This is a genomic window from Pseudomonas sp., assembly GCF_033723075.1.
Taxonomy (GTDB): Bacteria; Pseudomonadota; Gammaproteobacteria; order Pseudomonadales; family Pseudomonadaceae; genus Aquipseudomonas.
Genome location: NZ_JAWVXU010000003.1, coordinates 54,704 through 285,389, shown reverse-complemented (window position 1 = coordinate 285,389; position 230,686 = coordinate 54,704). Strand labels below are relative to the sequence as shown.

At 61.3% G+C, this 230,686-nt stretch carries 194 protein-coding genes, 1 other RNA gene and 6 pseudogenes (2 of these 201 cut by a window edge); 117 read left to right on the top strand and 84 right to left on the bottom strand.

Annotated elements, in window-relative coordinates:
* Together R3355_RS05605 and R3355_RS05600 are read right to left on the bottom strand one after the other, a co-directional pair.
* A protein-coding gene (locus R3355_RS05605) for a VWA domain-containing protein (RefSeq protein WP_318946749.1) crosses the window boundary here: on the bottom strand, positions 1-832 show its 5' portion. It extends 347 nt beyond the left edge of the window; 832 of the gene's 1,179 nt are visible here — the first part of the coding sequence; the start codon lies at positions 830-832; its stop codon lies beyond the left edge, outside the window.
* A gap of 142 nt (positions 833-974) precedes the next feature.
* Positions 975-1,820 (bottom strand): MoxR family ATPase, encoded by an 846-nt coding sequence (locus R3355_RS05600; RefSeq protein ID WP_318960402.1) that lies wholly within the window; start codon positions 1,818-1,820, stop codon positions 975-977.
* 249 nt (positions 1,821-2,069) lie between these two features.
* On the opposite strand from R3355_RS05600, the gene cysK reads away from it, so the two are divergent.
* Positions 2,070-3,044: a cysteine synthase A gene (gene cysK, locus R3355_RS05595; protein WP_318946751.1), complete on the top strand. Its 975-nt coding sequence runs from the start codon at positions 2,070-2,072 to the stop codon at positions 3,042-3,044.
* 86 nt (positions 3,045-3,130) lie between these two features.
* Here the strand turns inward: cysK and rpoS are convergent, their stop codons facing one another.
* Entirely contained in the window at positions 3,131-4,162 is a 1,032-nt protein-coding gene (rpoS, locus tag R3355_RS05590) for an RNA polymerase sigma factor RpoS (RefSeq protein ID WP_318960401.1), read from the bottom strand.
* Positions 4,163-4,434: 272 nt separating this feature from the next.
* Here rpoS and R3355_RS05585 point away from each other — a divergent pair, with 272 nt between their 5' ends.
* On the top strand, positions 4,435-5,148 hold the full coding sequence (locus R3355_RS05585) for a response regulator transcription factor (RefSeq protein WP_318960400.1): 714 nt from the start codon (positions 4,435-4,437) through the stop codon (positions 5,146-5,148).
* 296 nt (positions 5,149-5,444) lie between these two features.
* On the opposite strand, the gene R3355_RS05580 is transcribed toward R3355_RS05585, so the two are convergent.
* A complete protein-coding gene (locus R3355_RS05580; protein WP_318960399.1) occupies positions 5,445-6,851 on the bottom strand; it encodes a sensor histidine kinase in 1,407 nt (468 codons plus the stop codon).
* A gap of 635 nt (positions 6,852-7,486) precedes the next feature.
* Here R3355_RS05580 and ihfB point away from each other — a divergent pair.
* Entirely contained in the window at positions 7,487-7,771 is a 285-nt protein-coding gene (ihfB, locus tag R3355_RS05575; RefSeq protein WP_079202277.1) for an integration host factor subunit beta, read from the top strand.
* Positions 7,772-8,973: 1,202 nt separating this feature from the next.
* A complete protein-coding gene (locus tag R3355_RS05570) occupies positions 8,974-19,311 on the top strand; it encodes a peroxidase family protein (RefSeq protein ID WP_318960398.1) in 10,338 nt (3,445 codons plus the stop codon).
* Between the two features lie 430 nt (positions 19,312-19,741).
* Here R3355_RS05570 and rfbD read toward each other — a convergent pair whose 3' ends face one another.
* The 15 genes and pseudogenes from rfbD to R3355_RS05495 form a co-directional block, all read right to left on the bottom strand.
* Entirely contained in the window at positions 19,742-20,614 is an 873-nt protein-coding gene (rfbD, locus tag R3355_RS05565) for a dTDP-4-dehydrorhamnose reductase (protein ID WP_318960397.1), read from the bottom strand.
* Complete coding sequence (gene rfbC, locus R3355_RS05560; protein ID WP_318960396.1) at positions 20,611-21,156, bottom strand: dTDP-4-dehydrorhamnose 3,5-epimerase; 546 nt, start codon at positions 21,154-21,156, stop codon at positions 20,611-20,613. Before rfbC ends, rfbD begins: the two co-directional genes overlap by 4 nt.
* Positions 21,157-21,228: 72 nt before the next feature.
* Positions 21,229-22,143, bottom strand: coding sequence for a glucose-1-phosphate thymidylyltransferase RfbA (rfbA, locus tag R3355_RS05555; RefSeq protein ID WP_318960395.1), 915 nt, complete (start codon positions 22,141-22,143; stop codon positions 21,229-21,231).
* 2 nt (positions 22,144-22,145) lie between these two features.
* Positions 22,146-22,504 (bottom strand): annotated as a pseudogene (locus tag R3355_RS05550) (four helix bundle protein).
* Positions 22,501-23,562: a dTDP-glucose 4,6-dehydratase gene (rfbB, locus tag R3355_RS05545; protein WP_318960394.1), complete on the bottom strand. Its 1,062-nt coding sequence runs from the start codon at positions 23,560-23,562 to the stop codon at positions 22,501-22,503. The pseudogene R3355_RS05550 and the gene rfbB (R3355_RS05545) overlap by 4 nt, the downstream one beginning before the upstream one ends.
* 200 nt (positions 23,563-23,762) lie before the next feature.
* Complete coding sequence (locus tag R3355_RS05540) at positions 23,763-24,644, bottom strand: NAD-dependent epimerase/dehydratase family protein (protein WP_318960393.1); 882 nt, start codon at positions 24,642-24,644, stop codon at positions 23,763-23,765.
* The gene (locus R3355_RS05535) at positions 24,637-25,515 is read right to left on the bottom strand and encodes a glycosyltransferase family 2 protein (protein ID WP_318960392.1); all 879 of its coding nucleotides are present in this window, start codon (positions 25,513-25,515) and stop codon (positions 24,637-24,639) included. The genes R3355_RS05540 and R3355_RS05535 overlap by 8 nt, the downstream gene beginning before the upstream one ends.
* A gap of 235 nt (positions 25,516-25,750) precedes the next feature.
* Complete coding sequence (gene cysC / locus R3355_RS05530; RefSeq protein ID WP_318960391.1) at positions 25,751-26,371, bottom strand: adenylyl-sulfate kinase; 621 nt, start codon at positions 26,369-26,371, stop codon at positions 25,751-25,753.
* Positions 26,372-26,505: 134 nt separating this feature from the next.
* Positions 26,506-27,552 (bottom strand): glycosyltransferase family 2 protein, encoded by a 1,047-nt coding sequence (locus R3355_RS05525; RefSeq protein ID WP_318960390.1) that lies wholly within the window; start codon positions 27,550-27,552, stop codon positions 26,506-26,508.
* A gap of 237 nt (positions 27,553-27,789) precedes the next feature.
* Positions 27,790-28,554, bottom strand: a complete 765-nt coding sequence (locus R3355_RS05520) for a class I SAM-dependent methyltransferase (protein ID WP_318960389.1) — start codon at positions 28,552-28,554, stop codon at positions 27,790-27,792.
* A 3-nt stretch (positions 28,555-28,557) separates the two neighbouring features.
* The gene (locus R3355_RS05515; protein WP_318960388.1) at positions 28,558-29,142 is read right to left on the bottom strand and encodes a class I SAM-dependent methyltransferase; all 585 of its coding nucleotides are present in this window, start codon (positions 29,140-29,142) and stop codon (positions 28,558-28,560) included.
* 134 nt (positions 29,143-29,276) lie between these two features.
* Complete coding sequence (locus R3355_RS05510) at positions 29,277-30,251, bottom strand: hypothetical protein (RefSeq protein ID WP_318960387.1); 975 nt, start codon at positions 30,249-30,251, stop codon at positions 29,277-29,279.
* Positions 30,248-34,117, bottom strand: coding sequence for a glycoside hydrolase family 99-like domain-containing protein (locus R3355_RS05505; protein ID WP_318960386.1), 3,870 nt, complete (start codon positions 34,115-34,117; stop codon positions 30,248-30,250). The genes R3355_RS05510 and R3355_RS05505 overlap by 4 nt, the downstream gene beginning before the upstream one ends.
* 3 nt (positions 34,118-34,120) lie before the next feature.
* Positions 34,121-35,509, bottom strand: a complete 1,389-nt coding sequence (locus tag R3355_RS05500) for an ABC transporter ATP-binding protein (protein WP_318960385.1) — start codon at positions 35,507-35,509, stop codon at positions 34,121-34,123.
* Positions 35,499-36,314 carry an ABC transporter permease gene (locus tag R3355_RS05495; protein ID WP_318960384.1) on the bottom strand — a complete coding sequence of 272 codons (816 nt, stop codon included), beginning with the start codon at positions 36,312-36,314 and terminating at the stop codon, positions 35,499-35,501. Before R3355_RS05495 ends, R3355_RS05500 begins: the two co-directional genes overlap by 11 nt.
* 723 nt (positions 36,315-37,037) lie before the next feature.
* Here R3355_RS05495 and R3355_RS05490 point away from each other — a divergent pair.
* The 21 genes and pseudogenes from R3355_RS05490 to R3355_RS05390 all read left to right on the top strand — a co-directional run bounded on the left by R3355_RS05490 (position 37,038) and on the right by R3355_RS05390 (position 58,163).
* On the top strand, positions 37,038-38,099 hold the full coding sequence (locus R3355_RS05490) for an LPS O-antigen chain length determinant protein WzzB (RefSeq protein WP_318960383.1): 1,062 nt from the start codon (positions 37,038-37,040) through the stop codon (positions 38,097-38,099).
* Between the two features lie 172 nt (positions 38,100-38,271).
* Complete coding sequence (locus R3355_RS05485) at positions 38,272-38,694, top strand: nucleotidyltransferase substrate binding protein (protein ID WP_318960382.1); 423 nt, start codon at positions 38,272-38,274, stop codon at positions 38,692-38,694.
* Positions 38,691-39,011: a nucleotidyltransferase domain-containing protein gene (locus R3355_RS05480; RefSeq protein WP_318960381.1), complete on the top strand. Its 321-nt coding sequence runs from the start codon at positions 38,691-38,693 to the stop codon at positions 39,009-39,011. Before R3355_RS05485 ends, R3355_RS05480 begins: the two co-directional genes overlap by 4 nt.
* A 117-nt stretch (positions 39,012-39,128) precedes the next feature.
* A complete protein-coding gene (locus R3355_RS05475) occupies positions 39,129-40,721 on the top strand; it encodes an MBL fold metallo-hydrolase (RefSeq protein ID WP_318960380.1) in 1,593 nt (530 codons plus the stop codon).
* Positions 40,722-41,005: 284 nt separating this feature from the next.
* Positions 41,006-41,527: a transcription/translation regulatory transformer protein RfaH gene (gene rfaH / locus R3355_RS05470; protein WP_318960379.1), complete on the top strand. Its 522-nt coding sequence runs from the start codon at positions 41,006-41,008 to the stop codon at positions 41,525-41,527.
* Between the two features lie 285 nt (positions 41,528-41,812).
* Positions 41,813-42,868, top strand: coding sequence for a dTDP-glucose 4,6-dehydratase (gene rfbB, locus R3355_RS05465; RefSeq protein WP_318960378.1), 1,056 nt, complete (start codon positions 41,813-41,815; stop codon positions 42,866-42,868).
* Between the two features lie 12 nt (positions 42,869-42,880).
* Positions 42,881-43,751: pseudogene (gene rfbA / locus R3355_RS05460) on the top strand (glucose-1-phosphate thymidylyltransferase RfbA).
* 12 nt (positions 43,752-43,763) lie between these two features.
* The gene (locus R3355_RS05455) at positions 43,764-43,964 is read left to right on the top strand and encodes a hypothetical protein (RefSeq protein ID WP_318960377.1); all 201 of its coding nucleotides are present in this window, start codon (positions 43,764-43,766) and stop codon (positions 43,962-43,964) included.
* A 66-nt stretch (positions 43,965-44,030) separates the two neighbouring features.
* On the top strand, positions 44,031-44,243 hold the full coding sequence (locus tag R3355_RS05450; protein ID WP_318960376.1) for a hypothetical protein: 213 nt from the start codon (positions 44,031-44,033) through the stop codon (positions 44,241-44,243).
* Between the two features lie 94 nt (positions 44,244-44,337).
* Complete coding sequence (locus R3355_RS05445; protein WP_318960375.1) at positions 44,338-45,543, top strand: glycosyltransferase; 1,206 nt, start codon at positions 44,338-44,340, stop codon at positions 45,541-45,543.
* 13 nt (positions 45,544-45,556) lie between these two features.
* Entirely contained in the window at positions 45,557-47,065 is a 1,509-nt protein-coding gene (locus R3355_RS05440) for a lipopolysaccharide biosynthesis protein (protein ID WP_318960374.1), read from the top strand.
* Between the two features lie 35 nt (positions 47,066-47,100).
* Positions 47,101-47,958, top strand: coding sequence for an SDR family oxidoreductase (locus R3355_RS05435; protein ID WP_318960373.1), 858 nt, complete (start codon positions 47,101-47,103; stop codon positions 47,956-47,958).
* Between the two features lie 24 nt (positions 47,959-47,982).
* Positions 47,983-48,993, top strand: a complete 1,011-nt coding sequence (locus R3355_RS05430; protein WP_318960372.1) for a polysaccharide biosynthesis protein — start codon at positions 47,983-47,985, stop codon at positions 48,991-48,993.
* A 194-nt stretch (positions 48,994-49,187) separates the two neighbouring features.
* The gene (locus R3355_RS05425) at positions 49,188-50,030 is read left to right on the top strand and encodes a glycosyltransferase family 2 protein (protein WP_318960371.1); all 843 of its coding nucleotides are present in this window, start codon (positions 49,188-49,190) and stop codon (positions 50,028-50,030) included.
* Positions 50,027-51,076, top strand: a complete 1,050-nt coding sequence (locus tag R3355_RS05420) for an EpsG family protein (RefSeq protein ID WP_318960370.1) — start codon at positions 50,027-50,029, stop codon at positions 51,074-51,076. The genes R3355_RS05425 and R3355_RS05420 overlap by 4 nt, the downstream gene beginning before the upstream one ends.
* Positions 51,077-51,181: 105 nt before the next feature.
* The gene (locus R3355_RS05415; protein WP_318960369.1) at positions 51,182-52,165 is read left to right on the top strand and encodes an NAD-dependent epimerase/dehydratase family protein; all 984 of its coding nucleotides are present in this window, start codon (positions 51,182-51,184) and stop codon (positions 52,163-52,165) included.
* A complete protein-coding gene (locus R3355_RS05410; RefSeq protein ID WP_318960368.1) occupies positions 52,158-53,300 on the top strand; it encodes a glycosyltransferase family 4 protein in 1,143 nt (380 codons plus the stop codon). The genes R3355_RS05415 and R3355_RS05410 overlap by 8 nt, the downstream gene beginning before the upstream one ends.
* Positions 53,301-53,378: 78 nt before the next feature.
* Positions 53,379-54,341: an SDR family oxidoreductase gene (locus tag R3355_RS05405; RefSeq protein WP_318960367.1), complete on the top strand. Its 963-nt coding sequence runs from the start codon at positions 53,379-53,381 to the stop codon at positions 54,339-54,341.
* Entirely contained in the window at positions 54,338-55,372 is a 1,035-nt protein-coding gene (locus tag R3355_RS05400; protein ID WP_318960366.1) for a glycosyltransferase family 4 protein, read from the top strand. Before R3355_RS05405 ends, R3355_RS05400 begins: the two co-directional genes overlap by 4 nt.
* Entirely contained in the window at positions 55,369-55,965 is a 597-nt protein-coding gene (locus R3355_RS05395; protein ID WP_318960365.1) for an acetyltransferase, read from the top strand. The genes R3355_RS05400 and R3355_RS05395 overlap by 4 nt, the downstream gene beginning before the upstream one ends.
* A gap of 269 nt (positions 55,966-56,234) precedes the next feature.
* The gene (locus R3355_RS05390; RefSeq protein WP_413243483.1) at positions 56,235-58,163 is read left to right on the top strand and encodes a polysaccharide biosynthesis protein; all 1,929 of its coding nucleotides are present in this window, start codon (positions 56,235-56,237) and stop codon (positions 58,161-58,163) included.
* 216 nt (positions 58,164-58,379) lie between these two features.
* Here R3355_RS05390 and R3355_RS05385 read toward each other — a convergent pair whose 3' ends face one another.
* On the bottom strand, positions 58,380-58,658 hold the full coding sequence (locus R3355_RS05385; RefSeq protein WP_318947198.1) for an HU family DNA-binding protein: 279 nt from the start codon (positions 58,656-58,658) through the stop codon (positions 58,380-58,382).
* A 353-nt stretch (positions 58,659-59,011) separates the two neighbouring features.
* Here R3355_RS05385 and ffs point away from each other — a divergent pair.
* Positions 59,012-59,108, top strand: an RNA gene (gene ffs / locus R3355_RS05380) — signal recognition particle sRNA small type.
* Positions 59,109-59,539: 431 nt separating this feature from the next.
* On the opposite strand, the gene R3355_RS05375 is transcribed toward ffs, so the two are convergent.
* The 3 genes from R3355_RS05375 to R3355_RS05365 form a co-directional block, all read right to left on the bottom strand.
* Entirely contained in the window at positions 59,540-59,671 is a 132-nt protein-coding gene (locus R3355_RS05375; RefSeq protein WP_318960363.1) for a hypothetical protein, read from the bottom strand.
* A gap of 126 nt (positions 59,672-59,797) precedes the next feature.
* On the bottom strand, positions 59,798-60,085 hold the full coding sequence (locus R3355_RS05370) for a DUF3509 domain-containing protein (RefSeq protein ID WP_318947197.1): 288 nt from the start codon (positions 60,083-60,085) through the stop codon (positions 59,798-59,800).
* 58 nt (positions 60,086-60,143) lie between these two features.
* Positions 60,144-60,365: a hypothetical protein gene (locus tag R3355_RS05365; RefSeq protein ID WP_172151094.1), complete on the bottom strand. Its 222-nt coding sequence runs from the start codon at positions 60,363-60,365 to the stop codon at positions 60,144-60,146.
* A gap of 677 nt (positions 60,366-61,042) precedes the next feature.
* On the opposite strand from R3355_RS05365, the gene dnaX reads away from it, so the two are divergent.
* From dnaX to R3355_RS05345, 4 genes are all read left to right on the top strand, one after another.
* Entirely contained in the window at positions 61,043-63,121 is a 2,079-nt protein-coding gene (dnaX, locus tag R3355_RS05360; protein WP_318960362.1) for a DNA polymerase III subunit gamma/tau, read from the top strand.
* 18 nt (positions 63,122-63,139) lie between these two features.
* Entirely contained in the window at positions 63,140-63,466 is a 327-nt protein-coding gene (locus R3355_RS05355; protein ID WP_318947195.1) for a YbaB/EbfC family nucleoid-associated protein, read from the top strand.
* 178 nt (positions 63,467-63,644) lie between these two features.
* Entirely contained in the window at positions 63,645-64,244 is a 600-nt protein-coding gene (gene recR, locus R3355_RS05350; protein WP_318947194.1) for a recombination mediator RecR, read from the top strand.
* A gap of 477 nt (positions 64,245-64,721) precedes the next feature.
* Positions 64,722-65,870 carry an acyl-CoA dehydrogenase family protein gene (locus R3355_RS05345; RefSeq protein WP_318960361.1) on the top strand — a complete coding sequence of 383 codons (1,149 nt, stop codon included), beginning with the start codon at positions 64,722-64,724 and terminating at the stop codon, positions 65,868-65,870.
* 176 nt (positions 65,871-66,046) lie between these two features.
* On the opposite strand, the gene R3355_RS05340 is transcribed toward R3355_RS05345, so the two are convergent.
* The 7 genes from R3355_RS05340 to R3355_RS05310 all read right to left on the bottom strand — a co-directional run bounded on the left by R3355_RS05340 (position 66,047) and on the right by R3355_RS05310 (position 77,639).
* On the bottom strand, positions 66,047-66,259 hold the full coding sequence (locus R3355_RS05340) for a cold-shock protein (RefSeq protein WP_069516724.1): 213 nt from the start codon (positions 66,257-66,259) through the stop codon (positions 66,047-66,049).
* Between the two features lie 647 nt (positions 66,260-66,906).
* A complete protein-coding gene (locus tag R3355_RS05335) occupies positions 66,907-67,335 on the bottom strand; it encodes an organic hydroperoxide resistance protein (protein ID WP_318947192.1) in 429 nt (142 codons plus the stop codon).
* 536 nt (positions 67,336-67,871) lie between these two features.
* Positions 67,872-68,321, bottom strand: a complete 450-nt coding sequence (locus R3355_RS05330; RefSeq protein WP_318960360.1) for a MarR family transcriptional regulator — start codon at positions 68,319-68,321, stop codon at positions 67,872-67,874.
* A gap of 354 nt (positions 68,322-68,675) precedes the next feature.
* A complete protein-coding gene (locus tag R3355_RS05325) occupies positions 68,676-74,426 on the bottom strand; it encodes an EAL domain-containing protein (protein ID WP_318960359.1) in 5,751 nt (1,916 codons plus the stop codon).
* 42 nt (positions 74,427-74,468) lie between these two features.
* Positions 74,469-75,011 carry a response regulator gene (locus tag R3355_RS05320; RefSeq protein WP_318947189.1) on the bottom strand — a complete coding sequence of 181 codons (543 nt, stop codon included), beginning with the start codon at positions 75,009-75,011 and terminating at the stop codon, positions 74,469-74,471.
* Positions 75,008-76,351: an HD domain-containing phosphohydrolase gene (locus R3355_RS05315; protein ID WP_318960358.1), complete on the bottom strand. Its 1,344-nt coding sequence runs from the start codon at positions 76,349-76,351 to the stop codon at positions 75,008-75,010. Before R3355_RS05315 ends, R3355_RS05320 begins: the two co-directional genes overlap by 4 nt.
* Positions 76,344-77,639 (bottom strand): ATP-binding protein, encoded by a 1,296-nt coding sequence (locus tag R3355_RS05310; protein ID WP_318960357.1) that lies wholly within the window; start codon positions 77,637-77,639, stop codon positions 76,344-76,346. The genes R3355_RS05315 and R3355_RS05310 overlap by 8 nt, the downstream gene beginning before the upstream one ends.
* A 160-nt stretch (positions 77,640-77,799) precedes the next feature.
* On the opposite strand from R3355_RS05310, the gene R3355_RS05305 reads away from it, so the two are divergent.
* The gene (locus R3355_RS05305) at positions 77,800-78,498 is read left to right on the top strand and encodes a DUF6901 family protein (protein WP_318960356.1); all 699 of its coding nucleotides are present in this window, start codon (positions 77,800-77,802) and stop codon (positions 78,496-78,498) included.
* Between the two features lie 481 nt (positions 78,499-78,979).
* On the opposite strand, the gene R3355_RS05300 is transcribed toward R3355_RS05305, so the two are convergent.
* From R3355_RS05300 to ccoN (R3355_RS05220), 17 genes are all read right to left on the bottom strand, one after another.
* Positions 78,980-79,798, bottom strand: a complete 819-nt coding sequence (locus tag R3355_RS05300; RefSeq protein ID WP_318960355.1) for an ion transporter — start codon at positions 79,796-79,798, stop codon at positions 78,980-78,982.
* 2 nt (positions 79,799-79,800) lie between these two features.
* Complete coding sequence (locus R3355_RS05295) at positions 79,801-80,349, bottom strand: adenine phosphoribosyltransferase (protein WP_318960354.1); 549 nt, start codon at positions 80,347-80,349, stop codon at positions 79,801-79,803.
* Between the two features lie 70 nt (positions 80,350-80,419).
* Positions 80,420-81,154: a fumarate/nitrate reduction transcriptional regulator Fnr gene (gene fnr, locus R3355_RS05290; protein ID WP_318947183.1), complete on the bottom strand. Its 735-nt coding sequence runs from the start codon at positions 81,152-81,154 to the stop codon at positions 80,420-80,422.
* Positions 81,155-81,317: 163 nt separating this feature from the next.
* Complete coding sequence (hemN, locus tag R3355_RS05285; RefSeq protein WP_318960353.1) at positions 81,318-82,700, bottom strand: oxygen-independent coproporphyrinogen III oxidase; 1,383 nt, start codon at positions 82,698-82,700, stop codon at positions 81,318-81,320.
* 250 nt (positions 82,701-82,950) lie between these two features.
* The gene (locus R3355_RS05280; RefSeq protein ID WP_318947181.1) at positions 82,951-83,634 is read right to left on the bottom strand and encodes a sulfite exporter TauE/SafE family protein; all 684 of its coding nucleotides are present in this window, start codon (positions 83,632-83,634) and stop codon (positions 82,951-82,953) included.
* Entirely contained in the window at positions 83,627-83,845 is a 219-nt protein-coding gene (gene ccoS, locus R3355_RS05275) for a cbb3-type cytochrome oxidase assembly protein CcoS (protein ID WP_318947180.1), read from the bottom strand. Before ccoS ends, R3355_RS05280 begins: the two co-directional genes overlap by 8 nt.
* A 100-nt stretch (positions 83,846-83,945) precedes the next feature.
* Positions 83,946-86,351 (bottom strand): heavy metal translocating P-type ATPase, encoded by a 2,406-nt coding sequence (locus R3355_RS05270; protein ID WP_318960352.1) that lies wholly within the window; start codon positions 86,349-86,351, stop codon positions 83,946-83,948.
* 111 nt (positions 86,352-86,462) lie between these two features.
* Positions 86,463-86,969, bottom strand: a complete 507-nt coding sequence (locus R3355_RS05265; protein WP_318947178.1) for a FixH family protein — start codon at positions 86,967-86,969, stop codon at positions 86,463-86,465.
* Between the two features lie 14 nt (positions 86,970-86,983).
* Entirely contained in the window at positions 86,984-88,390 is a 1,407-nt protein-coding gene (gene ccoG / locus R3355_RS05260; RefSeq protein ID WP_318960351.1) for a cytochrome c oxidase accessory protein CcoG, read from the bottom strand.
* 137 nt (positions 88,391-88,527) lie between these two features.
* Positions 88,528-89,514: a cytochrome-c oxidase, cbb3-type subunit III gene (gene ccoP / locus R3355_RS05255; RefSeq protein ID WP_318960350.1), complete on the bottom strand. Its 987-nt coding sequence runs from the start codon at positions 89,512-89,514 to the stop codon at positions 88,528-88,530.
* Entirely contained in the window at positions 89,511-89,711 is a 201-nt protein-coding gene (locus tag R3355_RS05250) for a cbb3-type cytochrome oxidase subunit 3 (RefSeq protein ID WP_172147411.1), read from the bottom strand. Before R3355_RS05250 ends, ccoP (R3355_RS05255) begins: the two co-directional genes overlap by 4 nt.
* Before the next feature lie 6 nt (positions 89,712-89,717).
* Positions 89,718-90,326 carry a cytochrome-c oxidase, cbb3-type subunit II gene (gene ccoO, locus R3355_RS05245; RefSeq protein WP_318960349.1) on the bottom strand — a complete coding sequence of 203 codons (609 nt, stop codon included), beginning with the start codon at positions 90,324-90,326 and terminating at the stop codon, positions 89,718-89,720.
* Complete coding sequence (ccoN, locus tag R3355_RS05240; protein WP_318947174.1) at positions 90,326-91,768, bottom strand: cytochrome-c oxidase, cbb3-type subunit I; 1,443 nt, start codon at positions 91,766-91,768, stop codon at positions 90,326-90,328. Before ccoN (R3355_RS05240) ends, ccoO (R3355_RS05245) begins: the two co-directional genes overlap by 1 nt.
* 352 nt (positions 91,769-92,120) lie before the next feature.
* A complete protein-coding gene (gene ccoP, locus R3355_RS05235; protein WP_318960348.1) occupies positions 92,121-93,053 on the bottom strand; it encodes a cytochrome-c oxidase, cbb3-type subunit III in 933 nt (310 codons plus the stop codon).
* Positions 93,050-93,220, bottom strand: coding sequence for a cbb3-type cytochrome oxidase subunit 3 (locus R3355_RS05230; protein WP_372874729.1), 171 nt, complete (start codon positions 93,218-93,220; stop codon positions 93,050-93,052). Before R3355_RS05230 ends, ccoP (R3355_RS05235) begins: the two co-directional genes overlap by 4 nt.
* 18 nt (positions 93,221-93,238) lie before the next feature.
* Entirely contained in the window at positions 93,239-93,847 is a 609-nt protein-coding gene (gene ccoO / locus R3355_RS05225; protein ID WP_318948402.1) for a cytochrome-c oxidase, cbb3-type subunit II, read from the bottom strand.
* Entirely contained in the window at positions 93,847-95,286 is a 1,440-nt protein-coding gene (ccoN, locus tag R3355_RS05220; RefSeq protein WP_318948401.1) for a cytochrome-c oxidase, cbb3-type subunit I, read from the bottom strand. The genes ccoO (R3355_RS05225) and ccoN (R3355_RS05220) overlap by 1 nt, the downstream gene beginning before the upstream one ends.
* 104 nt (positions 95,287-95,390) lie before the next feature.
* On the opposite strand from ccoN (R3355_RS05220), the gene R3355_RS05215 reads away from it, so the two are divergent.
* Positions 95,391-96,071, top strand: coding sequence for an alpha/beta family hydrolase (locus R3355_RS05215; RefSeq protein WP_318960347.1), 681 nt, complete (start codon positions 95,391-95,393; stop codon positions 96,069-96,071).
* A 113-nt stretch (positions 96,072-96,184) separates the two neighbouring features.
* Here R3355_RS05215 and R3355_RS05210 read toward each other — a convergent pair whose 3' ends face one another.
* From R3355_RS05210 to R3355_RS24300, 3 genes and pseudogenes are all read right to left on the bottom strand, one after another.
* On the bottom strand, positions 96,185-96,664 hold the full coding sequence (locus R3355_RS05210; protein WP_318960346.1) for a cyclic nucleotide-binding domain-containing protein: 480 nt from the start codon (positions 96,662-96,664) through the stop codon (positions 96,185-96,187).
* Positions 96,665-97,027: 363 nt separating this feature from the next.
* A pseudogene (locus R3355_RS24305) lies at positions 97,028-97,564 on the bottom strand (methyl-accepting chemotaxis protein); the annotation flags it as partial.
* 702 nt (positions 97,565-98,266) lie between these two features.
* Positions 98,267-98,593, bottom strand: a pseudogene (locus R3355_RS24300) (PAS domain-containing protein); the annotation flags it as partial.
* Positions 98,594-99,753: 1,160 nt separating this feature from the next.
* Here R3355_RS24300 and R3355_RS05200 point away from each other — a divergent pair.
* The 9 genes from R3355_RS05200 (at position 99,754) to R3355_RS05160 (ending at position 112,396) form a co-directional block, all read left to right on the top strand.
* Positions 99,754-101,064: a UDP-glucose/GDP-mannose dehydrogenase family protein gene (locus tag R3355_RS05200; RefSeq protein ID WP_318960344.1), complete on the top strand. Its 1,311-nt coding sequence runs from the start codon at positions 99,754-99,756 to the stop codon at positions 101,062-101,064.
* A 98-nt stretch (positions 101,065-101,162) separates the two neighbouring features.
* Complete coding sequence (locus R3355_RS05195; RefSeq protein ID WP_318960343.1) at positions 101,163-102,644, top strand: glycosyltransferase family 2 protein; 1,482 nt, start codon at positions 101,163-101,165, stop codon at positions 102,642-102,644.
* 85 nt (positions 102,645-102,729) lie between these two features.
* Entirely contained in the window at positions 102,730-103,896 is a 1,167-nt protein-coding gene (locus tag R3355_RS05190) for an alginate biosynthesis protein Alg44 (protein WP_318948405.1), read from the top strand.
* Positions 103,893-105,272 carry an alginate biosynthesis protein AlgK gene (locus R3355_RS05185; protein WP_318960342.1) on the top strand — a complete coding sequence of 460 codons (1,380 nt, stop codon included), beginning with the start codon at positions 103,893-103,895 and terminating at the stop codon, positions 105,270-105,272. The genes R3355_RS05190 and R3355_RS05185 overlap by 4 nt, the downstream gene beginning before the upstream one ends.
* Positions 105,269-106,717, top strand: a complete 1,449-nt coding sequence (locus R3355_RS05180) for an alginate export family protein (RefSeq protein ID WP_318960341.1) — start codon at positions 105,269-105,271, stop codon at positions 106,715-106,717. The genes R3355_RS05185 and R3355_RS05180 overlap by 4 nt, the downstream gene beginning before the upstream one ends.
* A gap of 24 nt (positions 106,718-106,741) precedes the next feature.
* Positions 106,742-108,271: a mannuronan 5-epimerase AlgG gene (gene algG, locus R3355_RS05175; protein ID WP_318960340.1), complete on the top strand. Its 1,530-nt coding sequence runs from the start codon at positions 106,742-106,744 to the stop codon at positions 108,269-108,271.
* Positions 108,272-108,275: 4 nt separating this feature from the next.
* A complete protein-coding gene (locus R3355_RS05170) occupies positions 108,276-109,673 on the top strand; it encodes an alginate O-acetyltransferase AlgX-related protein (RefSeq protein ID WP_318960339.1) in 1,398 nt (465 codons plus the stop codon).
* Positions 109,673-110,773 (top strand): mannuronate-specific alginate lyase, encoded by a 1,101-nt coding sequence (locus tag R3355_RS05165; RefSeq protein ID WP_318960338.1) that lies wholly within the window; start codon positions 109,673-109,675, stop codon positions 110,771-110,773. Before R3355_RS05170 ends, R3355_RS05165 begins: the two co-directional genes overlap by 1 nt.
* A gap of 186 nt (positions 110,774-110,959) precedes the next feature.
* Positions 110,960-112,396: a mannose-1-phosphate guanylyltransferase/mannose-6-phosphate isomerase gene (locus R3355_RS05160; RefSeq protein WP_318960337.1), complete on the top strand. Its 1,437-nt coding sequence runs from the start codon at positions 110,960-110,962 to the stop codon at positions 112,394-112,396.
* A 187-nt stretch (positions 112,397-112,583) separates the two neighbouring features.
* On the opposite strand, the gene acnA is transcribed toward R3355_RS05160, so the two are convergent.
* On the bottom strand, positions 112,584-115,328 hold the full coding sequence (gene acnA, locus R3355_RS05155) for an aconitate hydratase AcnA (protein WP_318960336.1): 2,745 nt from the start codon (positions 115,326-115,328) through the stop codon (positions 112,584-112,586).
* A 389-nt stretch (positions 115,329-115,717) separates the two neighbouring features.
* Here acnA and rlmM point away from each other — a divergent pair, with 389 nt between their 5' ends.
* Positions 115,718-116,767 carry a 23S rRNA (cytidine(2498)-2'-O)-methyltransferase RlmM gene (rlmM, locus tag R3355_RS05150; protein WP_318960335.1) on the top strand — a complete coding sequence of 350 codons (1,050 nt, stop codon included), beginning with the start codon at positions 115,718-115,720 and terminating at the stop codon, positions 116,765-116,767.
* A gap of 30 nt (positions 116,768-116,797) precedes the next feature.
* Here rlmM and R3355_RS05145 read toward each other — a convergent pair whose 3' ends face one another.
* Positions 116,798-116,995: a hypothetical protein gene (locus R3355_RS05145; protein ID WP_318960334.1), complete on the bottom strand. Its 198-nt coding sequence runs from the start codon at positions 116,993-116,995 to the stop codon at positions 116,798-116,800.
* 156 nt (positions 116,996-117,151) lie between these two features.
* Between R3355_RS05145 and tusA the strand changes: the two genes are divergently transcribed.
* Complete coding sequence (gene tusA, locus R3355_RS05140) at positions 117,152-117,403, top strand: sulfurtransferase TusA (protein WP_318948386.1); 252 nt, start codon at positions 117,152-117,154, stop codon at positions 117,401-117,403.
* A gap of 3 nt (positions 117,404-117,406) precedes the next feature.
* The gene (locus R3355_RS05135) at positions 117,407-117,862 is read left to right on the top strand and encodes a gamma-glutamylcyclotransferase family protein (protein WP_318960333.1); all 456 of its coding nucleotides are present in this window, start codon (positions 117,407-117,409) and stop codon (positions 117,860-117,862) included.
* On the opposite strand, the gene R3355_RS05130 is transcribed toward R3355_RS05135, so the two are convergent.
* The gene (locus tag R3355_RS05130; protein ID WP_318960332.1) at positions 117,820-118,902 is read right to left on the bottom strand and encodes a DUF3080 family protein; all 1,083 of its coding nucleotides are present in this window, start codon (positions 118,900-118,902) and stop codon (positions 117,820-117,822) included. The genes R3355_RS05135 and R3355_RS05130 overlap by 43 nt on opposite strands.
* Positions 118,899-120,281, bottom strand: a complete 1,383-nt coding sequence (locus R3355_RS05125; RefSeq protein ID WP_318960331.1) for an MATE family efflux transporter — start codon at positions 120,279-120,281, stop codon at positions 118,899-118,901. The genes R3355_RS05130 and R3355_RS05125 overlap by 4 nt, the downstream gene beginning before the upstream one ends.
* A 145-nt stretch (positions 120,282-120,426) precedes the next feature.
* On the opposite strand from R3355_RS05125, the gene pdxB reads away from it, so the two are divergent.
* Positions 120,427-121,569, top strand: coding sequence for a 4-phosphoerythronate dehydrogenase PdxB (gene pdxB / locus R3355_RS05120; RefSeq protein ID WP_318960330.1), 1,143 nt, complete (start codon positions 120,427-120,429; stop codon positions 121,567-121,569).
* A 191-nt stretch (positions 121,570-121,760) separates the two neighbouring features.
* Here the strand turns inward: pdxB and R3355_RS05115 are convergent, their stop codons facing one another.
* Entirely contained in the window at positions 121,761-121,940 is a 180-nt protein-coding gene (locus tag R3355_RS05115; RefSeq protein ID WP_318947134.1) for a PA1571 family protein, read from the bottom strand.
* Between the two features lie 180 nt (positions 121,941-122,120).
* Between R3355_RS05115 and R3355_RS05110 the strand changes: the two genes are divergently transcribed.
* The 3 genes from R3355_RS05110 (at position 122,121) to R3355_RS05100 (ending at position 125,747) form a co-directional block, all read left to right on the top strand.
* Positions 122,121-123,236 (top strand): ATP-NAD kinase family protein, encoded by a 1,116-nt coding sequence (locus R3355_RS05110; protein WP_318960329.1) that lies wholly within the window; start codon positions 122,121-122,123, stop codon positions 123,234-123,236.
* A 154-nt stretch (positions 123,237-123,390) separates the two neighbouring features.
* Positions 123,391-123,825 (top strand): thiol-disulfide oxidoreductase DCC family protein, encoded by a 435-nt coding sequence (locus R3355_RS05105; RefSeq protein WP_318960328.1) that lies wholly within the window; start codon positions 123,391-123,393, stop codon positions 123,823-123,825.
* 143 nt (positions 123,826-123,968) lie between these two features.
* Positions 123,969-125,747 (top strand): ABC transporter transmembrane domain-containing protein, encoded by a 1,779-nt coding sequence (locus R3355_RS05100; protein ID WP_318960327.1) that lies wholly within the window; start codon positions 123,969-123,971, stop codon positions 125,745-125,747.
* Between the two features lie 133 nt (positions 125,748-125,880).
* Here R3355_RS05100 and rhtA read toward each other — a convergent pair whose 3' ends face one another.
* The 3 genes from rhtA to R3355_RS05085 all read right to left on the bottom strand — a co-directional run bounded on the left by rhtA (position 125,881) and on the right by R3355_RS05085 (position 127,745).
* Positions 125,881-126,753: a threonine/homoserine exporter RhtA gene (rhtA, locus tag R3355_RS05095; RefSeq protein ID WP_318947130.1), complete on the bottom strand. Its 873-nt coding sequence runs from the start codon at positions 126,751-126,753 to the stop codon at positions 125,881-125,883.
* A 75-nt stretch (positions 126,754-126,828) separates the two neighbouring features.
* Positions 126,829-127,110: a pyrimidine/purine nucleoside phosphorylase gene (locus R3355_RS05090; protein ID WP_318960326.1), complete on the bottom strand. Its 282-nt coding sequence runs from the start codon at positions 127,108-127,110 to the stop codon at positions 126,829-126,831.
* A 92-nt stretch (positions 127,111-127,202) separates the two neighbouring features.
* Positions 127,203-127,745: an exonuclease domain-containing protein gene (locus R3355_RS05085; RefSeq protein ID WP_318960325.1), complete on the bottom strand. Its 543-nt coding sequence runs from the start codon at positions 127,743-127,745 to the stop codon at positions 127,203-127,205.
* A gap of 159 nt (positions 127,746-127,904) precedes the next feature.
* Between R3355_RS05085 and R3355_RS05080 the strand changes: the two genes are divergently transcribed.
* The 3 genes from R3355_RS05080 (at position 127,905) to R3355_RS05070 (ending at position 129,892) form a co-directional block, all read left to right on the top strand.
* Positions 127,905-128,783 carry an NAD(P)-dependent oxidoreductase gene (locus R3355_RS05080; protein WP_318960324.1) on the top strand — a complete coding sequence of 293 codons (879 nt, stop codon included), beginning with the start codon at positions 127,905-127,907 and terminating at the stop codon, positions 128,781-128,783.
* Positions 128,784-128,935: 152 nt separating this feature from the next.
* Entirely contained in the window at positions 128,936-129,196 is a 261-nt protein-coding gene (locus R3355_RS05075; RefSeq protein WP_318960323.1) for a YkgJ family cysteine cluster protein, read from the top strand.
* 48 nt (positions 129,197-129,244) lie between these two features.
* Positions 129,245-129,892 carry an START domain-containing protein gene (locus tag R3355_RS05070; RefSeq protein ID WP_318960461.1) on the top strand — a complete coding sequence of 216 codons (648 nt, stop codon included), beginning with the start codon at positions 129,245-129,247 and terminating at the stop codon, positions 129,890-129,892.
* A 10-nt stretch (positions 129,893-129,902) separates the two neighbouring features.
* Here R3355_RS05070 and gltA read toward each other — a convergent pair whose 3' ends face one another.
* The gene (gene gltA / locus R3355_RS05065; RefSeq protein ID WP_318947125.1) at positions 129,903-131,177 is read right to left on the bottom strand and encodes a citrate synthase; all 1,275 of its coding nucleotides are present in this window, start codon (positions 131,175-131,177) and stop codon (positions 129,903-129,905) included.
* Between the two features lie 372 nt (positions 131,178-131,549).
* Here gltA and sdhC point away from each other — a divergent pair, with 372 nt between their 5' ends.
* The 12 genes from sdhC to R3355_RS05005 all read left to right on the top strand — a co-directional run bounded on the left by sdhC (position 131,550) and on the right by R3355_RS05005 (position 145,725).
* Positions 131,550-131,936 (top strand): succinate dehydrogenase, cytochrome b556 subunit, encoded by a 387-nt coding sequence (gene sdhC, locus R3355_RS05060; protein ID WP_318947136.1) that lies wholly within the window; start codon positions 131,550-131,552, stop codon positions 131,934-131,936.
* On the top strand, positions 131,930-132,298 hold the full coding sequence (gene sdhD, locus R3355_RS05055) for a succinate dehydrogenase, hydrophobic membrane anchor protein (RefSeq protein WP_318947124.1): 369 nt from the start codon (positions 131,930-131,932) through the stop codon (positions 132,296-132,298). Before sdhC ends, sdhD begins: the two co-directional genes overlap by 7 nt.
* A gap of 3 nt (positions 132,299-132,301) precedes the next feature.
* Positions 132,302-134,071, top strand: a complete 1,770-nt coding sequence (gene sdhA, locus R3355_RS05050; RefSeq protein ID WP_318947123.1) for a succinate dehydrogenase flavoprotein subunit — start codon at positions 132,302-132,304, stop codon at positions 134,069-134,071.
* 11 nt (positions 134,072-134,082) lie between these two features.
* On the top strand, positions 134,083-134,787 hold the full coding sequence (locus tag R3355_RS05045) for a succinate dehydrogenase iron-sulfur subunit (protein ID WP_318947122.1): 705 nt from the start codon (positions 134,083-134,085) through the stop codon (positions 134,785-134,787).
* Between the two features lie 246 nt (positions 134,788-135,033).
* A complete protein-coding gene (locus tag R3355_RS05040; RefSeq protein WP_318960322.1) occupies positions 135,034-137,865 on the top strand; it encodes a 2-oxoglutarate dehydrogenase E1 component in 2,832 nt (943 codons plus the stop codon).
* Between the two features lie 70 nt (positions 137,866-137,935).
* Positions 137,936-139,150 carry a 2-oxoglutarate dehydrogenase complex dihydrolipoyllysine-residue succinyltransferase gene (odhB, locus tag R3355_RS05035; RefSeq protein WP_318960321.1) on the top strand — a complete coding sequence of 405 codons (1,215 nt, stop codon included), beginning with the start codon at positions 137,936-137,938 and terminating at the stop codon, positions 139,148-139,150.
* 64 nt (positions 139,151-139,214) lie between these two features.
* Entirely contained in the window at positions 139,215-140,651 is a 1,437-nt protein-coding gene (lpdA, locus tag R3355_RS05030; RefSeq protein ID WP_318960320.1) for a dihydrolipoyl dehydrogenase, read from the top strand.
* 199 nt (positions 140,652-140,850) lie between these two features.
* Positions 140,851-142,017 (top strand): ADP-forming succinate--CoA ligase subunit beta, encoded by a 1,167-nt coding sequence (gene sucC / locus R3355_RS05025; protein WP_318947118.1) that lies wholly within the window; start codon positions 140,851-140,853, stop codon positions 142,015-142,017.
* Entirely contained in the window at positions 142,017-142,904 is an 888-nt protein-coding gene (gene sucD / locus R3355_RS05020; protein WP_318960319.1) for a succinate--CoA ligase subunit alpha, read from the top strand. The genes sucC and sucD overlap by 1 nt, the downstream gene beginning before the upstream one ends.
* A gap of 282 nt (positions 142,905-143,186) precedes the next feature.
* Positions 143,187-144,500 (top strand): branched-chain amino acid transport system II carrier protein, encoded by a 1,314-nt coding sequence (brnQ, locus tag R3355_RS05015; RefSeq protein ID WP_318960318.1) that lies wholly within the window; start codon positions 143,187-143,189, stop codon positions 144,498-144,500.
* A gap of 104 nt (positions 144,501-144,604) precedes the next feature.
* The gene (locus tag R3355_RS05010) at positions 144,605-145,339 is read left to right on the top strand and encodes a DUF599 domain-containing protein (RefSeq protein ID WP_318947115.1); all 735 of its coding nucleotides are present in this window, start codon (positions 144,605-144,607) and stop codon (positions 145,337-145,339) included.
* Positions 145,336-145,725 carry an MAPEG family protein gene (locus tag R3355_RS05005; RefSeq protein WP_318947114.1) on the top strand — a complete coding sequence of 130 codons (390 nt, stop codon included), beginning with the start codon at positions 145,336-145,338 and terminating at the stop codon, positions 145,723-145,725. Before R3355_RS05010 ends, R3355_RS05005 begins: the two co-directional genes overlap by 4 nt.
* A gap of 111 nt (positions 145,726-145,836) precedes the next feature.
* Here the strand turns inward: R3355_RS05005 and R3355_RS05000 are convergent, their stop codons facing one another.
* Positions 145,837-146,028 (bottom strand): hypothetical protein, encoded by a 192-nt coding sequence (locus R3355_RS05000; RefSeq protein ID WP_318947113.1) that lies wholly within the window; start codon positions 146,026-146,028, stop codon positions 145,837-145,839.
* Between the two features lie 192 nt (positions 146,029-146,220).
* Here R3355_RS05000 and R3355_RS04995 point away from each other — a divergent pair, with 192 nt between their 5' ends.
* From R3355_RS04995 to R3355_RS04975, 5 genes are all read left to right on the top strand, one after another.
* Complete coding sequence (locus R3355_RS04995; protein WP_318960317.1) at positions 146,221-146,700, top strand: PaaI family thioesterase; 480 nt, start codon at positions 146,221-146,223, stop codon at positions 146,698-146,700.
* Entirely contained in the window at positions 146,693-147,139 is a 447-nt protein-coding gene (locus R3355_RS04990; protein ID WP_318947111.1) for a PaaI family thioesterase, read from the top strand. Before R3355_RS04995 ends, R3355_RS04990 begins: the two co-directional genes overlap by 8 nt.
* Before the next feature lie 50 nt (positions 147,140-147,189).
* Positions 147,190-148,446 carry an MFS transporter gene (locus tag R3355_RS04985; protein WP_318960316.1) on the top strand — a complete coding sequence of 419 codons (1,257 nt, stop codon included), beginning with the start codon at positions 147,190-147,192 and terminating at the stop codon, positions 148,444-148,446.
* A 197-nt stretch (positions 148,447-148,643) separates the two neighbouring features.
* Positions 148,644-150,563: a molecular chaperone HtpG gene (gene htpG / locus R3355_RS04980; protein ID WP_318960315.1), complete on the top strand. Its 1,920-nt coding sequence runs from the start codon at positions 148,644-148,646 to the stop codon at positions 150,561-150,563.
* Positions 150,564-150,683: 120 nt separating this feature from the next.
* On the top strand, positions 150,684-151,466 hold the full coding sequence (locus R3355_RS04975; RefSeq protein WP_318960314.1) for a dienelactone hydrolase family protein: 783 nt from the start codon (positions 150,684-150,686) through the stop codon (positions 151,464-151,466).
* A gap of 41 nt (positions 151,467-151,507) precedes the next feature.
* Here the strand turns inward: R3355_RS04975 and R3355_RS04970 are convergent, their stop codons facing one another.
* From R3355_RS04970 to R3355_RS04955, 4 genes are all read right to left on the bottom strand, one after another.
* Positions 151,508-152,299 (bottom strand): DUF4394 domain-containing protein, encoded by a 792-nt coding sequence (locus R3355_RS04970; RefSeq protein WP_318960313.1) that lies wholly within the window; start codon positions 152,297-152,299, stop codon positions 151,508-151,510.
* Positions 152,300-152,450: 151 nt separating this feature from the next.
* Positions 152,451-153,164: an anti-sigma factor domain-containing protein gene (locus R3355_RS04965; protein ID WP_318960312.1), complete on the bottom strand. Its 714-nt coding sequence runs from the start codon at positions 153,162-153,164 to the stop codon at positions 152,451-152,453.
* A complete protein-coding gene (locus R3355_RS04960) occupies positions 153,161-153,709 on the bottom strand; it encodes a sigma-70 family RNA polymerase sigma factor (RefSeq protein WP_318947105.1) in 549 nt (182 codons plus the stop codon). The genes R3355_RS04965 and R3355_RS04960 overlap by 4 nt, the downstream gene beginning before the upstream one ends.
* Before the next feature lie 90 nt (positions 153,710-153,799).
* Positions 153,800-154,678 carry a pirin family protein gene (locus tag R3355_RS04955; RefSeq protein WP_318960311.1) on the bottom strand — a complete coding sequence of 293 codons (879 nt, stop codon included), beginning with the start codon at positions 154,676-154,678 and terminating at the stop codon, positions 153,800-153,802.
* A 224-nt stretch (positions 154,679-154,902) separates the two neighbouring features.
* Here R3355_RS04955 and R3355_RS04950 point away from each other — a divergent pair, with 224 nt between their 5' ends.
* Positions 154,903-155,925, top strand: a complete 1,023-nt coding sequence (locus R3355_RS04950) for an amidohydrolase family protein (protein ID WP_318960310.1) — start codon at positions 154,903-154,905, stop codon at positions 155,923-155,925.
* A gap of 62 nt (positions 155,926-155,987) precedes the next feature.
* Positions 155,988-156,452, top strand: coding sequence for a DUF3859 domain-containing protein (locus tag R3355_RS04945; RefSeq protein ID WP_318960309.1), 465 nt, complete (start codon positions 155,988-155,990; stop codon positions 156,450-156,452).
* 15 nt (positions 156,453-156,467) lie between these two features.
* Here the strand turns inward: R3355_RS04945 and R3355_RS04940 are convergent, their stop codons facing one another.
* The gene (locus R3355_RS04940) at positions 156,468-156,902 is read right to left on the bottom strand and encodes an OsmC family protein (RefSeq protein ID WP_318960308.1); all 435 of its coding nucleotides are present in this window, start codon (positions 156,900-156,902) and stop codon (positions 156,468-156,470) included.
* Positions 156,903-157,083: 181 nt separating this feature from the next.
* On the opposite strand from R3355_RS04940, the gene R3355_RS04935 reads away from it, so the two are divergent.
* The 3 genes from R3355_RS04935 to mddA all read left to right on the top strand — a co-directional run bounded on the left by R3355_RS04935 (position 157,084) and on the right by mddA (position 161,703).
* Positions 157,084-157,803: a response regulator gene (locus R3355_RS04935; RefSeq protein ID WP_318960307.1), complete on the top strand. Its 720-nt coding sequence runs from the start codon at positions 157,084-157,086 to the stop codon at positions 157,801-157,803.
* A 164-nt stretch (positions 157,804-157,967) separates the two neighbouring features.
* A complete protein-coding gene (locus R3355_RS04930) occupies positions 157,968-160,769 on the top strand; it encodes a PAS domain S-box protein (RefSeq protein WP_318960306.1) in 2,802 nt (933 codons plus the stop codon).
* A 172-nt stretch (positions 160,770-160,941) separates the two neighbouring features.
* Positions 160,942-161,703 carry a methanethiol S-methyltransferase gene (gene mddA / locus R3355_RS04925; RefSeq protein WP_318960305.1) on the top strand — a complete coding sequence of 254 codons (762 nt, stop codon included), beginning with the start codon at positions 160,942-160,944 and terminating at the stop codon, positions 161,701-161,703.
* Positions 161,704-161,929: 226 nt separating this feature from the next.
* On the opposite strand, the gene R3355_RS04920 is transcribed toward mddA, so the two are convergent.
* Together R3355_RS04920 and R3355_RS04915 are read right to left on the bottom strand one after the other, a co-directional pair.
* The gene (locus R3355_RS04920; RefSeq protein ID WP_318960304.1) at positions 161,930-162,727 is read right to left on the bottom strand and encodes a hypothetical protein; all 798 of its coding nucleotides are present in this window, start codon (positions 162,725-162,727) and stop codon (positions 161,930-161,932) included.
* Between the two features lie 52 nt (positions 162,728-162,779).
* The gene (locus tag R3355_RS04915; RefSeq protein ID WP_318960303.1) at positions 162,780-163,769 is read right to left on the bottom strand and encodes an alpha/beta hydrolase; all 990 of its coding nucleotides are present in this window, start codon (positions 163,767-163,769) and stop codon (positions 162,780-162,782) included.
* 331 nt (positions 163,770-164,100) lie between these two features.
* Between R3355_RS04915 and aroC the strand changes: the two genes are divergently transcribed.
* The 5 genes from aroC (at position 164,101) to R3355_RS04890 (ending at position 167,912) form a co-directional block, all read left to right on the top strand.
* Positions 164,101-165,192: a chorismate synthase gene (gene aroC, locus R3355_RS04910; RefSeq protein WP_318960302.1), complete on the top strand. Its 1,092-nt coding sequence runs from the start codon at positions 164,101-164,103 to the stop codon at positions 165,190-165,192.
* Between the two features lie 88 nt (positions 165,193-165,280).
* The gene (locus R3355_RS04905) at positions 165,281-166,429 is read left to right on the top strand and encodes an MFS transporter (protein ID WP_318960301.1); all 1,149 of its coding nucleotides are present in this window, start codon (positions 165,281-165,283) and stop codon (positions 166,427-166,429) included.
* An 82-nt stretch (positions 166,430-166,511) separates the two neighbouring features.
* Positions 166,512-167,057 carry an acireductone dioxygenase gene (locus R3355_RS04900; protein WP_318960300.1) on the top strand — a complete coding sequence of 182 codons (546 nt, stop codon included), beginning with the start codon at positions 166,512-166,514 and terminating at the stop codon, positions 167,055-167,057.
* Positions 167,058-167,170: 113 nt separating this feature from the next.
* Positions 167,171-167,362, top strand: a complete 192-nt coding sequence (locus tag R3355_RS04895) for a PLDc N-terminal domain-containing protein (protein ID WP_172150897.1) — start codon at positions 167,171-167,173, stop codon at positions 167,360-167,362.
* The gene (locus R3355_RS04890) at positions 167,343-167,912 is read left to right on the top strand and encodes a histidine phosphatase family protein (RefSeq protein ID WP_413243481.1); all 570 of its coding nucleotides are present in this window, start codon (positions 167,343-167,345) and stop codon (positions 167,910-167,912) included. The genes R3355_RS04895 and R3355_RS04890 overlap by 20 nt, the downstream gene beginning before the upstream one ends.
* A 166-nt stretch (positions 167,913-168,078) precedes the next feature.
* Here the strand turns inward: R3355_RS04890 and R3355_RS04885 are convergent, their stop codons facing one another.
* Positions 168,079-168,576, bottom strand: coding sequence for a methylated-DNA--[protein]-cysteine S-methyltransferase (locus R3355_RS04885; protein WP_318960299.1), 498 nt, complete (start codon positions 168,574-168,576; stop codon positions 168,079-168,081).
* Positions 168,577-168,582: 6 nt separating this feature from the next.
* A complete protein-coding gene (locus tag R3355_RS04880) occupies positions 168,583-169,470 on the bottom strand; it encodes a DNA-3-methyladenine glycosylase (RefSeq protein WP_318960298.1) in 888 nt (295 codons plus the stop codon).
* A gap of 263 nt (positions 169,471-169,733) precedes the next feature.
* On the opposite strand from R3355_RS04880, the gene R3355_RS04875 reads away from it, so the two are divergent.
* From R3355_RS04875 to R3355_RS04860, 4 genes are all read left to right on the top strand, one after another.
* Positions 169,734-170,666 carry an ABC transporter ATP-binding protein gene (locus R3355_RS04875; RefSeq protein ID WP_318960297.1) on the top strand — a complete coding sequence of 311 codons (933 nt, stop codon included), beginning with the start codon at positions 169,734-169,736 and terminating at the stop codon, positions 170,664-170,666.
* Between the two features lie 11 nt (positions 170,667-170,677).
* A complete protein-coding gene (locus tag R3355_RS04870; protein WP_318960459.1) occupies positions 170,678-171,457 on the top strand; it encodes an ABC transporter permease in 780 nt (259 codons plus the stop codon).
* Positions 171,458-171,553: 96 nt separating this feature from the next.
* Positions 171,554-172,597, top strand: coding sequence for an efflux RND transporter periplasmic adaptor subunit (locus R3355_RS04865; protein ID WP_318960296.1), 1,044 nt, complete (start codon positions 171,554-171,556; stop codon positions 172,595-172,597).
* Entirely contained in the window at positions 172,594-175,662 is a 3,069-nt protein-coding gene (locus R3355_RS04860; protein ID WP_318960295.1) for an efflux RND transporter permease subunit, read from the top strand. The genes R3355_RS04865 and R3355_RS04860 overlap by 4 nt, the downstream gene beginning before the upstream one ends.
* Positions 175,663-175,793: 131 nt before the next feature.
* Here the strand turns inward: R3355_RS04860 and R3355_RS04855 are convergent, their stop codons facing one another.
* A complete protein-coding gene (locus R3355_RS04855; RefSeq protein ID WP_318960294.1) occupies positions 175,794-176,801 on the bottom strand; it encodes an NADP-dependent oxidoreductase in 1,008 nt (335 codons plus the stop codon).
* Between the two features lie 226 nt (positions 176,802-177,027).
* Here R3355_RS04855 and R3355_RS04850 point away from each other — a divergent pair, with 226 nt between their 5' ends.
* On the top strand, positions 177,028-177,789 hold the full coding sequence (locus R3355_RS04850; RefSeq protein ID WP_318960293.1) for an SDR family oxidoreductase: 762 nt from the start codon (positions 177,028-177,030) through the stop codon (positions 177,787-177,789).
* A 259-nt stretch (positions 177,790-178,048) separates the two neighbouring features.
* Here the strand turns inward: R3355_RS04850 and R3355_RS04845 are convergent, their stop codons facing one another.
* From R3355_RS04845 to R3355_RS04835, 3 genes are all read right to left on the bottom strand, one after another.
* The gene (locus R3355_RS04845; RefSeq protein WP_318960292.1) at positions 178,049-179,239 is read right to left on the bottom strand and encodes a benzoate/H(+) symporter BenE family transporter; all 1,191 of its coding nucleotides are present in this window, start codon (positions 179,237-179,239) and stop codon (positions 178,049-178,051) included.
* A complete protein-coding gene (locus R3355_RS04840) occupies positions 179,239-179,853 on the bottom strand; it encodes a LysE family translocator (RefSeq protein ID WP_318960291.1) in 615 nt (204 codons plus the stop codon). The genes R3355_RS04845 and R3355_RS04840 overlap by 1 nt, the downstream gene beginning before the upstream one ends.
* A 213-nt stretch (positions 179,854-180,066) precedes the next feature.
* On the bottom strand, positions 180,067-180,528 hold the full coding sequence (locus R3355_RS04835; protein ID WP_318946003.1) for a MarR family winged helix-turn-helix transcriptional regulator: 462 nt from the start codon (positions 180,526-180,528) through the stop codon (positions 180,067-180,069).
* Positions 180,529-180,638: 110 nt separating this feature from the next.
* Here R3355_RS04835 and R3355_RS04830 point away from each other — a divergent pair, with 110 nt between their 5' ends.
* The 4 genes from R3355_RS04830 to R3355_RS04815 all read left to right on the top strand — a co-directional run bounded on the left by R3355_RS04830 (position 180,639) and on the right by R3355_RS04815 (position 184,179).
* On the top strand, positions 180,639-181,805 hold the full coding sequence (locus tag R3355_RS04830) for a PLP-dependent aminotransferase family protein (RefSeq protein ID WP_318960290.1): 1,167 nt from the start codon (positions 180,639-180,641) through the stop codon (positions 181,803-181,805).
* A 52-nt stretch (positions 181,806-181,857) separates the two neighbouring features.
* Positions 181,858-182,460 (top strand): glutathione S-transferase family protein, encoded by a 603-nt coding sequence (locus R3355_RS04825; RefSeq protein ID WP_318960289.1) that lies wholly within the window; start codon positions 181,858-181,860, stop codon positions 182,458-182,460.
* Positions 182,461-182,591: 131 nt separating this feature from the next.
* Positions 182,592-183,194: a DUF2238 domain-containing protein gene (locus R3355_RS04820; protein WP_318960288.1), complete on the top strand. Its 603-nt coding sequence runs from the start codon at positions 182,592-182,594 to the stop codon at positions 183,192-183,194.
* Positions 183,195-183,435: 241 nt separating this feature from the next.
* Positions 183,436-184,179, top strand: coding sequence for a carbonic anhydrase (locus R3355_RS04815; protein WP_318960287.1), 744 nt, complete (start codon positions 183,436-183,438; stop codon positions 184,177-184,179).
* A 100-nt stretch (positions 184,180-184,279) separates the two neighbouring features.
* On the opposite strand, the gene R3355_RS04810 is transcribed toward R3355_RS04815, so the two are convergent.
* On the bottom strand, positions 184,280-186,775 hold the full coding sequence (locus R3355_RS04810) for a cation-translocating P-type ATPase (protein ID WP_318960286.1): 2,496 nt from the start codon (positions 186,773-186,775) through the stop codon (positions 184,280-184,282).
* A gap of 146 nt (positions 186,776-186,921) precedes the next feature.
* Here R3355_RS04810 and R3355_RS04805 point away from each other — a divergent pair, with 146 nt between their 5' ends.
* The 16 genes and pseudogenes from R3355_RS04805 (at position 186,922) to R3355_RS04735 (ending at position 200,874) form a co-directional block, all read left to right on the top strand.
* Positions 186,922-187,368, top strand: a complete 447-nt coding sequence (locus R3355_RS04805) for a hypothetical protein (protein WP_318960285.1) — start codon at positions 186,922-186,924, stop codon at positions 187,366-187,368.
* A 99-nt stretch (positions 187,369-187,467) separates the two neighbouring features.
* On the top strand, positions 187,468-187,776 hold the full coding sequence (locus tag R3355_RS04800) for a hypothetical protein (protein ID WP_318960284.1): 309 nt from the start codon (positions 187,468-187,470) through the stop codon (positions 187,774-187,776).
* An 8-nt stretch (positions 187,777-187,784) separates the two neighbouring features.
* Complete coding sequence (locus R3355_RS04795) at positions 187,785-189,197, top strand: TolC family protein (RefSeq protein WP_318960283.1); 1,413 nt, start codon at positions 187,785-187,787, stop codon at positions 189,195-189,197.
* Between the two features lie 16 nt (positions 189,198-189,213).
* A complete protein-coding gene (locus R3355_RS04790; RefSeq protein ID WP_318960282.1) occupies positions 189,214-190,626 on the top strand; it encodes a copper oxidase in 1,413 nt (470 codons plus the stop codon).
* Between the two features lie 78 nt (positions 190,627-190,704).
* Positions 190,705-191,319: a cupredoxin family protein gene (locus R3355_RS04785; RefSeq protein WP_318960281.1), complete on the top strand. Its 615-nt coding sequence runs from the start codon at positions 190,705-190,707 to the stop codon at positions 191,317-191,319.
* A complete protein-coding gene (locus tag R3355_RS04780; protein WP_318960280.1) occupies positions 191,316-191,642 on the top strand; it encodes a copper-binding protein in 327 nt (108 codons plus the stop codon). Before R3355_RS04785 ends, R3355_RS04780 begins: the two co-directional genes overlap by 4 nt.
* Before the next feature lie 81 nt (positions 191,643-191,723).
* Positions 191,724-191,827 (top strand): annotated as a pseudogene (locus tag R3355_RS24295) (esterase); the annotation flags it as partial.
* 147 nt (positions 191,828-191,974) lie between these two features.
* Entirely contained in the window at positions 191,975-192,784 is an 810-nt protein-coding gene (locus R3355_RS04775; RefSeq protein WP_318960279.1) for an alpha/beta hydrolase, read from the top strand.
* Positions 192,781-193,644 (top strand): alpha/beta fold hydrolase, encoded by an 864-nt coding sequence (locus tag R3355_RS04770; protein ID WP_318960278.1) that lies wholly within the window; start codon positions 192,781-192,783, stop codon positions 193,642-193,644. The genes R3355_RS04775 and R3355_RS04770 overlap by 4 nt, the downstream gene beginning before the upstream one ends.
* Positions 193,645-193,694: 50 nt before the next feature.
* Positions 193,695-194,357, top strand: a complete 663-nt coding sequence (locus tag R3355_RS04765) for a glutathione S-transferase family protein (protein WP_318960277.1) — start codon at positions 193,695-193,697, stop codon at positions 194,355-194,357.
* An 8-nt stretch (positions 194,358-194,365) separates the two neighbouring features.
* The gene (locus R3355_RS04760; protein ID WP_318960276.1) at positions 194,366-195,169 is read left to right on the top strand and encodes a DUF4892 domain-containing protein; all 804 of its coding nucleotides are present in this window, start codon (positions 194,366-194,368) and stop codon (positions 195,167-195,169) included.
* A 141-nt stretch (positions 195,170-195,310) separates the two neighbouring features.
* Positions 195,311-196,393 carry an AI-2E family transporter gene (locus tag R3355_RS04755; protein ID WP_318960275.1) on the top strand — a complete coding sequence of 361 codons (1,083 nt, stop codon included), beginning with the start codon at positions 195,311-195,313 and terminating at the stop codon, positions 196,391-196,393.
* Positions 196,394-196,632: 239 nt separating this feature from the next.
* Positions 196,633-197,784, top strand: coding sequence for an efflux RND transporter periplasmic adaptor subunit (locus tag R3355_RS04750; RefSeq protein WP_318960274.1), 1,152 nt, complete (start codon positions 196,633-196,635; stop codon positions 197,782-197,784).
* Positions 197,781-198,464, top strand: coding sequence for an ABC transporter ATP-binding protein (locus R3355_RS04745; RefSeq protein ID WP_318960273.1), 684 nt, complete (start codon positions 197,781-197,783; stop codon positions 198,462-198,464). The genes R3355_RS04750 and R3355_RS04745 overlap by 4 nt, the downstream gene beginning before the upstream one ends.
* Positions 198,464-199,678, top strand: coding sequence for an ABC transporter permease (locus R3355_RS04740; protein WP_318960272.1), 1,215 nt, complete (start codon positions 198,464-198,466; stop codon positions 199,676-199,678). The genes R3355_RS04745 and R3355_RS04740 overlap by 1 nt, the downstream gene beginning before the upstream one ends.
* The gene (locus R3355_RS04735; RefSeq protein WP_318960271.1) at positions 199,678-200,874 is read left to right on the top strand and encodes an ABC transporter permease; all 1,197 of its coding nucleotides are present in this window, start codon (positions 199,678-199,680) and stop codon (positions 200,872-200,874) included. Before R3355_RS04740 ends, R3355_RS04735 begins: the two co-directional genes overlap by 1 nt.
* Before the next feature lie 15 nt (positions 200,875-200,889).
* Here R3355_RS04735 and R3355_RS04730 read toward each other — a convergent pair whose 3' ends face one another.
* Positions 200,890-201,921: a patatin-like phospholipase family protein gene (locus R3355_RS04730; RefSeq protein ID WP_318960270.1), complete on the bottom strand. Its 1,032-nt coding sequence runs from the start codon at positions 201,919-201,921 to the stop codon at positions 200,890-200,892.
* A gap of 110 nt (positions 201,922-202,031) precedes the next feature.
* Here R3355_RS04730 and selD point away from each other — a divergent pair, with 110 nt between their 5' ends.
* The 4 genes from selD (at position 202,032) to bcsG (ending at position 206,367) form a co-directional block, all read left to right on the top strand.
* Complete coding sequence (selD, locus tag R3355_RS04725; RefSeq protein ID WP_318960269.1) at positions 202,032-203,066, top strand: selenide, water dikinase SelD; 1,035 nt, start codon at positions 202,032-202,034, stop codon at positions 203,064-203,066.
* Entirely contained in the window at positions 203,066-204,166 is a 1,101-nt protein-coding gene (gene mnmH / locus R3355_RS04720) for a tRNA 2-selenouridine(34) synthase MnmH (protein ID WP_318960268.1), read from the top strand. The genes selD and mnmH overlap by 1 nt, the downstream gene beginning before the upstream one ends.
* A gap of 84 nt (positions 204,167-204,250) precedes the next feature.
* Positions 204,251-204,529, top strand: a complete 279-nt coding sequence (locus R3355_RS04715; RefSeq protein ID WP_318946027.1) for a hypothetical protein — start codon at positions 204,251-204,253, stop codon at positions 204,527-204,529.
* A gap of 188 nt (positions 204,530-204,717) precedes the next feature.
* Complete coding sequence (gene bcsG / locus R3355_RS04710; protein WP_318960267.1) at positions 204,718-206,367, top strand: cellulose biosynthesis protein BcsG; 1,650 nt, start codon at positions 204,718-204,720, stop codon at positions 206,365-206,367.
* Positions 206,368-206,418: 51 nt separating this feature from the next.
* On the opposite strand, the gene bcsC is transcribed toward bcsG, so the two are convergent.
* The 6 genes from bcsC to bcsR are packed head-to-tail and all read right to left on the bottom strand — an operon-like array spanning position 206,419 to position 216,711.
* On the bottom strand, positions 206,419-209,868 hold the full coding sequence (bcsC, locus tag R3355_RS04705; protein WP_318960266.1) for a cellulose synthase complex outer membrane protein BcsC: 3,450 nt from the start codon (positions 209,866-209,868) through the stop codon (positions 206,419-206,421).
* Positions 209,865-210,959, bottom strand: a complete 1,095-nt coding sequence (gene bcsZ, locus R3355_RS04700) for a cellulose synthase complex periplasmic endoglucanase BcsZ (RefSeq protein ID WP_318960265.1) — start codon at positions 210,957-210,959, stop codon at positions 209,865-209,867. Before bcsZ ends, bcsC begins: the two co-directional genes overlap by 4 nt.
* Positions 210,960-210,967: 8 nt before the next feature.
* Complete coding sequence (gene bcsB / locus R3355_RS04695) at positions 210,968-213,151, bottom strand: cellulose biosynthesis cyclic di-GMP-binding regulatory protein BcsB (RefSeq protein ID WP_318960264.1); 2,184 nt, start codon at positions 213,149-213,151, stop codon at positions 210,968-210,970.
* A gap of 29 nt (positions 213,152-213,180) precedes the next feature.
* The gene (bcsA, locus tag R3355_RS04690; protein ID WP_318960263.1) at positions 213,181-215,763 is read right to left on the bottom strand and encodes a UDP-forming cellulose synthase catalytic subunit; all 2,583 of its coding nucleotides are present in this window, start codon (positions 215,761-215,763) and stop codon (positions 213,181-213,183) included.
* Positions 215,760-216,491 carry a cellulose biosynthesis protein BcsQ gene (gene bcsQ / locus R3355_RS04685; RefSeq protein ID WP_318960262.1) on the bottom strand — a complete coding sequence of 244 codons (732 nt, stop codon included), beginning with the start codon at positions 216,489-216,491 and terminating at the stop codon, positions 215,760-215,762. Before bcsQ ends, bcsA begins: the two co-directional genes overlap by 4 nt.
* A gap of 1 nt (position 216,492) precedes the next feature.
* Positions 216,493-216,711, bottom strand: a complete 219-nt coding sequence (gene bcsR / locus R3355_RS04680) for a BcsR/BcsP family cellulose biosynthesis protein (RefSeq protein WP_318946034.1) — start codon at positions 216,709-216,711, stop codon at positions 216,493-216,495.
* A gap of 302 nt (positions 216,712-217,013) precedes the next feature.
* On the opposite strand from bcsR, the gene R3355_RS04675 reads away from it, so the two are divergent.
* The 8 genes and pseudogenes from R3355_RS04675 to R3355_RS04645 all read left to right on the top strand — a co-directional run bounded on the left by R3355_RS04675 (position 217,014) and on the right by R3355_RS04645 (position 225,528).
* Complete coding sequence (locus tag R3355_RS04675) at positions 217,014-217,619, top strand: flavin reductase family protein (protein WP_318960261.1); 606 nt, start codon at positions 217,014-217,016, stop codon at positions 217,617-217,619.
* Positions 217,620-217,772: 153 nt separating this feature from the next.
* Positions 217,773-218,882 (top strand): annotated as a pseudogene (locus R3355_RS24290) (HAMP domain-containing protein); the annotation flags it as partial.
* The gene (locus R3355_RS24285; protein WP_413243482.1) at positions 218,865-219,737 is read left to right on the top strand and encodes a methyl-accepting chemotaxis protein; all 873 of its coding nucleotides are present in this window, start codon (positions 218,865-218,867) and stop codon (positions 219,735-219,737) included. The pseudogene R3355_RS24290 and the gene R3355_RS24285, both read left to right, overlap by 18 nt.
* A gap of 120 nt (positions 219,738-219,857) precedes the next feature.
* Complete coding sequence (locus R3355_RS04665) at positions 219,858-220,775, top strand: AAA family ATPase (protein WP_318960259.1); 918 nt, start codon at positions 219,858-219,860, stop codon at positions 220,773-220,775.
* Positions 220,745-221,746 (top strand): DUF58 domain-containing protein, encoded by a 1,002-nt coding sequence (locus R3355_RS04660; protein WP_318960258.1) that lies wholly within the window; start codon positions 220,745-220,747, stop codon positions 221,744-221,746. The genes R3355_RS04665 and R3355_RS04660 overlap by 31 nt, the downstream gene beginning before the upstream one ends.
* Complete coding sequence (locus tag R3355_RS04655; protein WP_318960257.1) at positions 221,743-223,758, top strand: DUF3488 and DUF4129 domain-containing transglutaminase family protein; 2,016 nt, start codon at positions 221,743-221,745, stop codon at positions 223,756-223,758. The genes R3355_RS04660 and R3355_RS04655 overlap by 4 nt, the downstream gene beginning before the upstream one ends.
* A 93-nt stretch (positions 223,759-223,851) precedes the next feature.
* Positions 223,852-224,622, top strand: coding sequence for a CHAD domain-containing protein (locus R3355_RS04650; RefSeq protein ID WP_318960256.1), 771 nt, complete (start codon positions 223,852-223,854; stop codon positions 224,620-224,622).
* A gap of 108 nt (positions 224,623-224,730) precedes the next feature.
* The gene (locus R3355_RS04645) at positions 224,731-225,528 is read left to right on the top strand and encodes a thioesterase family protein (protein WP_318960255.1); all 798 of its coding nucleotides are present in this window, start codon (positions 224,731-224,733) and stop codon (positions 225,526-225,528) included.
* Between the two features lie 125 nt (positions 225,529-225,653).
* Here R3355_RS04645 and R3355_RS04640 read toward each other — a convergent pair whose 3' ends face one another.
* Both R3355_RS04640 and R3355_RS04635 read right to left on the bottom strand, forming a co-directional pair.
* The gene (locus R3355_RS04640) at positions 225,654-227,135 is read right to left on the bottom strand and encodes a methyl-accepting chemotaxis protein (RefSeq protein ID WP_318960254.1); all 1,482 of its coding nucleotides are present in this window, start codon (positions 227,133-227,135) and stop codon (positions 225,654-225,656) included.
* A gap of 205 nt (positions 227,136-227,340) precedes the next feature.
* Complete coding sequence (locus R3355_RS04635) at positions 227,341-228,174, bottom strand: TatD family hydrolase (protein WP_318960253.1); 834 nt, start codon at positions 228,172-228,174, stop codon at positions 227,341-227,343.
* 233 nt (positions 228,175-228,407) lie between these two features.
* Between R3355_RS04635 and R3355_RS04630 the strand changes: the two genes are divergently transcribed.
* On the top strand, positions 228,408-229,823 hold the full coding sequence (locus R3355_RS04630) for a transglycosylase SLT domain-containing protein (RefSeq protein ID WP_318960252.1): 1,416 nt from the start codon (positions 228,408-228,410) through the stop codon (positions 229,821-229,823).
* 101 nt (positions 229,824-229,924) lie between these two features.
* Positions 229,925-230,359, top strand: coding sequence for a DoxX family protein (locus R3355_RS04625; RefSeq protein ID WP_318960251.1), 435 nt, complete (start codon positions 229,925-229,927; stop codon positions 230,357-230,359).
* A gap of 173 nt (positions 230,360-230,532) precedes the next feature.
* Here the strand turns inward: R3355_RS04625 and thpR are convergent, their stop codons facing one another.
* Positions 230,533-230,686, bottom strand: the end of a protein-coding gene (gene thpR / locus R3355_RS04620) for an RNA 2',3'-cyclic phosphodiesterase (RefSeq protein ID WP_318960250.1). 392 nt of this gene lie beyond the right edge of the window; 154 of the gene's 546 nt are visible here — the last part of the coding sequence; the start codon falls outside the window, past its right edge — the gene reads right to left on this strand; it ends in the stop codon at positions 230,533-230,535.

The following is a 230,686-nucleotide window of genomic DNA, read 5'->3' as shown; positions in this document are numbered from 1 at the left end:
CCGACTCGTACACGCAGTTGTGGAAGTAGAAATACTCCATGTGCTTGAACTCGGTCTTGCAGGCGCTGAACAGCTCTTCGCAGACCTTGACGTGGGCATCCATCGAGCCGCCGATGTCGAACAGGATCAGCAGCTTGACCGTGTTACGCCGCTCCGGGCGCATCTGGATGTTGAGCAGGCCGCCGTCCTTGGCGGTGTGATCGATGGTGCCGTCCAGATCCAGCTCGTCCTGGGCACCCTGGCGGGCGAACTTGCGCAGGCGGCGCAGGGCGATCTTGATATTGCGCGTGCCCAGTTCGACCTGATCGTCGAGGTTCTTGTACTCGCGCTGATCCCAGACCTTGACCGCCTTGCCCTGGCGCTTGCCGGCATCGCCGACGCGGATGCCTTCCGGGTTGAAACCGCCGGAGCCGAACGGGCTGGTGCCGCCGGTGCCGATCCACTTGTTGCCGCCTTCGTGGCGTTCCTTCTGCTCTTCCAGGCGCTTCTTGAATTCCTCGATCAGCTTGTCCAGGCCGCCGAGGGATTCGATCTTGGCGCGCTCCTCGTCGGTCAGCGAACGCTCGAATTCCTTGCGCAGCCATTCATCGGGGATCAACGCCTCGATGTGCTGGTTGAGGTTTTCCAGGCCCTTGAAATAGGCGCCGAAGGCGCGGTCGAACTTGTCGAAATGGCGTTCGTCCTTGACCAGGATCGCGCGGGCGAGATAGTAGAACTCGTCCATGTCGGCGAACACCACGTTGTGCTTCAGCGCGTTGATCAGGTCGAGCAGCTCGCGCACCGATACCGGCACCTTGGCCGCGCGCATTTCATTGAACAGGTTGAGCAGCATATAGGCGCCCTCAAGAAGATCCGTAGGGTGGGTTAGCCGCGCAGCGGCGTAACCCACCATCGATGCCGCAGGCATCGCCTTGGCCAGCCTGGCGGCTGGTTGGTGGGTTACGCTTCGCTAACCCACCCTACAAGAGCGTGGCTTAACGACTGGCGCGGCGGCTCATGAAGGCCAGACGCTCCAGCAGCTGCACATCCTGCTCGTTCTTTACCAAGGCACCTGCCAGCGGCGGGATGGCCTTGGTCGGATCGCGCTCGCGCAGCACCGCTTCGCCGATATTGTCGGCCATCAGCAGCTTGAGCCAGTCGACCAGTTCGCTGGTCGAGGGTTTCTTCTTCAGGCCCGGCACCTTGCGCACGTCGAAGAACACGTCCAGCGCCTCGGCGACCAGATCCTTCTTGATGTTGGGGTAGTGCACGTCGACGATCTTCTGCAGGGTTACGCGGTCGGGGAAGGCGATGTAGTGGAAGAAGCAGCGGCGCAGGAAGGCATCCGGCAGTTCCTTCTCGTTGTTCGAGGTGATGATGATGATCGGGCGCTTTTTCGCCTTGATCGTCTCGTCGGTCTCGTAAACGTAGAACTCCATCTTGTCGAGTTCTTGCAGCAGGTCGTTGGGGAATTCGATGTCGGCCTTGTCGATCTCGTCGATCAGCAGGATCACCCGCTCATCGCTCTCGAAGGCTTCCCACAGCTTGCCCTTCTTGATGTAGTTGCGAATGTCGTTGACCTTGTCGGAATCCAGCTGGGAATCGCGCAGGCGGCTGACCGCGTCGTACTCGTACAGGCCCTGGTGGGCCTTGGTGGTGGACTTGATGTGCCAGGTGATCAACTTGGCGCCGAAGGACTCGGCCAGTTGCTCGGCGAGCATGGTCTTGCCGGTGCCCGGTTCTCCCTTGACCAGCAGCGGACGCTCCAGGGTAATCGCGGCGTTGACCGCCAGCTTGAGGTCGTCGGTGGCGACGTACGACTGGGTGCCTTCGAACTTCATCGGTAAATCCTCGAACGATAACGTGCCGGGTAATACCCGCGGGTTCAGTATTTGAAAAGGCGACTATACCGCGCAGTCCCGGCGACTGTGAACGCAGACGCGCCATTCAGTCACTGAATGGCGGGTCACGTTTTGCACGTCACCGGAGTTGGTTGGCGTCTCTATCTGGTTTCGCCGCGCTGGACGGCCGCGCCTGGGCATCTTAGGCTTCAGGGCCTTCTTCCGGCCGCAAAGCACAAGGACACAGCCATGAGCCGCATCTTCGCAGACAACGCACAAACCATCGGCAACACCCCGCTGGTCAAGATCAACCGCCTCGGCCCGGCGGGCGTCACCATCCTGGCCAAGATCGAAGGACGTAACCCGGCCTATTCGGTGAAGTGCCGGATCGGCGCCAGCATGGTCTGGGACGCAGAGGCGCGCGGCGTACTCAAGCCCGGCATGTGCATCGTCGAACCGACCTCGGGCAATACTGGCATCGGCCTTGCCTTCGTCGCGGCGGCGCGCGGCTATCAGTTGCTGCTGACCATGCCGGCCTCGATGAGCCTGGAACGACGCAAGGTGCTCAAGGCCCTGGGCGCCGAATTGGTGCTGACCGAGCCGGCCAAGGGCATGAAAGGGGCCATCGAGCGCGCCACGGAAATCGCCGCCGCCGACCCCGCCAAGTACTTCATGCCGCAACAGTTCAACAACCCGGCCAACCCGGCGATCCACGAAACGACCACCGGCCCGGAAATCTGGAACGACACCGATGGTGCAATCGATGTGCTGGTCTCCGGCGTCGGCACCGGCGGCACCATCACCGGCGTTTCGCGCTACATCAAGCAAGCCCGGGGCAAAGCGATTCTCTCGGTGGCGGTAGAGCCGATCAGCTCGCCGGTGATCAGCCAGACCATCGCCGGCGAAGAACTCAAACCCAGCCCACACAAGATCCAGGGCATCGGTGCCGGCTTCGTGCCGGACAACCTCGACCTGGCCATGGTCGACCGAGTCGAACAGGTCAGCGACGAAGACTCCAAGGCCGTGGCGCTGCGGCTGATGCGCGAAGAAGGCATCCTCTGCGGCATCTCCTGCGGCGCCGCCATGGCAGCGGCCCTGCGCATCGCCGCCGAACCGGCGATGCAGGGCAAGACCATCGTGGTCATCCTGCCGGACTCCGGCGAGCGCTACCTGTCGAGCATGCTGTTCAGCGACATGTTCAGCGAGCAGGAACTGGTGCAGTAAGCCGCACAAGGCAAGCACAACGCCAGATACGCCAACGCCCCGCGATATGCGGGGCGTTGGGTATCGATCGCATCCCTTGTCGCGGCTTATTGGGACATTGCATCACCGGAGAGACCGTTCCTTTCCAGAATGGTCCGCAGACGCTTGAGCGCCACGGCCTGAATCTGCCTGACCCGCTCGCGGGTCAGGCCGAGAGCCTGGCCCATTTCTTCCAACGTACAGCCCTCATCGCCACGCAAACCGAAACGACGGATAACGACTTCTTTCTGTCTATCGGTGAGTTCGGTCAGCCACTCTCTGAGGCTGTGGGCAAACTCGCTGTCCTGCACCAACTCGCATGGGTCGCTTGGGTGCTCGTCAGCGAGAGTATCCAGCAGAGTCTTCTCGGAACTAGGGCCGAGCGCTGTATCCAGTGAAGATACCCAGACATTCCAATCGCGTATGTTCTCGATCTCACAGACGTTTTTGTCCATGAGTTTGGCGATCTCTTCGCTCGAGGGGTCATGATCGAGCTTGCGCGTCAGTTCACGGCCGGCAGCGAGGTATGCGTAGAGTTTTTTGACTATATAAGTCGGCAAACGGATGGTCCGGGTCTGATTCATCAGCGCACACTCGATGGTTTCGCGAATCCACCAGGTGCCGTAGGTCGAGAAGCGATAGCCGAGCTCTGGGTCGAACTTGTCCACCGCATGGATCAGGCCGAGATTGCCTTCTTCGATCAGATCCAGCAGCGACAGGCCGCGATTGAGATAACCACGGGCAATCTTCACCACCAGGCGCAAGTTGCTTTCGATCATGCGTCTGCGCGCCTGCTGATCGCCTTGTCTCGCCAGGCGCGCGAAGTGTTGTTCTTCCTGAGGGGAGAGCAGCGAGGAAAAGCCGATCTCATTCAGATACAGGCGAGTCGCATCAAGGGCTTGAGTCTGATCGATGAGCTTATGGTTCTTTACAGAGTTGAGCTTTGCAGGATTGAGCTTTACAGGATCGAGCTTGCATTTGCCCTGAGTGAGGGAAACTGTTGCCGCCTTCTTCGATGGAGGCTGGCTGGCGTAATAGCTGACGGCGCCAGATTGTTGGCATTTATCAACAGTGCAGTCACTTCTGAATATTAAAGTCATGTTATTTATCCAGATATTCCTTTAGGCCTTAAGGATGTAACAGTTATCTGAATAGCCGATAGATTCGGAAGTCGGGTCAAATTGTGCGACGTTGGTCTGCTATACCTATTGGACTATGGTCTTATCGAGTTTTGGCCAGTCTTACAGGTAATGACCGTTCTGATGCTGTCGCCCGGGCGATTTCGGGGCAGGTGAGAATTAGCGGCGGGTCGTTGCGTAAAGGCGAGAAATGGCACTCACGTCAAGAGTTCTACGCGACGGAGGGACTAGCAGTGATTTCCAGAATCAGGATTTGCATAGTCGACGATCATCCGCTCTTGAGGCAGGGCGTGGTTGCGGCGCTCAAGAGAGTTGCCGAGTTCGAGGTGGTGGAGCAGGGCGGCTCTGCCGATGAAGCCAAGGCTATTGCCATCAAACACACACCTGATGTGATTTTGATGGACGTAAATATGCCCGGCGACAGTTTTGCCGCCGTGCGTGCCATTGCGATGGCTACGCCGACGGTCAAGGTATTAATGCTGACTGTGTCCGAATCCGAAGACGATGCCTATGCCGCTTTGGAAGCCGGCGCCAAAGGCTATGTGCTCAAAGGCATAAGCGGGCCGGAACTGGTGCAGGCGATTAAAAACGTGGCGCAGGGCCAAACCTTCATCACGCCAGGTTTTGCCAGCAAGCTGATCAGCAACCTGAAAAAACATAACGACGATGAAAAGAGTCTCGCCGAACTTACTCACCGCGAGGAGCAAATTATCCGCGAGGTCGCCAACGGGCTGACCAACCGCGAAGTTGCCGAAAAGTTTTCGCTAAGCGAGAAAACCGTTAAGCACTACATGACCAGCGTCATGCAGAAGCTGCATGTGCGTAATCGGGTCGAGGCGGTCACGGCCATCAGGCTCCACTGGAAAAGTGAACAACTATCACGGGTCAAACAGCGCCAGGTCAGCCAGCGACAGATGCCCAGCCCGCCGGACAGGGATGTGAACTAGTGCGCTGTCTCGCAATAATCATTGCTCAAGCGGCTGCGGCTGGCCTGTAGGCCCTAGGCCGTGCGCACCACTGACAACGCCTGGTGCGCACGGCGCACCCTACGAGCCGGTGTCATCGAAACAATAATTCTGAGACAGCACACTAGCGACAAGATCCAGCTGGTTCCCACGCTCTGCGTGGTCACCCTGCTTTGGACGCTCTGCGTCCGCCGTGTTGGGACGCGGAGCGTCTCGGGCGGCCTGCCCACGCGGACGGTTCGACGCTTCGACGCTTCGACGTGGGGACGGTCAAATGGCTACTCTTGGGCAGACGCCAAGTCGCTAGTCGCGTCAGGGGGCGGTTTGTCTGGGTAATCCAGCCTGAATTGTGCGCATACCTTGGTGCCGGTGCCGGGTATGGATTGGATATGGAACTTCCCTCCCAGCGATTCGACGCGGTAGCGCATACCGACCAAGCCCAGACGTGTCCTGCCTGTACTTGTGGTCAACAGGCAGTCGCTTGCCATGCCATCGCCGGCATCTGTCACCTGTATCGTGAGCAAACCCTGGGCATAGGAGACGTGGACGGCCTGGCCCTTGGCGCCGGCATGGCGATAGGCATTGTTCAGCGCTTCCTGGATAAAGCGATAGATGCAGACCTTGTGTGGCGGTGGCACGTTTTCCGGCAGCGATATGCAGGTGAGGTCGACCTTGGTTTCGGTTCGCTGTCGATGGCGCTGTACGGCGAGCTCAAGCTCCTGGTGCAAACTCATGCCGTTGATTTCTGGAAGCGCCAAACCACGGGAAATTTCACGAATCTCTCGTAGGGCGTCCTGAGCGGCGTTTCTGATCGTCTCGAGTGCATCTCCTTCCGCTTGGGTGCCGTTCTTGTTGTTGCGCTCTTGCAAGGTATTGAGCTCATCGAGCCTGACGAGGATCAGGGTCAACAACTGGGCGGGCCCATCATGAAGATCTGCACCGCAACGGCGCAGGGTGAGTTCGTTGATTCGCGAGAATGCCTGGTTCGCGGTGGTGATTTTACGTTGTAGGCCGATGTTCTTTGCATGCAGCAGGGTCTGCTCCTGTATTTGCCTGCTGAGCGCATGCTGTTGCCGCAAAATGATCCGTTCGCCACGATGCACGATGGCGAACAGCAGCAACAACATCGCCACGGTAGCGGTGCCTACGACGATCCACACTTCCTGACGGACAAGCGCGATTTCCTGTTCAAGCACTTCCGCCAGTTCATAGAACTCGCCAACTGCAATGATCCTGCCCGTGCCGAACTCGCGTAGCGGGGCATAAATCTCATAAAGAGGAATGCCCAGGCTGCGTTCATAACTATTCTCTACTTCGTTCAGCGTGCCCCATTCCGTTACTGTTTTGCCCTCTAAAGCCAGGGCAATCTCCGCAGTCGCAAATGACTTGTTCAGCACGTCCTTGTTGGTGCTGTAGATGACCGTGCCATCTAGGCTCCAGATTTTTACCGAGATCACGTGAGAGTTCAGCGTGGGACTGGTCATCAGGTGGTCAATGGCTTGAGCTGTCTGCACTGAAAGGCTGCCGGTAGTGGTCAACTCCTGAACATAGGGCTCCAGAAAGGTGGTCATGTACAAGGCGCCGGCATCTGCTGCTGCCTGCACTGCCGAGCGTTCGATGGTCTTGCTGACCAGGTTGCCGACGAAGGTCATGGTCAGTCCGAGGATGATCGAGGCGGCAATCACGAATTGGCTCGAGCGACTCAAGCGGCGCAAGGACGCGCACACTCTTTGCCACCCAGGAAGGCGTGAGTTCGACGTAGGCGTTGTCGACCGGGGCGTGCTCTGGCTGGTCTTTCGTGGCAAGGCCTGCGGTGGGGATGTGAAATTCGCCAGAATGGGCATCCGCGCGGCTCCTGAATGCACTTGCATTAGCGCAACCAAACACAGGCACGTGACAGCATGATCTGCTGCCAGGCTTTCGGCTGCCCAAGCAACTGCAGCGCATTGGACAAGATCCGCACCTGCGCTGAAATGCTTGGGGCCGTGTCATCCGTGTCTGGGCCAAGCCAGAGATCCGCATACCCTACTTGCTGCATAAGTCTAGTTCAGCCGCAGCATTTGCGCGGGGAGGCGCGCCGGCGTGGCGACCGATAGCCACAGCGTCGCGCCGATCAGGGAGAGGGCGCGACCAAGCTTTTTGTCGATCAATGCAAGAATCCCTCTGGTTCCCACGTCGAGGCGTTGAACCGTCTGCGTGGTAACCCGGCCCTGGACGCTTTGCGTCCGATCAATTGATTTGCGGGCTGTTCAAATGCTGGGCAGCATGCTAAAACCTTTCTTATCGAGTGATCTAGCCGCTTGAAAAAGAAGGGAAAAACATGACCAAGTCGGAGTTGATCGAAAGGATCGTCACCCACCAGGGGCAGCTCTCAAACAAAGATGTCGAGCTGGCCATCAAGACCATGCTGGAACAGATGTCCCAGGCATTGGCTACGGGTGACCGCATTGAAATTCGCGGCTTCGGCAGTTTCTCTCTGCACTACCGCGCGCCTCGCGTGGGCCGTAATCCTAAAACCGGCCAGTCGGTACCTCTGGATGGCAAGTTCGTGCCGCATTTCAAACCGGGCAAAGAGCTACGTGATCGGGTCAACGAAGACGAGTAGCCCACTGCCTGAAGTGGTTTTCCCCCCCTCCCAAAGCCAATCGCATCGCGCTCGTTCCTGACGGGCATCTGGCATTTCCCATATCCATGGAGCACCCGCCCCGGGTCTCGCGGCGATAGCAGACAGCGTCCGCTCAAAAAACAAGGCTATGCGTGCGCCAGCTGCGTGCTGTAGTGCCAGGCTCGGCGCTTTTGTCTGTACCGGGCGCTGGTGATTGATGCCCGCTTCTACAGGTACCCACAAGCCGACAGACGCGATTGCCTCCAGTTTGCTGCGCGACAGCGCGGCGTCGAAGACGGCGAGCGAACGCCTACGGGGCCGAGACTTCCCTGGATTTCATCCAGGCTAGGAAAAATGCTGCTCACTTGGCTTATGTGAACCGCATTGCGCGCCAGGTGGGGGCTTTTCGCCGTATCCGCCAGCGGTGAGCGGCCAGCCTTGTGGGCTGCATTCGCCGCTCTGTAGCCCGGATGCAATCCGGGCTGCGGTGGCGGCATTCAGACCGGTTCCCGGATTGAGCTGGCGCTTATTGGGCTGCGGAGTTGGGGCGTGCCCAGGTTCCGCGTGGTAGCCATCGACAAGCCGACAGCACTTCATCGGGGCAGCTTTCCCCCTGGTTTGGCTGTGCGCCACAGATCGGTTTTTTGGTCACCGTACAAGTGCCTGGAGCACTGGGGTATGCCGCTTTATGATTTTCTGATTTTTGTAAATTCTAATAATTACAGTGGTTTAGTGTTTTCAATTGTTTTTTCTATCAGACCGACGGTAACTTGACAACTGTGTAGGCCGATACTTTAGTTCGTGTGTCATTACTAATAAAAGCTGATGAAGCGTGCAGCACAGAATTGCATCTGTGTTTATGTCAGCCAGCCAACACTGGACGGAAATCATGAGCAGAGACTCGGTCAATTTCACGATCGCGATCAAGCGATCGGCTTTCGGGCACTTCTTCGACCCTCATTTCCATGGGCCACCTCGTGCCTGATGCTTGATGCCGAGCCTCGCGCTTGGCATCGATGGGACAAACCAACTCAAGTCGGACACTGATACGCGCAAGCGTGTAAGTGCGGGCAGCATTTGGCCAATTCCCAGCATTACCAAACGACCTGAATTGCAACGCTGAGCCACGCCTTTGCGAGGGTTTGCATGCACGTGGCTTCCTGTTTCTGCGCATTGAGCGCCGAATATCGAGGAATATGGACATGGCCACTTTCATCAAATCCGATCTTGAGTTCATTCTTCAGCAGATCTTGATCGCCGAGGCCCATGCGGCTGGTGAGGATCTCCTCGATCTGTTGCCCAATACCGAAGTGGGATTTGGACTGCGCACCGTCGACGGATCGTTCAACAACCTGATCGAAGGACGCAGCCTGTTCGGTGCAGCCGACACAGTGTTCCCGCGCATGACGACGCCGGTGTTCCGCACCGCAGAGCCATTTGACCCGGATGGCCCGGGACCGATAGTTGCTACGTCGACTTCCTACGCGCAGATCAGCGGCCTGGTGGTCGACTCGCAACCACGCATCATCAGTAACCTGATCGTCGACCAGACGGCGAACAACCCGGCAGCGGTAGCTGCGGCGGCGGCCAACGAGGGTTCTGCTACTGTCATGAGCCCCGGTCTGGACGGCATCTTCGGTACTGCCGACGACAGGGAAGTACTGCTGATTCCGAACATCGCGCCGGACGAAGGGCTTTCTGCGCCGTTCAACCAGTGGATGACCTTCTTCGGTCAGTTCTTCGATCATGGCCTCGACCTGGTGACCAAAGGCGGCAGCGGCACGGTGTTCATCCCCCTGCAGCCGGATGATCCGCTGTTCAATCCAGCCCCTGGCGCACCGAACTTCATGGTGCTGACCCGCGCCACCAACCAACCTGGGCCGGATGGCATTCTCGGCACTGCCGATGATGTCCACGAGCACAGCAACACCACCTCGCCATTCGTTGACCAGAACCAGACCTACAGCTCGCATCCTTCGCACCAGGTATTCCTGCGCGCCTATGAGATCAACGGTGCCGGCGCACCGGTAGCCACCGGGCGTTTGATCACCAACCGCGACCTGGGTCCTGATGGCGAATTCGGCACTGCGGACGATATAGAGCTCGGCGGCATGGCCACCTGGGCAGTAGTCAAGGCGCAAGCGCGTGACATCCTCGGGATCAATCTGACCGATGCCGATTTCGACAACGTGCCGCTGCTCGCCACCGATGCCTATGGCAACTTCATCAAGGGTGTCAACGGCTTCCCGCAGGTGGTCATGGAGGGAAATGTGCTGGTCGAGGGCGACCCGACAGCCAATGGCGGGCTCGGTATTAGCCTGGATAATGCCCTGCGCACCGGTCACCAGTTCCTCATCGATATCGCCCATAACGCCGTGCCTGTAGATCAGGACGGCAATATGCTCACCCCCGATGCCGACGCTGTTGCCGGCGGGGCGGTAGCCGCGGGCACCTACGACAACGAACTGCTCGATGCGCACTACATCGCCGGCGACGGCCGGGTCAACGAGAACATCGGCCTCACAGCCGTGCACCACATCTTCCACTCCGAACACAACCGCCTGGTCGAGGTCACCAAAAATGTGATCATCGACTCCGGTGACCTGGCCTTCCTCAATCAGTGGCTGTTGACCCCGGTCGGCGCGATTCCCGCCGATACCTCGACTCTCGATTGGAACGGCGAACGTCTGTTCCAGGCCGCCAAGTTCGGCACCGAGATGCAGTACCAGCACATCGTGTTCGAAGAGTTCGCGCGCACCATCCAGCCACAGGTCGATGCCTTTATCGATTTCGACGACACCATCGATCCATCGATCGTCGCCGAGTTTGCCCACACCGTTTACCGTTTCGGTCACTCGATGCTGACCGAGACCATCGACCGCTATGACGCCAACTTCAACGTCGTTGGCGACTCGAACCCGACTGAGGCTGGCAACCAGCAGATCGGCCTGATCGCGGCCTTCCTCAATCCACTCGAATTTGCCGCCAGCGGCCCGACCCCTGATGAAGCCGCCGGTGCCATCATTCGTGGTGTGACCCGTCAGGTCGGCAACGAGATCGACGAGTTCGTCACCGAGGCCTTGCGCAACAACCTGGTCGGTTTACCCCTCGACCTGGCTGCGATCAACATCGCTCGCGGTCGTGATACGGGCATTCCGTCCTTGAACGCCGCACGCCGGGAGTTCTTCGCCGGTACCGGTGACAACCAGCTGCGGCCGTATACCAGCTGGGCCGATTTCGTGCAGCACATCAAGCATCCGGAATCGTTGATCAACTTCATTGCGGCTTATGGCACCCACAGCAGTATCACCGGCGTAGACACGTTGGATGGTAAGCGCGCAGCGGCCACGGCCATTGTTTTGGGTGGCGGTGGTGCGCCAGCAGATCGCCTCGACTTCCTCAACAGCACCGGAGCCTGGGCCAGTGGCCCTGATGGCGTGACCATCACCGGTCTCGACAATGTCGACTTCTGGATCGGTGGTCTCGCCGAAGAGAAGATGCCGTTCGGCGGCATGCTCGGCTCGACCTTCAACTTCGTCTTCGAGACCCAGCTCGAGGCCTTGCAGGACGGCGACCGCTTCTACTACCTGCACAGGACCTTTGGCCTCAATTTCCTTGGCGAGCTGGAGAACAACTCATTCGCCCAGTTGGTGATGAATAACACCGACGCGACCCACCTGCCTGCCGTCATGTTCCTGACCCCGGGGCTTATTCTCGAAGTCGATCCGGCCCTGCAGTTCGAACCCGACCCCATCGGCACTGATCCGCTGGTACCGCTGGTGATTCGCGACGACCCGGCGACCCCGGGCGTAGATACCAACTACCTGAAGTACACCGGCGATGAACACGTGGTGCTCGGCGGTACCGCCGGCGATGACGTCCTCATTTCCAGCATCGGTGACGACACCCTGTATGGCGACGGCGGCAACGACCGCCTTGAGGGTGGTGACGGCAACGACGACATCCAGGGCGGCGACGGCGACGACATCATCACCGATATCGGCGGCGACGACGTGCTCAAAGGTGGCGACGGCAACGACGTGATCCAGGGCGGCAATGGCATCAACCTGATCCTCGCAGGGCGTGGCAAAGACTTCATCGTGACCGGTGAGGACATCGGCGAGGTGATTGCCGGTGAAGGCGATGACTTCATTCTCGGCAGCCGATTCAACATACAAATGGCCGGTAACGAAGGCAACGACTGGATCGAAATCGGCAGCCAGGATGGTGCCCCGGGCGACAACTTCGACCCGTTCGGCAACGACGCGATCATCGGTCATGACGTCTTCCTCGGCGACAGTGGCTTCGATGAAATGATCGGCGAGGGTGGCGACGATATATTCGTCGGCAGCGGTGGCCCGGACAAGATGAAAGGCATGTCCGGTTTCGACTGGGCGACCTTCAAGGACAGCCGCTATGGCGTGACCACGGACTTCTTCGCCAACGCCTTCAATGAAACCCCGCTGTCGCCCTCGATTGCGGCGATCACCAGTAAATATGCCCAGGTGGAAGGGCTTTCGGGCTCGGCTTTCGGCGATTACCTGCGTGGCGACCATGCCGACGCGGCGCAGATTGCCGCTGCCGGCGCTTATGGCAGCGTACTCACCGACAACCATATCGACCAGATCAGCGGCCTGCGTGACTTCCTCGGCACTGCCGCGACCGCGGAGGGGTTCGGCGCGGGCAATATCATCCTCGGCGGTGACGGCAGCGACATCATCGAGGGCCGTGGCGGCGACGACCTGATCGATGGCGACATGTGGCTCAACGTACGCATCAGCGTGCGGCTGAATATCGATGGCACGGGAGGCGAGATCGCCAGCTACACCAGCATGAAACAGATGGTTCCGTTGATGCTCGACGGCACCTACAACCCTGGTCAGTTGGTGATCGTCCGTGAATTGATGGCGGGCAATGGCGGCTTCGACACCGCCATGTTCACCGGCAACATCATCGACTACGACATCACCAGAGACACTAGAGGCACTGCGGATGTCAGCGACGACATCTTTACCGTCACCGATACCTTTATCGACGGTGACGGCAGCGACCGTCTGACTCACATCGAGCGCTTGCAGTTCAACGATGGCGCATTGGTGCGTGATGAGACGGGTGCGTTCGTCGATGAGATTCCCGGGGCCAATGTTGGCGGCCTCAATTTCGCGCCGGTAGGGTTAGTGGACGTCATTGGTACGCCGGCAGTAGGGGAGACGCTGGTTGCCTCGGTTGCCAACGTAGCCGACGGCGACAATGTCAGTTCGGGTGACGCGGTTACCGGTCGCGTTACCTACTACTGGCAAGTTGAGCTGATACCAGGCGATGGCTTCTTCCAGGACATCCTGGTGTTTGGCGGCCTGCCTGCAGTCGGCCAAAGCTTCACCGTGACCCCCGACCTGGAAGGCTTGAGCATCCGCGCCAGAGCGGTCTATCAAGACGAACATGGCGTGCTCGAAACTGTCTTCTCGGCACCTAGCGCACAGGTGGGCGCCGGCACACCGCCAGACCCGGTCACGCCGCTACCGGCTGAGTCGATCACCACCAGCCCAGGGATTCACCTGATCCGTTCCGACCTGCAGTTCATCCTCGACTCGATCAAGGTGGCCGAACGGCACGCCGCCGGTGAGGATCTGTTGTCCCTGATCCCCCACGAGCGCTCGCCTGTCGGCCTGCGCACCGTTACCGGTGAGGACAACAACCTGCTCGCCGGCCAGAGCCAATTCGGTGCCGCGGATACGGTATTCCCGCGGCTACTGGATCCGGTGTTCAACGAAGCGGACCCCCTGGACGTCAATATGGGCGGTGATGGTGTAACGCCTACTTCATATGAGCAGACCAGCGGTTTCGTGCAGGACTCGCAACCGCGCATCATCAGTAACCTGATCGTCGACCAGACTGCCAACAACCCGGCGGCGGTCGCTGCTGCCGCGGCGGCTCTTGCCCAGGGTTCGGCAACTGTTCTCAGTCCTGGTCTGGACGGTATCTTCGGCACCGCCGACGATAAAGAAGTGTTCTTCATCCCCAACGTGGCACCGGACGAAGGCCTCTCGGCACCGTTCAACCCATGGATGACCTTCTTCGGCCAGTTCTTCGACCATGGCCTGGATCTGGTGACCAAGGGTGGCAGCGGTACGGTATTTATCCCGCTGCAGCCGGATGACCCGCTGTTCAATCCGGCACCCGGGGCACCGAACTTCATGGTGCTGACTCGTGCTACCAACCAACCCGGCCCGGATGGTGTGCTCGGTACTGAGGACGACATCCACGAACACAGCAACACCACCTCGCCGTTCGTCGACCAGAACCAGACCTATGGCTCACACCCTTCGCAGCAGGTATTCCTGCGGGCCTATGAGCTGACTGCCGGCGGGCCGGTGGCGACCGGAGGCTTGATCACCAATCGCGATATCGGCGCCGATGGTATTTTCGGTACCGGCGACGATGCGGAAATTGGCGGCATGGCCACCTGGGCAGTGGTCAAGGCTCAGGCTCGCGACCTGTTGGGTATCAATCTGACCGATGCCGATGTGTTCGATATCCCGCTACTGGCCACCGATCAGTACGGCAACTTTATCAAGGGCCCCAACGGCTTCCCGATGATAGTGCTCAAGCCTGAGCACGTGGGCGGTCCATTGGATCTAGGAGGGGACTTCGCCGGTCTCGCCGAAGGTAGTCCTGCTGCGCCGGTCGATGCTTCCTTCGCGGTCAGTACCGGCCATCAGTTCCTCATCGATATCGCCCACAACGCCGTTCCTGTGTTCGATGGGCTGGGCGCACTGGTACCCGATGCGGATGGTGTGGCCGGCAACCCGGTCGCAGTTGATCCTCTGACCGGGCAAAACCTGGAGTACGACGACGAACTGCTCGACGCGCACTACATCGCTGGCGACGGCCGGGTCAACGAGAACATAGGTCTGACTGCCGTGCACCATATCTTCCACTCCGAGCACAATCGGATGGTCGAGCACACCAAGGATGTGGTGCTGGCAACTAACGATGTGGCCTTCATCAACGAGTGGCTGCTGACCCCGATAGTCTCCCTACCGGTTGGCCAGGCGGCGATCGACGCCCTGGTGTGGAATGGCGAACGCTTGTTCCAGGTCGCCAAGTTCAGCACCGAGATGCAGTACCAGCACCTGGTGTTCGAGGAATTCGCGCGCACCATTCAACCGCAGGTCGACGTGTTTATCGGCCCGACTCAAGGCTACGAAACTGATATCGACGCCTCGATCGTTGCCGAGTTCGCCCACACCGTCTATCGCTTCGGCCACTCGATGCTGACCGAGACCATAGACCGCCTGGATCCGAACTTTGCCAGCAGCGAGATCGGCCTGATCGCCGCCTTCCTCAATCCGCTGGAGTTCGCCGCGAGCGGACCTACCCCGGATGAGGCCGCCGGCGCCATTGTTCAGGGTGTGACCCGTCAGGTCGGTAACCACATCGACGAGTTCGTCACCGAGGCGCTGCGCAACAACCTGGTTGGCCTGCCGCTCGACCTTGCCGCGATCAACCTGGCGCGTGGGCGCGACACCGGCATTCCGTCCTTGAACGCGGCTCGCCGCGAGTTCCACCAGATGACCGGCGACAGCCAGCTCAAGCCTTACACCAGCTGGGTCGATCTGCTGCAGAACCTGAAAAACCCGGCGTCGTTGATCAACTTCATCGCGGCCTACGGCACCCATGCCGAATTGCTCGCGGCTGACGTCGATACGCTGGCTGAAATGCGTGCGGTGGCGGCTGCCCTGGTGTTGGGCGGTAGTGCAGTGATCAATGCTGGTGGCGTCGGTGGAGTGGAAAGGACCTTCACCGCCGATGACGCGGATCGCATGGACTTCCTTAATAGCGTGGGGATCTACTCCAGTCTGGCCGGAGGCATAACCACCACTGGTGTCGATGCCATCGACTTCTGGATTGGCGGTCTCGCCGAGGCCACCATGCCGTTCGGCGGCATGCTCGGCTCGACCTTCAACTTCGTCTTCGAGACCCAGTTGGAAGCCCTGCAGAACGGCGATCGCTTCTACTATCTGGATCGCACCGCCGGGCTGAACTTCGTCACCGAGCTGGAGAACAACTCGTTCGCCAAGATGATCATGAACAACACCAGCGCAACCCACCTGCCGGGTCTGGTGTTCCTGACTCAGGGACTGATCCTCGAGGTCAATCAGGCTGCGCAGTTCAACGACGGGCTGGGCAGTGCCGACCCGGACAGTGGCGACCCGCTGCTGCCGCTGGTGATTCGCGATAACCCTGCAACGCCGGGCGCGGACACCAATTACCTGCACTACACCGGTGATGAGCATGTGGTGCTCGGCGGTACCGATGGCGATGACATCCTCATCTCCAGCATCGGCGACGACACCATCTGGGGCGATGCCGGCAATGATCGTATCGAGGGTGGTGACGGCAACGACCTGATCCGCGGCGGTTCCGGCGACGACATCATTACCGACATCGGCGGCGACGATAACATCCAGGGCGACGACGGCAACGACGTCATCAGCTCCGGTAATGGCATCAACCTGATCCTTGGCGGCTTTGGCCAGGACTTCATCGTCACCGGCGAGGACAGCTCCGAGGCCTTCGGTGGCCCGGGCAACGACTTTATCCTCGGCAGTAACGCCAACGAGCAGGACATGGGCAATGAGGGTGACGACTGGCTCGAGCAAGGCAACCTGGACGGCAGTCCTGGCGACAACTTCGACCCGTTAGGGCTCGATCTGGTGGTCGGTAACGACGTCTATATCGGCAGTGGCCAGCCCGACATCATGAACTCCGAAGGCGGCGACGACATCATGGTCGGCAGCGCCGGCCCGGGGGACAAGTACATCGGGGCGTCCGGTTTCGACTGGGCGACCTTCAAGGATGACCCGATGGGTGTCGACATCGACCTCACCGTGCGTGCCATCGACACGGCACCAGGACCAGTGGCGGCCGGTATCCTGGCTCGCTTCAAGGAAGTGGAAGGCCTGTCGGGTTCGGTGCATAGCGACATCCTGCACGGCGACGATGCCGACGCAGCGATAATCGCCAACGCCGGTGCCCAGGGCAGCGTGTTGACCAATATCGCCCTGATCGACGGCCTGCAGGAACTGCTCGACAACGCCATGGGCACCAACGTGACCTCCTTCGGCGCGGGCAACATCATCCTCGGTGGCGACGGCAGCGACATCATCGAAGGGCGTGGCGGTGACGACATCATCGACGGCGACCAATGGCTCAACGTGCGCATCAGCGTACGCGCCGGTGTCGATGCCAATGGTCTGCCGACCGGGGCTGAGATCGCCTCGTTCGACAGCATGGTGCCGCTGGTACCGCTCATGCTCAACGGCACCTACAACCCCGGGCAGTTGCAGATCGTCCGGGAAATCCTGCCGGGCTCCGGCGGCTTCAACTTCGACACGGCTGCATTCACTGGTCTGCTGTCGGACTACACCATCCTGGAAACTGCGCCGGGCTCGGGCAACTACCTGGTCATTGACAACGTCGGTACCGACGGCACCGACCGGCTCAGCGGTATCGAGCGCTTGCAGTTCAACGATCAGTCGGTTGTTCTGGTCGATGGCTTGAACGCAGAAGCCGTAGGCCTGGCGTCGATCAATGACTTCACCCCCGAAGTAGGCTCGCTGCTGAGCGCAGGGGTAGAGGGCGTGACCGATGCGGATAACCCCGGCATCGGCTCCGTTACCGGCCCTGTGGGCTATTACTGGCAGGCCGACTTTACCGCTACAGGTCTGTACGAAGACATCGTCATCACCACCGGCGTGGGCACGGAGTTCGCGACCGGCAAGACCTTCCTGGTAACCGAGAATCTCGCCGGGCTGAGCCTGCGGGTCAAGGCCGTCTACGAGGACGCCAACGGCGTGCTGGAAACCGTGTTCTCGGCAGTGACTGACCCGGTTTCACCGGTTCAGGTCAACGACGCACCGGTCGGCACCATGCTGATCAGCGACACCACCCCGATAGTCGGGCAACAGCTAACCGCCACTAGAGCCTTCACCGATGCGGATGGCCCCGCCAACCCGGCGCTGGCGTACCAGTGGCAGTCGGGTACTGGCGGTGTCTTCAACAACATCGCTGGCGCCACCCTGCAGACCTTCACCGTGACCATGGCGCAAGCCGGACTGCAACTGCGGGTGATGGTCACCTATACCGATGACTTCGGTACGCTGGAAACAGTGACCTCGGTGGCGACGTCGACGGTGATGAACCTGATCGTCGGTACGGCTGGGGATGATGTGCTGAACGGCACGGCTGTCGGTGATGAGATTCAGGGGTTGGGTGGGAATGACACCCTGAATGGGTTGGGTGGGGATGATGTTTTGGATGGTGGGGCGGGTAACGATACTCTCAGAGGTGGCGTCGGCAATGACACGCTCAATGGAGGCCTCGGAAACGACCAACTCAGTGGCGGTGCAGGTGCCGACAATATGATCGGCGGCGCAGGCAACGATACCTATATCGTTACCGAGGTCGGAGATGTGGTCACGGAGCTGGCTGGTGAGGGTAATGACGTGGTCTGGACCTCGCTCTCCAGTTACACGCTGGGTGCCAATGTTGACCGCCTTGTCTATGGTGGCAGCGGTGATTTCACCGGCATCGGTAACGGACTCAATAACGCGATCACCGGCGGCAGCGGTAACGATATCCTCGTTGGTGGCGCTGGTAACGATACCCTCATTGGTGGTGCAGGTAATGACCAACTCAGTGGTGGATCGGGCGCTGACAACATGATCGGCGGTGCTGGCAATGACACCTACATCGTTACAGAGGTCGGAGATGTGGTCACGGAGTTGGCTGGTGAGGGTAATGACGTGGTTTGGACCTCGCTCTCCAGTTACACGTTGAGTGCTAATGTTGACCGTCTCATGTTCGGAGGGGTTGGAGACTTTACTGGTATCGGTAATGCGCTCAACAACGCGATCACAGGGGGCGCGGGTAACGACATACTCGTTGGTGGAGCCGGTAACGACACGCTTGTTGGTGGTCTCGGCAACGACCAGCTTAGTGGTGGTGCAGGTGCCGACAATATGATCGGCGGCGCTGGCAACGATACCTATATCGTTACCGAGGCTGGAGATGTGGTCACAGAGTTGGTTGGTGAGGGCAATGACGTGGTCTGGACCTCGCTCTCCAGCTATACACTGGGCGCCAACGTCGAGCGGCTCGTCTATGGAGGCAGCGGCAACTTCACCGGCACCGGCAATGCTTTGGTGAACTCGATCACGGGTGGTGTCGGTAACGATGTGATCGCCGGTGGTGCCGGTAACGACGTACTCAACGGCGGTCTCGGCAACGATATCTTCGTGTTTGGTGCCGGCTACGGCAACGACATGATCATGGGCTTCGATGCCAACCCCGCTGGCGGGCAGGATCGGCTCAATATCGCTGCGCTGGGTGTGACGGCAGCGAACTTCGCGGCCAACGTAACTATCGCCGATGTCGGCGCGGACACCCTGGTGACCATCGGTGCGGACAGCATCCGCCTGGTCGGTATTGCAGATGCCACCACCATCAACCAGACAGACTTTATCCTGGCGGTGTAAGGAGGCCGCCAGAGCAGAGCTAGCTACAAGCAGTTACGGGATGCGGTGCGATACCGCATCCCGTATTTTTATGTCCGATGGGTTTGTACGGGGAATCCACGAAGACCCAAGGTCCTGTCAGGTCGGACCGAGTTGGTTATCGGTTCGCTATCCACACAACCTTGATTCCTCACGATGAAGCCACCGGTGTGCACGCAGCATATCCTCTGGATGTCATGTCACCCAGCGCAGCGCTTACGTCCGACAGCATTCTGTAGGAGCCAGTTTGCTGGCGATCGTTCACGTCCGTTGCGCATCGCCAGCAAACTGGCTCCTACACACCCGACCACGCCCTCTGCGAGCAAGGCTCGACCAGGAAACGATTCTTACGAGGCGGCGACACTGTACCGATTCCTCCCAGCGCCGGGCTCGTCAAGCGTGGTGGTGCTCGTCAGGCGCGCGGGCTGTGCAGGGACTCGAGCAGCGCGCTGTGCCAGTCTGGCAACTGGAGCTGCCAGTCGCGTTGCAGGCGCGTGCAGTCGAGCCGTGAGTTGAGTGGGCGCTGCGCCGGGGTCGGGTAGGCGCTGCTAGGGATGGCCTGCAACTGCGCCACCGCCTTGCCCTGGGCGCGCAACTGCTCGGCGATGGCGCTGGCGAAGCCGAACCAGGAGGTTTCGCCCTGGGCCGTCAGGTGAAAGAGGCCCCAGGGGCCGGCTTGGCCGTTGCGCCAGTGCTGGATCAATTGCGCGGTGGCGCTGGCGATGCTGCCAGCCCAGGTCGGTGCGCCGATCTGGTCGGCTACTACATTCAGGCTGTCGCGCTCCTGCAACAGGCGTTGCATGGTCCGCAGAAAGTTGCGCCCGTGCAGCGAGTAGACCCAGCTGGTGCGCAGGATCAGGTGGGCGCCGCCGACGGCCTGGATCGCCCGCTCGCCGGCCAGCTTGCTCTGGCCGTAGACACCGAGCGGGTTGGGCGCATCGTCCTCGGCATAGGGTGCCGGCTTGCGCCCGTCGAACACGTAGTCGGTGGAGTAATGGAGCAGCGGCACGCCCAGGTCGGCGGCTTCCTCGGCCAGCACGCCGGGCGCTGTGGTGTTGATCGCAAAGGCCCGCTCGGGCTCGTTCTCTGCCTGGTCGACCGCGGTGTGCGCGGCGGCGTTGACGATCAGCGCGGGGCGCAGCTCGCGCACCTGACGGCGGATCTGCTCGGGCTGGGTCAGGTCGAGCCGGGCACTGCCGCGCACGATCAGCTCGCCCTGGCCCTGCAGGCTCAGTTGCAGTTCGCGGCCGACCTGGCCGTGTTCGCCGAGCAGCAGGATCCTCATGGGAAAACCTCCGCATCGGCCAGGCTGAGGCCGGCCTGGTCTTTGCCCGACAGCTGCGGCGCCTCGGCGAACGGCCAGTCGATGGCCAGGCTCGGGTCGTCCCAGCGGATGCAGCGTTCATGGGCCGGGGCGTAGTAGTCGGTGGTCTTGTAGAGGAATTCGGCGAATTCGCTGAGTACCAGGAAGCCGTGGGCGAAGCCTTCCGGCACCCACAGCTGGCGCTTGTTCTCGGCGGACAGGTGCACGCCGACCCAGCGGCCGAAGTTCGGCGAACCGCGGCGGATATCCACCGCCACGTCGTAGACCTCGCCGGAGCTGACTCTCACCAGCTTGCCCTGGGCTTGCTGCAGTTGGTAATGCAGGCCGCGCAGCACGCCGCGCTGTGAGCGCGAGTGGTTGTCCTGGACGAACTCGCGCGTCAGGCCGGTGGCCTCGGCGAAGGCGCGGGCGTTGAAGCTCTCGTAGAAGAAGCCGCGTTCGTCGCCGAATACCTTGGGTTCGAGGATCAGGACACCCGGTAATGCTGTTTCAATGACTTTCAAGAAGGTCTCCTTGGGGGATGAGGAATGAGGGATGAGGATTGGGCGCTTCCCCATTCCCCATTCCCCATCCCCTCATTCATCCAGCATTCGCATCAAATATTGGCCGTAGCCTGTCTTGCCGAGGGCCTGGGCCTGCATGAGCAACTGCTCACGGTCGATCCAGCCATTGTGGTAGGCGATCTCTTCTAGGCAGGCGACCTTCAGTCCCTGGCGGTGCTCGATGGTCTGCACGTACTGCGAGGCCTCCAGGAGGCTGTCATGGGTACCGGTATCGAGCCAGGCGAAACCGCGGCCCAGACGCTCGACACGCAGTTCGCCGCGCGCCAGGTAGGCATTGTTGACGTCGGTAATCTCCAGCTCGCCACGGGCCGAGGGGCGTACCGCCTTGGCGATGTCGACCACCGCGTTGTCGTAGAAGTACAGGCCGGTTACCGCATAGCTCGACTTGGGCTGCGCCGGCTTCTCCTCGATGGAAATGGCCTGGCCGTGCTGGTCGAACTCGACCACGCCGAAGCGCTCCGGATCCTTGACCAAATAGCCGAACACTGTCGCTCCCGATGGCTGGTCCGCGGCGCGCTTGAGCTGCTCGGTGAAGTGCTGGCCGTGAAAGATGTTGTCGCCGAGGATCAGGCACACCGCGTCGTCGCCGATGAACGACTCGCCGATCAGGAACGCCTGGGCCAAGCCATCAGGCGCGGGTTGCTCGGCATAGCTGAATTGCACGCCGAACTGGCTGCCGTCGCCCAGCAGATTCCGGTACTGCGGCAGGTCGTGCGGGGTGGAGATGATCAGGATTTCACGGATGCCGGCGAGCATCAGCACCGAGACCGGGTAGTAGGCCATCGGTTTGTCGTAGATCGGCAGCAGTTGCTTGGACACGCCAAGGGTGATCGGATGCAGGCGGGTGCCGGAGCCGCCGGCGAGGATGATGCCTTTGCGCGAGGGCGGCAGGGACGAAGGGGATGGGGAATGAGGGATGAGTGACATTGCTACTCCTTGGGGGCATGGCGTTTGAGCAAGCCCGTAATTAAGCGTGAAGCGTGTTCGATGCAGTCGCTCAGTACCGAATCAGGCTGGGCAAACTCAAGGTCAACGGCTATCAAATATTGAGTGTTCAGCTCACTTAACGAGCCTCGTGCAACATTCAAAAATAAACGAGCTCACGCGAACTTTTTCTTGCCGCGCCCTCTGCAATATTCGAAGGGATTGAGACCGCCGCGCGCCTGGTCTGTGATGTTAGTCCGAACTTTTCCTCTGCCGGAAACGACTTCGACCATGAATAGGTCAATTTCACCAACTGCATGCTCACTTGCCAGGCTTGCAATTGATAGTGCGGGCGAATACTCATCCCCGAACCCTCCGGCACCAGTCCAGATTGTCCAGGTACCAGCGCACGGTTTTGCGCAGGCCGCTTTCGAACGTTTCCTGCGGTTTCCAGCCCAACTCGCGCTCGATCTTGCTGGCGTCGATGGCGTAACGCTGGTCGTGGCCGGGACGGTCGGCGACGAAGGTGATCAGTTCCTTGTAGGAATGCGGGGCGGCGTTGTCCCCATCCCTCATTCCCGCTCCTAGATTCCCCTCCAGAGGCGCCAGTTCATCGAGCAGCGCGCAGATACTCTCCACGACATGCAGATTGGTCTGCTCGTTGTGCCCGCCAATGTTGTAGGTCTCGCCGACTCGGCCTTCGCTCACCACCTTCAGCAGGGCGCGGGCATGGTCCTCGACATACAGCCAGTCGCGCACCTGCTGGCCGTTGCCGTACACAGGTAGCGGTTTGCCTTCCAGGGCGTTGAGGATCACCAGCGGGATTAGCTTCTCCGGAAAGTGATAGGGACCGTAGTTGTTCGAGCAGTTGGTCACCAGCACCGGCAGTCCGTAGGTGCGCTGCCAGGCGCGGACCAGGTGGTCGGAGGCCGCCTTGCTCGCCGAGTAGGGCGAGCTGGGGGCATAGGGCGTGTTTTCGGTGAATAGCTCATCAACGCCATGCAGATCGCCGTACACCTCGTCGGTGGAAATATGGTGAAAGCGGAAGGCCTGCCTGCGCGCCTGGTCCAACTGCAGCCAATAGGCGCGGGTGGCTTCCAGCAGGGCATAGGTGCCGACGATATTGGTCTGGATAAAGGCTGCCGGGCCGTCGATGGAACGGTCCACATGGGATTCGGCCGCCAGGTGCATGATCGCGTCCGGCTGGAACTCGGCCAGGGCCCGACTGACCGCCGCGCTGTCGCCGATATCGGCCTGGAGGAAGCGGTAGCGCGGGTTGTCCGCGACGCCGGCCAGCGACTCCAGGTTGCCGGCGTAGGTCAGCTTGTCGAGGTTGAGCACCTGGTGCTCGGTGTCGTTGAGCAGGTGGCGAATCAGCGCCGAACCGATAAAACCGGCGCCGCCGGTGACCAGAATTCGCATATCAATTGCCTTTTTTACTGGAGTTCAGTGAGTGAGCCGGGATGGGCGCCACGCCCGTCATGATCGGTTGCTTGCCTGGCAGCCAGCAAGACGAGTGGCCTGTAGAGGCGCGCCGCACGTGTTGCTGAACTGGCGCGCTTTCGCAAAAAGCGCCATGGGCCGACTCATCTTGAATACTGGTCAAATTCATAGGTGGTTGCTCATGCCCCAGGCTGGGGAAGATCCTCCCGGGTCAGGGTGAAAGCGCGCGGGTGGAAATCGAGATCCTCGGCGGCGGCGCTGTGGGAGAAGGCCTGGTCGCGGTTCATCCGTTCCGCCATTCCAGGTGTCCAGTCGCGGTAGCGGGGGAGGCAGCGCAGCAGCAGCAAGGCAAAGCGAAACAGTGGTAAAGGTAGGTGCACGATCCGCGGTGGTTTTCCCAGGGCGACGAATATTCTGCTCAGCATATCGCGGTAGCTCAGCACTTCGGCTCCAGACAAGGCATAAGTCTTGGCCGTGAGCGATTTGTTCAGGGCGGCCAGGCAAGCCATCGCGACATCGTCTGCATGCACGGGCTGACGCAACCCCAGGGCCTTGCCGAAAACCGGAAAGAAGCCCAAACGCCGGATGGTTCGAGCCATCTCGGTTACATTGCCATCCCGGCCGTGCCCGTATATCAGGGTAGGGCGCAAGATGAGCCAGTCGACGCGGTGGCTTTCGGCCCAGGTCTCGAAGGCTGCTTCGCTGTCCGCCAGACGTTGGGCCAACTGGCGCTCGCGCGGATCCGGGGAATGATCCTTGGCAATCAGGCTGGTGGACGAAAGGGCTATCACCCTCTGGGCGCCCATGGCGGAAAGCTGCGGTAGGAGGTCAACGAGCACCCAGATGGGCAGCAGGCTGATCCAGCGGCGAATAGGTTTGGCAGGCGCGGTGGCGCCTCCCGGCGGGGAAAAGTGCCGCCACTCGACCTGCGCATCCGTTGCGACCTCCTGGACAGACCTGGAAAAGGCCGTAACCTGATACTGCGCATCAGCCAGCACCGCAAGCAGGCTGCTACCCACCAGGCTGCGTGCGCCCAGAACGCCCACGCCGCCATCAGTCATTCGGCTTGCCCCACGACCGTATGCGTTTCAGCAGGAGATAGCAGACGACTGCGGCAAAGCGCAGCCATACGCCGCAAATGACCAGGCCCATCAGTAGCCCGGGGTATTGATGGCGGAAGAACTTGCGGTAAAAGCGCACCATGCCCCGGTGTTTGTGCCACTCGACGAAAAAAGGGCGGGCCACGCTACAGCGCCCTTTATGGTGGGTTACCCGGGCGCCGGGTTCGAACAGAATGCGAGAGCCGGCGGCACGGAAGCGCATGCACCAGTCCAGGTCTTCGCAGTGCATGAAGTAGCCCTCATCCAGGCCGCCGACTCGTTCCAGGGCATGCCGGGGCACCAACATGCAAGCACCGGAAATGGCTTCCACCTCGACTGCTGCCTCGGGTAGGGGGGTGAGATGCAGCAGATAGTCCGAAAACAATCGCGGATAACGCTGGGCGAGGCTGGCGAGGCCGAAGGCTCGGACAAAGGTGCGCCAGGGCGTCGGTACCGAGCGGCGGCCACCGGCCTGTTCGCTGCCATCCGCATTGAGCAACAGGCCGCCGACCATGCCTACGGATGGATGGCTGTTGGCCGCATGCAGCAGGCTGCACATTGCATCGGGCGCCAATTCGCAGTCGGGGTTGAGAAACAGCAGGAAATCCTCCTCGGCTGCGGCGGCGCCCTGATTGCAGGCCCGGGCGAAACCCAGGTTATTGTGGTTGCGTATGATCTTCAGACGGGTATCGGCAGGAATGGCCTGGGTCGCCTGCTCCAGGCTGTCGTCGCTGGAGGCGTTATCCACCAGGATGATTTCCGCGGCCTGGGCACTGCAACTGACCAGGCAGCGGCTCAGGTAGGGGCCTGCATTGTAATTGACAATGATCACGGAAACCCTGTCCTTCGTTCCGAGTAACTCCAAAAGCAAGCTCCTCTCTCAGTGGCGGTGAGTGCCGTCTACGTTTTGTATCGAGCCTGTCTTCAGGACGTACGGCCCCACGGCTCGCCGTGAAGAAGGGTAAGCCGTGGGGCCAGGCAATGTGTCGAGCAGAAAATCCAACAGGTGCAGATTAACGGCCAGCCACTACTGCAGAATGCTCTCGCGCATCTGCGTGTGGTGCTCTCTATGGTTCGGCAAGTGGCTGGAGGTAATCGTTGATACGCGGTTGCAGTACCTCGAGGATATGTCCCACCGTCTCGCTGATATGGCAGCCCTCGGTGTCCACGGTCAGGGCCGGGTTCTGCGGCGGCTCATAGGGCGAGTTGATCCCGGTGAAGTCGCGCACCTCGCCTGCGCGGGCTCGTTTGTAGAGACCCTTGACGTCTCGTTGTTCGCAGGTCTCCAGCGAGGTGGCCACATGCACTTCGAGAAAGGCTTCCGGGCCGATGATCTGGCTGGCCTGCAGGCGGTCTTCGCGGTAGGGCGAGATAAAGGAGGTGATGACGATCAGGCCGGCCTCGTTCATCAGTCGCGCGACTTCGGCCACCCGGCGGATATTTTCGCAGCGGTCCTCAGGGGAGAAGCCCAGGTCACGGTTCAGCCCATGGCGCACGTTGTCGCCATCGAGGACGAAGCAGGCGTGGCCCATGGCGAGCAGACGTGCTTCCAGGGCGAAGGCCAGGGTGGACTTGCCGGCGCCACTCAACCCGGTCATCCAGATGGTCGCCGGGTTCTGGCCGAAGAGACGGCCACGTTCTTCTCGGGAAACGTGGCCATCTTGCCAAACGATATTCTCAGGCTTCATTTCCTATCCTTCACTTCAGCAAAGATCGTTGCTACTAACCAAGGTTTGGCCAAAAGCCAGTGTTTTGGTTAGCACGGGCAGTTCCAACAGGGTAGCCGCGACTAGCGGCGCTAGGGTTTTCACTGTGCAGCATATTACGGCAACGGCCGTTTGGCGATGTCGCGCCGGCGGCGGCCCAGGCCTTTTTCCAGCAAGCGCCAGATGTTCATCAGGCTGGTTTTACGTTGTGCCTGGATCTCGCGGCGCTTGCGCCACATGCGTGGCAGACCGCGGAGGGCATCCCGCTTGGCACGGAGTAGCACTCGCCCACGGCCGCGGTATATATAAACCAGTGTGGTCAACAGGTTCATGAGTAGGTGGGCGGGCAGCAGGAGCCAGAAGAGCGCGCCTGGCATGTTCTTCACATAGGTCCAGACCAGGTTGCGGTGCCCATGGTAAAGGGCGAAATCGCTCTTCTGCCCCCCGCTGGACGCCGAGCCGACATGCAGGGCGCGGGCGCTCGGCACCAGGCGACACTCATAGCCGGCCAGCCACAGGCGAAAGCCCAGGTCGACATCCTCGCAGTAGCAGAAGAAGTCTTCGTCCAGCCCGCCGACGGCTTGGTAAATATCGCGGCGGTACAGCGCCGTCGCGGCACAGGGGGAAAATATCGGCCGATCCAGCAACTCCGACTCGCTTACCGGTTCGCCATGCCCCAGGCGCCAGCACAGGCCGCTGGCATGGTAGGCGTCGCCGATGCCGTCCAGCCGTGCCGGGTCATGCGCCATCAGCGTTACCGCACCGAAACAGGCCACCTGCGGCCATTGCATGGCCGCCAGCAATAATTGCTGCAGGCAATCGGGTGCGAGAAAGGCATCGGGGTTGACCAGCGCCACCCACCGGCAATCCTGTAGCTCGGCCATCGCCAGGTTATTGGCCTTGGCGAAACCGAGGTTCTCTGCCAGGCGGATATAACGGGTATCTGCCGGGCGCTTGCTGGGCAGCTCCTCGGGTGGGCTGTTGCTGGCGTTATCGATAACGATGGTTCTATGGATGGGCGCCTGCTGTTCGGCCAAGGCAGCCAGGCAGCGTTCGAGCACGTCGAAGGTATTCCAGTTGACGATAATCACGCCGACGGCAGGCCGTTCGGCAAAGGCCACCCTGGAAGAGGTAGCAGGAATGTCGGTGGAAAGGTTGTTCATGGTGATAGCGTACTGGCTTGGTGGGGGCTTATTCCCCGAATCTGGTTAAAAACTGTGCGTTGACTAGGTAACCGCTAAGTGCTCAGCTTCTGCATAGGGTCATTCGGTATATATAGAACACCTTCGGGGGTTGAAACCGTACATGTTGAAGCGTGACTATACCTCTCGGCAGATTTCCATACCGTACATCCATACTGTACAGATACCCTGTTATGCGAGCTTCCCGAGGTGGTAGGGCTATTTGCGTGAGCATAAAAAAGTTTTACGCCAGCCTTCTTGGTAATCATTGAGCCCCTCTGCGCTTTGTGCGAGAAGCGTGTCCCAGTCGATTTCCTGGACTTCGAACCCGAAGTGCTCAAATATGAAATGAATGGCACCTACGGATGGGCGGCCGACAATTGTCATCCCGTCCTCAGTAAAAGCATCTTCGGTCGCCATCATTTCTTGCGCTACGGGGTCTTTTATAAGCTGGATGACGAAGTTGTCTTCCCTCGCTGAGCGCTCTTTGAGCTGACGAGGCGTGGGTGATGAGTGGTAGGGGGTGTTTGTAGGGAAAACTTCTGTATCCAGAATTATGTGGCGGGCTTGAGTACCAGCCATTAGCTTGACGAGTTCGACATGCTGGATTGTGTGGTAGAAATAGCCGAGACATAAAACGACGTCTATTTCATTCGTGTGGCTTCTGAGAAAGTTGAAAACGTCATCTTTTATAAATGCGTACGAACTCTCATCGATTCCGTAAGCCTGCATATTGCTGACTGCGTTGTCGATAAGCTCTGCGCGTGGCTCAATGCCCGTTACATGCTGGGCGCCGGCTTGCAGTGCGGCAAAAGTCCAGCGTCCGTCATGGCTTCCTATGTCGAGCAGTCGTTTGCCGGCGATGATGTTCTGGTTCGCTTGAATAATGCTTTGATAGCGACAATTCAGGCGATCCGGAATGGCTGAAGTCTGGCTGGTTGCATAGAAGCGCGGGTAGTCAGAAAAGAAGGCGTTTTCACTCATTGTTCATTTCTTCCGGCTGACCAGAACATCAATATATTCGGCGCGAATACCTTGGTCTATATCGTCGATCATTATAATTGTAGTGGGCGTGTGTGCTGTGTCTGATATGTAACTGGCAATATCATAGCCCCAGTGCATTGTCACCAAAGAGCCGCTGGCATCGACAGGGTTGCCATGATACTCAGGTTCGTGGTGGTGAATGATTTCACCCTCATCGGTGCGGGAAGCCCAGCACTCGCTTTTTTTGCCTTTATTGATCAGTGGGACCGTGAAAATATGAGCCCCACCAGGTTTTAGGACTCGAGCGATTTCTTTAAAAGCCGCTGCTGGATCGAAAATGTGCTCCATTACATCCTGAGTAATGAATAGATCGAAGCTCTGGGCGGCAAACGTCATGGCCTCAAGATTTTCGCAGCGAAATCCGCTTGAACCATGAATGGAACCAGGCGGGACGTTGGGAAAGAACTGGGAAGAAGTATAGCCCGGACACTCCTTGCGCAGCTTGGGGCTTGTGCCCCGATTGGCTGGCGATGACTCATGAATGGTCAGCTCTTTATAATTCGGAAAATACATCTGAATAACATGCATCAAAGCCCTTTCGCGTGGTATTGATTTGCATGAGTCGCATATCAGAAAATCCCTAAACCAAGAGGTTGAGGCCCTGAATGTTACAGCGCGTTCACATATGGAGCATATCCCCGTGTGAGAGAAATTAAAGGTGCTCAATGTGGATCTCCTAAAGTTGCAAACTCAATTATTTCTTGAAATTCTTCCATTGTAAGGTTGTGTGTATTTTTTGGTGGAAGGTTTTCGCTGGTCAGGATAAGTGGCGAAAGGTTTGTGGTGAATTTTTCGAGCTGCATGTTTGATTCGTTCAATTCTTCCATGAATTTTATCCTTTGCTCTTCCGTGAATAAAATGCATTTCGGCGAATTATTCTGGTTGTCGTATTTGAATAGCCTTGTGACTATTTTGTTGTGTGTTGTTTGGGGTAGTGGAATGTTGTTTATGGTTTTTAGGAACTCAAGAGTTTTGGGGGCTAGCGAGTCATTTATTCTTTCTTTTTTAAAATGTAAGCCCCGGGGTGTTATGTTTGCAGTGCTGCAGAAGTCTAGTCGTATGTCATTTTCTAAAAAATCTTCGGGGGAGTAAGGGATTACCTTGATTTGGTCTTTGCCAAATATATCGGCCCATAATTCTAGGGTATGATTGTACTTGATGTACGGAGTTTTTCTTTTTACATATGTGAGGAAGTCTTCAGTGAGGCGAGTGCCCCACCATTTTACTTCCATGTTGTAGGAGGACTCTATGATTAAGTCTTGTCTTCTTATGTATGCAACTATCGAGATTGTACTTTTGGTGTTGCTTGTTATTGTGTGAAGAAGTTTTATTTGCTCCTTGGATAGAGTGCAAAATTCTTCAGAGCTGAATATTATATTTTCGCAATTATGAGTTCTTGCATTAGCTATGGCGGCCTCAATTATAGCTTTTGGCGTTGTCAGTGGTAGATCGCCCCACGGGGAGGTTTTTTTTTCTTGAAGAGACCATGCAAGTTCGTGATGCGCGCATTGAAGAAGCCCTTCATTCGGGTAGTAAATCTTACTGTGCTCTTGCAAAGGAGCTTGGTTATTTAGTAGAAATTCTTGAATGGATGTTGTGCCGGTTTTATGCCAGCCAATATGAATAATTAAGTTCATGTTAATATTCTTTTTGCATGTGAGTAAGTTTCAACGACTATGTTGTTTTGGCAGCAAACATCTAAGCTGGTAGCGGATGCGCTAACAGTTAGTGATCGCTCAATGGCGTGAGCGAGAGTCCCGTCAACTTGGCCTGTTTCGGGCTCGAAATCATTTTCACTCAAGGCTAGGTTGGCGATAGGAATAAGGGCTTTACAACGGGCCATGAACATTGTGCCGGCAACGAAATTTAAGGCGCTCAGGCTATCTGAGGGTATGCCCATTCTTGTGGCAAGGCTCTCTACGCGACTAGCATTTGAGCCCCAGTAATAACTCATTGGCACAATATGGCCTGTTGGTCCAAGGATTCCAATTTCTGGCTTGCTTTGAAAATGTGCAATGGAGTTTAAAATGGCGTGCTCCGTCAGTAGCTTTTCATATAAATCGCGCCGCCATTTATCGCCATCCTGCCGATGTGTTGATTTCTTTGTATGGATCTTTATCAAAAAGTCATGCCCGCCATTAAGTATTTCCGGCATTATTTTGATAAACGGCAGAACGTCGCGGCCACGATTTATCACAGGGAGCAGAGTAAACTCGTGGCGTTGCTGCGATAGCTTTTTCTCTATGGATTCCTGCTGTTCGTGTGTGGTGGTTACGTAAAGCTTGAGTGGTATCGAGCGGATCTTCTCTATATAGTCCAGTATTTCATCGAATACATCTTCGTAAAATGCATGTATCACAATGGCTACTGGGCGCTTCAGGTCCGGCTCGCAAACACTGGTTGCCAGGGTTTTACGCACCAATGCCATGCGCGTTGCCTCCAGGTAGGCGTAACCGTAACGCTGATCAGGCTCCAGGTGTGCGCCTTCCGCCCATTCATTCCAGGCATTGATAAAGATCAGTCGCTGGTCAGGATTGCTGAAGCGCTCGCAAGTATCGTCGATGGCGTTATATAGCCATTGTTGATAGCCCAGCGGTGAACTGTTAAGTAAAACAGAGCTTCTATTTTTGCGGCGAGCGGTGTTGTCCCAAGCCGGACAGACTCCGCGGAATAGGGTGTACCCAGGCTTTTTGTAGTCGCGACTACGCTCGACGAATATGCGCCAGTCGTAAACATTACAAGCAAAATCATCCTTCAGTGGCTCGACCTGCTCGGTGATATTGGGCGGCGCGGAGTTGTTCGGCGGAAATTCGATGGCGGCGTCGAAGCCGTATTTGCCCGGGTCGACTGCCTCGAAGGACTGGGTGTAGGCCAGGTAGATTTCGCCGATGCCATTGGTCCGGCACCAGGTGCGCCAGCGTTCGGCGGTTTCCTTGGCCGAAGGCAGCAGGCTGGGGCGGTAGACCAGGAGCAGCGGCTTGCCGTCGATGCGGATATAGCGGGCATCGCGCATGTACTGGGCGACATGGGCGATAAAGGCCAGGTCGTCTTCGGGCGAGTGTTGCTGGGCGATGAGGATTTCGCTGTCCAGGCCGTCCCAGCGGCGGCTCCAGTTCTCGTTGGCCCAGCAGAGGCAGAAGGGCAGGTCCAGGCTGGGATCTTTCAGGTAGTTCTCGATCGGGGTTTCCAGCAGGCGCTTGCCGCCGAACCAGTAGAAGTAAAAGCAGAAACCCTCGATGCCGTAGAGTTTGGCCAGTTCGGTCTGGCGCCGCTGCACGGCCGGGTCGAGCAGGCTGTAGTAGCCGAGTTCACCCGGCACATGGGGTTGGTAGTGACCGGCGAACTGCGGCTGGGCGGGACGGACATTGGTCCATTCGGTAAAGCCTTCGCCCCACCAGGCATCGTTCTCGGCGATGGGGTGGAACTGCGGCAGGTAGAAGCAGATCAGCTTTACCGGCTTGTTCTTCAGCGGGGCGCCCTGGAGCAAGGGAATGTACTCGGCACTGGCTGGTGCCAGGAGTGGCGAGGGCGGGGCAATAGCGCTGCTGGGCGTGGGCAGGTTATGGCTGATCGGCGCGGTGAAGTTCTGCCAGCTGCGGTAGGCCTGGGTCCTGCGGAAGACGAACGGCAGGCCCTTGAATAGGGCGTTCTTGAAGCGTTGTTTGGCGTCTACGGGGAAGGGCAATGAGTGCCAAGTCGCGTGCGCGCCGTTAGAGAGGAGGCGGCGGATTAGCCAGTAAGGCCGGGTCATCAGGCTTCTGCGGAGGAAGCGCAGTGGTTTGGTCAGGACCCAGGACTTGCTGCTGAGGATGCGCGCCAGTTGGGCGTTGGTTTGCGCCAACTGCTGGCTGAGGTGCAGGGCATTCTGTTGCTCGGCCGTGCACTGGTTTTGTAGCTGCTTTAGCTGTTGCCGCAATTGGTCGCGGCTGGCGATCAGCTCGGCTTTTTCTTCCTGCAGGTGCTGTTGCACCTGGGCCAAGGTTTCGAGGCGTGCCTGTGCGCTGCTGACTTGTTCTCTAAGCAACTGCGACTCCTGGCTGTCTTGAGTGCGCAACCGTTCCAGCTTGTGAATGGTTTCCGTAAGCCGGGCGGCTTCCATCTGGGCAGTTTGGTGCTCTTGCTGGAGGAGGGTTTGTACCTCGGTCAGGCTGTGGATGCTTGTCTGGGCTGCTTGCACGGCTTGCTGGGCGGAGCTGAGCTGATCCGCCAGGTCGGCCTTTTCGCTCAGGCTGTGCTGGTAGGCAATGCTTGTATCTGCTTGCTCCTGAGTGAGTTTGCTCAGGGCCTGCTCTGCCGCGCGATGTTGGACATGCAGTTCCTCGAGCAGGATGCGCAGCTTGGTCAGTTCATCGAGCACCTGGTCATGCGAAACCGTCTGTGCCTGTTGGCTGCTGAGGGCTTGATCCCGTTCGTGGACCATCAGCGCCAGTTGTTGTAGGGCGTTTTCCCTCTCAAAGGTAGTTACCTCCAACTGGACCCGCTGGTTGCTCAGTTCGGCGATGAGTTGGTCATGTGCCGCCGCCTGTACTTGTTGGGCGGTGAGCGCCTGATCCCGCGCGTTAATGGCTACCGCCAGTTGCTGCATGGCGTTCTCGCGCTCACGGCTAGCTTGGTCCCGTACTATTTCCAGCATGTCGGAGTGCGCCAGCAGCGGCAGGAATTCGATATAGCGTTGCTCGAACGCCTGCCAGCGCTGTTCGAAGGCTTTGCCGTTGGCCGGCAACTTGTCTGCGGCCAACTGCTGCAGCAATTGGTAGAGCTCGTGCACGAACGGCGAGACTTGTAGCCTGTCGCCAAGGCGATCAAGGGCCGCAACGTTATGCCTGAGGGCAGGGGTCAGGAACTCTTCGGTGAATTCGCGCAGCGCTTGTGGGGCGGCTTCCGGAGGCGGCAGTTCGAGCGCGTCGGCAATGCGCGCCAGTTGCTCTGCAGGGGCTTCGAGCATGGCGTCGTAGGTAACGAATACACGTTGCTGCTGCTGTGTTTCGCGAAGCGCACCGACCACATATTTGGCCCACAGCATCAGGCCTTTCACTTGCGCAAACCCATCACGTTTATGCAGCGATTCAGCCACATCGAGTGGGTTGCGAATGGTAATGAGATAGCTGGGCGAGAGGCCGAGCTGGGTAAAGATGTTCTGCCAGAACGGCAGCAGTATCGAGGTGCGCGGATCCTTGAAGGCGAACACGGCATTGTCTGGCAGCTTGCCCTGCAGGAGGGTGGCAGCGGCCTTGCGCTCCAGCGAAAACTCCGGGCGCAGCAGCGCCTGATCATCCAGTTTGGCCAGGCGGTGCCAGGCGGAATCCAGCTTCTTCAGCAGGGCTTCGTTGAAGGCATTGATCTCGGCATCTTCCCAGAAGCCTTTTTCGTTGTTGCCGGGAAGGCCACTGATCAACTTGTTGCCCAGATCCAGCGAGAGTACCTGTAGGCCGCGAGTAATCGCGCTGGTGCCGCTGCGGTGCATGCCAAGTACGACCACGATTCGTTTTGTCATGTCTGTCATTACCTACTCTTCCGTACTTGTAGCCATCGAGGCAATGTCGAAGTTGACCAAGGCGTTTGTCATGCGTCCCTCGTAGGCTTGGACGCGGAACATTACCGCGTCGAGAATGCGATGCAGATAGATGCGCTCGGGGTGGCTCGCAGTCTCCCCTTGCAGGCCGGCGTTGAAGAAGTAGGTGCCGGGGTTCATCAGTGCGCGAAAACTAAAGCTGACCTGATAGGTTTCCCCAGCCTTCACCTCCGGCAGGTACTTGTTGACCGCTGGATGATTGGCGCCGCCGATCTGAACGCCATTGATGGTCTTGATCAACATGCCGAACTGTACGTTGCGCGCGTGTTCAAGAAAGCGCACGTCATAGCGGTACAGGTATTCCTGCATGGCGACCAGGCAGTTGACCCGCTGCCCCTCGAGCGTCTCGATATGCGGGTCGATGATGAGCGCGCCGAGCTGTTCGTACTCGACCCGGCTTTGTGATACCAGGCCTTCGATATAGTGCGGGCGTTCGGCTCTGATGGTTGGCTCGTTGACCGCGGAGGCCCCTACCGCGGGGCTCATGTTCGAGCAGGGTGTGGGGGCGTCCGCAGCCTTGCGGATTTCCTGCCGTACATGGGCGCGGCGAGTCTCGGGAGCGAACAGCAGCTTGGTGTAGAACGCTATGGTTTCTTTGGGGGGGCCATCGAACAGCAATTCGCCGCCATCGAGCAGCAGGGCGCGATCGCAGAGTTCCACCACCAAGGCGGCGGCGTGGGAGACGAAGAGGATGGTGGTGCCTTTTTCGCGTAGCGCTTCGATGCGGGCGAAGCATTTGCGGCGAAACGCTTCGTCACCAACCGCCAGGGCTTCGTCCACCACCAGGATATCCGGTTCACGGGCCACGGAAACAGCGAAAGCCAGGCGTACCATCATGCCGCTGGAGTAGGTCTTCACCGGCTGATGGATGAACTTGCCGATATCCGCGAAGGCGAGGATGTCGGGCAGGATCCGTTCGATATGGCTGCGCGGCATGCCGAGGATCTGCCCGTAGAGATATACGTTATCCAGGCCAGAGAACTGCGGGTTGAAACCGGTGCCGAGTTCGAGCAGGGCAGCGATGGTGCCATGGGTTTCGCAGTGGCCACCCGTCGGGTTCAGTGTTCCGCAGATCAGTTGCAGCAGGGTGGATTTGCCCGAGCCATTGCGCCCGACGATGCCTACGGTCTCACCCCGGCGAATCTCGAAGGAGACCCCGCGCAGGGCCCAGAACTCCCGATAGAATTGCCGCGGCTTCATCATGAGCAGGCGTTGCAGGCGCGGTACCAGTGCCTGCTTGAGGCGATCCTGCGGGCGGCGATAGACCTGGTAGCACTTGCTTAGCTGGTTGACCCGAATAAAGGGCTCTTTATTAGATGACATCGGCAAATCCATTCCTCAGTCGCTGGAACCAGGCATAGCCCAGCCAGGCTACTAGCAAACTCAAGGCCAGATAGATTGCCCATCCCTGAAAATCGGGCATCTGTCCGTGCAAAATGACCGCGCGGCTTTGCTCGATGATGAAGGTGAGCGGGTTGGCCAGGACCAGCGGCTGGAGATTCTCGGGTAATGCGGAGAGGGGGTAGAAAATCGGTGAGAGAAAAAGCAGGGCGGTGCTCAGGAAGCCTGTTATCTGCCCAAGGTCGCGCAGGAATACGCTGGTGGCCGCCAGCAGCCAACTGATGCCCAGTGCCACGAAGGCCAGCGGTAGCACGATCAGGGGGAAGAACAGGCAGGTCAGCGGTAGCTGCCCTTGTGTGATCAGCACGGCAGCCAGGAGCACCAGATAACTGACGAACAGTTGGGCCAGGGCGGAGCCGAGCGAAATCCAGGGAAGTGCATCGAGCGGGAAGACGACTTTTTTGACGTAATTGGTGTTGTTCAGGATCAGTGAGGGTGCACGGTTCAGGCATTCTGCGAAGAAAGCGTGCAGGATTATGCCAACGAACAAGGCAAGCGCGAAATCCAGATGGTTCGTTCCGCCGAGCCAGCGGGCCTTGAATACACCAGAGAAAACGAAGGTGTAAATGCCAAGTAGGAGCAGGGGGGTTATCAGCGCCCACGCCAGCCCGAGAAAGGTACCTTGATAACGGGTGGCGATTTCGCGCGAGATCAGTTGCCGGATCAGGGAATGCTGGGCAGCCACGCCGCGCAGCAGGGCTGCTGGAGAGTAAGCGTGTTTAATCATCAGGAGTGACTTACTGCATGCACCAGTTTGCGTGTGGTGTGCTTTTGTGAGTGCGGAGCTTGAGTCATTCCTGATCCTAGTGCTGGGGAGCTAAAACGGTTTGTAAAGTACGAGCGGAGGGGTTCAGAGGTCAACTGAAATTCGTCGAGTGGTTTCAAGTGGTTAACCCAGTGGGTTCGAGCAGTTGGTGAGCGCGGTGGTTACGTCGATTTAGACGGAGTCGCGTGGGCACAGGCCGCGCTCCTGACCCTTTGCTATGCCATGGTTTCCCTCGCTCACCTGGGTTCGGAAGCCTTTGGGATATCCCTGCTCGAAGGCGCTATGTACGGCAGGGCACGTCGATGATTTCGCGCGAAAATAGGTACGGGGATTGCCTATATCAATATTGCGTATGAAACAGGTTGGGTCATTCCTCCTGGCGATCCAGCAGCCCTTAGGCAGGCCATGCAGACGGGGATTATCCGCCGCGGCCTGAGGCGATTGGCAGGCGTGCAGCGCTGCGCGCTGATGCATTGTTTTCTGCCGAAGAGATGGTGGCCAGCTATGCGAGTCTATATCGCAGTCTGTTGTAAGTTGTGCGATGACGGGTGTGCCTAAATATCGTGAGCTGCAAGGGCTTGTATTGCATGGTGTTGCTGGCACAATGCGGCCCTTGCGAAGCCCTCGGCTAGATGAGTGGTCTTGCGTTTGAGTAACCGAATTTTTGACAAAAATGGATCTACAGTGACCGAGCAAGCATACCCGCGCCAAGCCAATAATGATGATGAAATCGATCTTGTTGAGCTGTTCTACGGTCTGTGGACGCAAAAATGGCTAATAGTCCTGATTACCTTGGTGTTCGCTGCGGGTGCGGCTTCGTATGCCTTTTTCAGCAAGCCGGTATATGAGGTGCGTGCCGCAGTACTGCCGCCTTCTCTCAGCGACATTGCCAGTTTCAACCTGGGGCGAACGGGGGAGGATGGGTTGAAGCCATTTTCGGTTGACGATGTATATGCAGTTTTTACCCGCAATCTGCAGTCCGAGAAGTCCAAGCGCCAATTCTTCAGGGACGTCTATTTGCCGTCCCTTAATGATGCGCAGCACTCGGGCTCTCAAGATGGTCTTTACAGCGCGTTTGGTGGAAGGTTCAGCGTCAAGTCTCTGGATAAAAACCAGCCTGAGCGCTATTCCATTGTTGTCGAGCACAACAATCCTGAACTAGCGTCGAATTGGGCTAAGCAATATATCGATCAGGTGGCTGAGCGGTCATTGGACGAAATGCTGCAGAATTCGGAGCGCGAACTTGCGGTGCAGGCTCGCAATATCGAACAGCAAATCAAGTCTGAGCGTGCTAGCGCCAAAGCTCGCCGAAACGATCGCACCAGGCAATTGCAAGAGGCATTGACGGTTGCCGAGGCAATAGGTCTGGATAATCCTCCGGTTATAACCGGGCGAGTTTCAAATGACAGCGAGCTTTCCGCCTTTATGGATGGCAGCTTGATGTACATGCGTGGCGCCAAGGCTCTGCGCGCTGAAATACAAGTGCTGCTGGCGCGTACATCCGATGATCCGTTCATCCCAGGGCTTCGTAACCTGGAAGCGCGATATCAGTCATTCGCGGGTGTAAGTGTTGATCCGAGCAATGTCGCGGTCTTCCGGCAAGACGGAGATGTCGACGTGCCGGATCAGCCCATCAAGCCGAAAAAGCCCCTGATCGTGGCCTTGGGTGTGGTGCTGGGCGGCATGCTCGGCGTATTTGTCGCGCTGATTCGCCTGATGTTAAGAAAGCGCTCCGCCAAGGCCTGAATCTGGAGGTTTTTGATCATTCCCACGTCGAGGCGTCGAACCGTCCGCGTGGGAATGCGTCCGGGCCAAGCTTCAATTAGTCTACATATCGGCCTGGTCAGGCTTATTTCACGTCCTGCCTGCCCGTAACGAACGTAAACTGAAGCGAACAGGTTGAGAATAAAGGAGCAGCATGAGCAACGAAGACATCCGCTGGCTGCAGCGCTTGCAAAACTTCAACAAGGCGCAGGCTCAACTCGATGAGGCCATGGCTCTGATGCAGGTACGCAGCCTGTCGAAACTGGAAAAGCAGGGCGTTATCCAGGCCTTCGAGTACACCTACGAACTCGGCTGGAACAGTCTCAAGGATTATCTGGTCTGGCAAGGTATCCTGGGCATCGTTGGTTCAAGGGATGCAATCCGCGAAGGCTTCAGCAAAGGCCTGTTGGCTGATGGGCAGGGTTGGATGGACATGCTGGTAGATCGTAATCGCACATCGCATACCTATAACGAAGAGACGGCTGAGGCCATATTGCAAAACATCCAGCAGCACCATCATCCATTGTTGAAGGCGCTGGAGCAGACTCTACTCGAACGTGCGGCAAAAGAATCATGAGCGAGTTGCAGAGCTGCGGCCTGCCGGCTGCAAGTATCAAGGCCATTCAGCAGGTGTTTCATCGTTGCCCTGGTATCCGGCAAGCGATCCTCTACGGTTCGCGAGCCAAAGGAAATTTTCGCCCGGGTTCGGATATCGACCTCACTCTCAAGGGTGATTTGACCTATCAGGAACTGCTGCGAATCGAAACAGAACTGGATGACTTATTGCTGCCCTACAAAATCGATCTTTCCCTGTACGAGCTGCTGGATAATCCGGCGCTGATCGAACACATCGATCGGGTGGGCAAGCTTTTCTACACGGCAAGCGATAGCTGAGGGCATCCGATCGTAGGGTGCGCCGTGCGCACCAAGGCTGCAAATACAAGCAATGGACCGCAGCCGGCAATGCAGCATCCGCCGGCCATCGTTAACGGACTAACACGGATCGACCACATGGATTACCCCGATATCCTCCATCACGGCGCCAAAGACGGCGTGACCGGCTCCTGCCACCAATTGCTGATGGATGCCGAGCACAGCCTGCTGATCGACTGCGGCCTGTTCCAGGGCGCGGAAACCTCCCCTGAAGGCAAGTCCGGCGCAGATCGCCTGGCTATCGAATTTCCCCTGGATACGATCAAGGCTCTGGTCGCCACCCATGTGCATATTGATCACGTCGGGCGCATCCCCTACCTGCTAGCCGCCGGATTCAAGGGGCCGATCCTGTGCAGCGAACCCTCCGCCAAGCTGCTGCCCATTGTGCTTGAAGATGCCTTCAAGCTTGGCTTCAGCCGCGATCAAAAACAGGTCGAGCGCTACATCAAGCTGATCAAACAGCGCATCATCGCCGTGCCCTACAAGACCTGGTTCACCCTGCAGGACACGGAGAGCCTGATCTGCCGCATCCGCCTGCAGCGCGCCGGGCATATCCTCGGCTCGGCCTATGTGGAAATCGATCTGCACTACCCTGAGACCGGCGGGAAAACACGCATCGTCTTCTCCGGCGACCTGGGCGCACCGCATGCGCCGCTGTTGCCGGCACCCAAGCCGCCGTACCGCGCCGACATCCTGGTGATCGAGAGCACCTACGGCGACCGTCTGCACGAAGACCGCCGCACCCGCCGCAAGCGCCTGGAAAACGTCATCGAACAAGCCCTGGCCAACAACGGCACAGTACTGATCCCCGCCTTCAGCATCGGCCGCACCCAGGAATTGCTCTACGAGCTGGAAGACATCATCCACAGCAAAAAACTCGATGGCGTTAGCAAGGGGCAGGGGAGCAGAGCCGCTCTTAATCCCCCTCTCCCCTCTGGGGAGACGACTGCATGGATGCAGGAGGTAGGGCGAAGCAGGATGCCCGAGCCGAGGGCAGGGGTGAGGGGAGAAGCCAAGGGCAAAGCCAATAAAAGCAACCAGACAGAAATCGACTGGCCCACCCTCCCCATCATCCTCGATTCCCCCCTGGCCAGCCGTTTCACCCGAGTCTACCGCGAGCTGAAACCCTTCTGGGACAACGAAGCCCTGCAGCGCCTCAAGCAAGGTCGCAACCCGCTGGGCTTCGAGCAACTGCTAACTATCGACAGTCACCAGGCTCATCTGGCCATGGTGCGCCATCTGGCAGCAACCGCTCGTCCGGCCATCGTCATCGCAGGGAACGGTATGTGCAGCAGCGGTCGAATTGTCAATTACCTGAAAGCCATGCTGCATGACCCTCGGCATGACGTACTCTTCATCGGTTACCAAGCGCAAGGCACGCCCGGCCGAGCCATCCAGATGTATGGTGCGCGCGGTGGTTACGTGGATTTAGACGGGGAGCGCTACAAGATTGGTTCGAAAATCAATACCATAGGCGGCTACTCAGCCCATGCCGATCAAAAAGGCCTGCTGGGTTTCGTCACACGCATGCGCCACTGGCCCAGCCAAGTGCGCATCGTCCACGGCGAAACCAGCGCCAAGCACGAGCTCGGCGAACGCCTCAAGGCGCTCTACAAGCAGGCCCAACGTAACCTGGAGTTAATAATCCCCAGCGGCACCAACGATGCCTAACTACCGTAGGAGTCAGCTTGAGACCCGCATGGATGTAAAAATTAAGTGAGCCGTGAAGAAGACCGCTCTTTGTAGGAGCCAGCTCGCTGGCGATCCCACAGGCCGCCGCCTAACCACCACTAGGCAACACCAATAAATGTGGCTCCAACCGCCAAAAGTCCTTCCTATCCATCCCAGCGGCTGGCTAGGCCTAAACGAACCATGCACTCGGCCCAACCAAGCCAGCTGCAACCAGGAGTGAATTGTCGGTCTGCAGATGCTGCGCCGATTTGCTTGTTACCCATATGAATGTAAGCACCGCAACGACCCACTGCATCACAGGTACGGCCCCTGGTTGGTACCTCGTGCACTGCAAGTCCCGCCAGGATGAGCGCGCAGAACAAAACCTGCTGCGCCAGGGTTACATCTGCTATCGGCCGCAGCATGGCTGCGAGCGGATAGTGTGTGGCCGTCGGCAAATCATCGCCGAATCGCTGTTCCCCGGTTATCTGTTCATTCAGCTGGCAGCCGATGCCAACTGGGCACCGCTGCGCTCGACCCGTGGGGTCATTCGTGTCGTGGGTTTCGGCGGCATACCGCTGCGCCTCGACAACAACTTGATCGAACGCTTGCAACAACGTACAACGGCGCCCGTTAAACCGGCTCTCGAAGCGGGAGATAGCGTACGCATCACCGAAGGCGGTTTTGCCGAGCTGGACGCCATCTTCGTGGCCATGGACGGCGAGCAGCGCGTGATACTGCTGCTCAATATGCTCAACCGCCAGCAACAGATCAGCATGCCGCTGCTGAGCGTAATAAAGAACTGAACAAGCCTCGGCCCTGGCCGAGATCAAGGCAACACCCTGGCCATGCCAGTAAAATTTGATGATTTGACGTTCTCAGGAAACCAACGGTAAATCCTGGGGCGGTAGCGTGCCAAGTTCGGCACATAAGCCCTTGGGGCAACCTGAGCGCCTAGCCACAACAAGTACACAAATCCCGTAGGAGCGGATTTATCCGCGAAGCTTTTTACTCAGCCAACCCACCATAGAAGAGAAATGGGGAGCAAAAATTTTGGCTCTTTACCTCACCCAAGATGGTTTCATAACACCATGAAAATTCTTGTCACCGGCGGTGCCGGCTTTATCGGTTCGGCGGTCATTCGCCATATCATCGACAGCACCGCTGATAGCGTGGTCAATCTCGACAAGCTCACCTATGCAGGGAATCTTGAGTCCCTGCTCGACGTCAGCGACAGTGGGCGTTATGCCTTCGAGCAAGTCGATATCTGCGACAGCGCCGAACTGAAGCGGGTGTTCCACAACCATCAACCCGGCGCCGTGATGCATCTGGCTGCTGAGTCCCATGTCGACCGCTCCATCGATGGCCCAGCCGCATTCATTGAAACCAACATCGTGGGCACCTATACCCTGCTAGAGGCCACGCGCCAGTATTGGCTAGGTTTGGATGACAGCCACAAAGACACGTTTCGCTTTCATCACATCTCCACCGACGAGGTGTATGGCGATCTGGACGACCCAGATGAGCTGTTCACTGAAACCACGCCCTATGCCCCCAGCTCTCCTTATTCCGCGAGTAAGGCCAGTTCCGACCATCTAGTGCGTGCGTGGAGTCGTACCTACGGGCTGCCGACGCTGATTACCAATTGCTCGAACAATTACGGCCCGTACCACTTCCCGGAAAAACTCATTCCGCTGATCATTCTTAACGCCCTGGAAGGCAAAACGCTGCCCGTCTATGGCAAGGGCGATCAGGTACGCGACTGGCTCTACGTCGAAGACCATGCCCGTGCACTATATAAGGTTGTGACCGAAGGGGTAGTGGGGGAGACTTACAACATTGGTGGCCACAATGAAAAACAGAACATCGAAGTGGTCCACGCCCTCTGCGAGCTGCTCGATGAACTCCGTCCATGGCAAGGGCGCTCCTACAAAGACCTTATTACCCACGTCCAGGATCGTCCCGGCCACGACCTGCGTTACGCCATCGACGCCAGCAAGATCCAGCGTGCACTGAATTGGACACCCATCGAGACCTTCGAGTCGGGGATTCGCAAGACGGTCGAGTGGTATCTAAGCAACCTCGAGTGGTGCGGTCGCGTACAGGATGGTAGCTATCAACGTGAGCGTCTGGGTGCCACAGCATAAAGGAAGCAATACATGAAAGGCATTCTCCTCGCCGGCGGTCCGGCACCCGTCTGTACCCGATCACCAAAGGTGTGTCCAAGCAGCTACTGCCTATCTATGACAAACCGATGATCTACTACCCGCTCTCGGTGCTGATGCTAGCAGGTATCCGTGAGATTCAATTGATCAGCACCCCGGAAGACATAAGTGGCTATCAGCGCTTGCTAGGTGATGGCAGTGAGTTCGGTATAAGCCTCAGCTACGCTGTGCAGCCCAGCCCAGCCCAGACGGTTTAGCTCAAGCCTTTATTATTGGCGAAGACTTCATTGGTACCGATGCCGTTTGTTTAGTGTTTGGCGATAACATTTTCTACGGCCAAGGCTTCAGTCCCATGCTCAAGGCTGCGGCTGACCGTGGCAATGGCGCTACAGTATTCGGTTATCAAGTCAAAGATCCGGAACGCTTTGGCGTGGTTGAATTTGATGAAAACAAGCGTGCTATATCCATTGAAGAAAAGCCACAACAGCCAAAATCTCACTATGCCGTCACTGGTCTGTATTTCTACGATAACGATGTGGTGCAGATTGCCAAGCAGGTAAAACCCTCTCACCGAGGGGAGCTGGAAATTACCTGTATCAACCAAGCCTATATGCAGCGCGGCGATCTCAATGTTGAGTTGCTCTGCCGTGGCTTTGCCTGGCTGGATACAGGTACTCATGAAAGCCTGCTTGAGGCTGGTCTTTTCGTCGAAACTATTGAAAAACGCCAAGGCTACAAGATCGCCTGCCTCGAAGAAATCGCTTTTAACAATGGCTGGCTCTTCGCTGACGATCTGCAAAGAATTGGTGAGCAAATTAGTAAAAATAGCTATGGTCAGTATTTGTTGTCGCTCCTGACTCAGTAAAAAGATGCTCTTATGGCGGATTTATCTAGAAATATTCTTGAGCAAATGGGTTTCAAGAGTCTCGGCATGAATGTTTGTATCAGCGATAAAGCCAATATCTACAGTGTTGATCAAATTGAGATTGGCGATAGTTCAAGAGTCGATGATTTTTGTATTTTGACCGGTAAGATAATTATTGGAAAGTTTGTTCATGTCGCACCGTTTTGTCTTTAAGTCGGTGGTAGTGCGAAAAAAAGATTTACTAGAACTTGAAACTAAATTTTTAGAAGACCTTTGCAAATGATCCCATTTAACAAGCCGGCCTATACCGGTAACGAAGATCAATATGTCATGGCTGCTATGCGCAGCAGTAAAATGTCTGGCGATGGTCAGTACACACACCTTTGCCAAGAGTGGTTTGAAAAGCAAATCGGCTGTAAAAAAGCGCTACTGACACCAGTATGCACTCAAACGTTGGAGATGGCTGCAATACTGGGCGATGAATTCGCATAATATAATGGATGTCCGGAGTTCGCTGTGTCACTGATGCTGGTCAAGGTGCAGGCTGCTGTGTTTTTTAAGCATATAAAATGATATGGGTGTTTAAATGAGTGATTATCTGCTTTCCATTGTAATTGCCACTCATAATCGGTCGAAATATGCGATCTCTTGTGTTGAAAGCCTTTTGAGTATCGCGTCTGAAGAGATTCAGGTGGTTGTCCATGATACAAGCAACGACGAGTGCGAGCTGGCTGCCTGGGCAGCAACTCAAAAAAATCAAAGATTAATATACGTGCATTGGGCCGAGCGGCTCTCCATGACCGAAAATCATGAGAAGGCGCTCCAACTTGCAACGGGCGAGTATGTCTGCCTGATTGGGGACGACGACACGGTTTCAAGTTACATAGTTGAAGTTGCAGCGTTTGCAAAGTTGCACGGTATAAAAATGATCACGCCGCGAGTCAAAGCGTCTTATTATTGGCCTGACTTCAAAACCAAAAACTATGGTGCCGCTCATGCGGGGCGTATTTACCTGGGTGGCTTTGATTTTTCCCTGGAAAGACATGACGTCGCAAAAATGCTCGATGCTGCGAAAGCAGGCGCATTTCAAGGCACCGACGGAATGCCAAAGCTGTATCACGGTTTGGTTTCCAGGGCGACGCTGGAGGTGATCACCGCACATAACGGGACTCTTTTGTACGGGACAAGTCCTGACATGTCAGCTGCAGTATCCTTATGCCTGGAAGGTGGTGAATATTATCTTCTGGATTTCCCTTTTACGATGCCAGGTGGTGGTGGCGGTAGTAATAGTGGTCGAAGCGCAACAGGTAAACACAAGGGGGGGCTGGAAAAAGATCCGCACCTCACGCCGTTTAAAAATTTGAATTGGCCGGAGATCATGCCGCGCTTTTTCAGCGTCGAAACGGTCTGGGGGCATGCAGCGTGGGAAACACTGGAGCATCGTAAAACCACCGAGGGCTATAACTTGGCTCGGTTATACGCATTGTGTTTTTTCCACCATCCAGACTTTGCTCGAGAAACTTACCGTGCATGGCGTAACGCTGTTTCGCATCGCGTTCCCAATGCCGGGGCGTTAAGCGTCTTCTCCGAGCTTGTATCAGTGGGCTGCCGGTATGTATTGGCCAAGCTCAAAAGGCTGCTGAGACCTGGGCCCAGCAACGGGGCAGAAGTGGTCGCTATTGTAAATGATGTCAGCCACGCGAGAGAAAAACTTGACCAGAACCTGAAAGGTAAGTTGAGCGGCGGGGCATTGATGACGCGGTTGGTGAATCTGCCAATCGTTGAAAAATAACAATAGGCCCAGTGTGAATAAGCAAAGCAACCTTAAGTCTCTATTATTGGCGAGCCTCTCCGGGCGATTTGTTTACGCATTAGCCAGCATGGCAGCGCTACCTCTGCTTTCCAGGTTGCTGGGCGCGGAGGCGGTGGGGCTGGTAGGGTTTTTCTCAACGATAGTCATGGTCATGATGGTGTTTGAGGGAGGCTTGACGAGTAATGTGATTCAGCAACTCGCCAGGCGTAAGGGGCGAGAGAATCGAGCTCACCGGCGCCACTCCATGTCTTCCGGCTCACTGATTGCGACCTACGTGTGCTTTTTTGCGGTCGTAGGCGTAGTCCTGACAGGTCTGATCACTGTATTGTCGGACTATCTTGTAGGAAGGTGGTTGAATTTTTCAGCGCTATCATTCCACGACGTGAAGTATTCGTTAATATGTATGGGGCTGTTTGTAGGGCTTAACTTGCCTGTATTGATTTTACAGGGCGCATTTGTTGGGCGTGAGCAACAAGTGAAGCTCAATTGCCTTTATATACCTTACTCGCTGGCAAGGACGCTGGGTGTCTTGATGTTGATGATGATTGTGCCGGAGTGGCGCAATATACAGTCCTATTTTTTGATTCAAGTGCTAACCCAAGCGGTCTATGTGCTTTCACTGCTATTCAGTATCACGATGGAGTTTCGTCGCGTTCTAACGTTTATTTCGCCGCGATTTCTATACTTGAAAAAAGGATGGGCGTTTAGCAGAGGTGTTTTATTAATCTCTGTAACATCAGTATTCGTGGTGCAGTACGATAAATTGTATCTCAGCGGGCACGTAGGTCTTTCAGACTATGCTGCGTACGCGTTGGCCAGCACATTGGCGGGGCTGCCCTATATATTTTCATCCGCATTGAACTCCGTGCTTTTTCCGCGTTTTTCGGTAAACCTTAACTCAGGTGATGAGGGCAGGGTGGCAAGTGTTTTTCGAATTAGTTGCTCTGTAATAACATTTTTGATGGTCGTTCTTTGTGTCTCTGTTTATTATTTTGGAGACAAGCCAATAAGTATGCTTTTCTCTCCGGAGCTGGCTAGCGGCATTGCACCTTTATTGCCTGTGCTATTAGTAGGGACTGCACTTCAATCCATATTGATTGTGCCTTTTTCTCTTCAATTGGCTGCGAGATGGACCCACATTTCCCTGCGGTTGAATCTGGTTTGGATTCCCATTGTTTTACTGTTGATGCCTTTTATGGTAGCCAAATTTGGGGTAATGGGTGGGGCCTATATTTGGTTGATTTATAATGTCTATTCAATAGTGCTGACGTTTTTCATCTTGGCGAAAAAGTTTTCCTTTATGCGACAGGTGAATAGTGAGCTTCTATGTTTTGCATTCATATCAACACTGGTTTTTATGCTGTTTTGTGTGTCTGTTCAATGGATAGCAACGTCTATGTCTAATCCGTATGTGGCACTTACTTTCGAGGCCGCTTGTGTGCTGGCAGTTGTAGGTGTTGTCGCTTATGTATTTAGGCGCAATTTGATGCGGTTTAGATAATATTGGTACTCACGAACTAGTTTGAAGAGGCGGTGATGAAAGTATTGGTCCTGGGTGTAACCGGAATGTTAGGTAGCGCGGTGTTCAAGAGGCTCGATCGCGACGCCCGATACGACGTGCACGGAACGATGCGTAGTGCTGCGGGCATGAAATACTTCGAGGAAGAGCAGCAGACCCGTTTGATTGCTAACGTCGATGTATTGAATGCTGATGAGCTGACCGACTTGTTCGTTAAAGAGCAACCCAGGGTTGTGATTAATTGTGTTGGTCTAATTAAGCAGTTTTCCAGTGCGAAAGATCCACTGGCGACGCTCCCCATAAACTCATTGCTGCCACACAGGCTTCTGAAACTTTGCGAGCTGTCCAATGCGCGGTTGATTCAAATAAGCACAGACTGTGTTTTTTCGGGTACTAAAGGGAATTATTTGGAGTCTGATATTTCAGATGCTGAAGATCTTTATGGTAAATCGAAGTTTATTGGAGAAGTCACGGATTCTAAAAATGCGGTGACCTTGCGTACTTCAATTATAGGCCGTGAATTGAATTCGGCTAATTCTCTGGTTGATTGGTTTTTGTCTCAGCAGGGGGCCGTGAAGGGCTATTCGAAGGCCATCTTTTCAGGTCTGCCTACCAACGAATTGGCAAGCGTGATCAGCGATTACGTTCTCCCTCGTGAGGACCTCCAGGGGCTGTACCATGTCTCGGCTGACCCGATAGACAAGTATTCGCTATTGGAATTGGTCGCGAAAGAGTACGGGAAACATGTCGTTTTGACCGCTGACGCTTCGCTCAGGATAGATCGGTCGTTGGACTCCACACGGTTTCGCGCTGAAGTAGGTTACAATCCGCCTTCATGGGAGGCGCTTGTGGCAAGCATGCGCATGGCATCTTAAACTTAGTCGATATTCAGGTGTGATATGTTTCATAATAAAGTATTGATGATTACAGGTGGGACTGGTTCATTTGGTAACACTGTCCTGAATAGGTTTATAAATACGGATGTCAAAGAGATCATCGTATTTAGCCGAGATGAAAAAAAGCAAGAGGATATGCGAATTGCTCTAAATAATCCTAAGGTTAAATTCCATATCGGTGATGTTAGGAACTATGAAAGTATAAGTCGTGCCATGGCCGGTGTTGATTATGTTTTTCACGCAGCAGCGTTAAAGCAAGTCCCGTCGTGCGAGTTTTTTCCGATGGAAGCGGTTCTGACGAATATCCACGGAACCGAGAATGTTCTGAACGCTGCAATGGAAAACAAAGTAAAGCGCGTCGTGCTGCTAAGTACTGACAAGGCTGTATACCCTATAAATTCGATGGGCATTTCAAAGGCAATGGGTGAGAAAATCCTGATCGCCAAGTCCCGTACGGTTCGGGAGGGTGGTCCAGTTTTTTGCGCGACTCGATACGGTAACGTGATGGCATCACGTGGGTCGGTTATTCCTCTTTTTGTCGACAAGATCAAAGCGGGCGACCCACTGACCGTGACGGATCCTAATATGACTCGTTTTCTGATGAGCTTAGAAGATTCTGTTGATTTAGTGCTGTATGCGTTTGAACACGGAGAACAAGGAGATATCTTTGTTCAGAAGGCACCGGCCAGTACGATCGGTGATTTGACCATTGCACTGAAAGAGCTGTTTTCCAGCAATGCACAAGTCAACACCATCGGTACTCGTCACGGCGAAAAGCTCTATGAGTCGCTTGTCTCGCGTGAGGAGATGGCCAAATCGAAGGACATGGGGCGGTACTACCGTATTCCAGCAGATAACCGCGACTTGAACTATGACAAGTTTATCGTTGAGGGGCATATCGAAGCCAATACGGTCGATGATTACACCTCTCACAACACTCAGTTGCTTAATGTCAGTGAGATCAAGACGTTGCTTTTGACATTGGATTATATAAAGCAAAGCCTTGGTCGATAAAATGTATATGCTAACGCTGCCGGAGTTTATTCAGATTTTTGCATGTAAGCTTGTTTGCGTCTGGATTGCGATATGAATAGGTGATGGGAAGTGCAGTGTTGCAATTGATAATTTAAGCTTGCCGGTTGACGGTTAATAGATTTAACTAGCGACGAGGCAGTCCTAGTCGGTTTATATAGTATCGGAAGTGCTGAATGGATACCGAATCTTGTATTCAAAAATCGTGCGTCGCTCAGGTAAGCGTCGTTATTCCTTGCTATAGTTGCAAAGAGACAATACGTCGCGCGATTGATTCTGTATATAGGCAGTCGTTGCGCCCTGCTGAAGTTATTTTGATCGATGATGCGAGTCCTGACGATACGTTAAGTGTATTGCATCAGTATGCCGCAGAGTATGCGCCAGGATGGATCAAGATTGTCTCTCTGAACGTTAATTCCGGTCCCGGCACCGCGAGAAACGAAGGTTGGAATATGGCGACGCAGCGTTATGTTGCGTTTCTCGATTCCGATGACAGTTGGCACCACCAGAAAATAGAATTGCAGTACGAGTGGATGGTACAGAACCCGACGGCTGTATTGACGGGGCAGAAAGGACTGACGATTGACGCTGTATCTGAAGTGGTGTCTAGGTTATACGAAAAGGGCGACGTAACGTTTACAGAGGTGACCCGTCACCGGTTATTGGTTTCCAATCAGTTTTCTACGCCTTCGATCATGTTGCGACGAGACCTGCCTTTCAGGTTCCCCGAGGGTAAAAGGTTCTGTGAGGACTACGAGCTTTGGTGTGATATTTGTTGCTCTGTCCTGAAATGCTATTCAATAACTCAACCTTTAACATTTTGCCATAAGCCTCTGTATGGAGCCACTGGGCTGAGTAGTCATTTGTGGAAAATGGAAAAAGGTGAACTTGACGTTTACAATGCGATGCACGGGAAGCGAAAGATTGGAGGGGCATACAGCTACGTATTGAAGACTTGGTCATTGATTCGCTATGTTCGTCGTGCGCTCAAGACACGCTTTGGCAGTGATTCTGAATGATTTACCTATTCGGCTGGCTCATTCTTTTGATCACGCTCTTTCTGACCGCGTTATCGGGCTATAAAACTCGCTTGTTTGCTGTTGTGGCCCTGCTGTTTTTTCTGGTTATCTCAGTTTCTCGTGGGGCGGTGGGTACAGATACTGACACCTACGAGTATGTAGTAGGTCAGTTGATGGGGGGGTTATCCTGGACAGGAATGGAGCCGGGTTTCGTTCTTATGAGTTGGGCGTTTGCGATAGTCACGGGTTCGGCCTCCGTTGCCATCAGGCTTGTGAGCGTCGTGATTTTCCTTATCATGTTTGTATACTTGTTTCGCTCCGATAAAAATGAAAAATTTTTGTTGCTGTCTTATATGCTTCCTGCGTTTGTCTATCAATACACGCTGAATGGGCTGAGGATTGGTGTCGCAGCCATGTTGCTGATGCTCGCGGTGCAACAAGTGAGGAGAAGTCATAAGGCGTCTGGTCTGCTTTTGGCGACCACGGCATTATTTTTTCACTACTCCTCGCTCGTCTCCTTGGTATTTATATGGGCGTCACAAACACGCTGGGTTAAGGCTTCGAATATTTTGATCGTCCCCTTAGCGAGTGCGGTCATGTTGGCGATCTTCAGCATCAATAGCGATTATTTTCTTGCTAAAGTTCTTTCTTATCAAGCCTCGGAATCGCCCAGTCCGTTTTCGGGTCTTGGGAAGGTTGCAGTACTTCTGCTGCTTATATTCGGCGTCGTTGTGTCCAGGCTCCCCAATATTGAGAAGTTGAAGCTCATATTTTTAGGCGGTGGTTTTGTTGTGGTATTTTGGGCGCTGTCGAGTATTTCATATGCAGGGCTGAGATTCCTCGACTTGATTTCTTTTTCATTTCCCTTGGCGATACTACTTACCTTTAGTCGGTGCGAATTAAATTTTGACCGTTCCATCAAGGTTATTTTTATTTTGGCTGGCTTATTGGCAGCCTTTACCAGCTACAGAAATTTTATATCTGAGGCGGGAGTCGGACCATCGCCCTTTATGCCCTATCACTTTAACGCTCTCTTAGGAGGGTGATAGCTCAATGAAAACGTTTGTCGTTATTGCATCGGACAAACACGGCGCTACAGTATGTGGTTTTATCGAGATGTTTCAGTTTTTGACCCTCGCAAGGAGTGGCTTATGAAGGTTTGCGTAACAGGCGGCACAGGATTTATCGGTGGCCCCCTTTGTACCGCTCTGCTGGATCAGGGTCATACGGTCAGCATGCTTTCTCGCAAAGGTAGTATAAGTCACCCCGGGTTGAAAGTAGTTGCTGGCGATCTGCTTGTAGAGGATCAGCTTCTGGAGTTTGTTGAGGACTGTGATATTTTATACCACTGTGCTGGTGAGGTTAAAAACACAGACTTGATGTATGACCTGCATGTCCGTGGCACAGCCAACCTTCTGAGCGCGGTAAGTAAACAAATACAACGCACCGGAGCAAATTTTCACTGGATTCAGTTGAGCAGTACGGGTGCATACGGTAAACCAGCAGCGACCCGTCATATTGATGAAGGTTTTTCGCCATCCCCTGCTGGGGATTATGAAGTGACAAAAACCATTTCTGATGAGCTGGTAATCAGTTTTGCAAAGAGTGAACCTCGGTTTAACTATACTATTTTGCGCCCTTCGATCGTGGTCGGTTCGTCCATGCCAAACCAATCTTTTTTTCAGTTGTCAGCTATGGTTCAAAAGCGTTTATTTTTCTATATTGGGTCTAAAGATGCACTTTCCACCTATGTACATGTCAATGATGTTGTCAGGGCTTTGATGTTGTGCGCCGTTGCGGAAAAAGCAAAAGGGCAGACGTTCATTTTGTCCAATGACTGCCTGCTTACTGAGGTCATTGAATCCATGGCTGATGTTTACGGTGTATCGAAGCCGGGGTTGAGGCTGCCTGAAGGTGCATTGCGACTGATGGTCAAGCTGGCCTCCCCCTTTGTCAGGCTGCCTTTGACGAACGAGCGGATTGATCAGCTTGTAAGGCGTACAGGCTACAGTTCAGCTAAAATTCAGCGAGAGATTGGGTTTGAGTTTGAGCAGTCACTGCCGCGAGCGATGCCTGAATTATTAAGTCTATTTATCAGAAAAACCAATTCCAGAGCTGTGGCGAACAATGACTAGACTGAAAAAAGTATGCGTGGTCGCTACGGTGCCGGTGGCGTTGAAAGTGTTCATGGTGGAACACATTAATAAGTTGGCGGAAACGTACAGTGTTACGGTAATGGCAAATGCGGAGGCTGGTGAAATTTATAGTTTTCTGGATAAGCGCATACATTTTATTCCACTTCCCATTCAGCGTAAGGTTTCGATATTCAGTGATTTGGTATCGTTGATAAAATTGTTCAAGATATTCACCGCTGAAAAGTTTGATTGCGTGCTTTCAATTATGCCTAAGTCGGGGCTTTTGACGATGCTTGCCGGGTACATGGCTCGCGTCCCTCGGCGTGTTCATATATTCACGGGGCAGGTCTGGTATACGAAGCAAGGTCTCTCCAGGTTTTTTCTGAAAATGCTCGACAAACTTCTCGTGTTTTCTGCAACTCACCTGCTTGCGGACAGTCCGTCACAGCGTGCTTTTTTGATCGGCGAAAAGGTTGTAAAGCCTGCGAAAATTGAAGTTTTAGGGAAGGGCTCGATCAGCGGTGTGGATCTTGTTCGCTTCAAACCGGATCCGGTTGCGCGGATAGAAATAAGACAAGAGCTTGGCCTAGATGAATCAGCCGTGGTTTTTTTGTTTATGGCGCGACTCACCTATGCAAAAGGCATCATTGACTTGGAGCGGGCTTTTACCGACGTCGCGATGACCTGCCCACAGGCTCATCTATTGATCGTCGGCCCGGATGAGGATGGTGTAGAGGAGACGCTCGCTGAGCTGAGTTCGAGGTTCAAGGGCCGCTGCCACCGGGTAGGGTTTACCAACAATCCCGAAGCCTACATGGCGGCATCCGATATTTTCAGTTTGCCGAGCTACCGCGAAGGGTTCAGTTTGGCGACTATCCAGGCAGCGGGGGTTGGTTTGCCTGCAATTGCTTCGCGAATATACGGCCTGAGTGATGCTGTTCAAGAGGGTGTGACAGGGTTACTTCATACGCCAGGGGCTATCGGAGAAATCAGCGAAGCCATGGTAAAACTTTATTCAGACAGCGAATTGCGAGCCTCGCTGGCAGAAGCGGCCCGCACGCGTGCACATACTGACTTTACTCAGTCGATGATTGTTAATGAAATGGCCGCTTACATTGATCGACTGGTGGTGTAATACGTCGCTTGGCGGCGCTTGTCGCGTTCGCGGTATTACTGGAACCGGGTTTGAATTTTTGTCTTGGGGTAATTATTGATGCATGTACTAGTCACCGGCGCTTCAGGGTTTGTAGGTCGACGGTTGGTTACAACGCTGGCGCGAAAAGACAATTACCTCGTCACAGGAGCCATACGTGGCAAAAATACTGCACCTGTTGATGCGGTGAAACTCGTCCGCGTTGCTGATCTTTCCCCCGAGACTGATTGGTCTGAAGCACTTTCGAGCGTTGATGTAGTTGTGCATGCCGCGGCGCGTGTCCACGTGATGAATGAGGCGGAGACTGATCCGCTGGCTGTATTTCGCAAGGTCAATGTGCAGGGTACTTTGAATCTGGCTCGTCAGGCGGCGGCAGCGGGTGTGCGCCGCTTTATCTTTATTAGCTCGATCAAGGTCAACGGTGAAGGCACCGCTGTAGGTGTGCCTTACCTCGCCGATGCCCAGCCTGCGCCTGCTGATCCGTATGGTATTTCAAAGATGGAGGCCGAGCAGGGGCTGCGTGCGCTCGCAACTGAAACCGGGATGGAGGTGGTGATTATTCGTCCGGTGCTGGTGTATGGGCCGGGTGTGAAAGCCAACTTCTTGAGCATGATGCGCTGGTTGCATAAGGGCGTGCCTTTGCCTTTTGGGGCTATTCACAACCGGCGCAGCCTGGTTGCCTTGGACAACCTGGTGGACCTGATCGTGACCTGCATCGGCCATCCCGCCGCCGCCAACCAGACCTTTCTGGTCAGTGATGGTGAGGATCTCTCGACTACCGAGTTGTTGCGCGGAATGGGCGTTGCCTTGGGTAAGCCAGCCCGACTGCTGCCGGTGCCGAGTCGGCTGCTGGAGGTTGGGGCAGCGATGCTCGGGAAGAGCGCGCTCTCCCAGCGGCTGTGTGGCTCGCTACAAGTCGACATCAGCAAGACACGTGAGTTACTCAACTGGACACCGCCGCTCAGCGTTGATGAAGCGTTGCGCAAGACGGCCAAGCATTTTCTGGAACAGCAACCCAAATGAGTATCTGGTGGTTATTGCCGGCGGTTGTCGGCGTTTCGCTTTTCATGACCGGCGCGCTGCGCCGTTACGCCCTGACCCGCAGCCTGATGGACATTCCCAATGCCCGCAGTTCGCACTCGGTACCGACGCCGCGTGGTGGCGGGGTGGCTATCGTGGTCAGCTTCCTGTTGGCCTTGCCGTTGATGGCGGGTATGGACTTCATCGCTTGGCCTTTGGCTTGGGCGTTGTTGGGGGCGGGGGCGGGGGTTGCCGTACTGGGCTTCCTCGATGATCACGGTCATATCGCTGCACGCTGGCGCTTGCTCGGGCATTTTACCGCGGCTATCTGGGCGCTGTTCTGGCTGGGTGGTTTGCCGCCGGTGGCTTTGTTCGGTTTCACCGTTGACCTGGGTTGGCTTGGTCATGTGCTGGCCGCGGTGTATCTGGTGTGGCTGCTCAACCTCTATAACTTTATGGATGGCATCGACGGTATTGCTAGCGTCGAGGCTATCTGTGTGTGTGTTGGTGGGGCGTTGCTGTATGCCTTGGTGGGTATCGCAGGCTCAGCTCAGCCTACGGCCTGGGTTACGCCGATGTTGCTGGCGGCTGCGGTTGCGGGGTTTCTGTTTTGGAACTTCCCGCCGGCACGGATCTTTATGGGCGATGCGGGCAGTGGCTTTCTCGGCATCACCCTGGGCGTGCTGTCTCTGCAGGCGGCCTGGGTAGCGCCGCAGTTGCTGTGGAGTTGGTTGATTCTACTTGGGGTGTTCATCGTCGATGCCACCTTTACCTTGCTACGCCGGCTGTTGCGGGGCGATAAAGTGTATGAAGCCCACCGCAGCCATGCCTATCAATATGCCTCGCGCCGGGTTGGCCGACATTTGCCGGTGACTCTGGTTGTGGGCGGGATCAATCTTCTCTGGCTGTTGCCCGTTGCGCTTTGGGTTGGTTTGGGCGGCATAGACGGTTTGTTGGGGCTGTTGATTGCTTATGTGCCGTTGCTGGGCCTGGCGGTGAAATACCATGCCGGTGAGTTGGAGCCGCGGACGTGAGCGAGCGGACATTACTTATCATCGGTGCGGGTGGTCACGGTAAGGCGGTTGCAGAAGCGGCGCTGCTGAGTGGTGAATGGCAGCGGATCGCTTTTGCCGATGACCGTTGGCCAGGATTGAGCGAGAGTTTCGGCTGGCCTGTGGTAACCAATCTGGCGGGCTTGGCTGCACTGGAGGTTCAGGTAGCGGGCGCGATTGCTGCGGTTGGCAATAACGCCGTGCGCGAACAGTGGGTCAAGGCCATTCATGCATCCGGTTTGCCGCTGGTAACGGTGGTGCATCCTCGCGCCTGCGTGAGTGCTGCCGCAACCATTGGTGCGGGTACGGCGATCATGGCCCTGGCGATGGTGGGTGTCGATGCGGTGATTGGTGAGGGCGCTATCGTCAATGCCAATGCAACAGTCGATCACGATGCCAGTCTCGGGGATTTTGCCCATCTTGGGGTTGGTGTTCAGTTGGCCGGTGGCGTGAAGATTGGCGCCCGGGCTTGGCTGCAGGCAGGGTGTAGCGCAGGTTACCGGGTTGTGGTTGCCGATGGGGTGGTATGTGCGCCTGGTACGGTACTTCAGGCTGATGTTTTGGTTGGTGTTTAGGTTGTGTGGCATGTGATGGTGTTGGGCTTGATCTCGGTGGGGCGTTTTGATTTTGGGCGGACGTCGTCCGCCATCGCGGCCATGGGCCGCTCCTACGGGTGGCGGCTGTTAGTTTCCCATCAAGAGTCAGGTTTTTCCGGCGGGGGGCTTCACTTCGCTGGTTTTCAAGTTCTCAGGATTGAGGTGTTGTTGTGTTAAGACTTGCCGAAAAGTTGCGTAGCCGTCTGGTACGGCTGCCACGACGCCATAAGCGACTGATTCAGGTCAGCATGGATGTGGGGCTGGTCTGGGCGGCGCTGTGGTTGGCTTTTTATGTGCGACTTGGAAACCCTCTTTTTGTAGAGCCATTTGCCGGGCATGCCTGGCTGTTTGCCGCCGCGCCATTGATAGCCATTCCCCTGTTCGTTCGCTTTGGCATGTACCGGGCGGTGATGCGTTATTTCGGTAACGATGCGCTGCTTGCCATCGTCAAGGCGGTTACGCTCTCTGCTTTGATTCTGGCGCTGGCGGTGTATTGGTATCAGGGGGCGCCCAAGCTCATTCCGCGCTCGATGGTCATCAACTACTGGTGGCTGAGCCTGCTGCTGATTGGTGGGCTGCGGTTGGTGATGCGTCAGTATTTTATGGGCGATTGGTACTCACCGGACCAACCCAACCGGCTCAAGGGGCGTGATGCCGGTCTGCCGAAGGTCGCGATATATGGCGCTGGCGCGGCGGGCAATCAGCTGATTGCGGCGTTGCGGTTGGGCCGGGGTATGCGACCGGTGGCCTTCATCGATGATGATGCCAATATTGCCAATCGGGTGATCGCCGGGCTGCGGGTCTACACCTCCAGGCATATCCAGCAGTTGATCAATGAAACGGGCGCCGACGAGATTCTCCTGGCGATCCCTTCGGCCAGCCGGGTTCGCCGTCGCGAGATCCTGGAGCTGCTCGAGCAGTACCCACTGCATGTGCGCAGTATTCCCGGGTTCATGGACTTGGCCAGCGGCCGGGTCAAGGTCGACGATGTACAGGAAGTGGACATCGCCGACCTGCTGGGGCGCGATGCGGTGCCGCCGCAGCGGGCTTTGTTCGAGCGCTGCATTCGTGGTCAGGTGGTGATGGTCACCGGCGCGGGTGGTTCGATTGGTTCTGAGTTGTGCCGGCAGATAGTGGCGAACGGGCCGACCACCTTGTTGCTGTTCGAGCACAGCGAATTCAACCTCTACAGTATTCACAGCGAGCTGGAACAGCGCATTCGCCGCGAGTCTCTGCCGTTGCGTTTGGTACCGATCCTGGGTTCGATTCGCAATGCCGGGCGCTTGTTCGATGTGATGCGCACCTGGGCGGTGAATACCGTGTATCACGCGGCAGCGTACAAGCATGTGCCGATGGTCGAGCACAATATCGCCGAGGGTGTGTTGAATAATGTGCTTGGCTCCACGTTCACCGCCCAGGCGGCGGTGAAGGCCGGGGTTGAGCACTTCGTGCTGATTTCCACGGATAAAGCCGTGCGCCCGACCAATGTGATGGGCAGCACCAAGCGTCTGGCCGAGATGGTGCTGCAGGCGTTGAGTGCGGAGACGGCGCCGGTGTTGTTCAGAAGTGAAGACGGTGTGCATCAGGTCAACAAGACCCGTTTCACCATGGTGCGTTTCGGCAACGTGCTGGGCTCGTCGGGCTCGGTGATTCCACGCTTCCACGATCAGATTCGTCGCGGAGGCCCGGTGACGGTGACCCATCCGAATATCACCCGCTATTTCATGACCATTCCCGAAGCAGCGCAGCTGGTGATCCAGGCCGGTGCCATGGGGCAGGGTGGCGATGTATTCGTGCTGGACATGGGCCAGCCGGTGAAGATCGTCGAGCTGGCGGAGAAGATGATTCACCTCAGCGGCCTCAGCGTGCGCTCGAGCAAGAATCCGCACGGTGACATCACCGTCGAGTTCACCGGCTTGCGCCCTGGCGAGAAGCTGTATGAGGAGTTGTTGATCGGCGATAACGTCAGCCCGACCGAGCACCCGATGATCATGCGCGCCAACGAGGAGTGTCTGTCCTGGGACGTCTTCAAGAAGGTGCTGGCCGATCTGCTCAATGCAGTCGAGCGTGATGATTACGACCGAGTGCGCCAGTTGTTGCGTGAAACGGTGAGTGGTTACGCGCCTGAAGGCGAGATCGTCGATTGGATCCACCTGCAGCGACGGATCGAGCCATAGCAGCGGTTTTGCCGATGCTGGCTGCTTGGCAGGGGGGGCTGTGCGGCGCTCTGTGACTTCGGCGTGATGCTGTCGACTGGTGGGCGGACGCTGTCCGCCCTTGCTGCTAAGAGGCCGTGCGGCTGCAAAGCCTCGCGCGCAATCTCACTCAGCTAGAGTTCCGCTGTCGGCCAGTGGTTCGGCAGGGCAGCGGATACCGCTTGCGTCGTGCGTTGATCAGTTGACCGCGTCGGTCAGGGCCTTGGCCGGTACGTATTTGACGACTTTTTTCGCGGCGATTTCGATTGCTTTGCCGGTCTGCGGGTTGCGTCCGGTGCGGGCTGGACGGTCGCTGATTTTCAACTTGCCGATGCCTGGCAAGGTGATTTCGCTACCGTTTTCCAGGGCGTCGCTGACGATTTCGCTGAGTTGCTCAAGTGCCGCACGTACGGTGTTCTTGGGTGCATCGATGGCTTCGGCGATGTCGCTGATCAGTTGGTCTTTAGTCATAGCCATGTTGTTGCTCCTTGAAATGAGAGGGTGGCGCTGAAAATGCCTCACGCAGAGTACTGCGATTTTGTCCCGTTGGCATTGCTCCCGGACAGGTTTCAGGCACTTGAGCCTTTTCTGACCCGCCGCTGCCACGGAAATTCCGTGCAGGTAGCCTGGCGGGCGCTGCAGGCCTCGGTGTAATCCGGGTCTGGCTTCGTGATCCGCCGATGGCGCAGGGCTGTTACTGGCAGCCGTGAAAGCCATCCAGTCTGTTTCGGTGGGATTCTCTCGCCTACGCGCTTGAAGCAGTTGTAAGTTCAGGACAAGCCGGTACAATGGCCCCGCTCGCCGCAAGGCGGGTAGCGTTATGGTGGCCCTGCCGGTCCCCCCGCAACGATCAACCGTGAACCCGGTCAGGCCTGGAAGGGAGCAGCCGTAGCGGTGACATTGTGTGCCGGGGTGTGGCTGGTGGGGTCGCCTCCATTTTCAAACCCGTTCGGGTTGTCTGTTAATCCTTATCTGTTTCTCTGCTTGCCTCTGGCGGGGTGCGTTTGCTTGCCTATTTGCAAAGGCGCGCAATGCCAAGGCGATGCTTGATCGTTCCCGCGTTCTGCCTGGGCATGCATTTCGTGCGCTTTGCTGGAGCTGCAGAGGCTGCTGTCCATGTTTTGTAGGCTATGTACCCATTGCGTGTTGCATGGGGCGCCCGGGGAAGCATGACACTGCTTGCAGCGGCCGTAATCGGTAGGGTGCGCTGTGCGCACCAGGCGTCTGTGGTGGCACCGGTGTTGGTGTTGGTGCGCGCGGCGCACCCTACGAAGCCAGCCCCCTACACCTGGGCGCAACAGAGTATGGAAACACAGCCTTTTGTAGGGTAGCGCGGGCCTCGTAGGGTGAGCGCAGCGCTACCCGTCGGCAATCGGTAGGTCGCCGTGCAGGTCGATCATTGCGATCTGTAGCAGTTGCAACTCTGGGTGGCGTTGTTGGTATTCATGTTGATGGGTAGCGCCGCGCTCAACCACATCCTGCAGCGGCATCTCTGCATCCAGGTACGACATGCGGGGCGTGGGGATAGTTGCCACGGTTCTACACTCTGGGCAATAAAAATGCCGCTCAGCGGGTTTGCGTGAGCGGCATTGGGCTGTGCTGGAGTTAAAGCGTTTTTAGTCGATTTGGTAGTTGAGCACGCCGTTTTGTTCTTTCAGTGCTTTGCGCATTTCTGCGGGAATGTTGCCGGAGCGAACGGCGAGTTCCAGGCGAATTTCTTCGAGGCTTTGCGCAAAGGCTTGCGAGTCATCACGTTGGGCGGCGCTGAGGACCCGGCTGTAAGCGGTGGCGTCAGCGGCGTCGATCAGGGAGAGGACGATGCCTCCGTCTGGGCGGCGCGGGCTGAAAGTAACGCGTAAAGGAGCAAACAACTGTTCGACGAACTGGCGATTAATGCTATCCATGACCGTACTCCATCCTGAGGCTAATAGATTGAGACCTCAGTGGAGTGGCGAAGTTCGGTCAGGCCAGTAACGACTGGCGCGCGCGTTCGATTACCTGCGGCAAGGATTCGCTGCTGTACTGCTCGGGGTACAGGCGCTGGGTATGCTGGGCAATACCGGCCTGGTTGACGATAGTGAAGCTGAAGTTGCCCTTGCGGCTTGCAAGGATGCGGCAATCGAATGGCGCAAAGGCGTTGGATAGGGTGCGAATGGCATCCTGAATTTGGTGTTGAGTATTCATTTTTGGGGTGTTTCCTAAAACGGGCGCGTCATTGCGCTAAATAAAGCTCCAAGCTTTCGACTTTCTGGATCGAAGGCATGAGTCTGATCGGAGCGGGACTGCGCGCATAAGTTCAGTTCTGACAGTGCTTATGCGGGTCGGTACTTCGGAGGCAGGCTGAGTCAGTGCTTGCGCAAGACGGCCTGATCAGTCAGCAGGTTGGGTCTGGTAAGGAACTGTGCGGCATCGCTTGATAGGCGGATGCGTTCGTTACCTGGAATCCATCGAGGGGGCCGGAAGGCCTGATTGACTTACAGCGTGGTACTAACGGCGCGGATGATAACTGTTCGATTGAGTCTTGACCAGCTAAACCTGCATGTGGCGTGAATGAAACCTGTCTGCTTGCTGTGGTCCGGAGTTCTGGCAACCTGACTGACAGTCGCCACCGATCACCCGCAAGCTGGCTCCTTCAATAGGCGGTCTATCGGTCGGCAGGGCGAGACGCTCCGCATCTCAGTAACGCGGGCGCAGGGCGTCCTGGCCGGGGTGTCAGGTAGAGCGCGGGATCCATCGACATTCATGGGTTCAGTCGATGCAATGATTATTGCCCGGCGGGCCCAGGCTGCGCATCGGATGCAATTTAGCCCATGCTCCGTTAGGATTAGCTCACTTTTGCTTTCATCTCGCGACGGTTTTAGATGAGTTATCAGGTTCTTGCACGTAAGTGGCGTCCGCGCTCGTTCCGCGAAATGGTTGGCCAGGCCCATGTGCTCAAGGCGCTGATCAATGCCCTCGACAGTCAGCGCCTGCATCATGCGTACCTGTTTACCGGTACCCGTGGGGTTGGCAAGACCACAATTGCGCGCATCATCGCCAAGTGCCTGAACTGCGAAACCGGGATCAGTTCGACGCCTTGCGGGGTCTGCTCTATCTGCAAGGAGATCGACGAGGGGCGTTTCGTCGACCTGATCGAGGTCGATGCTGCCAGTCGCACCAAGGTCGAAGACACTCGCGAGCTGCTGGATAACGTGCAGTACTCGCCGAGCCGCGGGCGCTTCAAGGTCTACCTGATCGACGAAGTGCACATGCTCTCTTCGCACTCGTTCAACGCCTTGCTCAAGACCCTGGAAGAGCCGCCGCCGCACGTCAAATTCCTGCTGGCGACCACCGATCCGCAGAAGCTGCCGATGACTATCTTGTCGCGCTGCTTGCAGTTCTCTTTGAAGAACATGCCGCCGGAGCGGGTGGTCGAGCACCTGACCCATGTGTTGGGTGCGGAAAATATTCCGTTTGAAGAGGATGCGCTCTGGTTGCTCGGCCGTGCGGCCGATGGCTCTATGCGCGATGCGATGAGCCTGACCGATCAGGCGATTGCCTTCGGTGAAGGCAAGGTGCTGGCGGCAGATGTGCGGGCGATGCTCGGCACCCTCGATCACGGTCAGGTGTATGGCGTGCTGCACGCTTTGCTCGAAGGCGATGCGCGCGGTCTGATCGAGGCTGTGCGTCATCTGGCAGAGCAGGGGCCCGACTGGAATGGGGTGCTTGCCGAGATTCTCAATGTCCTGCACCGCGTGGCTATCGCCCAGGCGCTGCCGGATGCGGTGGACAATGGCCAGGGCGACCGTGATCGGGTGCTGGCACTGGCCGAAGTGTTGCCTGCCGAAGATGTGCAGTTTTATTACCAGATGGGCTTGATCGGTCGGCGCGATCTGCCGTTGGCGCCGGATCCGCGTAGCGGCTTCGAGATGGTGCTGTTGCGCATGTTGGCGTTTCGGCCCGCCGATACAGGCGATGGGCCGAGGGTGGCGCTAAAGCCGCTAGGGATTAGCCAGGCCACAGCTGATCCCCGTCCCAACCCAGTGGCCGGCACGGCAGTGGCTGTGTCGGCTGTGACTGCTGCCGTGGTCGAGGCTGAAGCCGAGCCAGAGCCTGTGGTTGCTGCGCCAGCGGCTGTTGCGCCTGAGCCGACCGTCATGTCCGTGCTGCCCGAGGCGCCGTCGAGGGTCGAGCCGGAGCCGGAGCCGGAGCCTGTGGCTGAGGCGCCTGGTGCGCCGCCAACGGCTCCTGGTGCTGGCGTCCCTCAGGTCTTGGCGCAGCCGGCGCCGGTTGCGGTCACCAATCTGCCCTGGGAAGAACAGGCGCGTCCGCTCGAGGCCAGCGCTGCGCAGGCTGAGCCGCTGCCTGTGCCGGCACAGGCGGTGCAGCCGCTCAGCGGTGCGCCGCAGGTCGATACGGATGTCGACAGTGACGACGAACCGCCGCCAGGCGATTACGATTATGTGGAGATGGATGCGCAGACGTTCGACTACGATTTCGATGCGGTCGATGCGGTTCAGTCTGCCGAGCCGGACCCGCTGCCCGCTGCCAAGCCGGCGACCGGCCTGGCTGCCGACTGGCTCGAGCTGTTTCCCAAGCTTGGCCTGTCCGGCATGACCGGCAGCATCGGCGCCAACTGCACGCTGATGGAGGTCGAGGGCGACAACTGGTTGCTGCATCTCGATCCCGGGCACAGTGCGCTGTTCAATGCGACCCAGCAGCGTCGCTTGAATGATGCTCTGAATCAGTACCATGGACGCGAGTTGAACCTGCAGATCGAGTTGCGCATGCCCGAGCAGGAAACTCCGGCGCAGGCTGCGGCACGCAAGCGTGCCAATCGTCAGCGCGAAGCCGAGGAGTCGATTCACGGCGACCCGTTGGTGCAGCAAATGATTGAGCAGTTCGCCGCGGTTATCCGCGCGGACAGCATCGAACCAGTAGATACTCAAGTTAACCCCTGATTACCGAGGACTAGCACCATGATGAAAGGTGGCATGGCCGGCCTGATGAAGCAGGCCCAGCAGATGCAAGAGAAGATGCAGAAGATGCAGGAAGAGTTGGCGAACGCCGAGGTGACCGGTCAATCCGGTGCCGGCCTGGTCAGCGTGGTGATGACCGGGCGGCATGACGTCAAGCGCGTGAGCCTGGATGACAGCCTGATGCAGGAAGACAAGGAAATTCTCGAGGACCTGATCGCGGCGGCAGTGAACGATGCGGTGCGCAAGGTCGAGCAGAACAGCCAGGACAAAATGTCCGGTATGACAGCAGGTATGCAGCTGCCCCCGGGCTTCAAAATGCCGATGTGATCCGGGGCGTCCAGCCAGCGCACATGACTGCGTTGCAAGCAGGCACGGGCATCCTCATTTACAGCCAGTAAACTCCGGTGCCCGCGCCTGCTTGCGCCTTGTCCTGCACGCCGTCTGACCACCCCTGGCAGCGGCGTTGATCCCCTGCATAACATTCCTGTAGCCAACGAGTATCCCCATGAGCTTCAGCCCATTGATCCGCCAATTGATCGATTCCTTGCGCATCCTGCCGGGGGTGGGGCAGAAGACTGCCCAGCGCATGGCGTTGCAGATGCTCGAGCGTGATCGCGGTGGGGCGTTGCGCCTGGCTCAGGCGCTGACCCGGGCGATGGAAGGGGTAGGGCACTGCAAGCAGTGCCGTAGCCTGAGCGAGGATGAGGTCTGTCAGCTGTGCCTCGACCCGCGTCGCGACGACAGCTTGCTGTGTGTGGTGGAAGGGCCGATGGATGTCTATGCGGTAGAGCAAACCGGTTTTCGCGGGCGCTACTTCGTGCTCAAGGGCCATCTTTCCCCGCTCGACGGCCTGGGACCTGAGGCCATAGGCATTCCTGATCTGTTGGCGCGCATCGAGGCGGGAAGTTTCAGCGAAGTGATCCTCGCCACCAACCCCACGGTGGAAGGCGAAGCAACGGCGCATTACATTGCCCAGTTGCTGGCTAACAAGGGCCTGATCGCCTCGCGTATCGCCCATGGCATGCCGCTTGGTGGCGAGCTGGAACTGGTCGATGGCGGAACCCTGGCACATTCGATTGCCGGGCGACGACCGATTCAGCTCTGAGGTGCTCTGGCGCGCAGCAGGCTGGAGGCAGTCTGTAGGTGTCTGTAGGAGCCGAAACCCATCGCGGGCATGGCCCGCTCCTACGAGTACCCACAAGCCGATAGACGCAATTGCCCTCAGTTTGCTGCGCGACGGGGGATCTCCTACAAAGAGCGTCATAACCCATAAAATCATCGATGGTCCCCACGCTCTGTGGTACCCCGATCAGGATGCTCGGCGTCCGCTGTACTGAGGCGCGGAGCGTCTCTGTGGGAGGGGCCTGGCGGCGTTCCGCTTCAGTCGCGAAGCTTTTGCTGTTGTGTGCGAGGTTGTATGTCGTGGGCTGAAGCCCGGCCTGCGGTGACAGGCTCTGTCTTTGTCTTTGTCTTTGCGGCGTATCGGGCGCGGCTTTATCGCCTTCGCGTATGGCGCAACCCTCATCTTGTAAGCCAAGCAAGCGCTCGGTAAGGTCGTGGAAACCTTTGCGGGAGCTGCCCCATGTCTGTCTTTCAGGAATATTTCGATGCGTCCCAGCAACTGGTGCGCGATTCTGTGCGGCGTTTCGTCGAGCGGGAAATTTTGCCGCACATAGACGAATGGGAAGAGGCCGAGGAGTTTCCCCGTGAGCTGTACCTCAAGGCTGGTGCCGCCGGGATTCTTGGTATCGGCTACCCGGAGCGCTTTGGTGGCAGTCATGAGGGCGATATCTTCGCCAAGGTCGCCGCCAGCGAAGAGTTGATGCGCTCTGGTTCCGGTGGCCTGGTCGCTGGCCTGGGTTCGCTGGATATCGGGCTGCCGCCGGTGGTCAAGTGGGCCGCGCCTGCGTTGCGCGAGCGCATAGTGCCCCAGGTGCTTGCGGGAGAGAGGATCATGGCTTTGGCGGTGACCGAGCCGTCAGGTGGTTCCGATGTAGCCAATCTGAAGACCCGCGCGGTGCGTGACGGTGGTTGCTATCGAGTGACCGGTAGCAAGACCTTTATCACCAGTGGCATCCGTGCCGACTACTACACGGTAGCGGTGCGGACCGGCGGCGACGGTTTCGGTGGCGTCAGTCTGTTGCTGATAGAGAAGGGCACGCCCGGTTTCACTGTCGGACGCAAGTTGAAGAAGATGGGCTGGTGGGCATCGGATACCGCCGAGCTGTTCTTCGACGACTGCAGGGTTCCGCTGTCGAACCTGATCGGTGCCGAGAACATGGGCTTTGCCTGCATCATGGCCAACTTCCAGAGCGAGCGATTGTCTCTGGCGATCATGGCCAATATGACGGCGCAGCTGGCCTTCGAGGAAGCGATGAAGTGGGCGCAGCAGCGTGAGGCGTTCGGCAAGCCTATCGGCAAGTTTCAGGTGCTCAAGCACCGATTGGCAGAGATGGCTACCCAGTTGGAAGTCTCCCGCGAGTTCACCTACCGTCAGGCGGCGAAGATGGCAGCGGGCAAGAGCGTGATAAAGGAGATCTCCATGGCGAAGAACTTCGCCACCGACATTGCCGATCGACTGACCTACGATGCGGTGCAGATCATGGGGGGGATGGGGTATATGAGAGAAAGTCTGGTGGAGCGTCTGTACCGCGATAATCGGATTCTGTCGATTGGCGGCGGCTCGCGCGAGATCATGAACGAGATCATCAGCAAGCAGATGGGCTTGTAGGGCGGGGTTTGGCTCTTCGGGGGAGCGCGGAAGCCTTACAGGCTCTCGGAGGTGGTGTTTGGCGCCTGAGCGTCTTTTCGTGCGGGTGTGGGCGCTATCAAGGTCAGGGGGCGTTCAGTAAGCACAAAAAAACAAGCCCCGCTTGTGCGGGGCTCGTCTTGAACAGGACAGGAAGCTTAAGCTACCTGTACCTCTTCAGCTTGCATACCTTTCTGGCCACGAGCAGCCACGTAGGTAACGGTTTGGCCTTCTTTCAGGCTCTTGAAACCGTCGCTTTGGATAGCTTTGAAGTGGACGAACAGATCATCGCCGCCGTTAGTCGGGGTAATGAAGCCGAAGCCTTTTTCATCGTTGAACCATTTGACGGTGCCAGTTTCGCGGTTAGCCATGATGTATCTCTTATAAATCGATGCGGATTGCAGTACTAGAAATACCCCAGCAAGGTGATGAACGCAATGATTTTTCGGTATTGAGTGGCTTTGACAGGAAATTAACTCTGCCCGATTGGGCTGCTGAATTCGGCTTTGGTTGGCTGCTTCTGCTCTGTTTGCCGCTGATCTTCGTCTTTTTGCCTGCATATCGACGAAGTTGTCTGAAATGTGTCCAGCTCGGGCTGTCCCGGGGTTGGCGGAGCCTTGAACGGCGCTACTTCGAACTCAGGCGCACCTCTTGGAGGCCTTGTCCGATGATGCCGACGCAGTTTCTTGAGCTGTGCCCGCGTTCACCCTGGTCTTTCGGTTCGGCGCTTGTGGAAATATCCAGCGCCGTCGCGAGCTCGCCTCCAAGCTCCCAACGCGTAGCCCGGATTACATCCAGGCTACAAAAGAATGCTGCTCACCTGGCTTAGTGAACAGCGTTGCCGCAGCAGGCGGAGTTTGTTCACAGGCTCTCAGGCCTCCTGTCTCGGTTAGCGGGTTTGTGCTGCTGTAGCGGTACGCCAAGGCCGCACCTGGCCGAGAAGCCCTGCTTGATGCGGTTGGCGGACTCCTGATGGATCGGGTCGCCGACAGTGCCGCGACCCGCTGGCTGTTTGGGGTTAGTCGATCAGGGTCAGGGTGACGTCGATATTACCGCGGGTGGCGTTGGAGTAGGGGCAGACGACGTGCGCACGCTCGATCAGGGTCTGTGCCTGCTCGCGGTTCATGCCTGGCAGGCTGATGCGCAACTCGACTTCGATGCCGAAACCGTTGGGGATGGCGCCGATACCGACCACGCCCTCGATCGAGGCATCGGCCGGGATGGCCAGCTTGTCGCGACCGGCGACGAACTTCATCGCGCCGATGAAGCAGGCCGAATAACCGGCGGCGAACAGTTGCTCGGGGTTGGTGCCCTGGCCGCCGGCACCGCCGAGCTCTTTCGGGGTGCTCAGGGCGACGTCGAGCACGCCATCGGAGGAGATGGCTCGGCCGTCGCGGCCGCCGGTGGCTTCTGCGTAGGCGCGGTAAGCAATGGTTTCAATCGACATGCTGGTAATCCTCTAGAAACTGTTGGGTTTGGTTGTTGCGGTTGTTGCGGTTGTTGCATTCGGTTCGTCGAGCGCGGCGACCAGTCTTCGTTGGGGGAGCGAAGACAGCTACAAGATATTCCATGGCTTGTCGCGCTAATAGTTTGTGCGCTAATCAATTCATGGGCCGAACTGTAGTGAACATTATTTTTGCGCGCAAGATATATATTTGGATAATTCGCGATAAGAACAACTAATTCTGGAATAAGTAGCGGCTTTGCTTGCGAGATCAGGAAGGGGCGGGCGGCATTCCGGCGCGGACGGTTCGACGGTTCGACGCCTCGACGTGGGAACGATCAACCGGGCAGCCCTGCGGGCGGCATTCGCCGCGGGACGTGCCTCCTACAAGGGTGTGGGGTAGGCCGCAAGCCTGTCGGTGAGCACATGGATGGAGGCGCTAGGAAAAATCCAGATGGCTCCCACGCTCTGCGTGGGAGCCCAGCCCTGGGCGCTCTGCGTCCGTCGTGCCGGGACGCGGAGCGCCTAGGGCGCCGAGTTCAGACCGCCTGTTGCAGGCTGTTGCGCAGGGCTACCAGTTCGTCCTTGAGTGCTGCCAGTTGTTCTATCGATTGTTGGCTGGCCTCGACGATGCACGTGGGGATGGCTCTGGCCTGTTCGCGCAAGGCGCGGCCTTTATCGGTGAGGAACAGTTCGACCACGCGTTCGTCGGCGCTGCTGCGAATGCGCTTGAGCAGGCCTTCGGCTTCCAGGCGTTTGAGCAGCGGGGTGAGGGAGCCTGGGTCGGTGAGCAGGCGTGCACTGATCTCGCCGACGGTAATGCCGTCGCCTTGCCAGAGCACCATCATGGCCAGGTACTGTGGGTAGGTCAGGCCCAGCTCCTGCAGCAACGGCTTGTACACCTTGGTCATCAGCAGCGAGGTGGAATACAGGGCGAAGCACAATTGATTGTCGAGCAGCAGTTCGGCGCAGGTGTCTTGCATGGCCATCAGGCTCTCCGGCAGCAAGGAAGGAATGGCGATAACTTATCGCGCTAACTAACGTTATGCCAATTGAATGGGCAGTGAAACAGCGTTCGCCAACTGCGACTGCTTCAATTGGTCGGGCGACTGCGGCGGCGATCCGTTCGGAGCGCAGCGACAGCCCGCCAGAATGGGGGCGCGGCGATAAACCAGGGTGCACTGCCTGTGGCGCGCCCTGACCGGCAAAAATCCTCGCTGCGGCCTTGCGCTCGTCGATAGCAGTCGGCATGCCGCTACCAAGCCAAGGACGCGCATGGGCCGCGCAGGGTTGTCGTCAGGCGGTGCCCGGGTGCGACAGCCGGTTGTGCACGCCGCGGCCGTTCACTGCTGCTCGGTGGTGTTGCTCCCGGTGGTTGCCTCTTCTTTTTTCGCGGCCAGGTTGAAGTGCTGGAACGCCTGGGCGACGGTGGCCCGCAGTTGGGCATCGTCCCAGGGTTTGGTGAGGAATTTGTAGATGGCCCCCTGGTTGATCGCCTCGGTCACCGATGTCAGGTCGGTGTAGCCGGACAGCACAATGCGGATGGTGTCCGGGTAGAGATCCTTGACCCGGCTGAAGAACGCGGTGCCGTTCATTTCCGGCATGCGCTGGTCGGAGAGAATGACCTGTACCTCGTGCTTGGCCAGCAGAGCGAAGGCGTCTTGTGCCCGGTTGGCAGTCAGGACGTGATAGCCGTCGCGCCGCAGTACCCGGGTTAGGGCGCGAAGAATATTCTCTTCGTCATCGAGCAATAACAGCGTCTGCTTGCTGCTATTGGCCGTATTGTCAGGCGCTGGCAAGACAAGCTTGGCGCGCTGCTGCAGCAGGTAATGCTTCAGCGTTGTCAGTGGTATGGGCTTGGCGAAGTAGTAGCCCTGGAATTCATCGCAGTGGCTTTTCTTCAGGAAGGCGATCTGCGCCTCGGTTTCCACCCCTTCGGCGATCACCTTGAGTTTCAGGTGGTGGGCCATGGAAATGATGCCTTGGGTGATCGCCGCATCATTCCGGTCGCTGATCACGTCCTGGATGAAGGAGCGGTCGATCTTGACCTTGTCGATGGGCAAGCGCTTGAGGTAGTTGAGGCTGGAGAAGCCGGTGCCGAAGTCGTCGATGGCAATGCGTACGCCCAGGTCTTTCAGTGCGTGCAGGGTGAAGATGGCTCGCTCGGCATTCGCCAGCAACACGGTTTCGGTGATTTCCAACTCCAGCAGTTCTGCCGGCAGCTGGGCCTGGATGAGGCTGCTGCGTACGAACTCGACGAAGTTGGCGCGCTGGAACTGCACTGGCGAAATATTCACCGCCATCACTGCACCATCGAAGCCTTGATCGAGCAGCAGGCGGGCATCGCGGCAGGCGGTTTTGAGTACCCACTCACTGAGCGGAATGATCTGTCCGGTGTCCTCGGCTATGGGCACGAACTGCGCCGGCGAAATGAAACCCTTCTCGGCGTGCTGCCAGCGCAACAGCGCCTCGTAACCAATCACCCGGCCCGTGCGACTGTTGATTTGCGGCTGGTAGTAGAGTTCGAAGGCTTCGGTATCGATGGCTTTTTGCAGTTCGTTGCGCAGGGTCACCCGTTCGCTGACCTTCTGATTGAGATCCTCGGTGTACCACTGATAGTTGTTGCGACCTTGCTGCTTGGCTTTGTACATGGCCAGGTCGGCCTGCTGGATCAGTTGCATCGGCTGTTCGATGCTGCCGTCGCTGAGGGTGATGCCAATGCTCGCGGTGATGTGCAGGTCGACGCCGCCGATCGTATAGGGCCGCGCAATGCTCTCCATGATCCGCTCTGTGACCAGCAACACGTCCTCTTCGCGGGCCAGGTCCGGCAGGATGACGATGAACTCGTCGCCGCCAAGCCGCGCCACTGTGTCGCCTGGGCGGACCTGCTGGTTCATGCGTCGCGCCACTTCGACCAGGATCAGGTCGCCGGCACTGTGACCCATGCTGTCGTTGATCGGCTTGAAACCGTCCAGGTCGATGAACATGACTGCCAGGCTGCGCTTGTAGCGGCGGCTGATCTGGCAGCCCTGGTTGAGGCGATCCTCCAGCAGGGATCGATTGGGCAGGCCGGTGAGCACGTCGTGGCTGGCGTTGTAGGCCAGTTCGGATTCGAAGCGTTTCTGCTCGGAAATATCGTTTTGCACGCCGATGAAGTGGGTGATCTCGCCCTCCTCGTTAGGCACCGGGGCGATATACAGATCGTTCCAGAAGGGCGTGCCGTCCTTGCGAAAGTTGCGCAACACCACGTGGGAATCGCGTTTTTCCGCCAGGCCCTGGCGAATTTCGCCGATGCCCGCTTGTTCGTGCTCGTTACCCTGGAGAAAGCGGCAGTTTTGCCCGATGGCTTCTGCTGCGCTGTAGCCGGTGATGCGTTCGAATGCCGGATTGACGTAGATGATCGGCTGGTCATCGGCCAGGGCGTCGCAGATCAGTGCGCCGTTGTAACTGGCTTCCAGGCTGCGCTTGAGCAGGCGTAGCTGCTTGTCGGCCTCTTTCTGGGCGGTGATGTCGCGGAAGGCGACCACCCAGCCCTGGGGGGTGTCGTCATCGAGCAGGGGCGCACTGTCGTAGGCGATATAGCGCTCGCCCTGAGACGTCAGCGATAGTTTGATCTCGCCATGGAAGCTGGTGGTTCGCTGGTTATGTTCGCTGTCGTTGAGCGCCAGCGGCAGGTAGCTGGCCAGGGCCTGGCCGAGCAGGGTTTGTGCTGGCTGGCCGAGCAGTTCGGCGGCGGTGGGGTTGACGAAACTCAGCAGGCCCTGGCGATCTACCGCAAGCAGGCCCTCGGCGATGCTGTTGGTAATCGCCGAGGTGAACTGCAGCTGGGATTTCAGGCGGCGTTCACCGGTGATCACCGCTTGCATCAGGCGGTTGTTTTCCAGTGCCGCGACGGCCATCTGGGCAAACTGCTGGGCAATCGCCAGGTCGTCCGGGTTGAATTCGCCGTCGTACTTGTCCGATAGCTGCAGCAGGCCGAAATGGGCCCCGCTGTGGTCGCTCAGGGGTACCGCAAGCAAGCCGCGCAGGGGCGGGTGGTGATGGTCGGCACGGCTCAGCTCCGGCCAGCAGGGGTGCTGTTGCAGTTCTGCCTGGGTCAGCAGGGTCGGCTGATCGATCTCGCTGGTCAGGGTGTGGATGGCGCTGTCGCCGAGCGGGTCGGGGGCGTCATGCCAGGCTGGGTATTTTTCCGAAAGCGAGACGGCGTTAATCGAGTGTGCCCAGTTGCCGCCCCGGTTCAGGCTCATGGCCGACTGGTGTGCACCGAGCAGCAAGCGCAGGCGTTCGCTCATGTAGTCCAGCAGCGATTGGGTGCCCATGATGCTGTTGATGTTGACGGCGGTTGCACTCAGGCCGCGCAGCAGTTCGGCCTGATGTTCGGAGTGCTGCAAGGCTTCGCGCAGGGCGCGGGTCATGCGGTTGCGCTCGCTGATGTCCTTGGCGATGGCGAACACCCCGACAATTTTCTCGTCGATGATGATCGGCAGGTTGGTGATGTCCACTTCCAGCAGTTGGCCGTCGCTGTTGCGGCAGCGAACTTCGTGGCTTCGGCTGTCGCTGCTGCTGGCGGAATCAATGTAGTTCTGGATCAGTGCCAGGTCTTCGTTGTGTACCAGCATCGACATGTGTTGTCCGAGCAGCTGCGCTTCGCTGTAGCCGGACAGCTGGCAGCCCGCCTGGTTCATGCTCTCGAAATTGCCGTTCAGGTCGAACGAGAACACCGGATTGGGGTTGAAGGTGAACAGCGAGCGATAGCGCTGTTCGCTGGCCTGCAGGCGCAGACGGTCGTGCTGGCGTTCAATGGCGATGGCCGCCAGTTGGCCGACGGTGGCCATCAGTTGCAGATGATCGTCGTTTGGGCCACCGGGTTGGTGGCTGTAGATGGCGAAGGTGCCGAGTACGTCGCCATGGTGGGAGATCAGCGGGATCGACCAGCAGGCATGCAGGCCATGCTGCAAGGCCAGGTCGCGAAACTCATGCCAGAGCGGGTCGCTGTCGATGTCTTCGACGATGACCAATTGGCGGCGATACACGGCCGTGCCACAAGAGCCGACACTGGGGCCGATGGTGATGCCATGTACTGCCCGGTTGAAACTCTCCGGCAGGCTCGGCGTAGCGCCGTGGATCAGGTGTTTCTGTTCGCTATCGACCAGTAGCACCGAGCACAGGGTGTCGGGCGCCTGAGATTGGGCCAGCAGGCAGATGGTTTTGAGGATATCCGGCAGCGCTTGGTCGGTGGAGATCATGCTGAGGATGTCGCGCTGATCCTCGGCGTAGGCTTCGTTGTACACCAGGCGGGTGACGTCATGGGCCACGGCGAACAGGGTGCGATCGTTCTCCGACCAGCCTGCGGACCAGAGCAGATGGACAATGCTGCCATCCTTGCGCCGAGCGCTGTTGCGAAAGCCGTGATGGGATTCGCCTGCCATGATGGCGTCGACCGTGGCCTGAGTGCGTTCGCGGTCTTCGGCCGCGATGAATTGCAGGTAGGGTTGCCCCATCAGCTCTTCTGGTGAGTAGCCGAGCACTGTGCTGGCGGACGGGCTGAGTCGGGTGAAGCGACCCTGGGCGTCGATCGAGCAGAGCACGTCCATGGAATAGTCCATGATCCGCTGATTGAGCTCCTGCAGCTCGGCCTGGCGGCGCAGGCTGCGCTCAAGCCTCCGGTTGCTCTGCTGCAGGTGTTTGGAGTGCTCGATGGCCAGCAGGGCGAGGCGCTGACTGACCATGATCACGAGGCTGAAGGCCAGGCCGAACAGGACCACGATGCCGGGCAAATGGTTGGCGGTCAGGCTGGTGGTGTCAGCGTCCTGGTAGCTGACCAGGCGCCAGTTGTTGGCGGTCGGCCCGAGCAGCTTGCTGGTGCCTGCCTCGGTGGATGTGCTGCTGGCTTTGTCGAACAGCAAATGCTCGCCCTGATAGATCCGCGCGCCGTTGTCATGCGGCTCGTTGCCCAGACCGTCTTGCAGGGTACGGGTCAGGTCCAGGCTGGTTACCAGCGTCCAGTCAGGGTTGTTCGGCAAGATCAGACGGGTCGCCATCAGCCCCTGGGGCTGGTCGGCGAGATCATAGGCCTCGCTCATGTGCGCCTTACCGTCGCGGGGGAGGCGTTCTAGCCAGGCGCGCGGACTGGTTTGGTCAAGCAGGGTGGTCAGTTGTTCGGTATCTACCTGGCTGCGGCCGAGCAGCCGTTGTGGGCGCAGGTGCTCATCGAGCAGGGCGATCACGCCGATATCGGCAAAATCGCGCAGGTAATTGTGGCTCTCTTGTTGCCATTGCGCGTGTGTGGGCAGATTTCTGTTGGCTGCCCAATGTTCCGCTGTGCGCTGGATCAGCGAGAGACGGGTATCCAGGCTGCTGGTGATCGAGTTCTGCTGCTTGGCCAGCAGGAGTTCGCTTTGTCGGCTGTTCGATTCGATGTTCTGCAGGGTCAGCAGATACCAGACGCTGCAGGTAATGAGGGTGCCGAGGGCGCCGGTCAGGATAGTGCTGCGTACGAGCAGGTGGCGACGTTCGGCGGGCAGTCGATTGAGACACAGCAGCGCAAGGCCCATGGACAAGGCGAACATATTGGCCGGGCGGCTGATGCTGGCATTGAAACCCAGGCGCCAGGCGCCGAGATCCGGTAGCCAGGTTGACAGCAGGGACAGGCCGGCCAGCACTAGCGCGGCGCATCCGACTACAGCGTTCAGGCGCTTGCCTGTGCTACCCCGCTGGCTGCACAGCAGACCAGCGGCGAGCAGGAAGAACAGCAGGGCCAGGGGGGTGCGCATGCGCTGATAACCGCTGATCAGCGACTGGCCAGGCTCGGGGCTGCCGCTGAGCAGGTTGTACGTCAGGCTATAGAGTGCCAGCCCGAGCAGCAGGCTGAGGGTCAGGTTGACCAGCCGGGGCTTTTGCTGGATGCAGCCCAGCAGTCCAACGCCGAGCAGCAACCCTGCCAGGGCGCTGTCCGGCAGAAGCACCACCTGGTCCGTGTGGGGCTGCCACCAGAACAGATAATCCAGCAGACTGATGCCGCTGAGGACCAGAATAGTGAAAGCCAGGATATGCAGAAAAGCCTGGTAAATCAGATGGCGGGTCTTGATGTCCATCCTCGCGTCCTTATCGATCTACGCCGGCGGTGCGGATGATCATCAGTTGGGTTGAGCGTCGTCGAGTTCATCGATCAGCACTGAACCATTGCTGTCGCGGCGTACTCGGGTAAGGCCCGGATGTTCGACCTCCAGGCGCAGCAATTCCTGCTGTTGGCGCTCGAGAGCGCTTTGTTGATGGCGTACCTGCTTGAGCAGGCGCTGGTTTTCGTCGCGCAGGAGAAACAGGTCGATGGCGCCGCGCAAAGCGACTTCGATCTCGAGGTCTTCCCAGGGCTTGGAGATGTAGCGGTAGACCTCTGCCTGGTTGATCGCCTGCATCATCGATTGGCGGTCGCAATGGCCGGTCAGCAGTATGCGCATGGCATTGGGCTGGCGTTGCTTGGCGAATTGCAGGTAGGTGACGCCGTCCAGGTGCGGCATCTTGAAGTCGGAAACGATAACCGCGTATTCATGCTCGGTCAGTGCCTCCAGAGCTTCCTGTACGTCGCTGAACGCATGCACTTCCCAGTCGTGAGGACGCAGCACCCGCTGCAGTGCCTTGAGAATCTGCGGTTCGTCGTCCAGCAGTTGAATCTTGATCATGGCGTCTTCTCCGTGGCGAGCGTGGCATCCTCGGCGGTGCGGACAAACAGGGTGTAGTGGCCACTTTCACTGGCCTCGAAGGCGATCAGCTTGTCGATTAACAGGGTGGTCAGCGGTTTGCCCTCATTGAGCAGCAGCATGCCATTGTCGGCGTGCAGGTTGCGGGCCAGCACCATGCCCGGCTCCAGGCGCCGGGTATCCAGGGCGAGGATGCTCGGGTCGGCCAGGGTGATGTCCGGCGCCAGCTCGGTGCAGAGGCTGATGAATTGCTCGCACAGCTGCGGATCGTAGAGGCGCCCACTGTATTTGTTGATCAGCAACAGGGCTTCATCGCGGTTCAGCCGGCGCTCGAGAATGCTGCCGCGTTGCAGTTCGATGAAATCCACCGCCAGTTTCAGCAGACGTGAACCGAAGGGCGTGGCTTCGCCCTTGAGGTGGTCGGGGAAGCCGCTGCCGTCCCAGCGCTCCTGGTGATGACGGATCAGTCGGGCCGCATCCTGCAACGGCTCGAGGGTCATCAGCAGGCTCTCGCCCTGAACCGGGTACTGCCGGTAACGCTCGCGCTCCTGCTTGTAGAGCAGATCGGAAGGGCGGCTGAGCAGTTGATCGTCCCAGGTCAGCTTGCCGATATTGTAGAGCGCGGCGGCCATGGTCAGGTCGCGGCTGGGGGCTGCGTCGAGGCCGTGCAATTCGGCATAGGCGCGAACCAGGGCAATGACTTGAGTATTGGTCTGCTTGTCCTTGGGGATGCGCTGGTTGACCAGGCTGGAGAACACCTCGGTGGCTGTTACATAGCTGCGCTTGAGCTCCTCGTAAGCCAGGTCGAGCATGTCGGCAGTCTGTTCCAGCTCCGCGGTGCGCGCCATGACCCGCTGTTCCAGGGTTTCGTTGAGTTCCTGCAGGCGCTGGTTCTGTTCCAGGTTCAGCGCTTCCAGGCGCACTCGCTCGCTCTCCGAGTGTTGATAGGCCAGGGCCTGGCGCATGGTCAGGCGCAGTTCATCGTCGTCCCAGGGCTTGCTGATGTAGCGGTAGATCTGCCCCTGGTTGATGGCGCGAATGGTGGTGCTGATGTCGGCGTAGCCGGTGAGCAGGATGCGCATGGTCCCGGGCCAGTGCTTCTGCACTTCGGCCAGCAGGGTCGCGCCGTCCATGCCCGGCATGCGGGCGTCGGAAATCACCAGGTCGATCGGTTGGCTGCGCAGTATTTCCAGAGCCTGCTCGCCGCCGGTGGCGATCTGCACGTTGTAGGCTTCGCCCCTGAGCACACGGCGCAGGCTGCTGAGAATGTTCTCTTCGTCGTCCACCAGCAGGACGTTGGCAGTGGCGTTCGGATCATTCATGGTGACCGGCGTCCTCGTTGGTCGGTGGCTGGGTCGGCTGCAGGGCGGGTAACCAGACACGAAAGCGCGTGCCCTGGCCAGGCGTGCTGAACACCTCGATACGGCCATTGTGCTTGCGCACGATGTTATAAGACAGGGACAAGCCCAGGCCGGTGCCTTTGCCTACCGGCTTGGTGGTGAAGAACGGCTCGTAGATGCGGTTGAGCAAGTGCGCGGCAATGCCTTGGCCGGTATCTTCCACCTCCAGCCAGACCCAGTCGTTTTCATGCCCGCTGCGCAGGGTAATGCGGCCGAATTTCTCGATGGCATGGGCGGCGTTGACCAGCAGGTTCATCATGACCTGGTTGATTTGCGAAGGCATGCATTCCACCGCAGGCAACTGGCCGTATTCCTTGACCACTTCGGCCTTGTACTTGAGCTCGTTATTGACCACGTTAAGGGTGGTGTCGAGGCCGCGATGCAGGTCGGCGAGGCGGAATTCATCCTCCTCGAAATGGGAGAAATCCTTGAGCGCGGCGATGATCTTCTTGACCCGCTCGATGCCATCCTCGGATTCGCCGATCAGTGCCTCGACATCGCTGCGGATATAGTCGTACTCCAGGCTGCGCTTGAGCTGCCGCAACTCTTCCAGGCTGACCGCGCCATCCACCGCGTCAATGATGCGCAGCAGGTCATGGACATAACCGGCCAGGGTCTGCAAATTGGAGAACACATAACCGATCGGGTTATTGATCTCGTGCGCCACGCCGGCAGCGAGCTGGCCGATGGCGGCGAGTTTTTCCGATTGCATGAGCTGGGCATTGGCTTTTTCCAGCTTCATGATCAGCAGTTCCTGCTCGATCTGCTTGCTGCTCAGGGCCTGCAGGACGGTATCCAGTTGCTGGTTGTCACGGGCGAGTTCGCTGTTGTCGTACAGGATCAGGCCAAACTGCGGCTGGCCATCGCTGCGCTTGAATGGAAACAGCAGGGTGCTCTGCAGCATCGGCGGGGCTGGCTTGCCGGAGGTGTCGAATGGCAGATCGATCAGGTAGGGGGTTTCGTGCCACTCGGTGTAGACATGCTCGCCATGATCGCGGGCAGAAGCCAGCATCTTGCTCAGGCAGTGGCTGTCGGCTTCGGGGAATATGTGGGTCAGTGGCAGTTGCTGCGCCTGCTCAAGGCGCTTGCCGCTACACTGGGCAACGAAGTTGTTCCAGTACTGAATCCGTAGCTCGGCATCGAGGATGATCACTCCGATCTCGATGTGCTCAACAAGAGCAGAGGCCAATTCACTTTGGCGGCTATCCATGGCGAGCTCCGCTTGGCGACCAGGCTGGGTGTTATTTGTTTGGCCTTGATCGCGGTCTGAAATTGCATGTGGTAACTTTATTTTGACGTCGAAATTATGGCGATGCTGGCTGTTCGCCGCCACACTTATTTTCTGATGACTCTGCCACACAGGTTAGCCCATGGTGCAACCAGCGACGGATGATTCGGTCATCCAGTATCACTTCGAGTTTGCCGATGGCCGCCATTGGCAGCATAAGGTCGATTTGGCGGCGCGACCCGGTGTGCCAGATGCAGATCCACCAGACTGGGCGCGCCTCGGCTTCCAGCAATGTGGGCATTGCCCGCTACGTGAGGCAGACACGCCTTACTGTCCTTTCGCCCTGGCCTTGGTAAAGCCGGTCGAGGTGTTGGCGCAGATGCCTTCCTATGAGGAGGTGGCTGTGCGTGTGCTGTGGCGGGGGCGGGATATCCGTCAGCGTACCTCGTTGCAGCGTGCTTTCGGTTCGCTGCTTGGCGCCCTTGGGGCCGCCTCGGGTTGCCCGCACACGCGACAACTCAAAGCCATGGCCTGGTTCCACCTGCCGTTCAGCGGTACCGACGAAACCCTGTACCGGGTGTTCGGTACCTACCTGCTCGGGCAGTACCTGCGTCAGCAGCGGGGAATGAGCGCGGACTGGGCGCTGACCGACTTGCGCGAGGTGTATCGCAACTTGCGCCTGGTCAACCTGGGTATGACGGCACGCTTGCGCGCCGCGGCCGGAGAGGATTCGGGGCCGAACGGCATGATCCTGCTCGACTTGCTGGCGGCCGACACCCTGTATTTCCTGGATCAGTACGAGGGTGAGCTGGATCGCTTCTTCGAGGCGTTTTTCGAGTAGGTAGAGGTGGGAGCGGGGGGAGAGGACGCAGGGGACGATTACAAGTGAGAAGCGTAGATACCGTCTTGTCACGCATCGCCTGGCGGCTAACCTGTCCACGGGCTGATGGCGTGGGCACGATCAACTTCTCCGGCCCCGCAGGAGATCCTCCGTCGTCCAGACCGCGCTGTCGCACAGCATATGGGGTGTAATTGCGTCTATCGGCTTGTAGGTACCTGTAGGAGCGGGTCATGCCCGCGATGCGTTTCGCGGGCATGGCCCGCTCCTACAGGTCTTTGTGCGGATTTAATTTCTATATATAAAACAACGGTTTATTTTTAGACCGTAGGATGGGATAGGCGCCCGCAAGTCGACCTGCTGCCAGCAGAACAAGCGCGCCGTAACCTAACGGGTATAGGCATAAACCGCCCGATGGGTATCGCCCTGCTCATCCTGCGCGGCCCGACGGAGCGCCGCCCGACCGCTCCTGCAGGGAGGCTGGTCAGGCGCGTGGCTGGCGCAGTTCGGCGACTTCTGCACGCAGGGCTTTGAGTTCATCGAGCAGCAGTTGTTCGGTTTTCGAGGGCGGCGCCTGGAGTGCTTCCTGATCGTGGGTGGCTTGCATGGCATTGACCACTACCGCGATGAACAGGTTGAGCATCATGAAGGTGGCGACCAGGATGAACGGCAGAAAGTACAGCCAGGCCAGCGGGAACTGTTCCATCACCGGACGCACGATGCCCATCGACCAGCTTTCCAGGGTCATCACCTGGAACAGGGTGTAGAGGCTGGCGCCGAGGCTGCCGAACCATTCGGGGAAGGCTTCACCGAACAACTGGGTGGCCATCACTGCGGCCACGTAGAACACCAGGCCGAGCAGCATGGCGATGCTGCCCATGCCCGGCAGCGAGGACAGCAGGGCCTGTACCACCCGGCGCATGTTCGGATTGATCGAGATCAGCCGCAAAACCCGCAATACCCTGAGTGCGCGCAACACGGCGAATGGGCCGCTGGCTGGCACCAGAGCAATGCCCACTACCAGGCAATCGAACACCGCCCAGGGGTCGCGCAACAGGCCGACGCCGCGGGCGATGAAACGCATCATCAGTTCGAGGATGAACAGGCCGAGTATCAGTGTGTCCAGGGTCTGCAGCAGGCCGCCCCAGTCGGCCATCAGGCTTGGCGAAGTTTCCATGCCGAGGATGGCCGCATTGAGGATGATCAGGGTGGTCACCAGGCGGGTGATGCCGGGGCTTTCCATCAGGTCGGCCAGGCGCTCGCGCCAAGTGCCGTAGCTCGGGGTCAGGATGTTTTCGGGCATGATTAACGGTCGTCGAGGGCGAAGGCGGTCAGGGTAAAGGTCGGAATGCCGATGTCTTGCAGTTTTTCCGAGCCGCCCAGTTCAGGCAGGTCGATGACTGCGGCGGCTTCATGGATGCTCGCGCCCATGCGTCGCACCAGTTGTGCGGCGGCCAACAGGGTGCCACCGGTGGCGATCAGGTCGTCGAAGATGAGTATCTGGTCGCCTTCGCAGAGGCTGTCGGCCTGTACTTCGAGAAAGGCTTCGCCGCACTCGGTCTGGTAGCTCTCGCGCAGCACGTTGCCTGGCAGTTTGCCTTGCTTGCGGAACAGGATCAGTGGCTTGTTCAGTTCATAGGCCATGATCGAGCCGATCAGGAAGCCGCGTGCGTCGATGGCGCCGATATGGCTGAACTCGGCTTCGACATAGCGCTGGATAAAGCTGTCGGCGACCATGCGCAGGGCGCGTGGCGACTGCAGCAGCGGGGTGATGTCACGAAAAGTCACCCCGGGCTTGGGGAAGTCCGCGATCGGGCGGATCAGGGTTTTGATACTGAATTCGTCGAAAATCATCGTAAGAGTCCTGCCACTGACTGAAGTGCCCTAAGGCACCGGCTGTTGGCGGCCGACGCTCATGCTTCGGTCAGCCGTCGAGGTTGCCGCCGGCCAGGGCGCACAGTTCGATGGGGTCGAGAATATGCACCGACTTGCCTTCGGCTTCGAGCAATTTGTTCTGCTGGAAGCGAGTAAATACCCGGGAGACGGTTTCCACCGCAAGGCCTAAATAGTTACCAATTTCGTTGCGCGACATGGCCAGGCGGAACTGGTTGGGTGAAAAGCCTCGGGCGCGGAAGCGGGCAGACAGATTGACCAGAAAGGTGGCAATACGTTCATCGGCGGTTTTTTTCGACAGCAGCAGCATCATCTGCTGGTCGTCGCGGATTTCCCGGCTCATCACCCGCATCAACTGGCGGCGCAGTTGGGGCAGCAGGATCGACAGCTCATCGAGCCGCTCGAAGGGGATTTCACAGACCGACGTGGTCTCCAGCGCTTGCGCCGAAACCGGGTAAGTCTCGGTGTCCATGCCGGACAGGCCGACCAGTTCGCTGGGCAGGTGGAAGCCGGTGATCTGCTCTTCGCCACTGTCGCTCAGGCTGAAGGTCTTCAGCGCGCCGGAACGCACGGCGAACACCGAGTCGAAGACATCGCTCTGGCGAAACAGGAATTCGCCTTTTTTCAGCGGCCGACCGCGCTTGACGATCTCGTCCAGCGAGTTCATGTCTTCCATATTCAGCGAAAGCGGCAGGCACAAGGTTGCCAGGCTGCAATCCTTGCAATGGGCTTGATGTGGCGTATGCAGCTTGATGCTTCCGGACATCGGCGTCGATTCCTAGGTAAAACACGCAATGCTCGTAAGATTACAGCAGGGTGGCGGTATCAGCCAGTCGAGGAAAGTCTTAATCAGCTAGCTGAACGTGGCTTTACAGTACCGGCTGATGACCGCTGGTTGTACGTTTAGCGGTTAACCGCTGCTTACGCCGCTAAATCACCCGCGAGAAGCGCTGCTGGCTGTCCTGGTTGAGGTAGTGATCGAACAGCATGCACAGTGAACGGACCAGCAGGCGACCGGCCGGGCGCACTTCGATGCCTTCGGCGCTGAGGCTGATCAGGTCGTCCCGGGCCATTTGCTCCAGTTGTGGCCAGATCTCGGCAAAGTACCCATGAAACTGGATACCGTGGGCTTGCTCGATATCGGCGAATTTCACGCAGAAATGGCAGATCAGCTGCTGAATTACTGCGCGCCGCACGCGGTCATCGGCATTGCAGTGCAGCCCGCGCTGGGTCGCCAGTTGTCCGCTGGCCAGGCTTTGCTGGTACTGGTTGAGGTCACTGTCGTTCTGGCAGTAGAGGTCGCCGATCTGGCTGATGGCCGATACGCCGAGGCCGATCAGGTCGCAATGGCCGTGGGTGGTGTAGCCCTGGAAGTTGCGTTGCAGGCGGCCGTCTTCCTGGGCGCTGGCCAGTTCGTCATCGGCCAGGGCGAAGTGATCCATGCCGATATAACGGTAACCCGCGGCACTCAGTTGGGCGATGCTGGCCTGCATTATCGTCAGTTTGTCGGCGGGGCTGGGCAGGTCGTTGCTGTCGATGCGTCGTTGCGGCATGAACCGTTCGGGCAGATGGGCGTAGTTGAACAGCGACAACCGGTCGGGCTGCAGGGCAATGATCTCGTCCAGGGTCAGGGCGAAGCTTTGCGGGGTCTGCTTGGGCAGTCCGTAGATCAGGTCGATATTCACCGAGCGGAACTGCAGGGTGTGGGCGGCTTCGACGATGGAGCGGGTTTCGTCCAGGGTTTGCAGGCGATTGACCGCGCGCTGCACCGCCGGGTCGAGGTCTTGCACGCCGAGGCTGACCCGATTGAATCCCAGTTCGCGGAGCAGGCCCATGGTCGACCAGTCGGCTTCGCGCGGGTCGATCTCGATGCTGTAGTCACCGGAGTCGTCATCCAGCAGGTTGAAGTGCTGACGCAACTGGCTCATCAGGTGACGCAGTTCGTCGTGGCTGAGAAACGTCGGCGTACCGCCGCCGAGGTGCAACTGTTCGACGCTCTGTCGGCTGTCGAGGTGGTGGCCGATGATGGCCATCTCGTGTTCCAGGGCGCGCAGATAGGGCTGGGCGCGGCCGCGATCCTTGGTAATTACCTTGTTGCAGGCGCAGTAGTAGCAGACATGCGCACAGAAGGGCACATGCACATAGAGTGACAGTGGGTTCAGTTGCTTGCTGCTGTCGCGCAGCGCGTGCAGCAGCTCGAATGAACCGACGCTGCTGTGCATCTGCACGGCGGTGGGGTAGGAGGTATAACGCGGCCCGGTCTGGTCATAGCGGCGGATCAGGTCGGTATCCCAATGGATGGCGTCAAGCATACGGGTAATCCCCGATCGAACTATCAATGTCGGGAGTCTATGCAAGCGTGCTTCCGAGCGTCTTGACCTGTGTCAACGGGAGTTCGGGGGCAAGGGTGCAGAGGGGCAGGTGAGGGTGCCGGGATGGGGGGAAGCGCAGCTATGGCCCGATCAGGTATTGACGGCATGGGGAGGGTGGGCTGAAGCGGATCGCCGCCCGGCCACCCTACGGCACCGACTTACAACAGCGATTGGCTTCCCTGCGCCTGCCTCAATGCCCCATCAGCCAGTGCTGGTGCGGACCGGGCAGGGTCCACAGGCCGAAGAGGATCACCAGCAGGCCGCCGGCCATGCGCACGCCTTGCTTGCGCAGCAGGGCGGTCATGCGTTCGGCGGCCATACCGGTGGCCAGCAGCACCGGCAGGGTGCCGATGCCGAACGCCAGCATCAGTGCCGCGCTGTCGAGCGCGTCGCCCTGGCTCGCCGCCCAGAGCAGGGTGCTGTAGACCAGGCCGCACGGTAGCCAGCCCCACAGGCCGCCAAGCAGCAGGGCGCGTGGCAGGCTGGTGACCGGCATGAAACGTCGGGTCAGCGGCTGGATGTAGCGCCACAGGCCGCGGCCAAGTGCTTCGATGCGGGTCAGGCCGCTCCACCAGCCGGCCAGGTACAGGCCCATGGCGATCAGCAGCAGGGCGGCGACAACCCGCAACAGCATGGCCGCCGGGCTGTTGGCCAGCGCCCAGCCGGCCATGCCGAGGAGCAGGCCGGCGGTGGCATAGCTGAGAATCCGCCCGAGGTTGTAGGACAGCAATAGCTGAAAGCGTTGCGCGCGCTGTTCAGCCGGTATGGCCAGGGTCAGTGCGCCCATCAGGCCGCCACACATGCCCAGACAATGGCCGCCGCCGAGCAGGCCGAGGATCAGCGCGGACAGCAGCTGGGGGGCCAGTTCAGGCACGGGGCGGCTCCTCGTCGTCGCTTGGCTCATCCCCTTTCTGCGCCTGGCTGACGCCGGCCTTGTGCATGGGGTCTTCGTCGTCGAACAGGATGCTGTGGGCCGGGCCGTCGAGGTCGTCGTACTGGCCGCTGTCGACGGCCCAGAAGAACAGCCAGATGGCGAAGCCGACCAGGGCAATGGCAACCGGGATCAGAATATAGAGCGCGGGCATGGGGTCTCCGAATACGGCTCAGGCGTAGGGTGGATGTTGCTTTTTACATCCACCATTGCAGCGTTGTGGTGGATCGGTGAAGCGTGATCCACCCTACGGACTAGGAGGGTGTGCGGGTCAGGCGCAATGCATTCAATACCACCAGCAGCGAGCTGAGCGACATGCCCAGCGCGGCCCAGATCGGCGTGATCCAGCCGATGGCGGCGAACGGCAGCACCAGGCCATTGTACAGGCTGGCCCAGACCAGGTTCTCGATGATGATCCGGCGGGTGCGCCGGGCCAGGCTGAAGGCCTGTACCAGACTGCCCAGGCGGTTGGACAGCAGCACCGCATCGGCGCTGGTTTTCGCCAGGTCGGTGGCGCTGCCCATGGCCACGCTGATATCGGCGCCAGCCAGAACCGGCACGTCGTTGACCCCGTCACCGAGCATCAACACCCGGCGACCCTGTTCATGCAATTTGTGCAGCTCGGCCAGTTTGGCGTCGGGCGTCATGCCGCCGCGGGCGTTTTCGATGCCCAGTTGGCGCGCGACTTCGCCGACCATCGGCGAGTTGTCGCCCGATAGCAGCAGCACCTGCCAGCCGCGCGCGCGGCAGGCGGCGAGCAGGGCGGGGGCGTCATCGCGCAGACGGTCGTCGAGGACGAACCAGGCGAGCGGGCCCTGGTTGTCGCCCAGTAGCAGCCACTGGCCCTGTGCGCCGGGGATCGTCGGTGCGACCTGGCCACTCAACTGGCTGACGAAATCGGGTTGACCAATACGCAGTTGGCGTCCATCGACCAGGCCCTGCAAGCCCAGCCCGGGAATACTGTCGACCTGTTCGGCGGCCTGGGCGGCGCGGCCAAAGGCGCGGGCAATCGGGTGCTCCGAGCGGTTTTCCAGGGCGGCGGCCAGGGCCAGGCAGGCATCGCTGTCCAACTCGCCGAGCGGGTGGATGGCGCTCAGGGTCAGGCGGCCCTCGGTCAGGGTGCCGGTCTTGTCGAAGATCACCGTGTCGATCTGATTGAGGCCTTCCAGCACATGACCGCGGGTCAGCAGCAGGCCGAGCTTGTGCAGGCTGCCGGTGGCGGCGGTCAGGGCCGTCGGGGTGGCCAGGGCCAGGGCGCAGGGACAGGTGGCGACCAGCAGGGCCAGCACGATCCAGAAGGCGCGCGAGGAGTCGATCTGCAGCCAGATCAGGCCGACCACGGCGGCCACCACCAGCACGATCAACAGGAACCACTGCGCCACCTGGTCGGCGATCTCCGCCAGGCGTGGCTTCTCGCTTTGCGCACGCTCCAGCAGGCGGACGATGGCCGACAGCCGGGTGGCATCGCCAAGCGCCTGCACTTCGACGGTCAGCGGCCCTTCGACGTTGAGGGTGCCGGCGGTCACGCTGTCGCCGACGCCGCGCGGTTGCGGCAGGTATTCGCCGGTGAGCAGCGATTCATCGACACTCGACTGGCCGCTGAGAATGCGGCCATCGGCCGGCAACAGGGCGCCGGGCGGCACCAACACCTGCTCGCCTGCGCGCAGTTCGCTGAGCAGGATCCGCTGGCTCTGGCCATCGGCATCCAGGCGCAGGCAGGAGGCCGGCAATAGCTGCACGAGCTGCGCGGTCGCCGCCGCCGTGCGCTCGCGGGCGCGCCGTTCCAGGTAGCGGCCGGTGAGCAGGAACAGGGCGAACATGCCCACCGCATCGAAATACAGCTCGCCCTGGCCGGTGACGGTCGACCAGATGCCGGCGACATAGGCGCCGCCGATGGCCAGTGATACCGAGACGTCCATGGTCAGGTGGCGAGTACGCAGATCGCGCAGGGCGCCACGGAAGAACTGGCCGCAGCAGTAGAAGACGATCGGGGTGGTGAGAAACAGGCTGACCCAGCGCAGGATCTTGTCCAGCTCGGGGCTGAGGTCGATATTGAATTCCGGCCAGGTGGCCATGGTCGCCATCATCACCTGCATCCACAGCATGCCGGCCACGCCCAGCTCACGCATGGCCCGGCGGTTTTCCCGCTGTAGCTGCTCGGCGGCGGCATCGGCCTGCCAGGGGTGCGCGGCATAGCCGATCTTGCGCAGCTCCTTGAGCAGCTGGCTGAGCGGCAGCTGACTGTCGGCCCAGCGCACCTGCAGGCGGTGGTTGGACAGGTTGAGGTGGACCTCGGCGATACCCGGCACTTCGCGCAGGTGTTTTTCGATCAGCCAGCCGCAGGCGGCGCAACTGATGCCTTCGATCAGCAGGCAGGTCTCGCTCAGTTCGCCGTGCTGTTCGACAAAGGGCTGCTGCACGTCGGCGCGGTCATACAGCGCCAGTTCGTCGGGCAGGGCCTGCGGCAGGCTTTGCGGGTTGGCGGCGCTTTCGCTGCGGTGCTTGTAGTAGTGTTCCAGCCCGCCGGCGACTATGGCCTCGGCCACCGCCTGGCAGCCCGGGCAGCACATGGCGCGAGTCTCGCCCAGGACCTGGGCGTGAAAGCGGCTGCCGGCGGGAACCGGCAGGCCACAGTGGTAGCAGGGGAGAGGGCTAGCCATGAGGGTGGAGTCGTGTACCTGGCGTTGCGGTATAGCCTGCTGACCGTGGCGGCGGGGTACGCTCTGCGCTGCGAAGCGTTTCGCCAGCAGCGATGCCGTAGCACCGACGCACTACTGGGCATCCCCCAGCCGGATGATCTTGCCGCTTTCCAGGGTTTCTTCTTCGAACAGGCGCCAGTCCTTGCCGCCTTCCTGGCCGATCAGTTCGACGAAGCGCCGGCCCTGCACCGCATCCTGCATCTGTCCGCGGTACAGACCCTGGCCTTGTGGCTGCAGAATGATGCGGCGGTCGCGCTCGGGTTGGGTGGGCGAGATCAGGTTCAGCACCAGTTGCGCCGGGCCGCTATTGCCTTGCAGACGCAGTTCGGCAACGCCGGTTTCGTCGTCGAGGTCGAGGGTGGCGCTCAGTTGCAGTTGCACGGCCAGGGACTCGCGCTCCAGCGACTGGTTGATGCCTTTGCCGACATCGTAGTAGTCGTCGGAGATCAACCCCGGCGGATTGCGTATGGCAATGGTCAGCAGGGTCAGGCCCTGCACGACCGAGTAACCCAGCAGGGCAATAAGGAACCAGGGCCAGAACTGCTTGAACCAGGGTTTGATCGGTGCTTCGTCAGACATGCTTGGCCTTTTGATCAGCGGATGCTCGGGCCGATAAAGCGGCTGGCGGCGTCGTTGTTGATGCTCGCATCGTCCGCGGAGCGGATGCGGAACATGATTTCATTGGTGCTGGATGGCAGACTTGAAGGGTCGATCGACAGTTCGACCGGCAGCGACAGCACTTCACCGGCGAGGGCCTTGATTTCACGCTTGCCTTCGTAGACCAGGCCGTCGAGGCCATCGGCTTCGATCAGGTAGGTGACCGGTTGCTGGGCCTTGTTCATGATCTTCAGGGTGTAGACGTTCTCGATCCGGCCTTCCTCGTTCTCGCGGTAGAGCACGCGATCCTTGAGCACGTCCAGTTCGACCAGTGAGCGGCTGGCCACGGCCCAGGCGAAGACCGCCATCATCGCCAGCAGGGCGATGGCGTAGCCGATCAGGCGCGGACGGACCAGGTGGGTCTTCTGCCCCGACAGGTTGTGTTCGGTGGTGTAGCTGATCAGCCCTTTCGGGTAGTTCATCTTCTCCATGATGCTGTCGCATGCGTCGATGCAGGCCGCACAGCCGATGCACTCGATCTGCAAGCCGTCGCGGATGTCGATGCCGGTCGGGCAGACATGCACGCACATCTTGCAGTCGATGCAGTCGCCCAGGCCTTCAGCCTTGTAGTCGGCATCGCGTTTGCGCGGGCCGCGCAGCTCGCCGCGACGTGGGTCGTAGGAAACGATCAGGGTGTCCTGATCGAACATCACGCTCTGGAAACGCGCGTAGGGGCACATATAGATGCACACCTGTTCGCGCAGGTAGCCGGCGTTGCCGTAGGTGGCCACGGTGAAGAAACCGACCCAGAACAGTGCCCAGCCGCCGGCCTGCAGGGTGACGAGTTCGGGGATCAGTTCGCGGATCGGCGTGAAGTAGCCGACGAAGGTGATCGCCGTGAGCAGGGAAACGCCGACCCAGATGCTGTGCTTGGCCAGCTTGCGCAGGAATTTCTGCGCGGTCATCGGCGCTTTGTCGAGCTTCATGCGCTGGTTGCGGTCGCCTTCGGTGACCTTTTCCGCCCACATGAACACCCAGGTGAACACGCTTTGCGGGCAGGTATAACCGCACCAGACGCGTCCGGCATAGACGGTGATGAAGAACAGGCCGAAGGCGGCAATGATCAATACGGCCGACAGCAGGACGAAATCCTGGGGCCAGTAGGTGGCGCTGAGAATATGGAATTTGCGTTCTGGCAGGTTCCACCAGACGGCCTGGCGGCCATTCCAGGTGAGCCAGACAGTGCCGAAATAGAGGATGAACAGCAGTGCGCCGCCAAGCATGCGCAGATTGCGGAAGATGCCGGTAAAGGAGCGGGTATAGATTTTTTCGCGGTTGGCATAGAGGTCGACGGATTCGACCTTGGCCGGGGTGACGTCTTTAACAGGAATCTGCGTGTTCATCAGTGTGTACCACGGCGGTTGGTTGGCTGCCCCGGCCGATACATGCCGGCCGGGGTCATTCTCGCTATTGCGCTATGGTACGCCTGGCTTGCCCTGGTTGGGTGCGACCGGAGGTCGCGCTCAACTCAGGTGGAGAATCACTTCTCCTCGGGTTGTTGCGACAGGCTGTAAACATAAGCCGCCAGCAAGTGCACTTTATCATTGCCGAGGAAGTCTTCCTGGGCAGGCATCTTGCCGTTGCGACCATAGCGCAGGGTCTGCTGAATCTGAGCGAAGCTGGAGCCATAGAGCCAGGTTCGGTCGGTCAGGTTCGGCGCGCCCATGGCCTGTTGCCCCTTGGCGTCAGCACCATGACAGACTGCACAATTGGCGGCGAAGATGTTTTGACCTGCGGCAACGTCTACCTCAATACCTTCCGGGTTTTTCAGGCCTGACAGGCTGCGCACGTAACCGGCGACATTGCGGATGCCTTCTTCGCCAAGTGCGGCCAGTTGCGCGGGCATCATGCCCTGGCGGCCGCCCATGATGGTGGTCTTGATGGTTTGCGCTTCGCCGCCGTGCAGCCAGTCATTGTCGGTGAGGTTGGGGAAACCGTAGGCACCCTTGGCGTCGGAGCCATGGCACACCGAGCAGTTGGAGGCGAACAGGCGACCGCCCATCTTCAGCGCCTGCTCGTCCTGGGCAACCTGTTCGATGGGCATGGCGGCATATTTGGCGAAGATCGGCCCGTATTGCGCGTCAGCCTTGGCCATTTCCTTTTCCCACTGATGCACGCCGGTCCAGCCTGCATTGCGCACGCCGTCACTGACTTGAATATCGGTGGCGAATGGCGTCTCGGCCTTGTTGTCGAGGTACTCGTAGCCCGGCAGCAGGCCTTTGAAGTTACCCAGGCCCGGATAGAGCACCAGGTAACCCAAGGCGAAGACGATGGTGGCGAGGAACAGCATGAACCACCACTTGGGCAGTGGATTGTCGTATTCCTCGATGCCATCGAAGCTGTGGCCGACGGTCTCTTCGGTGGCTTCCTGGCGTTGGCCCTTGCGGGTGCCAAAGATAAGCCAGGTCAGCGCGAAGATGGTGCCTAGGGAGAGGATTGTTACGTACCAACTCCAGAACGTGGTCATTGGTTATTGCTCCTGGAAGATTTCTCGTCACGCTCACTGGGTTTTGGATCATCGGCGAAGGGCAGATTGGCGGCCTCGTCGAAGTTCGATTTACGCTTGCTGCTATAGGCCCAGAGCACGACGCTGATAAAGGCGATGAACACCACGGCCGTGCCTATGCCGCGAATGGTCCCGACGTCAGTGAGAAAGGAAGGCATAGTGCTTTACCGTTTGTTCTTGATTGAGGTGCCGAGAACCTGCAGGTACGCGACCAGCGCGTCCATTTCGGTCTTGCCCTTCACTGCGTCCTTGGCCCCGGCGATGTCTTCATCGGTGTAGGGGATGCCAAAGCCGCGCATGACTTCAAGCTTCTTCGCGGTGTCCTTGCCGTCGAGTTTGTGCTCGACCAGCCAGGGGTAGGCCGGCATCTTCGACTCGGGCACCACGTTGCGCGGGTTGTACAGGTGCGCGCGCTGCCACTCGTCCGAGTAGCGGCCGCCGACCCGGGCCAGGTCCGGGCCGGTACGCTTGGAACCCCAGAGGAACGGATGGTCGTAGACGCTTTCGCCAGCGACCGAGTAGTGGCCATAGCGCTCGGTTTCGGCGCGGAACGGACGGATCATCTGCGAGTGGCAGCCGACGCAGCCATTCTTGATGTAAACGTCACGGCCTTCCAGTTGCAGTGCGGTGTAGGGCTTGAGGCCTTCCACCGGCTCATTGGTGACGTCCTGGAAAAACAGCGGGACGATCTGGGTCAGGCCGCCGATGCTGACGGCGAGCACCATCAGCAGCGCCATCAAGCCGATATTTTTCTCGATGATTTCGTGTTTCATCAGTGAGCCACTCCGGCGGGAATCTGCGCAGCCGCATCGTATTCAGCCGGTTTGGCGGCTCGCACGGTGCGGTAGGTGTTGTAGGCCATCAACAGCATGCCGGTGACGAAGAACATGCCGCCGATCATGCGCACCACGAAACCAGGGTGGCTGGCTTCCAGTGCTTCCACGAAGGAGTAGGTGAGGGTGCCGTCCTGGTTGACTGCGCGCCACATCAGACCCTGGGTGATGCCGTTGACCCACATCGACGCGATGTAGAGCACGGTGCCGATAGTGGCCAGCCAGAAGTGCAGGTTGATCAGCGCGATGCTGTGCATCTGCTCGCGGCCGTAGACTTTCGGGATCAGGTGATAGAGCGAGCCGATGGAAATCATCGCTACCCAGCCCAGAGCGCCGGCGTGAACGTGGCCGATGGTCCAGTCGGTGTAGTGCGACAGGGCGTTGACGGTCTTGATCGCCATCATCGGGCCTTCGAAGGTGGACATGCCGTAGAAGGCAAGGGAAACCACCAAAAAGCGCAGGATCGGGTCGGTGCGCAGCTTATGCCAGGCGCCCGACAGGCTCATCATGCCGTTGATCATGCCGCCCCAGCTCGGCGCCAGCAGAATCAATGACATCGCCATGCCCAGCGATTGCGCCCAGTCCGGCAGCGCGGTGTAGTGCAGGTGGTGCGGGCCGGCCCAGATGTACAGGGTGATCAGCGCCCAGAAGTGCACGATCGACAGGCGATAGGAGTAGATCGGACGTTCGGCCTGCTTGGGCACGAAGTAGTACATCATCCCCAGGAAGCCGGTGGTCAGGAAGAAGCCCACGGCGTTGTGGCCGTACCACCACTGGATCATCGCGTCGGTCGCGCCGGAGTACATCGAGTACGACTTGAACAGGCTCACCGGCATGGCGGCGCTGTTGACGATGTGCAGCATCGCGGTGACCAGGATGAACGCGCCGTAGAACCAGTTGCCCACATAGATGTGCTTGGTCTTGCGCTTGACCACGGTGCCAAAGAACACCACCGCGTAAGCGACCCAGACAATGGTGATCAGCACATCGATCGGCCATTCCAGCTCGGCGTATTCCTTGGTGCTGGTGTAACCCATCGGCAGGGTGATGACGGCCAGCACGATCACTGCCTGCCAGCCCCAGAAGACGAAAGCCGCCAGGCCGTCGGAGATCAGGCGAGCCTGACTGGTGCGCTGCACCACATAGAATGACGTGGCCATCAGTGCGCATCCGCCGAAGGCGAAGATCACCGCATTGGTGTGCAAGGGGCGCAGACGGCCGAAGCTCGTCCATTCCAATCCCAGGTTGAGTTCCGGCCACACGAGTTGTGCGGCAATGAACACACCGAGAAGCATGCCAATGACTCCCCAAATCACCGTCATCACGGCGAATTGGCGAACCACCTTGTAGTTATAAGCAGTCTGACTGATTGCTGTGCTCATTCTGGGTTCCACGGTTAATGGATTTTTATAGGGGGTAAAAATCGGCGGCAAGTATGGAGAAGGCAGGTAGCCATTGCAACGCCGCAGACCCACCGGGTCGTGCCTTCAAGGGCTTTCAGCAAGGATTTCGCGGGTGCTCTGCAGCGTCTTGTCGACGACTGGAAAAGCAGCGCGAAGAGAGTCTTGTCCCGAGTTATGGCGGCTGGCGACTGCTGGCAAGCTTAACTCAAATCAAGAAATGACCAAGCTGCAGCTGGCGGATGCGACGTTGCGTCGCACCTGCTGCGGTTGGCAGAAGATGGGGGTGGAGGCGTTGGCGACAGCGTGCTGTCGCCAACTTTGCGGGGAAGGCTTACTCGGCTCGCTGTTGCGCCTGGCTCAGGCTCAGTACATAGGCGGCCAGCAGGTGCACCTTGTCGTTACCCAGGTATTGCTCCTGGGCTGGCATCTGGCCGCTGCGGCCGTGGCGAATGGTCTGTTGCAGCTGCACAAGGCTGCTGCCGTAGATCCAGCCAGCGGGTTTGGTCAGGTCGGGCGCACCGAGCATGGCCATGCCTTTGCCTTCTGCACCGTGGCAGGCCTGGCAGTTGCTGGCGAACACTTGCGCGCCCTGCTGCAGGTCGAAGGACTTGTCGGCAGGCAGTGGCAGGCCGGCCAGGTCATGGCGCACGTAAGCCGCGACCTGTTGCACACCTTCCTCGCCGATCACCTGGCCCCACGCCGGCATCATGCCTGTGCGGCCATTGAGGATGCTGGTCTTGATCGCGGCAGACTCGCCGCCCCAGCGCCAGTGGTTGTCGGCCAGGTTGGGGAAGCCCGCCGAGCCCTTGGCGTCGGAGCCATGGCAGACCGAGCAGTAGGTGGCGAACATGCGACCACCCATTTTCAGCGCCTGCTGGTCTTTAGCTACTTCTTTCAGGGGCATGGCCGCGTATTTGGCGAAGATCGGACCGTACAACGCATCGGCCTGATCCACTTCGCGCTGCCATTGGGCAACCTGGGTCCAGCCATCTTCGTAGCCCGGCAATATGCCTTTCCAGTTGCCCAGGCCGGGGTAGAGCACCAGGTAGCCGACGGAAAAGATCAGCGTGCCGATAAACAACATGAACCACCACTTGGGCAGCGGGTTGTCATATTCCTCGATGCCATCGAAGGAGTGACCCATGGTCTGCTCGGTCTCGTTCTTGTGCGTCTCGCTCTTGCGGGTCGCGAAAATCAGCCAGAACAGGGCGAGCAGGGTGCCAACGGTCAGCAGGGTTACATACCAGCTCCAGAAGGTACTCATGGGGTGTTGCTCCTCGATGCAGCAGACGTGGGTTCATCGGCAAAAGGCAGCAGCGCCGCCTCGTCGAACGTGGCGCGACGCTTGCTGCTGTAGGCCCAGAGCGTCACGCAGACGAAGGACAGCAGTACCAGTGCCGTACCTATGCCGCGCAGGGTGCCGATATCAATGGTTGCGAATGACATGGCCTACCTCTTGTTTTTGACGGCAGTGCCGAGCACTTGCAGGTAGGCGACCATGGCATCCATCTCGCTTTTGCCCTTGACTGCCTCCGCGGCGCCGGCGATGTCCTCGTCGCTGTAAGGCACGCCAACGATGCGCAGCGCCTTGAACTTGGCGGCGGTGTCCTTGCCATCCAGGGTGTTGTCCACCAGCCACGGGTAGGACGGCATCTTCGATTCCGGCACCACGTTGCGCGGGTTGTACAGGTGGGCGCGGTGCCACTCGTCCGAGTAGCGGCCGCCAACCCGGGCCAGATCCGGCCCGGTGCGCTTGGAGCCCCAGAGGAACGGATGGTCGTAGACGCTTTCACCGGCCACCGAGTAGTGGCCGTAGCGCTCGGTTTCGGCGCGGAACGGGCGGATCATCTGCGAATGGCAGCCGACGCAGCCCTCGCGGATGTAGACGTCGCGGCCTTCCAGTTGCAGTGCGGTGTACGGCTTGAGACCGGCCACCGGCTCGTTGGTGACGTCCTGGAAAAACAGCGGGACGATCTGGGTCAGGCCGCCGATGCTGACGGCGAGCACCATCATCAGGGCCATCAGGCCGATATTCTTCTCGAGTATTTCGTGTCTCATCAGTGGGCTCCTTCAACCGAATACAGTGCAGCGGCTTCCAGCTCGGCGGCCTTGGCATGGCGTACGGTCTGCCAGACGTTCCAGGCCATCACCAGCATGCCGATGAAGAAGATCGCGCCGCCGATCAGGCGCACCACAAAGCCGGGGTGGCTGGCTTCCAGGGCTTCGACGAAGGAGTAGGTGAGGGTGCCGTCTTCGTTGACTGCACGCCACATCAGGCCCTGGGCGATGCCGTTGACCCACATCGAAGCGATGTAGAGCACGGTACCGATGGTGGCCAGCCAGAAGTGCACATTGATCAGGCCGATGCTGTGCATCTCATCGCGACCGAAGACCTTGGGGATCAGGTGATAGAGCGAACCGATCGAGACCATGGCCACCCAGCCGAGCGCGCCGGCATGGACGTGACCGATGGTCCAGTCGGTGTAGTGCGACAGCGCGTTGACGGTCTTGATCGCCATCATCGGGCCTTCGAAGGTGGACATGCCATAGAAGGCCAGGGACACCACCAAAAAGCGCAGGATCGGGTCGGTGCGCAGCTTATGCCAGGCGCCCGACAGGGTCATCATGCCGTTGATCATGCCGCCCCAGCTCGGTGCCAGCAGAATCAGCGACATCACCATGCCCAGGCTCTGGGCCCAGTCCGGCAGGGCGGTGTAGTGCAGGTGGTGCGGGCCGGCCCAGATGTACACGGCAATCAGCGCCCAGAAGTGCACGATCGACAGACGATAGGAATACACCGGACGCTGGGCCTGCTTGGGCACGAAGTAATACATCATGCCAAGGAAGCCGGCGGTTAGGAAAAAGCCCACCGCGTTGTGCCCGTACCACCACTGGATCATCGCGTCAGTCGCCCCGGCGTAGGCCGAGTAGGACTTGGTAAGGGTCACCGGAATGGCCATGTTGTTGACCAGGTGGAGGATAGCCACGGTGAGGATGAAACCGCCGAAGAACCAGTTGCCCACGTAGATGTGGCTGACCTTGCGCTTCATGATCGTGCCGAAGAACACGATGGCATAGCTGACCCAGACCACCGTGATCAGGATGTCGATCGGCCATTCCAGTTCCGCGTATTCCTTGGAGCTGGTCCAGCCCATGGGCAGGCTGATGGCCGCCAGCAGGATTACCGCCTGCCAGCCCCAGAAGGTGAAGGCCGCCAGCTTGGGCGCGAACAGGGTAGCCTGGGAGGTGCGTTGCACCGCGTAGTAGCTGGTGGCGAACAGTGCACAACCGCCGAAGGCGAAGATCACCGCGTTGGTGTGCAACGGGCGCAGGCGACCGAAGCTGGTCCAGGGTAGGTCGAAGTTGAGCGCGGGCCAGGCTAGTTGCGAGGCGATCAGTACGCCGACCGCCATCCCGACTATGCCCCACACCACCGTCATGATGGCGAATTGGCGCACCACCTTGTAGTTGTAGGCGGAACTGATTGTAGTGTTCATGTCTGGGTTTCCATCCACGGTTATGGGCAGATCATTCAAAACAGTCGGCCTCACGCTAGCGTGAGCTGTGACGCAGGCCGAAGGACTTCTAAAGCGAGGTAAGCATGAGCAATGGGCAAAGTGCCGGTATTGACGGGGATCAATGCGCGCAGCCGGAGGTGCAAGATGAGTGGCTGTGGAATCGGCCTGCAGCGGCGGCGAAAGCCACGTTGATACTTGCCCACGGCGCAGGCGCGCCAATGGACAGCGAATTCATGACGCAGATGGCGCGACTGCTGGCCGCGCGCGGGGTTGCGGTGCTGCGCTTCGAGTTCGACTACATGGCCGCCCGCCGTCTCGACGGCAAGAAACGCCCCCCCAATCCCCAGGCCAAATTGCTGGAAAAGTGGCGTGGGGTGTATGCCCGAGTGCGCCAACAAGTCGCAGGGCCGCTGGCCATCGGCGGCAAATCCATGGGCGGGCGCATGGCCAGCTTGCTCGCCGACGAACTGGGCGCCGAAGCGCTGGTTTGCCTGGGTTATCCGTTCTATGCCGTAGGCAAGCCGGACAAGCCCCGCGTGGCGCACCTGGCCGAGCTGCACACGCCGACCCTGATCGTCCAGGGCGAACGCGACGCCCTCGGCGACCGCGCCACGGTGGCCGGTTATCGGCTATCCGCGGCGATCGAGGTGGAATGGTTGACGGCCGCCGATCACGACCTCAAGCCGCTGAAAAGATCGGGCTATAGCCATGAGCAGCACCTGCAGGGGGCTGCGGATGCGATAGCGGCGTTCGTGCTGAAGTGAGTCGGTTTTGGGGCTAGGCGTTGGCCACGCCCGGATGCAGGCCGGGGGGCGTAGGCTTCGTTTCTCAGCACCAACTTGCAATTTGCGCTCGATTGCCATTCTCGGACAACCGCCTAGGCACCTTCGACTGGCGGTCGGAGAATGCAATAGCTGAGAAAGCGGCTCATATCCCGGGACAGGTTGATGAAAAAGATGCCGAACTGCTGGTTATCCAGCTCCTGCAGCTTGGCCAGGGCCTGGCAGGAAATCTTCAGCACCATGCATTCGCCGGTTGCTTCGCCACTCAGTAGCCGGGGTCGCATCGCCAGCATCGCGGAGAAACCGACGCTTTCCCCTTGGCCGGTGGTGTGGATGATCTCCCTGCCGGCATCGCTATCCTGATAAATCGCCAGATGCCCCTGCAGCACCACATAGAAGCAATCGGCGTGCTCTCCTTGGTGATAGAGGGTCTCGCCCGCTGTCAGTTTGAGCAGCTCACCGTTCGCCAGCACGTGCTCGACGAAACTGTTCGAGAGGGCGCCGAATGCGGACATCTTCTGCAAGGCTGCGCCAGTAAGGATGTCGCTGAGCAGGGCTGAATCGAGAGTTTGCATGGCGTTGCACCTGCCTTCCTGCCTTGCCGGAATGGCCCTCGGGTCACAGATCGGCGGCATTGTCGTCATCATCGGCATGCGTGGCTAGATACCGACCCAGTGCCTGCGCACCGATGCCAGCACACATGCTGGCAGTATAGGCCCTGAGCGGTTGTGCAAAACCCCTCGGCTACTGCGGCCGTCTCTGCGAACGCCTCCAAACGACCGCTGCGGCGTTGCGCCATGGGAACGCCTGGAGACGGTCTCGCCACGGCGCTCGTTTCGTTCACACCCTCTTTTTTGTGGTGGCCAGCAAGCCGCAGCCAGCAAGCCGGCTCCTGCATGCGGGGGGCACCGGGCGAAGCCGGTGCACCCTGGGCTTTTTTAGCGGTTGAAGCGTTCGACCAGCGAGTACTGCCCCTGGGCGGTGGCGGTGAGGGCTTCGCTGAGCACGGCGGAGCTTTGCGCTTCACCTGCGGTCTGGTCGGACAGTTGGGCGATGTTGGTGATGCTGCGGTTGATTTCGTCGGCGACCGAGCTTTGTTCTTCGGCGGCGGCAGCGATCTGGTCGGCCATGTCGGCGATGTTGGACACTGCGTCGCTGATCCCGGCCAGGGCCTGGTCGGCCTGTTGGACGCGGTCGACGCCTTCGTTGGCCTGCTTGCGGCCGATTTCCATGGTCATCACGGCTTCTTCGGCGGTGCGCTGCAGTTTGGCGATCAGTTGATGAATCTGCCCGGTTGATTCGGCGGTGCGTTGGGCCAGCGAGCGGACTTCGTCGGCGACCACGGCAAAGCCACGGCCCATTTCACCGGCGCGGGCGGCTTCGATGGCGGCGTTGAGGGCGAGCAGGTTGGTCTGGTCGGCGATGCCTTTGATCACGTCGACCACGCCGCCGATTTCATTGCTGTCCTGGGCCAGACGGGTCACGGTTTCACCGGTGTCACCGACCGATTGCGAGAGGCGCTGAATGGCGGCGCGGGTTTCCGCCGTGATGACACGCCCTTCTCTGGTCAGGCGATTGGCTTCCTGGGTGGCAATGGCGGTGCGCGCCACGTTGCTGGCCACCTCCAGGGTGGTGGCGGCCATTTCGTTGACTGCGGTGGCGACCTGTTCGGTTTCCTGGCGTTGGCGGTCCAGGCCGGCCGAGCTGCTGTGCGCCAGGGCTTCGGCTTGCTTGGCCTGTTTGGCGAGGTTCTCGGCGCTGTCCTGCAGGCGGGTCAGGCAGGTTTTCAGGCGTGCTTCCTGGCCGAGCAGGGACATTTCCAGGCGACCCTGGGTGCTGCGGCTGTCGGTGTACATCTGGGCGATCAGCGGGTCGGAGGTGGTTTGATCGGCCAGTTGCAGCAGGCGTTTCAGCCCACGCTGTTGCCAGTTGAGGCCTGCCAGACCCAGAGGGATCGAGAGCAGGGCGGCGACGGCAAAGCCCCAGCTGGTGTCGAGCCAGGTGCCGATCAGGAAGCCGATCTGGCTGACCAGGATGAAGGGCAGCCAGTTTTGCAGGGTCGGCAGCCATTGGTCACGGCTGGGAACGGCTGACTTGCCGCTGTTGATCCGCTTGTACAGGGCTTCGGCGCGGCGCACTTGTTCGGCGGTTGGTTTGATCCGCACCGATTCGTAGCCAACCACCTGGCTTTTTTCCAGCACCGGGGTGACGTAGGCATTGACCCAGTAGTGATCGCCATTCTTGCTGCGGTTCTTGACGATACCCATCCAGGGGCGACCCTGCTTCAGGGTGTTCCACATGTGGGCGAACACGGCCGACGGCACATCCGGGTGACGCACCAGGTTGTGTGGTGCGCCCATCAACTCGTCATGGCTGAAGCCACTGATCTCGACGAACGCGTCGTTGCAATAGGTGATCTGGCCTTTGGCGTCGGTGGTGGAGATCAAGCGCTGTTGGGCCGCAAAGGTGCGTTCGCGTTGAGTGATGGGCTGATTGTTACGCATGGGGGCTTGTCCCTAAGGGTTATGCCTTGTCATCGGCCAGGCAGGGCTGAAGTTGAGCGGGAAACGTGCCGCGCAGTGTAACTGGATATTGAACGGCTTCACATTTCTACCGGCGACAAGGCGGCGAGCCCAGGCATGGGCCGCGACGGCCTGGCCGCCGTCTGCGATTGACTGACATAGGCAGTGATTCAGGAAGGTTCTGGCCCTGGTATCAGCGTCCTGGTTGCCGCGGTGTGAACCATAGGCGTTGAGCCTCGCGACTCGCTCGCCCGACTCGAAGGACGCCGTGCAGCCTGAATGCCTTATCCATGGTGAAGTACTCGTTATGTGTTGGTGTTGGCGCGGTCTGGCTGATCGCCCCGCAGGAGACTTCCCAGCGTCTTTGACGTTGCGCAAATTCCTACAAAAGCACTACCTCCAAGTGCAACACGTAACGGCTGCATGGCCTGTTGCCAAGGTTAACCGCTGTATCCATTGCTCTGCACCAAAGTTGAGCCGTACCTGTGTGGCGCGGTGTCAGCATTTGTTTGACGTTATCCCTGTCACTGGAAAACGGTTGTTCATGTTCGGGTAGAGTCGCTTGCGGTCGACTGGAATGTTAGTTGGGCGTGGGGGCAATGCGGCCTCGTTGTTTGTCCGCTGTTGGGAAAATAACCTAATCATTTTATTGGCTTAACACTGATAGTCTTTTTGAGTTGTCGACGTGTTCTATGTCGGCTATTTGTCGCCTTTAAATTGGCGTTTTTTAGTGCCGTGGATGTTGCTGTTGAGGGGTTTGCATTTTTCTTGGAGTTTGCTATTTAACTACGCCAGTAGTTGCACCGTTTACATGCTTGTTCCGGGGTTGTTGCTGTTTTTTGGTGCTTTTTTGGTGTCTGCTAAATGCCCGGTTTTACTGGGCTGTAGCGCTAATTAGTTGTTTTTACTGTTTATTAATTTTGAAACTTTTGAGTGCTTATATGTCTGTGTCTGTGGCACTCAAATTGCTCTTGTTGATTCGTCACCGGAGTTACGGTTGTCGTGCTTTCTCAATGCAATGAATTCCAGGTCCTGGTGGGCCTGAGTGCAAGGAATTCTACCGTGCCTCTGCGTTTCGTTGGGGATGGGTATCACGCCGTTTGCGTGGTGTCCGGTTGGTACTTTGCTAATGGAGTTAAGCAATGCGCATCAGTATCTTTGGGCTTGGGTATGTCGGTGCCGTTTGTGCGGGTTGTCTGTCTGCACGCGGTCACCAGATAGTCGGGGTAGATGTCACTCCGCTCAAAATTGACATGATCAACAGTGGTAAGTCGCCAATTGTCGAGCCGGGCCTGGGGGCTCTGCTGCTACAGGGCGTCAGCAGTGGCAACCTGCGCGGTACCCTGGATGTGCGGGATGCCGTGATGAACACGGATGTGTCTTTTATCGCGGCACCGACGCCGAGCAAGAAGAACGGTGATCTGGACGTTTCCTATATAGCCCAGGTGTGCGAGCAGATCGGCAGCGTGTTGCCGGAGAAGGTGGGCCGCCACACCGTGGTGGTGCGCAGCACGGTACTGCCGGGCACGGTAAAAGATGTGGTCATCCCGGTGCTGGAAAAATATTCGGGGATGAAGGCGGGGATCGACTTCGGCGTGGCGGTAAACCCGGAGTTCCTCCGCGAAAGCACGGCCATCCAGGATTACGACTTCCCGGCGATGACGGTGATCGGCGAGCTGGACCAGGCCTCCGGTGACCTGCTGGAAGCCATCTACGGCGAGTTGGACGCGCCCATCATCCGCAGAAGCATCGAAGTCGCGGAGATGATCAAGTACACCTGCAATGTCTGGCATGCGACCAAGGTCACCTTCGCCAACGAGATCGGCAATATCGCCAAGGGCGTGGGTGTCGATGGCCGTGAGGTGATGGAGGTTATTTGCCAGGATCACAAGCTCAATCTCTCCAAATACTACATGCGCCCCGGCTTTGCCTTCGGTGGCTCCTGCCTGCCGAAGGATGTGCGCGCGCTGACCTATCGCGCCAGCCAACTCGATATCGAGCATCCGCTGCTGCACTCGATCATGCGCAGTAATCGGGTTCAGGTGGAAAGAGCCTTCGACATCATTGCCAGCTACGACAAGCGACGTATCGGCCTGCTCGGTCTGTCGTTCAAATCCGGCACCGATGATTTGCGCGAAAGCCCGCTGGTCGAGCTGGCCGAGATGCTGATCGGCAAGGGTTACGACCTGCACATCTACGACAGTAACGTCGAGTACGCGCGGGTCTATGGGGCCAACAAGGAGTACATCGAGTCGAAGATCCCCCATGTCTCATCCCTGCTGCGTTCCGACCTCGATGAGGTGGTGGACCAGGCCGATGTGATCGTGCTCGGCAACGGCGACCCGCAGTTCGCGCGGCTTGTCAGCAATGTGCCGGCCGGCAAGCAGGTGTTCGATCTGGTGGGCTTCATGACGCAGCCCAGCGGCGCGTCGATGGAAGGTATCTGCTGGTAGGCACGGTCACTGCTACGGCAGTTGTGCAGCGGGGCGGACAAGAATAAATCACGCCTGCACTGCACCGGTCGAGCAAACAGAGAGCGGGGCGCAAGAGTATGGACGGACTCGTACGAGGCCTGCGCGAGGGCGCGGGCTGGTTGTTCTACTGTACGGCACTGATGTTGCTGGCTCTGGCGATGCCGGAGACGATATTCGACCCTGAGTCGAAGGATTTCCTGCTATTGCTCGGCGTGGTCGGCATCTGGCGTTATTCGATGGGCGCTATCCATTACGTGCGCGGGCTGGTTTTCCTTTGCCTGGTGTTTCCCTATTACCGCTGGCAAGCGCGCAAGTTGGGTGCGGCGGCAGACCCCTCGCAGGTATTTCTGCTGGTTACCAGCTTTCGCATCGATGCCTTGACCACCGCCCAGGTGTATCGCTCGGTGATCGAGGAGGCGATCGAATGCGGCTATCCGGCCACGGTGGTTTGCTCGCTGGTGGAGTTGTCCGATGAGCTGCTGATCAAGAGCCTCTGGAGCAAGCTCAACCCACCGCCGCGGGTCAAGCTGGATTTCGTGCGGATTGCCGGCACCGGCAAGCGAGATGGCCTGGCTTACGGCTTTCGCGCGATTTCCCGGCACTTGCCGGATGACGCGGCGGTGGTGGCGGTGGTTGACGGCGACACGGTGCTATCCCCGGGTGTGGTGCGCAAGACCGTGCCTTATTTCAAGCTGTTGCCCAGGGTCGGCGGCTTGACCACCAACGAGTTCTGCGAGGTGCGTGGCAGCTACCTGATGAGCGAGTGGCACAAGCTGCGCTTCGCTCAGCGCCACATCAACATGGCTTCCATGGGACTTTCCAAGCGGGTGCTGACGCTGACCGGGCGCATGTCGGTGTTCCGCGCGCGGGTGGTGACCAACCCGGGGTTTATCGCCGATGTCGAGAGCGACTCCTTGGATCATTGGCGTCTGGGGCGCTTCAAATTTCTTACCGGCGATGACAAATCCAGCTGGTACAGCCTGATGCGCCTGGGCTACGACACCTTCTACGTGCCGGATGCCGCGATCAACACGGTCGAGCACCCGCCGGAGAAGAGCTTCTTCAAGGCCAGCCGCAAGCTGATGTTCCGCTGGTACGGCAACAACCTGCGGCAGAACTCCCGCGCCTTGCACCTGGGCCCGCGGCGCCTGGGCTGGTTCACCAGCCTGGTGCTGTTCGACCAACGCGTGTCGATGTGGACCAGCCTGCTCGGGCCGCTGGTGGCAATCATCGCCAGCATCAAATACAGCATCGTGTTTCTGCTGATCTACCTGCTGTGGATCGGTTTCACCCGCCTGCTGCTGTCGCTGCTTCTGCTGGCGTCAGGGCACCACGTGGGACCGGCCTATCCGCTGATTCTCTATTACAACCAGGTCGTCGGCGCGATGGTGAAGATCTACGTGTTCTTCCGCCTCGACCGGCAGTCCTGGACCCGCCAGCCCACCAAGCTGGATCGGGGCCTGCAGCGTTTTCAGCTGTGGTTCAACAGTTGGTCGTCGCGGGCCATGACGTTTTCTGCGGTCAGCGTGTTTCTGGCCGTGCTGGTGAGTGTCGTTTGACGAATGGGGAGGCAGGAGCGGCATCGAGGCCAGTCCTGTAGGGGTTCAATCGGAGTATGCAAGGAATCATTTCATGAGCGTAGCGATCGGTGCAGCCAGCAATAGCAATATCGTCCACGAGTCGGAAGCGCAGCGGCAGTACGCGCGGCTGAAAATGCCGGCGAGGATTCGTTTTCTCGGCGCCAACCGGGAGGCGCAGGAGAGCACACTGTTGGACCTGTCCGCGGGTGGCTTCAGCTTCAATCAAGGCAATCAGCCGATGAAACTCGGCGGGCATCACAAGGGCAAGCTGCTGTTCCAGGTCGATGGGCTGAGCATGGCCATCGACGTGGAGTTCCAGGTGCGCTCGGTCTATGACGCCGATCAGCGTGTCGGCTGTGAGTTCCACAACCTGCGCCCGCGTGAAGTCGCCGCGCTGCGTTACCTGATCACGGCCTACACCAGCGGCGAGATGGTCACCCTGGGCGACATGCTCGGCACCCTGCAACGCGACAACTTTACCAAGGCGCGCAAGGGCAAGGACGGCGGCGGGGCCATGGGCTTCCTGTCACGCCTGCGGGCGCTAAGCGTCAGCCTGGCGATCCTGCTGGTCGGGGTCGGCGCCTTTAGCTACGTCCTCAATCAGCTCTACAACCTGTACTTCGTCACCCATGCCGATTCGGCGATGGTCAGCCTGCCGAGCCAGCAGGTCAGCATGCCGCGCGAAGGTGTGCTGCAGGCCAGCCTGGTCAAGGTGGGGGGCGAAGTGGCCAAGGGCGCACCACTGGCGACCTTCTCCTCGACCATGCTCGATGTGTTGAGGAACAACCTGCCAGAAGAGCAGATGACCCCGGAAAACATCGAGCGTCTGTTCAGCAAGACCTTGCAGGGCACCCTGACCAGTCCCTGCGATTGCCGCGTGGTGGCGCAGCTGGTTGGCGATGGCCAGCCGGCCAACAAAGGCGTGCCGGTCTTCGAGCTGATCCCGCTGAATGGCGAGGCGTCCATCGAGGCACGCTTCCCGTACAAGACCTTCGCCAAGGTGCAGCCGGGCGCAGCGGTGCGGGTGCAGGTCGCCGGCGAAACCACCTTGCGCAATGGCAAGATCAGCAACGTGTCGTTGCAGCATGGCGGCCTGGCTTCGGATATTCGCGTGTCGATACTCACCGATGAACCGCTGACCACCCTGATGGTCGGGCGTCCGGTCGAAGTGACCATCGACGGTCTGCCGGGCAATCTGCTGGTCGATAAAGTCATGGCGGCCGGCAAATGAAACGGGTCCTGCTGTATATGGCGATCTTCAGCCTGGTGCAGGGCTGTGCCGGGCTGCCGGACCAGCAATTGGCCAAGGCGGCGCTGCTGCGCGGAGACACGACGACCGCTCAACAGCACTATGCCGCACTGGCGAAGCTGGGCTACGCCGACGCCCAGACCGAACTCGGCGACCTGCAGCTAAGCAGCCGCGATCCGGCTCAGATGGAGCAGGTCGAGAGCCTGTATCGGCAGGCGGCGCTCAGTTCGGTCAAGGCACAATCGCGGCTCGGGCGCCTGCTGTTGCGTCAGGGCGGCGCCAGCGATGCCTCGCTCAAGGAGGCCGAAAACCTGCTCAGCCAGGCGATCGAGCAGGGCGAATACAGTGCCGTGGTGCCGCTGACGCTGCTGTACGTCAGCTACCCGCAGCTCGCGCCTGGGGTCGATCCGCAGCAGTTGGTCGAGGGATGGCGCGGCCAGGGCATCACCGAGGCCGAGCTGGCGCAGATACTGCTTTATCGCAGTAGCGGCAGTTATCTTGCCCACCTCGATGAGATCGAGCAGAAGTGCCGGCCCCTGCTGCGTCTGCAGGACATTTGCTACGTCGAGCTGGCCACGGTCAATCGCCTGCGCGATCGGCCGCAGGCGCAGACCGCTCTGCTCGAGAAATTGCGCACGGCCTACGCCAATCTCTGGGTGGCGCCAAACCGGATCGAGTCGGTGGCACTGGCGCTGGCCGATCCAAAGATTCCCGCTCCGGCGGATCTGAGTGCGGCCTACGCACTGCTGCAGGAAGTCGCGCCTGCCTATCCCGGTGCCTGGGCCTCGCTGGCCAAGCTGTTGTTCGACTATCCGGTACTCGGCAGCAGCGAGGAGCTACTCGGTTACCTGCAACGCGGTCGTGAGGCCGGTGACAGCCGCGCCGAACTGCTGACCGGGCGCCTGTATTACGACGGTCGCCTGTTGCCGCAGAACCCGCAACTGGCAGAGCAGCACCTGCTGCGCGCGGCCAGTGGACAACCGGCGGCGCACTTCTACCTCGGGCAGATCTACCGCCGTGGCTACCTCGGTCAGGTCTATCCGCAGAAGGCGGTCGATCACCTCTTGCTTGCCGCACGCGCCGGACACAGCCGCGCCGACTTCGCCTTGGCGCAGCTGTTCAGCGAGTCGCGCGGGGTCAAGGTCAACCGAGTCAACGCCTATGTCTTCGCCCAGATGGCGCGCAACCAGGCAGTGCCCGAGGCCGACGCGCTGCTGGTCAGCCTGGAGCCGGCATTGCTCCCGGCCGAGCGCCAGGCAGCCGGGCAACTGCTTCAGGAAGAACAGCAGACGCGGCAGATCAATCCTGCGCGTTTTGCCACCTTTAAGTCGCTGGAAATCGGAATGGACGTGCTATGAAAATGACTTGCAGGGTAGGTGCAGGGTTGTTCCTGAGCGGTGCGTTGCTCTGGGGCAACGGTGTGTCGGCGGCATACGGTCCGGAGCGTAATTTCGGCCTGGACGTCAAGATCGCCGGGCAGTCCGAGGACGATCGCGACCTGGGCACCCGCAGTGGTGGCGATATTCTCGGCATGGGTCTGGACGTGCGCCCCTGGCTCTACGGCCAGAGCGGTAACTGGAGCGCCTACGTCATAGGCCAGGCGGTGGCGGCCACCGATACCATCGAGACGGATACCCTGGAGTCCGACAGCATTGTCGCCGACACCGAAGGTGGCAACGATGCCCGCGAGCCGGACAAGAGCTACCTCGCGCTGCGTGAGTTCTGGGTCGACTACCGCGGCCTCACTGTTTACCCGGGCGAGCATCTGCGCTTCGGCCGCCAGCGCGTGCGCAGCGAGGACGGCACCTGGTGGGACAGCAATATCGAGGCCCTGCATTGGGTGTTCGATAGCACCCTGCTCAAGGCCAATGTCGGCGTGGCCGAACGCTTCAGCGATTACCGCACCGACCTCGACGAGCTGGCCGCGGAAGACGAAGACCGCATGCACCTGTTCGCCGGCATCTCCAGCCAATGGGCGCCCGGGCACAGCGTCGGCGTGAAGCTGCATCACAGCCGCGATGATGGCAACCTGCCGCGGGTCGGCGAGGAGGTCGATGAGCTGACCAAGACCTTCACCGGCGACCTGACCTGGCTCGGTCTGGCGGCCGATGGCGACTACTTCAATCCACGCACGCTCCTGCCGTTCAATTACTGGGCGCAGGCCATCTGGCTGACCGGCGAGCAGGACGCCATCACGCAAAGCTCGCTAACCGGCACACCCTTGGTCACTGGGCGCCGAAGCGGCGACCTGGATGCCTGGGCCATCGACCTGGGACTGCGCTGGAATATCGACTCGCGCTGGAAGGTCGGTGGGGCCTATGCCAGAGGCAGTGGTGGCGATGACGGTGATGATTCCGAGCAGTTCGTCCAGCCCGGCCTGGAGAGCAATCGCTCCAGCTTTACCGGTACGCGCACCCGCTTGCACCGTTTCGGCGAGGCTTTTCGCGGTGAGCTGAGCAACATCCAGGTGGCGAGCGCTTACACCTCCTGGGCGGTGCGCGAGGACTACGACGCCAGTCTGGTCTATCACCGCTTCTGGCGCCTCGAAGATGACCTGCCGACTGGCGACTCGGGGATCAGCGCGGCACTGCTGAATGGCGAAAAGGACCTCGGCCAGGAGCTCGATCTGGTCGCCACTTACTATTTCAAGCAAGGCCTGATGCCGGTCGAAATGGATTGGGTCGATGACCCGTCGGCGCTGGTGCGTATGCGCCTGGGCCTATTCTTCCCCGGCGATGCCTACGGTGACGATGCGGACTCGGTGATGCACCGGGCCTTCGTCGACTTCATCTGGCGCTTCTGAATCAGGCGTCAGACAGGAGGTTATATGTTTGCAATGCTCAAGTGGATGCTGCCCCTAGCGGGGGTTTTGCTCTGCGCCCAGGCTCCGGCCGATGACCTCGACAGGCTGCCTGGCAGTTACCGGGTCAGTGCCGCACCGGGCAGCTCGCTGGCGATCGAGCCACCCGTGCTGCCGGATCTGTCCGGTTACAGCGCGGTCGCGCTGGAGGCGAAGATCCAACGCAAGCCGGCGGGACGGGCGCTGATCAAGGAAATGCTCCACGAGGACGCGCTGGATGAGTTCATCGGCGGCAAGGAGCGTCTGCGCGAATGGGTGGTGCGGCAGAAGCGCATGCCCCAGGCGATCTTCATCGAGAAGGGCTACCTGAACAGCGCCGAGCTGGCGCGGCAGTTGCCGAAATCTGCATTCGCCGAAACCGCGCCGGGGGTTTATCTCGCGCGTCTGCCGATCATCGTGCGCCCCGGCGCCACCCTGCACATCGACCGCACGACCAAGGAGCTGCGCCTGTCCCAGGAGGCGGGGTCCTTCCTGGTCAACGACGGCCGGATGTTCATCACCGGCACCCGGGTCACCGCCTGGCGCGAGAAGGAGGGCACCCCGGCGTTCTGGCGCGACGGCAAGGAGTTCCGCCCCTACTTCCTCGCCTGGGGCGGCACCGAAACCTACGTCAGCGACAGTGTTATCACCAGCTTCGGTTACGACGCGAGCAAGGCCTACGGCTTCAGCATCTCGCAGTACAGCCCGAGCATGACGCTGAAGATGAAGCGTTCACGGCCCACCGGTTGGCTGCTCAACTCGCGCTTTATCGACATGTGGTACGGCTTCTACTGCTACGAAGCCGACGATGTGGTGATCCGCGGTAATACCTACGAACACAACATCGTCTACGGCATCGACCCGCATGACCGCTCCCGGCGGCTGATCATTGCCGAGAACCAGGCCTTCGGCACCAAGAAGAAGCACGGCATCATCATCTCCCGCGAGGTCAACGACAGCTGGATAATCGACAACAAGTCCTACGATAACGAGCTCTCCGGCATCGTCATCGACCGTAGCAGCGTGAACAACCTGATCGCCCGCAACGAGGCCTACAAGAACCGCGCTGACGGCATCACCCTGTACGAAAGCCCGCACAACCTGCTGTGGCAGAACAGCAGCATGAACAATCAGCGGCACGGTATCCGCGTGCGCAACAGCGTCGATGTCGATCTCTACGAGAACCTGCTGGTGGCCAACCAGCTCACTGGGATCTACGGCCATATCAAGGACCTGCGCGGCACCGACCGCGACCTGCACGAGGATCCGTTCGAGGCCAAGGTCTCGCTGCGCATCGTCGGCGGGCAGATGATCGGCAATGGCTCCAGCCCGATTTTCGTGCAGTCGCCGAGCAGGCTCGCACTCTACAACCTGACCATCCTCGCCCCGCAGAAAGCCTCGGGTATTACCTTCTCGGGGCTGTTGGGCGCGCGTCAGGGCGAAATCATGGAGATTCTGTGGCGCCGGCAACAGGCGGTGCTGATCGAACCCCTCGACAGCCTGGCGAGCAAGGAGTGATGCAATGAAAGGTTTAACCCTGCTGCTTGGCGCCAGCGTGCTGGCTGGCGCGAGCGACCTCCACGCCGCGCCGACCTATCAGGCCGAGGCCTGTTGCCAGCTGTGCCCGGCAGCGGCCGATAGCAGTGCCTACCAAGTGCCAGGCCTGGCCGCGCACGGTCGCTTGATCGAAGCACGGGACGGTTGGCTGTTCAGCAGTGCCCAGGACCTGCGCAGCCAGTTCGGCCTCGACGAGCAGAGCTACAAGCAGCTCAAGCGTTTGCGTAATGCGCTCAAGCACAACGGTGTCGAACTGCTGATGGTCTATCAGCCCAGCCGTGGTCTGCTGCATGGCGACAAGCTCACCCCGGTCGAGCGCGCCGGCTTCGATCAGGCCCAGGCGCGGGACAACTACCGTGCGGCCTTGGCGCGCCTGCGTGAGCTGGACATCTGGGTGCCCGACCTGGCCAGCCTGATGCAGGCCCCGGCAGATGCCCCCGAGTACTTCTTCAAGGGCGACCGCTACTGGACGCCGCAAGGGGCAGAGCGCACCGCGCAGTTGGTGGCGCAGACCGTCAAGCGCATGCCGCTGTTCAGCCAGCTGCCGCAGCAGAGCTTTCACAGTCGGCCCGTGGGGCTGGTGGCCCGCAGCGGCTCGTTGCAGCGGGCCGCCGAGCTGATTTGCGGCAGCGGCTACCCGCGCCAGTTCGTGCAGGGCTACATCACCGAGCCGGCCGCGACCGGCCGGCTTGCGCCAGCCGAGGTGGTACTGGTCGGCAGCGGCAACAGCAGTGAGGCGTTCAACTTTGCCGGCTTCCTCGAACAGCACCTGGGTACCTCGGTGCACAACGCTTCGCAAGCCGGCAGTGGCCATGAAGGGGCTTTGCTGCAGTACCTGATGAGCGCCGAGTTCCAGAGCCGGCCGCCGAAGCTGCTGATCTGGGAGCTGGATGACGCCGCCAGCCTGGCCCAGCGCAACTTCTACCGGCAGGCGGTGCCAGCAGTCAGCGACGGCTGCAGGGGGCGCTCAGCCTTGCTGCAAAGCGCCAGCAGGCTGCACCCCGGCAGCAACCAGGTGCTGTTCAACGGCGCCAATGGGATCCTGCCGATTCGCAGCAGCGATTACCGCATCGAGCTGCAGCTCGACGATCCGGCCGTGCAGCAGCTCAGTGCCACCCTGACCTTTATGAATGGCCGCCAGGAAACCCTGACGTTCAATCGCGCCCCTGGCGCTCTGGAGCAGGGACGTTTCCTGCTCGAGCTGCGTGAGGATGCCGATTGGGATGAACTGACCTTTCTTTCATTGCATGTGCAGCCGCTGGGTGCGGTGTCGGCTGATGGCAGCCTGAGTACCAGGCTGTGCCGGGTGAAAAGCGACGAGGACCGTCCAGACCTGCGCACCGCGCAGGCGGGAGGGGAGTGATGAGTAACCGAAGCGGCTGCCTGTTGCTGCTGATCGCCCTGCTGCCGGCCGCCGGGCAGGCGGCGCAGTTGCTGCCGCCGGCCGGCTACTACCAGGCGGCGACGCTGAAGAAGGGTGAGGCCGGCACCTGCCCGGTGGTGGCCAGGCCCTATGTCGGCGACCTGAATATTCCCAGCAAGTACGAAGGCTCCGGGCCGGCGCGCGACCAGCTCAACCCGCAAGCCAATGCCCGTTACCAGCAGCAGGCCGACAAAATCAAGGTGCTGGAGAAAACCATCAACAAGCAGGTGGCGGCTTACCTGCGCCTCGGCCGTGCGGGACATCTCGACTGCACCCTGGAGTGGCTCGGCCAGTGGGCCCAGGCCCATGCGCTGCTGAGCCTGCAATACACCCACACCGGTAAATCGATGCGCAAATGGGCGCTGGGCAGCATCGCCTCGGCCTACTTGCGCCTGAAGTTCTCCCGCTCCCAGCCACTGCTCGGGCGTGAGGCGCAGACGCGTCCTATCGAGGCATGGCTGGCCCAGCTCGGCGAGCAGGTGGTGCGCGACTGGCGCGAGCAGCCGCTGGAGCGCCTGAACAACCATCAATACTGGGCGGCCTGGGCCGTGATGGCGGCTGCCGTGGTGGTTGACCGCCGCGACCTGTTCGACTGGTCCGTCGCGCAGTTGCGCATCGGTATCTCTCAGGTGACTGCCGAGGGCTACCTGCCCAACGAACTGCGCCGGGAAACCCGTGCGCTGGCTTACCACAACTACAGCCTGGGTCCGCTGATGATGTTGACGGCCTTTGCCCAGGCCAACGGCATCGACCTGCGTGAAGACAACCACAGCGCCATCCAGCGTCTGGCCACGCGGGTCGAGCAGGGCATCGACGACCCGCAGGTGTTCGAGGACGTTACCGGTTTCGAACAGGAACTCGAGGATCTGCAGGAAGACGGCAAGTTCGCCTGGCTGGAGCCTTACTGCGCCCTCTATCGCTGTGCGCCGAGCACTGACAGTTGGCGGCGTTCGGTTGAGCCGCTGACCACCTATCGGTTGGGCGGCGATCTCACCCAGTTGTTCGCCAGCCCCGAGGATCAGCGGGCCGCGCGTGACTGAAAGCAGTGGTTTTGCTGGTCCATGGAGGGGCCGGCAGTGTTATCCGGGCAACCCCCGGAACCGGGCGTGTCGGTCAGGAGGACCGCGCGGCCAAACTGAAGGGCTGTTCAGCGGCAATCGGAGCCCGTGCTCCAGCGGTGAGCCTGCATATTTGACCGAGATGAAGGGTTCAAAGGAGCAACACTCATGATTCCAGTTATTTTGTCCGGCGGTAGCGGCTCTCGGCTCTGGCCGTTGTCGCGCAAGCTCTATCCCAAGCAGTTCCTGGCTCTGGCCGGGGAGCACACGCTGTTCCAGCAGACGGTGCAGCGCCTGGGGTTCGAGGGGATTGAACGGTCCATCATTGTGTGTAACCAGGCGCACCGCTTTATTGTCAGCGAGCAGCTCGACGCGATTGGTGTCGGCGCGCAGGCCATGTTGATGGAGCCATTCGGGCGCAATACCGCGCCGGCGGTGGCGATCGCGGCGCTGAAGGTGCTGGCCGAGGGCCGCGACGAGCTGCTGCTGGTGCTGCCGGCGGACCATGTCATCAGCGATGACGCGGCGTTGCGCAAGGCCCTCGAGACAGCCCGGGCGGCGGCGGAAGAGGGGGAGATGGTGTTATTCGGCATCCCCGCGGAGCGCCCGGAAACCGGCTTCGGCTATATCAAGGCAGGACGCGGCGGCGACGGCGTGGCCCCGTTGACCCCGGGTGCCTGGCGGGTCGATCAGTTCGTCGAGAAGCCCGATAGTGCCCGCGCCAACGAGTTCGTGCGCTCCGGCGGCTATTTCTGGAACAGCGGCATGTTCCTGTTCCGCGCCAGCCGTTACCTGGACGAACTGCGCAGTCACGAGCCGGATATCTACGACACCTGCGTGCTGGCCGTGGAGCGCAGCAAGGCCGAGCGCGAAGTGGTGCAGATCGATGCCGGTACCTTCGCCTGTTGCCCGGACAACTCCATCGATTACGCGGTGATGGAGAAGACCTCACGCGCTTGCGTGGTGCCGCTGGCCGCCGGTTGGAATGACGTCGGCAGCTGGTCGTCGCTGTGGGAAGTGCACACCAAGGATGGCAACGGCAATGTGCTGAAGGGCGATGTGGTGACGGAAAACAGCCGTAACTGCTACGTCCATGGCAACTCCAAGCTGGTGACCCTGCTCGGCATGGAGGATGTGGTGGTGGTGGAAACCCGCGATGCGGTGATGATTGCCCGCAAGGACTGCGTGCAAGACGTGAAGAAACTGGTGAATACCCTGGACGCCGGCGGTCGCCAGGAAACTCAAAGCCATTGCCAGGTCTACCGCCCCTGGGGCGGTTACGACTCGGTGGACGCGGGCACCCGGCACCAGGTCAAACACATTACGGTGAAGCCGGGCGCGCAATTGTCGCTGCAGATGCATCACCACCGTGCCGAGCACTGGATCGTGGTGTCTGGTACCGCCAGGGTTACCTGCGACGACAAGAGCTTCCTGCTGACGGAGAACCAGTCGACCTACATTCCTATCGCCTCGGTGCATCGCCTGGCGAATCCCGGCAAGATCCCGCTGGAAATCATCGAGGTGCAGTCGGGCAGTTATCTGGGCGAGGACGACATCGAGCGGCTGGAAGATGTCTACGGACGCAGTGTCCAGGTTCCGGGGTGATCGTCGAGCACGTGCAGGAGGATGGCGGAACACGCTTTCTGGGCGCGACAAGGCGCCCAGTCTTCCCGCCACCAACAAACCTCGCGGATACATCCGCGGTTACGAAACCCTCCGGGCCAGGGCGGCCCAAGGCTGATTGGGGCGGGTGTTGTCCGCGAGGCGCCGGTCAGTCCGGCGCCTGGTCGGCTCAACTGTCTGCGATCAGTTGGCGCAGCACGTAATGCAGAATCCCTCCAGCCTTGAAGTACTCGACTTCGTTGAGGGTGTCGATGCGGCACAGCACTTCGATGCTTTCCCGTGTGCCGTCCTCGCGGTTCACTTCGACCATCAGCTTCATCAGCGGGTGCAGTTCGACGCCATCCAGGCCATGGATGCCGAGGGTTTCCTTGCCGCTCAGGCGCAGGCTCTTGCGGCCTTGACCAGGCATGAACTGCAAGGGCAGCACGCCCATGCCGACCAGGTTGGAGCGGTGGATGCGCTCGAAACTTTCGGCGATCACCGCTTTGACCCCGAGCAGGTTGGTGCCCTTGGCCGCCCAGTCGCGGCTCGATCCGGTGCCGTATTCCTTGCCGGCGATCACCACCAGCGGGGTGCCGGCTTCCTGGTAGCGCATGGCCGCGTCGTAGATCGCCAGCTTCTCGCCGCTCGGCACGTACAGGGTGTTGCCGCCTTCCTCGCCGCCGAGCATTTCGTTGCGGATGCGGATATTGGCGAAGGTGCCGCGCATCATCACTTCATGGTTGCCGCGCCGCGAGCCGTAGGAGTTGAAGTCGACCGGTTCGACGCCCTGTTCGCGAAGGTAGCGGCCGGCCGGGCTGTCGGCCTTGATATTGCCGGCCGGGGAGATGTGGTCGGTGGTCACTGAGTCGCCGAGCAGGGCGAGGATGCGTGCCTGGTGAATGTCGCCGATATGCGGCGGTGCATCGGCGATGTCCTCGAAGAACGGTGGATGCTGGATATAGGTGGAGTCGGCCTGCCAGGCGTAGGTGGCGGCTTGCGGCACTTCGATGGCCTGCCATTGCGCGTCGCCGGCGAATACCTCGGCGTATTCCTTGTGGAACATCGCGGTATCGACTTTCATGATCGCCTCGGCGATTTCCTGCTGGCTCGGCCAGATGTCCTTGAGGTAGACCGGTTGGCCGTCCTTGCCTTGGCCCAGCGCTTCTTTGCTGATATCCACCCGCACGCTGCCGGCCAGGGCGTAGGCCACCACCAGCGGTGGCGAGGCCAGCCAGTTGGTTTTCACCAGTGGATGCACGCGGCCCTCGAAGTTGCGGTTGCCGGACAGCACCGAGGCCACCGTCAGGTCGTGTTGCTGGATGGCCTGCTCGATCGGCTCGAGCAGCGGCCCCGAGTTGCCGATGCAGGTGGTGCAGCCGTAACCGACCAGGTCGAAGCCCAGTTCGTCAAGGTAGCGGGTCAGGCCGGCGGCCTTGAAGTACTCGGTCACCACCTTGGAGCCGGGCGCCAGCGAGCTCTTGACCCAGGGTTTGCGCTGCAGGCCTTTTTCCACGGCTTTCTTCGCCAGCAGGCCGGCAGCCATCATCACACTGGGGTTGGAGGTGTTGGTGCAGGAGGTGATGGCGGCGATCACCACAGCGCCGTTTTTCAGCCGATGAATCTCGCCCTCGTGTTCATACTCGAACTCCCTATGGGGCTCGTCGCTGCCGATTGCCGTGCCGCCACCGCCTTCGTTGAGCAGGCGGCCTTCTTCCTTGGCGGAGGGCTTGAGTTGCAGGCCGACAAAGTCGTCGAAGGCCTGTTTGACCTGAGGCAGAGTGACCCGGTCCTGTGGCCGTTTCGGCCCGGCCAGACAGGCTTCGACGCTGCCCATGTCCAGTTCCAGGCTATCGCTGAATACCGGTTCGTGGCCTTGATCGCGCCACAGGCCCTGGGCCTTGCAGTAGGCCTCGACCAGCTTGACCGTCTGCTCCGGGCGCCCGGACAGGCGCAGATAACCCAGGGTGATCGCGTCGACCGGGAAGAAGCCGCAGGTGGCGCCGTATTCCGGGGCCATGTTGGCGATGGTGGCGCGATCGGCCAGGGGCAAGTCGGCCAGGCCGTCGCCATAGAACTCGACGAACTTGCCGACCACGCCCTTGCTGCGCAGCATCTGGGTGACGGTGAGTACCAGGTCGGTGGCGGTGATGCCTTCCTTGAGCTTGCCGCTGAGCTTGAAGCCGATCACCTCGGGGATCAGCATCGACACCGGCTGGCCGAGCATCGCCGCCTCTGCCTCGATGCCGCCGACGCCCCAGCCGAGGATGCCGAGGCCGTTGATCATGGTGGTGTGCGAGTCGGTACCGACCAGGGTGTCGGGGAAGGCCAGGGTCTGGCCGTCTTCCTCCTTGGTCCAGACGGTGCGGCCGAGGTATTCCAGGTTGACCTGATGGCAGATGCCGGTGCCCGGCGGCACCACGCTGAAGTTGTCGAAGGCATGCTGGCCCCAGCGCAGGAAGGCGTAGCGCTCACCGTTGCGCTGCATCTCGATGGCGACGTTCTCGCCGAAGGCGGCATGGCTGGCGAACTTGTCGACCATTACCGAGTGGTCGATCACCAGGTCGACCGGCGACAGCGGGTTGATCTTCTGCGGGTCGCCACCGGCCTTGGCCATGGCCTCGCGCATGGCCGCCAGGTCGACCACCGCCGGTACGCCGGTGAAGTCCTGCATCAGCACCCGGGCCGGGCGGTACTGGATTTCCCGTTCGGAGCTGCGGCTCTGCAGCCAATCGGCCATGGCCTGCAGATCGGTGCTGGTGACGGTCTTGCCGTCTTCCCAGCGCAGCAGGTTCTCCAGCAGGACTTTCAGTGACATTGGCAGTCGATCGATATTGCCGAGGGTCTTGGCCGCGTCCGGCAGGCTGAAGTAGTGGTAGGTCTGGTCGCCAACGTCGAGGCTGCGGCGGCTGTTCAGGCTATCTAAGGAAGGCATTGCGCGTCTCCTGTGACTTGCACGGTGCAAGCCGATTGTTTGCGGCAGAGTTTTCACGCTAGCTCTGCTTGGCGAGGCTCGCCATGTCATAGGTCTTATGGCTGCGCGGCATTTGTTCACTCAGCCATCGCCGGACACCATACGAACCTGTAGGAGGCCCGACCCGGGGCGATGCTTTTTTTTCAGCGATGCGGGGTGCTCGCACGCTCTGCAGGCGAGCCAACACGCCTGGGGCCTGGGTCGTGAGGCTTTGGCGTTCGGCGAGCATGGCGCAAAAGCGGCAACCGGCGAAATCAAGCGTGTCATTAACTGGACAGGCCGATCACGTCCCCGGTTCCCGACTCCGCTATGATGCGCGCCTTGAGGAGAGCTCCGATGAATACCGCCCTATGAATACATTGTTACTGCACTGCCGTCCCGGTTTCGAGAACGAGGTGTGCGCGGAGATCTCCGAGCATGCTGCGCGCCTGGATGTGGCCGGTTACGCCAAGGCCAAGCCGAGCACGGCCTGCGCCGAATTCATCTGCACCGAACCGGAGGGCGCCGAACGCCTGATGCGTGGCGTGCGTTTCAGTCGGCTTATTTTCCCGCGGCAATGGGCGCGTGGGGTGTTCATCAGTCTGCCGGAGCTGGACCGCATCAGCGTGCTGCTGGCTCATCTGGCCGATTTGCCGACCTTCGGCAGCCTGTGGCTGGAGGTACTCGACACCAACGACGGCAAGGAGCTGTCGAACTTCTGCAAGAAGTTCGAGGCGCCGCTGCGCAATGCCCTGAGCAAGGCCGGCAAGCTGGTGGAAGACCCGCAGAAGCCGCGCCTGCTGCTGACCTTCAAGAGCGGCCGCGAGGTGTTCGTCGGTCTGGCCGAGACGAATAATTCGGCAATCTGGCCCATGGGTATCCCACGCCTGAAATTCCCCCGCGAGGCGCCGAGCCGCTCGACCCTCAAGCTGGAGGAGGCCTGGCATACCTTCATTCCGCGCGAGCAGTGGGATGAGCGCCTGTCGGACGAGATGACCGGCGTCGACCTCGGCGCCGCGCCGGGCGGCTGGACCTACCAACTGGTCAGGCGCGGCATGCTGGTGACCGCCATCGACAATGGCCCCATGGCCGAAAGCCTGATGGACACCGGGCTGGTGCAGCACCTGATGGTCGATGGCTTCACCTACAAGCCCCGTCAGCCGGTGGACTGGATGGTCTGCGACATCGTCGAGAAGCCCGCGCGCAGCGCCGCCTTGCTGGAAACCTGGATCGGCGAAGGCCTGTGCCGCGAGGCGGTGGTCAATCTGAAACTGCCGATGAAGCAGCGCTACGCCGAAGTGCGTCGCCTGCTGCAGCGTCTCGAGGACGGCTTTGCCGAGCGCAAGATCAAGGTGTCGATCGCCTGCAAGCAGCTCTATCACGACCGCGAGGAAGTGACCTGCCACTTGCGCCGGCTGTAGGCGCGGGCCGTGTGAAGTCCGCAGGAGGTCTCAACGTTTTTCGCGGATTTCCTCCGGACTGCAGGGCTGTTGCCTGACCCAATAGCTTTGCTTGTGTCCGTGGGCCTCGAATTGCCGCGCCAGGGCTTCGGCGGCGGCACGGGTCAGGCCTGTGCGTACGACGAATTGGTTGCCGTTGTCGTCCAGGCGCACCAGGCACCAGTTTCGGGGTTGGCTGGATGTGGACATGCTCGCAACCTCCGCCGCCTGTGGGTCTACCCGCTACAGCTTAGATGGGCGCTGGCAGCGGCGCCTGTCGCTTGTCCGGGATGCGAGGGGCGAGCGGCCGGCTGGCCTGAAGAACCGCTTTGCGCGACAATAGCGGCCTGTTTCTGGAGCCCGCCGATGTCACTGCAATCCGACGCCATTCTCGATGACACCCTCGACGCCAGCGGGCTGAACTGCCCGGAGCCGGTGATGATGCTGCACAACAAGGTGCGCGACCTGCCGGCCGGCGGTCTGCTCAAGGTGATCGCCACCGACCCCTCGACCCGTCGCGACATTCCCAAATTCTGCGTGTTTCTCGGCCATGAGCTGCTCGAGCAGAGCGAAGAAGACGGGACCTATCTGTATCTGATCCGCAAGAAGGCCGACTGACCCATGGGCTGGTACTTCGCCTACGGCTCGAACATGAACCCCGCGCGCATGCAGGCCCGTGGCTTGCAGGTGAACGAGGCATTGGCGGGGCGTTTGTCCGGGTATGCCTTGTGCTTCAACAAGCGTGCGGCGGATCGTGCCCCGGGCCGCGCCTACGCCAATATCCGCTACCAGCGCGAGGGCGTCGTGGAGGGCGTGCTCTATCGCCTGGCCGAGCCGGACGAGATCGCCAAGCTCGACCCGTTCGAGGGCACGCCGATCTATTACAGCCGCGAGCGCCTGCCGATTGTTACCGCCCATGGCGTGCAGCCGGCCTGGGTGTATGTCGCCAACCCGGCGTTTCGTCAGGACGGCCTGTTGCCCAGCGCCGACTACCTGGCGCATCTGTTGCTAGGCCGCGCGTTTCTGTCCGAAACCTACTGGTCGGCGCTGGCCGCCTGGCCATCCCACCCGGACTGACCCGGCGCCAGGCCACAGCTTTTCAGGCTGTCTTGCCAGGCGCGTACATGCCGGGCTGTGGCGGCTTGAAAATCAACCCACAGGGATTGTTCGGGGCCTGCCAGGTTCAGCAGGTAGTTGCGCGTGGCCGCCGGGACCTCGGCGGCGGCGCTGAGCTGGCGCAGGCTGCTGCTCCAGGGTTGACCGCGTTGGTGCACTTGGGCCAGATAAGGTTGCAGGCTGCCGGCGTAATACTTGACGAAGATGTTCTGCAGGATGCGGCCACGGGGCGTCGCTTGCCCTTGTGGGCAAATGGGCCGGCGCTGCTGGCGCTCTTCGAGCAGGCGGCTGCCTGCATTCAATGTGTGGGTCAGGCTGGCCAGGCTGCTGATCAACTGGCCACCCTGGGGGCTGGCATGCAGGGCGAAGAACAGCGGGTCAAGTTCGGCCGTTGACGGTGGCAGTACTTGCGGCAGGGCATTGGCCATGGCGGCCAGTTGCGCCAAGGCATCGAGGGCGGCATCGTCTTCGCCGGGGGCGGTCGGCAGCGACTGATCGGCAAAGCGCAGGTAACGCTCGACTTCCTGGCTGGCGTTGAGGGCATTCCAGAATACGCCGGGCAGTTGGGCGCGCTTTTCCTGGGCCAGGCCAGTGAGCATGCGCTGCAGCTTCTGGTCTTGCTCGGGCGCCAGGTGCAGCAAGCAGGCGTCGATGGCGCGCAACAGGTCGCCTTCATAGGCCAGGCGGCTGCTGGGGACCAGCTGTTTGCCCAGGCTGCTGTTGCGCTGGCTGATCTGCTGCTGCAGAGCGGGGCAGCGGCGCACGTCGATCAGCAGGTCGAGCAGGCCGATGCGTACCTCGGGGATGTCCACCACGCGCTCGCGGCGAGGTGGCAAGCGGTACTGCGTCAGCGCCATCTTGTCGAAGGCCACGACGGCATCGCCCTCGACGGCATTGTTCAGGCGTTGCAGGTAGTCTGCCTGCAAGGCCAGGCCGTCATCGGCCGGTTGGCAGGCCGATAGGGCCAGCAGGGCGAGCAGGACAAGGGTTCTGGCGATCATCGCGTCATCTTAACCGCGCGAATGCGCTTGCGCGCGCTGCCGCCGAGACGAATTGCCAGCATGATGGCGGCGCAGGTCAGGCCGACGATCAAGCCTTGCCAGAGTCCGCTCGGGCCGCTCGGTTCGCCGAACAGGCTGGACAATCCCAAGGCGTACCCCACCGGCAGGCCGATGCCCCAGTAGGCGAACAGGGTCAGCAACATGGTCATGCGGGTGTCCTGGTAGCCGCGCAGAGCACCGGCGGCCGTGACCTGGATCGCATCGGAGAACTGGAACAGCGCGGCATACACGATCAAACCGGATGCCAGGGCGATCACCGTCGGGTCGGCGGTGTAGATCTGCGCGATCTGCTCACGCAACAGCAGCATCAGGCTGGCCGACAGGCAGGCATAACCCAGTGCCGCGGCCATGCTCACCCCGGCGGCGAAGCGGGCCTGGCGCGGATCGTCACGGCCCAGGGCCTGGCCGACCCGTACGGTGGCGGCCATGCCCAGGGAGTAAGGGATCATGAACACCATGGAGGTGAAGTTGAGGGCGATCTGATGGCCGGCGACCACGCTGACGCCGAGGCTGCCGATCAGCAGGGCGATCACCGAGAAGATGCTCACTTCGGCGAATACCGCGATGCCGATCGGCACGCCAATGGCCAGCAGGCGCCGGATCACCGGCCACTGCGGCCAGTCGAAACGGCTGAACAACAGGCTCGGCTTGTAGAAGGGCGCCCACTTCACCCACCAGAGCATGCCCAGCAGCATGAAGACCATCACCAGTGCAGTGGCCCAGCCACAGCCGACCCCGCCCATGGCTGGCAGGCCGAACTTGCCGTAGATGAAGATGTAGTTGGCCGGAATGTTCAGCAGCAGGCCGAGCAGCCCCAGCACCATGCTCGAGCGGGTATGGCCGAGGCCGTCGCTGAAGCAGCGCAACACATGGTACAGCGCCACCGCCGGGAAGCCGCAGGCCACCGCGCGCAGATAACCCATGGCCGGTTCGATCAGGCGGGGTTCGATATTCATCAATTGCAGGACGATTTCGGCGTTCCACAGCAGGGCGGCGGCACCACCACCGACCGCCAGCGCCAGCCACAAGGCCTGACGCACCAGTGGGCCGATCTCGGCCTGCTGGCCGGCACCGAAGCGCTGCGCGACCTTGGGTGTGGTCGCCATCAGGATGCCGGTCATCAACAGGAATACCGGCACCCAGATCGAGTTGCCGAGTGCCACCGCCGCCAGGTCGCGGGCGCTGACCCGGCCGGCCATCAGCGTGTCGACGAAGCCCATGGCGGTATGCGCCAACTGGGCAATGATGATCGGCGTGGCCAGAACCAGCAGGGTGCGCAACTCGGTGCGCACGCGCAGCAGGCGCGATACGGCAGGCATAGAGGTCATCCGCTGGCTCTCTGGGAAAACCGCGTAGTCTACGCGCTGACACTTCGGTCAGGAAAGCGCCTTGTTGGCTGTTTCAGCGTGCTGCCGGCAAGGGCGACGACAGGTTAGAATGGCGGCCTGACGTATGGAGCCGATCATGCAAATAGTCGCCGACGAGAACATTCCCCTGCTCGATGAGTTTTTTGCCGGATTCGGCGAGATTCGCCGTTTGCCCGGTCGCGGTATCGATGCGGCGGCCGTGGCCGATGCCGAACTGCTGCTGGTGCGTTCGGTGACCCGGGTCGACCGGGCGCTGCTTGAAGACAGCGCGCTGCGTTTTGTCGGCACCTGCACCATTGGTACCGATCATCTCGATCTCGATTATTTCGCCCAGGCCGGCATCGGCTGGGCCAGTGCGCCGGGCTGCAATGCGCGCGGGGTAGTCGATTATGTGCTCGGCAGCCTGCTGCTGTTGGCCGAGCAGCAGGGTGTCGAGCTGGCTACACGCACCTACGGGGTGGTTGGTGCCGGCGAGGTGGGGAGGCGTCTGGTCGAGGTGATGCGCGGCCTGGGTTGGCGGGTACTGGTCTGCGATCCACCGCGCCAGCTCGCCGAGGGCGGTGATTTCGTCAGCCTGGAGCAGGTGCTTGCCGAATGCGATGTGCTCAGCCTGCACACCCCGCTCGAACGCGGTGGCGCGCAGCCGACCCATCATCTATTCGATGCGCGGCGCCTGGCCCGACTCAAACCCGGCGCCTGGCTGATCAATGCCAGCCGCGGCGCCGTGGTGGATAATCCGGCGCTGCGCGAGTTGCTCAAGCAGCGCGGCGATCTGCAGGTGGTGCTGGATGTCTGGGAAGGCGAGCCGCAGGTGGATGCCGAACTGGCCGGCCTGTGCCGTGTTGCTACCCCGCATATCGCCGGTTACAGCCTGGACGGTAAGCTGCGCGGCACGGCGCAGATCTATTCGGCGGTTTGCGCGCATCTCGGCTGCACGCCGACGGTCAGCCTCGACGAGTTGATGCCGGCGCCCTGGCTCGCCGAGTTGAGCCTGGATGCCGCTGCCGATCCGGCCTGGGCGCTGGCGACCCTGTGCCGTGCGGTCTACGACCCGCGGCGCGACGATGCGGATTTCCGCCGTAGCCTGCAAGGCGATAGCGCGAGCCAGCGGGCGACCTTCGATGCGTTGCGCAAGCATTACCCGATGCGCCGCGAGATCGATGGGTTGAGCGTCAAGCTGCAAGGCGACGCGCCGCCGCTGGTGCAGATGATCAAGGCGCTGGGCGCGACCTTGCGTTGATGGCGCCGTTGTCCGGCGACAAAGTCATTCAATCGCCCATCGGCAGCGTTCATGTAGGCGCGGCTTTAGCCGCGAAGCGTTGCGCCAGACAGTCAGTTGGCCGGATGGGCTTCAGCCCACCCCCTCGATGCACTCTTGGGCCATGCCGACGAAAAACCCGGGCACTGCCCGGGTCGGGGAACACTGGCAGATCAGCCTTTGTCGGTATCCGCCGAACTCGGGTCTTTTTCCAGCTCCCGGCATGCGCGCTGGATCATATTCTCGGTGATCGGGATTTCCTGGCCTTGTTCGTCGATGATTGCGCCACCTACCGGCTGTTGCGATTGCTCTGGGGCAACACGGGGTTCGGGCGTCTGCTGCTGCGGGCTCATGAACTGTCTCCTCATCAGGTGGTGTGCGCGGTCTGAAAGAGTCGGATGAACGGGGTTTGACCGTATCGAGCGACGGAGTTCCGTCAAAAAATACAGCTCGCAAGTGACTCTGTTGTCACTGTGCCAAAAAAACTTATGAGTTGAAAAGTCCCTTGAGGCAGTCGGGGCAACGAGGTGTTTATGTCGCAATTCCACTTGGGCTTGATCATCAATCCCCTGGCAGGTCTTGGCGGCCCGGCGGGGCTCAAGGGCAGCGATGGCGTGGCCGAGCTAGCCCTGGCCCTGGGCAGTCAGCCGTTGGCGGCAGCGCGTACGCGCACGGCGCTGGAGTGTCTGCGTGCGCTGCAGGACCGCCTGGAATTTATAACCTTTCCCAGGACGATGGGTGCCGATCTGCTGGCCGAGATGGGTTTCAGTTATCGGGTGCTCGGTGAGTTGCATGGGCGGGTCAGCAGCGCGGCGGATACCCGCAAGGCGGTCGAACAGCTGCAGGAGGCCGGCGTCGCACTGATTCTGTTTGCCGGTGGCGACGGCACGGCGCGGGATGTCTGCGCCGCCGTGCGCGAAGGGCAGCCGGTGCTGGGGATTCCGGCCGGGGTGAAGATCCAGTCCGGGGTCTATGCCGTCAGTCCGCGCGCCGCTGGCGAGTTGACTGCGCGACTGATCGAGGGCGGCCTGGTGCGTCTGGCCAGCGGCGAGGTGCGCGATATCGATGAACACGCCTTGCGCGAGGGCAAGGTGACGGCGCGCTGGTATGGCGAGCTGACCGTGCCGCAGGAGGGCGGTTATATGCAGCAGGTCAAGCAGGGCGGGGTGGAGTCCGAAGAACTGGTGCTCGGCGACCTGGCCGACTGGCTGCAGGATAGCTGGGAGGCGGATGTGCGCTATATCTTCGGCCCCGGCTCGACCCTGCATGGCCTGGCGCAGAACCTCGGGCTGACAACCACTCTGCTCGGCGTCGATGTGATCGAGAACGGCCAGGTGATCGCCCTCGATGTCACCGAGGCCCAGCTGTTCGAACTGGTGGCCGGGCATCCGGCGCGTCTGCTGGTGACCGCCATCGGCGGCCAGGGCCATATCATCGGCCGCGGCAACCAGCAGATCAGTCCACGGGTGCTGCGCGCCGTGGGCCTGGAGCATCTGCGGGTGGTGGCGACCAAGCGCAAGCTCGGCACCCTGGAAGGCCGGCCCTTGCTGGTCGACAGCGGCGACGTGCAGTTGGACGATGCCTTCCCCGACGTGGTGCGGGTGTGGGCGGGTTATAAGGAAGAGCTGCTGTATCCCGTGGGCAAGTGATGCCCGGGGCTGTCGGGTAGGCATTGCCGTGGCCCTGGGCCGGACCTGTAGGCGCAGGGCAAGGCGGGCGGATGACATCAGGTTCAGCGGGCTGTAGCGTATCCCCCTGGCCGGATGGGAGTTGCATCGGGCAATCCAGGCGCCGGAGTTGAGCATGACGGATCGACATCTTCCTCCCTTTATCCAGCCCGGCGAGCGCGTGGTGCTGTTCGACGGGGTGTGCAAGCTGTGCAACGGCTGGGTCAGGTTCCTGATCCGGCACGACCCGCAGCAGCGCTTTCGCCTGGCTGCGGTGCAGTCCGCACAGGGCCAGGTGCTGCTGGCCTGGTTCGGCCTGCCCACCGAGCGTTTCGACACCATGGCTTTGGTCGAGGAGGGCGAGTTGCTGGTCCGCTCGGACGCGCTGCTGCGCATCGTTGCCCAGCTGCCTGGGCCCTGGCGCTTTTTGGCCTGGCTGCGGGTCATCCCCCGACCTGTGCGCGACTGGTGTTACGACCGTATCGCGCTGAATCGCTACCGCCTGTTCGGTCGCTATGACCGCTGCCTGCTGCCGAGCGCCGACCATGCCCGGCGTTTTCTGCATGATTGAAAGGGGGCGCGAGGCCATCAGCACCGATCTGCTTGATCTGCGCCTGATTCGCCCCCATCTAACGGGGGCGCGGGCGCTTTTGCGGCGGCCTATGCGACGCCTCCTATAACCCTCAGGGCTGACACGCCCAGCAGCGAGTGACCATGCTTTCAATCCTGTCTTCCCGCCAGCGCAATGCTCTGCACATGGCCTGGCGTTTCGTCGCGCCCTATCGTTGGCGCGTGGTGGGGGCCCTGCTGGCGCTGATGTTTACCGCGGCGATCACCCTGTCCATGGGTCAGGGCATCAAGTTGCTGGTCGATCAGGGCCTGGCCACCCAGTCGGCGCAGGCGCTGCAGCAGTCGATCGGGCTGTTTTTTGTGCTGGTGCTGGCCCTGGCTGTCGGTACCTACACCCGTTTCTACCTGGTGTCGTGGATCGGTGAACGCTTCGTTGCCGATATTCGCAAACGGGTGTTCAACCACCTGATCGATCTGCATCCGGGCTTCTACGAAAGCAACCGCAGCTCGGAGATCCAGTCACGTCTGACCGCCGATACCACCCTGCTGCAGTCGGTGATCGGCTCCTCGCTGTCGATGGCGCTGCGCAACCTGATCATGCTGATCGGCGGCAGCGTGCTGCTGGTGGTCACCAACCCCAAGCTCAGCGGCATCGTGCTGCTGGCGTTGCCGCTGGTGGTGGCGCCCATCCTGATTTTCGGCCGGCGGGTACGCGCGCTGTCGCGCCTGAGCCAGGACCGGGTGGCCGATGTCGGCAGCTATGTCGGCGAAGTGCTCGGGCAGATCAAGACGGTGCAGGCCTACAACCACCAGAGCGAAGACAAGCGGCGCTTCGGCCTGTCCGCCGAGGCGGCTTTCGATGTCGCGCGCAAACGTATCGCCCAGCGCGCCTGGCTGATCACCGTGGTCATTGTGCTGGTGCTCGGCGCGGTGGGGGTGATGCTCTGGGTCGGCGGCATGGACGTGATCGCCGGGCGTATTTCCGGCGGCGAACTGGCGGCCTTCGTGTTCTACAGCCTGATCGTCGGTGGCTCGTTCGGCACTCTCAGCGAGGTGATCGGCGAGCTGCAGCGCGCCGCGGGGGCGGCCGAGCGCATCGCCGAGCTGCTGCAGGCGCGCAACGAAATCACCCCGCCGATTGCCGATGGAGTGGCGCTGGATCAGCCGGTACAGGGGCGCATCGAGCTGCAGGGGCTGCGTTTCGCCTACCCGTCGCGGCCTGGCAGTTTTGCCGTCGATGGCATCGACCTAAAGGTCGCGCCGGGCGAAACCCTGGCCCTGGTCGGGCCGTCGGGGGCCGGGAAATCCACCCTGTTCGATCTGCTACTGCGCTTTTTCGATCCGCAGCAGGGCCGCATCCTGATCGACGGCCAGCCGATAGAGCGCCTCGATCCCCATGAGTTGCGCCGCTGCTTCGCCCTGGTGTCGCAGAATCCGGCGCTGTTCTTCGGCTCGGTCGAGGACAATATTCGCTATGGTCGAACCGATGCCAGCCATGCCGAGGTCGAAGCCGCGGCCAAAGCCGCCCACGCCCACGAGTTCATCATGAAGCTGCCCGAGGGCTACCAGACTCATCTGGGCGATGCCGGTCTTGGCTTGTCCGGCGGTCAGCGCCAGCGTCTGGCCATCGCCCGTGCGCTGCTGGTGGATGCGCCAATTCTGCTGCTCGATGAAGCCACCAGCGCGCTGGATGCCGAGAGCGAGCACCTGATCCAGCAGGCGCTGCCGCGCCTGATGGCGGGGCGCACCACCCTGGTGATCGCCCACCGCCTGGCTACGGTGAAAAGCGCCGACCGCATCGCGGTGATCGAGCAGGGCAGGCTGGTGGCCATCGGCAAACACGCCGAGTTGGTAACCAGCAATCCGCTCTATGCGCGCCTGGCCGAGCTGCAATTCAGCCACGAGGCTGAGGTCGTTGGTTAACACCCAGAGCCTGGCATTGTGGGAGGAGCTTTAGCCGCGACGGATTGAGGCGGCGGCACCTTGATCGCGGCTAAAGCCCCTCCCACCAGATCTTGTAGTCACTCGAAGGGGGCTTGGCCTCTACTCTGTCGAGTTAAAGCACCTTGCCTTTCGGCCTGATGGTCGCTGCCGCGCCGGCCGAAGCCAGGATGATCGCGCTGATCGCCAGCCACTGGTTCAGGCTCAGCCGCTCGCTGAGGAACAGCAGGCCGGAGAGGGCGGCGATGGCCGGCTCCATGCTCATCAGGATGCTGAAGGTACGCGCCGGCAGGCGGGTCAGAGCGACCATTTCCAGGCTGTACGGCAGTGCCGATGACAGCACCGCCACGCCCAGGGCAATGGGCAGCAGGTCGAGCGAGAACATGCTGCTGCCCGCTTGCCAGACACCGATCGGAAATACCAGCAAGGCGGCGACTATGGTGCCCAGGGCGACCGTTTGCCGGCCGTGTTCGGCCCCGGCTTTCTGGCCGAAGATGATGTACAGCGCCCAGCACAGGCCCGCACCCAATGCCAGGGCCATGCCCTGCGGGTCGAGTTGCACATCGGCTTGTGCGCTGGGCAGCAGCAGCCAGAGGCCGAAGACCGCCAGGGCGATCCAGACGAAATCCAGCAGGCGTCGCGAAGACAGCAGGGCCAGGCTCAGCGGCCCGGTGAATTCCAGGGCCACGGCGATGCCCAGGGGGATGGTCTGCAGCGATAGATAGAACAGCAGATTCATGCTGCCCAGGGCCAGGCCGTAGGCGAGCAGCGAGCGGCAGGAACGCAGGTTCAGCCGTGCTTGCCAGGGGCGCATCAGTACGCACAGGATCAAGGCGGCCAGGCCGAGGCGCAGGGCGGTGGTGCCGGTGGCGCCGATCAGCGGGAACAGGCCCTTGGCCAGGGAGGCGCCGCTCTGGATCGAGGTCATGGCGATCAGCAGCAGCATGATCGGCAGAATCACCAGGGCGAAGTGCGATGAGCGCGGCATTCGGTTGTTCCACGATGTTGAGGGCATAAACAAAAAAACCGGCCATCAGGGCCGGTTTTTCAGGCGCTGATTACCTTAGCGGTATTCGCACAGGTAGGCGGTATCGACTGCTACCTTGAGCTGGAATTTGCTGTTGGCCGGGACAGTGAAGTTATTGCCGCTGGTGAAGGTTTCCCAGCTGTCGCTGCCGGGCAGTTTGACGGTCAGGGCGCCGGCGACCACGTGCATGATTTCCAGTTTTTCGGTGCCGAATTCGTATTCGCCGGCGGCCATCACGCCAATGGTAGCGGGGCCTTCAGCCATGCCGAAGGCGATGGATTTGACGGTGCCGTCGAAGTATTCATTGACCTTGAACATGTGCATTTCCTCGCAAGGGGTTGAGATGTTGTGCTGAAAAGGCCGGCAAGTATGCCCAAGCCGCAGCGGTGCGTCATCTGCTTTGCTGGGCCTTATAACGGTAGTACCAGGGGCAGCAGCCGGGCGGTGTTGCGTGCATCGGTCAGTGCCCGGTGTTGCTCGCCGCTGAATTGCAGGCCGGCCAGTTGCAGGGCGGTGGTGAGGCCGACCGAACGGGGTAATTGGCGGGCTTCGGCAAAGCGGCGCTTGAGGTTGAGGTGGGGGATCTGGCTCAGGCAGCTGACCAACTGGCATTGCTGCCAGTCTTGCTCGAATTGACGGCGATCGTACTCGCCCCAACTGGCCCAGCCGACCAGGTGCGGCTGATGGCTCAGCAGCCAGTGCTCGAACTGTGGCCAGACGCCGCTCAGTGGCGCCGCAGTATCGATATCGGCCTGGCTGATATGGGTGAGGTCGCGGCAGAAACGGGTCAAGTGAGGTCGTCGTGCTGGTCGCACGAAGCGCTGGAAGTGATCCAACTCACGGCCGGCGGCGCTGACCAGGCTGGCGCCGATCTCGATGATCTCCATTTCTTCCAGCGGCCATCCACCTTCTTCGGTGGTGGCTTCCAGGTCGATTACCAACCAGTGTTCCATATGTCCTCCAGGGTTCTGCAAGGTCGTTGTCTCGAGAGTCGGTGTGTGAAGCTTTTCTGGCTTGCCGGCAGCCTGTTAGGGTCTGTTGCCGTTTCATCGCGGCTTGCGCTGAAACGGCAACAGACCCTAGGCTGAGTATCCCTGAATTCGGAGGTGTGTATGGCGAAGGTAGCCTTTATCGGGCTGGGCGTAATGGGTTATCCGATGGCGGGGCACCTGGCTCGCAGCGGACATCAAGTGTGTGTTTATAACCGTACGCCGGCCAAGGCCGCGCAGTGGCTGGCCGAGTTTGCCGGCAGCAGTGCACCTACCCCGCGTGAGGCGGCCCAGGGTGCCGAGCTGGTGATGGTCTGCGTGGGTAATGACCATGACCTGCGCAGTGTGGTGCTGGGCGACGACGGCGCCTTTGCCGGCATGGCGCCGGGTGCTGCACTGGTCGATCACACCACGGCCTCGGCCGATGTCGCCCGTGAGTTGGCGGCCAAGGCGGACGAACTGCAACTGGGCTTCCTCGATGCGCCGGTGTCCGGCGGTCAGGCCGGTGCGCAGAATGGTGCGCTGACGGTGATGGTTGGTGGTGAGGTGGATGTGTACGCGCGTGCCGAGCCGGTGATTCAGGCTTACGCCCGCATGGTTCGTCTGATGGGTGCAGCCGGCAGCGGGCAACTGACCAAGATGGTCAACCAGATCTGCATCGCCGGCCTGGTTCAGGGGTTGTCCGAAGCGCTGCATTTCGCCCAGTGTGCAGGTCTCGATGCGCAGGGGGCGATGGAGGTGATCAGCAAGGGCGCCGCGCAATCCTGGCAATTGGAAAACCGCCACAAGGCCATGCTGGCCGGCGAATTCGATTTCGGTTTTGCCGTCGACTGGATGCGCAAGGATCTGTCGATCCTGCTCGAAGAAGCACGGCACAATGGTGCGCAACTGCCGGTCACGGCGCTGGTCGACCAGTTCTATGCCGATGTCCAGGCCATGGGGGGCGCGCGCTGGGATACATCCAGCCTGATTGCCCGTTTGAAGGTGCCGGACAAGCCTTGACCGGGTTCGCCTTGCAGCCTGGCATGTCCAGTCTGGCAGGCGTCTGCCAGGCCGGCCTGTCGAAGGTCAGGGGGGGATGTTCCGCGGGCGCCAGCCCGAGTAAAATCGCCGGAGCGTCCCGCCTGTCCCGTCTTTCTCGAGGTTGTACCGACATGCAATGCCGCGCTGGATGTGGTGCCTGTTGTATTGCTCCTTCGATCAGCTCCCCTATCTCCGGTATGCCGCACGGCAAGGCGGCGGGTGAGCGCTGTATTCAGCTGTCCGCTGATAATCATTGCGGCCTGTTCGGTAGGCCGGAACGACCGGCGGTGTGCTCGGCGTTTTTACCTGAGCCGGAGGTCTGCGGTTCAAGCAATGCAGAGGCGATCCAGCTGCTAGGCTGGCTGGAGCAGCAGACCTCCCTGGCGAGCTGAGGGAGCGGTCAAGGCGAGAGGCTGGCAATGGTGAGATCGTTGGCGGGCATGCTGTTATGCACCGGTGCGCTGCTGGCGGCGGTCAGTCCCTTGCAGGCCGAGGGCTGGCGCCTGGTCAAGGATCAGGCCGGTATCCAGGTGTTCCTGCGCAAGGTGCCGGGTTCGAAGTACCAGGCGTACCGTGGCGTCGTCAGGCTCAAGACGGATATGCCGACCTTGTTGGCGTTGCAGGAGGATGTCAGCGGTTCCTGTGCCTGGATCTATGCGTGCCGAGAGCAGAAGCTGCTCAAGCATGAGGACGGGCAAAGCTGGATCTATAGCCGTTTCACTATGCCGTGGCCGGTCAGGCCGCGCGACGCAGTGTTGCGGGTAGCCACCCGAAAGGGTGCCGATGGCAGTGTCACCCGAATTCTCAGCGGTGTTGCCGATTACCTCCCGGAGCAGAAGGGCTGGGTGCGGGTGAGCATGGCCGAAGGCTATTGGGCTTTTATCCCGAAAACGGCAGGTGAGGTCGAGGTGATTTACCAGATGCATAGCGAGCCGGGGGGGAATATACCGTCCTGGCTGGCAGCTGGTTTTGTGGTGGATGCGCCCTACTACACGCTCGAAGCGCTGCGGCGGCGAGTCATTCGTCCGGTGAATGATTCGGGATGCAAAAAAGGCTGCCAGTGGCAGCCTTTTTTGGTGCATCGATGAAGCCCGACGTTTATTTCTTCAGGTCACGCTGCGTGTGACCGGTGTACAGCTGGCGCGGACGACCAATCTTGTACGGGCTGGAGAGCATTTCTTTCCAGTGCGAGATCCAGCCGACGGTCCGCGCCAAGGCGAAGATCACGGTGAACATGCTGGTCGGAATGCCGATGGCCTTGAGGATGATGCCCGAATAGAAGTCGACGTTCGGGTACAGCGAGCGCTCGATGAAGTACGGATCGGTCAGGGCGATCTCTTCCAGGCGCATGGCCAGTTCCAGCTGCGGATCATCGGTGATGCCCAGTTCTTTCAGGACTTCATCGCAGGTCTGCTTCATTACGGTGGCGCGCGGGTCACGGTTTTTATAGACGCGGTGGCCAAAGCCCATCAGCTTGAATGGATCGTCCTTGTCCTTGGCCTTGGCGATAAACACGTCGATGTTCGACACATCGCCGATCTCATCCAGCATCGCCAGTACTGCTTCGTTGGCGCCACCGTGGGCCGGACCCCAGAGTGCAGCGATGCCGGCGGCGATACAGGCGAACGGGTTGGCGCCCGAGGAGCCGGCCAGACGGACGGTCGACGTCGAGGCGTTCTGTTCGTGGTCGGCGTGGAGGATGAAGATCTTGTCCATCGCCTTGGCCAGCACCGGGCTGATCGGTTTGATCTCGCACGGGGTGTTGAACATCATGTGCAGGAAGTTTTCCGCGTAGTTCAGGTCGTTACGCGGGTACATCATCGGCTGACCCATGGAGTACTTGTAGGTCATGGCAGCGAGGGTCGGCATCTTGGCGATCAGGCGCATGGCCGATACTTCGCGGTGATGCGGGTTCTTGATGTCCAGGGAGTCGTGATAGAAGGCGGATAGCGCGCCAACCACGCCGCACATGATCGCCATCGGGTGAGCGTCGCGGCGGAAGCCGTTGAGGAAGTTCTTCAGTTGCTCGTGAACCATGGTGTGGTTCTTGATGGTGCTGACGAACTTGGCCTTTTCTTCTGCAGTAGGCAGTTCGCCGTTGAGCAGCAGGTAGCAGGTTTCCAGGTAGTCCGATTGCTCGGCAAGCTGCTCGATGGGGTAGCCACGGTGCAGCAAAATGCCCTGATCACCATCAATATAGGTAATCTTCGACTCGCAAGAGGCGGTGGACATAAAGCCAGGATCAAACGTGAAACGGCCCGTGGCGGTTAAGCCCCGCACGTCAATTACATCGGGACCAACGGTGCCGCTTAATATGGGCAGCTCGACGGGGGCTGCGCCCTCGATGATCAACTGCGCTTTTTTGTCAGCCATGTGTGGCCTCCTAGTTATGCTTGAAATCATCTGACGGCCCCCCACGCAGGGCCGGCATCACTATAGTGAGATAAATTCGAAAGTCAATTTGGGCGAAGCTAGGCGGCAGAAGGGTTTGCGGGATGTTTTTTGCGAAAAATGGTGCTGTTTACGCCAATTGAATCGGGCGCGCAATCAGCCTTTAGGTGCAGGCATTTGCGTTGTCAATAGCGACCTATTTCATTGTCATTAGCGACCTAACTGTCTATACTCTGCGCCCGACCACCAAGGGCTTTGAGCCTTGATTCTGGTGGTTGTCACTCCTTGGGTGATGGGTACCTGACCAGTGCACTTCCCGACAACTTTGCCCTGATAGTTGGGGCTCTCAGTGTGATAAAAAAAGCCGTGAATAGCCAACGACCTGTAAACCTCGACCTTAGGACTATCAAACTCCCAGTCACCGCTTACACGTCCATTCTTCACCGTATTTCCGGTGTCATTCTCTTCGTCGGCATTGCCGTGCTGCTTTACGGGCTCGACAAGTCGCTGGCATCAGAGGAAGGCTTCGCCGAGGTGAAAGAATGTCTGACCAGCCCGCTGGCCAAGTTCGTGATCTGGGGATTGCTGTCCGCTCTGCTTTACCACTTGGTGGCCGGAGTTCGCCACTTGATCATGGACATGGGCATCGGTGAGACGCTGGAAGGCGGCAAGCTGGGCTCGAAAATCGTTCTCGTCGTTTCGGCGGTCGTGATCGTGTTGGTGGGGGTGTGGATATGGTAACCAACGTTACGAACTTCTCGCGTTCAGGTCTTTACGACTGGATGGCGCAGCGTGTGTCGGCAGTGGTTCTCGCGGCTTATGTGGTGTTCCTGCTGGGTTACATAGTAGTCAACCCCGGCATGGGTTATGCCGAGTGGCATGCTCTGTTCTCCAATAACGCAATGCGTATTTTCAGTCTGCTGACTCTGGTAGCGCTCAGCGCTCACGCCTGGGTCGGTATGTGGACGATTTCCACCGACTACCTGACGCCGATGGCGCTGGGTAAGTGGGCGACTGGTGTGCGTTTCCTGTTTCAGGCGGCGTGTGGCATTGCCATGTTCACGTTCTTCGTCTGGGGCGTGCAGATTTTTTGGGGTAACTGATTCATGACTATTCGTACTCTTTCTTATGACGCCATCATCGTTGGTGGCGGCGGCGCGGGTATGCGTGCCGCACTGCAGTTGGCTCAAGGCGGCCACAAGACCGCAGTAGTCACCAAGGTGTTTCCGACTCGTTCGCACACCGTTTCCGCTCAGGGCGGCATCACTTGCGCCATCGCTTCGGCCGATCCAAACGACGATTGGCGCTGGCACATGTATGACACCGTCAAGGGTTCCGACTATATCGGTGACCAGGACGCTATCGAGTACATGTGTTCCGTAGGTCCGGAAGCCGTGTTCGAGTTGGAACACATGGGCCTGCCGTTCTCCCGTACCGAACAAGGGCGCATCTATCAGCGTCCATTCGGCGGTCAGTCCAAGGACTTCGGCAAGGGTGGCCAGGCCGCTCGTACGTGCGCCGCCGCCGACCGTACCGGTCACGCCCTGCTGCACACCCTGTATCAAGCCAACCTGAAGAGCGGTACCTCGTTCCTCAATGAGTGGTACGCGGTCGACCTGGTGAAGAACCAGGACGGCGTGATTGTCGGGGTGATCGCCATTTGCATCGAAACTGGCGAGACCGTGTATATCCGCTCCAAGGCCACCGTGCTGGCCACCGGTGGGGCAGGGCGTATCTATGCCTCCACCACCAACGCCCTGATCAACACCGGTGACGGCGTGGGCATGGCCCTACGTGCCGGCGTGCCGGTGCAGGACATCGAAATGTGGCAGTTCCACCCGACTGGCATTGCCGGTGCCGGTACCCTGGTGACCGAAGGTTGCCGTGGTGAAGGTGGCTACCTGATCAACAAGCATGGCGAGCGTTTCATGGAGCGCTATGCCCCGAACGCCAAAGACCTGGCCGGCCGCGACGTAGTGGCACGCTCCATGGTCAAGGAAATCATCGCCGGCAACGGCTGTGGTCCGGATGGCGATCACGTCATGCTCAAGCTCGATCACCTCGGCGAAGAAGTGCTGCACAGCCGTCTGCCAGGCATCTGCGAGCTGTCCAAGACCTTCGCTCACGTCGACCCGGTGGTTGCACCTATTCCGGTGGTGCCGACCTGCCATTACATGATGGGCGGCGTGCCGACCAACATCCATGGTCAGGCCATCACCCAGGATGCCAACGGCAACGACAAGATCATCGAAGGGCTGTTTGCCGTAGGTGAAGTGGCCTGTGTGTCGGTGCACGGCGCCAACCGTCTGGGCGGCAACTCGCTGCTCGATCTGGTGGTATTCGGTCGCGCGGCCGGCATCCACCTGGAGCGTGCACTGAAAGAGGGCGTCGATTACCGTGGCGCCTCCGAGACCGATCTCGAGGTGTCGCTCAAGCGTCTGTCCGGGGTCAACGAGCGCACCACCGGCGAAGACGTTGCGCCGCTGCGTAAAGAGCTGCAGACCTGCATGCAGAACTATTTCGGCGTGTTCCGTACCGGCGAATACATGCAGAAAGGCATCGAGCAACTGGTCGGCCTGCGTGAGCGAATCGCCAACGTCAAGATCTCCGACAAGAGCCAGGCGTTCAACACGGCGCGTATCGAAGCGCTGGAGCTGCAAAACCTGCTCGAAGTGGCCGAGGCGACTGCGGTGGCTGCGGAGGTTCGCAAAGAATCCCGTGGTGCCCACGCCCGCGAAGACTTCGAAGATCGCGATGACGAGAACTGGCTGTGCCATTCCCTGTACTTCCCGGGTGAAAAGCGTGTGGCCAAACGTGCCGTCAACTTCTCGCCGAAGACAGTTCCGACGTTTGAACCCATGGTTCGGACTTATTAAGGATGGCTGATATGTTGCAAGTCAGTGTTTATCGCTACAACCCGGAGCAGGATGCTGCGCCGTTCATGCAGGACTTCCAGATCGACACCGGCGGCAAGGACATCATGGTTCTTGACGTGCTGGCGCTGATCAAGGAACAGGATGAAGGCTTCTCCTACCGTCGCTCCTGCCGTGAAGGCGTGTGTGGTTCCGACGGCATGAACATCAACGGCAAGAACGGCCTGGCCTGCATCACCCCGCTGTCGGCGGTGGTGAAGGGTGGCAAGCTGGTGATTCGTCCTTTGCCGGGATTGCCGGTCATTCGTGACCTGGTCGTCGATATGAGCATCTTCTACAAGCAATACGAGAAAGTGCAGCCGTACCTGCAGAACGATACGCCTGCACCGGCTATCGAGCGCCTGCAAACGCCGGAAGAACGCGAGAAGCTGGATGGCCTCTACGAGTGCATTCTGTGCGCTTGCTGTTCGACCAGCTGCCCGTCGTTCTGGTGGAATCCGGACAAGTTCCTCGGTCCCGCTGCGTTGCTGCAGGCCTATCGTTTCCTGGCCGACAGCCGCGACACCAAGACCGAAGAGCGTCTGGCTGCACTGGACGACCCGTTTAGCGTGTTCCGTTGCCGCGGCATCATGAATTGCGTGAATGTTTGCCCCAAGGGTCTCAACCCGACCAAGGCGATCGGTCACATACGCAACATGCTGCTGCAGAGCGGTATCTGATTCAAGGCTTTACCTGTGACACCTGCGGCGCCTGGTTTGAAGCCAGCGTCGCAGTCTAGCCAGAGCCGCAGCTCACAAAGCCGTGGCTCTTACTTTGAAAAATATGACGACCAGCAGGGGCATCCGGGCTGGTGCCCGGACTATCTGCGGGATCCGTGGTGGCTTTACCGAAGTCGCTGCTTCAAGACTTCGGAAGCCTGAACGGTTTCTTCGCCGGTGGTGTCCCCTTACCGAGGGTGACCAAGCATGCAAGAAAGCGTGATGCAGCGCATGTGGAACAGTGCCCACCTATCCGGTGGTAACGCTGCCTATGTGGAAGAGCTCTATGAGCTTTACCTGCACGATCCCAACGCTGTGCCCGAAGAGTGGCGCACCTACTTTCAGAAATTGCCGGCTGACGGCAGCGCCGCTACTGATGTATCGCATTCTACGGTTCGCGATCACTTCGTGTTGCTGGCGAAAAACCAGCGTCGTGCCCAGCCGGTATCCGCCGGCAGCGTGAGCAGTGAGCACGAGAAGAAGCAGGTCGAAGTCCTGCGCATGATCCAGGCATTCCGCATGCGTGGCCATCAGGCTGCCCAGCTCGATCCGCTGGGTCTGTGGCAACGGCATGCACCGGCTGATTTGTCGATCAATCACTATGGCCTGACCAATTCCGACCTGGACACCACCTTCCGTACCGGAGGTCTGTTCATCGGCAAGGAAGAGGCTACTCTGCGTGAAATTCACGATGCGTTGCAGCAGACATATTGCCGCACCATCGGTGCCGAGTTCACCCATATCGTCGATTCCGAGCAGCGCAACTGGTTTGCCCAGCGCATGGAAAGCGTGCGTGGGCGTCCGAGCATTTCAACGGAAGCGCAGAGCCATCTGCTGGAACGCCTGACTGCCGCTGAGGGCCTGGAAAAATACCTGGGCACCAAATACCCGGGTACCAAGCGTTTCGGTCTGGAAGGCGGCGAGAGCCTGATTCCGCTGCTCGATGAAATGATCCAGCGCGCCGGCTCCTACGGTACCAAGGAAGTCGTCATCGGCATGGCCCACCGTGGCCGCCTCAACGTGCTGGTCAACACCTTCGGCAAGAACCCGCGTGATCTGTTCGACGAGTTCGAGGGCAAGAAGCAAGCGGCCCTCGGTTCCGGCGACGTCAAGTATCACCAGGGCTTCTCCTCGAACGTCATGACCGCCGGTGGCGAAGTCCACCTGGCCATGGCGTTCAACCCTTCTCACCTGGAGATCGTTTCGCCAGTGGTCGAGGGGTCGGTGCGCGCTCGTCAGGATCGCCGCAACGACAGTACCGGCGACAAGGTGCTCCCGGTTTCACTGCACGGTGACGCGGCGTTCGCCGGCCAGGGTGTGGTGATGGAAACCTTCCAGATGTCGCAGACCCGTGGTTTCAAGACGGGCGGCACCATTCATGTGGTGATCAACAACCAGGTCGGCTTCACCATCAGTAACCCGGAAGATTCGCGTTCCACCGAGTACTGCACCGACGTGGCGAAGATGATCCAGGCGCCGATCCTGCACGTGAATGGCGATGACCCGGAAGCGGTGCTGTTCGTCACCCAGCTGGCCGTCGACTATCGCATGCAGTTCAAGCGCGATGTGGTGATCGATCTGGTTTGTTACCGCCGCCGCGGTCACAACGAGGCCGATGAGCCGAGCGGCACTCAGCCGATGATGTACCAGCAGATCAGCAAACAGCGCACCACCCGTGAGCTGTATGCCGATGCGCTGACCGCGGCCGTGCGCCACTCAACCGATGATGTGCAGAGCAAGATCGACGACTACCGCACCGCACTGGACAATGGCCAGCATGTGGTCAAGAGTCTGGTCAAGGAGCCGAACAAGGAGTTGTTCGTCGACTGGCGCCCGTACCTGGGCCATACCTGGACCGCACGTCACGACACCCGTTTCGAGCTCAAGACCCTGCAGGATCTGTCCGCCAAACTGCTGGAAATTCCGGAAGGCTTTGTCGTCCAGCGTCAGGTCGCGAAGATTCTCGAAGACCGCCAGAAGATGGGCGCCGGTGCGCTGCCGATCAACTGGGGCTACGCCGAAACCATGGCCTACGCCACCCTGTTGTTCGAGGGGCACCCAATCCGCATGACCGGCCAGGATATTGGCCGTGGCACCTTCTCGCACCGTCACGCGGTGCTGCACAACCAGAAGGGGCCGGGTTCGCACATACCGCTCAAGCATCTGTACAGCGGCCAGCCGCGTTTCGATCTGTACGACTCGCTGCTTTCGGAAGAGGCGGCATTGGCGTTCGAATACGGCTACGCCACCACCAAGCCGGATGCCCTGGTGATCTGGGAAGCGCAGTTCGGCGACTTCGCCAACGGTGCCCAGGTGGTGATCGATCAGTTCATCACCAGCGGCGAGCACAAGTGGGGTCGCCTGTGTGGTCTGACCATGCTGTTGCCGCATGGCTATGAAGGGCAGGGCCCGGAGCACTCCTCCGCGCGCCTCGAGCGCTTCCTGCAGCTGAGCGCCGAACACAACATCCAGGTGTGTGTGCCGACTACCCCGGCGCAGGTCTACCACATGTTGCGTCGCCAGGTGATCCGTCCACTGCGCAAGCCGCTTATCGCGCTGACTCCGAAGTCGTTGTTGCGCCACAAGCTGGCTATCTCGACCCTGGAAGAGCTGGCCGAAGGCTCGTTCCAGACCGTGATTTCGGAGATCGATGCCATCGATCCGAAGAAGGTCGAGCGCCTGATCCTGTGCAGCGGCAAGGTTTACTACGACCTGCTGGAAAAACGTCGTGCCGAGGCTCGCGAAGATATCGCCATCGTGCGTATCGAGCAGCTTTATCCGTTCCCGGAAGAAGATCTGGCCGAAGTTCTCGCGGCGTACAAGCACCTCAAGCACATCGTCTGGTGTCAGGAAGAGCCGATGAACCAGGGTGCCTGGTATTGCAGCCAGCATCACATGCGTCGCGTCGCCACTGCGTACAAGAAGACTCTGTTCCTCGAGTACGCCGGCCGCGAAGGCTCTGCTGCACCGGCCTGTGGTTACGCCTCGATGCACGCCGAGCAGCAGGAAAAACTGCTGCAAGACGCCTTCACCGTTTAACGCCTTTGCGCAAGAGGCGGCCTGATGAGGCCGCCTCGTCGAACAAACCGAATTTAAGGAACCACACAGAATGGCTATCGAGATCAAAGCCCCTACTTTCCCGGAATCGGTTGCCGACGGCACCGTGGCCACGTGGCACAAGAAGCCGGGCGATGCGGTCAAGCGCGACGAACTGATCGTCGACATCGAAACCGATAAAGTAGTGATCGAAGTGCTGGCCGAGGCCGACGGCGTCCTCGCTGAAATCGTCAAGAATGAAGGCGACACCGTGCTCAGCAACGAACTGCTGGGCACCTTGAGCGAAGGTGGTGCTGCTGCTCCTGCACCAGCTGCCGCCGCCCAGGCTGCTGCGCCTGCCGCTGCTGCTCCGGGTGTTGCGGGTGATGAGCAGATTCTCTCGCCGGCCGCACGCAAGCTGGCTGAAGAGAACGGCATCGACCCGAACAGCATTGCCGGCACCGGCAAGGGTGGCCGGGTGACCAAGGAAGACGTGGTCGCCGCTGTCGACGCGAAGAAAAATGCCCCTGCGCCAGTTGCCAAGCCTGCTGCTGCTGTCGCCGCGCCGGTATTGGCCGCCGGTGATCGGGTCGAGAAGCGCGTACCGATGACCCGCCTGCGGGCCAAGGTTGCCGAGCGTCTGGTCGAAGCCCAGTCCACCATGGCCATGCTGACCACCTTCAACGAAGTCGACATGACCGAAGTCATGGCCCTGCGTTCGAAGTACAAGGACCTGTTCGAGAAGTCCCACAACGGCGTGCGCCTGGGCTTCATGTCGTTCTTCGTCAAGGCCACCACCGAAGCGCTGAAGCGCTTCCCGGCGGTTAACGCTTCGATCGACGGCACCGACATCGTCTACCACGGCTACTCCGACATCGGTGTTGCCGTATCGAGTGACCGTGGCCTGGTGGTGCCGGTACTGCGCAATGCCGAGCTGATGAGCCTGGCTGAAATCGAAGGCGGTATCGCGACTTTCGGCAAGAAGGCCAAAGACGGCAAGCTGTCGATCGACGAGATGACCGGTGGTACGTTCACCATTACCAACGGTGGTACCTTCGGTTCGATGATGTCGACGCCTATCGTCAACCCGCCGCAAGCCGCCATCCTGGGTATGCACAACATCCTTCAGCGCCCGATGGCCATCAACGGTCAGGTTGTCATCCGGCCGATGATGTACTTGGCGCTGTCTTACGATCACCGCCTGATCGACGGCAAGGAAGCGGTGAGCTTCCTGGTGACCATCAAGAACCTGCTGGAAGATCCGGCTCGTCTGCTGCTGGATATCTAAGCCAGTCTCTCCCAAGGTGGCCCCCCACAAGGGGCCGTCCGGTTTATTCGAGAAGGAATCATGTATGACCCAGAAATTTGACGTGGTAGTCATCGGTGCCGGCCCTGGCGGCTATGTAGCGGCGATCAAGGCTGCTCAGCTCGGCCTGAAGACCGCCTGCATCGAAAAGTACCAGGACAATGAGGGCAAGATCGCGCTCGGTGGTACCTGCCTGAACGTCGGTTGCATTCCGTCCAAGGCGCTGCTGGACAGCTCCTGGAAATATCACGAAGCCAAAGTAGGCTTTGCCATCCACGGTATCGAGGCCAAGGGCGTCAGTATCGACGTGCCGGCGATGGTTGCGCGCAAGAGCAACATCGTCAAAAACCTCACCGGTGGCGTCAGCACGCTGTTCAAGGCCAATGGTGTGACCCTGCTCGAAGGTCACGGCAAGTTGCTGGCTGGCAAGCAAGTGGAAGTCACCGCGCTGGACGGCACCACTCAGGTGGTTCAGGCCGAGAACGTGATTATCGCTTCCGGCTCCAAGCCGATCGACATCCCGCCGGCCCCGGTCAACCACGACACTATCGTCGACTCCACCGGCGCCCTGGAATTCCAGAGCGTGCCCAAGACCCTGGGCGTCATCGGTGCTGGCGTGATCGGTCTGGAACTGGGTTCGGTTTGGGCGCGTCTGGGTGCCGACGTCACCGTGATCGAAGCGCAGGACAAATTCCTTCCGGCTGCCGATGAGCAGATCGCCAAGGAAGCCCTGAAGACTCTGACCAAGCAAGGCTTGAAGATTCGCCTGGGCGCGCGCCTGACCGCTTCCGAAGTGAAGAAGAAGCAGGTCATCGTCAGCTTCACCGATGCCGAAGGCGAGCAGCAGCTGACCTTCGACAAGCTGATCGTAGCGGTCGGCCGGCGTCCGGTGACCACCGATCTGTTGGCCACCGATAGCGGTGTCGATCTGGACGAGCGTGGTTTCATCTACGTCGACGACCAGTGCGCCACCAGCGTACCGGGTGTTTACGCGGTGGGTGACGTGGTTCGTGGCGCCATGCTGGCGCACAAGGCCTCGGAAGAGGGCGTGATGGTTGCCGAGCGCATCGCCGGGCACAAAGCCCAGATGAACTACGACCTGATCCCTTCGGTCATCTATACCCATCCGGAAATCGCATGGGTTGGCAAGACCGAGCAGCAGTTGAAGGGCGAGGGCGTTGCCGTTAATGTCGGTACTTTCCCGTTCGCTGCCAGTGGCCGCGCCATGGCTGCCAACGATACCGGTGGCATGGTCAAGGTGATTGCCGACGCCAATACCGACCGTGTACTGGGCGTTCACGTGATCGGCCCGAGCGCCGCCGAGCTGGTTCAGCAGGGTGCAATCGGTATGGAGTTCGGCACCAGCGCCGAGGATCTGGGCATGATGGTCTTCTCCCACCCGACGTTGTCCGAAGCACTGCACGAAGCAGCTCTGGCCGTGAATGGCCATGCCATCCACATCGCCAACCGCAAGAAGCGCTAAATAGTCGTTTTTGAGTCGCCACACCGGATGCTGTTCACCGGTACTGGCGACCTTGCAAGAAGAACCACGGCGGACTGCCCGCGTAGAGCCTGGCTCAACGCGGAATGCCGCCGGACTGCTCGCAGAAGCAGTCACAGGTGGTGCGGCATCACAAGTGCAGCACCGAATGCGCAATACCTAACGAAGACGGTAGACAAGCATGAATCTCCACGAGTATCAGGGTAAGCAGCTGTTCGCTGAATACGGCCTGCCCGTATCCAAGGGTTTCGCCGTAAGCACTCCGGAAGAAGCCGCAGCAGCCTGCGACAAAATTGGCGGCACCGAATGGGTCGTCAAGGCTCAGGTGCATGCCGGTGGCCGCGGTAAAGCGGGCGGCGTGAAGCTGGTCAAGAGCAAGGAAGACGCCAAGGCCTTCGCCGCCAACTGGCTGGGCAAGCGTCTGGTGACCTACCAGACCGACGCCGCCGGTCAGCCGGTCAACCAGATTCTGGTTGAGTCCTGCACCGACATCGCCAAAGAGCTGTATCTGGGCGCGGTAGTCGATCGCTCCAGCCGTCGTATCGTGTTCATGGCTTCCACCGAAGGTGGCGTGGACATCGAGAAGATTGCTCACGATACTCCTGAGAAAATTCTCAAGGCCACTATCGATCCGCTGGTCGGCGCTCAGCCGTTCCAGGGTCGCGAGCTGGCTTTCCAGCTGGGTCTGGAAGGCGATCAGGTCAAGCAGTTCACCCACATCTTCGTTGGCCTGGCCAAGCTGTTCCAGGACTACGACCTGGCTCTGCTGGAAGTGAACCCGCTGGTAATCAAGGCCGACGGCAACCTGCATTGCCTCGACGCCAAGATCAACATCGACAGCAACGCCATGTACCGTCAGCCGAAGCTGCGTGCCATGCACGATCCGTCCCAGGATGATCCGCGCGAAGCTCACGCTGCCAAGTTCGAACTGAACTACGTTGCCCTTGAAGGCAACATCGGTTGCATGGTCAACGGTGCCGGCTTGGCCATGGGCACCATGGACATCGTCAACCTGCATGGCGGTCAGCCTGCCAACTTCCTCGACGTAGGTGGCGGCGCGACCAAAGAGCGCGTGACCGAAGCGTTCAAGATCATCCTCTCCGACGACAACGTCAAAGCTGTTCTGGTGAACATCTTCGGCGGCATCGTGCGTTGCGACATGATTGCCGAAGGCATCATCGGCGCGGTCAAGGAAGTCGGCGTGAAGATCCCGGTTGTGGTTCGTCTGGAAGGCAACAATGCCGACCTGGGCGCTAAAGTACTGGCTGAAAGTGGCTTGAACATCATCGCGGCAACCAGCCTGACCGACGCTGCTCAGCAAGTCGTCAAAGCTGCGGAGGGCAAGTAATGAGCGTCCTGATCAATAAAGACACCAAGGTAATCTGCCAGGGCTTCACCGGCTCGCAAGGCACTTTCCACTCCGAACAAGCAATCGCCTACGGCACCAAGATGGTTGGCGGCGTGACTCCGGGCAAGGGTGGCAGCACGCACCTGAACCTGCCTGTGTTCAACACCGTGACTGAAGCCGTAGCCGCGACTGGCGCCACCGCCAGCGTGATCTACGTTCCGGCTCCGTTCTGCAAGGACTCGATCCTGGAAGCGGCCTTCGGCGGCATCAAGCTGATCGTCTGCATCACCGAAGGCATCGCGACCATCGACATGCTCGAAGCCAAGGTCAAGTGCGACGAGCTGGGCGTGGTCCTGATCGGCCCGAACTGCCCAGGCGTGATCACTCCGGGCGAGTGCAAGATCGGCATCATGCCGGGTCACATCCACCTGCCAGGCAAAGTAGGCATCGTGTCGCGTTCCGGCACCCTGACTTACGAAGCCGTGAAGCAGACCACTGACGCCGGCTTCGGCCAGTCCACTTGCGTGGGCATCGGCGGTGACCCGATCCCGGGTTCCAACTTCATCGACATCCTGAAGTTGTTCCAGGAAGACCCGAAGACCGAAGCGATCGTGATGATCGGCGAGATCGGCGGTTCGGCTGAAGAAGAAGCGGCGGCTTACATCAAGGCCAACGTGACCAAGCCGGTGGTGTCCTACATCGCTGGTGTGACCGCTCCGGCGGGCAAGCGCATGGGCCATGCTGGCGCCATCATCTCCGGCGGCAAGGGCACTGCGGACGAGAAGTTTGCTGCGCTGCAAGACGCTGGTGTGAAAACCGTGCGTTCCCTGGCTGACATCGGCAAGGCCCTGGCCGAGCTGACCGGTTGGGAAGTCAAAAACGCCTAAGCGTTGCTGACTGAAAAAAGGCCACCTTCGGGTGGCCTTTTCTGTTTATCGGGCATGAGAACTGTTGCCGATGCGACAGCTGTTTACGCCAGTTCGACAGCCTGACCTGCGTCACTGCCGCGAAAATGGCAATTTCGTTAGGCTGGCAACTATTCGTGCCTTGGCCGCCACAAGCGGGTAGTGGCACAGCAGCGGCTCAGCCCAACCGGCAGGGCGACGTTTCCCCCGATCCTTCGGGAAACCCTCGGAATTCATGTTTTTCTGCCTGTGGTATTGCCCTCTATGACTCGTTTGCAAGGCTCGGATCTCCTGGCCCTCGGTTTCATGACTTTTGCCCTGTTTCTCGGTGCCGGCAACATCATCTTCCCGCCCAGTGCCGGTATGGCGGCGGGCGAGAATATCGGCCTGGCGGCCTTGGGTTTCCTGCTCACCGGCGTCGGCTTGCCGCTGCTCACCATCGTCGCCCTGGCCCGGGTCGGCGGCGGCATGGCACTGCTCACCGCGCCGCTGGGCAGGCGCGCCGGGATGCTGTTTGCGGTGGCGGTGTACCTGGCCATCGGACCGCTATTCGCCACGCCGCGTACTGCGGTGGTGTCCTTCGAGATGGCGGTGGCGCCGTTTACCGGCAATTCGGCTATGCCACTGCTGATCTACAGCCTGGCGTATTTCGCGGCGGTGCTGTTCCTGGCGCTCAACCCGGGGCAACTGGTCAATCGTATCGGCAAATTCATTGCGCCGGTGCTCTTGGCGTCGCTCCTGGTTCTGGGGGGCGCGGCATTGCTGATGCCTGCCGGCGAGATTGGCCAGGTTGCCGCCGACTATCAGGCGGCGCCCTTCGTCCAGGGCTTCCTGCAAGGCTACCTGACCATGGATACCCTTGGCGCGCTGGTGTTCGGCATCGTGATTGCCACGGCGATCCGCGACCGCGGGGTGACCGATGGCGCATTGATCACCCGCTATTCGGTGATTGCCGGACTGATTGCGGCCGCGGGGCTGTCGCTGGTGTACCTGGCATTGTTCTACCTGGGGGCGACCAGCCAGGGTATTGCCGGTGAAGCGCAGAATGGCGTACAAGTCCTCACCGCCTATGTCCAGTACACATTCGGTACCGCCGGCAGCCTGCTGTTGGCAGTGGTGATCACCCTGGCTTGCCTGACTACGGCAGTGGGCCTGCTGACGGCCTGTGGCGAGTTTTTCAGCAGCCTGCTGCCGCTGTCCTACCGGGTGGTTGTGGTGGTGTTCGCTCTGTTCAGTCTGCTGGTGGCCAATCAGGGCCTGACCCAGTTGATCAGTATCTCGGTACCGGTGCTGGTGGGGCTCTATCCGCTGGCTATCGTGCTGATTGCATTGAGCCTGCTGGACAATCTGTGGTTGTCGCCGCGCCGGGTATTCGTCCCGGTGATGACGGTGGCCCTGGTCTTCGGTCTGGTCGATGGCTTCGCTGCCGCGGGCTTCAGTCAGTTGCTGCCATCATTGTTCAGCGAGTTGCCGCTGGCTGGCCAGAGCCTCGGCTGGCTGCTGCCGGTGTTGCTGACCTTGCTCCTGGCGGCGGCGCGGGATCGGGTGTTGGGCAGACGGCGTGCGGCAATGGCTTGATCCTTGCCGGCTAACCCAAAGGCCACCTGCAACAGGCGGCCTTTTTGTTAACCAGCGTAGAGCCGCTGCTGGCTATAATCGGCGCTGGCCAACAAGGAGTCCCTATGCCGATCGATGACTATTACCTGGCGCATCTGCTCGCCGTCTGCTGGTTCGTGATCTGCTGGGTCGGCTACAGTCGTTACGCGCTGTACAAAGGGCGCACCACGCCTTGCCTGGCCAGCGTTCTGCATCTCTACCGCGAGGATTGGATGCGCCGCATGCTGTTGCGCGAAAACCGCATCGCCGATGCCAATGTGATCGGCAATCTGGAGCGTAACGCCTCGTTCTTCGCCTCCAGTACCCTGATCATTCTTGCCGGTATCCTCACCGTGTTGGGTGCCTCCGATCGTGCGGTGTCGTTGCTGGCCGACTTGCCCTTCGTGCAGGCGGCCAGTCGCGAGATGTCCGAGGTCAAGTTGCTGTGCCTTGGGGTGGTGTTCGTCTACGCCTTCTTTACCTTCAGTTGGTGCATGCGCCAGTACAATTTCGCCGCCGTGTTGGTCGGTTCGGCGCCGATGCTGGGCGAGCGGCATGTCACCGAGCAGGAGCGCAGATCGTTTTCCGAGCGTACCGCGCGGGTGATCTCGATGGCGGCCAACCAGTTCAACTACGGTTTGCGTGCCTATTACTTTGGCATGGCGACGTTGTCCTGGTTTATCAATCCCTGGTTCTTCATTGCGGTGACCACCGGCGTGGTATTGGTGCTCTACCGCCGCGAGTTCCATTCCGATGTACTTGAAGTGATGGTCTATACCCAGACTGCAATGGTCGAGCCGGCCAAGGAGAAGGGCGAATGAGTTTGTCATTTTGGTGCGTTTTTATCAGCGCGCTGCTGATCTTTCTGGCCAAGGCGCCAGTAGCCAGGGCCATGCAGCAGGAGAGCGGGGTGTACGACAATCATCACCCGCGCAGCCAGCAAGCCCGGCTGACCGGTTTCGGCGCGCGGGCGTTGGCGGCCCACCTGAACAGCTTCGAGGCCTTCCCGCTGTTTGCCGTGGGCGTGCTGATGGCCCATGTCACCCAGACCCATGGGGTGCTGGTGGATGTACTGGCGCTGACGTTCGTGGTTTCGCGGGTGCTGTATCTTCTGTTCTATTGGGCGGATATGCACTGGCAGCGCAGCCTGGTGTGGGGGGTGGGCTTGCTGTGCAGCCTGCTGCTGATGCTGACTCCAGCCTTGTAATAACTGCAGAAACGCCAAGGCCCGCATAAGGCGGGCCTTGGCGTTGAACGGGTCACCGGCATCTCGGATGGCGTGATCCGCGATCGCTTGCGATCTTTGCCGGTGATCGGTTTAGTCTTCCATCACTTCATCTGCTTTTTGTTCGATGGCATCACCGGTATCTTCGGCCGCGTTACCCATGGATTCAGCCGCTTCCGAGACTGACTCCTTGGCCGATTCCATCTTGTCCTCCGGCGTTTTTTCGCAGGCGGCCAGCGCCAGGACGGCAGCGAGAAGCAGGGTATAGGTAAATGGCTTTTGCACGGTCAGAACTCCTTGTGGATATTTAGGATGGCTGAGTTGCCCCAGGCATAGCCCATTCGAGCATGACCCGTTTGACTAAGTTCCCCGCCCATTGCTGGATAAGTGTTCCCCTCTACTACTATGACGATGTGCCGTGGCCCAGCGAGGCGCTATCATTCGCGCCCTTTGTGCCGTTGTGGTGGGACTGATTCGATGAGCAATACCCTCATTCTCGAGCAGGCGCAGCGCTTCCTGGCGGCGCTGCGTCATTGCCAGGTGCTCGGACTCCAGGTGCATGACGCCAGTCCCCTCGGTTTGACCCTGCGCTTGCCCTATAGCAGGCAGATAGTGGGTGATCCGGAGTCCGGGGTGATTCACGGTGGTGCGATAACGACCCTGATGGATACCACCTGTGGCATTTCAACCGTTTGTGCGCTGGCCAAGTTCGAGGTTTGCCCAACCCTCGATTTGCGCATCGACTACATGCACCCGGCCGAGCCGAACAAGGACGTGTTCGGTTTTGCCGAGTGCTATCGGGTTACGCCGAATATCATCTTCACCCGCGGTTATGCCTATCAAGACGACCCGGCGCAGCCGATTGCCCACGTAGTCGGGACTTTCATGCGCATGGGCAAGGGCGTGGCGGGCGACAAACAGCTCAAGCGTGACATTCAAGGGGCTGGGCATGAGTGACCTGGAACTCAATCAGCGGGTATCCCAAGCCCATGAAAGCGGCGATTATGACGCGCTGATCAGCCTGATGCCTTATGCCAAATTGCTCGGCATGCAATGCCTGCGGCTGGGCGAAGACATGGTATTCCGCTTGCCGGCCAACCAGGACAACATCGGCAACCCGATCCTGCCGGCACTGCACGGCGGAGTGATCGCCGGTTTCATGGAACATGCCGCCATGCTCCATCTGTTGATGTTCATGGGTATTCCACATTTGCCGAAAATCATCGACTTCTCGATAGATTACCTGCGCGCGGGTCATTATCGTGACACCTATGCCCAGTGCCAGGTGTGGCGACAAGGTCGGCGCGTCGCCAACGTGGCAATTACGGCCTGGCAAACCAATCAAACCGAGCCTATTGCCACGGCGCGGGCGCACTTCAAGGTCGACGAGCCTTGAGTCCGCCAGGGCTATCGGACCTGCTCGGTATTTCTAGTTAAGGAATTTGAATGGAAGCGTTGCTGATCCTCGGTGGCTTGCTGCTGATTCTGGCCGGACTGGTCTGGTTGGTGATGCGCGCCTTCGGTACGGGGCTGCTGTGGGGCTGGGCGAGTCTGCTGCCGCCGTTCACGCTGTTGTATGTGCTGCGCCACTGGGGCAGTGCGCGGCAGGCGGTGGGGCTCAGTGCCCTGGGATTTATCCCGCTGATCGTCGGCCTGACCCTGCTTGCCAGCCAGGATTCACAGCGCCTGCATGCGTTGTTGAGCATGCAGTGGCTCAAGCCGGAGGCGCAGACCCCGGCGGACTTGTCCATCGAGTTGCACGGCGAGTTGAATGGCCAGCCTTTTGTGCCGCAGCAGGGCGAATTGCTCGGCAGTGTGCTCAGCCTGCGCGAAGGCCAGGATTTTTTTGCCCGCCGCGAACTGGTCATCCGCCTGCCGCAGCCGGTGACCGGCGCCTTGCGCCTGGATGTGTTGCCTGGCGACCAAGGCCCGCTGCCGGAAATCGAAGTGAGCTGGTTGCTGCCGGAGCAGGATCTGCCCGAGGCGCGGCGACTGAGCCATGGCTACACCCTGCACCTGAACCTGCAACCTGTGCCGCCGAACAAGCTGGCTGGCGATTTTCATCTGGTGCTGCCGGCACAGTACAAAACCATCCTGAGCGGTCGGCTCGAGCTGTTCCGCGATGGCTTGCGTTATCGCGACGGCCGAGTCGATCGGCATATCGACTCCACCGATACCCTGGCCTATGTCATCGAGGACTATCTGCAGCGGCGTTTCGCCAGTCGTTCGGTGCAGTTGGCTGAGATGCCGCCGGTAATGCTGCCGGCTGACAGGTTGGAGCTGACGGTCGAGGCGCAGATCAATGGGCAGCCACAGCGCCTGCCGATCCTGCTGAACAAGACCGCGTCCCGTGGCTGGGCGGTCGAGGCCGATCGCTTTGCCGCATTGCCGGAACGGGCGGCTGTGGTGGCAGCGCCGCAAGCGGACATCGCGCCAGTCGCAACGGCGAGCAGCGAGCGTATCAGCCGTCCGTTGGATCGGCGTCTGCGTTTCGGCCTCGATGGTCTGCTGCGCAGCCCGAGCCGCTACGAGAATCTGGCCATGCGCGTATTGACCACGCGCGGCAGTACGGCTGAGGGGCGTTTTCAGGGGGTCGACCAGGAAGGGCGCATCGTCCTGCGCCAGCGTCTGAGCGGTTCGGGCGCGGCCAGCTACGCCTTGCGCCCCGAGGAAATCAGCACGATCGAGCTGCTGGAACCCTGAGCGGCGGTGAGACGCTCGTCTACTGCGGCCGTCTCCTGACGCCCGCGGTGAGCGCCTGGAGACGCTCTCGCTGCGGCGCTCGATATTTTCACAACCGCCGAGACGCTTGGCCAACTACTTGAAATCCTGAAGCTTGCCCCCATCTGCATGACATCCGCCGGATTCCGGCCTAGTCACCAATGTGGAGTTAGACGACCATGAGTGTGGAAACTCAAAAAGAAACCCTGGGCTTCCAGACCGAGGTGAAGCAACTGCTGAACCTGATGATTCATTCGCTGTATTCCAACAAGGAAATTTTCCTTCGCGAATTGATCTCCAACGCCTCGGATGCCACCGACAAGCTGCGCTTCGAGGCGCTGGCCAAGCCCGAGCTGCTGGAAGGTGGCGCCGCGCTGAAGATTCGCATCAGTTTCGACAAGGAAGCCAAGACCGTCACCCTCGAGGACAACGGCATCGGCATGAGCCGCGAGGACGCGATCACCCACCTTGGCACCATTGCCAAGTCCGGCACCGCCGACTTCCTCCAGCATCTGTCCGGCGACCAGAAGAAGGACTCGCACCTGATCGGTCAGTTCGGCGTGGGCTTCTATTCGGCCTTTATCGTCGCTGACAAGGTCGATGTGTTCAGCCGTCGCGCCGGTCTGGCGGCCAGTGAAGGCGTGCATTGGGCGTCGAAGGGCGAGGGCGAGTTCGAGATCGCCACCGTCGACAAGGCCGAGCGCGGCACCCGTATCGTCCTGCACCTGAAGAAGGGTGAAGAAGAGTTCGCCGACGGTTGGCGCCTGCGCAACATCATCAAGAAATACTCCGACCATATCGCCCTGCCGATCGAACTGCCGAAAGAGGCTGTTGCTTCTCAGGAGAGCGGTGAAGAGGCTGACAAGCCGGCCGAAGTCGAGTGGGAAACCGTCAACCGCGCCAGCGCGCTGTGGACCCGTCCACGTGCCGAGGTCAAGGACGAGGAATACCAGGAGTTCTACAAGCACGTCGCCCATGACTTCGACAACCCGCTGGCCTGGAGTCACAACAAGGTCGAGGGCAAGCTTGAATACACATCCTTGCTCTATGTCCCGGGGCGGGCGCCGTTCGACCTGTACCAGCGTGATGCCTCCAAGGGCCTCAAGCTGTATGTGCAGCGCGTGTTCATCATGGATCAGGCCGACGAGTTCCTGCCGTTGTACCTGCGCTTCATCAAGGGTGTGGTCGACTCCAACGACCTGTCGCTGAACATCTCCCGCGAGATCCTGCAGAAGGATCCGGTGATCGACTCGATGAAGTCGGCGCTGACCAAGCGCGTACTGGACATGCTGGAAAAACTGGCGAAGAACGATCCCGAGCAGTACAAGGCGTTCTGGAAGAACTTCGGCCAGGTGCTCAAGGAAGGTCCGGCGGAAGATTTCGCCAACAAGGAGAAGATCGCCGGTTTGCTGCGTTTCGCCGCCACCAGCAGCGACGCGGGCGAGCAGAGCGTGGCCCTGGCCGACTACATCGGGCGGATGAAGGAAGGCCAGGACAAGATCTACTACCTCTCCGGCGAATCCTACGCCCAGGTGAAGAACAGCCCGCACCTGGAAGTGTTCCGCAAGAAAGGCATCGAGGTGCTGCTGCTCACCGACCGCATCGACGAGTGGCTGATGAGCTACCTCACCGAGTTCGATGGCAAGCACTTCGTCGACGTCGCCCGTGGCGACCTGGACCTGGGCAAGCTGGATTCCGAAGAGGACAAGCAGGCTCAGGAAGAAGTGGCCAAGGCCAAAGAAGGCCTGGCCGAGCGCCTGAAAGCCGCGCTGGGCGAGCAGGTGGCGCAGGTGCGGGTCTCCCATCGTCTGACCGACTCGCCGGCGATCCTCGCCATCGGTGAGCAGGACTTGGGCTTGCAGATGCGCCAGATTCTCGAAGCCAGCGGGCAGAAGGTGCCGGAATCCAAGCCGATCTTCGAGTTCAACCCCAACCATCCGCTGATCGAGAAGCTGGATGCCGAGCCGGACGAAGAGCGTTTCGCCGACCTCAGCCACATCCTCTTCGACCAGGCGGCGCTGGCGGCCGGTGACAGCCTGAAAGATCCGGCGGCCTACGTGCAGCGACTGAACAAGCTGCTGGTCGAACTCTCGGCCTGATAACGGCAGTGGCCTGATACCTGTAGTAATGAAAAAAGCCCGCTTATGCGGGCTTTTTTCATCGTGGTGCCCGTTCAGGCGCTACTGTTTGAGGGGTACCCACTGAACAGGAGCAGTTCGATGCACAAATCACTCATACCCCTGGCGCTGGCCGGCCTGGTCGGTGTCGCCGAAGCTGCGGTGGTGGTCAAGCCGGTGCCTTACGAGATCGATGGTGAGGCCTTCGAAGGGATGCTGATCTATGACGATGCAGTGACCAGTCCGCGGCCCGGGTTGGTCATGGTGCCGGACTGGCTGGGGGTGACCGAGAGCTCGGCGAAGCAGGCCGAACTCGTCGCGGGCGACAAGTACGTGGTGTTCATGGCCGACATGTACGGCAAGGCGGTACGCCCGAGCAATGCGCAGGAGGCGGGAGCGGCGGCCGGAGCGGTGCGCGGCGACCGGGCCTTGATGCGCAAGCGCGCCCAGGCCGCGGTCGAGGCACTCAAGGCGCAGGCGGATCAGGTGGCCCTGGATAGCGGCAAGCTGGGCGCCATCGGCTTCTGTTTCGGCGGCGGTGCGGTGCTCGAGCTGGCCCGTTCGGGCGCCGGTCTGCAAGGTTTCGTGTCCTTCCATGGCAATCTGGATACGCCGAACCCGGCCGATGCGCAGAACATCAAGGCGCCGGTACTGGTGCTGCATGGCGCCGACGACCCGTCGGTGCCGCCGGAGCAGGTCGAGGGTTTCATCGCCGAGATGAAAGCGGCGAACACCGATTGGCAACTGGTCAGCTATGGCGGTGCGGTGCATTCCTTTACCAATCCGCAGGCCAATACTCCGGGTCGCAATCAGTACCATCCGCAGGTGGCGGCGCGGTCCTATCGGGCGATGAACGATCTGTTCGCGGAAGTCTTCGCCCAATAAGCCGTAAGCGGGAAGGCCAGGCGGCCTTCCCGCATCCTCGTTTACATTTCAGGCAGTACGGCGATATCGATGATATTGCCCGGCAGGCCGGCGACCTCGCCCAGGGTGGTTGGCTTGCCGCTGGCCAGGCCCAGGGTGTGCAGCGTGGTACCGGTCAGCAGGTAGGCGGTGTTGCCACCCTTGCCGTCGCTGCCTATATCCAGGGCCGGGTTCTGCAGACCATCGACGATCTTGCCAACGGCTTGCTGGATGCCGTCGTTAGGCGGATTTTGCAGCATCAGGCTGCTGCTGGCCATGTCGACGTTGTACAGCGAAGTAGCCTGGGTGCCGGCATAGGAGTTGGTGTAGGCCCCAGCTGCCACTTGTGCACTTTTACCTGCATAGGCACCGTCAGCCGCGTAGGCCACTGAACCATCGACCACCACCTCACCGGTTTCGACATTGACCCGGAAGTTGGTGCCGTCGGCGGCCAACATGCGCAGTTTGTCGGCAACCGGATTGAAATCGATGACCGCCTGACCGCTGCCGGGCAGCTGCTTGTTCAGGCTGGTCGCCTTGCTGGCCGCGCCCGTGGCCAGGTCCAGGGTATAGAGCTGGTTGTCACTGCCCAGCCCATAGAGCACGCCGTTGGCTGGGCGCACATCGATGCCGCGCAGTGGGCTGGGGCTGTCGGCGGGCATGGTGGCGGTGATTGCCAGGCTGGCGCTGTCGATCTTGAACAGCTGGCCATCGGCACTCAGTGCCAGCAGCGTGGCGGCGCTGGCAGTGCCGGCGGCCAGGCTGAGGGTGGCAGTGGCAACGGCAGTGGTCAGCAGGGTATTGAGCCTGTTCATAAGCGTCCTCTCATCTGTGGTTATCCAGCATCGATGCAAGGCCGGATAAGGCCGGCCTTGCAGGTGCCTCGATGAAACACCTGATAGCTATACCCACGAGAGCGCGCCTGGATGTCGCCGCCTGAAAATAAATTCGGCGGCGTGCTCAAAGTCAGTTGGCCGAGGCTATCACCGCGCGGCCGATATACAGCACCTTGCCGGTTGGCCGGTCCTCGGGCGAGCCTCCGGCCGGTTCCAGGGTCAGTTCGAACAGTTGGCCGGGTTGTACCGCACCAATCTGTTCGGCGGACAGCTGCAATGGCTTACCCGGTTCGACCAGGCCCAGGGAGCGCGGACCGATGGCCGGATCGATCAACGTCCAGAATTGTACGGAACGGTCGGCGGGGATCTGATCCTGCAGCAGCGGTTGCAGGCGCAGGCTGCCATTGCCATCGATATGCACCACCCAGCCTGGCTTGGCCGCCTCACCCGGAGCCTGCAGCACCACGGTGTAGCTGCTGACGACGCTGTCGCTGCGCCATAGCTCAGGCAGCAGGGCGGCGATCAGCGCCAGCGCCAGGGCGGCGCTGGTAAGTCGCCAGGTGGTCAGGCTCTGCCACCAGGCCAGCCAGCCGCTCACGCGACTGACCGCCGGGGTCAGCCCGAGGCTGTCCTGCAGGCGCTGCCACAACTGCGCGGAGGGTGCCTGCGGCGGCAACTGGTCGCTCAGCTCGAGAAAGTGCTGCTGCCATTGCAGGGCCATTTGCGCGGCTTCGGCATCCTGCTCAATCAGCTCGCGGACTTCCTTGGCCTCGGCCTCGTCGAGCAGGCCCAGAACGTATTCGCCGATCAATGCGCGGCGTTCGGCAGGTTGCTGCGTAATCATGCTTGCAAACACTCCTGCAGTGCGCGCAGACCGGCGCGGATACGGCCCTTGATGGTGCCCAGCGGGGTGGTCAAGCGGTTGGCGATCTGTTCATGGGTCAGGCCACGGTAGAAGGCCAGCAGAATCGGGTGACGGCGGTTGCGCTCGATACCCTGCAGGCAACGATGCAGCTGCTGCTGTTCGCCCCGTTGCTCCAGCAGCTCGGCGGCCTGCGGGCTGTCGTCGGCGGCGCGTTCGATAAAGTCGTCATCCATTTCCACCGTGCGGCCACGGCTGCGCAGCTGGTTCAGGGCGCGGTAGCGCAGGATGCTGTAGATCCAGGCGCGGCCGCTGCCAAGCGCCCGCTGAAAGCGCTGGGCATTGCGCCAGATCTGCACAAAGGCATCGTGCACACAGTCCTCAGCCTGATCACGGCGGCCGAGCAGGGTGATGGCCAGCCCGAGCATCTGCGCGGCCTCCTGTTGATAGAGCGCCTGGAATGCCCGCTCATCCTGCCGGGCGCAGTCTTCCAGACGGCTTTCGTAATCGAACAGCGGCTGCGCCATGCACAGGGTTCCTGAGTGTGTGAGCGTGCCAAGGGTTATACCCGAGCACCTGCTGTTTGGATGTCGCGGGAGTGCAACAAATCTTCTCCGTCAGCGTGGCAGCTCGATTCGCGCGGTCTCGCCTGGCACCGTTGGCCAGTCCTGCGCGGCCCAGCGTTGGCGCGCCTGGTCGATCAGTGCCGGGTCGCTGGCGACGAAGTTCCAGTCGATCCGTCGCGGCCCCAGGGATTGGCCGCCGATCATTACCAGATGGCTTTCGCCGCAGGCGCTGAGGGTGAAGGTTTCGCCCTCGGGTAGTACCGCCAGTGTGTGCAGTGGCAGGGGCTGATCATCCAGCAAGGCTTCGCCGTCGATCAGGTACAGCGCCCGCTGTGGGTGCTCGGCGGGAATCGCCAGGCTGGCGCCGGCGGCCAGCCTGAGTTCGGCATACAGGGTCGGTGAGCGTACCGGCACCGGCGACTGCAGGCAGAAACCCTTGCCGGCGATCAGGCGGATCTGCACGCCCATGGCCTCGCTGTGCGGCAGGCTGTCGGCGATATAGTGGCTGTAACTCGGCTCGCCCTGTTCCTCCGTCTCGGGCAGGGCCAGCCAGACCTGCAGGCCATGCAGACGCGAGCCGCGCTGGTGCAGCGCCGCCGGAGTCCGTTCGACATGCGCCACGCCGTGGCCGGCGGTCATCCAGCTGACTTCGCCGGGCTTGACCAGTTGATCCGAGCCGAGGCTGTCCTTGTGCTGCAGTTGGCCCTCGAACAGGTAGGTGAGGGTGGACAGGCCGATATGCGGGTGCTGGTCGATATTCAGGCCGCGGCCGGGCGGATAGTCGTGCTCGAGGATATGGTCGAAGAATACGAAGGGGCCGACGCTGCGGCACTTGGCCGACGGCAGCGGGCGCAGGATCGGCTGGCCGGCGATCTTCTCCGGGTGCGGTTGGATCAGCAGCAGGCCGGTTGCATTGCGAGTGGCGCTCATGGCAACTCCGGGGATGGAATATGGCTAAGCTGCCAGCCTAGTCCATCGCTGCGGTTGCAGGCCAGCGCCGACAGAGCGTGACTGGGGTGCGGAAATTATCGCTGGCCGAGCCGCTCCAGCCCCGGACTATTCATCCTGGGGTCGTGGGCCACGCCTGCGCGCTCGCTGAACTTGCCGGGTAGCTGCCGGGTCTACCCAGACCATGCTGTCAGGAGGACACCGCTGTGCATCTTCTACGTTCGAGCTTGATCCTGTTCCTCGTGCTGGCCGCGAGCGGTGCGTACTCGCGCGAGTATCGCTACAGCGATGCCCATCTGCATTACGTCGATTTTTTCCAGGAAAGCGCCGGCATGGACCAGCTGCTCGCGCGCATGGCCGAGGCCAATGTCGAGCATGTGATGCTCTCGGGGATCCCGGTGGCGAAGAAATGGGACGAGAACGAACCCAAGCGCCCGCGTTACTACGCCGGTGACGACGCCAATGCCTATTGGTACAGCGCCACCGATGGGCTGATCGCGCATGCCTACAAGCAGCTGCCGACCGAGCAGCGCCGGCGCTTTCATCCCTTCCTCTCCGGCTTCAACCCCAGCGACATGAACGCCGATGCGCATATTCGTCGCATGCTCGAAATGGATCCCGGCCTGTGGCAGGGCATCGGCGAAATATTCACCCGGCACGACGACCTGACCGCGCTGATCCACGGCGAGGCGCCGCGGGCCGACAACGAGGCGCTGGCGCGGGTCTACCATCTGGCCGCCGAATACGACTTGCCGGTGATGCTGCATTCCAACATCACCTCCAAGCGCGAGCGTAACCCACTGTACTTGCCGGAAATGGAAGCGCCGCTGCGCAATCATCCGCATGTGCGCTTCATCTGGGCGCATGCCGGTACCAGCCTGGAAATACATCGGCATCAAGAAAAGCTGGATTTCCTCCTGGCGACCCTCGATCGCATGCTCGAAGCCTACCCGAACCTGTATATCGATCTGTCCTGGAGCATGCTCAGACCCTATCTGCTGGATGAGCAGGGCAAGCCCGACCCGGACTGGTTGAAACTGGTCAGGCGCTATCCCGAGCGGTTCATGCTCGGCTCCGACGTGGTGGGCCGCTTCGACAGCATGGGCGAGTACATGCGCGGGTTCGAGCCGTTCCTCGATGCCTTGCCCGCCGAGGTAGCGCACAAGGTCGCGCTGGACAACTTCCTAGCCATCCTGCCGCGCAAGGTGCGCGGTGAACTCGAGCAGTAGCTTGTCATTCGCCTGTCACACGGGTGTCATAGGCTCGCGCAATCCCAAACAAGGAGCGCGACATGCAATACACCCGTTTCAGTGCGCTGGCCGCATTCATACTGACGGCCGGCCTGGTGCAGGCCGAGGTGCGGGTCGAGGGCCCTGTGGAATACGGTATCTTTGCCAGCCAGTACCAGGACTTCAAGCCGGGCGAGCGGGTCTTGACCCGCAGCAATCAGCAGATCGAGCGCACTGAGGTGATCCCGGCCAAGCTCGGCAGCAAGTTCGGTATGCGCTATACCCTGGTCGGTAAAACCGTCGACGGCGCCCCCTTGACCCTGCTCTACCTGACGCCCGGTGTCACCACGCCCGACGGCAAGCGTCACGACAAGTTTGCCGTGGTGCAGGCGCTGGTGCCCGGAGCACCCCAGGACGTCATGGCCTTCGAGTTCAGCGAGCCCCATGAAATCGTGCCGGGCGAGTGGCATTTCATGGTGTTCCAGAATGATCGCAAGCTGGCCGAGCAGCGCTTTCAGGTGCGCTGATGGTTGCCCGCCAAATCAGGCCAGGCTGCTGTGCAGTTGGGTGCCGTTGAGCAGGTTGTCGGCCAGCGGACAGCGGCGCTCGATCTCGTCGAGCAGCGCCTGTTTCTGTTCACGGTCGAGGTCGGCGTCGATCTCGACCTTGACCCGTAGTGCCTGGAACCCGGGGCGCACGTCATCGCGCCGGCCGAGCAGGCCGTCGGGGTCGTAGTCGGCCTCGATCTCGAAGCGCATGCCGCGCAGTTCGATCTTCTGCTGATGGGCGATGTAGCGGCCCAGGGTGCCGAAGCAGCCGGCGACCGCCGCCAGGACGATATCCAGCGGGGTGGGGCCCAGGCCCTGACCGCCGGCATGCGCGGGCTGGTCCATGACCACGCGATAATCGCCGCATTGCACCTCGATGCTCATGCCGGCATGCATTTGCCCATGGGCGCTGATGGTTTTGATCGTCATGCCTGATCCCTCATCGTTCTGCGGTTTTCGTTGCCTGCAGCATAGGACGGCCCGAGCCGGAGACTTTGATCCCGGTCAAGCTAGTCGCAATGCCCCAGCAGGCCGTTCGGCCAATAGCCTGACGCGCCGCGCCTCTGGCTGGCTATGCTGTGAGGAGCGGCGGGTCGGCGAGGGTGCGGGCATGCAGGAGGGCACACAGATCCTGGTGGTGGACGATGATGGCGAGGTGCGCCAGTTACTCGAAGACTACCTTGGCGGACATGGCTATCAGGTGCGCACCTGTGCCGACAGCACGGGCATGCGCCAGGCCCTGCAGGCTGGCAGCCCCGACCTGGTCTTGCTGGATGTCGGCCTGCCTGGTGAGGATGGCCTGAGCCTGGCGCGCTTTCTGCGCGAACACCATGACCTGCCGGTGATCATGATTTCCGGGGCCGGCAGTGCGCTCGACCGGATCATCGGCCTGGAGGTGGGCGCCGACGACTACCTGGCCAAGCCCTTCGATCCGCGCGAGCTGCTGGCCCGGGTGAAAACCGTGTTGCGTCGCTATCGGCGTACGGCGGTGAGGGAGGCCGGCGCCGAGAGCGAGGAGGGCATCCGTCTGGGCCGCTATCGTCTCGATCTGCAACGCCGGCAGCTGTACGACGAGCAGGGTCATGAAGTCGAACTGACCGCCATGGAGTTCGATCTGTTGCAGGCGTTCGCTCAGCGACCCAATCGCCCGCTGTCGCGTGACCAGTTGCTCAACCTGACGCAGAACCGTGACTGGAACCCTTACGACCGCTCCATCGATATCCGTATCGCCCGTCTACGCCGCAAGCTGGAAGACGACCCGGAAAAGCCGCAGATCATTCGCACCCTGCGTGGCGTGGGCTACATGCTGGTAGTCGGCCCGCCACATTGAGCCGGGAGCTGGTGAGGGCGTGTTACCTGAGGTAGAGGGGCGTCGGTCGGGGTTTTTTCACGACCATCGGCCTCTGTTTCAATTGTTTCAGTCTGGTTGTCGAGCGCCGTGCCAGCAGCGGCGCTTCCTATACTCAGGACACAGTACTCGTGCGGAGATGCAGCATGACCCAACCGGTTCCGGCACTGGTGGCCAGTGCCCTGGATCATCCGTTACGGCAGATCGTCGATAACAGCAGTGCGGTGATCTACATCAAAGATCTGCAGGGCCGCTATCAACTGGTCAACCGTGCCTTCGAGCGGTTCTTCCAGCTGAGCGCCGAGCAGGTTCTGGGCCGCAGCGATCACGAGCTGTTTCCCGCCACCGTCGCCGACGCCCTGCGCAACAATGACCTGTGTGTGACCAGCCTTGGCCATTCCATCGAGTTCGAGGAACAACTGATCCTGCAGGACCGTTCCTGGGTCTATCTGTCGAGCAAGTTTCCCCTGTGCGACGAGCAGGGGCAGGTCATCGCCGTATGCGGCATCTCCACCGACATCAGCGAGCGCAAACGCGTCGAGGAGGCGTTGCGGCATGTCGCCCTGGGCGTCAGCGCCGCCACCGGAGAGGCGGTATTCGAAGCCATTGCGCGCTATATGGCACGTTCGCTGCGCGCCGATTTCGCCTTCGTCAGTCGCGTCAATGACGGCGTGCCGTTGACGTTGACGACCCTGGCGCTCTATTACGCGGGCAAGCTGCACGGCAACGTCACCTACGAACTGCCGGGTACGCCCTGCGAGGCGGTGTTCAACAAGGCCTTCCACTTCGTCGACAGTGGGTTGTTCGAACGCTACCCGGATGACGACGTGCTGTCGGCTTTTGCGGTCGACAGCTATGCCGGTTATCCGCTGTTCGCCAGCGATGGCAGGCCGTTGGGTCTGATTGCGGCGGGCCGTTGTGGGCCTATGCAGGATCGCAGTCGGGTGGAATCGATCCTGCGCATCTTCTCGGTACGGGCTGCCGCCGAGTTGCAGCGTCTGGATGCCGAGGCCAGTTATCGCTCGATCTTCGAGGCGTCCGCGGATGCGATATTCGTTCATGACCTGAACAGCTTTGCCCTGGTGGACATCAATCCACGGGCTTGCGAGATCTACGGTTACGCTTATGAGGAAATGCTGCGCCTGGACAACGAAGTGTTCAGTGCCGGCTATTCACCCTATACCGGCGCAGATGCCCTGCGCTGGCTGGCCCGGGCCCGCGATGAAGGACCGCAGCGCTTCGAGTGGCTCAGGCGCAACCGCGATGGCAGCCTGCACTGGGATGAGGTATTTCTCAAGCGAGCGAGCATCGCCGGCATCGACCGGATTCTCGCCTTTACCCGCGAGATCAGCCAACGCAAGGAGGCCGAGAGTGCCCTGCGCGCCAGCGAGCAGCAGTACCGCACCATCGTTAGCTGTGCGCTGGACTGCATCATCGGCATGGATTCCCAAGGGCGCATCACCACCTTCAATCCGGCTGCCGAACAGTGTTTCGGCTATACGGCTGGTGAAGTGCTGGGGCAGTCGCTGGCCGAATTGCTGATCCCCGCGCGCCATAGACATGCCCATCGCCTTGGCTTGCAGCGCTTTCTGGAGACGGGGCAGGGGGCGTTTCTCGGCCGACGGGTGGAAGTCTGTGCGCAGCGCGCCGATGGCCAGGAGTTTCCTGCCGAGCTGGCGATCTCGGTGGTGCAAGGTGCCGAAGGACCGCAGATTATCGGCTTTCTGCGTGATATCACCGAGCGTCAGCAGGCCGAGTCCCAGCGCGCAGAACTGGAACAACAGTTGCGCCAGGCCCAGCGCATGGAAGCCATAGGTCACCTGACCGGAGGCATCGCCCATGATTTCAACAACCTGCTGACCAGCATGCTCGGCTACACGGTGATGGCTGAGGAGTTGGCGGAAAAGCAGGGCGATGAGCGCTTGGGCCGTTATTTGAGCCGTGTGCAATACTCGGCGGAAAAGGCCCGCGATCTGATCCAGCAAATGCTTACCTTCAGCCGCGGCAGTCGTGGTCAGCCACAGCCAGTGGCGCTGGGCACGCTGATCGGCGAGTTCCGTCAGTTGTTGCAATCCACCCTGCCAACCAGCATGGAAATCGAGATGAGCCTGGCCCGGGATCTGCCGCCAGCCATGGTCGATCCGGTGCAGCTGGAGCAGGTGTTGATGAACCTGTGCATCAATGCCCGCGATGCCATGGGCAGCGTCGGTCGGCTGCAGATTACCCTGCAGCGGGTCGTCCAGCCGCGCAATACCTGTGCCTCCTGCCAGCAGGCGTTCAATGGCGACTACCTGATGCTGTCGGTGCGGGATACCGGCCCCGGCATCAGCGGGCCGGTTCAACTGCACATGTTCGAACCGTTCTTCACCACCAAGGCGCCCGGACAGGGCAGCGGCATGGGGCTGTCCATGGTGCATGGCATCGTGCATGAGTATGGCGGGCATATCCTGCTGGACAGCCGCGCGGGCGAGGGTGCCAGTTTCAAGGTGTTGATTCCGCCGCTGGTGCAGGCGGCCACTCAGGTGTCTACGGGCAGCTCGACCCTGCTCCAGGACAGCCACCAGGGCCGTTTGCGCGGGCGGGTCGCGGTGGTCGACGACGAGAGCATGGTGGCCGAGTTCATGGCCGAACGTCTGAGCCAATGGGGGCTCGACGTGTGCCTGTGGTGCGATGCCGAGCAGGCCTCTGAGCAGCTGCTCAGCGATCCATATGCCTGGGATCTGGTGATTCTCGACCAGTGCATGCCCCGCCTGACGGGGCTGCAGTTGGCCCGCCGTCTGTTGGCCGCTCGTGGCGACCTGCCGATTGCGCTCTATACCGGTTTCAGCGAGCAACTCGACGAAACCGAGGTGTTGGCCCAGGGTATTCGTGCGCTGATGCGCAAGCCCCTGGATCAGGCTCGGCTGCATGCCTGGCTGCGCACGATTCTGCCCAGTGACAGCGACTGAGAGGCTGAGAAGAAATCGCTCGCCCGACGGCCTTCGATATTTTTCCAGCCTCTGAAACCACGCGCATACAAAGGCTAAACATGCCGCCATCGTACAGATACAGACCCGGCGCAATCTGACCTCGACTGCAAACAGTCTTGCAGCTACCCCCAATCGAGGCAGGACCATAACCATGAAACGCTTTGCGATCTTTCTCTACGGCGTCGGCAGTTATGCCGTATTCTTCGCCACTTTCCTGTACGCCATTGCCTTCGTTGGCAATTTTCCTGTGGTGCCGCGGAGCATTGACGGGATCCCCGAAATGGCTTTCGGCAACGCCCTGGTGATCAATATGTTGCTGCTGGCGGTGTTTGCCATCCAGCACAGTGTGATGGCCCGGCCGGCCTTCAAGTCCTGGTGGACGCGGTTCATTCCCCAGGAGGCGGAACGCAGCACCTATGTGCTGCTCTCCAGCCTGGCGCTGATCGCCTTGTTCTACTTCTGGCAACCCATGGGCGGCGTCATCTGGCAGGTGGAGAATCGCAGTGGCCAGTTGCCGTTGTTGGCGGGCTTCGGCTTCGGCTGGGCGCTGGTGTTGTACAGCACCTTCCTGATCAACCACTTCGACCTGTTCGGCTTGCGTCAGGTCTGGCTGCAATTGCTGGGAAAACCCTATACGGCGCTACCCTTCAAGACTCCCGCGGCCTACAAGCTGGTGCGTCATCCACTCTATCTGGGCTGGTTCTTCGTCTTCTGGTGCACCCCGCAGATGACGGCGGCGCACCTGCTGTTCGCCGTGCTGACCAGCGTCTATATCCTGATCGGCATCTACCTGGAGGAGCGCGACCTGCTCAAGGTTCACCCGGAATATGCGGCCTACCGCCAACGCGTGCCTATGCTGCTGCCGCGGGTCCGGAAGGCCGAGCGGATTGAAGAGGTTGAAGATGCGGCCTGACGGTCAGACAAACACAGAGGGCACCCGCTTGGGCGCCCTCTGTCGTTTGCGTGCACCAGGCATGGCGACGTCCGGTTCACAGTGGTGATCAGTCGGACGACTTGGCGGTGAGAGCCCTGTTCACGCCCGGCAAGGGGGGCGTGATAGCCGAACGGCAGGGGTGTTGCGGGCAACTGCGAATCAGCAGGAAGCCACCGCCATGCGCGCAGGGAAAAGTCCTGCTGCCTTAACGCGTGGCCATCCAGATCAGCAAGCCCGCCTGGAACATGCAAAACGCCACCAGGCAGGCGATGGTGAAGCGCAGGCTGCTGTCTTCTCGGCGGAACAGTTCGAGGCGTGAGTCCAGCTTGCGCAGCTTGACGTCCTGCTCTCGCAGGTTCTGGTCGGCTTGTTGCAACATGGCCGCGGCATCGAGCAGGTCGACGATCTGCACCTTGTCGCTGTGCCAATCGCTGTGCAGGCTGCTGACCCGGGCTGCGCTGTAGCGGGCTTTGAGTTGCAGGGGATCGAGGTATTCGATGTCGAAGCCCTGGGTTTGCAGGCAGTGGTCGCGGCGCAGGCGAGAGTCTTCGCTCAGGGCGTCCTTGGCCGGCAGGGCCGCGCCTTCTACCAGGTAGTGGGCGCAGTGTCGCTGGGCCCAGGCGATGCCTTGGGCCAGCAGAAAGCGTCCCAGACCGCGATTGGCCGGCTCTACCAGCAAGCCCTTTTCCGGGCCGAGGCGCATCTCCTTGCTGCGGTGGTCGATCCAGACTTCCAGCAGGTTCAGCTCCTTGCGCAGCCGCACGCCGGGCAGGTGCAGGGTGAGGCGCAGCAGGCTCTGGCCCTTGGCGTGCCGCTCCACCCGGCCCAGTTGCACGAAGCGCAAGGGCCGCGTACCGGTGTGGCGGTCGACCGGCAGGGGCGCCAGGCGCAACAGGCGAAAGTGCTCGGGCGCGAGATCCGCCCAGGGATGGGCTTTCTCGGCCGCAGCTTGCGCTTGGGCGGTGGCGTCAGGCGCAGATTGTGGGGCGTTGGCGTCGGTCATAAAGGCAGTCCTGTGCGCGATACCAGGGCAAGGCGTGGCGCTGGCCCAGCCTTTATCGGCCGGTTTGCGCGGCGCTGGAGGCTGGCGCTTTGCCTGTTTCCTTGATGAAACCGGCGAGCCGCTCGGTCAGCAGCCGCGCCAGGGGCAGACGCGGGTTGTCGTAGGACGCCAGTTGCGCCTTGACGTCCAGTGGGACGATGCGCAGGACGTGGTTCATGCCCTTTATTATCGCCAGTTGCGCATCCGGCTTGACGGCTTGCAAGGCCTCGGCATCGGCGACGCCGACCTGGATGTCATGGCTGCCCTGGACGATCAGCGCCGGGATCTGCACGCGGGCGAAGGCCGCGCTGGGATCCTGGCGAAACAGTGAAATCAGGTAGGGCTGCACGCTGGGGCGAAACAGCACGCGCAGCTTATCCGGCACCGCATCGCTCGGCTGGCCGGCCAGCAGCGAGTCGAGCAGGCGATGGCTTTGTGCGAGCAGGTTCGGCGGCAGGCGATAGTGCAGTTGCTCGCGCAGCACCTGGTCGATGGGGCGCGAGCTGCCGGCGATCGAGATCAGCGCATCGGCGCCGGCTGCCGGGGCCGCCAGGCTGGCAATCAATGCGCCTTCGCTGTGGCCGATCAGGATCAGCCGACTGAAATCGCTATCGGCCTTGAGCAGCTGGCCCCAGGCGGCAGCGTCGGCGACATATTGCTCGACACTCAAGTCGCGCTCGTCCGGGGTGGCCGCACGGCTGGCGGCGATCCCGCGTTTGTCGTAACGCACACTGGCGATGCCATGCTTGGCCAGCGCCTGGGCCAGGCGCTTGAGGCTGTCGTTGTGCCCGCCGGCGGGGTTGTTGCCATCGCGGTCGGTCGGTCCGGAGCCGGCAATCAGCAAGGCGACAGGCAGCGGCTGGTCGCTTTGCGGGCGCAATAAGGTGCCATGCAGGCTGCCCTGCTCAGTGGTCAGACTGATCGGCCGTTGCATGATGGTATGGGGCGCGGCTTGGGTCAGGCCGGCAAGCAGGGTCAGGGTCAACAGCAGAACTCGCGGCATGATGGGCACTGTGGCAGCAGGAGTGGGTTGGACGTCGCCGTCGACATAAGGTGCCAGCAGCCTGTCGAACTTAACACTGTCCTACTGCGGAGAAGCCGGAATGGTCATTTTTGCTGCTATTTCTCGTTAAATAGCCAGCTATTCGCCTCGAAAGAGCAACAAAACTGCCTCAGTCCGGTCTTCTCCTCGCTACGGACGGTCAAGTCCGACAGGCTGCCAGGGTGAACTGGGCTTTCGCGGCGGGTATACTCGCGACCTTTATTGAGTAAGGGGCTGGCGTGCGCAAGCGTTGCGTCAGGCCCGTTGCTGATTCCCGCGGAGTATCCTGCAAATGTCCGGCAATACCTACGGCAAGTTGTTCACCGTCACCAGCGCTGGTGAAAGCCATGGCCCGGCGCTGGTCGCCATCGTCGATGGTTGCCCTCCGGGCCTGGAATTGTCGCTGGAAGACCTGCAACGCGACCTCGACCGGCGCAAGCCGGGCACCAGCCGCCACACCACCCAGCGCCAGGAAGACGATGTGGTGGAAATCCTCGCCGGGGTGTTCGAGGGCAAGACCACCGGCTGCGCGATCGGCCTGCTGATCCGCAATACCGATCAGAAGTCCAAGGATTACTCGGCGATCAAGGATGTCTTCCGCCCGGCCCATGCCGACTACAGCTACCACCACAAGTACGGCATCCGCGACTACCGTGGCGGTGGCCGCAGTTCGGCCCGCGAGACCGCCATGCGCGTGGCCGCCGGCGCCATTGCCAAGAAGTACCTGGCGACCCAGGGCATCGTCATTCGCGGCTACATGAGCCAGCTCGGTCCGATCGAGATTCCGTTCAAGAGCTGGGACAGCGTAGAACAGAACGCCTTCTTCAGCGCCGACCCGGACAAGGTGCCTGCGCTTGAGGCCTATATGGACCAGTTGCGCCGCGACCAGGATTCGGTCGGAGCGAAGATCACCGTGGTCGCCGAAGGGGTGATGCCGGGTCTGGGCGAGCCGATCTTCGACCGTCTGGACGCCGAACTGGCCCATGCGCTGATGAGCATCAACGCGGTCAAGGGCGTGGAGATCGGCGCCGGTTTCGCCAGCGTTGCCCAGCGCGGCACCGAGCATCGCGACGAACTGACCCCGGAGGGCTTCGTGTCGAACAACGCCGGCGGCATCCTTGGCGGCATCTCCAGCGGCCAGCCGATCGTCGCCCATCTGGCGCTCAAGCCGACCTCCAGCATCACCACGCCGGGGCGCTCGATCGACGTCGATGGCAACCCGGTGGAGGTGATCACCAAGGGCCGTCACGACCCCTGCGTCGGTATCCGCGCCACGCCGATTGCCGAGGCGATGATGGCCATCGTGCTGATGGACCACCTGCTGCGCCACCGCGCACAGAACGCCGAAGTGCGGGTGACCACACCGGTGTTGCCACAGCTGTGACAGCCAGGGCAGGTTGGGTTGAGCATAGCGATACCCAACAAGGCGCTCCCTGGGTATCGCTATGCTCAACCCTGGCTACGGCAAAACCATGACTGCCGCGTTGCCTTACTGGCGTCTGTCCGGTTTCTATTTCTTCTATTTCTCGCTACTCGGCGCCACGGCGCCGTTTCTGGCGTTGTATTTCGATCACCTGGGTTTTTCCGCCGCGCGCATCGGCGAACTGGTCGCCATTCCCATGCTGATGCGTTGCATCGCGCCCAATATCTGGGGCTGGCTGGGCGATCACAGCGGCCAGCGCCTGGCGATCGTGCGCTTTGGCGCGATCTGCACGCTGCTGTGTTTCGCCGGCATCTTCATCAGCCAGAGCTATGCCTGGCTGGCCCTGATCATGGCCCTGCACGCGTTCTTCTGGCATGCCGTGCTGCCGCAGTTCGAGGTCATCACCTTCGCCCATCTGCAGGAGCAGGCGGCGCGCTACAGCAAGATTCGCCTGTGGGGCAGCATCGGCTTCATCGTCGCGGTGGTCGGCCTGGGCAAGCTGTTCGAGCTGCTCAGCCTGGACGCCTATCCCTGGGCGCTGATCCTGATCATGGGTGGCATCGTGCTGAGCAGTTGGTGGGTGCCCAACGCTCAGCCGCGCATGCGTCCCAATGTGGTGGGCGAGGGCGGCTTCATCCGCCAGTTGCGCCGCCCCGGCATCCTGGCGTTTTACCTCAGTGTCGGGCTGATGCAGCTGAGCAACGGCCCGTATTACACCTTTCTGACCCTGCACCTGGAGTCGCTCGGCTATTCGCGCGGCCTGATCGGCCAGCTCTGGGCCCTCGGGGTGCTGGCCGAGATCGTGCTGTTCATGGTCATGGCCCAACTGCTGGCGCGTTTTTCGCTGCGCAGCGTGCTGTTGGCCAGCTTTCTGATCACCGCCGTGCGCTGGTTGCTGCTGGGCAACCTGGCCGATCATCTGCTGGTACTGTTGTTCGCCCAGCTGATGCACGCCGCGACTTTTGGCAGTTTTCACGCGGCGGCCATCCACTTCGTCCAGCGCAGTTTCGCCGACCGCCAGCAGGGCCAGGGGCAGGCGTTGTATGCCGCACTGACCGGGGTTGGTGGCGCCCTGGGTGCGCTCTATTCCGGTTACAGCTGGAACAGCATCGGCCCGGCCTGGACGTTCGCCATCGCCAGCCTGATCGCCCTGGTCGCGGCCATCACTGCCACGCGCATGCACGAACCGCGGCCATGAGCCGATCGTGCTGGATGTCATTGGGTTTTGGCGCGCAGTGTGCCTTTACTCAGCCTACGGATAACCAACGGAAATACTGAATATGAGCAGCCTGAGCGTCTACCCCGAGTCTTCTGCCGATCTGCCGAACAAGGTGCTGACCCATCTGGAAGATATCGCCAGCACCCTGGCTGCCGTCGGTGTGCATTTCGACCGCTGGCAGGCGCTGACGCCGCTGGCTCCCGGCTGCAGCCAGGATCAGGTGATCGCCGCCTACCGCCCGCAGATCGAGCAACTGATGAGCGAGCGCGGCTATACCGCGGTCGATGTGCTCAGCGTGAGCGATGACCACCCGGACAAAGCCGAGCTGCGCGCCAAGTTTCTCGACGAGCACCGGCATGCCGAGGACGAAGTACGTTTTTTCGTGGTGGGAAGCGGGCTGTTCAGCCTGCATGTCGATGATTACGTATTCGCCGTGTTGTGCGAAAAGGGTGACCTGATCTCGGTGCCGGCCGGCACGCGACACTGGTTCGACATGGGCGAGCATCCGCACTTCGTGATGATCCGTCTGTTCAGTAATACCGATGGCTGGGTCGCCGAGTTCACCGGCGATGATATTGCCAGCCGTTTTCCGCGGCTGGATGACTGACGCATCGCTGGTTTGGGGGATGATGCAGCAGAGGCAGCGCAACATAGCGCTTGCACAACGCCGGGCATCGATGGCTATGCTAGTCGGACAACCCTTCGCACAGGAGTGTCCCCATGGGTTCTACAATGAATGGCCTTGTCGGCCTGATTATTCTGGTTCTGAGTATCTGGGCCATCATCAATATCGTCAAAAGCAACACCGAGGTCGGCAAGAAAGTCCTCTGGGTGTTGTTGATCCTGTTTCTGCCGGTGATCGGTCTGATCATCTGGGCGCTGCTGGGGCCGCGTGGCAACGTCCGTTTCTAAAGTGCTCGGCTGGGTGTTGCTGGCCTGTCTGAGCCTGCCCGCCTACGCCAGCGATAGCCAGGCGTGGGACGCCCTGCGTGAGGGCCGCGCGCTGTTGCTGTTGCGCCATGCCAGCGCGCCGGGCTTCGGTGACCCGGCGCGCTTCCAGCTCGACGATTGCACAACCCAGCGCAACCTCAGCGAGCAGGGGCGCGAGGAATCCCGGCGTTGGGGCACATTGCTGCGCAGCCAGCGCATCGAGCAGCCCAGGCTGTTCAGCAGCCGCTGGTGCCGCGCGCGGGATACGGCGCGGGAAATGGACCTGGGGGCGGTCGAACCCTTGCCGGCACTGGACTCCTTCTTCGCCAACCGTGCACGCGCCAGCCAGCAGACCGCGGAACTGGTCGCCCGGGTCAATGGCCTGGCGCGCGGTGCACCCATGGTGCTGGTGTCTCATCAGGTGAATATCAGCGCCTTGACCGGCAGCTATCCCGCCTCCGGCGAAGGCCTGATCCTGGCGCTGCCGCTCGGCGTTCCGGCCCAGGTGCTGGCGCGCATTCCGGCGCCGTAGGGTGCTGTCTCAGAATCGATGACACCAGCTCGTAGGGTGCGCCGTGCGCACCAGGCGCCTGGTTGTCAGTGGTGCGCACAGCCTAGGCGGCTCCGCGCTCCCTACACAGGCCAGCTGCAGCTGCTTGAGCAATGCTTATTGCGAGACAGCCTCCTAGCAGCCCACCTCAAAGCGCCAGCGTTGCCTGCTCCGGTACCTGCGCTCCTTCCAGCTGCAACAGCAGCGCCTTGCGCGCCAGGCCACCGGCATAACCGGTCAGGCTGCCGTCGCGGCCGATCACCCGGTGGCAGGGGATGATCACCGCGATAGGGTTGGCGCCATTGGCCGCGCCGACCGCACGCACCGCCTTGGGCCGGGCGATCTGCGCGGCCAGGGTGCTGTAACTGCTGGTCTGGCCGAAGGGGATGCGTTGTAACGCCTGCCACACCGCCTGTTGAAAGGCCGTGCCGTGCGGCGCCAGGCGCAGCTCGAAGCGCCGACGGCGGCCGGCGAAGTAGTCGTCGAGTTGCCGGCACACCTCATCCAGTTCACCAGCAGCGGTTCGCCAGTGCTCACCGATCCGCCAGGGTTTGTCGTCGATCTCCATCAGCAGTTGCTGCAGGCCGGTTTCATCGCCGGCCAGCAGCAGGCGGCCGAGGGGGCTGGGGTGGTAGCGGTAGAACATGGCCATTCACCTCTGCGAATAGTTGTGCCACAGGTGGGCGGCGGCGTAGGCGCGCCACGGTCGCCAGGCTTCGGCGCGGGCCTTGAGTTGCCTGGCGTCGATGCCGTCGGCGCCCCACAGTGGCGCCTTGAGCAGGCCCAGGTCGCTGGCGGGAAAGGCATCGGCTGCGCCGAAGGCGCGCAGGGCAATGTATTCGGCGGTCCAGGGGCCGATGCCGGGCAGGGCGCAGAGCCGTTCGATCAGGGCTTCGCTGCCATGGCGCAGATCCAGGTGCAAGGCGCCGCTGGCGACCAGTCCGGCGAAGTGCTGCAGCGTCTGTACGCGTTTACCCGGCATGCCGATGCCCTCCAGGTCGGCGCCGGCGATTGCCGCGGCGCTGGGGAACAGGCGGTCGACGCCGGCGCCGTCGGCTGCCGGCAAGGGCTCGCCCAGGCGGGCGACCAGGCGTCCGCTGATGGTCACCGCGGCTTTTACCGTGACCTGCTGACCGACGATGGCCCGTACCGCCTGCTCGAACGGGTCGAAGGCCGTCGGCAGGCGCAGCCCCGGATTGCGCGCGACCAGCGTGGCCAGGTAGGGATCCTGGGCGAAATGTCGGCCGATGCGCTGCGGTTCGGCATCCAGGTCGAACATGCGCCGCACCCGCTCCTGCAATTGCGCCAGGCAGGGGATGGCCGAGGCGCTGTAGCTCAAGGCCAGGGCGTTCTGCCCGGGCTGCGGGCTTACCCTGAACCAGCCGCTGACATTGGCCAGCCGAAAGCTGCGGCAGTAACACTCGCGGCTCAGCCGTTCGACCCCCGCCAGGGCGCGCAGGGCGAAGTGATCGTGGAACTGTTGCCACTCCCAGGGGGCGTGGTAGGGCAGCAGCAGCGTGGCTTGCGCGGCGTTATTCATGCCCGGACGATACCCCCGGGCCGCGCACTTGTCAGCGCCAAACTGACTTTCAAAAGGTGCCGTACTCGTAGTCGGGAGCGTAGGAGGCGTGGCCAGTTGATGGGCTTTTGTGCGCGGCGGTTTTGCCGGCAACCGGCAATTTATCTCGATAACACTGCGATTGGCGACGCTGTGGCGCTAGACTTGCTGCGCTTCGCCCTTGTAGTGAGCGGCGCAGCCCCCATCTTTTGAATTCTTCTTTTTTACAGGTGCGTGCATTTTTTATGAGTACTGCTCTGTCCATCCGGCAGTTGACCAAAACCTACGGCAATGGCTTCCAGGCTCTGCATGGCATCGATCTGGATGTCGCCGAAGGGGATTTTTTCGCCTTGCTCGGCCCCAATGGCGCCGGCAAATCCACCACCATCGGCATTCTCTCGACTCTGGTGACCAAGACCAGCGGCACGGTCAACGTGTTCGGCCATGACCTGGACAAGCAGCCGGCGGCGCTCAAGCGTTGCCTGGGCGTGGTGCCCCAGGAGTTCAACTTCAACCAGTTCGAGAAGGTCTTCGACATAGTCGTGACCCAGGCCGGTTATTACGGGATTCCCGCGCGCATCGCCAAGGAGCGTGCCGAGCAGTACCTCAACCAGTTGGGGCTGTGGGACAAGCGCAATGTGCCCTCGCGCGAGCTGTCCGGCGGCATGAAGCGGCGGTTGATGATCGCCCGCGCCCTGGTCCACCAGCCGCGCCTGCTGATCCTCGATGAGCCGACCGCCGGGGTCGACATCGAGTTGCGCCGTTCGATGTGGAGTTTTCTCACCGAGCTCAACCAGCAAGGCATCACCATCATCCTCACCACCCATTACCTGGAGGAGGCCGAGCAGTTGTGCCGCAATATCGGCATCATCGATCACGGCCGGATCGTCGAGAACACCAGCATGAAGGCGCTGCTGAAGAAGCTGCACGTGGAGACCTTTTTGCTCGACCTGAAGGAGTCGCTGCTGGTGCCGCCGCAGCTGATCGGCTACCCGGCGCACCTGCTCGATCATCACACCCTGGAAGTGCAAATCGACAAGAACCAGGGCATTACCGAACTGTTTCGCCAATTGGCGCTGCAGAATATCGAGGTGCTCAGCTTGCGCAACAAGACCAATCGCCTGGAGGAGCTGTTCGTCTCCCTGGTCGAGAAGAACCTGGTCAAGGAGGCAGTATGAGCACGGCTTATCTGAATTCCGAGTTCGCCGCCAACATGGTGGCCCTGCGCACCATCGTCTACCGCGAGATCCGCCGCTTCACCCGCATCTGGCCGCAGACCCTGCTGCCGCCGGCGATCACCATGGTTCTGTACTTCGTCATCTTCGGCAACCTGATCGGCCGGCAGATCGGCGACATGGGCGGCTTCAGCTACATGGAATACATAGTGCCGGGGCTGATCATGATGTCGGTGATCACCAACTCCTACGGCAACGTGGTGTCGAGCTTCTTCGGCAGCAAGTTCCAGCGTTCGATCGAGGAGCTGATGGTCTCGCCGGTGTCGCCGCACATCATCCTTATCGGCTATGTAACCGGCGGCGTGCTGCGCGGGCTGGCGGTCGGCCTGATCGTCACCCTGCTGTCGCTGTTCTTCACCCACCTGCAGGTGCATCACCTCGGTGTGACCGTGCTGGTGGTGTTGCTGACCGCGACCATTTTCGCCATGGGCGGCTTCATCAACGCGGTGTTCGCGCGCAACTTCGACGACATCTCGATCATCCCGACGTTCGTCCTTACGCCGCTGACCTACCTGGGCGGGGTGTTCTACTCGATCAGCCTGTTGCCGCCGTTCTGGCAGACCCTGTCGCTGGTCAACCCGGTGCTGCATATGGTCAATGCCTTTCGCTACGGCATCCTCGGCGTGTCGGACATTCGTATCGGTGTCGCCGTCGGCTTCATGCTGGTAGCCACCGCCGTGCTCTATGGCGTGTGCATTCGCTTGCTGATCAGCGGGCGCGGTATGCGGCAGTAACAGGTGTTGGCAAACAATATCGGGAAACATCTTTAACGGCTGAAAGGCGCGGCGAAGCCGTTAGACTCAGCCTCTACAGAATCATTGGGGTTGTATATGTCTGCCCGTCCGCGCCCGTTATTCGCCGCATTGCTGCTGCTTTCGACTCTTTGGCCATTGGCGCAGGCGGCCGAAGGCCCGTTGGTCGAAGTCGTGCAGGTGGAAAAAGCCCTGGTGCGCGACGAGCTGATTACCTTCGGCTCGCTGCGCTCCGATGAGTCGGTGATGATCCGCCCGGAAATCGAAGGACGTCTGGCCTCCTTGCATTTCCGCGAAGGCCAGGCCGTCACGGCCGGGACGCTGTTGGTCAGCCTCGACGATGCGATTTCCCGTGCCGAACGGGCCCAGGCGCAGGCCAATCTGAATCTGGCGGAAAAAAATCATCAGCGCGCGCAGATGCTGTTCAAACGCGGCGCCAGCAATGCCCAAGCGCTGGATGAAGCCAGCGCCCAGCAGCAAGCTGCCCGCGCCAGCCTGGCGCTGGCTCAGGCGCGCCTGGACAAGACCCGGATCCATGCACCCCACGACGGGGTCCTGGGCCTGCGCCATGTCAGCCCGGGCGACTACCTGAGTGCCGGTCAGGACATCGTCAACCTGGAGGTGCTCGATCCGCTCAAGGTCGACTTCCGTATTCCGCAGAAGGCGGTCAGCCAGATTCGCCTGCAGCAGAGCATCGAGATCAGCCTCGACGCCTATCCGGGCGAGCGCTTCAGCGGCGAGATCTACGCCATCAACCCGCGCCTGGATGAAGCCGGGCGCAGCCAGGCGATTCGCGCCCATATCGACAATGCCGATGGGCGCCTGAACCCCGGGCAGTTCGTCAAGGTGTCGGTGATTCTCGCCGAGCGCCCCGAGGCCCTGGTGATCCCCGAGGAAGCAGTGATGCCGGTCGGCGAACGCCTGCTGGTCAACCAAGTGGTGGACGGCAAGGTCGAGCTGCGCGAGGTCAAACTGGGCAAGCGTAGCGCCGGCAGGGTGGAGGTGCGCGAAGGCCTGGTCGGTGATGAAACCCTGATCAGCGCCGGTTGGCAGAAGGTGCGCGCGGGCATGGCGGTGCGCACCAAGGTGGTGGAGCCCCGCCCGACGGAGAGCGGCCAATGACGCTCTCGGACATCTGCATCCGCCGGCCGGTGTTCGCCACCGTGCTGTCGCTGATCGTGGTGCTGCTCGGTCTGATGGCCTATCAGCGCCTGAGCGTACGCGAGTACCCGAACATCGACGTGCCCATCGTCACGGTCAACGTCGGCTATCCAGGGGCCAGTCCGGAAATCATGGAGTCCCAGGTCGCCCAGCCGATCGAGGATGTGCTCTCGGGCATCGAGGGGCTGGATTTCGTCAGTTCCATCAGCCGTTCGGAAAACACCCAGATCACTGCCCAGTTCAAGCTGGGCGCCAACAGCGACGAAGCGGCCAACGACGTGCGCGACCGGCTCGGCCGGGTGCGTGGGCTGCTGCCGGACGAGATCGACGAGCCCATCGTGCAGAAGGTCGAGGCCGATGCCCAGCCGGTGATCTGGCTGGCGTCCTACAGCGAACGCTACAACGCCATGGAGATCACCGATGTGCTGGAGCGGGTGATCAAGGACCGCCTGCAGACCATCCCCGGCGTCGCCGAGGTGCAGATCCGCGGCGGCCGCACCCTGGCCATGCGCATCTGGCTCGACCCGGAAAAGCTCGCCGCGCACAACCTCACCGTGCAGGACGTCGAAGACGCCCTGCGCCGACAGAACGTGGAGATCCCCGCCGGGCGCATTGAGTCGCAAGAGCGCGAATTCACCGTGCTCTCGGAAACCGACCTGAATACCCCGCAGCAATTCAATGAGCTGATTCTCGACGACTCGCAAGGCTATCTGCTGCGCCTGGCCGATGTCGGCTATGCCGAAATCGGCGCGCAGAGCGAGCGCAGCATCGTGCGCTTCAAGGGCCGCCCGGCGGTGTCCATGGGGGTGATCAAGCAGGCCACGGCCAACCCGCTGGATATCTCCGACGGCCTGGCTGCGGCCCTGCCGGAGGTGCGTACCCTGCTGCCGGACGGCATGCACCTGGTGGTGGCCCACGACAGCTCGCTGTTCATTCGCGAGTCGATCGACAACGTCTTCATCACCATCTGGGAAGCGGTGGCGCTGGTCATCCTGATCATCTTCATCTTCCTCCGTTCGCTGCGCGCCACCCTCATTCCGCTGGTGACCATCCCGGTGTCGCTGATCGGCGCCTTCGCCCTGATGAGCCTGATGGGCTTCACCATCAACACCCTGACCCTGCTGGCCATGGTGCTGGCGATCGGTCTGGTGGTGGACGACGCCATCGTCATGCTGGAAAACATCCACCGGCATATCGAAGAGGGCATGGCCCCAGTGCAGGCGGCGCTCAAGGGCAGCCGCGAGATCGCCTTCGCGGTGATCGCCATGACCCTGACCCTGGCCGCGGTGTTCACTCCCATCGGTTTCATGCAGGGCAGCACCGGCAAGCTGTTCACCGAGTTCGCCTGGACCCTGGCCGGCGCCGTGCTGGTCTCGGGTTTCGTTGCCCTGACCCTGACCCCGATGATGTGCGCGGTACTGCTCAAGCCGCACCGGGCCGGCGAGCGGCACAACCGTCTGTACAACCTGATCGAGGATTTTCTCAACGGCCTGACCCATGGCTACAGGCGCTTGCTGGCCCGCGCCCTGGCCGCCTGGTGGCTGGTGCTGGGGGTGCTGGCGCTGGCCCTGCTGGCCTGCCTGTTGCTGTTCGCCGGCTTGAAGTCGGAACTGGCGCCGACCGAAGACACCAGCACCATCATCGGCGTGTTCAACGGCCCGGACGGCGCCACCATCGGCTACACCGGGCGCTATGCGCGGGAAATCGAGGCGGCCTACGAGAGCATCCCGGAGACCAATCGCTACATGGTGATCGCCGGTTTCCCCACCGTGGCCCAGGGCATTTCCTTCATGAAGCTGGAAGACTGGGGCGATCGCTCGCGCAGTCAGTTCGAGATCCGCAACGAGCTGCTGCCCAAGTTCCAGGAAATCGCCGGGGTGCGGGCTTTTCCGGTCAACCGGCCGCCGCTGGGGCAGAGCGCGCGCAATCAGCCGGTCAACTTCGTGATCCGCTCCTCGATGGAATTTGCCGAGTTGCAGGGCTACGTCGATGAACTGTTGGACGGCCTGCGTGACTATCCCGGTCTGGAAAGCCTGGACAGCGACCTCAAGCTGAACGCGCCGCAGCTCAAGGTGACGATCAACCGTGAACAGGCGGTGGCGGTCGGCACGGACGTGGCGACCATCGGCCGCAGCCTGGAAAGCCTGTTCGGCAGCCGCCAGGTGACCCGCTTCAAGCAGAACGGCGAGCAGTACGACGTGATGGTGCAGTTGCAGGACGTCGACCGCAGCAACCCGCAGGATCTCGACCGCGTCTATGTGCGCGGGCGTGACGACAGCATGGTGCAACTGTCCAACCTGATCGAGGTGCGCGAGACGGTGGCGCCGCGCGAACTCAACCACTTCAACCAGTTGCGTGCGGTGACGGTGAGCGCCAACGTTGGTGCCGGCTACACCCTGGGTGAAGCCCTGGACTACCTGGAAAGCTCCGCGCGCACGGTATTCCCGCCGGAAACCCAGTACGACTTCACCGGTACCTCGCGTGACTTCAAGGAGTCCGGCGCCGGCATCGCGCTGATCTTCGCCCTGGCCCTGGCCTTTATCTTCCTGGTGCTGGCGGCGCAGTTCGAGAGTTTCAGCGATCCGCTGATCATCCTGTTCAGCGTGCCCCTGTCGATGGCCGGCGCCTTGCTGGCGCTGACCCTGTTTGACGGCACCCTGAATATCTACTCGCAGATCGGCCTGGTGACCCTGATCGGCCTGATCACCAAGCACGGCATCCTCATCGTCGAATTCGCCAACGTGCTGCTGCGCCAGGGCCATGAGCTGCGCGGCGCGGTGATAGACGCCTCGGTGCAGCGCCTGCGGCCGATCCTGATGACTACCGGGGCGATGGTCCTGGGTTCCTTGCCACTGGCAATTGCCAGCGGTGCCGGCGCTGAAAGCCGCCAGCAGATCGGCCTGGTGATCGTCGGCGGCCTGCTGGTCGGCACCTTCTTCACCCTGTTCGTGATCCCGACTTTGTACATGCTGCTGCGTAGCTGGCGGCCGCTGAAACAGCGGGAGTTGGAGGTCGCCGAGGCGTAGGGTGCGCCGTGTGTTCAGCCATGTTGCATCGACCCAGACCGTAGGGTGAATGCAATCCGGGGAATCGGTGCAAGACCTGCTTCCGCTCCCGGATTGCATCCGGCTACGGGAGCAGGGGCACTCCTACGGTGTTACTCGACCTTGAGCACCAGCTTGCCGAAGTTCTCGCCGCTGAACAGCTTGAGCAGGGTTTCCGGGAAGGTCTGCAGGCCGCTGATGATGTCTTCCTTGGACTTCAGCTTGCCGCTGGCCATCCAGCCGGCCATTTCCTGGGCGGCCTCGGCGAAGCGCGGGGCGTAGGTCATCACCACCATGCCTTCCATGCGCGCGCTGTTGACCAGCAGGTTCAGGTAGTTGGCCGGGCCCTTGATCGCTTCCTTGCTGTTGTACTGGCTGATGGCGCCGCAGATCACCACCCGCGCCTTGAACCTGAGGCGCGTCAGTACGGCATCGAGAATGTCGCCGCCGACGTTGTCGAAATACACGTCCACACCTTTCGGGCACTCGCGCTTCAGGGCGGCGTGCAGGTCTTCATTCTTGTAGTCGATGGCGCCGTCGAAGCCCAGTTCGTCGATCAGGAACTTGCACTTGTCCGCGCCGCCGGCAATGCCGACCACGCGGCAGCCCTTGAGCTTGGCAATCTGCCCGGCAATGCTGCCGACCGCGCCGGCGGCGCCGGAGATCACCACGGTTTCACCAGCCTTGGGCGCGCCGACATCGAGCAGGGCGAAATAGGCGGTCATGCCGGTCATGCCCAGGGCCGACAGGTACAGCGGCAGTGGTGCGCGCTTGGGGTCGACCTTGTAGAAGCCCTTGGGTTCGCCGAGGAAGTAGTCCTGCACGCCGAGGGCGCCGTTGACATGGTCGCCGACGGCGAAATCGGGGTGCTGCGAGGCGACCACCTCACCGACGCCGAGGGCGCGCATCACTTCGCCGATGCCGACCGGCGGGATATAGGACTTGGCATCGTTCATCCAGCCACGCATGGCCGGGTCGAGGGACAGATAGAGGTTCTTGACCAGGATCTGTCCGGGTCCGGGCTCGCCGAGCGGGGTTTCCACATAGCTGAAGGTGTCGCGGCTGGGCAGGCCGACGGGGCGTTGGGCGAGGAGGAATTGGCGGTTGAGGCTGGCAGTCATGGTCGGTACTCATTGAACGGAAAGACTTGTGATAGCCCCTGCCGGGCCGATGGGCAAGGTTTGCCCTGGAGCCGAATGGCTGGCGATCCATTCGGGTGATGGCACGGCGGGGGTGTTAATCATTATTTTGGATGAAGGCATAACCGCTGTTCGAATAGTGCTGCCGCCGCGGCTGCCGCTCTGACTAGACTCGGCGCAGACATTCACGCCTTGCGAGGACACACAGATGAGTTTGAGCTTTTCCGGCCAGGTTGCCCTGGTCACCGGTGGCGCTGCAGGTATCGGCCGTGCGACGGCCGTGGCTTTCGCCAACGAAGGCCTCAAGGTAGTGGTTTCCGATGTCGACGTGGCCGGTGGCGAAGGCACCGCAGAGCTGATTCGCGCGGCCGGTGGCGATGCACTTTTCGTGCGTTGCGACGTCACCCGCGACGCCGAAGTCAAAGAGCTGATGGAGCGTACCGTAGCTGCCTTCGGTCGGCTGGATTACGCCTTCAACAATGCCGGCATCGAGATCGAGAAGGGCAAGCTGGCCGATGGCAGCGAGGCCGAGTTCGACGCTCTCATGGGCGTCAACGTCAAAGGCGTGTGGCTGTGCATGAAGTACCAGATTCCGTTGCTGCTGGCCCAGGGCGGCGGTGCCATCGTCAACACCGCCTCGGTCGCCGGCCTCGGCGCGGCGCCGAAGATGAGCATCTACAGCGCCTCCAAGCATGCGGTGATCGGCCTGACCAAATCGGCGGCGGTGGAGTACGCGAAGAAGAAGATCCGCGTCAACGCGGTGTGCCCGGCGGTGATCGACACCGACATGTTCCGCCGCGCCCACGAGGCCGACCCGAAAAAGGCCGAGTTCGCCGCGGCCATGCACCCGGTCGGGCGCATCGGCAAGGTCGAGGAAATCGCCACCGCAGTGCTCTACCTGTGCTGCGACGGCGCCGCCTTCACCACCGGCCACGCCCTGGCGGTGGACGGCGGGGCGACCGCGATCTGATCGCGCTTCTCTCGGAGCAAAACAAAGGCGCCTATCCAGGCGCCTTTGTTCTTTGGGGTGGCCAACCTACGAGTAGCCCGGATGAAATCCGGGAAAATTACCGCCTCGCCCAATGCCCCCGGATTGCATCCGGGCCACGGTTCTCGGGCGTTTCGTAGGAGCGGGCCATGCCCGCGATGCTTTTTGCAGGCATGCCCTGTCGCGGCCATGAGCTAGGCGCCCCCGCCGCTCCTACAAAGCCTCTGAGCCCCGATACCCATCAATCCTTGCCCCAGTTCAGAATCGCCAGGGTCAGCAGTCCCGCCACTATCCCCCAGAAGGCTGAACCGACCGAGAACAGGGTCATGCCCGAGGCGGTGACCAGGAAGGTGATCAGCGCCGCCTCACGTTCCCTGGGTTCACTCATGGCCTGGGTCAGACCGCCGATGATCGAAGCAAACAGGGCCAGGGCGGCGATCGACAGGATCAGCGCCTTGGGCAGGGCGGTGAACAGGGCGGCCAGGGTGGCGCCGAAGATCCCGGCGATGCCGTAGAACAGCCCGCACCAGACCGCCGCGGTATAGCGTTTGCTCGGGTCTTCGTGGGCTTCGGGGCCGGCGCAGATCGCCGCGCTGATCGCCGCCATATGGATGCCGTGGGAGCCGAAGGGCGCCAACAATATCGAGGCCAGACCGGTGGTGTTCAACAGCGGTGAGGCCGGTACGTTGTAGCCGTTGGCGCGCAGCACGGCCATGCCCGGCAGGTTCTGCGAGGCCATGGCGACGATGAACAGCGGAATGCCGATGCTGATCGACGCGGCCCAGGAAAAGCTCGGCGTGGTCCATTCGGGCGTGGCCAATTGCAACTCGAATTCGCTGAAGTCCAGCAGGCCGAACAACCCGGCCAGCAGGCAGCCGACGATCAGTGCGGCGAGCACCGCATAGCGCGGCAGCAGGCGCTTGCCCAGCAGGTAGGCGAACAGCATGGCCACTACCAGCACGGGTTGTTGTTCGGCGGCGCCGCAGATTTCCAGGCCGATCTTGAACAGCACCCCGGCCAGCAGGGCGGCGGCGATGGAGCCGGGAATGCACCGCATCAAACGATCGAATGTGCCGGTCAGGCCGATCAGTACGATCAGCCCCGAGGCGAGGATATAGGCGCCGATCGCCTCGCCGTAGGGCACCCCCGGCAGGCTGGTGATCAGCAAGGCGGCGCCGGGGGTCGACCAGGCGATCATCACCGGCGCGCGGTAGCGCAGCGACAGGCCGATGCTGGTCACCGCCATGCCGATCGACAGCGCCCAGATCCACGAGGAAATCTGCCCGCTGGAGAGGCCGGCAGCCTGACCGGCCTGGAACATCAGCACCAGCGAGCTGGTGTAGCCGGTGAGCATGCCGATAAAGCCGGCGACCACCGCCGAGGTGGAGCTGTCGCTCAGCGGGCGCAGGCGGCCTTGGGTCAGTTCCTGCATCAGAGCACTTCCTGCACGTCGGCGAAGATGGGGTAGAGCGAGGCCACCAGGAGCAGGGCCATGCCGATATTGAAGCCGCGCAGCACCCGCGGGTTGCTCAACCAGTTGCGCAGCAGGCTGCCGGCCATGGTCCAGAGGCCGACGCTGGGGCAGTTGACCAGGGCGAACAGGGCGGCGATCAGCAGCACGTTGACCACGAAATTGTCCTGCGGCGTATAGGTGGTGATCGCACCGATGGCCATCACCCAGGCCTTGGGGTTGACCCATTGAAAGGCCGCGGCCTGGAGGAAGCTGAATGGCTTGCCACTGGCCTGGGCCTGGCTGTCCGGTGCTCCGGCGTGGGCGATGTTCCAGGCCAGGTAGAGCAGATAGGCCGCGCCCAGATAGCGCAGCACGCTGTAGAGCAGCGGCACCTGCTCGAACACCTGGCCAAGGCCCAAGCCGACGGCCATCACCAGCAGCATGAAGCCCAGGCTGATGCCGAACATGTGCGGCAGGCTGCGGCGCATGCCGAAGTTCACCCCGGAGGCGAGCAGCATCATGTTGTTCGGCCCCGGCGTCACCGAGGTGACGAAGGCAAAGGCGATAAAGGCGATCAGCAGTTCGGTGGTCATGGCGGCGGCACTCGGGGTCAGTGCTGCTCAGCCTAAGGGTCGTGGGGCAGGACGTCGCGGTACAGCGGGGCGGGCAATGGGCGTAACAGTTTTAAAGTGCTTGCGCAAAATACCGGTACAGTTTTTTCGCTGCAGCAGCACCGCGAGCCTGCTTGTGGCCGTAGGGTGCGCCATGTATCCCGGCTGGACACCGTGTGCACCAGCCATAGCGAGTTATTGATGCGTACCGGCTTCTGGCTCCGGGCTCTTGCCTGCCAGCGCCTGATTGACCCGCAACCAGCCCTGCACCGCGGCCTCGCCGACTTCGGCGAAGGCCCGTTGCAGCAGCTTGGCCTGCTCGCGGCGCAGGGCCAGCTCCAGCTTGGCGCCCTCGGCGGTGAAACCGAGCAGGCGCTTACGTTTATCGTCCTCGGCGGTCAGGCTCTGCACCAGGTGCATTTCCAGCAACTGGCGCAGCGGCGTATTCAGCGCCTGCTTGCTCACCCCCAGGTAGGCCAGCAATTCCTTCATGCTCAGGCCCGGGTACTTGCCGATAAAAAACAGAATGCGGTGATGCACCCGCGACAGGCCGCGGCGCGCGAGCATTTCGTCGGCCTTGGCGGTGAACGCCTGGTAGCCGAAGAAGAAGGCTTCCATGGCGGTCTGCTGGGTGGTGACGTTGTTTAGGTCAGGCATTAAGGTCAAGCCTATTGACGTATTGGGGCGGGGCATCGTAATTTCGGTCAAACAGGTTGACCTATAAACAGTTTGACCTATTTTTATTCGCCTTTGCTACCGGTGTCTCCATGGCCTTCTCCGAACGCGTTGCCCGCCTGAAAAGCTCCCTGATCCGTGAAATCCTCGCCGCGGCGCAGCGCCCGGAGGTGATGTCCTTCGCCGGTGGCCTGCCGGCCGAGCCGATGCTGCCCAAGGTCGAATGGGCGGATATGCCGACCAGCATGGGCCAGTACGGCATGAGCGAAGGCGAGCCGGAATTGCGCGAGGCCATCGCCGAGGAAGCCCGCGCCCTGGGCGTACCCTGCGACGCCAGCCAGGTGCTGATCGTCAGCGGTTCGCAGCAGACCCTGGACCTGGCCAGCAAGCTGTTTATCGATCCGGGTACCGAAGTGCTGCTCGAGGCGCCGACCTACCTGGCCGCGTTGCAGGCCTTCCAGCTGTTCGGCGCTGATTGCATCGCCGTAGCGCAAGAGGCCGATGGCCCACAGATCGATGCCTTGCGCCAGCGTCTGGAGAACCACAAGCCGGCCTTCGCCTACCTGATCCCGACCTTTCAGAACCCCTCGGCGGTGCGCTACAGCGAGGCCAAGCGCGATGCCGTGGCGGCGCTGCTCGATGAGTTCGGCGTGACCCTGATCGAGGACGAGCCCTACCGCGACCTGGTGTTCGACGAAGGCAGCGCCACGCCTATCGTCAGTCGTCTGCACAAGGCCAGCTGGATCTACACTGGCACCGTCTCCAAGACCCTGCTGCCGGGCCTGCGCGTCGGCTACCTGATTGCCACCCCGGATCTGTATCCCTACCTGCTGCGCCTCAAGCAGTCGGCCGACCTGCACACCAACCGCATCGGCCAGTGGCAGGCCCTGCAATGGCTGGGCACCCGGCATTACCGCGAGCACCTGGCCGAGTTGCGCGACTTCTACCGCATCCGCCGCGACGCCATGCAGGCGGTGTTGCAGGAGCACTTCGGCGACCTGGCCGATTGGCAGATTCCCCAGGGTGGGCTGTTTTTCTGGCTGACCCTCAAGCAGCCGCTGGATACCCGCACACTGCTGGCACCGGCGCTGGCGCAGAACGTCGCCTTCATGCCGGGGGAGCCGTTTTTCATCGATCCGGATCAACATCCGGGGCATTTGCGGCTTAACTTCAGCCATGTGGCGCCGGAGCGTTTGGGCGAAGGCCTCAAGCGCCTGGCCGAGGTGATCCGCCAGGCGCAGGCTGCCGAGGCAGCTTGAGTACCGGGTAGCGGCTAGCAGCACACCATAGGAATTCAGAGGAGGGCGGGCAATGTACAAGGTTTATGGCGATTACCGTTCGGGCAACTGCTACAAGGTCAAGTTGATGCTCAACCTGCTGGGTATTGCCCATGAGTGGGTGCCGGTGGACATCCTCAAGGGCGAGACCCAGAGCGAGGCCTTCCTGGCCAAGAATCCCAACGGCAAGATCCCGGTGCTGGAGCTGGAAGACGGAACCTGCCTGTGGGAGTCCAATGCGATTCTCAATTTTCTCGCCGACGGTACTGAGTTTCTGCCCAGCGAGCCGCGCCTGCGCACCCAGGTGTTGCAATGGCAGTTCTTCGAGCAGTACAGCCATGAGCCCTATATCGCCGTGGCGCGTTTCATCCAGCTCTACCAGGGCCTGCCCGAGGCGCGTCGCAAGGAGTACGAGGAGTGCCATATCCGCGGCCACAAGTCGCTCAAGGTCATGGAGCGGCAGCTGCAGCGCACCTCATATCTGGTTGGCGAGCAGTATTCGATCGCCGATATCGCCCTGTACGCATACACCCATGTGGCGGACGAGGGCGGCTTCGATCTCGGCCCCTATCCGGCGATCCGCACCTGGCTCGATCGGGTGGCCAGCCATCCCAGGCATGTGAGCATGCTGGGTTAACCAGGCGATTCGTTCTACTCGAGGCACGCAGCATGTTTCGCCGGCCTGCTACAGTTGCAAGCAGGCCGAGCCGTCGGCTGCTTTGACACCGCCAGCCGCCTTGGCGGCAACCGTCCGGAGTGACGCCGTCCATGATCGAAACCCCCAGCCGCAAATGCCAGTTGGCGCTGATCGTGGGCATGCTCCTGCTGATCTGGCTGTGGGCCGCGATCAAACCGTTGAGTCGCGAGGACTGGTTGCTGGAAAACCTGCTGGTGTTCTTTTTCGCCGGCTTGTTGCTGGCGACCTACCGGCGTTTTGCCTTTTCCCTGACGGCCTATTGGCTGTTCGCCCTGTTCATGGGCATGCACCTGTACGGCTCCCATTACACCTACTCGGAAACGCCCCTGGGCTTCTGGTTTCAGGAGGCCCTTGCGCTGGATCGCAACCACTACGACCGGCTGGTGCACTTCTCCTTTGGCTTGCTGCTGGTCTACCCGCTGCGGGAATTACTGCAGCGTTCGGCCGGGCTCAGCGGCGGGTGGCTGGCGATCCTCAGTCTCGCGGTGGTGATGGCCATGAGCGCGTTCTACGAACAGGTGGAGATGCTCGCGGCCGTGCTGGTCAGCCCGGAACTGGGCTCGGCCTTTCTGGGCACCCAGGGCGACGAATGGGATGCCCAGAAAGATTCCGGGCTGGCCATGTTGGGTGCCTTGAGCCTGTTGCTGCTGCTCGCGCTGAGGAAGTCGCATTAGCCAATGGGCTCGTCCAGTCGCCGTCTTGGCATGGTGGGCAGTCGCTGTCATGCAGATGATCGGCCTGACCCGCGTGACAACAGTGGCACCTCAGTGGGCAATCAGTGGGTAATCGCGAACAAACGGCCAGCTTCAGCGCCGTATCTGTGCCGACCCTCTACACTGCCCCTGGTCATGGCTGCCATCGCCCCCTGGCTGTGGCGGCGTTCATATCCGACGACATTAGAGAGAAGGGATACTCATGAGAGCCATTCTGCCGGGCGCTTTCGCTGCGCTTTTGCTATCCGCCGCGGTTGCTGGCGAACAGCAGCCCTCGCATTGGAGCTATCAAGGCGAGCAGGGGCCAACGTATTGGGCGCAGATGGATCCGGGCTTCAGCACCTGCGCGCTGGGCCGGGTGCAGTCGCCGATCGATATTCGCAATGCACTAAAGGCCGATCTGCCCGAGATCGATTTCGCGTATAGCGCCGGGCCGGCCGAAGTGCTGAACAACGGCCACACCGTTCAGGTCAACCTGCCGGCATCGGGTGGCATCGCAATAGCCGGCGTGAACTATGCGTTGCTGCAGTTCCACTTCCATACGCCCAGCGAGGAAACGATTGCCGGCATGGCCATGCCGATGGTCGCGCACTTGGTGCACAAAAGCGCGGAGGGCCAACTGGCGGTCGTCGCCGTGCTGTTCAAGGAAGGCAGGGAAAATCCGGCACTGGCGAATGTCTTCGCCACACTGCCGGCGGAAGGTGGGAAATACCGGCTGACCGACTCTTTTGACCCCAGCCGAATCCTGCCCAACAAGCGCGGCTACTATTCTTTCGAGGGTTCGCTGACGACCCCACCATGCAGCGAGAACGTGCGTTGGCAGGTGCTCAAGGAACCGCTTGAAGTGTCCGGAGAACAGCTGGCCGCCTTCCGCACACTCTATCCGATGAATGCCCGGCCAACCCAACCGCTGAACGGCCGCGAGGTGCTGGAAAGTCGTAACTGACTGTCCCGGCCAACAGGGCGGCTAGCATTCGCGGCTCGGAGGTTGAGGCAATCCCGAGCACCGTCGCAGTAGACGGGAGTTTTTTCACAGGTTCTCAGCGCTATGGCCGTTGCTGCATGCCGATCTTGACCAATTCGAAGAACATCAGCAGCGCGGCACCGTAGGTAAAAGCCACTAGCCACTGCTCGATCGATGCGGGCTGAAAAGCAAAAACCCGAGCAATCGGCGTGATGGCGGTAACCACCAGCAACATCGCCAGGGTACCGGCAAGCACCCATTTGCCGACCCGGGACAGCCCCAGCAGCATCGATCTCCAGCCGCGTTCGGGTGAACGGTTAGCGAGAATCAGCCCGGTATTGGCCACCACCAGGGTGATGAAGGCCAAGCCACGGGCCACATCCTGCGTCAGACCATTGGCCAGTCCGCTGCGATACAGGGCCACCACCACTATGCTGACGCCGAGGCCCTGGAGCATGCCCAACACGATGTGGCGCATGTTCACCAACGGTTCGTTCAGCGCGCGTGGCGGCTGCCGCATCGGATCGCCACGGCCGTTCTCGGCCTCGAACACGATCGAGCAGGCCGGGTTGATCAGCAGTTCGAGAAAGGCGATATGAATCGGCGCCAGCAGCAGGGGCAACCCCAGCAGGACGGGCATGAGGCTCAAGCCGATGATCGGCATATGCACGGCGATGGTGTAGATCAGTGCCTGGCGCAGGTTGGCGAAGATCTTCCGGCCGCGCCGGATGGCCGCAACTATGGCGCTGAAATCGTCGTCGAGCAGCACCAGCGCGGCCGCTTCACGCGCCACATCGGTGCCGCGCTTGCCCATGGCAATGCCGATATGGGCGGCCTTGAGCGCTGGCGCATCGTTGACCCCGTCGCCGGTCATCGCCACCACCTCGCCACTGGCCTTGAGGCTTTCCACCAGTGCCAGTTTTTGCTGCGGGCTGACCCGGGCAAACACGCTGGTCGTGCGCAGGCAGTCGGCCAGTTGGCTGGCATCCATCGAGGTCAGGTCGCTGCCGCTGCACACCCGCGTGCTGGCGATACCGGCTGCGGCGGCAATCGCCCGGGCCGTGCGCGGATGATCGCCGGTGATCATCACCAGGCGGATACCGGCGCGCTGGCATTCGGCGATGGCGGCAGGCACGTCGTCGCGCAGCGGGTCGGCCAGCCCGAGTAGGCCGATGAACTGCAAGGCAAAGTCGTGCTGAATGGCCGGCCATTGCGGGCCGGGGGAATGGCGCGCCTTGGCCACGCCGAGTACCCGCAGACCGCGTTCGGCCAGCTGTTCGGCCTGCTGCAGCACCTGTTGGCATTCGCTTGGTGACAGGTGGCAGAGGTCGACAATCGCCTCGGGCGCGCCCTTGGTGGCGACGAACGCCGGTGCGGCGGCATGTTCCTGCCACAGGTGCGACATTGCCAATTGTGCCGGCGACAGTTCGTATTCGCGCACCAGCAGCCAATCCGGGTGCAGGTGTTCGGTGTTGGCCAGGTAGTCATGGGCGAAGCGGTGAAAGGCTTGCTCCATCGGGTCGTGCGGTTCGATTTCGCTGGCCAGCACCGCGTATTCGAGCAACTCGTGGAACTCCTCCGGCAGCACCGCGGAGGTCAGCGTATCGACCTCGAGAACCTTTCCGGCGACGCACAGGGCCGCCACCTGCATGCGGTTGTGCGTCAGCGTGCCGGTTTTATCCACGCACAGCACGCTGGTTTGCCCCAAGGTTTCGATGCTGCTCAGACGCCGCGTGAGGACCTGATGGTGGGCGATTCGGCGCGCGCCGAGCGCCAGAAAGATGATCATGATCACCGGCAGTTCCTGCGGCAGGATGCCCATGGCCAGGGTGATGCCGGCCAGCAACGCCTCCAGCCAGCCGCCGCGCAACAGTTGATAGAGCAGCGTCAGCAGCACGCACAAGCCGGCCCCGATCAACGCCAGGCGCCGGGTCAGGCGCGCGATTTCAGCCTGCAGCGGGGCCGACTGCAGGGAGATGTCCTGCAGTGACTGGCCGATATGACCGATCTGGGTGGCTTTGCCGGTGGCGCTGACCCGCATCAAACCCTGCCCGCGAACCACCAGGGTGCCGGCGAAAACCTCGCTGCCATCGGCGAATTTGGCCACCGCCGCGGATTCGCCGGTGAGCATCGATTCATCCACCGCCAGTTCGTGCGCCTGCAGGAGCAGGCCGTCGGCGGGTACGCGGTCGCCCTCGGCGAGCATCAGTATGTCCTCGCGCACCACGTCGCGCCCGGCGATGCGCATAGGCTGGCCGTCGCGGATAACCAGCGCCCTGGGGCTTGAAAGGTCGCGCAGCGACTCCAGGGCGCGCTCGGTATGGCGCTCCTGGAACACCGTGATGGCGATGATGACCAGCACGAAACCGAGCAGGATCAACGCCTCACGCGGGTCGCCCATGCTCAGGTAAATCGCCCCGGCACCCAGCAACAGCAGGAACATTGGCTCACGCAGCACGCTAACGGCGATGCTGAGCAGGCTGCGGCGCTGATCGGTGCCCAGCTCGTTGGGACCTTCGGCACTGAGGCGGGCGGCGGCTTGATGCGGGCTCAGGCCGCTAGGCAGTTCAATACTCATCGGTTCCCCTGGATGTGGGTTGTCGCGCCATTCGCTGGACCCGTTCGGCAGCGGATCTGCAGCCCTGCCAAGGCGCTTGCAGATCCAGTGCCACGCGCTGCTGCAGACCGTGGGCTATTTGCAATTATGGACAAACCGCCGAATCGGTGGATAATCCGCAGGTCTCGACTTCTCTGCCGGCCCTCTCGAACACTATGCGCAAACCGCTGCGAATTGCCTTGATCTGGATGCTGATGCTCGCCCTCCCGGCGCAGAGCATGGCGGCGATCGGCATGCAGTTGTGCGCAGTGGTCAATCAGGCTGGGGCGGTCAGTCAGGGTAACCAGCAGATGGCTGCGCATCACTCCGGGGCTGTTGCCATGCCTCACCACGGCGCTGTTGCCTCCGACCCTGGCGCCGCTGGCACCACGCAACCGAGCGACAACCGCATGTGCAGCCTGTGTGCCTTCTGCGTTGGTGCGGTTGCGTTGAATAGCGTGGTTGTCAGTAATCCACCGCTGCAAGCAGTCGAGCCGTCTCTGGCCCGCCCGCAGCGTTTGCTCGGCTTCGTTGCCGACACTCCCGAACGTCCTCCGCGTTCTCTTCTCGTCTAAGCCAAACAGCGCCTGCAGTCCCGAGCGGCGCATTTAGCTCATTCGCGGTCTTCGCCTGTCATCTGCAGACAGGTCCGCCATATGCGAGAACATCTGATTATGCGTTTTCTATTTGCCGTTCGGCCGAGGCTTGTCTGCCTGGCCTTGCTGGCTGTGCCCGCGGGCGTCTGGGCCGAGTTGGCCGATCCGCTGGATGCCGAGGCCGCCACGCCGGCCCTGGACTATCAATCACCGCTGAGCGCCTATCAGGGGCTGGCCGAGGAACCGCCGCAGGACTGGCGCGAGGCCAATGATCTGGTCGGTCGCATCGGCGGCTGGCGCACCTATGCGCAGGAGCCCTGGGAACAGCCGGCTGCTGCGGATGCGCCGAGCGAGCCCAGTCCACCCAGCCAGCATGGCGATCACTGAGGATGCGTATGAACGGATTTATACGGGTGCGTCAGCTGGGGCTGTGCGCCGGGTTACTGCTGCTGGCCGGCTGCGCCAGTTTTTCCCGGGATGGCGGTTTTGCCGTGGTCGAACAGGCCGCCGAGCAGCAGCTGGACAAGCAATTGAGCTGGAGCAAGACCCCCGAAGAGCGGACGCTCGTGGCCGAGCGGGTCACCGAGTTGCTGGCTCAGCCGCTGTCGGCGGACGCTGCGGTGCAGGTTGCCCTGCTCAACAACCGGGGGTTGCAGGCGAGCTTCGATCAGTTGGGTATCAGCGAGGCCGAGCGGGTCCAGGCCGGACGCATCCCCAATCCGGGGTTCTCCTTCGGCCGCCTGGAAAAGGGCAGCGAGGTGGAGTACGAGCGTGGCCTGCACGTCAATCTGGCGCGGCTGATCGCCATGCCGATGACCTCCGGCATCGAGGCCAAGCGCTTCGAGCAGGTGCAGCGGCAGACCAGCCTGGCGGTGTTCGAACTGGCCAGCCAGACGCGCAAGGCCTGGTACCGCGCGGTGGCGGCCGAGGAGAGCCTGGGCTTCATGCGCCAGGTGATGGACTCGGCTGAAATCGGCGCCGAGCTGGCCCGACGGCTGGCGGCGGTGGGCAACTACAGCAAGCTGCAACAGGCCCAGGAGCAGAGCTTCTATGCCGAGACCGGCTTGGCCCTGATCCGCGCCGAGCAGGCGCGGGTGCAGAGCCGCGAGCAGTTGACCCGGCTGCTGGGCCTGTGGGGCGAGCAGATCGCCTACCGCCTGCCCGAGCGCCTGCCCGAGTTGCCGGCCCAGGTCGAACAACTGCCGGATGTCGAGCACCAAGCCATGGCCCAGCGCCTGGATATCCAGGCCATGCGCCTGGATGCCGAGCGTCTGGCGCGCAACCTGGGGCTGAGCAAGACCACGCGCTTTATCAACGTGCTCGAGTTGGGTGCGATCAGCAACAAGTCCAATGAGGAGCCGACCCAGCGCGGCTATGAGATCAGCGTCGAGTTGCCATTGTTCGACTGGAGCGGCGCGCGGGTGGCCAAGGCCGAAGCGCAATACCGGCAAATGCTCAACCGTGCGGCCGAGACCGCGATCAATGCCCGCTCGCAGGTGCGCGAGGCCTATCTGGGCTATCGCTCGGGCTACGACATCGCCCGCCATTACCGCGACGAGGTGTTGCCGCTGCGGCAGCGCATCGCCGAGGAGAACATCCTGCGCTACAACGGCATGTTCATCAGCACCTTCGAGCTGCTGGCCGATGCGCGTAAACAGATTCTCGCGGTCGACGGTTACCTGCAGGCCCAGCGCGACTTCTGGATCGCCAAGGCCGACCTGGACATGAGCATGCTCGGTGCAGCGAACCTCTCCACCAGCGCGGGCGCCGCCATGAGCGCCGCCGCCGATGAGCCCGCCGGGCACTGATCAAGGATTACTGAAAATGGTTTCTCGACGTGATTTTTTCCTCGGCGCCGGCGCGATCACCGCGGCGGTCGCCACCTCGGCGGTCAGCCGGGTGTCCCTGGCCGGGCTGCCGGAAGCGGTGCTGCAGGACAGTGCAGACACCATGCCGCCGCTGCAGCCGCAGAACGGCCGGCCCTACAACCCGGTGGTCACCCTCAACGGCTGGACCCTGCCGTGGCGCATGAACAACGGCGTCAAGGAATTCCACCTGGTCGCCGAACCGGTGGTGCGCGAGCTGGCACCGGGCTACAAGGCCCACCTGTGGGGCTACAACGGCCAGTCGCCGGGGCCGACCATCGAGGTGGTGGAGGGCGACCGGGTACGCATCTTCGTCACCAACAAGCTGCCCGAGCACACCAGCATCCACTGGCACGGCCAGCGTTTGCCCAACGGCATGGACGGTGTCTCGGGGCTGACCCAGCCGGCCATTCCGATGGGCAAGACCTTCGTCTACGAATTCGTCGCGCGGCGTCCCGGCACCTTCATGTACCACCCGCATGCCGACGAGATGACCCAGATGGCCATGGGCATGATGGGCTTCTGGGTCACCCACCCCAAGGACAGTCATCCGTTGATCAGCGAGGTGGACCGCGATTACTGCTTCCTGCTCAACGCCTACGACATCGAGCCCGGGGCGGCCACGCCGAAGATCATGACCATGCTCGACTTCAACCTGTGGACCTTCAACAGCCGTATCTTCCCCGGCGTCGACCCGCTGGTGGTGCGGCACAACGACAAGGTGCGCATCCGCGTCGGCAACCTGACCATGACCAACCACCCGATCCACCTGCATGGCCACGAGTTCGAGGTCACCGGTACCGATGGCGGGCCGACACCGGCAGGCTCGCGCTGGCCGGAGGTGACCACCGATATCGCAGTGGGGCAGATGCGCCAGGTCGAATTCCTCGCCGACGAGGAGGGTGACTGGGCCTTTCACTGCCACAAGAGCCACCACACCATGAACGCCATGGGCCACGACGTGCCGACCCTGGTCGGTGTCGACCACCGCGACATGACGCGCAAGATCGCCAAGCTGATCCCCGATTACATGGTCATGGGCGAGCGCGGCATGGCCGATATGGCGGAAATGCAGATGCCGTTGCCGGACAACACCGCGCCGATGATGACCGGTGACGGCCCCTTCGGCTCGGTGGAGATGGGCGGCATGTTCACCATGCTCAAGGTACGCAAGGAGCAGCCGCCCGGCGACTACCGCGATCCGGGCTGGTTCAAGCACCCGGCCGGCAGCGTGGCTTACGAATGGCGCGGCGAGTTGGCCACGCCGACTCGCTCGGGCGAAGCCGGCGGCCAATCCATGCCGCTGCAACAGCCGCCCAGCGAGACGGTCGAAGTCCAGGTGCGTAAACCCAGCGGCCATACCGGGCATTAAGTCGTTGCAATTAGCAGGAGCGGCTGCAGTCGCTTCTAAAAGAAATTCAAATTTTTCATTTAAATCGAGGGGATACAGATGAATCGAAAGGTAAAATCTACCGCTCTGGTGCTGGGCTTGTGCGCCCTGTTCACCGGCAATTCGGTGCTGGCCCATGGCGGCATGGCCGCAGACGCGCATGGCGCCGCTGCGCAAGTGGTCAAGGAACAAAAGGAGTGGGGCATCGCCGGCGACCGCGATCAGGTCGACCGCACCATCGAGATCCGCATGACCGACAAGATGCGCTTCACCCCGGACAAGCTGCAGGTAAAGGTCGGCGAGACCATTCGCTTCGTCCATCACAACGACGGCCAGATGCTGCATGAGTTCGTGCTCGGCACCAAGCCCGAGCTGGACAAGCATGCCGCGCTGATGGCCAAGTTTCCCGGCATGGAGCACGACGAGCCCTATATGGCCCACGTCGCGCCGAGCAAAAACGGCGAGATCATCTGGACCTTCAACCAGGCCGGCGAATTCGACTTCGCCTGCCTGATCGTCGGCCATTACCAGGCCGGCATGGTCGGCGAGATCAGCGTAGTGGGCGATGCCGAGGCGGATTCCATGCCGATTGTGGCGAGAGAGCCGTCCGCCAGCCCGACAGATTCTTCGACCCGCGCAGCGCGGATCCAACCACGCGAAGGAGATACCCTATGAAAACCCTGCTTATCGCCACCTTGCTCGGCAGCGTCTTGGCTTTCCCCGTATATGCCGCCCAGCCAGCCGCCCCGGCTGACGCCAGTGCTGAGGTCGCCGCCCCCCTGAGTCAGGGCGAAGTGCGCAAGATCGACCTGGCCGGGCAAAAGATCACCCTGCGCCACGGACCGCTCGAGAGCGTCGGTATGCCGCCGATGACCATGGTTTTCAGCGTGAGCGATGCGGCCCTGCTGGAAGGCATCAAGGCCGGCGACAAGGTGCGCTTCCAGGTCGAACAGCAAGGCAGCCGGTATGTTGTGACCGAGCTGCAGGCGGCCGAGTAACGGCGGCAGGAGCCGGTTTGCTGGCTCCTGCAAGCCTGTTCAGGAATACGGGACGCCGTGCACCCGGGGTGCACGGCCCCTGTCTGGGGCATTCGCCTGAGCGGCGAGGATGGCAAAATCAGCGGCATCTCACGCTGACCATGGCCATCGTGCCGTTGGGCGAAAACCGCCCGGCGCAGCGTTGAGTCAGGCAGCAGCAGGCCCGCGTGGGCATGCTGGCGTGCCTCCCCTTGGGTTTGGCCATAGTGCCGTCATTCATTGGCCGTTTCGCCATTGCCGTGCCGGCGTGGCTGCCGGACAATCCCCGGATCATTTCGCCTAAGCCTGCCGCCATGACTCAGCCCGTGTTCTTCGCCCATGCCAATGGGTTTCCCTCGGCCACCTACGGCAAGCTGTTCGCCGCCCTGGCTCCGGATTACCCGGTGCTGCATCTGCCGCAACACGGCCACGACCCGCGCTTTCCGGTGAATGACAACTGGAGCAACCTGGTCGACGAACTGCTGCACCACCTCGAACAGCGCGGCGAGCCGGTGTGGGGCGTCGGCCACTCGCTCGGCGGGGTGCTGCATTACCACGCGGCCTTGCTCAGACCTGAGCTGTACCTCGGGGTGGTGATGCTCGATTCGCCGGTGCTGACCCTGGCCGACCGCATGGTCATCCGCGCGGCCAAGCGCTTCGGCTTTATCGACCGCATCACTCCAGCCGGGCGCACCCTGGGACGGCGCGAAGAGTTTGCCGATTTGCTCGAGGCGCGCAGCTACTTCGCCGCCAAGAGCCTGTTTCGCCGGTTCGATCCGGAATGCCTGGATGCCTATCTGCAACATGGCCTGCACGGCAATGGACAGGGCCTGCGCCTGCGTTTCGACCCGGCCACCGAGATCAGTATCTATCGCAGCGTGCCGCACACCACGCCGGGACGCCCGCAGCAGCTGCAAGTGCCGCTGGCCATGATCCGTGGGCGTCACAGCCGCGTGGTGCTGCCGCATCACGCGCGCCTGATTCGACGGATGGCCAGGGGCGAGTACCTGACCCTGCCGGGCGGGCACATGTTCCCCCTGGAGCGGCCGCAGGACACGGCCGAGCTGTTGCGCTCGCTGTTCCAGCGCTGGTCCGCTCAACCCCCTGTCGAGGTGTCCGCATGAATCTGCCGTTCGAGGAAGTACGCCTGAGCCTGCCGCATATCGAGCTGGCGGCCCATCTGTATGGCCCGGCGGATGGCCAGCCGGTGATTGCCCTGCACGGCTGGTTGGACAATGCCGCGAGTTTCGCCCGACTGGCGCCCAAGTTGCCGGGGCTGCGCATCGTCGCCCTGGATTTTGCCGGTCATGGCCATTCCGATCACCGCCCCCTGGGCGCCAGCTATGCGATCTGGGATTACGTGCACGATGTCCTGCAGGTGGCCGAACAGTTCGGTTGGCAGCGCTTCTCCCTGCTCGGCCATTCCATGGGCGCCATCGTCTCGGTCCTGCTGGCCGGTGCACTGCCCGAGCGGGTCGAGCGCCTGGCGCTGATCGACGGTTTGATTCCCTACACCGGCGAGGCCGACACGGCGCCGCAGAAACTGGCCGAGGCGCTCAAGGCGCAGATGGCCCTGGCCGGCAAGCGCAAGCCGGTGTACGCCGAGTTCGAGCGTGCGGTCCAGGCGCGCATGCGCGGAACCGCCGCAGTCAGTCGCGACGCCGCCGAGTTGCTGGCCCAGCGCGGGCTGATGCCGGTACCGGGGGGGTACACCTGGCGCACCGACAGCCGCCTGACCCTGCCATCGCCGCTGCGCCTGACCCAGGCCCATGCCATGGCCTTCGTCCGGTCCCTGCAATGCCCGGTCAGTCTGTTGCTGGCCGAGCAGGGCATCCTCGTGGCGCAGCCGCGCTTCGCCGAGCTGTTGAGTGGTTTGCCGATCGACCTGACCCATCTGCCCGGCGGGCATCATCTGCATCTGGATGACGAGGCGGGCGCGCAACTCGTAGCAGACTGTTTCAATCCTTTCTTACGCTCGTCTTGACTTGCCAAAGGCAACTGGGGAAGGTGTGGCCGATTGCAATGGAGAATCGCATGATCGACCTTTACACCGCCGCGACCCCCAATGGCCACAAGGTGTCCATCGCGCTCGAGGAGTTGCAGTTGCCCTACAGCCTGCATGCGCTGAGTTTCGAGCGCAAAGAGCAGAAGACCCCGGCATTTCTCAAGATCAACCCCAATGGCCGGATTCCGGCCATCGTCGACCGCGATAACGACGACTTCGCCGTGTTCGAGTCCGGCGCCATCCTGATCTACCTCGCCGAATTGACCGGGCAACTGCTGCCGCAGGACCTCAAGGGCCGTTCGCTGGTGTTGCAGTGGCTGATGTTCCAAATGGGCGGTATCGGCCCGATGCAGGGCCAGGCCAATGTGTTCTTCCGCTATTTCCCGCAGAAGCTGCAAGGCCCGATCGACCGTTACCAGCACGAAACCCGGCGCCTCTATGAGGTCCTTGACCGTCGCCTGGGTGAGGCCGAATACCTGGCCGGCGACTACAGCATCGCCGATATCGCGACTTACCCCTGGGTGCGCATTCATGACTGGTCGGGCGTCTCGATCGAAGGTCTGGAGCACGTGCAGCGCTGGATCGATGCACTCGAGAGCCGTCCGGCAGTGCAGCGCGGCATTCTTTTGCCGCGCCGTGAAGTGCTTGACGAGTCGGCGGTAAAAACCGCCCAGACGATGCTGATCCAATGAGGACTCATATGCGTTGGTTCAGTCTGTTGGCTGGCGTTTCGGCAAGTGCAGTGGTCTCGGCCGCGGATGTCGTCGGCAGTCGCGATCTCGAGGTGCTGCCGCGTTTTCCCGGCAGCCAGATCGTCGCTTTCAGCGAAGTTGCCGAGCAGGAGCGGATCTACCCGCAAGGTGCGATTCGGCGTATCAGTGGCCGTCTGCGTTACGAACGCGAAGTGGCGGCGCAGGGGCAACTGACCTCGCTGACGTACGAGCTGCCGCGCACCCATGCCGCCGATGACGTGTTCACCGCTGCCCGCGAAGCGTTGCAGGCGCAGGACGCCGAGCTGCTCTACTGGTGTCAGGGGCGTGACTGCGGTTCGAGCAGCCTGTGGGCCAATGCAGTATTCGACAATCGCATCTTGTATGGCTCCGATGACCAGCAGGCCTATGTGCTGATGCGCCTGGCCGAGCCGCGCCAGGACAGCTTGCTGGCGCTCTACAGCATCACCCGGGGGAATAAGCGTGCCTATCTGCATGTCGAGCTGCTGGCCGCCAATGCGCCACTGGCCGACGTGCTGCCAACGCCGGCCACCTTGTTGCGCCAGTTGAACGACGGCGGCGAGCTGCGCCTGCCGCAGCAGACCGAGCCCAGCGAAGCCTGGGTGACATTGCTCGCGCGTAGCCTCAACCTCGACAGCACCTTGCGGGTCAGCCTGTCCGGCGTCCAGGCCGAAGCCTGGCGCCAGGCGCTGGTCGAGCAGCGGGTCAGGGCCGCGCGGCTTGAGTTGGGCGATGCCACCGTTGAAGGTCTGCGCATCAGGCTGCTGCGCTAACCGCCAAGCTTGCAGGTAGAGGCGCGCTAGGTGTGCGCCAGCCATCCTTAATAGCCTGCTGACCGGGCCCTGCACCTGAGGTGCAGGGCTCGGCGTCGTTTCTTACTATTGCGGAGTTGCCACTGATGCGGAGTTGCAAGCATGCTCAATAACGACCGCTTGCTGGTGCAGATTTTGCTCCTCGGGCTACTCGGCGCAAGCCTGTGGGTGCTCGCGCCGTTCGGTTCGGCGCTGTTCTGGGCGGCAGTACTGTCCTTTGCCAGCTGGCCTCTGATGCGTGGGCTGACCCGTTTGCTCAATGGCCGGCAGACCGCCGCGGCCGGGCTGCTGACCCTGGGCTGGATTGGCCTGGTGGCGGTACCCCTGGTGATGCTGGGGTTCAACCTGGCCGAGCACATCGGCGATGCCATGGCGCTATTCAAGGGTTACCAGGTCGCCGGCCTGCCGCCTGCGCCGGATTGGCTGGGTGATCTCCCGCTGGTCGGCGGAAGTCTGCTGGGGTTCTGGCAGACCATTGACCAGCAGGGCGCGGCGTTCTTCGCCACCCTCAAGCCTTATCTCGGTCAGGTCGGTAACTGGTTGCTGGCGCGTAGTGCACAAATTGGCGGTGGCGTGCTGGAGTTGGCCCTGAGCCTGGTGCTGGTGTTCTTTTTCTACCGCGACGGGCCACGTCTGGCAGAGTTTGCCCACAGCCTGCTCGATCGCCTGATCGGCGAACGCGCCGAGCACTATCTGGAACTGGTTTCCGGCACCGTGCAGCGGGTGGTCAACGGCGTGATCGGCACGGCAGCGGCGCAGGCGCTGTTGGCACTGATCGGCTTCTATATCGCCGGCGTACCGGGTGCGCTGATCCTCGGCATTCTCACTTTCGTGTTCAGCCTGATTCCCATGGGGCCACCACTGGTCTGGATTCCGGCGACTGCCTGGCTGTTCACTCAGGGCGACTATGGCTTTGCCATCTTCCTCGGGATATGGGGCATGTTCGTCATCAGTGGTGTGGACAACATCCTCAAGCCTTATCTGATCAGCCGCGGCGGCAACCTGCCGCTGGTGGTGGTGCTGCTCGGGGTGTTTGGCGGCATCCTGGCCTTCGGCTTCATGGGCCTGTTCCTCGGTCCGACCCTGCTTGCCCTGGCCTACAGTCTGCTTAGCGACTGGGTGGCGGACAAGGCGCCGACGCCTGAGCCGCCGCTCAAGCAGCCGCCGGAAGATCGGCTGGGCTAGGACCTGTTGCCGTTTCGTCGCGCCTGTGCCGAAACGGCAACAGATCCTGGGCGGCACGCTGCAGTATCGAGGGCCCGGCCGTGCATGGATGCGGGCTGGCGGGGGATGTGCGCAGCGTACGCCACCACGCCTCATCGTGATCAAGAACACTTATCATGCGACCAATAGCATTTCCTTGCATTGTCGAGTGCCTCCCGCTGACCTAGGCTCAAGTTGCTGGTGTCAAAATAGAGGCACATATGCGCAGCCTATTGGTTTTCCTTGTTGTTTTGGTCGGTTTGTTGACGTTTGCCTGGTGGTGGAATCTACCCCAGCCTATGCCGGTGCAACTCTATGCCGTCGAGCGCGGGCCGGTGGAAACGCTGGTGGCCAATACCCGTGCCGGCACGTTGAAGTCCTGCCGGCGCTCGCGCCTGTCTTTCAATCTGGGCGGGCAGGTCAGTGAATTGCTGGTCGACGAAGGCCAGCAAGTGCAGGCGGGCGCGGTCTTGATGCGGCTGCGGCAGGATGACCGGCTGGCGCGAGTGCAGGCAGCCGAAGCACGGCTTGAGGCCAAGCGCAATGACCGTGAGCGGCACTGCCGCAGTGCCAGTCTGGGTCAACGCGATTATCAGCGCCTGCGTCATCTGGCGGAGCGTCAGTTGGCTTCCGCGGAGCGCCTGGATCAGGCCGAAACCAAAGCGCAACTGGCGCAACTGGTGTGTACGTCCAGCGCCACGCTGATCCGTGAGGCCGAAGCCGATCTGGCACTGCAGCGCTCGCTGCTCGATCAAGCCACCCTGCGCGCGCCGTTCTCCGGGATAGTCGCGCAGATCAACGGTGAGCTGGGCGAGTTCGTCACCCCTTCGCCACCGGGGATTCCCACGCCACCAGCGGTGGATCTGATCGATGACAGCTGTCTCTATGTCGAGGCACCGATCGACGAGGTGGATGCCGGTCGCGTGCGCATCGGCATGTCGGTGCGCATCAGTCTGGATGCCTTCCGTGGGCGGCATTTCGCCGGTCAGGTGAGCCGTATCGCGCCGTTCATAACCGAGCTGGAAAAACAGGCGCGCACCGTCAATGTCGAGGTGCGTTTCGTCCAGTTGCCGGTCGATGTGGCCCTGCTCACCGGCTACAGCGCCGATGTGGAAATTCTCCTGGAGCAGAGTGCCGGCAGCCTGCGCATCCCGACCGAGACGTTGCTGGAGGGGCGCCGCGTGCTGCGTTACGACCCCGGAACCGGGTTGCTCAACGAAGTGGCGCTGAATACCGGTCTGGCCAACTGGCGTTGGACCGAAGTGCTGGGCGGCTTGGCGGAGGGCGAGCACATCCTCGCCAGCCTCAGCCAGGACGGCCTCAAGGACGGCGTGGCGGTGATCTCGAGCAACACTGCGGAGCCGCTGCAATGATCCGCCTGCATGGGCTGACGCGCTGCTTCCGTGCTGGTGAGCAGCAGGTCATGGGGTTGGATGGGCTGGAATTGGAGGTCCGTGCGGGTGACTACCTGGCCGTGATGGGGCCGTCCGGATCGGGCAAGTCGACGCTGCTCAATATCCTTGGCCTGCTGGATGCGCCCGATGCCGGCGAATACTGGCTCGACGGCGAGCCGACGGCCGCGCTCAGCGAGGTCCGTCGCGCCGAGTTGCGCAGCCGCACGATCGGTTTCGTGTTTCAGTCCTACCACCTGATCCCACGCCTGACCGCGCTGGAAAATATCGAACTGCCGATGCTGCTCGCCGGCCTCGAGCCGGGCCTGCGGCGTCGGCGCAGCGGCGAACTGGTGGAGCGCCTGGGGCTTGGCGATCGGCTAAGTCATCGGCCTGGCGAGCTGTCGGGCGGGCAGCGGCAGCGGGTCGCCATCGCCCGGGCGATGGTCATGCAGCCGGCGCTGTTGCTGGCCGACGAGCCTACCGGCAATCTCGACAGCCGTGCCGGGGGCGAGGTGATTTCGTTGCTGGAGGAACTCAATGGCGACGGCCTGACCCTGATCCTGGTGACCCACGATGCCGAGCATGCGGCGCGAGCCCGGCGTCAGCTCAGGCTGCGCGATGGACGCATCGTCGATGGGGCGCTGCTGGAGCCGGCCTGATGCGCCTCATCGACACGCTGGCGCTCTGGCTCGGCGCCTTGCGCGGGCACGGTTCGCGCAGTGCGATGCTGCTGCTGGCTGTCGCCATCGGCGTGCTTGCGGTGGTCCTCCTCACCGGGCTCGGCGAGGGTGCGCGCAGCTTCCTGCTCAGCGAATTTTCCCTGCTCGGCCGCAACACGCTGATCATCCTGCCTGGGCGCAACGAAACCACCGGCGGTATGCCGCCGATCACCGGCATGGCGCCGCGCGATCTGACCCTGCAGGATGCGCGTGCCGTCGGCCGCTTGCCCCATGTCTGGCGGGTCGCGCCGCTGCAGGCGGGGCAGGCGCAGGTGAGCGTCGACAACCGCAGTCGCGAGGTTCTGGTCCTCGGCAGTACCCGCGATTTTTTCGCCATCCGCCAGCTTGAGGTCGCCCATGGTCAGCCGTTACCGGAACTCGACCCGGGTCAGGCAGAAGCGGTCTGCGTGATCGGTGCCCGGTTGCGCCATGAGCTGTTCGGTGCGCGCCCGGCCCTCGGCCAATGGCTGCGCGCGGGCGACCGGCGCTTTCGCGTGGTCGGCATCCTGGCCGAGCGGGGCGAATCGTTCGGCATGGACGTCGCCGATATGCTGATCATTCCGGTCGCTAGCGCCCAGGCGCTGTTCAATCGCGAGGGGCTGCTGCGCGTGTTCGTCGAGGTGCGGGGGCCGGCGTTCATGGCGATCAGCAGGCAGCAGATTCTCTCCACGCTCCAGGCGCGTCATGAAGGCAAGGAAGACGTCACCCTGATCAGCCAGGACAGCATGCTCGCCGCTTTCGGTGACATCCTCGGCGTGCTCAACCTGGCTGTGGCCGGGATCGCCGCCATCAGTCTGTTGGTGGCGGGCATTCTGATCATGAACGTCACCTGGATTTCGGTCAGCCAGCGCACCGCCGAGATCGGCCTGCTCAAGACCATCGGCGCCACGGCGGGGCAGGTGCGTCTGCTGTTCCTCGGTGAGGCGCTGCTCCTGGTCCTGGCTGGTGCCCTGGGCGGATTGCTGTGTGCCGAGGCACTGCTCTGGCTCGCTCGCGAAGCGTTGCCCGTGCCGCTTTACGCGCCCTGGTGGGCTCGCCTCGGCAGTCTGTCGTTAGCGCTGTTCTGTGCGCTGCTGTTCGCCTGGCTACCAGCCAGTCGGGCAGCGGCGATGACCCCGGTGATGGCGCTGCGTCCGGCAGGAGGGATCATCTGATGCAACTGCGAGATGGTCTTGCCCTGGCCTGTTCGGCGCTGCTCAGCCGACCATTGCGCAGCCTGCTGACGCTGCTGGGGGTCGCCATCGGCATTGCCGCCGTGGCGTTGCTCACCTCCATCGGCGAAGGTCTGCGCGGCTATGTGCAGGACAACTTCGCGCAGTTCGGCTCGCGCAATGTGTCGATCCGCCCGGGCATGATCCGCACCAGCGGTCTCGGCGGCCTGCTGAGCAGCGTGCGGCCGCTGACCATCGCCGATGCCGACGCCTTGCGCCGCCTGCCGCATGTCGAGGCGGTGGTGCCGATCATCCAGGGCAATGGCGATATCCAGTTCGCTGCCCGCAGCCGCAACACCGGCGTGCTCGGCTGCGGTTATCAGATGGCTCAGGCCTGGCGCTTCAAACTGGCGCTCGGGCAATTTCTCCCCGCCGCGCGCGACGGCCGTTCACCCCCCTATGTGGTGCTCGGTCACCGGTTGCGTCTGGAGCTATTCGGCGAAGCCAACCCGCTGGGTGAGTTGGTGCGCGTCGGCGGCACGCGCTTTCGGGTGATCGGGGTGATGGAGAGGAAGGGCCAGTTGCTTGGCTTCGACGTCGACGACATCGCCTATATCCCGGTCGACTGGGCAGAAAGCCTGTTCAATCGTACCGGGCTGGCCAAGATCAACGTGGTGTTCGGTGCCGGTACCCACTCCGTGCTGCTCAGCGAGAGCATTCGTCAACTGTTGATCGAGCGCCATGGTACCGAGGACTTCAGTCTCACCACCCAGGACGACATGCTGCGCAGTCTCGATCGCATCCTCGCGAGCCTGACGGTCGCCGTCGGCGCCCTCGGCGGTATTTCGCTGCTGGTGGGTGCTGTGGGGATCCTCACGATCATGACCACCACAGTTGCCGAGCGCACCGCGGAGATCGGTTTGTTGCGCGCAATCGGCGCCTCGCCGCGACAGGTGCTCGGCCTGTTTCTCACTGAGGCGCTGCTGCTGTCGTTGCTCGGTGGCGTACTCGGACTGTTGTTACTCGGGTTGATGCTGGGTGGCTTGCATCTGGGGCTGCCCGGCTTGCCGCTCAGCCTGCAGCCGCTGTTCCTGCTGTTGGCGCTGCTGCTGGCCGGGGTGATCGGGGTTCTCGCTGGCCTCGCCCCGGCGCGCCGTGCAGCGCGAATGCATCCCGTGGCGGCGCTGCGCAGCGATTAGCCCGGGGCAGTAGTCCTAGTTCTCTTGCTCGTATTTCTCCAGGGTGTCGCGGGCGATCTGCCGGCCGAGCATGATCAGCTCCGGGGCCTTGTAGAACTCAAAGAAGCGACAGGCGCGCCTGGGCACGTTGATCAGGATGTCCGGCGGGTAGCCAGCGATCTTGTACTGCGCCAGAGAGGTCTGCATGACCTCGAAGCTCTGGTTGATCAGCTCCAGCAGGGAGGCCGGCCCGCTCAGGTCGGCGACCCGCGAACCACTGGCGGACTTGGTGGCGCCTGCGCTCTGTCCATCGGGCCGCGCGGGCTTGGGCGTGGCAGCCTGTTGCAGCCAGGGGTTTAACGGCTCCTGCGCAGGTTCCTCGTCCTGCAGCAACAGCTCGTCGTCCTCGCCCTGCTTGCGGCGGAACGAGGGCAGCCGCGAGCCGAGCGAGTTCATCACCAGGTCGAAACGGCTTTTCAGTGCCGGCGGCCGTTCGATCACCGGTAACTGGTAATGCTGCTGGTTGGTCGAGTTCAGGTTGACCGCGATGATCAGGTCGCAGTGGCTGGACACCACCGGCACTATCGGTAGCGGATTGATCAGGCCACCGTCGACCAGCATGCGCTTGCCCTGGATCACCGGGGTGAACAGGCTGGGAATCGCCGCCGAGGCACGCATGGCCTGATGCAGGCAGCCTTCCTGGAACCAGATTTCCTGCTGGTTGGTGAGGTCGGTGGCGACCGCGGTAAAGGGGATCGACAGGTCCTCGATATTGACCTCGCCGACGATCTCGCGGATCTTGCCGAACACCTTCTCGCCGCGAATGGCGCCCAGGCGAAAGCTCACGTCGAGCAGACGCAGCACGTCCAGGTAATCCAGGCTCTGGGTCCAGTCGCGGTACTCCTTGAGCTTGCCGGCGGCATAGATGCCGCCGATCACCGCGCCCATGGAGCAGCCGGCGATGCAGGCAATGTTATAGCCGCGCGCTTCCAGCTCTTCGATCACGCCGATATGCGCATAGCCGCGCGCGCCGCCGGAGCCCAGAACCAGGGCTACTCGCTGAGTCATCTTTCAACCTCCGTAAGGCATTGTTTTATCAACATACGCGCGCCGATCACTGGCGCCAAGGCGACATTTGCTAGAATGCCGCCGCCTGTCGACGATATGAGTGAGATTTCATGAGCGAGCCGATCCGTTTGACCCAGTACAGCCACGGCGCTGGCTGCGGCTGCAAGATTTCCCCCAAGGTGCTGGAAGTGATCCTGGCCGGCAGCGGCGCGCAGAATCTCGACCCGAATCTGTGGGTCGGCAATGCCTCGCGTGACGATGCGGCGGTCTACGCCATCGACGCAGAACGCGGGGTGGTGTCGACCACCGACTTCTTCATGCCGATCGTCGACGACCCCTTCGATTTTGGCCGGATCGCCGCGACCAATGCGATCAGCGACATCTACGCCATGGGCGCCGACCCGCTGATGGCCATCGCCATTCTCGGCTGGCCGGTCAATCTGCTGGCCCCGGAAGTGGCCCGTGAGGTGATTCGCGGCGCCCGCTCGGTGTGCGACCAGGCGGGTATCCCGCTGGCTGGCGGGCACTCCATCGATGCCCCCGAGCCGATCTTCGGCCTGGCCGTTACCGGCCTGGTGGAAAAGCGTCACATGAAGCGCAACGACACCGCCACAGCGGGTTGCCGGCTGTACCTGAGCAAGCCCCTGGGCATTGGCATCCTCACCACCGCGGAGAAACAGGCCAAGCTGCGCGCCGAGGACGTCGGCCTGGCGCGCGACTGGATGTGCACCCTGAACAAGCCGGGCAGCCGTTTCGGCAAGCTCGCCGGCGTGACCGCGATGACCGACGTCACCGGTTTCGGCCTGCTCGGCCACCTGGTCGAGATGGCCGACGGCAGCGGCCTGACCGCGCGCATCGAATTCGCCAGGGTGCCGCGCCTGGCCAGTGCCGAGTATTACCTGGAGCAGGGCTGTGTGCCTGGTGGCACCCAGCGCAACTTCGACAGCTACGGTGAGAAGATCGCGCCACTGGCCGAATTGCACAAACTTTTGCTGTGCGACCCGCAGACCAGCGGCGGTTTGCTGGTTGCGGTGACCGCCGAGGGCGAGGCGGAGTTTCTCGCGGTCGCCGCCGAACTGGGCCTGACACTCGAACCGATCGGCCAGTTGCTCGAGCGACAGACTTACGCCGTCGAGGTGCTGTGATGCGCGACAACACCCAGGATTACCGCCAGCTGTTTCTCGACGACGTGCCGATGATGGATGCCCGTGCCCCGGTGGAGTTCGCCAAGGGCGCCTTCCCCGGGGTCATCAACCTGCCGCTGATGGATGACGACGAGCGGCAGAAGGTGGGCACCTGCTACAAGCAGCGCGGCCAGCAAGCGGCCATCGAACTGGGTCAGCAGCTGGTCAGCGGTGCGCTCAAGACGCAGCGCATCGAGGCCTGGGCGGCCTTCGCCAGGGCCAATCCGCAGGGTTATCTGTATTGCTTTCGCGGCGGCCTGCGCTCGCAGATCGTCCAGCAATGGCTGAAAAGCGAGGCTGGCATCGACTACCCGCGGGTGATCGGCGGCTACAAGGCGATGCGTGCCTTCCTTCTGGAAACCACCCAGCAGGCGACGGCGCAGTGCGACTTCATCCTGGTCGGCGGCATGACCGGCACCGGCAAGACCGAGGTGATCGCGCAACTCGACAACAGCCTGGATCTGGAAGGCCATGCCAATCACCGCGGTTCCAGCTTCGGCAAACGCGCCACGATCCAGCCGGCGCAGATCGATTTCGAGAATGCCCTGGCCATCGACATCCTGAAAAAACGCGCGGCGGGCATCCAGCAGTTCGTGCTCGAGGATGAGGGCCGCATCATCGGCAAGAGCGCTGTGCCGCTGGAGCTCTACCAGGGCATGCAGGAGTTCCCCCTGGTCTGGCTGGAAGACAGCCTGGCGGGCCGGGTCGAGCGCATTCTCAAGGACTACGTGATCGACCTGTGCGCTGAATTCGTCGCCCTGTACGGCGCCCAGGAGGGCTTCAAGGCCTTCGCCGAGCGCCTGCAGCAGAGCCTGGCGAACATCCTCAAGCGTCTGGGCGGGGAACGTTACCAGCGTCTGGCGGCGATCATGGATCAAGCCCTGCTCGAGCAGCAGAGCCAGGGCGTGGTGGATCTGCACCGTGGCTGGATCGAGGCGCTGCTGGTGGAGTATTACGATCCCATGTACGCCTTCCAGCGCGAGAACAAGGCTGGGCGGATCGAGTTTGTGGGCGAACAGGCGGACGTAGTGGCGTTTCTTCGCCAGCGCGCCCATTCTTGAGGAGTGCGGGCACTTTTTCGTCCCGCGGTCGTCATATCGAATCATCAACCTCTGGTTGTTTCCCGCTATCAAGGAGTGCGCAACATGAAAGCCTGGATCTTGCTACCGATGATCGCCTTGCTGCTGGCCGGTTGCGCCGGCAAAACCGCCTACCGCGATAGCTGCGCCAAGCAACTGAACGCGGCCTGGGCCGAGCTGGATCTGGCCAAGGCCGAAGGCTTTGCCGGCACAGTGAGCTACTCCAAGGCCCTGTCGCTGCTGACCGCAGCGAAAACCCAGCAGCAATTCGAAAGCTACGAGGGCTGTACCAGCAAGTCCGAACGGGCGCGCTTCTACATCCGCGAGTCGCGCGCCGGCCGTTAGACCCTTCCGGCGGTTGCGTCAGCGACCGCCTCGAATCCCCCCTCCCCATAAGCTCGATCAACCAGCCAATCGGCATTTGCCTTTTGCCAATCAGCAGCAATGCTTAAGGCATGAGTGCCGTTTTCACTCGCTGGGGCGACGCAGCGGTAGAAACGCATAGGGCAGCGTTGACTGGTTGGGGATTGGCCATGCAGCAAAGCAGTGCTGTGGTGTTGCCGGCTGCCATGAGTTCGTGGCGTGGTCTGGGCTTGTGGAATTTCTATTTCATCACCAAATTGGTTTTGCTCTGGTATGGCCAGCTGAATTTTCATGCCCTGGAAAATCTGGCTTTCGCCGCTTTCCTGCTGTTGCCTTTGCCGCCGCAATGGCTGCATCGCTTGCGCCATGTGCTCGCCATTCCGCTGGGCGTCGCCCTGTACTACTACGACAGCTGGCTGCCGCCGTTCAGCCGTCTGATCGCCAATTCCGCGCAGATCACCCAGTTCAGTCCTGAGTACATGCTGGAGCTGGCAGGGCGCTTCATCAATCCGACCTGGCTAGCCGCAGGGCTGATCCTGTTGGTTGGCTACCTGTTCGTCAGCCAGTGGATCCGGGTGACCAGCTTCACGGTGGTGGCGCTGGTGTTGGTGCTGGTGATTGGCAATGCCCAGCTGTTCACCCGCCAGCAGGGCACCGTTCCGGTCGTGCTGTCGACCCCGGCAAGCATCGCCCCCGTGGCGGGCGATGTGGCGCCTGCCGTGATCGATGATGCTTTTCTGAACGCGGCCTTGGACGGCTTTTATGCGACCCAGGGGCAGCAGGTCACGCAATTTCCCAGCCAGCTGGCGGCTGACGCCGTACCCATTGATGTGCTGATGCTGAATATCTGTTCCATGGCCTGGGATGACCTGGAGGAGGCCGGTATGGTCCAGCATCCGTTGTGGGCCAAGATGGATATCCTCTTCGATGATTTCAACTCCGCGGCCACCTACAGCGGCCCGGCAGTGCTGCGCTTGTTGCGCGCCAGTTGTGGCCAGGCTTCGAATGCCGATCTGTATCGCCCCGCGGCCAAGCAATGTTTCCTGTTCGAAAACCTCAAACAGCTGGGTTTCACCGATGGCTTGCTGCTCAATCACACCGGTCGCTTCGACAACCTGCTCGGCCTGTTGCGTGACGGTGGCCGCCTGCAAGCTGCGGCCAGCCCACTCGGTCAATTGCGCCCGGCATTGACCGGGTTCGACGGTTCACCCATCTATCGCGATCGCGAAGTGCTGACCCAGTGGTGGCAGCAGCGGCTGAGTTCAGGCTCGCCGCGCGAGGCGTTGTTCTACAACTCGATCACCTTGCACGATGGCAATCGTCGGCTGGACAAGGTCACCGGCAAGGCCGTCAGCGCAGATTACAAGGCCAGTTTGGGTCAGGTGCTGGATGATCTCGACAGTTTCATCGAGCATTTGCAGGCATCTGCCAAGCCGGTGCTGCTGGTCATAGTTGCCGAGCATGGTGCGGCCCTGCGCGGTGATCTGATGCAGGTCAAGGGCATGCGCGAGATCCCCAGCCCGACGGTTACCCACATTCCGGCCGGACTCAAACTGATCAATGCCAAGGCGCAGTTGCCTCAGCGGCCGCTGCATATCCAGGCACCGAGCAGCTATCAGGCCTTGTCCGAGCTGATTGCGCGGCTGGTCGATGGTGAGGCCTACCGTAATGCGGACTTCGACCTGCTCGGCGTGACCCGGGATCTTCCGCAGTTGGATGTGGTGGTGGCGGAAAACGAGGGCAGTGTGATGGTGCGCCTGCACAACGAGCATTACCTGCGCATGGAAAACCAGAGCTGGATCCCTTACCCGCAACGTTGAAAAACAGCCCGCGTCACTGCCGTGATGCGGGCTGGCCGAGTTGCAGTGCGCTCAATTGAACTGGGCGTATTCCTCCAGGGGTTCCGGGGGCATCCTCAGGTCGCCATCCCAGGGCGCGAAGCTGTAGCGCAGATAGAGCAAAGCGCCGCGCGGCTCGTAGTCGCTGCCCACCGAACGCTCCATGCCGAGCATGCCGCCGACGAACCAGTTCGGGCTCAACCGCCGTTCCGCCGAGAAGCTGAAACGGTAACTGAATCCGTCGCTGCTACCGCCCTCGAAGATCGGGTTGCCGGCTTCGCTTTGCAGGTCGCTGCGGGTCGGGAAGTAGGGCGAGTCGTCGTTGCGCGCCCAGGAGAAGCCTGTTGAAGCCTCGGCGTAGATCGACCAGTCACCCCAGCGCTGGGCATAGTTGATCGGCACCGAGAGCGAGTGGTACTGCTGCGGACTGTAATATCCGCCGTGGCCGAAGGTGTAGCCGCTGAGGTCCTTCTGGTAGTGCCAGTACATGGCGTTACCGCCGATCCGCAGGCGCCGGTCTGGCTCGTCGATGATCCGGAAGTAGACCCCGGCCATCAGCCGGTAGCGGTCGTTGTCCTCGACGTTCTTGCCGGTCAGGCGGTGCGCCTGCAGGCTTGACCAGATGCCGTAGCTGCCACCCTCGTCGTAGCTCAGACCCAGCCGAATACCGTTGGCGCGAACGCCGCCCCAGGTTTCGCCGGTGCGCGGATCCTCGGTGCCGGCGAAGGACAGCAGCGAGTTGTTCAGGGCGCGGCGCGAGACGTCCAGGGTCCAGCCCAGCTTGGCCAGGTCACCCCTGATTCGTATGCCGCCAACCACATCCTCCACCGGGAAGCCCAGTGGCGTGGTGCCGATGTCCCACTCCAGGCGCTCGCTGCGCCAGCCGATGGCCAGCGCAGTGCCTTCTTCGCGCTGGTGGCGGTCGCCGCGGTCGCAGGCTTCACCGCGTTGCTGGCAGATGAGCACGCTGCCGAAGTCGTCGGCGTCGAGCAGGTTGTCGAAGCTGCCGCTATCCAGGGTCACCTGTTCGGCGCGCAGGAAACCCCGGCCGCTGCCCAGCGGGTGCGCCACTTCGGCGATCAGGTAGCCGGCCTGCAGGTCGGAGAAACCGGGTGTACCTTGGCTTTCCAGGTAGCTGTACTGCACGGTGGCGGTGGGCGCCTGGTGCAGGTAGAGCTCGGCGGAGTCGCTGCGGATGCTGCGTCTGAGCCAGTCGTCTTCGCCATTGGTTCGGGTATTGCGGGTAAAAGCCAGGGTATCTTCCGGCGCCAGGGCGATGCCGCTACTGCGCATGGCCTCGCGGTAGGCTGCCAGAGCCTCTTGCGGCTGACCACCGGCCAGGGCCAGGCGGCCGCTGTCGCGCCAGATCCAGGGGTCCTCCGGGGCGGCGAGACGGGCCTGGGCCATCACTTGCTCGGCCTTGGCCTGATCGCCGAGTTGCAGCCAGAGATTGGCGATACGCCGTTGCTGACTGGGCGCGGGTGTGGCCGGGGCAAACGCCTCGAGACGCTGCCGAACATCGGCGTCGCGGCGCAGCTGGGCGAGTTCGATCAGGCTGAGTTCGGCTTCGCTGTTGTGCGGTTCGAGTTGCTGGGCAAGACGGTATTGACGCTCCGCTTCTGCTCGGTTGCCTCGCCGTTCGGCCCATTCGCCGAGTGTCAGGGGGATGGCGACCTCCTCGGGATATTGCCGTTGCTGCAGCCGCAGGTAATCGCTGGCTGCATGCTCGCGTCCCTGGGTATGCATCTGGCGGGCATTACTCATTACCTGAGCGAAGCGCAAGCGCCGATCCAGGGCACGCATGTCGTTGTCCCATTTGGTTCTGGGCACCCTGGCCAGACTGTCCAGGGCTTGCTGGGGGCGATCCTGGCTGGCCAGGAACAGGCTGTGGGCATAGCGCGAGGCCGGGTCGTACGGTGTACGCCGCAACAGGCCGGCAAAGCTCTGTTCGGCTGCTGGGTCGTCGAGTTGCACGCGGGCCTTGGCCAGGTCGTAGGCGATCCAGGGGTTGTCCGGTTGCAGGCGCAGGGCCTGCTCAAGCAGATGTTTGGCGGTGGCCCAGCGTTGCTGGTCGGCGTGCTGTTGGGCCTGGGTGACCAACTGGGCTGCCTGCAGCCGGTTCAACTCGGGTTCGAAGCGTTGGCGCTGATCGGCCGGCAAGGTTTCGACGATTTTCCGTGCGCGTTCGGGTTGGCTGGCGCTGTAGAGGTTGATCAGGCCGCGCTTGGCTCCGGCATTATTGCGATCGCGAGCCAATGCAGCCTGGTAGTGGCGTTCGGCGCCAGCCATGTCGTTGCGTCTGGCCTGGATATTGCCCAGGCCGTTGAGTGGTTCGGGTGCGTTGGGCTTGAGTTTGGCCGCCTGCCGGTAAAGCTGCTCGGCGCGTTCGAGCTTGCCCTGGTCGACGGCTGCTTCGGCATCCTTGAGGGTGGCCCAGAAGCGTGACTCACCGATCAGGGTTTGCCACTTGCCCAGGTTGTCGATGTTTTCCTCGTGGCTGCGTGCCTGTTCATACAGGGCCAGGGCTTCCTGTTGCCGGCCCTGGCGCTGACGCAGCAGACCCAGTGCGCCGAGAGTTTGCGCGTCAGTGGGGAAGCCCTTGAGCGCCAGTTGCAGGTCGCGCTCGATGGCCGGGTACGCCTGCGAGTCGCTTTCGAGTTTGCTCAGGGCGCGCTGCTTGGCCTGGAAGGAGGGGTTGCCGAGCAACTTTTCCTGTTCGGCCAGGGATTGTCTGGCGATGTCGTCGGCCTCCGGGTATTGCTTGAGGTAGCGGCGCCAGAGGGCGGCACTGCGCTCATTGACGGGGAGCCGCTCGAGTCGGTCTTGCCAGACGCCGGCAACGCCCGCGCGTGCATAGGGGTCGCTGGCCAACTGTTCCAGGTCGGCATGGGCTGCCTCGCTGTATGGGTCGATTGCCAGGCGCTGTCTGGCCAGAGCCAGGCGGAAATTGCTGCTGTACGGGTATTGCTGAACCAGATTTTCCAGGCCATGCAGGGCCCTGGTTTGGCCTTGCGGGGTATTGGCCAGGGTCTGCCAGTACTCGAGCGCATGGTCGCTACTGGGAAAGCCGGGTTTGAACAGGCTGTCGTACATCGCCAGCGCTTCCTCGGGGCGCCCCGCGCGCGCCAGCAGGCGAGCCTGCTGCAGGCGCTCCTTGGCCTCGGGCTCGTTGATTGCCAGGTGCAGGCGGGCCAGCACCAGAGTCTCGCTGTCGGGTGCGCTGCGGTTCAGGCGTTCGAGGGTAGCCTCGGCTTCGGTCAGTTGATTCTTGCGCACTTGCAGGCGAATCAACGCCGCCAGGCCCTCGGGATCGTCGGGGTTGAGCTTGAACAGTCGGTACAGGCTTTCCTCGATCAACTCCACCTTGTTGCGTGACTCCCCGGCGCGCACCTGCTCGAGTAACTGCAGGCGGGCTTCGCTGACGTCGATGGCATGGGCGCTGGTGCTCAGCAGCAGCAGGGCAAACGGTAGGTGCCTGATCATGAGCATTCCTCGATTGACTGTGGTTGCAATGCTCCGCGTGGCGAGAAGCGATAGCGTCCTTCGCTCCAGCCCTGGCCGAACAAACTCAGTACATGGTCGTAGTAGGCGTCCACTTGCAGGGACTCTGCAGCCAGGCGGGCCAGTTGCTCTTGCAGCAGCTGCGGTTCTGCGGCTCTGCTGAGCAAGGGCAGTAGCGCCGCAGAGAATCCCTGCGGGCCATGTCCTTCGGCGGTGCCGGTCAGGCTGTCGACGCGCAAGGGCGGATGGCCATGCTGCCGGAGGTAGCGCAGCATCGGCTGGAAGTGTTGGACGAGGTTGGCCGGCGGCTCCTGCATGCCCGCCCACAGGTAGACGCGAATGGCGTCGTAGCTGCCTTGCCAGCCACTCTTGGCTGACGCCTGCCATTGCCCGTTTTGCCACTCCACCCAGTCGGGGACGAAGCCCCGAGCGCTGGTTTGCTCGAGCATGCGCTGGGTCGGTTCGAGCATTGCCGCCCAGATGCTGTTCGGGTAGCGGTGGGCGAAGCTGTGCAGCAGGGGCAGGGGGGAATAGCTGGGATTGAGGGTCCAGCGGTCCTGAGCGGTAAACCCTTTGGTTCCGGGCAACAACACGGGGCCGAGTTGTGGCAGCTGGGCGACCTCATGGTGCTGGATCAGTGCCAGTTGCCGGGCCGACAGACGTGAATAGTCGGCGTGCTGCCAGAGTCTGCCGGCCTCCTGCAGGCTATAGGCCAACCAGAGGTCGGCGTCCGCTGCGGAGTTGCTGTCGAGTACCTGCCATTGGCCCTCCGGGTTGCGCCCCCAGAGCCAGGCCGGTAGGTGCCGTTGCAGGTCGCCCTGGGCCAGGTTGTCTTCCAGCCAGCGCAGCAGACGTTCGAAGGTCTGGCGATCGCCGGCTGCCAGGGCGAAAAACAGGGCATAGGCCTGGCCTTCGGAGGTGGTGATCGCCCGTGGGTCGCTACTGTCGATTACCCGTCCGCCGGCATCGACGAAGCGCTGCTTGAACTGCTCCCATAGTGGCCACTGGCAACCTGCGTGCGCGGAATTGCCGAGCGGCGAAAGGACTAACAGCATGACCATCCAGAGTTTCATGGCGCACCTCAGGCGGGGGCTTGCAGTCGACGTTTGGCCAGCAAACTGAGGGCGCTGAACATCACGCTGGCGAGCAACACGGCGCTTAGCGAGGCCAGGACTATCAGGAACAGCAGGTGGTCGGCGAGGTGGAACCAGAGCAGCAGCCACCAGGGCAGGCTGCCGACATAGTAGGAGTCGCCAAGCACGGCCGTATCGATCTGCTTTCCGTGCATCAAGGTCACCGAACCGGCGATCCTGGCGCGACGCTGGTTGTCGAGCAGGTTCTGCTCGATCAGGCTGTAGCCGCTGGCGTCGCCCGCCATCAGCGCGACCACACTGCGCTTATCGTCGAATGGCGACTTGAACCCGACCAGCGCTGCCAGTTCGGCAGATGCGTCACTGATCTGCGCGGGTACGGCACGGCTATCCGGGTGGCTCAGGCTGGCCGCTATCTGCACGCCCAGGGCGCCCAGTTCCGGGCCTTGCTCGTTGCTGAATGCTGGCGCAACGGCGCCAATCAGGAGCAGGTCACGCTGGCTCTGCGCCGCCGCCAGCCAGTCGTCGCTGATGCTCAGGCGGGTGGCGGGATAGCCGGTATAGGCGCCGATCCTGCCAATGATCGCCAGCAGCAGCGACAGCTCGGCCTGGCTCGGCTGGGGCGGCATCAGCACCAGGGTCTGCGAGAGGTCGGCGACACGGCTGTAGGGGTAACCGGTTTCGGCAAAGGCCTGCAGATCGGGCATCGCCTTGTAGTGGTGGAAGGCCGAGAAGTCGATGCTGGAGTCGGGGTCGATCGCCGCCTGGATGTTCATCGGCAGGCTGGTGGCGCAGTTGTCGGCATAGGCGCAGCCGGGCAAGGCATTGAAGCTGAAGTTCATGCGCAGTTCGTTGTGTGGGCCGACGAGCTGGGCCGGGATCAGCAGGCGCTTGCTGCCGGGCTGCTGGGTGAGCAGGGGCAGGTTTTGCTGAGCCAGGCCGGCGATTTTTCCTGGTGCCGGATCGTTGAGAGGGAACGCCTGGACGAAGTGGTCGTTGATGCTGATGCTGAGCAGCGAAGAATCCTTCTGCAACGGTGGCGTATAGCGGTAGCGCAGATCCAGGGGTACTCCCGGGCTGCGCCAGATGAACAGATCCGCCGGCACCCTCAGGGTCAGGCTCAGTGGCGGTGGCACCAGGCCGCTCGCCTGCAGTTGCATCGGGTTGTCGAGCAGTTCGCTGAAGCGTGTGGGGCCATCGCTTTTCACCCATTTGGGCGCATCGTAGGGCTTTCTCGGCGGGGCTTCGGGGATGTTGCGCAGGGTACTCGAAGGTCCTTTCAGGCTGCTGCTGCCCAGGACAAGTGCGCGGACGGCAGCCAGTACCTGCTGGTCATCCTCACCCAGGACCAGGAGCAGTTTGGCAAAGGGTGTGCTCGGATGGTCAATGATGGCCAGGGTAGGGGCGCTGACCTTGGGGTAATCCTTGAGGAACGCCGGGCGTTGTTGGTTGCTGGCAAACACCACCGCCGAACGATTGGCCGGCAAGCCGCCGAAGGAAACGGGGAAGGAGGCACCGCGCCAACTGCTGTGGATGCCGAACCAGGAGGCGAGGACGGCTGCGGCGGTCTGCTGTGCTGGGCTGGGCGCGCGGCTGAAAACGAACGGCAGCAGCAGGGCCGCCTTGTCCCGGTGGTCGAAGAATGGCTCCGGCAGTATGGCCAGGTCGTTGCTGACCTTGAGGCGCAGGACGTTGAGCTGCAATTTGCTCTTGGCACTGAAGTCCAGCCACAGGCTGGCATGCATGGGATCCTCGGGGGCGGTGTCGTTGCTAGCCACCAGCTCGAAGCGCAGGTGATTGAAGTCGCGAATGAAGCTGGTGTCCAGCGCGAGCGTGCGCTTGACCTCCCGGCCGATTTCCTCGTCGAGGATCGGCAGTACGCCCATCAGTTCGTCATTGAGGTACACCTTGATGTGCGAGCGTTTGGCGTTCAGAGCCGGGGAGGGGGTATAGAACAACTGCAGTTCGGCGGCATCGATCAGCTCATCGCTGCGCACACCGAACTCGGCGTAGAGGTGGCGCAACATATTGCGCAGCAATAGCACGCCGGGTGAAGAAAGCTCGCTGAGACTCAGGCTGCGTTGGTAGGTGCTTGGCGGCGCCGCGTCCGTTGTTGGTGACTCCGTTGCAGCGACCAAGGCGCTGTTGGCGATCAGCATCAAAGTAACAAGCATGAGCACACAACGAGAAAAATACTGGATATTCATGGCCGTGACCCTGTCTGAACGATGCTGAATGCGGGGGTGACTGGTACGAAAGAGGCGAACCACCGGCCACTGTCGCGGGCAAAAGCAATCAGCGGTTGAATGCAGTCCGGGGCATACAGCAGTGTCTGCCGATAGCCGCTGAGACCGACGCGGGCAATCCCGTGCAGGCTGCTGAGCGGATTGTCCTGCTCGAAGCCGTCATGCCAGCGTGCCCAGGTGTCCGCGCGGGCAAAGGTGCATTGCACGAAGCGGCCGTGACGGCGCAGGTCCATGGGGTCCAGTTCGGCACCGAGGATGCCTTGGGTAACGCTGCGGCCGCGGGCTGGGAATTCGAACTCCTCGTGGCCGCGCCTGAGCAACAGCAACAGCCTGGTAACGTCCGGCAGGCTCAGATTCAGCCCGCGGGGTAGCTGGATGCTCACGCCGCCGTCCGAGTAATTGAGCAGGGTGCAGGGGTAGGCATGTCCCGAGGGCAGGCGGATGCCTGCGTCGAGGTGCAGGTCAACGCGATGCGCTCGGCGGATTTGCCGGACTTCTGCCGCTACGGCCAGGGCGCCACCGAGCACGATCAGGTTGTAGAGCACCCAACACAGGCTGATCAGTACGGTCAGGCGCTCGTCGCTCGGCCCCCAGAGCAGGCGGTAGATACCAAACAGAAGACCGATCAGGTTGAGGGTGGCGAGGATCAGGAAGGGCTTGGCCATCTTCCAGTCGAACTGGTCATCTTCGATCAGGCCGCCCTTCGCGGTGACGTTGAAGGTACCCTTGCGCGGGTTGAACAAGGCGACACTGGTGGGCCGGGCGATATACCAGGAGAGTACGGTTTCGTAGATTTCGCTCCAGAACGAATGACGATATTTACCCTGGATACGTGAGTTGGTCATGGTGCTATGGACGATGTGGGGCACGACGAATAGCAGGATAAGCAAGGCCGGGGCATAGATGATGTAGGCGTGCAGGAGCAGGAAGGCCAGCGGCGCTGTGAGGTAGATCAGGCGTGGCACCCCGGACAGAAAGTGCAGCATGGCATTGAAGTAGCAGAGCCGTTGCCCGAGCGAGAGACCTCGGCCAGACAGCGGATTGTCGAGACGGAAGATCTGCACCATGCCGCGGGCCCAGCGGATGCGTTGGCCGATGTGCGCGCTGAGGCTTTCGGTAGCCAGGCCCGCTGCCTGGGGAATGCGAATATAGGCCGAGGTCCAGCCATGGCGGTGCAGACGTAACGAGGTGTGCGCATCCTCGGTCACGGTTTCCACGGCGAAGCCGCCGATGCTTTCCAGCGCGGTACGCCGCAGGATGGCGCAGGAACCACAGAAGAAGGTCGCGTCCCACAGATCATTGCCATTCTGGGTCAGGCCGTAGAACAGGGTGTTCTCGTTCGGCGTCCGGCGGAAATTATCCAGATTGCGCTCGAAGGGGTCGGCCGAGAGGAAGTGATGCGGTGTTTGCAGCACACCAAGCCGCGGGCTGCGCAGAAACCAGCCTATGGTCATCTGCAGGAAGGAGCGGGTCGGAATGTGGTCGCAGTCGAAAATGGCGATGAACTCGCCGCTGGTTTTGCCCATCGCGGTATTGAGGTTGCCGGCTTTGGCGTGGCGGTTGTCCGAGCGGGTCAGGTAGCCAACCCCGGCGTCAGCGGCGAACTGGCGAAATTCATCGCGCTTGCCATCGTCGAGAATCCAGATATTGAGCTTGCTCTGCGGCCAGTCGATGCCAATAGCCGCCAGCACGGTCGGGCGTACCACTGACAGATCTTCGTTATAGGTCGGAATGTAGATATCCACGCTCGGCCAGGTGGCCGTGTTGGCGGGCAGCGGGCAGGGCTGGCGGTCGAGCGGCCAGATGGACTGCAGGTAGCCGAGGATCAGCACCAGCCAGGAATAGCTTTCGGCGGCCAGCAGCAGCAGGCCGCAGCTCAAGTCCAGCGGGTCATTCCAGTTCAGGGTGGAGCTGTAGCGCCACCAGAAATAACGACTGGATACCAGGATCGACAGGACGATCAGGATCAGTGTCGCGCGGCGCCCGGAAAAGCGTGTCACGCTCAAGGCGATGAGCCAGAGCAGGCCGGCAAACAGCGCCTGTTGATACGGCTCTAGGGGTTGAGTTATGCACAATGCCAGCACTGGCAGGGCCACCAGCAGCATTGGCAGCTGCAGCCAGGTGGCTGTGCCGCCGGGCCTTGCTGGCGCCGGCTGTTCGCTGAGCTGGCGGGTGCCACCGCGCGCCAGCATGCGCTGCACCGGCTTATATAACGCTTGCAGGCAGCGGTTTAATGCCGGCAGGCGCGAGGTGGCCAGTCGGGCGGGCCTTTGCGGGTGTTGTTCGACAGGTTTTCTCAGCACCAGCCACAAGCTCTGCAGCAATATGCGCAGCGGATCGGCCGGGCGTAAGCGTAACCAGCGAGCCTGGGGGTAGAGCCGCTGTCTGTGCTCCAGCAGCCAGCGCCAGCTGGCTGATTCCAGGCTAAAGAGCGTCCAGCAGAGAACGCGAAAAAGCGCCATCAGCAGGGTTGGCTGCCGGGCAGGCGCGGGTTGCTCGGCACCGGGTTGCGCTGGCGGCGGTTGGGTGCTCTGGTTCATGGTTTTTCCACCGTATTGACGCACCAGCTCGCCAAGGCGAGGAAATCGCGCATGGCCAGGCAGTGCGGCGCGCTTTCACCCAGTAGTTGCTTGCGCGCCAGTGCCTCACGAATCGCCTCGTCTTCATGGATCACGCAAGGAACCAGCAGCTGCCCGAGGGCCAGGCGCCAGAGCTCCAGCAGGTCGTGGGACAGTTTGCGCGACGGTTGCAGGCGGTTGATCAGCCAGTGGTGGTTGCGTGGCAGGTGCTGGTTGTCGTGCAACTGGTAGTTGAGCAGGATATGGCAGGCCGGATCGGCCTCCAGCACGTGCAGCCAATGGATGTCCGGGTGCTGGTCGAGGCGACTGAGCAGGTTCAGGTAGGGCGGAATATTGACCAGCACAAAGGTGCCGCTCGACGGCGCCAGTTGTCGCAGTGCGTGCTCGAGCAGGTCAACTGCACGCTGGGGGTCATAACCCTGGGGAGCGTGGCGGCCAAATGGCAGCACGGAAACCCGTTCCTGCTGGCGAAAGGCAACTATCGCCTGAGCAGGACTCTGCGCGTCTCGCGTCGCCCAGGCGGAGGGCTCATCGAAGGGCAAGCCGAAGTGCAGGCTGAGTATGTTGCTGGGGCACAGATCGATCGCCAGGACGGGCTGGTGCAGAATTGCCAGGGCTGAGGTCAGTCCGGCAACTATTGACGTGGTGCCGCAGCCTCCACGCAGCCCCTGTATGGCGATCAGGTGCATCTCAGTCTGCCTTGTCGAGTTTCGCGGCTTCGACAAGCTGGAGCAGTGGTCGCAGCGTTTCGCTCAGCAGTGGCCAGTCGGCTACCGAGGCGAGTACGGCCTGTTCGTGTTGCAGCTCTGAATATTGAAAGCTTTTAAGTTGGTAGTGCTCGAGGAGGAAGGTCAGATCCTCCTGGGGATCCACTGTCTGTCGATCTACTTCAATTTGCTGAAAATCCATGGTGGTTTTCTCGTTTTGTAGTGTTGGCTGATATTTTCTTTATGGTCAATTTAATGACTATTTCTCTGTTCGTGTAGCTACAGTGTCATATTAGTGGCGTATGGCGGGAAGTGAAGGACGAAATCCCCTTTTTGTTGATTTACCGCAGGCTTCCCTGCAACAGTCGATAACCAGCAAAACGGAGTACCTCGGCTGTTGGGACTGGGGCTCCGGCGAGGGCTGCCGACCAGCGGCATTAGCGGTCGAAGGAGGGGGGCGCTGACTGGCATACTGGGTGCCACCAATCGACCGAGGAATTTGCCGTGCAACTGGATTTCAGCACCCTGACGCCTTTGGATGCCTACCGCTGGTTGGCATCCACGGTAACGCCGCGGCCGATCGCCTGGGTGTCCAGTGTTTCCCCCGATGGCATCAGCAACCTGGCACCGTTCAGTTTTTTCCAGGTGATCAGCGATGCGCCGCCGACCCTGATGGTCAACGTCAATCTGCACGGCGACGGCAGCCCCAAGGACACCCTGCGCAACGTGCAGGCCACCGGCGAACTGGTGATCCAGTTGGTGTCCTTCGCCCAGGCCGAGGCGATGAATGCCAGCGCTGCCCATATGCCCCATGGCGTAAGTGAGTTCGAGCGCTGCGGCATCGCCAGTTTGGCCGGCGAACGAGTTGGCGTACCCCGTGTGGCCGGCGCGGCGGTGGCCTTCGAGTGCCGTGTGGCGCAGGTGCTGGCGTATCCGCCGGGTGCGCCGAACTGCCACCTGATCTTCGCCGAAGTGCTGCTCGCCCACGTCGACGATGCGGTGCTCAACGACAATGGCCGGATCGATCCGCACAAGCTCGACCTGGTCGGGCGCCTGGGCGGCATGGCCTATACCCGTACCCGCGATAGCTTCGAGATGCAGCGCCCCTGAAACCAATGCGCCAATCCGCTCTGAAAACGACACGCACATAGCTAAAAGCACAATCGCCCCGGTTGCTGGCTTGTCGCCAGCAGCCTCGCGCTTCTATCTTGCGGGTTCAGCTGACGAGCCGGGTTCGTCAGTGCCCGGGGTGGAGTGGGATATATGTGGACTGATCTGCAGCGGCACGTCGCCAGCTTGAGTACGGCGAAGAAACTGGCCCTGGGTTTTGGCGTGGTGCTGGCGCTCACTGCGGTGGTTGCCGCCACCGGCTATTCGGCGCTGCGCGAGGTCGGTGTCCGCTCGGTGTTGCTCGAGCGCATGAGCGCGATCAACACCCAGGTCCTGCAGATCCGCCGTAGCGAGCAGGATTTCGCCCTGACTACCGACACTGCTCATGTCCAGCGCCTGCATGAGCAGACGCAGACGCTGCTGGCCAGCAGCGCAGCCCTGCAGGCCGAACTGCCGGCTGCCGAGGGGCAGCTGCTGGGCGAGGTCGATGCTGCCATCGACCAGTACCGCGCGGCCTTCGACCGTTATGTCGAACTGACCGATAACATGAGCCTGTCCCTGGAGGCGGCCAATTGGCTGGTGGTCAGCGCCGCCAACAGCCTTGAACTGATCGGGGATGGCCTGGCCGAGGACGGTGTCGATCTGCTCGAGAGCAGCCAGGGTACCCAAGGCGCCGAGTCGGTGTTGCAGGCCGGACAGATCGGCAAGGTTCATCAGTTGCTGTTGCAAGCGCTCGACCAAGCCCGCGTACGCCTGCAGCAGAGCCGCACTACGGCTGAAGTCGCCCAGGGCGAGATCCAGCAGGCCCTCGATGCACAGACCCTGGCCGGCGAGCTGCGCGATGCCATGAATAGCCCGGGCTATGCCTCGGTGCTGGCGGAAGTCATCGGCAACGTCGACTCGTTCAATGAACGGCTCAAGGAGTACAACGGCCACTTGCGCCAGCAGAAGCAGGAATATGCCCTGTTGGTGACGCAGGCCGAGCGCATCGTCGAGCTGGCGGAACAGGCCTACTCCCGCCAGAAGAGCGCCATGCAGGCGCAGCTGCAGGCCAGTGGCTGGCTGATTTTGCTGGCCGCGGCGCTGGCCCTGGTAATCGGTTTGCTGGCGACCCTGGCGATCACCCTGCTGATCGTGCGTCCGCTCAAGCAGGTGATCGCGCAGGCCCGGCAGATCGCCGAGGGTGACCTCAGTGTACGCATCGAGGTCCAGCGCAGCGACGAAGTGGGTCAGTTGCAGGCTGCCATGCAGGGTATGTCGAACAACCTGCGCGAGATGGTCGGCCAGTTGCAGGGTGGGGTGAGCCAGATTTCCGCTTCGGCGCAGTCGTTGTCGGCGATTACCGAGCAGACCCGCCTGGGCGTCAATGGCCAGCGGGTGGAAACCGATCAGGTGGCGACCGCCATGAGCGAGATGACCGCCACCGTGCATGAGGTGGCGCGTAACGCCGAGGCCGCCGCCGCGTCCACCGCGGACGCCGATAACCGGGTCGGTCGCGGCGCCGAGGTGGTGCGCCAGACCCTGGTGCGGATCGACCAGCTGGCGGCGGCGATGGACACCACCACCCAGAGCATCGAGCGCCTCAGCCAGGACACCCAGCGCATCGATTCGGTGCTGGATGTGATCAAGAGCGTGGCCGAGCAGACCAACCTGCTGGCCCTCAACGCCGCCATCGAGGCCGCCCGTGCCGGCGATCAGGGTCGCGGCTTTGCCGTGGTGGCCGACGAGGTGCGCGCTTTGGCCAAGCGCACCCAGCAGTCCACCGCGGAAATCGAAGGCCTGATTGCCACGTTGCGCGAGGGCGCGCGCCGCTCGGTGGCCGACATGCAGCAGAGTGGCGCCCTGGTCGCCCATGTGGTCGAGGATGCCAATCAGACCGAAGGCGCCCTGGCCGGGATTGCCGAGGCGGTGACCCTGATCTTCGAGATGAACCAGCAGATCGCCGCGGCAGCCGAACAGCAGACGGCGGTGGCCGAAGAGATCAGTCGCAGCGTCACCTCGATTCGCGATATCGCCGATCAGTCCTCGCTGGCGATGGACGAGACGGCTGATTCGAGCATTCGCTTGGCGCAACTGGGCCGCGAACTGCAGGGCATGGCCGGGCATTTTCGTTTGTAGTTTTTCGCCTGAAAGTGAGAACCGCGCTGACAGTTTCGTCAGCAAAGGTTTCACGGTGCTTTGCCCGCCTGATGCTGGCCAGTAGCATCGACGCACTTGGATGAAGTGCCGGAGCGAACGATGCGCACAAGACTGAATGCCTGCCTGGACGCGGTGAATCAGGTGCTGTTGGGCAAGGAGCCGCAGGTGCGTCTGGCCCTGGCCTGTATGCTGGCCCGTGGCCATCTGCTGATCGAGGACTTGCCGGGCATGGGCAAGACCACCCTCAGTCACGCGCTGGCCAGGGTCCTGGGCCTGAGCTTTCAGCGCATCCAGTTCACCTCCGACCTGTTGCCCGGCGATATCCTCGGCACCTCGGTGTTCGACCGGGAAAGCGGGCAGTTCCTCTTCCACCCGGGGCCGATCTTCGCCGAACTGGTGCTGGCCGACGAGATCAACCGGGCCACGCCGAAAAGCCAGAGCGCGTTGCTCGAAGCCATGGAGGAGGGCCAGGTGACCATCGAGGGCGCGACCCGACCGCTGCCGGATCCCTTCTTCGTGATTGCCACGCAGAACCCGGTGAGCCAAAGCGGCACCTTCGCCTTGCCCGAGTCGCAGCTTGACCGCTTCCTCATGCGCCTGTCCCTCGGCTACCCGGCCAAGGCCGCAGAAAAAGCCCTGCTGCTCGGCGATTCGCGGCGCTCGTTGCTGCCGCGCCTGGAGGCCATTCTCGACCATACCGAACTGGCGCTGATCCAGGCCGAGGTGCCAAGGGTGCGCGCCAGCGACGCGCTGATCGACTATGTGCTGCGCCTGGTCGATGCCACCCGCAGCCAGCCGCAATTCGCCTGGGGCCTGTCGCCGCGCGCCAGCCTGGCCTTGCTCGCCGCCGCCCGCGCCTGGGCCTTCCTCGACGGCCGCGATTATGTGATCCCCGAGGATGTGCAGGCGGTGTTGCCGGCGGTGGTCGGTCACCGTCTGCGCGAGCGCAGCGATCCGACCGGGCATGGCGGCGGCGCGCTGGTGCAATGGTTGCTGCGCGAGGTGCCGGCGCTTTGAGGCAACAGCTCGATTTTGGGCAACTGCTCAAACGGCACTGGCAGCGCTGGCTGAGCCGACGGATTCCTCCCGCCGCCAGCGTGCGCCTGACCCAGCGGCGGATCTTCATCGTGCCGACCCGGGTCGGGGTGGCATTTGCCCTGGCGCTGCTGCTGATGCTGCTGGCTGCGATCAATTACCAGAACAGCCTGGCCTATGCCCTGACGTTTCTGCTGGCATCGGTGTTTATCGTCGCCATCCTGCACACCTACCGCAACCTGGCGGGTCTGGTGCTCAAGGCAGGTGGGGCAAGGTCGGTGTTCGTCGGCGAGCAGGGGCAGTTTCGCCTGCGTCTGGAAAGCAGCGCGCGGGCGCACCAGGCGATCGCCCTGGGCTGGCCGAGCACGGCATATCAGACTCAGGATGTGCCGGCGCAGGGCGTCAGCGAGTGCGAGCTGAGCCTGCCGGCGCTGCGCCGCGGCTGGCTGCGGCCGGGGCGCTTGCGGGTCGAGAGTCGTTTCCCGCTGGGAATCCTGGTGGCCTGGAGCTGGGTCGACCTGGATCAGACGCTGCTGGTCTATCCGCAGCCGCTTGCGGGCGAGCTGCCGCTGGCCGCAGGCGCTGACGATGAGCTGGACGAGCAGGGCATGCGTGCCCAGGGTCCGGGCAGCGAGGATTTCCAGGGGCTGAAGAGCTACCAGCCCGGCGACTCCAAGCGGCGTCTGCACTGGAAGGCTTATTCCCGCGGCCAGGGCCTACTGGTCAAGGACTTCGCCGCGCTCAGCGGGCGCGATCCGTGCCTGGATTTCGAGGCGCTGGCGGGCGATGTCGAGCTGCGTCTGGCGCTGCTCTGTTACTGGGTGCTGCAACTGTCCGAGCGCCAGCAGCCTTTTGCCCTGCGCTTGCCGGGTCAAGTGCTGGCGCCCGCCAGCGGCGAGCAGCATCGCGATGCCTGCCTGCGCGCCCTGGCACTGTTCGGTACGCCGGCGTGAGCAGGCCGGCGGACATTCCGCGGATCAGCCTGACCTGGTTGCTGGTCGCCCAGGTGCTGGTGATCGTGCCGCATCTGGGCCATCTGCCGCTGTGGATCGTCGGCTTGTGGCTGGGCTGCGCGGCCTGGCGCATCCAGATCCTGCGCATGCGTGCCGGTTATCCGAATGCCTGGGTCAAGGGCGGCTTGATGCTCGGCACGGCCGTCGGTGTGTTGCTTTCCCGCGGCAGCCTGATCGGCCTGGATGCCGGGGTGGTGTTGCTGGTTGCCGCCTTTATCCTCAAGTTGCTGGAAATGCGCACGCGCCGCGATGCCCTGGTGGTGATCTTTCTCGGCTTCTTCGTGGTGGTCAGTGCCTATCTGTTCGACGACAGCCTGCTTGTCGCGCTGTTCAGCCTGCTGCCGGTCACCGCCTTGCTGGCGGCCCTGATCGGCCTGCAGCAGAGTGGCGTCGCAGTGCAACCCTGGACCACCGCACGGCTGGCTGCCGGTTTGCTGCTGCAGGCCGTGCCCCTGATGCTGCTGTTGTTCGTTTTCTTCCCGCGTCTGGGGCCGCTGTGGTCACTGCCGCAGCCGAGCGAACGTGCGGTCAGCGGTTTGGCCGAGAGCATGGCGCCGGCGGATATTGCCGAATTGAGCCGCTCGGGCGAGTTGGCCTTCCGCGCCAGTTTCGCCGGCGCGGTTCCGCCCCGCGAGCAACTCTACTGGCGGGCGTTGACCTTCGAGCACTTCGACGGCAGGCGCTGGTCGCAGAGCGCCTTCGCCCGGTTGCCACAGGCGCCGGCCTGGGAGAAACAGGGCGAGCCGCTGCGCTACAGCATCGTCATGCAGCCCAGTTCGCAGTCCTGGCTGTTCGCCTTGGATGTGGCCGAAACCAGCCTCGAAAACACCCGGCAGATGAGTGATTACCGCCTGCAGCGCGGGCGGCCGGTCGAGCGCACCTTGCTCTACCAGGTGACATCCTGGCCAGCGGCACTGCGCGAGCCTGCGGGCTCCAGCGATAACCTGCGCCGCGCCCTGCAACTGCCGGAGAACGGCGATCCACGCAGTCGCGCCTGGGGCGCCGAACTCAAACGGCAATATCCGCAGCCTGAGCAGTTGGTGCGGGCCGTGCTCGGCCATTTCAACCGCGAGCCCTTCGGCTATACCCTGCGTCCGCCACGGTTGGGCTTGAACAGCATCGATGATTTCCTCTTCGAAAGCCGCAACGGCTTCTGCGCCCATTACGCTGGCGCCATGACCTTCGTCCTGCGCGCGGCCGGCATTCCGGCACGGGTGGTGGCCGGCTACCAGGGGGGCGAGTACAACCCCGGCGGCGACTATGTCCAGGTGCGCCAGTTCGATGCCCACGCCTGGGTCGAATACTGGCAGGCAGGCAAGGGTTGGGTGAGTGTCGACCCGACCTTCCAGGTGGCCCCGGAGCGCATCGAGTTGGGGCTGGAGGAGGCGCTGGTCGACGAGCAAAGCTTTCTCGAGGGCTCGCCCTTCTCGCCGTTGCGTTACCGCCAGCTGACTTGGCTGAACCAGCTGCGCCTGGGCTGGGACAACCTCAACCATGGTTGGCAGCGCCTGGTGCTCGGCTACCAGGGCGCGCAGCAGCTGGAGTTGCTGCAACGCTGGTTCGGCCGTATCGACACCCGGGTCCTGGCGCTCAGCCTGGTGGGAGGCGGTGGGCTGCTGCTCAGCCTGCTGGCGCTCTGGCTATTCAAGCCCTGGCAGCGCGAGCGTGATCCGCAACAGCGTCTGTTCCGGCGTTTCGAGCGTTTGCTGGCGCGGCATGCCGTGCCGCGTCAGCCGGGCGAAGGCGCGCGCGCCTATGCCGAGCGCGCGGCGCTGGCCTTGCCGGCCCAGGCGCAGGCCATCCATGATTTCGCTGCCGCCTTCGAGGCGCAGCGCTATGCCGGGGGCGAGGCCTGCCCGGCAGTGTTGCGCTCCCTCCTGGCGGTATTGCGCCGGGCGTTGCCCTGGCGGGCTGCCCTAAGGTCGGGAGCAACTGGCGATGACCGCAGCTAGTGCGCCGGACATTGTTGGTATTACCCCCATGGGCATTGGTTTGCCAACGCCCTGCTAAGCTGGCAGTTCTAGCAGGCTGGAAAGGAGGATCCCATGGGGCGTTTTATCGAGGACGAGTTGCAGCAGGTTCTGCGGCTGCAGATCACTCTGTATGCCTGCCGCGAACGTTTACTGGCGGCGACCGACCCTGAAGCCCTGCACGATCTGCGCATTGCCCTGCGCAAACTGCGCAGCCTGCTGCAGCCGCTGCGTGGCGTGGAGGCCTGTGATGCGCTGCAGCAACAGGCGGCCAAGCTTGGACGAATCAGTGGGCCGCTGCGTGATCTCGAGGTGCTGATCGCCCATTTGCAGAGTCTGGGTATGCATGGTGCGGTCAGCCGGCGTCAGTCGCGGCTGCTCGATGGTTATCGTGCGCTGCTGGCCGACGACCCGCTGCCAGCGCTGTTCGAGGCGCTGGATCAATGGCCGCAGTCGTGGCGCCAAGCCGCGGCGGACGCCGAACTGGGTGGCCTGGCTAAACGGGTCAAACGCCGCCTGGCCAAGCAGCAACGACGTCTGGCCGAGGCCTTGATCGATCCGGCACATGATCGCCATCGCCTGCGCTTGTTGATCAAGCGTGTGCGCTACGGCGCCGAGGCCTATCCAAAGCGCAGCGGATTGTCGACCAAGACCCTGGCGCGCCTGAAGGCGGCGCAGTCGGCGCTGGGTGATTGGCATGATCGCTTGCAGTGGTTGCAACGGGCCGAGCGGGAAGGGGATCTGGCTGCTTGTGTCGACGCCTGGCGCACGGCAATGCAGGCAGCCGAGGAGAAGGCGGATCTGGCATTGCTGGCGCTGCAAGAGGATTTCACCTCGACTGAGTAGGTGCCTGCGCCCGACGCGCCACTTGCCCACGTCAATTGGCCGAAACGTCGTTTCGCCCCACCGTATATTTCCCCTAAGATCACCTGCTATCGATGTCTTGAGGTGGTTATGGATTTTTCCGAGTTGCTCCAGGCCGTGCGCGTCAACCCGCAGGCAGTGGTGGTCCCGCCTGTCTGGGCGCAGGGGCGGGCCAGTTTCGGTGGTTTGATGGCCGCGCTGGTGTATGAAGCCATGCGCGCTCACGTCCCCGCAGGACGGCCGCCGCGTTCGCTGGCGATCACCTTCGTCGGCCCGGCCGCGCCGGATGTGCCGGTGAGTTTTGACGTCGAGGTACTGCGTGAAGGCAAGGCGGTCAGCCAGGTGCTGGGCCGCGCGGTGCAGAACGGCCAGGTGGTGACCTTGGTGCAGGGCAGTTTCGGCGCGCCGCGCGAGTCGGCGATCACGGTTGTGGCTGAGCCCGCACCGCAGATCAAACCGGTCGAGGACTGCCCGGAACTTGCCTATGTGCGCAATGTGACCCCTGAGTTCACTCGCTTCCTGGCCATGCGCTGGGGCATCGGCGGCATGCCCTTCAGCAACAACCCCTCACGGGAAATGGGTGGCTGGGTGCGTTTGCGCGAGGGTGGCGAGGTGCAGCCGGTCAGCGAGGCGCACCTGCTGGCCCTGGTCGATGCCTGGCCTCCAGCGGTACTGCCGCACCTGCAGGCCCCGGCTCCGGGCAGCTCGTTGACCTGGACCATCGAGTTTGTCCAGCCGGTCGCCGAGCTGAATACCCTCGACTGGTGCCTCTATCGTGCGCGGATCGAGCATGCCCGTGACGGTTACGGGCATATCGCCGCCGCCCTGTGGAGTCCGCGCGGGGAGTTGCTGGCGATCAGCCGGCAGACGGTCACGGTGTTCGGTTAACCAGCAAAAAGCACCGTAGCCTGCCCAAGCGCCAGCGCAATCCGTAGCCGATCCCCGGATTGCACCGCGGGCTGCGGTTTATCCGGGCTACGGAGTCTTGTCGCGTTTCAATCCTGTTCCTGTTGCTACAGTTTGAGCTGGCGGATCGCCCTGTTCAGTTCGCCGGCCAAGGCCGCCAGCTCGGAACTGGTGGTGGCGGAGCCGGTGGTTTGCTGCACCGTCTGCTCGGTGACGTCGCGAATGCTGACGATGGAGCGATTCATTTCTTCGGCCACCTGGCTCTGCTGCTCGGCAGCCACGGCAATCTGGGTGTTGCTCTCGCGCATCTGCGCCACCGAGCCGGTGATGGCGAGCAGTGCCTCGCCCGCTTCGTGGGCCTGTTGCACGCAGTCATCGGCCTTGAGCGAGCTTTCCTGCATGAACTCGACGGCATCGCGGGTGCCGCTTTGCAGGGAGGAGATCATCAGGGTGATTTGATCGGTAGAGACCTGCACGCGTTTGGCCAGATTGCGCACCTCGTCGGCCACCACGGCAAAGCCTCGACCCATTTCGCCGGCGCGGGCAGCCTCGATGGCGGCGTTGAGGGCGAGCAGGTTGGTCTGTTCGGCGATGCCGTGAATCTCGCTGACCACGCCGCTGATTTTCTGGCTGTCGACGGCCAGTTGCTGGATCATCTGTGCGGTCTGTTGCACGCCGCTGGATAGCCCGGCGATCGACTGACCGACACGCTCGACTACGTGCTGACCGCTGCCCGCCAGTTGCTCGGCGTTTTTTGATTGATCGCGGGTATCCGCCGTGTGTTGGGCGATGTGGTGGACGGTGGTGGACATCTCGTTGATCGCGGTGGCCGCCTGCTCGGTCTCGCTTTGCTGGTCGAGCATGCCCTGGCGCACGTCGCGCATGCTCAGGGCCATGCGCTCGGCGCCTTCGTCCAGGCGTGCGGCGGTCTGCGCAACAATGCCGACCACACGTTGGTAACCCGCCTGCATGGCATTGAAGGCCGTGGCCATCTGACCGACTTCGTCGCGGCAGTCGAGTGGTACACGTGCTGCCAGGTCACCGCTTTTCTCGACCTGGAGCATCACATCCTTGAGGGTGTTGAGGTGGCTCAGCAGGAAGTGGATCAGCAGTTGCGAGGCCGCCAGCAGGACCAGCATCAACAGGGCAACAACCAGTGCATAGCTCAGTGCGCGCTCGGTGATCACCTGCATCAGGCTGGGCGCGTGGGCCAGTACGGCGAGGCGCTGGCCCTGGTTCAGGTCGATGACCTCGGCGCCAATCAAGCCGTCTTGGGTAGACAGCGGGTCATGCTCCAGGGCTACCCAGCCGCGAGCGCGGCTCAGGCTGGCGCCCTGGTTGTTGGCCAGCGGCGGCGTCTGGCCATCGGCAAACGCCAGCAGATGCGCGCCGCCAGGCAGCGGCTGACCTGCCGGCCAGGCACTCAGGAGTTTGGCCTGCGCTTGCGCGGCACTCTTGGCCGCGTCGACGCGTACCTGTTGTTCGAGTTGCAGGGCATACAGCACCAGCATCAGGGTGGTAAAGAAGGCCACGGCGTTGACGGCCCAGAACTTGTATTTGAGTGAAAGGTCGCGAACCCAAGAGCCCATAGATGTCTTCTTCTGCTGGCGGTGAAAGCAATTTGGCAAAGTGCCATTACTGTCTCGCGAAACTGCATAGCGTCTGTTGATCTTTATCAACAGGACGGTCCGATCAGGTTAACGACCGCTTGGCTGCGGACTTTAGGAAAAGCCTTGTCGCGGTTATTTATAGGTGTTGCATCATAAGTGTTGCGTCGGGCGGCAGCCGTGGGCTTCAGTCGTGGTCGCTCTCGGCGGCTGTCTCGGCAACGACGGGCAGGCTGAAGAACTGCCGGGCGCAAGCGGTGCTGTGGGCCGCCAGGGTTTCCAGGCTTTCGTTGCGGTGCAGCGCTACCTCTCGGAGCACCTCGACCAGGAAGGCCGGTTCGTTGCGGCCGTTTTTCGGTTTCGGGCGCAGGCTGCGCGGCAGCAGAAACGGTGAATCGGTTTCCAGCATCAGTCGGCCGACCGGAATTTCCCGCACCAGCGGGTGCAGGTGGGTGCCGCGGCGCTCGTCGCAAATCCAGCCAGTGATGCCGATGTGCAGGTCGAGGTCGAGGTAGTTGAACAGGGCACGTTTTTCTCCGGTGAAGCAGTGCACCACCGCCGCCGGCAAGCGGTCGCGGTAGTCGCGCAGGATCTCCAGCAGGCGCTGGTCAGCGTCGCGTTCATGGAGAAAGACCGGCATCTGCAGGTCGACGGCCAGGGCCAGGTGTTCTTCGAGTACTTTTTCCTGTTGTGGGCGCGGCGAAAAATCACGATTGAAGTCGAGCCCGCATTCACCCACTGCGCGCACCTGCGGCTCACGCAGCAAGGCCTGCAGTTGGTTGGCGCTGTCGCTGTTCCAGCTGCTGGCATCGTGGGGATGGATGCCGGCGGTGCTGAACAGGCGCTGGCCGTTTTCATCCAGCTGGCGGCACAGTTCCAGGGCCTGTTCGCTTTGTTCGAGGCTGGTACCGGTCAGCAGCATCTGGCAGATACCGGCGGCATAGGCACGGGAGAGCAGGGCCTCGCGCTGTTCGGCGAGGCTGGGATGAGTCAGGTTGACGCCTATATCGATGAGTTGCATGGTGCGACCTATGGGCTGGGGTTGGCAGCATAACAGAGCTTTTTTGTTTTAAATAAACCCATAAATTACAGCCTCTTATAGCGGCTTTGTAATGTTGAGTCAGTCATCGGGCTGGTATCCCGACGCGAGCTGTGCGAATCTCCGCGCCCCACGCATTCCTGGAACTTGGCGAGCGCTGCGGTACTCTCACTCGGCCAATGACGCCTGGTGGCCGCCCTTGCCGTGGAGACTCGATGTCGCGCCCGCTGCTTGTATTCTGCCTTTTGCTGTTGCTGCCGTTGTCGGCGGTTGCACGCGTGGCTGGGCCGCCGGAAGTGCGGCAGCCGACCCAGGCGCGTGATCTGGCAAGTATTCGCAGCAGCGGTGAACTGCGTGTGCTGGTCAACCAGAGCCGCAATAGCTCCGGTGAAATCAAAGGCCAGAGCATCGGGGTGGAATACCACCGACTGCGCGCATTCGAGCAGTACCTCAATCGCAACACCCGCGACGGCCGTGCGCTCAAGCTGAAGATCATTCCCACAGCCAAGGACCAGCTGCTCGCGGCCCTGCAGCGTGGCGAGGGCGATCTTGTCGCGCCGGGGGAGTTGCTCACCGTGCGTGGTGGCAGCGGCATCAGCGCCAGTGCGGCGATCCGCAGCAATGTCCCCTTGATCATAGTGGCGCGTCAGGGCGATCGGCGCTATCAGAGTCTCGAGCAGATGTCCGGGCGTAGCCTGGCCTTGGCGGCGGGTAGCGCAGCGGGCGTTGCCGTGCATGCGTTCAACCAGAAGCTGCTGCAGAACAAGCGGCCGCCAATCATCATCGAGTGGGTCGACCCCAGTTTGGCCGTCGAGGATGTGCTGGAGATGGTGCAGGCCGGTATCTACAGCGTCACCGCGGTGGAGCAGCCGATTGCCGAGCGCTGGGCCAAGGTCATGCCCAAGCTGCGCCCGGAGCCGCATCTGGTGCTGGTCAAGGACGGCGACATGCGTTGGTACCTGCGTCGGGAAACACCGATGCTGGGCGCCAGTATCGACCGCTTTCTGGCGACCTATCGCGCCCCGGCCGATCTGGATGGCGCGTTTCAGCGCATCTATCGGCGCCTCTACAAGGTGCACTACCCGCTTGGGCGAACCGAACGCCAGCGCCTGGAGAAGGTGCGCCCGGTGCTGCAGCGGCATGCCGCGCAGCAGGGCTTCGATTGGCTGACCCTGGCCGCGCTGGCGTTCAAGGAGTCCACCCTCAATCCGGCTGCACGGGGTGCCGGTGGTGCCACCGGGTTGATGCAGATAACCCCGGCCGCCGCGCGCAGTGTCGGGGTCGCCAATATTGGCGTGCTGGAGAACAACGTGCAGGCCAGCGCCAAGTACCTGGCGATGATTCGGCGCAACTTCTTCAATAGCCCGCAGCTCAACGAGCGCGAGCGCATGGCCTTCGTCCTGGCGGGTTACAACATGGGGCCGCAGCGGGTGCAGAGCATGCGCGCCGAGGCCCGCCGGCGAGGCCTGAATGCCAATCAGTGGTTCTTTCAGGTCGAGCGGATCGCCATGGAGCAAGTCGGCATGGGCGTAGTCAGTTATGTAAATAGTGTGAACAAGTACTACCTTGCCTATAGCCGCGAGCGTTATTTGCTGGAACCGCAGGAAGCGGTGGTTAGTACGCGGGAGTGATCTATTTATACGATATTAATTAACGATTTTATCGGCTTTTAATATCTGTTTATTAGTTTAGTCTTGGCGCCATCAACCCCCACACACAAGGATTTCAGCCCATGAACACTCTGATCAAATCTGTCGTTGCCACTCATGCCGGTTACGGCCTGACCGTCGTGCGTATCATCGCTGGCCTGACCTTCGCTGCGCATGGGTCGCAGAAATTGTTCGGCTGGTTCGGCGGTTATGGGCTGGTGGGTGTCGGCCAGTGGATGGAGAGCATCGGCCTGGCGCCGGGCTATCAGATGGCATTGCTGGCCGGCAGCGCCGAGTTCTTCGGCGGCCTGGCGCTGGTCATCGGTCTGTTGGTGCGCCCTGCGGCGGCAGTACTGGCGGTGACCATGCTGGTGGCGATTGTCACCGTGCATTTGGCCAACGGCTTCTTCATGAGCAACAACGGCTATGAATTCGCCTTGGCATTGCTGGCGATAAGCCTGGCTGTGCTGGTCGAGGGCGCGGGCAAGCTGTCGCTGGACAAGCAAATTTCCGCTTAAGCAGCACCGCCAAGCAACGCGGGCGCCTTCCGTGTTGCGGTTGCAACACCAGAAAAATGCCGCTTTCCTGCCAAGGGAAAGCGGCATTTTTCTTAAGTGAACAACAGTGTGGCAGTGGTCTCCTGTGCTGCTTTTTTGCGCAGAACAGTGCAGCTCTCGCGGGTGGCGGCTTATCAGGTGGTAGCACTTGCGCCTGGGTCGTTGCGCAACAATGGCCAGGTGTGCACCTGCCGATAATGGGTGCCGCGCGTACCCTGCTCGGAGGCAAACAGGGAAAACCGGGTGACCGGCCAGTCGAAGCATGGATCCGCGTCGATTGGTTGCAGG

Excerpts from the sequence above, each read along its gene's own strand:
- R3355_RS05600 (WP_318960402.1), bottom strand. The coding sequence starts at position 1,820 with ATGAAGTTCGAAGGCACCCAGTCGTACGTCGCCACCGACGACCTCAAG.
- cysK (WP_318946751.1), top strand. The coding sequence starts at position 2,070 with ATGAGCCGCATCTTCGCAGACAACGCACAAACCATCGGCAACACCCCG.
- rpoS (WP_318960401.1), bottom strand. The coding sequence starts at position 4,162 with ATGACTTTAATATTCAGAAGTGACTGCACTGTTGATAAATGCCAACAA.
- ihfB (WP_079202277.1), top strand. The coding sequence starts at position 7,487 with ATGACCAAGTCGGAGTTGATCGAAAGGATCGTCACCCACCAGGGGCAG.
- R3355_RS05570 (WP_318960398.1), top strand. The coding sequence starts at position 8,974 with ATGGCCACTTTCATCAAATCCGATCTTGAGTTCATTCTTCAGCAGATC.
- rfbD (WP_318960397.1), bottom strand. The coding sequence starts at position 20,614 with ATGAGGATCCTGCTGCTCGGCGAACACGGCCAGGTCGGCCGCGAACTG.
- rfbA (WP_318960395.1), bottom strand. The coding sequence starts at position 22,143 with ATGTCACTCATCCCTCATTCCCCATCCCCTTCGTCCCTGCCGCCCTCG.
- rfbB (WP_318960394.1), bottom strand. The coding sequence starts at position 23,562 with ATGCGAATTCTGGTCACCGGCGGCGCCGGTTTTATCGGTTCGGCGCTG.
- R3355_RS05540 (WP_318960393.1), bottom strand. The coding sequence starts at position 24,644 with ATGACTGATGGCGGCGTGGGCGTTCTGGGCGCACGCAGCCTGGTGGGT.
- cysC (WP_318960391.1), bottom strand. The coding sequence starts at position 26,371 with ATGAAGCCTGAGAATATCGTTTGGCAAGATGGCCACGTTTCCCGAGAA.
- R3355_RS05525 (WP_318960390.1), bottom strand. The coding sequence starts at position 27,552 with ATGAACAACCTTTCCACCGACATTCCTGCTACCTCTTCCAGGGTGGCC.
- R3355_RS05520 (WP_318960389.1), bottom strand. The coding sequence starts at position 28,554 with ATGAGTGAAAACGCCTTCTTTTCTGACTACCCGCGCTTCTATGCAACC.
- R3355_RS05515 (WP_318960388.1), bottom strand. The coding sequence starts at position 29,142 with ATGCATGTTATTCAGATGTATTTTCCGAATTATAAAGAGCTGACCATT.
- R3355_RS05510 (WP_318960387.1), bottom strand. The coding sequence starts at position 30,251 with ATGAACTTAATTATTCATATTGGCTGGCATAAAACCGGCACAACATCC.
- R3355_RS05505 (WP_318960386.1), bottom strand. The coding sequence starts at position 34,117 with ATGACAGACATGACAAAACGAATCGTGGTCGTACTTGGCATGCACCGC.
- R3355_RS05500 (WP_318960385.1), bottom strand. The coding sequence starts at position 35,509 with ATGTCATCTAATAAAGAGCCCTTTATTCGGGTCAACCAGCTAAGCAAG.
- R3355_RS05495 (WP_318960384.1), bottom strand. The coding sequence starts at position 36,314 with ATGATTAAACACGCTTACTCTCCAGCAGCCCTGCTGCGCGGCGTGGCT.
- R3355_RS05485 (WP_318960382.1), top strand. The coding sequence starts at position 38,272 with ATGAGCAACGAAGACATCCGCTGGCTGCAGCGCTTGCAAAACTTCAAC.
- R3355_RS05480 (WP_318960381.1), top strand. The coding sequence starts at position 38,691 with ATGAGCGAGTTGCAGAGCTGCGGCCTGCCGGCTGCAAGTATCAAGGCC.
- R3355_RS05475 (WP_318960380.1), top strand. The coding sequence starts at position 39,129 with ATGGATTACCCCGATATCCTCCATCACGGCGCCAAAGACGGCGTGACC.
- rfaH (WP_318960379.1), top strand. The coding sequence starts at position 41,006 with ATGAATGTAAGCACCGCAACGACCCACTGCATCACAGGTACGGCCCCT.
- rfbB (WP_318960378.1), top strand. The coding sequence starts at position 41,813 with ATGAAAATTCTTGTCACCGGCGGTGCCGGCTTTATCGGTTCGGCGGTC.
- R3355_RS05455 (WP_318960377.1), top strand. The coding sequence starts at position 43,764 with ATGGCGGATTTATCTAGAAATATTCTTGAGCAAATGGGTTTCAAGAGT.
- R3355_RS05450 (WP_318960376.1), top strand. The coding sequence starts at position 44,031 with ATGATCCCATTTAACAAGCCGGCCTATACCGGTAACGAAGATCAATAT.
- R3355_RS05445 (WP_318960375.1), top strand. The coding sequence starts at position 44,338 with ATGAGTGATTATCTGCTTTCCATTGTAATTGCCACTCATAATCGGTCG.
- R3355_RS05435 (WP_318960373.1), top strand. The coding sequence starts at position 47,101 with ATGAAAGTATTGGTCCTGGGTGTAACCGGAATGTTAGGTAGCGCGGTG.
- R3355_RS05430 (WP_318960372.1), top strand. The coding sequence starts at position 47,983 with ATGTTTCATAATAAAGTATTGATGATTACAGGTGGGACTGGTTCATTT.
- R3355_RS05425 (WP_318960371.1), top strand. The coding sequence starts at position 49,188 with ATGGATACCGAATCTTGTATTCAAAAATCGTGCGTCGCTCAGGTAAGC.
- R3355_RS05420 (WP_318960370.1), top strand. The coding sequence starts at position 50,027 with ATGATTTACCTATTCGGCTGGCTCATTCTTTTGATCACGCTCTTTCTG.
- R3355_RS05415 (WP_318960369.1), top strand. The coding sequence starts at position 51,182 with ATGAAGGTTTGCGTAACAGGCGGCACAGGATTTATCGGTGGCCCCCTT.
- R3355_RS05410 (WP_318960368.1), top strand. The coding sequence starts at position 52,158 with ATGACTAGACTGAAAAAAGTATGCGTGGTCGCTACGGTGCCGGTGGCG.
- R3355_RS05405 (WP_318960367.1), top strand. The coding sequence starts at position 53,379 with ATGCATGTACTAGTCACCGGCGCTTCAGGGTTTGTAGGTCGACGGTTG.
- R3355_RS05400 (WP_318960366.1), top strand. The coding sequence starts at position 54,338 with ATGAGTATCTGGTGGTTATTGCCGGCGGTTGTCGGCGTTTCGCTTTTC.
- R3355_RS05390 (WP_413243483.1), top strand. The coding sequence starts at position 56,235 with ATGGATGTGGGGCTGGTCTGGGCGGCGCTGTGGTTGGCTTTTTATGTG.
- R3355_RS05385 (WP_318947198.1), bottom strand. The coding sequence starts at position 58,658 with ATGGCTATGACTAAAGACCAACTGATCAGCGACATCGCCGAAGCCATC.
- R3355_RS05375 (WP_318960363.1), bottom strand. The coding sequence starts at position 59,671 with ATGCCGCTGCAGGATGTGGTTGAGCGCGGCGCTACCCATCAACATGAA.
- R3355_RS05370 (WP_318947197.1), bottom strand. The coding sequence starts at position 60,085 with ATGGATAGCATTAATCGCCAGTTCGTCGAACAGTTGTTTGCTCCTTTA.
- R3355_RS05365 (WP_172151094.1), bottom strand. The coding sequence starts at position 60,365 with ATGAATACTCAACACCAAATTCAGGATGCCATTCGCACCCTATCCAAC.
- dnaX (WP_318960362.1), top strand. The coding sequence starts at position 61,043 with ATGAGTTATCAGGTTCTTGCACGTAAGTGGCGTCCGCGCTCGTTCCGC.
- R3355_RS05355 (WP_318947195.1), top strand. The coding sequence starts at position 63,140 with ATGATGAAAGGTGGCATGGCCGGCCTGATGAAGCAGGCCCAGCAGATG.
- recR (WP_318947194.1), top strand. The coding sequence starts at position 63,645 with ATGAGCTTCAGCCCATTGATCCGCCAATTGATCGATTCCTTGCGCATC.
- R3355_RS05345 (WP_318960361.1), top strand. The coding sequence starts at position 64,722 with ATGTCTGTCTTTCAGGAATATTTCGATGCGTCCCAGCAACTGGTGCGC.
- R3355_RS05340 (WP_069516724.1), bottom strand. The coding sequence starts at position 66,259 with ATGGCTAACCGCGAAACTGGCACCGTCAAATGGTTCAACGATGAAAAA.
- R3355_RS05335 (WP_318947192.1), bottom strand. The coding sequence starts at position 67,335 with ATGTCGATTGAAACCATTGCTTACCGCGCCTACGCAGAAGCCACCGGC.
- R3355_RS05330 (WP_318960360.1), bottom strand. The coding sequence starts at position 68,321 with ATGGCCATGCAAGACACCTGCGCCGAACTGCTGCTCGACAATCAATTG.
- R3355_RS05325 (WP_318960359.1), bottom strand. The coding sequence starts at position 74,426 with ATGGACATCAAGACCCGCCATCTGATTTACCAGGCTTTTCTGCATATC.
- R3355_RS05320 (WP_318947189.1), bottom strand. The coding sequence starts at position 75,011 with ATGATCAAGATTCAACTGCTGGACGACGAACCGCAGATTCTCAAGGCA.
- R3355_RS05315 (WP_318960358.1), bottom strand. The coding sequence starts at position 76,351 with ATGAATGATCCGAACGCCACTGCCAACGTCCTGCTGGTGGACGACGAA.
- R3355_RS05310 (WP_318960357.1), bottom strand. The coding sequence starts at position 77,639 with ATGGATAGCCGCCAAAGTGAATTGGCCTCTGCTCTTGTTGAGCACATC.
- R3355_RS05305 (WP_318960356.1), top strand. The coding sequence starts at position 77,800 with ATGGTGCAACCAGCGACGGATGATTCGGTCATCCAGTATCACTTCGAG.
- R3355_RS05300 (WP_318960355.1), bottom strand. The coding sequence starts at position 79,798 with ATGCCCGAAAACATCCTGACCCCGAGCTACGGCACTTGGCGCGAGCGC.
- R3355_RS05295 (WP_318960354.1), bottom strand. The coding sequence starts at position 80,349 with ATGATTTTCGACGAATTCAGTATCAAAACCCTGATCCGCCCGATCGCG.
- fnr (WP_318947183.1), bottom strand. The coding sequence starts at position 81,154 with ATGTCCGGAAGCATCAAGCTGCATACGCCACATCAAGCCCATTGCAAG.
- hemN (WP_318960353.1), bottom strand. The coding sequence starts at position 82,700 with ATGCTTGACGCCATCCATTGGGATACCGACCTGATCCGCCGCTATGAC.
- ccoS (WP_318947180.1), bottom strand. The coding sequence starts at position 83,845 with ATGCCCGCGCTCTATATTCTGATCCCGGTTGCCATTGCCCTGGTCGGC.
- R3355_RS05270 (WP_318960352.1), bottom strand. The coding sequence starts at position 86,351 with ATGGCTAGCCCTCTCCCCTGCTACCACTGTGGCCTGCCGGTTCCCGCC.
- R3355_RS05265 (WP_318947178.1), bottom strand. The coding sequence starts at position 86,969 with ATGTCTGACGAAGCACCGATCAAACCCTGGTTCAAGCAGTTCTGGCCC.
- ccoG (WP_318960351.1), bottom strand. The coding sequence starts at position 88,390 with ATGAACACGCAGATTCCTGTTAAAGACGTCACCCCGGCCAAGGTCGAA.
- ccoP (WP_318960350.1), bottom strand. The coding sequence starts at position 89,514 with ATGACCACGTTCTGGAGTTGGTACGTAACAATCCTCTCCCTAGGCACC.
- R3355_RS05250 (WP_172147411.1), bottom strand. The coding sequence starts at position 89,711 with ATGCCTTCCTTTCTCACTGACGTCGGGACCATTCGCGGCATAGGCACG.
- ccoO (WP_318960349.1), bottom strand. The coding sequence starts at position 90,326 with ATGAAACACGAAATCATCGAGAAAAATATCGGCTTGATGGCGCTGCTG.
- ccoN (WP_318947174.1), bottom strand. The coding sequence starts at position 91,768 with ATGAGCACAGCAATCAGTCAGACTGCTTATAACTACAAGGTGGTTCGC.
- ccoP (WP_318960348.1), bottom strand. The coding sequence starts at position 93,053 with ATGAGTACCTTCTGGAGCTGGTATGTAACCCTGCTGACCGTTGGCACC.
- ccoO (WP_318948402.1), bottom strand. The coding sequence starts at position 93,847 with ATGAGACACGAAATACTCGAGAAGAATATCGGCCTGATGGCCCTGATG.
- ccoN (WP_318948401.1), bottom strand. The coding sequence starts at position 95,286 with ATGAACACTACAATCAGTTCCGCCTACAACTACAAGGTGGTGCGCCAA.
- R3355_RS05215 (WP_318960347.1), top strand. The coding sequence starts at position 95,391 with ATGAGCAATGGGCAAAGTGCCGGTATTGACGGGGATCAATGCGCGCAG.
- R3355_RS05210 (WP_318960346.1), bottom strand. The coding sequence starts at position 96,664 with ATGCAAACTCTCGATTCAGCCCTGCTCAGCGACATCCTTACTGGCGCA.
- R3355_RS05200 (WP_318960344.1), top strand. The coding sequence starts at position 99,754 with ATGCGCATCAGTATCTTTGGGCTTGGGTATGTCGGTGCCGTTTGTGCG.
- R3355_RS05195 (WP_318960343.1), top strand. The coding sequence starts at position 101,163 with ATGGACGGACTCGTACGAGGCCTGCGCGAGGGCGCGGGCTGGTTGTTC.
- R3355_RS05185 (WP_318960342.1), top strand. The coding sequence starts at position 103,893 with ATGAAACGGGTCCTGCTGTATATGGCGATCTTCAGCCTGGTGCAGGGC.
- R3355_RS05180 (WP_318960341.1), top strand. The coding sequence starts at position 105,269 with ATGAAAATGACTTGCAGGGTAGGTGCAGGGTTGTTCCTGAGCGGTGCG.
- algG (WP_318960340.1), top strand. The coding sequence starts at position 106,742 with ATGTTTGCAATGCTCAAGTGGATGCTGCCCCTAGCGGGGGTTTTGCTC.
- R3355_RS05170 (WP_318960339.1), top strand. The coding sequence starts at position 108,276 with ATGAAAGGTTTAACCCTGCTGCTTGGCGCCAGCGTGCTGGCTGGCGCG.
- R3355_RS05165 (WP_318960338.1), top strand. The coding sequence starts at position 109,673 with ATGAGTAACCGAAGCGGCTGCCTGTTGCTGCTGATCGCCCTGCTGCCG.
- R3355_RS05160 (WP_318960337.1), top strand. The coding sequence starts at position 110,960 with ATGATTCCAGTTATTTTGTCCGGCGGTAGCGGCTCTCGGCTCTGGCCG.
- acnA (WP_318960336.1), bottom strand. The coding sequence starts at position 115,328 with ATGCCTTCCTTAGATAGCCTGAACAGCCGCCGCAGCCTCGACGTTGGC.
- rlmM (WP_318960335.1), top strand. The coding sequence starts at position 115,718 with ATGAATACATTGTTACTGCACTGCCGTCCCGGTTTCGAGAACGAGGTG.
- R3355_RS05145 (WP_318960334.1), bottom strand. The coding sequence starts at position 116,995 with ATGTCCACATCCAGCCAACCCCGAAACTGGTGCCTGGTGCGCCTGGAC.
- tusA (WP_318948386.1), top strand. The coding sequence starts at position 117,152 with ATGTCACTGCAATCCGACGCCATTCTCGATGACACCCTCGACGCCAGC.
- R3355_RS05135 (WP_318960333.1), top strand. The coding sequence starts at position 117,407 with ATGGGCTGGTACTTCGCCTACGGCTCGAACATGAACCCCGCGCGCATG.
- R3355_RS05130 (WP_318960332.1), bottom strand. The coding sequence starts at position 118,902 with ATGATCGCCAGAACCCTTGTCCTGCTCGCCCTGCTGGCCCTATCGGCC.
- R3355_RS05125 (WP_318960331.1), bottom strand. The coding sequence starts at position 120,281 with ATGCCTGCCGTATCGCGCCTGCTGCGCGTGCGCACCGAGTTGCGCACC.
- pdxB (WP_318960330.1), top strand. The coding sequence starts at position 120,427 with ATGCAAATAGTCGCCGACGAGAACATTCCCCTGCTCGATGAGTTTTTT.
- R3355_RS05115 (WP_318947134.1), bottom strand. The coding sequence starts at position 121,940 with ATGAGCCCGCAGCAGCAGACGCCCGAACCCCGTGTTGCCCCAGAGCAA.
- R3355_RS05110 (WP_318960329.1), top strand. The coding sequence starts at position 122,121 with ATGTCGCAATTCCACTTGGGCTTGATCATCAATCCCCTGGCAGGTCTT.
- R3355_RS05105 (WP_318960328.1), top strand. The coding sequence starts at position 123,391 with ATGACGGATCGACATCTTCCTCCCTTTATCCAGCCCGGCGAGCGCGTG.
- R3355_RS05100 (WP_318960327.1), top strand. The coding sequence starts at position 123,969 with ATGCTTTCAATCCTGTCTTCCCGCCAGCGCAATGCTCTGCACATGGCC.
- rhtA (WP_318947130.1), bottom strand. The coding sequence starts at position 126,753 with ATGCCGCGCTCATCGCACTTCGCCCTGGTGATTCTGCCGATCATGCTG.
- R3355_RS05090 (WP_318960326.1), bottom strand. The coding sequence starts at position 127,110 with ATGTTCAAGGTCAATGAATACTTCGACGGCACCGTCAAATCCATCGCC.
- R3355_RS05085 (WP_318960325.1), bottom strand. The coding sequence starts at position 127,745 with ATGGAACACTGGTTGGTAATCGACCTGGAAGCCACCACCGAAGAAGGT.
- R3355_RS05080 (WP_318960324.1), top strand. The coding sequence starts at position 127,905 with ATGGCGAAGGTAGCCTTTATCGGGCTGGGCGTAATGGGTTATCCGATG.
- R3355_RS05075 (WP_318960323.1), top strand. The coding sequence starts at position 128,936 with ATGCAATGCCGCGCTGGATGTGGTGCCTGTTGTATTGCTCCTTCGATC.
- R3355_RS05070 (WP_318960461.1), top strand. The coding sequence starts at position 129,245 with ATGCTGTTATGCACCGGTGCGCTGCTGGCGGCGGTCAGTCCCTTGCAG.
- gltA (WP_318947125.1), bottom strand. The coding sequence starts at position 131,177 with ATGGCTGACAAAAAAGCGCAGTTGATCATCGAGGGCGCAGCCCCCGTC.
- sdhD (WP_318947124.1), top strand. The coding sequence starts at position 131,930 with ATGGTAACCAACGTTACGAACTTCTCGCGTTCAGGTCTTTACGACTGG.
- sdhA (WP_318947123.1), top strand. The coding sequence starts at position 132,302 with ATGACTATTCGTACTCTTTCTTATGACGCCATCATCGTTGGTGGCGGC.
- R3355_RS05045 (WP_318947122.1), top strand. The coding sequence starts at position 134,083 with ATGTTGCAAGTCAGTGTTTATCGCTACAACCCGGAGCAGGATGCTGCG.
- R3355_RS05040 (WP_318960322.1), top strand. The coding sequence starts at position 135,034 with ATGCAAGAAAGCGTGATGCAGCGCATGTGGAACAGTGCCCACCTATCC.
- odhB (WP_318960321.1), top strand. The coding sequence starts at position 137,936 with ATGGCTATCGAGATCAAAGCCCCTACTTTCCCGGAATCGGTTGCCGAC.
- lpdA (WP_318960320.1), top strand. The coding sequence starts at position 139,215 with ATGACCCAGAAATTTGACGTGGTAGTCATCGGTGCCGGCCCTGGCGGC.
- sucC (WP_318947118.1), top strand. The coding sequence starts at position 140,851 with ATGAATCTCCACGAGTATCAGGGTAAGCAGCTGTTCGCTGAATACGGC.
- sucD (WP_318960319.1), top strand. The coding sequence starts at position 142,017 with ATGAGCGTCCTGATCAATAAAGACACCAAGGTAATCTGCCAGGGCTTC.
- brnQ (WP_318960318.1), top strand. The coding sequence starts at position 143,187 with ATGACTCGTTTGCAAGGCTCGGATCTCCTGGCCCTCGGTTTCATGACT.
- R3355_RS05010 (WP_318947115.1), top strand. The coding sequence starts at position 144,605 with ATGCCGATCGATGACTATTACCTGGCGCATCTGCTCGCCGTCTGCTGG.
- R3355_RS05005 (WP_318947114.1), top strand. The coding sequence starts at position 145,336 with ATGAGTTTGTCATTTTGGTGCGTTTTTATCAGCGCGCTGCTGATCTTT.
- R3355_RS04995 (WP_318960317.1), top strand. The coding sequence starts at position 146,221 with ATGAGCAATACCCTCATTCTCGAGCAGGCGCAGCGCTTCCTGGCGGCG.
- R3355_RS04990 (WP_318947111.1), top strand. The coding sequence starts at position 146,693 with ATGAGTGACCTGGAACTCAATCAGCGGGTATCCCAAGCCCATGAAAGC.
- R3355_RS04985 (WP_318960316.1), top strand. The coding sequence starts at position 147,190 with ATGGAAGCGTTGCTGATCCTCGGTGGCTTGCTGCTGATTCTGGCCGGA.
- htpG (WP_318960315.1), top strand. The coding sequence starts at position 148,644 with ATGAGTGTGGAAACTCAAAAAGAAACCCTGGGCTTCCAGACCGAGGTG.
- R3355_RS04975 (WP_318960314.1), top strand. The coding sequence starts at position 150,684 with ATGCACAAATCACTCATACCCCTGGCGCTGGCCGGCCTGGTCGGTGTC.
- R3355_RS04970 (WP_318960313.1), bottom strand. The coding sequence starts at position 152,299 with ATGAACAGGCTCAATACCCTGCTGACCACTGCCGTTGCCACTGCCACC.
- R3355_RS04965 (WP_318960312.1), bottom strand. The coding sequence starts at position 153,164 with ATGATTACGCAGCAACCTGCCGAACGCCGCGCATTGATCGGCGAATAC.
- R3355_RS04960 (WP_318947105.1), bottom strand. The coding sequence starts at position 153,709 with ATGGCGCAGCCGCTGTTCGATTACGAAAGCCGTCTGGAAGACTGCGCC.
- R3355_RS04955 (WP_318960311.1), bottom strand. The coding sequence starts at position 154,678 with ATGAGCGCCACTCGCAATGCAACCGGCCTGCTGCTGATCCAACCGCAC.
- R3355_RS04945 (WP_318960309.1), top strand. The coding sequence starts at position 155,988 with ATGCAATACACCCGTTTCAGTGCGCTGGCCGCATTCATACTGACGGCC.
- R3355_RS04940 (WP_318960308.1), bottom strand. The coding sequence starts at position 156,902 with ATGACGATCAAAACCATCAGCGCCCATGGGCAAATGCATGCCGGCATG.
- R3355_RS04935 (WP_318960307.1), top strand. The coding sequence starts at position 157,084 with ATGCAGGAGGGCACACAGATCCTGGTGGTGGACGATGATGGCGAGGTG.
- R3355_RS04930 (WP_318960306.1), top strand. The coding sequence starts at position 157,968 with ATGACCCAACCGGTTCCGGCACTGGTGGCCAGTGCCCTGGATCATCCG.
- mddA (WP_318960305.1), top strand. The coding sequence starts at position 160,942 with ATGAAACGCTTTGCGATCTTTCTCTACGGCGTCGGCAGTTATGCCGTA.
- R3355_RS04920 (WP_318960304.1), bottom strand. The coding sequence starts at position 162,727 with ATGACCGACGCCAACGCCCCACAATCTGCGCCTGACGCCACCGCCCAA.
- R3355_RS04915 (WP_318960303.1), bottom strand. The coding sequence starts at position 163,769 with ATGCCGCGAGTTCTGCTGTTGACCCTGACCCTGCTTGCCGGCCTGACC.
- aroC (WP_318960302.1), top strand. The coding sequence starts at position 164,101 with ATGTCCGGCAATACCTACGGCAAGTTGTTCACCGTCACCAGCGCTGGT.
- R3355_RS04905 (WP_318960301.1), top strand. The coding sequence starts at position 165,281 with ATGACTGCCGCGTTGCCTTACTGGCGTCTGTCCGGTTTCTATTTCTTC.
- R3355_RS04900 (WP_318960300.1), top strand. The coding sequence starts at position 166,512 with ATGAGCAGCCTGAGCGTCTACCCCGAGTCTTCTGCCGATCTGCCGAAC.
- R3355_RS04895 (WP_172150897.1), top strand. The coding sequence starts at position 167,171 with ATGGGTTCTACAATGAATGGCCTTGTCGGCCTGATTATTCTGGTTCTG.
- R3355_RS04885 (WP_318960299.1), bottom strand. The coding sequence starts at position 168,576 with ATGTTCTACCGCTACCACCCCAGCCCCCTCGGCCGCCTGCTGCTGGCC.
- R3355_RS04880 (WP_318960298.1), bottom strand. The coding sequence starts at position 169,470 with ATGAATAACGCCGCGCAAGCCACGCTGCTGCTGCCCTACCACGCCCCC.
- R3355_RS04875 (WP_318960297.1), top strand. The coding sequence starts at position 169,734 with ATGAGTACTGCTCTGTCCATCCGGCAGTTGACCAAAACCTACGGCAAT.
- R3355_RS04865 (WP_318960296.1), top strand. The coding sequence starts at position 171,554 with ATGTCTGCCCGTCCGCGCCCGTTATTCGCCGCATTGCTGCTGCTTTCG.
- R3355_RS04860 (WP_318960295.1), top strand. The coding sequence starts at position 172,594 with ATGACGCTCTCGGACATCTGCATCCGCCGGCCGGTGTTCGCCACCGTG.
- R3355_RS04855 (WP_318960294.1), bottom strand. The coding sequence starts at position 176,801 with ATGACTGCCAGCCTCAACCGCCAATTCCTCCTCGCCCAACGCCCCGTC.
- R3355_RS04850 (WP_318960293.1), top strand. The coding sequence starts at position 177,028 with ATGAGTTTGAGCTTTTCCGGCCAGGTTGCCCTGGTCACCGGTGGCGCT.
- R3355_RS04845 (WP_318960292.1), bottom strand. The coding sequence starts at position 179,239 with ATGCAGGAACTGACCCAAGGCCGCCTGCGCCCGCTGAGCGACAGCTCC.
- R3355_RS04840 (WP_318960291.1), bottom strand. The coding sequence starts at position 179,853 with ATGACCACCGAACTGCTGATCGCCTTTATCGCCTTTGCCTTCGTCACC.
- R3355_RS04835 (WP_318946003.1), bottom strand. The coding sequence starts at position 180,528 with ATGCCTGACCTAAACAACGTCACCACCCAGCAGACCGCCATGGAAGCC.
- R3355_RS04830 (WP_318960290.1), top strand. The coding sequence starts at position 180,639 with ATGGCCTTCTCCGAACGCGTTGCCCGCCTGAAAAGCTCCCTGATCCGT.
- R3355_RS04825 (WP_318960289.1), top strand. The coding sequence starts at position 181,858 with ATGTACAAGGTTTATGGCGATTACCGTTCGGGCAACTGCTACAAGGTC.
- R3355_RS04820 (WP_318960288.1), top strand. The coding sequence starts at position 182,592 with ATGATCGAAACCCCCAGCCGCAAATGCCAGTTGGCGCTGATCGTGGGC.
- R3355_RS04815 (WP_318960287.1), top strand. The coding sequence starts at position 183,436 with ATGAGAGCCATTCTGCCGGGCGCTTTCGCTGCGCTTTTGCTATCCGCC.
- R3355_RS04810 (WP_318960286.1), bottom strand. The coding sequence starts at position 186,775 with ATGAGTATTGAACTGCCTAGCGGCCTGAGCCCGCATCAAGCCGCCGCC.
- R3355_RS04800 (WP_318960284.1), top strand. The coding sequence starts at position 187,468 with ATGCGTTTTCTATTTGCCGTTCGGCCGAGGCTTGTCTGCCTGGCCTTG.
- R3355_RS04795 (WP_318960283.1), top strand. The coding sequence starts at position 187,785 with ATGAACGGATTTATACGGGTGCGTCAGCTGGGGCTGTGCGCCGGGTTA.
- R3355_RS04790 (WP_318960282.1), top strand. The coding sequence starts at position 189,214 with ATGGTTTCTCGACGTGATTTTTTCCTCGGCGCCGGCGCGATCACCGCG.
- R3355_RS04785 (WP_318960281.1), top strand. The coding sequence starts at position 190,705 with ATGAATCGAAAGGTAAAATCTACCGCTCTGGTGCTGGGCTTGTGCGCC.
- R3355_RS04780 (WP_318960280.1), top strand. The coding sequence starts at position 191,316 with ATGAAAACCCTGCTTATCGCCACCTTGCTCGGCAGCGTCTTGGCTTTC.
- R3355_RS04775 (WP_318960279.1), top strand. The coding sequence starts at position 191,975 with ATGACTCAGCCCGTGTTCTTCGCCCATGCCAATGGGTTTCCCTCGGCC.
- R3355_RS04770 (WP_318960278.1), top strand. The coding sequence starts at position 192,781 with ATGAATCTGCCGTTCGAGGAAGTACGCCTGAGCCTGCCGCATATCGAG.
- R3355_RS04765 (WP_318960277.1), top strand. The coding sequence starts at position 193,695 with ATGATCGACCTTTACACCGCCGCGACCCCCAATGGCCACAAGGTGTCC.
- R3355_RS04760 (WP_318960276.1), top strand. The coding sequence starts at position 194,366 with ATGCGTTGGTTCAGTCTGTTGGCTGGCGTTTCGGCAAGTGCAGTGGTC.
- R3355_RS04755 (WP_318960275.1), top strand. The coding sequence starts at position 195,311 with ATGCTCAATAACGACCGCTTGCTGGTGCAGATTTTGCTCCTCGGGCTA.
- R3355_RS04750 (WP_318960274.1), top strand. The coding sequence starts at position 196,633 with ATGCGCAGCCTATTGGTTTTCCTTGTTGTTTTGGTCGGTTTGTTGACG.
- R3355_RS04745 (WP_318960273.1), top strand. The coding sequence starts at position 197,781 with ATGATCCGCCTGCATGGGCTGACGCGCTGCTTCCGTGCTGGTGAGCAG.
- R3355_RS04740 (WP_318960272.1), top strand. The coding sequence starts at position 198,464 with ATGCGCCTCATCGACACGCTGGCGCTCTGGCTCGGCGCCTTGCGCGGG.
- R3355_RS04735 (WP_318960271.1), top strand. The coding sequence starts at position 199,678 with ATGCAACTGCGAGATGGTCTTGCCCTGGCCTGTTCGGCGCTGCTCAGC.
- R3355_RS04730 (WP_318960270.1), bottom strand. The coding sequence starts at position 201,921 with ATGACTCAGCGAGTAGCCCTGGTTCTGGGCTCCGGCGGCGCGCGCGGC.
- selD (WP_318960269.1), top strand. The coding sequence starts at position 202,032 with ATGAGCGAGCCGATCCGTTTGACCCAGTACAGCCACGGCGCTGGCTGC.
- mnmH (WP_318960268.1), top strand. The coding sequence starts at position 203,066 with ATGCGCGACAACACCCAGGATTACCGCCAGCTGTTTCTCGACGACGTG.
- R3355_RS04715 (WP_318946027.1), top strand. The coding sequence starts at position 204,251 with ATGAAAGCCTGGATCTTGCTACCGATGATCGCCTTGCTGCTGGCCGGT.
- bcsG (WP_318960267.1), top strand. The coding sequence starts at position 204,718 with ATGCAGCAAAGCAGTGCTGTGGTGTTGCCGGCTGCCATGAGTTCGTGG.
- bcsC (WP_318960266.1), bottom strand. The coding sequence starts at position 209,868 with ATGATCAGGCACCTACCGTTTGCCCTGCTGCTGCTGAGCACCAGCGCC.
- bcsZ (WP_318960265.1), bottom strand. The coding sequence starts at position 210,959 with ATGAAACTCTGGATGGTCATGCTGTTAGTCCTTTCGCCGCTCGGCAAT.
- bcsB (WP_318960264.1), bottom strand. The coding sequence starts at position 213,151 with ATGCTTGTTACTTTGATGCTGATCGCCAACAGCGCCTTGGTCGCTGCA.
- bcsA (WP_318960263.1), bottom strand. The coding sequence starts at position 215,763 with ATGAACCAGAGCACCCAACCGCCGCCAGCGCAACCCGGTGCCGAGCAA.
- bcsQ (WP_318960262.1), bottom strand. The coding sequence starts at position 216,491 with ATGCACCTGATCGCCATACAGGGGCTGCGTGGAGGCTGCGGCACCACG.
- bcsR (WP_318946034.1), bottom strand. The coding sequence starts at position 216,711 with ATGGATTTTCAGCAAATTGAAGTAGATCGACAGACAGTGGATCCCCAG.
- R3355_RS24285 (WP_413243482.1), top strand. The coding sequence starts at position 218,865 with ATGCAGGGTATGTCGAACAACCTGCGCGAGATGGTCGGCCAGTTGCAG.
- R3355_RS04665 (WP_318960259.1), top strand. The coding sequence starts at position 219,858 with ATGCGCACAAGACTGAATGCCTGCCTGGACGCGGTGAATCAGGTGCTG.
- R3355_RS04660 (WP_318960258.1), top strand. The coding sequence starts at position 220,745 with ATGGTTGCTGCGCGAGGTGCCGGCGCTTTGAGGCAACAGCTCGATTTT.
- R3355_RS04650 (WP_318960256.1), top strand. The coding sequence starts at position 223,852 with ATGGGGCGTTTTATCGAGGACGAGTTGCAGCAGGTTCTGCGGCTGCAG.
- R3355_RS04645 (WP_318960255.1), top strand. The coding sequence starts at position 224,731 with ATGGATTTTTCCGAGTTGCTCCAGGCCGTGCGCGTCAACCCGCAGGCA.
- R3355_RS04640 (WP_318960254.1), bottom strand. The coding sequence starts at position 227,135 with ATGGGCTCTTGGGTTCGCGACCTTTCACTCAAATACAAGTTCTGGGCC.
- R3355_RS04635 (WP_318960253.1), bottom strand. The coding sequence starts at position 228,174 with ATGCAACTCATCGATATAGGCGTCAACCTGACTCATCCCAGCCTCGCC.
- R3355_RS04630 (WP_318960252.1), top strand. The coding sequence starts at position 228,408 with ATGTCGCGCCCGCTGCTTGTATTCTGCCTTTTGCTGTTGCTGCCGTTG.
- R3355_RS04625 (WP_318960251.1), top strand. The coding sequence starts at position 229,925 with ATGAACACTCTGATCAAATCTGTCGTTGCCACTCATGCCGGTTACGGC.